The sequence below is a fragment of the Streptomyces sp. NPDC028308 genome (assembly GCF_055565855.1).
Window position 1 is genome coordinate 114,763 of record NZ_JBVHTO010000008.1, and the last position, 227,131, is coordinate 341,893.

A 227,131-nucleotide genomic window follows, 5' to 3' on the forward strand; every position below is an offset into this window, starting at 1 on the left:
GAGCACGCGATGTACGAGGCCGTCACCCACGCGCACAACCGCATCCTCTACGGCCGCCCCGTCACCGCCTTCCCGCACGTGCGACGCGAACTGACCGACGCCTACGTCCGGTTGGTGGGCATGAAGCTCTTCAGCGACCGGGCCGTCGACTACTTCCGCACCGCGGGCCCCGACGACCGCCGTTACCTCCTCTTCAACCCCATGACGAAGATGAAGGTGACCACCGAGGGCGAAAAGGTCATCGACCTGATGTGGGACGTCATCGCCGCCAAGGGGTTCGAGAAGGACACCTACTTCGCCCAGGCCGCCGTCGAGATCCGCGGCCTGCCGAAGCTGGAGGGCACCGTCCACGTGAACCTGGCGCTCATCCTCAAGTTCATGCGCAACCACCTCCTCGACCCGGTCGCCTACGAGCCCGTCCCGACCCGACTCGACGCGGCCGACGACGACTTCCTCTTCCGTCAAGGCCCCGCCCGCGGCCTGGGCTCGGTGCGCTTCCACGACTGGCGTCCGGCCTTCGACACCTACGCCCACCTGCCCAACATCGCCCGCTTCCGCGAACAGGCCGACGCTCTCTGCGAGTTCGTGCGCACGGCGGCTCCCGACGAGGCACAGAGCAAGGACCTCGACCTGCTCCTCGCCGTCGGCCAGCTCTTCGCGCTCGTCGTCCACGGGCAGCTGATCCTGGAACAGGCAGCGTTGACCGGCCTCGACGAGGACATACTCGACGAACTGTTCGCCGTCCTGATCCGGGACTTCTCCGCACACGCCGTCGAACTGCACGGCAAGGACTCCGCGACCAAGCAGCAGCAGGACTGGAGCCTGGGCGCACTCCGCCGTCCCGCGGTCGACGAAGAGCGTTCCCAGCGTGTCTGGCAGCACGTCGAAGCCCTGTCGACAGCGTACGAGATGACCCCCTGACCCCCGGGCACCACGTCGGACCAGCCGGCGGAGTACGGCCGTGACGCCGTACTCCGCGAGGCCCACCGGCGTGCACGGTGACGTTGGCCCTCCTGGGCTCAGGTGGCGGTGGGCCAGGTCCGCAGCAGAGCGGCGATCTTCCCGGCGGTGCAGGCGGGATCCAGCAGCAGGTCCTTGAGGGCGACCGCGTCCTGGTGGCCCGGCTTGACGGAAATCCCGGCGGCCTGGAGATACATCACGCCCGAAGCGGCGGCAACGGCCATGTTGGAGCGCTCCAGCCAGCGGCAGCGGCCCAGCGTGTGCACCAAGGCGCCGGCCTTGGCGTAGGGACCGTGGTAAACCGGTTGTTCGAGCAGCTCGGCCCGGTGGCGAGCGATCGCCGCGACCGGAACGCCGTAGTCGTCAGGGGCCGGGTCGCTCGCTCCGGCCACCTCGGTGACCTGCAGGATCCAGGGAACGTCGATGTGCAGTTCCATCAGGCCGCGTGCGCTCCCCGAGCCGTCTGCTGCGCTTCCTCGGCCTCGTCGAAGACCGCCTGGTGCTCGGCCAGGAAGCGGGCCGCCGCATCGACGGCGTGGGCGCGCAGCCCGCTGGCGTCCTCCTGCACCAGCCGGGCCAGGTAATCCCCGACCCCCAGCCCCAGATCCGCGGCACGCTTCTTCGCGAGTTCGGCAACGTCCTCGTCCACGCGTGCGCCCAGCTGTGTCTTCGCCATAGACCGATGGTAACAGGCGTTACCGACACGGTCGAGCCGCGAAAGCGCCCCCTCCCCCTGCCTACGACGACCCGGGACCGGCCAGCATGCCCGGCGACCGAGGCCGGCGACCGCGTCCGCCATCTCACCTACTCCTGCTTTTTTTGACGAACCATCAGTCAACTGTCGCTCCGATATATCGCTCCACCTCCGCCACGTACCGCGCCACGGGGCCCAGCGTCAGCAGTCCGCTGGCGGCGCCGGCGTGTTCCGCACGGGCGTCGCGCAGTGCGGTCGCGGCGTGTGCGGCGACCTCCCGTTCGCCGAGGCGTACGGCCGCGCGGACGGTCAGGCACCACATGGCCTCCTGCATGTGGTCACGCGGCGGTTCCGGCATCACCCGCAGGGCGGCACGGGCCTCTTCGTCCCGGTTCTGAGCGAGCAGTACGAGCGGTCGCGCCCACGGCAGGTACGGGCCCCAGTCGAGGCGCGGGTCGGTGGGCGCGGGCCGGTCGTGGAGCAGGCGCAGGCCCAGGAGGGCGAGCGGGAGAAGACCGCGGTGCAGGCCTGGCATGCCGGCCGTCCGCAGTTGGATCTCAGCGGCGCGGTAGTGCTCCGCGCCGGTGGCCGCGCTGGGTCCATCGGGTTCCGTGCTGCGTGCGGCGGTGGCCCGGGCCCGGAACCAGGCGGTGAGCACGGGGACGAGCGATGCCTCGGTGGTCGCGGCGAGTTGTTCGGCCGCGTCGGCGTGCGCGGTCGCGGCGTCGAGGTCGCCGGCGGCCGAGGCGGACTGCAGGCGCACAAGGTGGCCCAGTACAGCGAAGTTCGCCAGGTCGTGGCGGGTGGCCAGATCGAGAATCTCGGCACCGATACCGTCCCGCACCGCGGCTAGCCCCGGTCGGGCGAACGACTGCAGGTACGACCCGTTGAGGGCGAAGGCCAGGAGTGCGGGGTCGCCGAGGCCCCGTGCAAGTGCCTCGCTCTGCCGGGCAGCCTGGTGTGCGCGCTCCCGCTCGGTCGCGGACAGATCGGCGCTGCGGCTCTCGACGGCGACCGTGGCCAGGAGTCGGGCTCTCAGGTCGGCGGGACTGTCGGGGCCCAGCGCATGGAGCGTGCGCTCGGCGGCCTCGACGACGGCTCGCGACTGCCCCGGGTCGTCGGCCCGGCTCCAGAGCGCGGGCACGTCGTAGGCACCGATGACCCGGGCGGTCAGCAAGAGGTCCCCCGTGCGCTGGGCGGCCTCAACGGCTGCCAGGCGGTCGCGCCGCGAGTGGACGAGGGCTTCGCCACCCGCCAACGCGAGAGTGCGGGCCAGATCCACCATGGTGCGCGGGCCGAGCCGGACACCTCGGCCGGGCCACGGGGTCCGTACGTCATCGGCGGAGAGGGACCCCTTGAGGATCTCCGCCTCCAGGTCCTGCAGGGCCGGACCGGGATCGAGCCCGAGTTGGCCGACGAGCATCGCGCGGGCTCGGCGCAGGGTGGCCAGCGCGTCAGCCCTGCGCCCGGCCCGGTGGAGCGCGCGGGCAAGCAGCTCCCATGCGCGTTCGCGCCAGGGGTGTTCGGCGGCGTGAGCACCCAGCTCGGCCACGAGACCGGGCCCCTCCCCCACGTCGAGAAGGATGCGCGCACGCAGTTCCACCCCCTCCAGCCGCTGCTCCTCGAGCCGTGTCCGCTCGCGCTGCGCCCATACGGAGTCGGGCACGTCGGCGTAGGCGGGGCCGCGCCAGTCCGCGAGTACCGCTTCGAGGTCGGTCACCGCGCCGGGGTCGCGCCGGGCCCGGGACAGCGTGTCCTGGAAACGGTGGACGTCCACGTCCTCACGGGGCAGCAGCAGCGCGTAACCGGGGCCCTCGGTGACGATGACCCGCGGTGGAGTGCGCGGCGCACGCTCGGGTTCGAGGGCCCGGCGCAGCGCGGCGACGAAGGTACGCAGGGCGCCGACGGCTCGCTCCGGCGGATCGGACCACAGGTCCTGGACCAGGGTGTCGGTGGTGACCAGCCGGCCCTCTGCGGCGACAAGCCGCCCGAGCACCTCACGATGGCGCGGCCCGCCCAGCTCGACGGGACTGCCGTCATCACGGAGGGCCCGCACCGCTCCGAGCACGTCAATGCGCATGTCCCCATCCTGCGTGCCGGAGTCGGCTGCGCCCAATCGCACTGATCGGCTGCTCATCGGCGTCGCGCAGGCTGATCCGGTCAGTTCCCGACCCGAAAGGAAGGCCTTCCATGGCCCTCACCATTCCCGGCTTCGATCAGATGCGCGTGCCCGGCGCGGACGGTGTGAAGGTGGCTGTCGCTGTCGGCGGTAGTGGTCCCCCGGTGGTGCTGCTGCACGGTTTCCCGCAGACCCACCTGATGTGGCGGCACGTCGCGGAGCGGCTCGTGGAGCAGCACACGGTGATCTGTCCCGACCTGCGGGGTTACGGCGCCAGCGACAAGCCGGAGGCCACCGATCCGAGCATGTACGCGAAGCGCACCATGGCCGCCGACGTCGTGGCCCTGGCCGCGACCCTCGGCCATGAGCGTTTCGCCCTCGTCGGCCACGACCGGGGCGCCCTGGTCGCCTTCCGTGCCGGGTTGGACCACCCCGACACCGTCACGCACCTCGGACTCCTCGACATCGTGCCGACCCTCGACATGTGGAACGTCCTGCACGGCGTCCCGGCAGCCGTCGCCTACCACCTCTTCCTCATGGCGCAGCCGCCCGGCCTGCCGGAGACGATGATCACCAACAGTGCGGACGCGTTCTTCGGTTCGTTCCTGGACGCCTGGAGCAATGATCCGGAGGCCGTGCCGGAGGACGTGCGTGCCGAGTACCTGCGAGCGAGCGCGGCGGCGGTGCCGTCGATCGTCGCCGACTACCGGGCCTCGGCGGGCATCGACGTCGTACACGACCAAGCGGATCTGGACGCCGGCTCACAGTTGGCCATGCCCGTGACGGTCGTCCAGCAGGACTGGGGCGCCCGTCTGGGGTATGACGCCGCCGGTGTGTGGAAGGCGTGGGCACCTGACCTGGACCACCGGCTGACCCGAGCGGGGCACTTCATGGCGGAGGAAGCCCCTGACGAGATCGGCGCGGCGATCCAGGACCTCCTGACCCGCTGACTTCCGCAGCGTCGCCCGCTCAGCGCCCTGAACAGTCAAGTCACTGTGCTCTTCGAGTGGTCGCTGCCACGTGGGACTGCGGATCGGTGCGGCTTCGGTCGCACCGGTCAGATCGCGGGCGCCACGTACGGGAAGAACGGAGTGGGAGGGGCGTCGACGGCGTCCTTGCTCAGGCCGACGCTGAGGGCGCTGTTGGTGGTGAGGGAGAACATCACTTCGCCTGCGTTGTCGTTCAGGGCACGCCCGTTGAACTCCGCGAAGCCGAACACCGCCGGTGTGCCGATGGTGTAGGGCAGGGCGTTGGGGAGGATGCGGTCGGCTACCTCCCGGCCGTATTCCTGCGCATCGGTAGCCGTTCGGCGGGCGCCCACCACTGCGGCCACTCGGGCGGCGAACTCCTCGGCGAACGTTTCCGAATCGCCGGTCGGCGGGGTCTGGTTCAGTCGTTCGGCGAGGTCGTCGTCGAACTGCGCGAAGATCGGGGAGACCATCGGAAGTCCGCACCGGTCGACGCGGTGCCATCCGCCGGCGTCGGTGGCGAGGGCCGTGACCCCCCAGACGCGGATGTCCAGGCCGCCTGTGAAGGGCAGCAGCTCGGCGTCCGGTACCTCCAGGACGATGGACCACACCTTCTGCCCGGAGAAGAGACTCTTCACCGAGGCCCCGTCCGAGGGAGGTACGTCGACGTCGGTGCCGTGCTGAAATGCCTGGCCGACCGCTTGCACCACGGCGGGATTCATCCAGAACGGGTCGCCTGCGCGTCCGGCCCACACGCGCAGGCCCTCCTTGGTATCGAGCGTCTGCCCCGTCGTGCCGGTGAGCAGTGCCGTGCCCGCGGCCGCGTCGTCCGTGGCGTCCGCCTGGACGAGTCTGCGCAGCTCCAGTGTCTGCGTCCCGTCCGCGTCCGCGATCCCGAAACTGAAGCGGTACGTCAGGTCCTCGACGACGTCGCCCGTGCCGTCGATCTTGAACTCGTACCTGGCCTCCGGGTGGTACCCCTCCGGTGCACTCGGACCGGCTGATTCGGAGGCCACGTTCATCACGAAGACCGTGCCTCGTTCGCCCCGGAAGACATAGAGGTCGGAGATGTTCAGACGGGCATCGGCCCTGGCTGCGGGAGAATCCAGATGATGGGACATACGAGTGGCTCCACATCACTGCGGCAATGGAGGACAAAGGCAAGGGGAAAACCGACCAGGCGTGACGTCTGTGACGGCGTCGGCGGCCTCTCGCGGCCTCGGCTGGGCTCCTGTCAGCGCCGCCTGCGCCGCAACACTCGCGGAGGGTGGCGGAGCGTCTCCCAACTGCGAAACGCCTACGGTCGCCGGAGCCGTCGGCTGAACGACACCGGTTGGCGGTGAGGTCCCGCTGCCGAACGGATCGCGCGTGCGACTTCCTCGCAGGCGGACGGGCGTCCCCTGCACCACTCGCCATTGTAGGGGCGTTGCCCGAAGTGGGCCCATTGGTGCCAAATGAACGGGTCACTGGCCCGTATCGGCAGAACCCGCGGCGAGTCACCGCAGGGCGTCACATCCGTCGGCTTGCTGCCTTATCCGCTTAAGATCTGAATTGTGACGAGACCTGCACGGATCCGACGCCGTCGGCCCCACGACGGACAGCGCCAGGCCGTCACGCTGTCGCCCGTGCTCGTCACCGTCCTCATCGCCGGCGTCGCCTTCGCCACCCCGAGAGAGATCGCTTTCAGTCGCCTCCTGCCTGCGGCACCCGCTCTGGCGGCAGCCATGTGGCCCGTTCTGCCCACGGTCCTGCTGGGGGCGTTCTGCTTTTTGATCATGATCTGCATCAGCTTCGTCCATCCCGATCTCGGGACGCCGTATACGGCTGCGGCCATCGCCGCAGTCACTCTCGCGGCCGCCTACGCCAGCCATCTGCGGCTACAGCGCGAGGAGACTCTCTTCCAGGTCCGGCTCGTCGCCGACGCGGCGCAGAAGGTGCTCCTGCGGCCGCTGCCGCACCGCATCCGGGACATCGAGATCGAGTCGCTGTACCTGGCGGCCCAGGAGCAGGCGCGCATCGGCGGTGACCTCTACGAGGTGGCCGACACACCGTACGGACTTCGCCTGCTCATCGGCGACGTACGCGGCAAGGGCCTGTCAGCGGTGGGCGCGGCCGCGGCAGTCATCAACTGCTTCCGGGAGAACGCGTACGACCAACCCGACCTGGAAGGGCTTATCAACCGCCTCCAGATCACCATGACCCGCTACAGCGCCGCCATCCCCGCCGACGATCAGCAGGAGCACTTCGCCACCGCGCTGATCATCGAGGTCCCGTACGGTGGCGGGGATGTCCGGGTCCTCAACTGCGGACATCCCCCACCGGTGTTCGTCCAGAGCGGCGAAGTCCGCGTTCTCGAGCCCACTGTCCCCTCGACACCCCTCAATCTCGCGGCGCTCCTCGGAAACAACTACTTCGTGGACACCATCGCCTTCGCGCCAGGCGATCAGATGCTGCTGTACACCGACGGCGTCACGGAAACACGCGACCCCGGCGGCACCTTCTTTCCGTTGCCCGAGTGGATGGGCCGCCACCGCGCGGACCAGCCCCGAGAACTGCTCAACCAGCTCCACACGGACCTGCTCCGCTACAGCGGCGGACGGCTCGACGACGACATCGCCGCCCTCGCCGTGCGCTACCGGCAGACGCCGACCCTCGACCGCTGAAAGCCGTCCGCGCGGTCAGGGCGCGTCGCCTCTCGCCCGGGCTTCACCTCCCACTGTCGGTAGCCACCCGCGACGCTGTCGGGGAAACACCGGAGCCCCGTCACCGCCAGTGCTCGTCCGGGGTGAACGCCCGTCGCGCTACCGTTCGGAGCTCACCGTGTCCGCCGGGGCCGTAAAGCGGTGGACAGCCGTCCAAGGCTGCGCAAGCATCTGGCGTGATGAACAGCGAACCTCTCCCTGCCCGCAAACGCGTCCGTTTCGTCAGACTCAGCGAGAAGGCGCTGCGGGCGCTCGCCGACGGTGACCTTGCCGGCGGCAGCGCCGAGACCGGGGTCACCCTCGACGAACACTTCGTCTGCGACCGGGCCCGCTCGATCTTCGCCTACCGTGCCGACCAACTCGTCAAGGATCCCTCCGCCGCACCCTGGATCACTCGGGCCGCGGTGTCCGAACCGGAAGGCATCGTCGTCGGCGACGCCGGGTTCCACGGGCCACCGGACGAGGCGGGCACGGTGGAGGTCGGCTACACCGTCGTGCCTGGGCACCGTCGCCAGGGCTACGCCCGCGCCATGGTGTCGGCGCTGCTCGTCAGGGCCGCCGCCGAACCCGGTGTCAGGACGGTGCGGGCCAGGATCGCAGCCGACAACGCCGCCTCCCTGGCCTCCATCGACGGCTTCGGCTTCAAGCGCGTCGGCGAGCAGGGGAACGAGCACGACGGACTCACGTTCATCTTCGAAGTCCCGGCCGACGCGATTCAGGCCGTATAGCTCTGCGCCCTCAGCGGGCACGCCGCGGCGGTCAGTGGGCCGACGCCAGCGGTACGCCCTGCGCGACTCGCTCCCCACGCGCCCCCATGCCTGCTCCCTGCCCGGAGTCCCGAGCAACGGGCCGGGAGACGGTACCGGGAATGTCGGCCGGGGTCTCGGGGGTGGCCGTCAGGATCGTGTGCTGCAAGCCTCGCAGCCGTGGTGAGGGCTCAAGCCCCAACTCGCGTCCGAGCGTGGCACGCAGCTGCAGGAAGACGTTCAGCGCCTCGCCGCGCCGCCCCGACCGGTGCAGCGCGATCATGAACTGGGCATGCAGGTTCTCATGCGTGCGGTAGCGGCTGGTGAGAACCGTCAACTCGGCCAGCACCTCGCGGTGTCGGCCCAGTCGCAGATCCGCCTCGATCCGCTGGTCCAGCGCGCACAACCGGCTCTCTTCCAGCCGCTTGACCTCCATCGCCAGCTGCGCTCCGCTCTGCACGTCCGCGAACGCCGTCCCCGACCACAACTGGAGTGCCGACGCCAGCGTCCGTGCCGCGCCGGCGAAGTCGCCGCCGTCCATCGCGCGGTACCCAAGGCCCGCGAGACGTTCGAACTCCCGCACATCACTTCGGCCACCACCGGACGACAGCAGGTAGCCGCCGGGCAGCGTCATCAGCACGTCCTTCGCCCCGACGGTGACAGCGGTTTCAGCGGTCGCGTCGCCCGGGACGGATGCATCAGTCGCGGTGCCGGCGACCGACGCGCTGTCTCCTGCGTCGGTGACCAGGGCCGCCGCGATCAGTTCTCGCAGTTGCAGGACATACGTCTGCAATGTCGTCCGCGCACTTCGCGGCGGGTGCCCCGCCCACAACTCCTCGATCAGCGACGCGACCGGCACCACCCGGTCCGCGTGCAGCGCCAACAGCGCCAGCACCTGCCGCGGCTTCGGCGCCGACGGAGCCACCGACACCCCGTTCACCCGCACATCCAGCGAACCCAGCACACCGATGTCCACGCCGTCCCCCAATCCGCCCAGCCCGTCTGACACTCCACCATTCAAAAACAGCACGACCGGTATGTCAATACCAGACCTCCCGCCCTGTTTAGAGAACCCCCCGACCCGCCCTCGACCTGAGGTGCATCCATTCGCCAACATCCCAGGACCGCACCAAGCTTTGGATCGAATCCGGCTAGAGCGACGTCACGCTCGCCAGTCACCAAGCCTCCCGACCGGCCGCCAGAACAAACCGACGAACGCACTCAGCGCCCATAAAAAGAGACCGCATGGTCTCTATTCACGGCCCCTGACCTCCAGGTAACTCAGTTCGACCCCCTTGAAAGTGAGTGCCACCGCACACCTTCGCCGTGCACACTCGGCATCTCCAACACAAGGGGGAAACATGCGATTCACCCGTTCCGTCCTGGGCGTCACCGCCGTCGCGGCCCTGTCCGTCGGGGCCACGACGGCCCTGGCGGCACCGGCCTCCGCCGCGCCCAACACCACCCCGCAGAAGGTCTGCGGCAGCAGCTACAAGACCGTGAACTCGGCGCCCATCGGCTCGCTGGGCACCGTCTACCTGACCTACAACGCCACGAACGGCAACAACTGCGTGGCGACCATCCGCAACAACCCGGGCACGGCCGTGGACATGTCCGCCTGGGTCTACATCCCCGACACCAACGCCTCGGACGAGGACTTCGGACGGTACACGTCGTACGCCGGCCCGACCTACGTCTACGGCAAGGGCCACTGCGTCGACTGGGGCGGCCAGATCGGCGGCATCTACGTGCAGGTCACCGGCTCCAACTGTGCCAGCCTCAAGGAGCACCGGGTGACCACCACCCGCTGACCCGCAGGCAGGACCGACGCTCGCGGTGTCCCGCCGCCTCGCACGGCCAGGTCACCGCAAGCGTCGGTCGAACCCCAGGGCGCCGAGCAGCCTGCCAGGTGTGACACCTGGCCCGCCCGCTGTCACATCCGACAGTGACGATTCTCCTGACATCGACGCTGAATGGGTGTGGTCCCCGGCAGTCGGCGGCCGGGGACCACACCCAAGTACGGGCAGGCACGCGCTGTTTGGGCCGGGCCGGCGGTCGGTCGCCGCCGGCCCGGTGGCGCGTACGGAGCAGGTCTTCCTCGCCGAACGCACTCGGGGACTCGGCACCAGGTCGGAGACGAGCGCGGCCTCACATGTCGAGGACGATGTCGCCGTCGGGCCGGGCGCAGCAGATGAGTACCTCACCGTCCGGCGGGTCCTCCAGAGGCGCGGGGGAATAGGTCACGGCACCGGAGAGCAGGGGTGTTGTGCAGGTGTGACACACCCCGGTGCGGCAGCTCCAGCGGGTGGGGACGTCACAGGCGTCGGCGAGTTCGAGCACGCTGCGCCGGTCGTCGGGGAATGGAGTGGAGATGCCACTGCGGGCGAACGTGACCTGCGGCCCGGTTCCGGGGGCGCCCGGGGGTTGATGGGGCGGTCTGGCCGTTCGGGGGGTGAGGCCGGGGTTGATGGAGGGCAGCGCGGAGAACGCCTCGGTGTGGATACGGGCCGGGTCGATGCCGCCCGCCGTGAGGGCGTCGCGCATATCGGCCATGAACGCGTCGGGGCCGCACAGGTAGGCGGTGGCGTCGGCGGGAAGGGCCAGAGCGGTCAGGGCCTCCCGGGTGAGCCGTCCCCGGGTGAACTCGCCGCCGAGGTGGTCCTCGGCTGTGGCCGCGCTGTAGAAGACGTGCTCGTGTGCGCGCGGGAGGGTGGTGAGCAGGTCGTGCGCCTCGGCGGCGAGGGGGTGCTCCTGCGGTCCGCGGGCGCCGTGGATCCACCAGACCTCCCGGTCGCGGTCGTGGGCGGCGAGTTCGTGGAGCATGGCCAGCACGGGCGTGAGACCGATGCCCGCCGAGACAAGGACCACCGGCTCGGTGCCCCGGGTGAGGACGAACTCGCCGCGGGGCGCGGCGACATCGAGCAGGGCGCCGGGACGCGTCCGGCTGGTCAGGTACCCGCTCACCGTGCCGTGAGGTTCGTGCTTGACGCTGATCCTGTAGCGGCCGTCGGTGAGCGTCGACGACAGGGAGTAGCTGCGCACGGGCACGGGTTGCGCCGCCGAGGGGATACGCAGCGTGAGGTACTGGCCGGCCCGGGGGTCGGGCAGCGGAGTGCCGTCCGGTGACCTCAGGTACAGCGAGGTGACGGAGGCGTTCTCCGCCACCACCTCGTCCACACGCAGTTCGCGGAACCCCGCCCAGGCCGGGCCTTGTTGTGCGTCGGAGCCGTCGGTGGCGAGCAGGTCACGGAAGGAGCCCTGCCAGCCGGGGCTCAGGGCGGGGATGGACAGGGCCAGGCGCAGCTTTTCGGGGTCCCGCCCGGGCAGGTAGAGCAGGGCGTCGGTGGCGGCCACACTCAGCGCGCCCGGCCCGGTTCGGGTCTTGGTGATCGTGTCACCGGCCTCGATGCGACCCTCTCGGATGACGCGCATGTAGAAGCCGGGCCGGTGGTGGCCGACCAGCAGGGCCGGCAGCTGCGGTTCGCCGACGCGCAGCCCCACGCGGTAGCACGTGACCCTGGGCTGGCTGACTTCGAACTCGGCGTCGCCGATGGCATAGCGGTCACCGATGCAGACCTCGTCGTCGCTCAGGCCGTCGACGGTGAGGTTCTCGCCGAACTCACCGTAGGTGAAGTCGTCACGACCGAAGTGCCGCTGCCAGTAGTGGTAGGACTCCAGCTGGTAGACGAGGACAGCGCGCTGTTCTCCTCCGTGTCCACCTCGGTCGCCCTGGCCGTCCCCGTCGATGTTGAGTCGGCGGACCATCACCGCACCCTGTACCGGTTGCTTCCAGACGCCGGTGTAGACGGTCCTGCCCTGCCAGATCACGTTCTTCGGCATGCCGACGTTCACCGACAGCAATGAAGGCATCCCCTGCTCCTCCCTGGTGCGGGGCCTCGCCCACGCCGGCCGGGCGGCGACGGAGCACCGTCGTGGGTGTGCCGGTCACGGATCCGGTGTGACGCGGTGTGTCTCCTCCAGTGTGAGATCTGGACGGACGCCGTGCGAGACGGCGTCACCCTCGCCCTTTCACCGGCAGCTCGCGCCGGGCGGCGTTCCCGTCACCGTCACCGCGCGTCGGCACGGTCATCACCCCGTACCCGAAGTGCCGGCGCACCAGTTCCTGGGCGGTCTTCTCGGCGTCGGCCCACGCGGTGCGCCCGGCCTCGGTGAGGCTGACGTCGACCGTCCTGCGGTCTTGCTCACGGCGGTCACGCTCGACCAGCCCGGCCGCCTGCAGGCCTCGGAGCACGTAGGACATCCGGTCCCCCGATTCCCGCAGCGACGCCGTCAGCTGTGCGACGGGCATGGAGCCGGTCGCGGCTTCGGCGAGGGTGCCGAGGGTGAGGTAGCCGTGGAGCGACAGGCCGTGCCGTACCCGCAACTCACCGTGGAGGAGCCCCAGGGTCCGCAGGACTCGGGCGGGCGCCCACCGGGCGGCGGCCGGCGAATCGGCGTCATGCATGGTTCTCTCCCGAGGGTCGGAGCGCGGGCCGAGCATCCACGGCCTGGCATGCACAACCGGGGTCGCCATCGGAGTGGTCCCCGACCGGTCGGACACGACGCCCTCGGATCAGGACTGGGCCCCGGCTCCGGCGCTCGCCGAACCCGGATGTCCTCAAGTGAGGTAGTTGCGTCCCCTTCAGCTGCCCCCTCAGGCTCCCGGTCGTCCTAGCTTCGACAGCGCGATGCGGTCGAACGGGTCGAATACCGGCAAGCGGTACGAAGCACGCGGCGCAGGCAACATACGCATGGGCCCGACGCACGGACCGCGTCCGGCAGCCCGACGCTCCAGACGAGGAAAGAAGGCGTTCTGCGCCGTGACGTCACAACCAGACACGGGTCGAGCCGTGTCCACCGCGGACTTCGGGCCCAACGCATGGGTCGTGGACGAACAGTGGAACCGCTACCGGCACGACCCCCGCTCGGTCGACCAGACCTGGCGCAACTTCTTCGCGGCCCATGACGTGCCCGTGCCGGCTCCTGCGGCGTCCGGGACGGCGGGCGCCGCCCTTCCCGCGCAGCGTGACGGCGGCGACGCGTCGGTGCTCACCGCCGTGCGCGTCGCGGAACTCATCGCCGCGTACCGCACGCGCGGCCATCTGGCGGCCGCCACGATTCCGCTCGCGACAGAGCCCGCTGCCACACCCCGAGAGCTCGATCTCGCGGCGTTCAGGCTCGACCACGCGGACCCCGCGGCGAAGGTCGTAGTCGACGGTTTCGCCGGGCGCACCACGATGGCTCTCCAGGACGTACTGATCGCCCTGCGGGAGATCTACTGCGGCTCGGTCGGCTTCGAGTACACGCACCTCACGGACGCCGGCGAACGGCGCTGGATGCGGGAGCGGGTCGAGGGCCCGCAGCACCGGGCGGACCGGGCCGAGAAGCTGCAGATCCTCTACCGTCTTGGCGCGGCGGAAACCTTCGAGGCGTTCCTGCAGAAGAAGTACGTGGGCCAGAAGCGGTACTCGCTCGAAGGCGCCGAGTCGGCGATCGTGCTGCTCGACGCCCTGCTGCTGCGCGCCATCGACGCGGGCATGGCGGACGCGGTCATCGGCATGGCGCACCGCGGACGGCTCAACGTGCTGGCCAACATCGTCGGAAAGAGCTACGCCCAGATCTTCGCCGAGTTCCTGGACACGGCCGACGTCCCCGGCGTCCGGGGATCGGGGGACGTGAAGTACCACCTCGGCGCGGAAGGCACCTACCGTGCGCTGACCGGCGGAAGCATCGGCGTCTCGGTCGTGGCCAACCCCTCGCACCTGGAGATCGTCGGACCGGTCGCCCAGGGAATCGTGCGCGCCAAGCAGGAATCGGCCCTGGAGGGCGGCGACCCGCATCCGTTGTTGCCGGTCGTGGTCCACGGCGACGCGGCGTTCGCCGGTCAGGGCGTGGTCGCCGAGACGTTCAACATGTCGCGGCTACCGGGCTACCGCACCGGCGGCACCGTCCACCTGGTCATCGACAACCAGGTCGGCTTCACCACCCCGCCCACCGGCGGCCGTTCCGGGACCTACGCCACCGACGTCGCCCACGCCGTGGACGCACCGGTCCTCCACGTCAACGGGGACGATCCGGAAGCGGTCGTACGCGTCGCGCGTCTGGCCTTCGACTACCGGCAGGCGTTCCACAAGGACGTCGTGATCGACCTGGTCTGCTATCGGCGCCATGGGCACAGTGAGGTCGACGACCCGTCCATCACCCAGCCGGCGATGTACGACCGCATCGGCGCCAAGGCCTCCGTGCGCGCGCTGTACGCCGAGTCGCTGCTCCGTCGCGGGGAGCTCACCGCGGCCCAGGTGGAGGGCGCGCGCCGCAACTACCAGGAACACCTCGAACGGGCCTTCGCCGAGACGCGGACGACGTCGGCCGCCCCGGGAGCCTCCGAGGCCGGCGAGCACCCAGACGCCGAACAGCGGACACCGCGACCGGCAGCGACGTCGATCGACGAACCGACCGCCCGGCGCGTCATCGCCACCCAGACCGACCTGCCGCCCGAGCTCACCGTGCACCCCCGCGTGTTGCCGCAGCTCGCCCGCCGTGCGGCGATGCTCGACGACGGCACGATCGACTGGGCCACGGCGGAGACACTGGCGATCGGATCACTGCTGCTGGACGGTGTTCCGGTGCGGCTGACCGGACAGGACTCCCGCCGGGGCACATTCGGCCAACGCCACGCCGTGCTCACCGACCGGCGCAACGGCGCCGAGTACACGCCGCTGAACCATCTCGGCCCGCGCGCGGCACGCTTCTCCCTCTACGACTCGATGCTGTCCGAACTGGCGGCACTCGCCTTCGAGTACGGGTACGCCCTGGCGAGGCCCGACGCCCTGGTGCTCTGGGAGGCGCAGTTCGGTGACTTCGCCAACGGCGCGCAGACCGTCATCGACGAGTTCATCGCCTCGTCCGAGCAGAAATGGGGCCGGCGCTCGGCCCTCACGCTGCTGCTGCCGCACGGCCTCGAAGGACAGGGGCCGGACCACTCCTCCGCCCGGATCGAGCGGTTCCTCCAGCTGTGCGCCCAGGACAACATGACCGTCGCCCTGCCCTCCCTGCCGAGCAACTACTTCCATCTGCTCCGCCGGCACGCACTCGACGGCAGCGGCACACCGCTGGTGATCTTCACTCCGAAGTCCATGCTGCGGTCGAAGGCGGCCACGTCCACGCTGACCGAATTCACGCAGGGCGAGTTCCGCCCGGTGCTTCCGGACCTCGCGGCGGATCCCGCCCGGGTCACCCGTGTGCTCATCTGCTCGGGCAAGGTCTGCTACGACCTGGAAGCCCGTCGAAGGAGCTCGGGCTCGGCGCACACGGCGATCATCCGCCTGGAGCGTCTGTACCCGTTCCCGAAGCGGGAGCTCGCGGCGGAACTCGCCCGCTTCCCCGGCGCCGTGGACGTGCGCTGGGTGCAGGAGGAGCCCGAGAACCAGGGGCCCTGGTCCTTCGTCGAGCCGCGTCTGCGCCGTCTGGTGAGTGTCCCGGTGGGATGCGTCAGCCGCCCCGCGGCAGCCGCTCCCGCCGTCGGCTCCGCTCGACGGCACGCGCTGGAGCAGGAAACCCTGGTGGCATCGGCCTTCCGCTGAGCAGCGGTCCCGGCGGGGGCCACCTGATCCATCGGCTCGGCGACCCGGGCTGTCCGTTCGCGAGAGGTACCCCATGGACAAGCACGTCACCTGCCGCACGATCGACGAGCAGGCGTCCTCCGCGGACGGCAGGCGCGTACTGGTCGACCGTGACTGGCCGGCTGCCGTCCCCCAGCGGCAGGCGCGCCTCGACGACTGGCTGCGCGAGGTCGCCCCGTCCGGCGAACTGCACCGCTGGTACAGCGCGGACGTCTCCCGTTTCGCGGAGTTCCGCCGCCGGTACCTGGCCGAGCTGGGGGACCCCGGGCATCACGAGGCGGCGGACCGGCTGCGTGAGCTGGCGGCCGGACACGACCGGCTCACCCTGCTGACCGCGGCCCGGGACGTGGACCGCAGTCACGCCGCCGTCCTCGCCGAGTGGCTCACCGCCGCCGACCGGCCGGAACCGGAGCCGATCCGGTCCGGTCCTCGTGCGGCCGTCTCGTCCGCGCTGGCCGATCTCAATGCCGGCGCGCTCGCGTTCGTCATGGGCACGGGGATCGTGTCGACGGCCCTGAGCTCCATCGGCGCCCATACCGCGTCGGCGGTGCTGCTCGTGGTGGCGCTGGCCGGGTTCGCGGTGCTGATCCCCGCCTACGGCTGGCGCCTGCTGCACCACCGGGAGCGGTTCGTCACCGACTTCCTGGGGCCGCGTTCCTTCGCCTTCCTCACCGTCGCCATCTCCTCCAACGTGCTGGCCGCCCGCCTCGTCCTGGACGGCCACACCGCGGCGGCCGGGGCGTTTCTCGCGTTCGGGACGCTGGCCTGGCTACTGCTCGACTACGGCATCCCTCTCGCCCTCATCACGAGCGTGCGCAGGGGCCCCTCGATCGACCAGGTGAACGGCACCTGGTTCCTGTGGGCCGTCGGATCGGAGTCGGTGGCGCTGGCGGCGGCCTCGCTGGGCCGGACGACCACCGGGCACCTGCTGCCGGTGCTGGCCGGGGCGGGCTGGGCCATCGGCCTGGTGCAGTACCTCCTGACCGCCGCCGTAGTCCTGGCCAGACTCCTGGTCCGGCCGGTGCAGGCGAAGGGTCTGATGACATCCGTGTGGATCTTCATGGGGGCCGCCGCCCTCTGTGTGCTCGCCGGACTGCGCCTGCTCGAACTGCCACCGAGCGGCACGCTGCCGGCGCGTCCGGTCGTACTCGGAGCGTCCGTCGTCCTGTGGTCTTTCTCCACCTGGCTGATCCCGCTGCTGCTGGCGCTGGGCGTGTGGCGGCACGTAGTGCGACGGATCCCACTGCGCTACGAACTCGGCTGGTGGAACCTGGTCTTCCCGATCGGCATGTACGCGGCCGCCACCTACGCGCTGGGACGCGCGACGCACACCTCGTGGCTGACCACCATGGGCCGCTGGGAGGTGTGGGTCGCCGGCGGCGTGTGGGCCGTCGCCTTCATCGCCATGCTGGCCACGGCCCTCCGCTCCCGCCTCGTCGCCGGCCACGGCGGCCGCCCGGACCCGGACGGCAGGGCCCGGGCGGACCTGACCTCGACGTCCCCCGGCGCGTAGGCGCGGGCCTCAGCCTCGTCCTCGCCAGTTGCCGGAGGCGTGGCGCAGCGAGTGCCAGGCGACCACCGCCCAGGCGGCGACGAGCACCGCGTAGAGGCCCACGGCGCTCCACACGAACAGTTGTGAGCCGGTGAGGGAGGCGATGGCTCCGGTGCCCGTCACGCAGGCGCCGAGCGGGAAGATGAAGGACCACCAGGTGGGTGCGAAGGGCAGGCCGCGTCGGATCTCCCGTACGGTCAGCGCCGTGGCGAGCACCAGCCACAGCATCGCGAAGCCCCACACCCCGACCCCGCCGAGGAGCGCGGCCACGGCGACGCCGTGCACGTACGGAGCGGGCAGCGCGTTAGGCGCCGCCGTGGACAGCGCGCCGAGCGCCGTCACGGCCTGGTCCAGCGCCCCCACCGCGATCCACACGGTGGGCACCACCGCACCGATGGGCGCGTCATGGTGGACGAGACGGCTGTAGACCATCGCCAGCACCAGCAGGACGGCCATGAGCCCGAGCCCGAGCATCGCGTAGCAGCCCAGGAGCATGGCAAGTCTCGGCTGCCCGGCCGGGGCGTGCGGGATGAGCAGCGCGCCTGTCGCGGCGGAGACCAGCGGCGGTACGACCGGCAGCAGCCACCCGCCGGACGCCGCGTCCGCGGTGAAGCGGTGACGGGTGATCATCAGATACGGAACGGTGCAGGCGGCGCCCAGACCGAGGACGGTTCCGGCGGACCACAGCACCCAGTCCACGTCCAGCGCGGCACGTGCTCCGATCACCCGCTCCCCCAGCAGGAGGGATCCGGCGCCGACGGTGAGCAACGCCATCGGCGGCGCCCCGAAGAACTGCGCCAGCACCGGGTCGGCGGCGTGTATGCGCACCGCGCGCCTTCGGACATAGCCGATGACGAGGGCGGCCAGCAGCAGCGCGGCCCCCGCCCAGACCACCGTGGCGGCGTCCCGCAGTCCGGTGAAGCTCCGGGGCAGGGTGGCGGCGGCGTTGGCGACGATCCCGGTGCCCATGACGGCCGCGAACCAACTGGGGCTGAGGAGCGCGCGGCCCCGTGCGTCCCCTTCGGGCTGCGCGATACGGGCGTCGGCCGGGCGTTCTGTGCCCGAGCCGCCTTCTGGGGAGAGCGCTGGGGTCGTGCTGGTACGGGGTGTCACGGTGCGGAGGGCCCTGTCTTCTCGAAGCGGGCGCACCGTCGGTGACCGGCCGACCGGACGGCCGTCGCGCGGCAGCTCGCAGTCGCGGCCGACCCCGCCGGCACGTTGATCTCGAAGCTAGGGCGAGAGACCCACGACGTCACAGATCAGGGCGGGCCACGGCGCCCTCACTCCGGGACATGAGGGTCCGCCCTCGTACTCCCGCGACCGCGGATGGGGCCTCCAGGCTCTCCATGTCCACGACCGAGGGTCTTGTGTCCTGTTGGGGGGCATGGCGAGGGGGCCGTTGGCCGTTGAACGCGAGTGGACCGGTGAGCACCCACAGGTGACGGACGATGCCTGGCATGCACATCGACACCAGGTAGTTCGGATTTCAAACTTACTTTGCTATGATCGAACGCGTACAGCCGCGCAGGAGGCTCACCATGACGGACAGGTCGCCCGGCCAGAAGCCGCTGCTGGTGACGGTGCTGGTCTTCCCGGGCGTACGGCTCCTGGACGTCACCGGGCCGATCGAGGTGTTCGCCACGGCCAACGAGTTCGGCGGCCGCTACCGCGTGCGTACGGTGTCACCGGACGGCGCCGACGTCACGACCTCCGCGGGCACTGGCCTGAGCGTCGACCTCGCCGCCCCGGACGTGTCGTACGTCAGCGATGTCGTCCTCGTCCCCGGCGGTCCCGAATGGCCGTCCCTGATCAAGGACGACGCACTGCTGAGCGCCGTCCAGGCACTCGACGCACGCAGCCGCCTCACCGCGTCCGTCTGTACCGGCGCCTTCCTCCTCGCCGCGGCCGGGCTGCTCGACGGGCGCAGGGCGACCACCCACTGGCGCCACACCGACCAGCTCGCGCTGCGGTACCCACGGGTGACGGTGGACCCCGACGCGCTGTTCGTCCGCGACGGCCGCATGATGACGTCCGCAGGCGTCAGCTCGGGTATCGACCTGTCGCTGGCCCTGGTGGAGGAACACCTGGGCGTCGACGTCGCCCGGGCCGTCGCCAAGGACATGGTCGTCTTCATGCAGCGGCCCGGCGGCCAGTCGCAGTTCAGCGTCCGCACCAGCAGCCCGCACACGAGGCAGGACATGCTGCGCCGGGTCCTCGACGCGGCGACCGAGGACCCCTCCGCCGATCACACCCTGTCGGCCATGGCGCGCCGAGCCGGCATCAGCACCCGCCACATGACCCGCCTGTTCCGCGAGGAGCTCGGCACGACTCCCGCCCGCTACGTGGAACAGGTCCGCATGGAGGCCGCCAAGGCCATGCTCGAAGGCGGCGACGACCCCATGGCCTCGGTCGCACGGCACAGCGGCTTCGGCTCTCCGGAGTCGCTGCGCAGGGCCTTCGCGCGCAACCTCGTCATCACACCCGGGGCGTACCGAGCGCGTTTCCGCACCACGGGCGCGACGAGTGACCGGCCCCATGACTGACTCCTCCGAGCTCTGAGAGCCCTCGGACCGGCCTCTCCCCCGGACCCCTCTGCGGACGCTGTCACCCGTTTGCCCTGCAACCGTCCGCGACGGCACGGGCGAATAGGAGACAGCGCCGCCGTCGCACGCGCGCGGCCCCTGGCGGGACACGACGTCCCCGCTTCGGAGAGGACCGGATATGAAGCTCAGTGACGAGTTCCCCGTCGACCACAAACTGGCGACGGTCTACCGCTACAGCGCCGCCGCCTGCGGCCTGATCGTGCTCGCCTTCGGGCTCCTCGGTTTCGCCGACCAGCTGAGCCCGTTCAACACGGACGGGCAGCAGATCGCGGGCATGTCGACCAACGGCGTCCTCAGTCTGATCTCCGTCATCGTCGCGCTGGTGCTCATCGGCGGTGCGATCGTGGGAGGCAACTTCGCCTCGACACTCAACATGTCGATCGGCGCACTGTTCCTGGTGAGCGGCTTCGCCCACATCTTCATCCTGGACAAGCCGGCCAACGTCCTCGACTTCGGCATGACCAACGTCATGTTCAGCTTCGTCATGGGACTGATCATCCTCACCTGCGGGATGTACGGCCGGGTCTCCAGCAAGCTGTCCCACGACAACCCGTACTGGCGCCGCCGCCACGCACGCCAGGCCGCCAAGGAGTCCCTGGCCCGGCGCCGTGCGGTGCAGTCACCCGCCGCCCTGTCCACCGGCGGCGACCGGGCGCTCACGCCGCCCGCGGCCACATCGACCGAGGCACAGGGATAGGGACCGAGGACTCATCGGCCCGCGCGAGTTGTTGCTCGTCGCGGGCCGCTGCGTCCTCGACCTGGCCCGCGGCCTGCCTTCGCCGCTCCGCCCCTGCCTCAAAGGGCTCAGAAGGGGATGCGGGAGCGTTCAGAAGGAGGTGATGCGAGCGATGAAATAGCCCGCGACGAGCACTGCACCGGCGATGATGAGGCAGATCCACAGCACGGGGTGCTCCCAGGGCCCGCCGTCGGCGAGTTCCTGGTGGGCTTCGGCTGTGGAGCCCTCGACCGGTGGTGTCTCTTCGGGAGGGACGAGTGGGTCCGTCATGACTCCAGCTTGCGGGACGCACCGACACCGTGCACCTGCGAAGCACGTGTGGGGCCTGTGACCTCCCGCGCTCCCCGGTCACGGCGCGTGGGGTCAGCTCTTCGTCAGGGTGCAGGTGTACGCGGAGGTGCCGGATCCTGCGTAGGCCTCGACGTCGACGTAGTAGGTGCCCGTGCCGGAGGCGGTACGCGTGAAGGTGAGCGCTTCGTCGGTGCCGGCTCCGTCGTTGACGGAGCGCGCGAGGGTGCTGCCGGTGGAATCGAGCCAGTACAGGTCCGCGTCGTAGGCGGCTGGTACGGAGCAGGTGAGCGAGGCGGTCTGCCCGGAGGCGAGGGAGACCCGGAAGTAGTCGCGATCGTTGGCGGCCTGCATGGCGCCGGTGATCGTCGCGGGTGAGACGAGGGTGCCGGCGTCGTCGGCGGTGTCGCGGGTGTCGTTCGGTTCGCTCTCCACGAGAGCGGTACCGCCGGCCTGGCCGCAGTCCGTGACAGGTGTGCCCGAGTAGAGACTGGCGTCAGGCACACCGGCGGTGACGCTGCGCAGGTAATAGCCGCAGGTGGGCCGATTCCTGAAGTCGAAGGCGGTGCCCGGCGTCAGGCGCCAGATCTTGAAGCCGGAGTAGGTCAGCGGCTTGCGCTCGACGGCCTGCTCTGGCTGGTGGTCGCCCAGAACGACATAGGCGTCCTTGCCGTACTGCGTGGCTTTGCCGTCGCGGTCGACGAACAGGGAGCCGCCCTCTTCCACGCCCACGCCCCAAGCCGCTCCCCCAGTGGTCAGGCCGTCCTTGACCGCTCTGGCGACGAAGGCCATGGTGCGGCCCATGCGGTCGCGGGTGACGAAGTGGGAGTCGTTGATCACCGCACCGTAGTCGGCCCATTGGAACATGCCGGTGGTGAAACTGACCGCGCGGTCGTAGGGGTTGGCGAGTGCCTGCGTGCTGGTGACGCTGCCGTTGCAGGCGTCGTAGACGACCGGGCTGTTGATGTGGTGCCCGGCGCTGCCGCCGCCGGCTCCGCCGCCCTTGGCCACCACCGACTCCACGGACGCCTCCAGCGCGGTCCCCTTCCACGCCGCGTAGCGACACTGGTCGCCGCCCGCGAAGTAGACGAACTCGGCATTGCGGATGTCGGTGTTGACCTGGCTGTTGCTGCCGTCAGCGGCGGTGGTCAACGTCCAGGTCGTGCAGGAGTTGACGCCTGGAATGGTCATGACGGTGTCACACTCGGGCGTCGCGCTGCCGGAGGTGGGCGCGGAGCCGGCGAGGACGACCACGTCGAGGCTTCCGGTGCCGCCGCGGATGTCGTCGACGGCCCGGGTCATCGAGGCCGCCACGACACCGCCCGCGCCGTTCATGGTGAACGCCGGACCGTTCCAGGAGGCGCGGCTCGCATCGTTGGCGCTGCCGAGCCTGACGCGGTTGGCGGACGCGTGCGCGGGCTGGGGAACGGTCAGCGGCAGGGTCAGAGCGCACAGCGATACGGCGGCGTAGGCGGCCTTGCGTGCATGACGTGACGTCACGAGGACTCCAGGGGTTGGGAAGTGGGCCTCTTCCCGACGGACGGCGCGCAGCTCTCGGCGCCGGAGAGCGAGGCCCTTCGATGGTGGTAGCGGACGATACAAGTCAACGCACGGCATCGAAAGATGTATGACTGTGCGGCCTTCGATCCGCGAATGCACCCCGGTCGATCCGGCAGAGATCCAGTGCTCCCGACCTCTGCGTGATCACCTGTGCGGCGTTACATGAAAGTAACGCTCGATACATCTAGCCACCATCACGTTCTATCTGTAACTTCCTGCAGTACCGCCGACGGCAGGGGTCCGTCGGCAGAACGATCGAGAGGTCCACCACGATGAACACTCGTCTCGCCCGGAGTGCGGCGACCGCCGCGACGGCGGCCCTGGCTTTCACGACGCTCTCCGCCTGCCAGGACGGCGGCGACTCCACGCCCGCGGCGAACGGGAAGGTCTCGATCGCCGGAGTCGAGATCACCAGGGAGCAGGCCCTGCACGACATGCTCCCCGAGAAGATCCGGGAGGCCGGGAAGGTACGGGTGGCGACCGATGTGCCCTACCCGCCCTTCGAGATGTTCGTGAAGGAGGGCGAGAGCGGGCTGACCGGGCTGGACCACGACCTGGGCCAGGCACTGGGCGGAAAGCTCGGGGTGACGTTCGCCTTCACACCACAGAAGTTCGACGGCATCGTCCCGGCCATCCAGGCCGGCAAGTTCGATGTCGCGATGTCAGCCATCACCGACAACAAGGAACGGCAGCAGGTCGTCGACTTCGTCGACTACTCCCAGTCCGGTTCGGGCATCCTCGTCGCCGACGGCAACCCCGACAAGATCACCGATCTGGACGGACTGTGCGGACGAAAGGTCGCCGTGCAGGCCGCGACCAACCAGCTCAAGCTGCTCAAGACCCGACAGGCCGACTGCTCCGCCGCCGGCAAGGGCAGGATCGACATCCAGACCTTCCCCAAGGACTCCGACGCGCAACTCGCCCTGCGTTCCGGCAAGGTGGCCGCGCAGGTCCTCACCAAGCCCGCCGCGGGCTGGGTGGCCAAGACCGCGGACAGCGGCAAAGCCTTCGACCTGGTCGAGGACCCCAAGGCACCCGGCGGCTACAACGCCTCGCCCAACGGCATCGCCGTCAGCAAGCAACTGCCCGAACTGACCGAGGCGATCCAGAAGGCCCTGCAGTCGCTGATCGACGACGGCACCGTCGCCAAGATCTACACCAAGTACGGCGTGGCCTCGATCGCCGTGAAGGAAGCCACCCGGAACGCGGCGGTGGACTAGGGATGATCGACACCAAGGACACCCTCAAGGCCCCACCCGCCGGCGACCTCGGCGCCCAGGATCTCGAAGTGGTCCCGGTCCGCAACTACGGGCGCTGGATCGCCGCCGTGACCAGCCTGCTGGCGCTCGTCGGGCTCAGCGGCTCGCTCGCGAAGAACGACAACCTGCACTGGGACGTCGTCGGGCACTACCTGTTCGCCGACCTCATCTTCGACGGACTGGGCACCACACTCTGGCTCACCGCCGCAGCCATGGCCCTCGGCCTCGGCGTGGGCACCTTGATCGCCGTAATGCGCCTGTCGTCCAGCCCGGTGCTGTACGGCATCGCCACGGCGTTCGTCTGGGTCTTCCGCGGCACGCCGCTGCTCGTACAGATCATCTTCTGGGGGTACGCGGCAGCCCTTTACAAGTACATCAAGATCGGCGTCCCGTTCACGGACATCACCTTCTTCCAGACCGAGACCAACGCCGTACTCACCCCCGCCATCGCCGCGCTGCTCGCCCTCGGACTGAACGAGGCCGCCTACGCCTCCGAGATCGTCCGTGCCGGCATCCAGTCCGTCGACTTCGGCCAGACCGAGGCGGCCCACTCACTGGGCATGCGACCGGCGCTCACCATGCGCCGGATCGTCCTGCCGCAGGCGATGAGGGTCATCATTCCGCCGATGGGCAACGAGACCATCAACATGCTGAAGATGACCGCCCTGGTCTCGGTCATCTCCGCGCACGACCTCATGTCCAACATCCAGGACGTGTACGCACAGAACTACCAGGTCATCCCCATGCTGGTCGTGGCGAGCCTCTGGTATCTGGCGCTGGTGAGCGTGCTGAGCATCCCTCAGGCGTGGCTGGAGCGCCGCTACGGACGTGGCACAGCACGCGGCGGACACACCTCTCCCCTGCGGCGGATGGTCGGCGGCGCCGTGGGACTGATCGGCAAGAAGGACAAGGAGGACGGCCGATGACCGCGGCCATGGTTCGGGCGGAGGGAGTGCGCAAGCGCTTCGGGCGGCTCGAAGTGCTCAAGGGCATAGATCTGACCGTCGAGCGCGGACAGGTGTGCTGTCTGCTGGGCCCGTCAGGGTCCGGCAAGTCCACGTTCCTGCGGTGCATCAACCACCTGGAGAAGGTCGACGGCGGCAAACTCACCGTCGACGGTGACCTCGTGGGCTACCGCCAGCAAGGCATGCGACTGCACGAACTGCGCGAACGGGAGGTGGCGCAGCGCCGCCGTGACATCGGAATGGTCTTCCAGCGCTTCAACCTGTTCCCCCATCTGACGGCGCTGCAGAACATCACCGAGGCCCCCGTCAAGGTCGGCGCCGTACCCAGAGGTGAGGCGCGCGAGCTGGCGCGGCAACTGCTCGCGCAGGTCGGCCTGGAGGACCGCGGACACCATTACCCTGCCGAGTTGTCCGGAGGCCAGCAGCAGCGGGTCGCCATCGCACGCGCTCTCGCCATGAGGCCCAAGCTGATGCTCTTCGACGAGCCGACGTCCGCCCTGGACCCGGAGCTGGTCGGCGACGTCCTGGACGTCATGCGCGGCCTGGCCGCCGACGGTATGACCATGGTGGTGGTCACCCATGAGATCGGGTTCGCCCGAGAGGTCGGTGACACAGCCGTCTTCATGGACCAGGGCGTGGTGGTCGAGGCCGGTGACCCCCGACGGGTTCTCGTCGAGCCGGAGCAGGAACGCACCCGCGCCTTCCTGTCCAAGGTCCTGTGAACGCGGCGACACGTCAGCAGGAACTCACCGCGGACCTGCTCGACCTGGCCTGCTCCCACAGCTCCCGCTATCTGGCGGATCTCCGGGAGCTCGTCTCCATCGATTCGGGGTCCTACGATCCCGAGGGCGTCAACCGGGTGGCCGACTGGGTGCAGGAGCGACTGCAGCGGATCGGTTTCTCCGTCGAACGCGTGCGCTGTGCCGCAGTCGGTGCGGCTCAGGCCGGCGACGCTCTCGTCGCCCGCAGGAAGGGCACGCTCCCGGCGGAAGAAGGCGGTCGCAGAATCCTCCTCGCCGGCCACATGGACACGGTCTTCGACCGGGGAACCGCCCTGGCCCGGCCGTTCACCTTGCGGGGTTCCATCGCCCACGGCCCCGGAGTGAGTGACGACAAAGGCGGTCTCCTGGCGGGACTGACGGCGCTCGAGATCCTCGGTGAGGCCGGATGGACGGCCTACGACGAACTGGTCCTCATCGCCACCCCCGACGAGGAGATCGGCTCCCCCGCCAGCCGCCCGCTCATCGAACGCACGGCCCGCGGCATGCACTACGGATTGGGCCTGGAATGCGCCCGCGAGAACGGCAACGTCGTCATCGGCCGCAAGGGCGTGGCCGACTTCCACATCACCGTCACGGGCCGGGCCGCCCACGCCGGGATCGAACCCGAACGAGGCGCCAACGCCGGCCTCGCGGCCGCCCACCTGATCGTCGAGCTCCAGGCGCTCAACGGCCGATGGGACGACGTCACCGTCAACGTGGGCACCATCAGAGCCGGTGAGCGCCCCAACATCGTCTGCGCCGAAGCCGAATTGCGGGTGGAGGTGCGGGCGACCACCACCGCCGACGTCCGCCGAGTCAAGCGGGCGATCCAGGAAGCCGCCGACCGGCCGGCGGTCGCCGGAACCAGCATCACCGTCGAGCAACTCGACCTGTGCCCGCCCATGGAGGCGACCAGCGCCTCCCGCCACATGCTCGACCTGGCGCGGCACGCCGCGCAGGCCGTGGGGGTGAGGCTGGAGGCGACCATCACCGGAGGAGTGGGAGACGCCAACCTCATCGCCGGAACGGGCGTGCCGACGCTGGACGGGCTCGGCCCCGTCGGCGGCGCGGACCACACCCCGCAGGAGTGGCTCGACATCACGAGCGTCCCGCAGCGCATCACGGTGCTGGCCGCCCTCGTGGCAGCGCTCGGCCACGTCGCCGCACCCTCCCTGTAGCTCGACGCCACCGCCCTGCGGCGCGACGACCGGCACCACCCTGGTGCCCGTCCACGGCCGCAACCCGAACCCGCCCACGAGGGGCGGCCGGCACCTGCCCATCCGACCAGACCGGAGAGCTCCCATGCCTGTACAACACCGCCTCACCCGTCGCGCCGCGCTGGCCGGCAGCCTGGCCCTTGCCCTCCTCGCCACGGCCCCCACAGCGCAAGCCGCCGCAGCCGGCGACACCACCCACGACGGATCCCTGGTCCTCGTCGGCGGCGGCTTGAAGGAGGACAACGCCGAGGTGTACGGCGAGATCATCGACCGCGCGGGCGGCGCAGGCGCACGCATCGGCGTCATCACCGCCGCCTCCGTGCCGGAGAGCCAGGACCCCGATGCCGCGGACCCCGAACGTTGCAGCAACTCCGCCTGCAACGGCGCGTACTACGCGGACCTGTTCGAGAAGCACGGCGCTGCCGAAGCCCAGTGGATTCCCATCGATCTCGACCATGTGGCCAACGCGGACTCCGACGCCGTCGTCGCCCAGGTCGACTCCATGACGGGCTTCTTCTTCGGCGGCGGCGACCAGTACCGCTACATCCAGACGCTGCTTCGCGGCCACGGACAGAAGGACTCGAAGGTCCTGGCCGCCATACGCGCGAAGCTGGCTCACGGCGCCGTCGTCGCCGGCTCCTCCGCCGGCGCGCAGATCGCCTCCGGCCCCGACATGGTCAGCGGAGGCGAATCGTACGAAGGCCTGCGCGACGGCAGCGACCCCGGCTACTTCGACGACCCCACGCACCTCGGCTACATCCCCCGGGGCGGCTTCGGGTTCCTGCGCTCGGCCCTCGTCGAGACCCACACCGGAGCCTATGGACGCGAGGGCCGCGCCTACCGCCTGGCGGCCGACACCGGACACGACCGCGTCTACGCGCTGGAGGAGAACACCGCTCTCGTCGTCGACCATGCCGGCAGCGGGCGCGAGCGGTTCACCGTTCTGGGCCCCAACGGTGCGGCCGTTCTCGATCTACGCCGCGCCCGCGCCGAGGCCTCGCCGTCCGGATGGTCCCTGCGGGGCGCCCGCTACAGCTACCTCACCGACGGCGACCGGTACGACGCACACACGTGGAAGGTCCAGCCCGCCCCGGACAAGTACCGCCTGACGCCCACCAGCAGCGATCCCCTCGTCGCGAACGCGGACGTCTTCCACTCGGCCGCCAATCCCGAGGGAGCCGCCTACTCCTTCCGCACCACCGCCCGTTCACTGGCCCAGTCCCGCGCGCATGACACCGCGACCGCCACCACCTACGAGTCCGGCCCGCGGTTCGGGGTCACCATGGCCAAATCCGCCAGCTTCGCCGCCTGGAGCAGCGACGGCACCAGCGCAGACACCCTCGTCGATCTGCGTATCACCATCGCCCCGCGCTGACGGCGCCCCGGCAACCAGGGCACTTCGAGCGAGCAGGGCGCCGCGTTCCCACAGCAACGCGGCGCCCTGTCGCCATGCCGCATGGCGGCAGGATGTGGTCGAGGCGCCGGCAGGCCGCCCGCGGTCACCTCACACGAGCCCGGCCCGGCGGGCGATGTCCTCGCCGTCCTTCATCCGCTGGTGCGCGTCCGTGCCGAGCCGGTCGAGGACTGCCGAGATCAGCGTCTCGATGAGCGCGAGCGTGGGGGTAAGGCTGTCGTACGGGGAACCGGAGGCGACCTGACTGATGAGCACGACATCGGCGTGCGCCGACGCGGGCGAGAGCCACGGGTCCGTGAAGACGACGACCTTTCCTCCCCGTTCGCGTGCGAGTTCGGCGATGACGGTCATGTCCTCCTCGTAACGCCGGTAGTCGAAGATGACCGTGACATCGCGGCGCGCCAGCTGGGTGAGGAAGGACGTCCTCTCGACATCCCTGTCCGGCAGAAAGGACACCTGGTCGCGCACCTGCATCAGATGCAGCCCGAGATACTGCGCCAGCAGGTGGGTGAAGCGCCCGCCGGCCAGATGAACCCGACGGCGAGGATCCCCCAGCAGCTGCGCCGCCGTATCGAACTCGTGCGCGGACACCTCATGGAAGGTCTGGGACAGCGCCTGCTGGAGCAGGGCCAGCCGCGGCTCCAGCCGCGCCTCGCCGGCAACGGCCTCGCCCGGCTCCTCGTCGGACACCGGGTCCGAGGACTCGTAGAGGGTGATGGGAGACGCGTTGCGGGCGTCCAGCTCTTCACGCAGCGCCGCCTGCAGGTCCGGAAAGCCCCGGTAGCCGAGGCGAGAGGCACAGCGGAGGACGGTGGGCGTCGACACCGCGGCGCGCTCGGCGATGGTCGCCACGGTCTCGAAGACGGCTGCGGGATACCCGGCGAGCAGCACCCGGGCGACTTTGCGCTCTGCCGGGCTCAGGTCACCCAGTCGGCTGCGGATCTCGTCGGCCAGCGTGCCAGTCATCGTGCGGGTCCTCCCCAGATGCGTCAGGTCAAAGCATCCCCGGTGCCCCCGAGCAGCGTGTCAGCTCACACGCGACAGTACAACAGGGCAGATGCCGGTACTCAATGTACTGTCCGTTACGGGCCGCGGATCAGTTCGGGAACGAGGTGTCCCGCGCGCTCGCAGGACCACGGCGGAACCCTGGATCCCCACACGCGACAGCCCCGCGCCGGACCATGGGAGCGAACACGGGTGCCTCGCCATGGGGCTGCTCAGGTGACAGTCGTGGCGGAGCCCCGGCTCCGCCCGCGTTCGCTCCTATCGTGAGGCAGCACAGGGACGATCAGCACAGAGGCGGGCAGCACATGAGCAAACCGCGCATCGACTACGCGGCGGTGTTCCACGCCCTCCCCGGCATGGTGGCGCTGCTGACTCCCGACCTGGTGTACGCCGACGCCAATGAGGACTTCCTCCGGCTGGCCGGGCGTACCCGCGAGCAGCTGGTCGGCCGGTACATCTTCGACGTCTTCCCCGAGAACCCCAATGACCCGGCCGCCGCCGGCATGCGCGAGACGCAGGCGTCGATGCTCCGGGTGGTGGCCACCGGTGAGCGCGACACCATGGCGCTGCTGCGCTACGACATCGAGGACCGCGAGCGCCCCGGCCGATGGGTGGAGCACTTCTGGAGCCCGGTCAACGCCCCCGTGCTCGGCCCGGACGGGAACGTGGTGCTGATCGTGCACCGCGTGGAGGAGGTCACCGAACTCATCCGCGCCCGCGGCGGCACGGGCACCGACAGCAGCCGCGCCCGCGTACTGGAGGCCGAGCTCTACACCCGCGCCCGTGAACTGCAGGAGGTCAACGAGCGCCTGCGCCGGGCCCACGCCCGCGATCGAGAGGTCGCCCTGGCCCTCCAGGCGGCCATGCTTCCCGCGCCCACCCCGATCGGACACCACCGCGCAGCCGTGCGCTACCGGCCCGCCGTGGGCACCTTGAACGTGTGCGGTGACTGGTACGACCTCGTGGACCTCCCCGGCGACCGCATCGCGGTCGCCGTCGGCGACGTGGTCGGGCACGGCCTGCGCGCAGCCTGCGTCATGGGGCAGCTGCGCAGTGCGCTCAGCGCCGCCGCCCGGGTCGCGGACGGTCCGGCTCGGGCGCTGGAGGCTCTGGGGTTGTACGCCCGTTACGTCGAGGGCGCGGAGTCGAGCACGGCGGTGAAGACCTACATCGACTGGGCCACCCACACCATCACGTACAGCAGCGCGGGGCATCCCCCGCCCGCCCTGCTCCACTCCGACGGCATGGTGACCTTCCTCGACCAGGCGACCGATCCCCCTCTGGGCGCGCGCCCGGAACACGTGCCACGTCCGCAGGCCAGTACTTCCTTCACAGAGGGCGCCACCTTGGTCCTCTACACCGACGGCCTGATCGAGCGGCGCCTCGAGGACATCGACGTCGGTCTCGCCCGCCTTGCCGACTCCCTCGTCCGCCACGGCCGATCGGACCCCGAAGTCCTGGCGGACGCCCTCCTGGACGACCTTCTGCCACCCGAGGGCAACAACGACGACACGGCGCTGGTGATCATCCGGCTGTGAGCCCGGCCGCACGCAGGTACGTCGCGGGCCGCCCGGCAACCACCGGGCTGCCGCCTAACGCTCGGGGTGGCCGCGACGGGGAGGACGGTCGGACGTTGGCACTGCACCACGGCCTCACGAACGTTCCGTGCAGGCCGGACTGTCGGCGTGTCAGCCCGCTTCCGCCGCGACCACGCACGAGGTCAGTTCGCGTGGAAGCTCGACGCGCATCCCGCAGAAGCAGTGCAGCACCGGACCGCGGGACGCAGGGGCTCCCAGGTCGATCGTCAGGATGTCGCGTACTTCTTTGAGCGCATCGCCCACTCGGGCTCCTCTGGCGACACGGATGCTCACCTCGTCGGGATCCCACAGTGCGATGGCCGGCAGATCGTCCACCATGAAAATGTGAATGCACACGACGTATCTCCCCAGGGATGCACAACATCACGATGCAATCCGCTCCGGGAGGTCAGCGGCTGACTGATGGTACCGATGACACTCGCGAATGTGGGGCGCTTCGTCATATTCGTCCGTCGCAGCAAAGGCGCCGCCCTCGTCCCCAGGTCGGCTCCTTTCGAGACAGCGGGGGCCGCCTGGAGTGCCGCGGGCCTCAGGTGATGCGGCTGACCTGGAGCATCATCTCGGCGTCCCTGAGCAGCGCGCGCTGACGTGCCTCAGGCAATTGCCGGTAGAGCATCAGCAGTCGGGCCTCGCGTTCGTCCGCACTGGGGCCGGGCACCGGACGTCCGGCCGCCTCGAAGAACTCCCTCGGCGTCGTCCGCACGCCCCACCCCCGGAACACGTCGACCATGGCCCGCAGTTTCTCCGGGGCGATACGGGAAGTGCCGCGCGTCCGGTTCATCCACGCGTTCAGGGTCGGATAGGAGATACCGGCCGCGGACGCCAGGTCCTTCTGGGTCCTCCCCGGGACCTGCGCCAGAAGACGTTCGAGCAGAGCCGCCAGGTCCTCGTCCCGATGTGGACGGTCATGGTCGGCTTCGGTGTCCCGTGAGGCGCGCTGCGGGTTCGTCACGCACAGAGGATCTGCCACAGGATCTACAAGCGCAAGTAGATCGCAGATCAGGGGCGACATCTTCGGGAGTACGCCGGAGTGCGGTAAGGGTAGCCGGACCGCCGCGCACGCCGTGCACCCGCGGTCACGCCCCGCCCAAGTGCTCGCGCCAGGAGCCCTTTTACCCCTGACGCTCCGTGGACGGCTTGACACTATCTGCATCTACACGAAGACTGTGGACCGATTCGACGGCGGACGCACAAACTAGCCGGATGAGTGGGCAGTTGAGCGCTGTCCCGTGAATCTACATCTACATGCGTATCGCAGATGGCGAGGGCGGGGTCCTCGCTTCTCCGCACGACATCGACGGGAGCACCGATCGTGTCCGTACCGCACAACGTCTCCACCCCTCCGGACAGTCCGGAACCCGAGCTGCTGGCCCGGGCCCGCACGGGCGACCGGGAGGCATTCGCCGCTCTGTACGACCAGCACTACCGGCAGGTGTACGGCTACCTGCTCGTCCGCACCCACAACAAACACCTGGCGGAGGACCTGACCCAGGAGGTGTTCACACGCGCCCTGCGTCGCATCGGCTCCTTCACCTGGCAGGGCACGGCATTCGCCGGCTGGCTGGCCACGATCGCGAAGAACCTGTACCTCGACGAACTCACCCTCGGCCGCACCCGGTTGGAGACGGCTGTCGCCGAGTTCCACGAGACGCACTGCACCGGCCCCGGCACGGAGTCCCTCGCACTGCGCGAACTGGAGGCGGTCGAGGCCCACGAAACGCTCCACTCCGTCCTGCACACGCTCAGCGCCCATCAACGGCACTGCCTGGAGCTGCGTTTCCTCAGCGAGATGAGCGCCCAGGAGACCGCGCTCGCGATGGGCCGCAGCGTCGGTGCCGTCAAGACGCTGACATACCGTGCGCTGCGCAATCTGCGCGAAGTCACGCAGGCGGTGTCCGCATGAACGGCAACCTTCCCCACGCCGCGGGAGTGATCCGCGCGGTACTGGAATCCGTCCGCTCCGAACAGGCGACCGTCGCCGCGCACGCCTTGGACCGGGCCCGGCTCCTGGTCGATCCCGAGCGTTCCTTCGGCACGGTGCTCCACCGCACGCCGGAGGGGCACTGGACTCGCGTTCCGCAGCCGGTCACCGACCTGGAACGCCAGGCACTCGCCTGGGACGCCTCCTGTGAGCGCGCCCGCGCGGTGGCGCGCACCATCGAGCGCCACCTCGCGGACCACGCGGGCCCGTACGGGATCCGGGTGGACGGCGACCGCGTGCGGGTCGTGCTGCGTGTCAGCGACAACGCCCAATGGGCGCACTGGCGGGCGTACTTCAGCTTCACGACCGTCCAACGGACCCGTGCGCACGCGGTGACCGCGGAAGGGGAACGCGAAGGCGTCCCGGTGACAGTGGTGGCCCACAGCCCCGCCCCGGCTCCCCCACCCACGAAGCCCTCATCGCCGGCCCGCCCGTTCCGGCTCGGCTCGACCACGTACGACCTGGCCCTCCCGCTGCGCGACATCCACGGGGACGTCTGGTACTTCCACGGTTGCCGCAACCGCGACGGCATGCCGTTGCTGTCCATCGACGGGCGCCCGGAGCGATGCTCCCTCGCCAACGTGGCCGAGCATCTGGGGCCTCTGTCGCCGGTACGCCCCTCCACGCCGGTGCGGATGCCGGCGGCGGTACACGGAGGCAGCGACTCCGACACACCGGCTTCGGTCCCCACCGACCCGCCGTCGGCGCCGGCCGAGAGCCCGGCCGGCCGGTCCCGGTGAACGTCCGACCGTGCGGCCCGACCGACACCGACGCGGGACCGACCGCCGAAGCAGACTCAGGCTCATGGGCAACCGAAGCGGGAGCGACCGCCGGAACCGGCGAAGGCTCACGGGCCTGGGAGTCGAATGCCTCCTGCCGACACCAGGACGCGGACCTGTTCTTCTCCCGCGCCACCAAACGGGTCGCCATGGCCATCTGCGCGGCATGTCCCGTCCTCAAGGCCTGCCGGGACGCGGTCCTGCGGCGAGAGAAGGGACTTCCGCGGTGCCGTCGCAGCGGTGTCGTCGCGGGCCTGACCGGACCGCAGCGCTATGCCTTGGAGGACCGCCCGGGCCGACCGGACCGGTCGGATCGGCCGGATCGGCCGGATGGGCCGGATGGGCCGGATGGGCCGGACCGCCCGGATCGAACGGATCGAACGCATCGACCGGATCGGCCTCAGACCCGGCTGCCCAAGCCGTCAACGCCTGCTTCCGCCGACCCCTCGGCGGCTCGCGACCAGGTACGCCCGACGGCCAGGAGGCCCCTGCCCTGCGGGACCCGTGCGGCCTACCAGCGGCACCTGCGACGACGCGAACCCGTCGACGACGCCTGCCGCGCCGCCAACGCCCGTAGCGCCGGCCGGTACCGACGGACGGGGTCCACCGCCCCGAACCCCGACGAAACTCCTCTGCGCGACCACGGCGGGGCCGGCCCGCCCGGCGCCGACGTCATGGAGCCATCCCCCGCTCACCCTCACAGGAGTAGCTGATGCCACCATTTCCGAGGTTCTCCCTCGCCGCGGATCCCGCCCCCGAGAACGTGCGGTCCAGCAGACCCCGAACCACTCGTCCCCTCGGCCGGACGGCCGCCGCCCTCCTGTTCGCCCTGTCCCCGCGCGGTCGCGGGACCCGCCGCAGACCCGCCGACGCCGACCGCCCCCGCACCGACCCCAGGCACCGCCTCGCACGGGACCTGGACAACTGCCGCCAGGAGCGGGACCGCTGGCGACGGCACGCCGACTCCTACGAACAGGAACTCACCCTGGTCTCGCAGGAGCGCACCCATCTGCTGGCCTGGCTCGCGGCACTGCACCCCTCGACCGCCGTCATCACTCCGGCCACCCGGTCCCAGGCCCAGGGCACATACCTGTTGTGGCTCGTGGCCGGGGGACGCCAACTGTCCTGGCAGCTCTCGCTCACCGACTTGTCACTGTTCACGCACGTCCCCTACTCGGAGCCGACCGCGGACACCTCACCGGATGACGCCCACTCCCCCTGGGACCAGGCCACCCACATCCGCAGGCACACCCACCTGCTGACCTTCGAGGCCTCGCTGCTCAGCATCCCCGGTCCCGCCGAAGGCCGGCCACACGAAGAACCCGGCCCCAACTGAGCGCACCCTCCCAGACTCCGGTCGGCAGGCTCGGGAGGCACGTCGACCGGGCCCCGCGTCCCCCTGCCAGCACCCAGCAGGGGGACGCGCCTGGCCGGGCTTACTCACCGCACAGGCGGTCGCGGGGTACAGCTTCCTGTCATATACGTGGGCAACATGCGTTCATGGACTGGTCGCGTCATCCGGCCGGTTGCGCCACCTGTAGCGCCAGTGCTCGGACACCCTGTGGTCGTCTCTCAAATCTGGGCGGAGCGGGCCGACCCGTTCGTATGCCTCCTCGGTGCGTGGGTCGTCGCGGAGGGCGAGGGCGTAGGCGGCTTCCAGGCGGAGGGCCTGGTCCTCCTCGTCCAGCAGAGCGGCCAGTGCTTCCGTCACCGGGGCCGCCCGGTCGTGGGACGTGGAGAGGGACGCGGCTGCGGCAGCCCGGACGTCCGGGTGGGGATCCCGGAGCAGGGTGAGCAACCTGTCGCGGATCACGGGGACCAGATCACGGGGTGACCCGAAGGACTGCGCGACCGCGGTCCTCACTCCTGGGTCGCGATCCCCCGCGAGGGCGAGCAAGGTGGTCAACACCTGCTCATTTCCGAGGACCTGACGGAGGTTCAGGCAATACGGCACCTCGCTACGCACCCGCGGTTCCTCGTGGCCGGCGTACCGGAGGCCGACGGCTTCCTTCCCAGGGTGGTCCTTGCCCGTGTAGACGTCGAGGACCCTCGCGAGTACGTGGCCGTCGGGCTCGTCGAGAGCCCAAGCCGCCAGGAGATCGGCGTCCTGCTCGGTGTCCTGCCGCTGGTGAATGTTGGCCAGGTAGTCCCGGTTCCACAGGACACTCGCGAGAAACCGGCGGTGGACCGGGTCGGGGTGGTGACGCAGGTCGGCCAACGCGGACCAGGCCTCCGGGCTGCGGCGGTATGCCAGGACGTAGCCGGCGGTGGACCAGTTGACATGCGTCTCGTCCGGATGAGGGACGGCCCGCGCCACCACCTCCGCCACCGACGGCTGGACGCCGAACGCCCGCTCCAGCGAGGTGAGGACGGCAGCGTGGCCGGCCCTGACGGTGAGGCCGCCGAGCGAAACCTCCTCCACGTAGGTGTGCCCGTCGTCCGTGATCACGCGCTGGACGGCCTGCCCCGTAGCGCCCGTGCGGCGGCGCAGCTCCTCCGTCGCCCCCGTCTCGAACCAGTGCCGTGCGAGGTCGAGGAGGCGCTGACGGGTGCTCTCGGCGATGCGCAGTCGGGGGTCCTTGCCGAGAACGGCCTCGACCATCACCGGGGAGCCGTGGTCGACTGCCCGTAGGAGCGGTGTGGTGCCGTCCGGCAGCTCGCGGTCGGAATCGGCTCCGGCCTCCACCAGTGCTTCGGCGATCTCGTGGTCGAACCCGGCCACGGCGGCGCAGAGCAGCGGGAGGCCGTCAGGGCCCAAGATGTCCGGATCGGCCCCGTCCGCGAGACAGGCCTGCACCGCGCTGAGGTCCTTCGCGGTCACCGCCATCACCAGCCGGGCGTCCACGTCACGACGCGCTGCTGTCACATGCCCCCCATCGAGTCCTGAAGGACCACGGTACGCGCATGACCCGATCGGTGAATTTCATTTTCCGGATGCGTCAGGCGGACGTCGGCCGCCCCCCAGCGCTCGACGGCACAGGCGTTGACGGTGTCCGGCACGAGGCAAGTCGTTCAGGCGGTTCGTTTCTCCTCGCCCGCGTGAACGGGAAGCGGCCGGGCCGCCCTCTCCTGCTCGGTGCGGGCGGTCTCCAGCAGCAGACGCCATGAGGTGACCGTCGGGCGCCGCCTCAGCAGGCTCCGGCGTTCACGCTCGGTCATGCCGCCCCAAACGCCGTGCTCGATACGGTTGTCGAGGGCGTGAGCAAGGCATTCCGTACGGACCAGACATCCGCTGCAGAGGACTTTCGCACGGTTCTGGGCCGCGCCTTCGACGAAAAGTTCATCGGGGTCGGCGGTGCGGCACTTCGCCCGTGTTTCCCACTCGCGCTCGACCCTGCTCATTCGGCGCCGCCTCCCTGTACAAGTCCTGTCCCTCCGCCTCGTGGAGGGCTCTGCGCAGACCATATGCCCAGCTCTGGCAGAACATGACTTCCTCAGGAGTTGCAACTCTTACGGGGGACGGCCCCGTTGACAACGCGGTCGGGCACACTTCGCAGGTGGGACGTTCCTTTCACGGTGCCCGCAGGGCAATTGAACCCACCGCACCGAGCTCTGACAGGCCTCGAACTGTCCTCGCTCCAGCGGGTCTCTGGGCGCGGTCAAGCGTTTCTCCACCATGGCGCGACGCCGAGGCTGGTCGTTTCGGACACCGTGTCAGGCACCGCCGATCCCCCGTCACGTCCCGTCCGGTCAGAACAGGCCAAAACCCGGGCGATGCCCCGCCCTCCGCACCGCGCCGGAGACGCCCCCGGCGGGTGAATACGCGCCATCCACCGCGCCCTGCGACACCCGGCGGCCAGGGGCCTCCGATTTCACCGGCGCCGCGGGTTCATTGTTCGGGCCGATAGGGGTACTGGCCGTGTCACGCGCATCCAGCGGCCACCCACGGCCCGGCGCGATACGAAGAGGGCAGGCTCATGACCACGCACGCACATCCGACGGCTTCCCCCCGCACGCAGGTACAGAAGGCCGCGCAGTTCGTCGGCGCCGTCTTCCTCCTCGTCGGCGTCCTGGGCTTCATCCCCGGCATCACCACGAACTACGACAGCATGGAGTTCGCCGCCCACCACTCCGGCGCCGAACTACTGGGCATCTTCCAGGTATCGGTCCTGCACAACCTGGTCCACCTGCTCTTCGGGATCGCCGGCCTGGCCCTCGCACGTTCCGTCGGCACCGCCCGCAACTACCTCGTCGTCGGCGGCGCCGTCTACCTCGTGCTGTGGCTGTACGGCCTGCTCATCGACCACAGCAGTGACGCCAACTTCGTCCCGGTCAACACCGCCGACAACTGGCTGCACTTCTTCCTGGGCATCGGCATGATCGCCCTCGGGTTCTTCCTGACCCGCGGCGCCGGCGCCACCCGCACCCGTCGGTGACCAGCCGGACGTCAAGCCCGGTGAGCAGCGGGCATCCGACGTCCGTACCCGTGAACGGCGGTGTGCCGGGCGGCTTCAACAGCCGCCCGGCACACCGCCGTTCACTGACGTCGCGGACCTCCGCACGCGTCGCCGTCACACTGGACCCTCGGCTCACGCCTCGTCGCGCATGCCCCAGGGCGAGCCGTAGTCGGTGAGCAGGTCGAGGAACGGCCGCGGGGGCAGAGCTTCGGGGCCGAGAATGCCCGCGCCGGACCAGGCGCCGGTGGCGATCAGTTCGAGGGCGACGACCGGGTTGACGGCCGTCTGCCAGACGACGGCTTGAGAGCCGTACTCACGCATGGACCACTGGTTGTCGACGACGTGGTAGAGGTACACCTCGCGCCGTTCGCCGTCCTTCGTGCCGGTGACCCAGGTCCCGGCGCAGGTCTTGCCCGTCATCCGGTCCCCGAGGGTGGCGGGATCGGGCAGGCACGCGGCGACCACGTCACGCGGCGAGACGCGCACCGGCCCGTCCTCGCCGGGCACGGTGACCTTGTCGGTCGAGTCCAGGCCCAGCTCGTGCAGGGTCTTGAGCCGGGCGATGAAGTCGTCCCCGAGGCCGTACTTGAAGGTGACGCGGCGCGCGTCCACCCAGCGCGGGATGAGCAGCACCTCCTCGTGCTCCACGTTCACGCACTCGACGGGCCCGATCCCCTCGGGGAACTCGAAGACCTCCGGCTCGCTGAAGGGCGCGGTGGTGAACCAGCCGCGCTCCTTCTCGTAGATCACCGGCGGGTTCAGACACTCCTCGATGGTCGTCCAGATGCTGAAGGACGGTGCGAACTCGTACCCCTCGACGGCCAGGTTCGCACCGTCACGGACGCCGATCTCCTCGATCTCGTCGAACAGTTCGTCCGCCGCGTACCGGGCGAAGACGTCGGACAGGCCGGGCTCGACCCCCATGCCCACCAGAGCGATACGCCCCGACGCCTCCCAGGGGTCGGCCAGGTCGAACTGCGCGTCGCCGAGTTTCACGCCGCACTCCTCGTACGGCCGCGAGGCGTGCGGAGCGGACAGCGACATCGCCATGTCCATGTAGTGCGCGCCTTCGGCCAGAGCCGCCCGGAACAGGGGCATCACGAAGCGCGGGTCGGTGGCGTTCAGAAGGACGTCGCACCGGTGCTCGCGCAGCGCGTGCCGCACAGCCGTCTCGTCGGAGGCGTCCAGGCGCAGGGCGCTGAACCGGTTCTCCCCCTCCGGCAGCGCGTCGACCGCCGCCTGCGCGCGGGAGGGGTCGTAGTCGGCCACGACCATGTGGGTCAGGAACTCCCTGCGCGCCACGATCCGGGTGACGGCTCCGCCGACACCGCCCGCGCCGACCAGAAGCACTCTCATGACAGAGACCTTTCGTGCGGGAGGCTGCTGCCTCCGGGGTGCCCCGATGCAACAGCACCCCGAGTTGTAAGGTCAACCGTGTTGGCGTAAGGGCCACGCCGGTGACGGCCGGGTGACGGAGAGGGCGGAACATGCCGAAGAAGGTGGTGCCCGAGGAGGCGCGGCGCAGGCGCAGGCCCACGCGGCAGGGCGCGGTGCTCTCCGAGGCCCTGATCGTGCAGACCGCGCTGCGTCTGCTGCGCGAGCACGGGCACGGCGGACTGACCGCCCGGCGGCTGGGCACCGCGCTGGGTGCGGACCCGAGCACCCTGTACCGCTACTTCGCCGGGATGGACGATCTTGCGAGAGCCATTGGCAACGAACTGATGGGCCGGGCCCTGGACGGATGGTCGGCGGTCGGTGACTGGCGGGCCGACCTGCGCTCCCTCGGCCGGGCCCTGCACTCCTCCTACCTCGCCCACCCGCAGGCGGCGGTCCTCACCGCCAGCCGGGTGAGCGGGCGCCCGCGCGAGATCGCGGTGGACGAGGCGATCCTCGGTCTGCTGCGGGGCGCGGGCCTGCCGGATGCCTCCGCGGTCCGCTTCTACCACGCGTTCATCGACCTGGCGCTGGCCTTCGCCGCGCTGGACGCGGGATCGCTCGCGCTTCCCGCGGAGGCCCGCAGCACCGATGAGCACATGTGGGGGTCGATCTACGCCCGCCTGCCGGCCGCCTCACATCCGAACATCGCCGCGACCGCGGACCTCCTCGCGGCCCGTATGCCGCACAGCGCCTACCCGGTGGTCCTGGAGACCCTGCTGGACGGCATCGCCGCGGAACTGGAGACCGTACCGCCAGGCGAGTGATCGGGCGCGCCCGGCGTGCCTCTCGGCGCGCGTGGCGGTCACCGCTGATACCGCCTCGCCCCTGCCGGTACGTCGTCGAAGCGAGCGCAGACACTCAGGTCAACGCCGTGCCAGGGGGACCCAGTTGATGCCGGACGCCTCCGCGGCACCGTCCGAGCGCGACAACGACTTGCGCAGCAGGGAAGCCCGGCTCATGGGTTGCGCACTGCTCAGAGAGCCGTGCCCGTCTCCTCGGCCAGCGTCCGCAGGAGGCGGTCCTGGAACGCCTCGTCGTGGACAGCGTGGTGAGGCTGCGTCAGCTCTTGGTGATACCAGTACCCGCCGGTCGTCAGGGCCTGCGGGTCGTCGCTGACGGCAAGCCATTCCTGCGTCCGGTGACCGAGCTCCAGGTCGTCCGGAGCTCCCGGGCCACCCATCTTCGTCGGCACCCAGCCCGGGTCCACCGCGTTGCTCAGCACGCCCGGCCGCAGGCGGGCCATCGCTGCGGCCAGCGTCGTGACGTACAGCTTGCTGTCGGCGTACGAGCCCGCGCTCGCCCCCAGCCAGTCCACTCCGTCGAGCACAGGCCGCCCGCTGAAGTGCGAGCCGCTGCTCAGGTACACCAGCCGGCGCGGTCCCTCCAGCAGAGCCGTGAGGAGGTAGGGGGCGATGACGTTGACGGGCATGACCGGACGTCCGCTCCACACCCCGGCGTTGTGGATGACCGCGTCCAGCGGATCGGCGCCGTTCAGCTCCGCGGCGATGCGCCGTACCGCATCGCGATCGGTGAAGTCGCCGACAACGATCCGGGCGCGGCCGATCAGTCCCCCGAGGTCCGCGGCGCGCTCCTCGTTCCGGGCGTGGACGACCACGTCGTGCCCCTGCGCCAGAAGTGTCGTGGCCGCCGCAAGGCCGAGACCGTCGGCGGAACCGGTCACCAGGATCCGGCTCATCACGTTTCCTCTCTTCTGCATGGGCTGCGACGAGCGGCCCAGCGGTGGTGTCGCGGTCAGGACCGTGCGAGCGGCTCGCCCGCTGGAAGAGCGGAGAGTGCCGTACCTCGGCCCACGACCGTCGGCCGGAAATCGGCCATCCGCCTACCGCACCCGCCCGTCGACCGCCGAGTCAGCATTCTCCACCTTCGGACCTCCTTCTTCATCACTTGACAAAGCGGAACGTCGTTCCGGATAGTAAGTGGAGCGATGTTCCGTTTCATGTCGACCGAGTCGGGTCGATCGAGGCGGACGCGCTTGCCCATCCGCCTGTCGTGATCCAGCTGGGCCGACAGCGCTGCACCCCGGTGAAGGGAACCCCGCCATGAACGCGACCACGCACACCTCCGCCTTCGACTCGCCCGCCCCCGTGCTGTCATACAGCCCGGTGATCCTGTCCGTACCCGGCCGACCCGTGGACCTCCAGGTCCGCGTCTCCGCACCCACGACCGGCACCGGCTTGCCCGTCATCCTTCTCTCCCACGGCCACGGCGGTTCCAACAACCTGTCGTCGCTGAACGGGTACGCCCCTCTCGCCAACCTCTGGGCGGCAGCCGGGTTCGTCGTCGTCCAGCCCACCCATCTCAGCTCCCGGACCCTGAGCCACCGCCTCACCGACACTCCTGGAGCCCCGTTCTTCTGGCGCTCACGCGCCGAGGACATGAGCCACATCGTCGACCGGCTCGACGAGATCGAGGCCGCCGTGCCGCAGTTGGCCGGGCGCGTCGACCACGAGAAGATCGCTGTCGCCGGGCACTCGCTCGGCGGGCACACCGCCGCCCTCTTGCTGGGTGCCCGGACCACCGACCCCGACACCAGGGACGAGGTGGACCAGCGCGAGCCCCGGATCAAGGCCGGAGTACTGCTCGCCGCGCCCGGAAGGGGCGGCGACATCCTCAAGGGACCGATGGCGGAGCACGTGCCGTTCTTCGACGGCACCGACTTCTCGACCATGACGACACCCGCCCTGGTCGTGGCCGGCGACGAGGACGACTCCCGGCACTTCACCGACATCGGCCCCGAGTGGCATGCCGACCCCTACCGCCTCGCCCCGGCGCCCAAGACCCTGCTCACGTTGTTCGGCGCCGAGCACCTGCTGGGCGGCGTCTCCGGGTACGACGCCGCCGAGACCACCGACGAGAACCCCGAGCGGGTCGCCACTCTGGCACATCTCACCTCGGCCTACCTGCGTACCCTGTTCGAGCCCGGTGACGATGCCTGGCAGGCCGCGTGCCAGGAGCTGACGACCGGGTCAGACCCGGCAGGACGAGTCGAATCCAAGTAGTGGGATGGGGTACTACAGGGTTCTCGGGCACAGGAGTTGACGTTCCGGGACGCCAAGGCCGGGTCCATCCCGCCCCGATCCAGGACCCGGCCCCGGGTCTCCTGCTCCCGGCCTCCCGCAACGGCCTTCCCACCCTCCTCGCGGCGCATCTCGACCACAGGCGCGGAGGCGGGCCAACGGCCTGGCCCGCCCGGCCTCCCAGAGCGCCGACAACCCGCCGCGACAACTCCGTTCGGCGCTCCGATGATGCGGGTATGCCAGCTGTCGCGCGCATGTCGTGCCCGCGTATCCGGGGTTGATCGAGGGGGCGTCAGTGCGAGACAGGGCGGCTGAATTGGGGCTCGGTGACATCCGCGGCGACCACGCGGTCATCAACCCGACGATGGGCGCCATGTTCCAGGTGCTGCGGGGATTCCTGCTGTGTGTCTGGATCGCCCTGATCGTCACCACCATCGTCAACCCGTCCGCGGTGGACGGCAATGCCGCCGTTGCGACGGTGGTGGTGGCCGCGGTGTACGCGCTGAAGTTCGCTTGGCGACTGCTGACCGCCCGACTCGGTGTGAACAGGTGCTACCTGTGCGCGGAAGGCGTGGCGGTCACGGGCCGTTTCGGGCGGGTCCGCGACTCCGTGACGTGGAACGAGGTCACCGGGGTGCAGCAGACGACGGTGGTGGGTCTCCTGATTGGCGCCCACCGCATCGAGATTTTCAGGAACCGCTTTTCGGCGCCACTCTGGCTGGTGGCGCCGGGAGCGAAGTCCGCCCTCGTGCAGGCGCTCCTCTACGAGGGCAGGCGCAGCGGCGCCCTTCGGTGAGATCCACACCGTGAGCTGACGGTCTGTCAAAACGTTGACAACTCGTCCGGGGTTGCATCCGAATCAGGACTCTGCCAACGTCACTCACGCAACTCGCCCCCCACGAAGCGAACTTGGGGGTGACACCGGGATTCGAAAGCCGTCGAGGACATGCGGCTGCCGACTCCGTCGCCCGTAACCGGCCTCCTGGCCGGACGCCGGCGATCGCATGAACCTCGCTCCGCCGAGCACGCTGCGCCCGGCGGGCGCGCAGATCAGGGATCGCCACGCCCGTGCCGGACCGAGCAACACCCGGCCGGCGCCGCTTCCTTGAAGCCGTGGGCGCGCGACGCGGTGTTTCCAATCCCTTGATCACTCGTGAGGTCTCGCGCGAACGAACCGTGCCCTCGTCGACCCCACCGGGGACGGAGTGGGCGGGATGCGTCCGTGGGAGCATCCTCGAAGAAAAGGCAGCAATGAAACGCACAGGCGTATACGCAGTGTCAGCACTACTCGCCGGATCGGCGCTACCCCTCGGCCTGGCCGGGTCTCCTGCGGCGCAAGCCGCCTCCCGGACGTACTACGTAAGCCCGAGCGGCTCCGACGGGAACACCGGAACGTCCCCGGCCAAGCCCTTCCGCACCCTCCAGAAGGCCGCGGACAACACGGCACCCGGAGACACCGTCTCCGTCATGAACGGCACCTACACCCAGCGCCCGGGCGGCTCCGACGTCCTGGTGATCTCCCGTTCGGGCCGCTCCGGAGCGCCCATCACCTTCCAGGCGTACCCCGGACACCACCCGGTCATCCATCCCGTGACCGCCTGGAACGGCATCCGGGTCAACGGTGCCTCACACATCGCCATCCGCGGACTGGAGGTCAAGGGAAACAACGCGAACATCTCCCTCGCGGAAGCCGAACGCGGCGCCAGCACCAAGAACGGCAAGTACAACACCAACTGCGTTTCGGTGGAGAAGAACAGATCGACGGGCTCGCGCCCGCACCACATCGAGATCGCGGGCAACACAGTCCACGACTGCGCGGGAGGCGGAATCAGCGCAGGCGACGCCGACTACGTGACGATCGACCGCAACCACGTCTACTCCAACTCGTGGTACACCGTCTTCGCCACCAGCGGCATCTCGATCCTCGCCGCGCGTGATGTCGACCGGGGCGACTCCGGTACTTACAAGATCCGCATCACCGACAACGTCGTCCATGACAACGAGACGAAGGTGAAGTGGGAGCACTGCAAGTGCTACTCGGACGGTAACGGCATCATCGTCGACACCCTCAAGGACAAGGCGAAGGCCGGAGCCACCGGTCCCGACTACCAGGGCCGGGTACTGGTCGCCAACAACGTGTCCTACGACAACGGCGGCTCGGGCATCCACTCGTACAAGAGCCAGCACGTGGACATCCTGAACAACACGGCCTACCAGAACGGCCGCAGCACCCGGATGGACAGCTACGCCAACATCCACGCGCACAACAGCACGGACGTCAGAATCCTCAACAACGTCGCCTACGGCCGTGCCGGCCAGGCGACGAACTCCAAGTACAAGAACGTCGACGTCACCTACGACTACAACGTCTACTACGGCGGTCGGGCCCCCGAGGTGAAGGGGCCGCACGACATCGTCGCCGATCCTCGATTCGTCAAGCCCGGAACCGATGCCGGAGCCGACTTCAGGCTCCGCGAGGGCTCCCCCGCCATCGCCTCGGGCAAGGCGGTTCCCGCCGTCACCACCGACATCACCGGAGCCCGCCGGTCTGGCGTCCCCGATCGTGGGGCGTACGCGAGTGACGCGGTGGCCGATACCTCGCCTACGGCGGCGGCGACCCAGGACGACGTCTCCTCGCCGCAGCCCAGCACCCCGGTCGGCGGGCCCTCCGAAGGCCAGGAGCCGCGCCGCTCGGACGAGTCCGCAGGCGGCGAGGGCAATGACGCCCGACCCGCCACCGCCGGTGAGGGACTGGCTCAGACCGGAGGCGGCCTGGTGCTGCCGCTCGGCATCGCCGCGGTGACGCTGATGTTGGGTGGGGCGCTCATCCTCCTGATCCGGCGCAGGCGCGCCTGACACCTGGCACGACCCTGAGCCCCGCTACCCGGGCACCCCGTGCCCCCCCTCCCGCCCGGGTAGCGGACCTCCCTAAGCACCCCTGCCGGTGCGCTCACGGCCGAAGTACCCTGCCAGACTTACGTCATGGCGGCTCACACGGACAGGACCGATTCCCCTGACGCCACGACAGCGGTACCCGATCCGCCTCGCGTCGCCTGGCGCAAAGACATGAGGCGCCGCGTGCTCGACGCCGCACGCGACCTGACGTGCAGCTCCGGCTGGGACCAGGTGAGCCTGTCGGCCGTCGCCGGCGCAGCCGAAGTGTCCCGCCCTTCCGTGTACAAGGAGTTCGGCAATCGGGCCGGCCTGGGACGAGCGCTGGTGGTCAGGGAGACTCAGGAGTTCCTGGCACAAGTCGCCCAGGCCCTGTACCCCGGGGAAACGGACACTCGCGCCTCCCTCAGGTCGGCTGTCCACTTCGTCCTGACCGAGGCCCAGTCCAACCCGCTCGTCAACGCCGTCGTGGTAGCTGCTCGGGAGGGGTCCGACAGCCTGCTCCCCTACCTGACGGCACGTGCGGACCCGATCTTCGACGCGGCCCAGGGCCTCTTGCGTGAGTGGTTCGGTGAACGCTTCCCCGAAACGGACACAGATGTCGTCGCCGTGGCGGCGGACATAACCGTGCGGATGACCATCAGCCACCTGATTCTTCCCGAGGCCGACCCCGGGACGACGGCAGACCGTCTGTCCCAGGCTGTCCTGAAAGTCTTGCGCTAGCCCCATCGCGGTAGGTCCGGGGTGACATTCCCGTCACCCTTTTGAATGCGGTACTCAGAGCACTCTCGGAGCCGTAGCCGACCCTGCGGGCGATCGTGGCCAGCGTCTCGGTCCCCTCGCACAGGCGTGCCGACGCCAGTTCGATGCGCCATCCGGTGAGGTAGTCGAGCGGCCCCTGGCCGACTTCCGCCTTGAACCGTGCCGCGAGGGTGGAACGCGAGACCGCGCTCTCGCTCGCCAACTCGGCTACCGTCCACGGGCGTTCGGGAGAGCCGTGCATCAAGGTCAACGCCCTGGCGACCACCGGGTCCGCCAGACCGGCCGGCCACCCCGACACCGCGGGAAGGTTCCGGGCGAGGTGCAGGCGCAGCACGTGGATGAGCATGACGACGGCGAGATGTTCGGCCACGAGGGTCGAAGCCATGGGCCGGTGCCGAAGTTCCTGGTCGATCTGGGACAGCGCCCACTGCAGAGTGTCCGCCTCGCCCGACCCGGCAGGGACGTGATTGACGGGAGGAAGCGCGTCCAGCAGCAACGCGCGCGCTCGGTCACCGAATGAGAAGCCTCCCCCGATGAGCAGAACGTCGTCACCTTCTCCCGTACGTGCGACGCCGTTGTCGGCCGAGGCGAAGATCGGCCCCGCGGCCACCGGACGCACGTCCGCGTGGCTGGCGAGCGTGAACTCCAGCGGGCGCGTCAGCAGGTAGCAGTCTCCCGCGACGAGAGAGATCGGTTCGTCGAGCCCCGCCACGTTCAGGAGACACGTGCCGCGCCGCACGGCGTCGAATTTGACACCGTCCGGCGCCGCCGAAGCGGTCGACCTGGCCGACCTCTCGTCCGTGGCCGCCTTCGCGCGTGCATGGCAAGGGCCGCTGGACGTCCTGGTGGCCAATGCCGGCATCATGGCGATCCCGGACCGGCAAGTCACCGCCGGGGGCTGGGAATTGCAGCTGGCCACCAACTACCTCGGCCACTTCGCCCTCGCCGTCGGACTGCACGGCCACCTGCGAGCGACCGGCAACGCTCGTATCGTCGTCGTGAGTTCCGGCGCCCACCGGAACGCGCCGCTCGACTTCGACGACCCGCAGTTCGTCCAACGCCCCTACGATCGCTGGGCGGCGTACGGGCAGTCGAAGACCGCCGACGTCCTGTTCGCCGTGGGTGCCCGCCGGTGGGCGACCGACGGCATCACCGCCAACGCGCTCAACCCCGGCTGGATCAGCACCAACCTTCAACGTCACCTCGACGACGCCACGATGCGGGCTCTCGGGGCGATCGACGAGGACGGCAACATCATCGAGCAGCCGGACTACAAGACGGCCGCACAGGGCGCCGCAACCTCCGTGCTGCTGGCCGCCTCTCCTCTGGTGGAGGGCGTCACCGGGCGCTACTTCGAGGACAACCAGGAGGCGGCGGCCGTGCTGCCCGACCAGGCGGACCGCGTCGGCGGCGTCGCGCCCCACGCCCTCGACCCGCACGCCGCGGACCGCCTCTGGGAGTACGCGCCACCCGCACCATCCACTGAGCGGGGAGCGAACCGTTATGAGTGGATCTACCACTGACTGCCGTCGGGGCGGATGAGCAGTTCGCTCATGACGACACGTGCGGGACGCGTCACGACGTAGGTGATGGCGTCGGCGATGTCTTCCGCATGCAGGAGGGTGGCATCGGCGAAGGCGTCCTTGCCGGCCTCCAGGATTTCCGGACGGATGTGCGTGAACAGTTCGGTGGCGACGGGGCCGGGTTCGATCAGGGACACGCGGACGTGGCGGCCGGTCACCTCTTGGCGCAGCGCTTCGGTGAAGGCACCGACGCCGTGCTTGGTCAGGCTGTAGACGGCGGAGCCTGCTATGGGGACGCGGCCGGCCAGGGAGCTGATGTTCACGATGTCGGCGGTTCCCCGGGTGCCCTCAGCCGCGACGAGCAGGTGTGGCAGTGCGGCGTGGGTGGCGTACAGCAGGCCCCGCACGTTCAGTGCGATCATCCGGTCCCACTCCTCGACGGGGGCGCTCTCGGCGGGGCCGAGCAGCATGATTCCGGCGTTGTTGACGAGAGTGTCCAGGCCGCCGAAGGCTGCGACGGTCTGCTCGACCATGGCGGTGGCCTGGGCCCGGTCGGTGACGTCGGTCTGGATCGCGAGGGCGGTGCCGCCGCCGGCCTCGATGCGCGCGACGAGTTCGTCGAGACGGCCCTTGCGCCGAGCGGCCAACGCCACATTTGCGCCCCGGGCGGCGAGTGACAGGGCGGTGGCGGCGCCGATGCCGCCACTCGCTCCGGTGACGAGCGCGGTCGTGCCGGTGAGTGAAGAGCCCATGGCTGTCCCCTTTTGGTGATCGGTGCGGGATGACCTCCGAATGATGACACCACCGTAACGCTTACGACAACGTCGCGCGACAGCACCCAAGGCGCGACGGTGGCGTCATACGTGGGCTAAGCTGACAGGCGTGAACAGTGACGAGATCGCCCAGAGCACCCGACGCCTCAAGTTGGAAGCGGCTCCCGGGGGGCTGTGCGTCGTACAGGACTTGCTGAATTCCGCGAGCATGCCGGCGGCCTCGATCCCTGACCTCCTGTCCGACGAGACCTCGGCGCAGGACTGGCTCGCCTCGTCGTTGCGGACGTGGCAGGAGCAGACCGGCCGGACCGCGCCTCACATCACGATCGGCGGCGACGACCCGGCCGCGCTCCGCGATCTCCGCGGCCTCGTGCGTCGCTGGTTCACCGAAGACGTCGATGTCGTCGACGAACACGCGCCGCGCCCGCTGGAAGCCGCCATCGCATACCGCGACGGCCGCCTGACCTACGAGCCCAGAGGCGACGGCGCCGCCGCCGTCGCGTCACTGGTCCACATCGAGGCGCTGCTCGCCTCCCACACCGGCACACTTAGTCGCCTCAAGACGTGCAGGAACCCGGACTGCGGGGCGGCTTTCTACGACCGGTCGCGCAACGGCACCCGCGTCTGGCACGACATGAAGACCTGCGGCAACGCCCTGAATCTGCGCGCTTCTCGCGCCCGCCGACGACACTCCCCGGAGCCGGAGGCCCACCCGTCCCCGCAGACCGGTGAGGCCGTCGAAGTCTCTCCCTGACAGCGGTTTCCGAACGGCTTTTTCGTACGAGTACGGCTGTTTCGTACGAGCGGCTGAAGGGTGCTCGGTGTCCGCGCTGGAGCCGACGGACCACTGCGCCCGCTATGGGCCGTGCTCGTCGCCCGCGGTGGCATCGTCGGCGCGCCTGCCGTCGGCGGCGTCGCGGGCTGCGGAGTTCCGCGCCGCCGTGTCTCCGCGGGAGGCGGATCAACCGCCGTCGGGCAGGGTCAGTCCCAGCCTCAGCTGACTGTCCGCGGTCGCAATGATGGTCTCGGTGATGTCCCGGGGTTCCCAGCCCAGCACCGAGCGGGCCTTCTCGTTGCTGATGACGGGGATCCTGCCCTGGAGAGCGGCGGCATCCCGAAGGGCCGGTTCGGTCTTCGCGGCCTCTCGTACCTGCTCGACGGTCAGTTCCACGGAGGGCAGCAGCGCGGCCGCCGAGGGGAGGTGCTCGCGAAGGATCCGCGCCATGTCGAAGAGGCTGACCGCCGGCCCTCCCACGGCGATGAACCGCTCTCCGGCCGCCTTGGGGTGCAGCATGGCGCGCAGGTGGAGGTCGACGACGTCACGCACGTCGACGACACCGAAGTACATGATCGGCACCACCGGCATCTGCCCGGTCAGCATGCGCTTGACCAAGCCGACGGAGGCCGATGGACGGTCGCCCAGCTGTGGTCCGAAGATGCCGGTGGGATTGACGACCACCAGCTCGATGTCCCCGTGCGCTTGTACGTAGTCCCAGGCGGCGCGCTCGGCCAGCACCTTCGACTTGTGGTAAGCGGGCAGACCCTCGGTGTCCGGATCCGTCCAGTCGGTCTCCGAGTACTGGTCGTCGGGCTTCAGGGTGTATCCGACCGCGGCGTAGGAGGACGTCATCACCACCCGGGGAATCCCGGCCTCGCGGGCCGCGGAAAGGACGCGCAACGCGCCTTCGCGGGCGGGGAGGACGACCTCTTCCTCCGACTCGGGCGGGGTGAACGGGAAGGGCGACGCGTGGTGGAGCACGTGCCCCACCCCCTTCATGGCCTCCGCCCAGCCCTGATCGGCGCTGAGATCGGCCTCGGCGAACTCCAGTCGGCCCGCCGGGTCGACCCCGGCCTGCTGGAGCACGGCCCGTACCGCTGTCTCCTGTCCGGCTTCCCGGACCGTCGCACGGACGCGGTAGCCCTCGCTCAGCAGCCGCACGATCGAGTGGCTGCCCACGAGTCCTGTGCCGCCCGTGACCAGCACCGTTCCTTGTTCCGACGGCGAGGTGGTGAGGTTGTCTGTACTCAACTTGTTCAGTCCTTCTGCATGAATTGGTCCATGACGCGCATGACGTCCTCGATCGCGCGCCGCTCGGCGTCGGCGTCCCCCCGGACACGGGCGTCCCACAGATCCGCTTTGCGGCGCAGATAGGTCAGGCGCAGTTGCAGCCGCTCGATGTCGGCGGCCAGTTTCTCCGCCTGTGAGGCGAACAGATCGCGCTGCTCGGCCGCCGCCGCATCTCCCTCGGCGAGCAGGTCCAGGTAGCGGCGCATCCCGCCGACCGCCATCCCTGCCGAACGCAGGCAGGACAGTGCTTCGACCCGCTCCACGGTCGCCGGTCCGTACCGACGGTGACCGCTGGTCTCGTCCCGGCCGACCGTTCCCAACAGGCCGATCTTCTCGTAGTAGCGGAGCGTGGGCTCGCTGAACCCTGACCTTCGCGCCATCTCTTGGATGGTCAGATCCGCCGCTCGCTCTCTGGTCGCTCCTGCCATGTGAACAGCCTCCGATACTTCAAGCGCTTGAAGTCAAGCTGACCCGTCCACGACTTATGCGCCACCGACAGCACCGACTGCCGGCGGGCGCCGCAAGACTCAGGGCGCGTCGCTGGGAGTGATCCGCCCGACCCATGAATCCGACGTCAGGGGCGACCACACGACGTCGATCTCGACGCCATGAAGAGTGCGAATGAGGTCTGCCAGCTGCGTGGAGACCGCTGCCCGCACGTCCTCGGGTGCCGACTCGGCAGCCATCGACACCTTGCCGCATCCGCCGCGCGCGTCGTCGGCGCCGAACGTGTAGGGCCAGTCGTTCCGGCCTCTCAGCAGGATGACCTCGCCAGGGATCCCGAAGGCCGGCCGCTTCTTCGTCCTGCGTCGTCTGACCACGGGGCCATTCAACCCGACGACACATCACCCGACGGGAACGCAGGGTCGGCGCACTACTCAAACGATGCGGTGTCTCAACCCGAGAGCACGATGTCAGCGGCCAGCGCGTGGCCCCCGCGCCGGAGTTGCCCGCGGCTTGTGTTCGCCGAGGGGAAGCGCCAGGTGGAGATGTGAATTGACCGTGCGGGCGCTGCTCAGGCCAAGGGACGCCTGCGCCGCGGACAGCGTCATGGCGTAGGAGTCCACGGCCCGGCGCACGTTGGGCATGTCGGTTCCCTCGCCGGTGACCAGACGGTCGAGGTCGACGTACGCGGACCGCACGATCTCGATCCACCGGTAGGTGCGAACGTCCTGTTCCCAATGGTGGGTGTACTGCGGTGCCAGCTTGCCCGCCCAGCGCCGGAACATCCGTCCCTTGACCTCCGCGCTGTGCGGGGTGAGATGCAGGTGCCGGACCAGGTCGTAGAGGGGGTCACCGACCATGGCCATCTCCCAGTCGATGATGACCAGGCCGCGCCCGCTCTCGTCCCGTACGAGGTTCCACGGGTTGAGATCACCGTGCAGCAAGACGGTCTTGCGCGGGCTGACCGACCGGCTGGAGAGAATGGACTTCAGGCGCCCTGCGTCGGGAAGCCCCAATACGCGAGCCAACTGCCGGGATCGCTTGGGGAGATCGTCCACGAGTTCCACCAGCCGGTCGCTCAGCCAGGCGTAGAAGGTGCCGTCGCCCACGGTGGCATCCAGCGCCGCGGCGTCGATGGCGGTCAGCGCGCACAGTTGGTCGACCAGGTCGTCCGCCTCGCTCAGGCGCAGACCGTTCACCGGGTGGCTCGGCGGTTCGGGCACCTTCACGCCGTCGGGGCAGGGCGCCGCGTAGGAGTGCACCTCGAACGGCTCACACACCTCGCTGACTCCGCGGGCGAGAACCCGAGGGGCCCGCACCACGCCACCCAGCGCCTCGATCGAATCGAGGACCTGGTGCTCGTCGAAGTAACACGGCTCCCTGCGGCTGTCCGCCGAGGGAAGCCTGCGGCGTACGACGATTGGCTTCTGGACGCCGCTCACCGTCACCACGGTGTTCAGGTGCCCGGTGCCCCGGAACACCTGGTGAGCACGCGCCGCACCTTCGGCGACCAGGGCCTCGACCACGCTCTCCTCACTGAGCTCGCCGGGCCGTACGTACTGCACGGACACAGCCGGCCCGGATCGGACGCGGTGGCCGGGCTGACCCGCGTGCCAGCGGCGCAGGACGCTCTGGATCTCCTTGAGGCCCGGCACCCGGCCCAACTTGAGGGGCGCGCACGCGGCTTCCAGTGCCCGCCGGACCGCGACCGCCGCGCCCTTCAGATCGCTTGGACCTTGTTCGGTACCCAACGATTTCGCCGCCCGGATCACGTCGGGGTAGACGGACTGCGCGCGCTCGAACGCGACGTAATGGCGCAGGTCGCTCTCCACCCCGTTGGTCGCCGCCGGCCTGACCCCTCGCATCGCCGTGTACCAGGCGTCCTTGACCTCCTCCCACTGGTGGTCCGGGTACTGCATGCGCACCAGATGCGTCGCCAGGTCGTGCAGCGGATCCCCGTAGGTGGCCAACTCCCAGTCCACGCCGATTAGAAGCGGATCGCCCTGGTGGGAGAAGATCACGTTGTCACGGTGCAGGTCGGTGTGGAGCAGGCTGAACGGCCGACGGGCCATCGGCGGAACGCGCCGCGCGAACGAGGTCATCGCGTCCTCGGGAACACCCAAGGCTGCGAACAGCCCACCGAACTGTGCCCAGTTGGGCTTCCTCACCTGCTGTTCGGTCCGCAGTGCGAGAGTACGGAGAAATCCGCGGCTGTCCTTGTTGTCGGGCCAGCCCGACGGCAACGCAGGCAACGCCTCCCGGCGGACCCGCACCATCTGGACCAGCAGCTCCGCCAGCGCGTCGATCAACCGCCGCTCCACCGGCCTGCCGTTCCTGCAGATGCTGGAGAGCGGTACGCCCTCCACGAAGCTGTGCACGGCCACGTCACCGATTTTGCCCAGACACCGTGGCACGTGGGGCAACACCCCCTGCAGCGCGCCCAGGATCGCGGACTCGTCCTGCCACGTCCTGACGACCACAGGGGAAGGGTCGGGCAGTCGGCGCCGTACCGTCACCGCCACTCCAGGCTCACTGCCGACGCAACGCGCCATCGCTTCCGTCAGTGGCACCCGGAAGTTGCGGTTGTGGAAGCCGCCCGTCATCTCACCGTGGCTCAGGGCGTGCTCTACGAAGTCCCTGAACACGGACCGCTCAACGGCCGCAGCCGACTCGGCCACAGGCCGCTCCCGAAAAATGAACTCGCGAACACACGGACACGCACGACACCGATGCCGAGACGCCAGGGTAAGACCCATTCACCTGCCGCACAGCCCGTTGTTCCTTCCGTGACCCGAACGTATGAAAGCAATCCCCCGCCCGGGCGTCTGCACCAGCGGCCCCGGCGCTGCGGACGCTCGGGCAGTGTGAGGGGAGAAGGAGGGTGCGACCGCCTACGGACCTGCACGGACCGGGGGCAACCGGTACAGCCCCATGACGCACGGGGCGACCCGCACGGCACCTCACACCCGTGCCCTCAGCCACCAGCAGCCGACCGACCGCACGGCCAGCCATGGGTCATGGCTACATCGACCCTGCACCGGCCGTCGAGCAAGCCTCTACTCCTGCTCTCGCGCCGGGGTGTCACGGCCGTCAGGGGATCGCCGCGCGGCTGCGCGGTCGAGGAACCGCCGTAGCCCGGTTCGTACTCCCTCGGTGGGCACAGTCGCGGCGAAGCACGCTGCCTCGACCGCGAGTCCTTCGTCGATGGGGAGGTTGATCCCGCGGGTGACCGCTCGCAGACAGGCCGATACGGCCGTTGGCGCGTGCCGGATGATCCGGTCCGCCAAATGGTGTGCTGCAGCGAGGAGTTCGCTGGCCGGGACGACGGTGTTGACGAGCCCGATCTCCGCTGCCCGCCCGGCCGTGATGGGGTCGCCGGTCAGGATCATCTCGAGGCCGCGCTTGCGGCCGACGTGCCGCGGCAGCCTCTGGGAACCGCCGAAGGGCGGCGGGAATCCCAAGGAGATCTCGGGCTTGGCGAACATGGCGTGTTCGGCGGCTATCGCCAGCGGAGCCGCCTCGGTGATCTCACAACCCGCTCCGTAGGCAAGCCCGTTGACGGCGACGATCACAGGCTTGGGGAATTCCTCGATACGCCGGGTCAGCGCGTGCCCTCGTCGGACGACCTCACGGAGTGCGCGCTCGGGTCCGCCGGCGATGCTCGCCGTCAGAGAGGGGATGTCCGCGCCGGCACTGAACGCGTGGCTCCCCGCGCCGGTCAGGACGACCGCACGCACGGCGTCGTCGGCGTCGAGGAGGTCGAGACTCCCGAGCAGCGCGTCGATCGTCGGGTGGTCGAGGGCGTTGAGCTTGCGTTCCCTGTCGATGGTGACGGTGACGACGTGGCCGTCCCGGTCGATGTTCACGGTCATACCGCTGCTCCGTTTCGCCTGGGATGGGACGCACCGAGGCTAGGACCGCTAATCTGGGACGCTCCACACATTGTCCTGGATACAGGCGGATGCGGGAGCCAGATGCGGCCACCGTCCTACAAGGCGATCGTCGACGAGTTCGCCGCGTCGATCAGGTCCGGCGGACTTCCGGCGGGCACCCGGCTTCCGACACACCGGGCTCTCGCCCGCGAGCGACGGGTCGCCCTGGCCACGGCCACGCGCGTGTACGCCGAACTCGCCGCCTTGGGCCTGGTGGTGGGCGAGCCGGGACGTGGGACGTTCGTACGCACGCAGTCGCACTACGACGGCCTCGAAGCGTCGCGTGTGCTGCCGGTGCCGCGGGTCGCGGACCTGTCCTTCAACCAGCCCCTGGATGAGGACCAGGCCCACACCCTGCGCAAGGCATTGCGCGAGCTGTCCGTCTCGGGCGAGGTGGAGGCTCTGCTGAGGCAGGACCCGCCTGGCGGCCGCTTGGGCGAACGGGCGGTGGTGGCCACCTATCTGCTCGACCGCGGCATCGACGCGGCGCCTGCGGACGCACTGCTCACGAGCGGCGCCCAGCAGGCGCTCGACTGCGTGCTGCGTTCCCTGACCAGGCCCGGTGACGTACTGGCCGTCGACGCCCTCAGCTACCCCGGCATCAAGCTGCTGGCCGCTGCCAACCGGCTTGACTTGGCTCCGGTCCCCGTCACGGAGGATGGCCCTGACCTCGCCGCGCTCGACCGGCTGTGCCGTACACGCCCCGTCCGCGCGATCTACGCGATGCCCACGCTGCACAATCCCCTCGGCTGGGTCCTCGACCCCGAATGCCGCGACCGCCTCGTCACCATCGCCCGCGCCCATGACTGCCTGATCGTGGAGGACGGGACCTACGCCTTTCTCGAGACGGCACCGCCTCCTCCCTTGCAGGCCCTCGCCCCCGAACGCACCTGCTACGTCGCCGGACTGTCCAAGAACGTCGCCGCCGGTCTGCGGTTCGGCTTCGCGGTACTGCCCGGCCGCTACGTGGACCCGGTCACCAGAAGCCTGCGCCTGGCCGCTTGGGGCGCCCCAGGTCTCATCACCGCGCTCGCCACCCGCTGGCTGGCCGACGGCACGGTCGCGCGCTGGGAGGAGGAGCGACGACACGACGCTGCCGTCCGCCAGAAAATCGCCCGCACCGCGCTCGCAGGCATGCGACTGACGGCGCATCCGGTCTCGTACATGGTCTGGCTGGGCCTGGAACCGCATCAACGCCCGGACAGCGTCGCGGCGTTGCTCGCCGACGAGGGCATCCTCGTGTCCACCGCCGATGCTTTCGCGACCGGTCCCGTCCGCCCGGCAGCACTCCGGCTGGCGCTCGCCACACCACCGCGGCACGAGCTCGGGTCCGTGTTGCGGAGCCTCCGCGAGGTGATCGAGGCGATACCTCCGTGACACCCATCCGGCAGCAACAACCCCCATTGCTACAGGGCGAGTTGAGCAGACTTACCCCTTTCCGACGAAGGCGTCCGTCCACCTCCGCTCGGCAACTCCTTGAATCCGGATGGAGTTCACGAACCTTTGGGGCGCGAGAGGTGTGAAGAGGTGCCCGGGATGCACATCATCTTGACATGAACCTGCGGTCCGACACGCGGACCGCAGCCTCGTGGAGGTGTGGGAATGCACCGCAGACTCGCCACCGGACTCGCCGCCTCGGCGCTGGCCGTCACCACCGTCATCGCCGGCGCCGCGACCGCGGAAGCCGCGCCCGCCGACAAGCCGCAAGTGCTGTCGAGCTGGACGCAGACCAGCGCGTCGAGCTACAGCGCCTGGACCGCGGCCCGAGCCAACCAGTCCACGTGGAGCGCCTACGGGTTCGACTGGTCCACCGACTACTGTTCCAGCTCGCCGGACAACCCCCTCGGCTTCCCCTTCAGCACCTCCTGCGCACGGCACGACTTCGGCTACCGCAACTACAAGGCCGCCGGCACCTTCGCCGCCAACAAGCCGCGGCTCGACAGCGCACTCTACGAGGACCTCAAGCGAGTGTGCGCCCGCTACACCGGCGCCACGAAGACAACCTGCGACAGCACCGCCTGGACGTACTACCAGGCCGTGAAGCTCCTGGGCTGACAGGCCCGGTACTTAAGGCAGATGGGACCCGCCGGTGTATCGGCGAGCGTTCGCGGAGCGCCCGCCGATACGTCGTGCCGCCGGCACAGCGCCGGCCTGTCACCCGCCCGGGCCGGGCACGGCGCGCCCCGCCCGCGCCCCTGCACCGAAGTCGTGCCACCAGGGTGCCCACTCTCCGCGCGGATGCCGACCGACCTCGCTCGTCGATCAGGCCAGAGACGGGGTTGGCCATCAAGTCCGTTGCTGCAGAGGAAAATTCACTGGTTGCGGGTGCGGGGGCCGTCGTACTGCTCGTCCGTCACGGGCTCCGCCCACCGGGTTTCCTGAGTGCCGTCGCCTGTGCCCTCCCACATCGCGATGTGCTCCATGAAACGGTCGGGAGCGGCACCGTGCCAGTGCTCCTCGTCGGGCGGGCAGCTGACGGTCTCGCCGGGGTGCGCCTCGAAGACGGTTCCGTCGCGTACGCCGATGAGGGCGATGCCCGAGACCACGTGCAGCGTCTGACCCACGGCGTGGGCGTGCCAGTTGGTGCGGGCGCCGGGTGAGAAGCGGACGAGATTCGCACGCATCCTCGACGGTTCCTGCCCGGCCACGATGACGTCCCACCAGACGTCCCCGGTGAACCAGTCGGCCGGGGCCTTGCTGGTGGACTGGGGCTTGATGAACTCCACGATGAACCTTTCGCTGTGTCTTCGTTCGTGTGTTGCGTGGTTCTACTGGGCGGCGTCACCGCCATCGACGGGCAGCGTGACACCGACGAAGAAGGCGGCGCCGGGGCCTGGGCAAGGGCGCACGCGTCGGCAGTGATCAGGTGGGCAGCGGTTCGGCGTAGTGCCGGAATCCGTCGCGCTCAGTGTGCAGGGCGTACAGCCGTTCGGCCAGGGCCTGCGGACTGGAGTGCTCGGCCTCGGGACGGATCGCGCCGGGGATGATCAGCTGCGCGGTGTGGATGTGCTCCGCGGCGAGCGCGTCGTGCAGCATCGCCGCATAGGCGCTCTCGCCGGCGAACGCGATGGAGGTGCCGGCACGGTCGGGGTGCGGGCGCACCGCGCTGCCTCCGTTCACGAAGAGCAGCGTGCCCCTGCCGAGTGCCCTCATGCCGGGGAGAACGGCGTTCACGCAGGTGACGGGCCCCTTGACCGAGAAGGCGAGCGGGTCGTCCAGATCAGTCGCCCGGGTGGCGAGGACGGGCTTCATGAGGTCGGCGCGTGGCACCGGGCTGTACTGGAGGATCTCCACGGGCCCGAGGTCCTCGGCCGCCGCCTCGAGGGCCGCGGTGAGTGAGGCGGGGTCGAGGACGTCGGCGGTGTAGCCGCGGGCGTTGATCCCTTCGCCGGCCAGTGCGGCGACGAGGCCGTCGAGGCGCTCGGTGCTGCGGGACATCAGCGCGACGCCGTGTCCGGCGGCGCCGAAGCGGCGGGCACAGGACAGTCCCAGTCCGGGACCGGCGCCGACAAGGGCGTAGGTGGTCACGACGAGTACTCCTGAACGTGTGGAACCGGTTCTGGGCAGGCCGGCGGCCGGCCCCTGCGAGGTGTGCGGGCAGGTCAGGGCTTGAGAAGGGCCTTGATGGCGCGGCGCTCGTCCATCGCCCGGTAGCCCTCGGCGACCTGGTCGAGGGGCAGGGTGAGGTCGAAGACCTTGCCTGGGGCGATGCGGCCGCTCAGGACGCGCTCGATCAGGTCGGGCAGGTAGCGGCGTACGGGGGCGGGGCCGCCGCGCAGACCGACATGGGAGAAGAACAGCTCCTGTCCGTCCACGGCCACCTCGTGGGGGACCCCTACGAAGCCGACGGTGCCGCCGGGGCGCGCCGTGTGCAGGGCCTGCTGCATGGCCTGCGCGGTGCCGACGCACTCCAGCACGCTGTCGGCGCCGATGCCGCCCGTCAGCTCCTTGATACGGGCGATGCCGTCGTCCCCGCGCTCGCTGACGATGTCGGTGGCACCGAACTCCAGGGCGAGCTTCTGCCGGGACTCGTGGCGGCTCATGGCGATGATGCGTTCCGCGCCCATCTCCTTGGCTGCGATCACCGCGCACAGTCCGACCGCGCCGTCGCCGACCACGACCGCGGTGGAGCCGGGCTTCACCTCGGCGGCGTCAGCGGCCCACCAGCCGGTGCCCAGGACGTCGGAGACGGCCAGCAGGCCGGGCCAGAACTCCTCCCCCGGCACCTCGTCGGTGGCGACCAGGGTGCCCTGGGCGTTCGGGATGCGCACGTAGTCCGCCTGGCACGTACTCATGAACTCCCGGTGCAGGCAGTTCGACTGGAAGCCGTTGCGGCAGTTCGCGCAGCTGTTGTCGGAGGTGGCGAACGAACCGACGACGAACTGGCCCGGCTCGACGGCGGTGACCTCGGCTCCGACCTCCTCGACGAAGCCGACGTACTCGTGACCCATCGGGTGCGCGTCACCGATCGGCTCCAGGCCGCGGTAGGGCCACAGATCGGAGCCGCATACACAGGTGACGGCCGTGCGGATGATCGCGTCGGTCGGCTGGAGGATCTTCGGGTCGTCCAGGGTCTCGAATCGAACGTCGCCGGGGGCGTGGATCACTGCTCCGCGCATGAGGGATTCCTTCGCTTGTGGAGGGGTGGGCGCCGGGATGAGCCGGCAGGCACCTCGTACGGGTGCGGACCCGGCACCGGTGGTGGGGCCGCCTGAGGCCGGGTGCGGGCCGCCCGCCCGGTCCACCGGCACGACCTGGCGGAAAGCACCACGTCACCCAGGTAACCCGCTGCCGGGGCCGGTAGCCAGTCATCAGCAAGGGGTGTACCGGCAGTACATCCCTCCGGCCGCGCGCAGGACGTACCGTCGATGTCGTGGACAACCGAGCAGAGGTCCGCGAGTTCCTCACCTCGCGGCGAGCCAAGATCACCCCCGAGCAGGCGGGACTGCCCTCCGGCAGCCGCCGCCGTGTCCCTGGCCTGCGCAGGAGCGAGGTCGCCGCGCTCGCCGACATGAGCGTGGAGTACTACGCCAAGCTGGAGCGCGGCAGTCTCGCGGGCGTCTCCCCCGCCGTCCTCGAAGCGGTCGCCCGGGCCCTGAAGCTCGACGACGCCGAACGCGCCCACCTCCTCCATCTGGCCCAAGCCGCCGACGGCTCCGACGCCCTGACCCGGCCCCGCCGCCGCAGCCCCCGGCAGTGGCAGCCGCGCCGCAGCCTGCAGTGGACCCTCGACGCGCTCACCGCCGGGCCCGCCTTCGTCCGCAACGGCCGCATGGACGTACTCGCCGCCAACCAGCTCGCCCGCGCCTTCTACGACGACGTCTACGCCACGCCGTCGAACCAGGCGAACCTCGCCCGCTTCAACTTCCTCGACCCCGCCTCCCACCGCTTCTATCCCGACTGGGACCAGGCGGCCGACGTCGTCGTCGCCATCCTGCGTACGGAAGCCGGCCGCAACCCTCATGACAAGGACCTGCACGACCTCATCGGCGAGCTGTCCACCCGCAGCGACGAGTTCCGCACCCGCTGGGGAGCCCACGACGTCCGCCTCCACGGCACCGGCACCAAGCGTTTCCATCACCAGGCCGTCGGCGAACTCACCCTCGCTTACGAGGGGTTGGAGATGGCCGCCGAGCCCGGCCTGACACTGACCATCTACACCGCCGAACCCGGCTCACCCACGGAGCAGGGCCTGCGCCTGCTCGCCTCCTGGGCCGCCCCCCAGGAGGGCGGAACACCCGCACAGGAGCACGCGACAGGCTGAAAGCAGCGGCATGCCCCGGTCGCATGCCCTCTCAGAGGGCTACGGCGCCACGATGTGCTGGAGGTCGCCGGCCGTCCCGGTCGCCGTGCGGGGCAGCCGGTCGACGTGCCGGCAGGATGGCAGGATGGCCGCATGGAACGAGTGCTTGGCATCGGCGGACACTTCATGCGCGCCGCGAACCCGGCTGCCCTGACCTCCTGGTACCGCGACTGCCTGGGTCTGGACATCGACGAGAACGGGCAGTGGCACCAGGAAGCCGGACCCACGGTGTTCGCGGCCTTCGAGTCAGGGACCGACTACTTCAACTCCCACACTCAGCAGACCATGTTGAACTTCCGGGTCCGCGACCTGGACGCGATGCTCTCGCAACTGCGCTCCAAGGGCGCCGACGTGGCGGAAGAGACACAGGACATGGACGGCGTCGGACGCTTCGGCTGGGTCACGGATCCAGAGGGCAACAGAATCGAACTGTGGCAGCCTGCCTGACCCTGCCTGGATGATTCAGTGATCGAACATCCCCCCGCAACTCGGCGCGTCAGGCAACCCATCCCGCATGGGGCCCTGCGGCAGGCAGCGCGGCATTGCCACCTGAGGCCACGGTGAAGTGCACACGGCACTATGGTGGACCGATGTCGTCGATCAAGCAGTTCCAGGTCACCTTCGACTGCGCGGACCCTGAGCGGGTCGCTCGTTTCTGGTGCGAGGTGTTGGGGTACGTCGCACCGCCGCCGCCGGATGGATTTGCCACCTGGGACGATTACAACCGCGCGCTACCGGCCGAGCGCCGGGGGGCATGGTTCGCATGCAGTGATCCCACGGGCGTCGGCCCCCGGCTGTACTTCCAGCGGGTTCCCGAGGGCAAGGTCGTCAAGAACCGGGTGCACTTGGACGTGCGCGTGGGGACCGGGCTCGTAGGCGAAGAACGCCTCGCCGTACTGGAGGCCGAGTGCACACGCCTGGTCGCACTCGGCGCGGTACGCGTGCACTTGATGGCGGCCGACGACGAGAACGAGTCGTGCATCCTGATGCAGGACATCGAGGGCAACGAGTTCTGCCTCGACTGAGGCGTCACGGCAGTCTCTCTGCGCTGTTCGCACGAGGCCAGGACGCTGCCCCTGCTCTGCCGAAGGCAGCCGCACACGGGGTTCCGTGGTCCGACCCACCAACTTCCTGTCAGGGGTCCTGCTCATCGGGACGTGCAAGCAGCGACAGCGGGATCGACACCGCGCGCTTGGGGCGCTCCGGCGACAGCTCAGCGAAATACCGCCCCGCGCACACCGATGCTGTGCCGCGTACGCAGAGGCACTGCCACGGCGGTGACGTACAACAGGGCTCACGGGAGGAACCTCCGAGAAGAGGCCGTCGGGCTGGCATCGGAGACGGACGAGAAGCCGGTCGTCCCTAAGCGACCGTGAGTACGATCTTGCCCCGGATGTGTCCTCGGGCGGCGCGCTCGTGGGCCGCGCGGGCGTCTGCCAGTGGGAACGTGCTGTCGATGGCGACACGGACCGTGCCCGCCGCCAGCAGTCGGCCCAGTTGGGCGAGCTGCGCCCCGTTCGAGCGGACCTGGGCGCTCGAGACCGTGACGCCCAGTTTCGCGATCTCCTCCTCATCGAACTCTCCTGGCAGCACGGGGAATTGGGCTCCGCCGCGCTTGAGCGTGCGCAGGAAGCGCGCGCTCTCGGGGCCACCGACAGCATCGAGAACGAGGTCGACGTCACGCACGACTTCCTCAGGGCGACTCTTGGTGTAGTCGATGAACTGGTCGATACCGAGTTCGCGCAGGAACTCCTCATGCGCGCCTGACGCAACGGCGATGACGCGAGCCCCCTTCCACTTCGCCAGCTGTACGGCGAGGTGGCCGACGCCGCCCGCCGCGCCGTTGACGAGCACCGTCGTGTCCGCGTCGAGCGCCGTCGGACGATGCAGGGTGCCCTGGAAGGGGGAAGGGTGATCGTGTCCGAGGTCGATGAGGAACTGCCACGCGGTGAGCCCGGACATGGGCGCCCCGGCGGCGTGCACGTGGTCGAGGCTCGCCGGCTTGTGCGCGAGGTCCGACGCCGGCGCGGCCACGTACTGCGCGTAGCCGCTGCCGTCGAAGCTGGGAAAGCGCAGCAGGCCGAAGACCTCGTCCCCCACGGAGAAGTCCTCCACGTCAGCCCCGACGGACTCGACCACGCCCGATACGTCCGTCCCTGGAATCGCGGGCAGACTGACCGTCGATTCCGCCTCCCCGGGCATCGTGGTCAGTCCACCGCGGAGGTACCAGTCCGGAGGATTGACGCCCGCCACGTGAACACGGACAAGCACCTCGCCCGGCCCCGGCTCGGGGACTGGCGCATCCTCGTACCGCAGAACCTCGGGTCCGCCGTGCTCATGGAGCCGGACCGCTCGCATCGTGTGTGTCGGCATCGTTTTCTCCTGCTCGCATCGCGGGATACGCTTATTCGGATCAGCGATCCATATAAGTGGACCAGTGATCCGAATATACGGACCACTGATCCGGATAGTCAAGAGGGACATATGCGGGCCGACGCCAGGAAGAACCGGGACCACCTGCTCGCAGTCGCGGGTGCCGCGCTCACCGAGCAGGGGGTCGACGTCTCGCTGCGCGACATCGCCCGCAAGGCCGACGTCGGACTCGCGACGCTCCTGCGGCACTTCCCCACGCGCGAGGCCCTCCTCGAAGCCCTGCTCCATACGAGTTTCGAGGAACTCACCGCCAAAGCGACCGAGTTCGAGACGTCAAGCTCCCCCGAGCATGCTCTCCTCTCCTGGCTGCGCGACTGCATCGCCTGGACGACCGAGTACCGGGGCGTGACCGTGCTGATGGCGGCTGCCATCGAGGACACCGAGTCCGCACTCCACGCTTCGTGCGTCACCCTGCGCGCAGCCGGTGCGCGGCTCCTCAGCCGCGCTCAGGAGGCTGGCGTGGCGCGGCGCGACATCGACGGCGCCGACTTGTTCGCGCTGGTGGCCATGCTGGCCTGGCTTGGCGACCAGCCCTCTCTCGCGCCACGCGCCGACCGCCTCGTCGACGTGGTCGCGGGCGCGATTCTGACGAACCAGGGGGCAGGCGCGCCGACGAGCGAGACGTCGGCCCCAGCCCCGTAGCCGGACCGCTCCGCACCGACCCCCGCTTGCGGCCGAACGGCCGTGCGTCGAGGGCCGGTCGGCCCTCCCCCGGCGCGGCCCACGGACCGATGCTGGGTGGTGGGGACAACGGCCCGCACCGCCATGCCCCCATCAGACCTATGAGGAAGGCACGCGATGACCCCCGCGATCACCGTAGGAGTGGACGGTTCCGCCGAGAGTCTGGCGGCAGTGGACTGGGCCGCCGAGGAGGCCGCCCTTCGCGGAACACCGCTGCGCCTGGTACACGCCTGGCTCTGGCAGCCCCTCGACGTGCCCGTCGTACAGGACCCGGAGACGCAGGCGAAGTCCGTCCGCGGCATGCTGCGTGAGGCCGAGACCCGGGTCGCCACCCGGCATCCGCAGCTGTCGGTGGCCTCCGAGGTCGTGTCGGACACCGTGGTGCCGGCCCTGCTGGCCGAGGCGGAGCGCGCCGAGATGCTGGTGCTCGGCTCCCGGGGACATGGCGCGCTGGTCGGCTTCCTGCTGGGCTCCTACGGACAGCAGGTGATCGCCGCGGCTCCCCGTCCTGTCGTCTCCGTCCGCGCGCCCCAGGGCGCGGAAGTGCGCCACGCGGGTGACATCGTCGTGGGCCAGCAGGGTTCCGGGGAGGACGGCGCCGAGGTTCTCGGCTTCGCCTTCCGGGAAGCGGCGGTCCGAGGCGCCGCCGTACGTGCGGTGCGGGCGTGGAGCCTGCCTCCCGTCTACGCGTACAGCCCCGGGTCGTTGCGGCTGGCCGATGAGGCGGGCGGGCTGGTGCAGTACGAGGAGAAGGCCTTGCGGACGGCTCTCGCGCCGTGGCGTGACCGGTTCCCCGACGTTCCGGTCATCGAGCATGTCGAGATGGGCAGCGGCGGGCAGGTGCTGCTGGCCGCCGCAGCGGAAGCGCGGCTCGTCGTCGTCGGACGCCGCGTACGGCACTCCCCCATCGGCACGCACATCGGCTCCGTCGCACACGCCGCCCTCCACCACGCGCCGTGCCCCGTGGCCGTCGTGCCCCACGCCTGAGCACCCCGTCTCCGTGCTCCGGCTCCTGATGTGTCTGGCGGGAAGTCGGAGCGCGGACGTGGACACCCGACCCCGTAAGGGCCTACGGACTCTCCATGCCGTCGGCGTTGTCTGCGACCGACCGCCCTCTCTCTCCGTCGAGCAGGTATCAGCCGCGTTGAGGCGATCTCCGACTGCGCCCGTGTCCTGACCCTTGCAGACCGACCCGCGCGGTGGCGTGGCTCTGCGTTCCTGCGAGGCGTCCTGAGAGCGGCAGCTCAACGCCGGTCAGAGACATGGCCGTTCGATGGTCACGGCGTGCCGGTATGTGTGCTGTCGACAACGCGTGTCCTACGCCACCGCCCTGAAGGGACAAGTCCTAGTCGGGCGTCCCAAGCCCTCGGCCTCTGCCCGCGAGGTGCTGTGCTTGGCGCTCGTGGACACCGGGGAGCCAGTCCCTGCCGTACGTCGCCGTGGGGCCGATCCGTGGGTCGCTGGGGACGCGAGCGTCACGCACGGCCTGTACGTACGCGCGGTCCCGGTCGATGCGGGCACGTACCTCGTGGCCTCGGCCGACGGACCCGTGGCCGGGGATCACGGCTTCGACGCCCTTCGCCGCGTCGTCGAGAACGCTCAGGGCGGCGAGGTAGGTCTCGACGGGGTCCACGGTGTCAGTCAGGTCGAGCATCGGAATGAGGACGTCGGACAACATGTCTCCGGCGACGAGGACACCGTATTCCTCGATCAACAGTGCCGCGTGGCCCGAGGCATGCGCGTCATGGTCGATGACCCGGACGAGCGGGCCGTCCCAGGGAACCTGCGCACTCCCGGCGGGCAGTCCCCCGATGCGGCCGAGGAGGTCCAGCGGTACCTGATCGACGATGTCCGGCGGCATCAACGCCTTCACGCGAGCCGTCGCATCCTCGCCGGACAGCCGCTGGCGGACGGTGGCGGCGCAGCGAGCTGTGCCGTATCGAGGCGCCGGGCCGAGGAGGGAGTGCCAGAGCAAGTGGTCCCAGTGGGGGTGCGTCGAGAACCCCGCCACGACGGTCCGGCCCGCGTCGGACAGGTCGTTCGCGAGGCAGGTCATCTCCTGGCCCGTCACCCCGGCGTCGATGAGCAGCACGCCGCCACGGCCCTGGACGACAACGGCGTTGCTCCGCACGAACTCGCTCTCGTGGACCAGCACACCTTCCGCGACCTGCTTCAGCACGGGGGCCCTCCGCTCAAGGTTTGCGTCCGCTACGTAGAGACCGTAGTGCCTGCCGCGCGCCCTCGCTGCTGTTCACAGCGCACGTACGGCGCTTCATGCACCCGGATGGTCAGTGACCACGGTCGAGCGGGCGGCCGTGTAGGGCGGCTGTTGTCGCTGCGCCCCGTCCGGTCACCGTTCGAGTTGGTCCACCAACGCGAACGCCTCCACTGTCTTGGGGTGCGTCCTGCCCAGTTGGGTGCGCAGGTTCTGCGCGCCGCGACGAGCGAACTCGACCGCGGAGGAGTCGTCCAACGCGTGGAGTGCCCGAGCCTTGAACAGCAGCGCGTACCCGATGTACAGGTGCCCGGGATCGTAGACGGCCTCGCGTATGCGCAGTGCCCGCGAGATCAGCGGTACGGCTGTGGCGGGGTCGCCGAGGTCGAAGTGGACGGTGGCCAGGGCGACCAGGTCGAAGCTCACGTAGGGGGACTCCGGACCGTACGCCGCCTCGTCGATACGCAGCGCCCGCTCGGCCAGAGGCAACGCCGTCGCGTGCTCGCCCAGCATGCACAGCGTCCGCGCGAGCGTCGCGAGATCGGTCGCGATGGCGGGACTCTGTGCCGGCAGGCTCGCCTCGTGCAGGCTCAGCGCGCGCTCCGCCAGCGGCCGGGCCGTCCCGGGCGCTCCGAGATCCCGGTGGATCTGTGCCAGGGCGATCAGGTCGAAGGCGACCTCAGCGTCGCGTCCGCCCAGCGCCTCGTCGAGCGCGAGAGCGCGTTCGCACAGGGGCCGCGCCAGGTGGCGGTCACCGATCTGCAGGAGGAACTCCGAGGCGAGCCGCAGCAGCATCGCCGTCTCCGCGGCGCATTCGGCGGGTGGTTCGCCCTTGGTCACGGTCAGCACATGTGCGAGCAGCCGGTGCCAGCGTGGACGGGCGTCCGGGTCGCCGTGGATGTCGTGCGGCACAGCGGCCAACAGGGCACGGCACAGCCGGACTCGGGCGGCGGCGAGCGCCTCGTCCGTCATCGAGGCCCGGATCGCCGCCTGGACCAGACGGTGCAGTACGAGGGCGGATTCCTCGCGCCGTGCGAGACCCAGGCCGGCTAGTGCACCGACCGTCGTGTCCCACGTCAACGGGTCGGCTGCCGCGGTGATGAGCGGTTCCGAGCCGCCGGTGAACAGGTCCAGAGGGATCGGCTCCGGCGCCAGCAGGGCGCACAGCTCCAGCAGCCGCACCGCCTGTGGCTGCTCGCGCTCCAGCCTGCGCACGCTGAGTTGCCACAGCGTCGATACGACCACGGCCGGCCGGTCCGCCAGCTCACCCCGCGCGATCATGTCGTCCAGTCGCGAGGTGAGCAGCGCCAAGTACTCCTCCGGCGACGTCTGGTTGTAGTCCATGTAACCGGCGGCCTGTTCCAAGGCCAGCGGCAGGTCGCCCAGTTGTTCCGCGATGCCGGCGGCGGTCTCCGCGGATGTGCCGGGCACCCGTCGCACCAGGAGTTCCACCGATTCCTGCCTGCTGAACACTTCCAGGTCCACCACACCGGCCGTGCCCGACCAGCCGCTCATCCTGGTCGTGACGACGACATGTCCGTGTCGCGCGAGGTCTCCCGAGGGCAGTGCGTGCACGAGGGTGCCCGGCTTCTCGCCGTTGTCCAGGATGATCAGCCAGGGTCTGCGGTCTCCCAGTTTGCCGTACACACCGGGGACGACCTGGCCCGCGCTCACCTCCACCAGCCCCAGCTCCCGTGCCAGAGAGGTGAATTGGGACGCCACCAGGTCGGGGTCCTCCGCGTCGATGAAGGCCACGAACTGGTACTTCGACCGGTAGCGGTACGCGTACTCGACGGCGAGCTGCGTCTTTCCGACACCGCCCAGCCCGTGTACGGCCTGGATCGCGACGCCGTCCGAGGCCGTGAGGCGCTGCCGCAACTCCCTCAACGTGGCGTCGCGGCCGGTGAAATGGGTGTTGCGGGGTGGCAGCCGGTACGTCCCTGGCGGGGTCGGGCGCGGTGTACGGCCACCGCGCGGCTGCAGCCACAGCTCGATGCCCGCGAGCGGGACGAGCAGCAGGAGCACCACCCAGGGATGGACGCGTACGAAGTCGAGCGGGCCGGGCCAATGGCTCTGTCCGGAGGCGGCGTTGAAGGCGAGGCTGCCGAGGAACAACACGAGCAGACCGGTCACCGTGCCGACCAGTCTCCGGCCCATGGGTCCCCCTCCGGTCGGGACGGCGGCCGCGACGACCACGGCCAACGCGATGGTAACCGAGCAGCCTTCTCGCCGAACGATGATTGCCCCGGGGCCGGAGGACGCGACGGCCCACCACTGGGCCGGTGAGGTACGGAGCGGAAGACCGTACTCGAGCCCTTCGTGCCCGGTTCCGGTGCCGCCCCCCCCTCAACCGAGATCAGGTCGCTGGGCCCGGACGGAAATCGGACACAACCGCTTCCCCCGAGCCGGACTACGGTGCGATCTCCTCGAGAAGTTGCGGGCCGTTGTTGCGGACGTTGTTCACGCCCGTGGTGACCGGGCGAGCGTCGAGGTGGCCTTCCGCGGGCTGGGTCAGCAGCGCGCGCAGTTGGTCGGGGTTCTGGTGACGTGGGTCGAGCCACTGGTCGTAGTGGTCCGGGGTGAGCGCCAGCGGCATGCGCGGATGTACGCGTCCGGCCGTGTCGGTGGCCTCGGTGGTGATGATCGTGCAGGTCACCAGCCAGGCGGCCGGGTCGTCGTCCTGGTCGACCTCCGGGTTGCGCCAGTACTCGTAGAGTCCGGCGAGCGCCATGACCTGGTCGTCCTCGGGGTGGATGAAGTACGGCTGCTTGCGGGCCTTGCCCGTCCCCTCGTCCTTGATCTGCTCCCACTCGTAGAAGCCGTCGGCGGGCAGCAGGCAGCGGCGTTTGAGGAAGGCGCGGCGGTAGGCGGGCTTCTCGTGGACGGTCTCCACCCGGGCATTGATCATGCGGGCGCCGACCTTGATGTCCTTGGCCCACGACGGCACCAAGCCCCACCGCAGCGGCCGTAGTTGTCTGCTCTCCGGTGCGGCGTCCTCGTGTCCGCGCGGGGTGCGCTCCAGGATCGCCCACACTTCGTCGGTCGGCGCCACGTTCCAGCTGGGCGCCAGAGTTTCCTCGGGGGGCCAGTCTGTGACGTGGAAGAGCTGGACAAGGTCCTTCGGACTACGGGTGGAGACGTATCGACCGCACATGTGGCCACTCTGCCACCGACGCCGCCGATAGGTGAACGGTCCGGCAGCCGACGCAGCGCCGTGTCCCCCGGGGGCCGCGGGGTGACCTAGGCACGGAGCGGACAGTGGCGCTCGCGGGAGCGGCGGGACCTCGACCCGTCGAGAGTTTTAGCGGGAGGTCCCGGCCGACGCCGAGCCCGTGTACGACCGACCGCCCTCGAACCTGGGCCTGGCTCTCGGGCCGTGGACTGGCTCTTCGGCACCTTCTGGGGCACCACGCCGGTCAGACAGTGGACTCCCCGGCTGAACAGCCGGGCAGCGGTGAGCCGCCTGTGTCAGGCCGACGGTGTCCTCGCATTCCTCGATTCGAGCAGGCACGAGGCAACCACGACGAAGGGCCAGCAGGACTGAAGGGCTGTCACGAAGCGCTCGGCCACACCCGCGGCGCCATGGCGCTGTGTCTCGACCACGAACCACGCCGCACCCACGAGCATGACAGCGGTCACCGTGAAGGACGGCACCCGTCTCAGCGCCCACGGCGCACTGCCGCGACCGTCGGCCGCCAGGACCGGCCAGACCGCGAGTAACGCGAAGCCGACTCCTGCGACGGTTCCGTGCCGCAGCGAACCTCCGCTGTCCGGCGCCGGGATCACCGCCACCAGCAGTGCGGCGACTCCGCCCCCGGCGAGGGCGACTCGGCCTGCGACGGCGGCGGGACGTAGCCCCCATGCGGTGAGCATGTGGCACACACCCAGCGCCAGCAGACCGCAGGTCATCACCCAGGAGCCTGCCGCCCCGTAAGCGGCCAGGACACTGATCGTCTGCCTGACGGGGTCGTAGGCCGAACCCTCCATGTGAGCCGCGACCACCCAGCCTGCGGTGAACAGGAGGGGTCCGGAACCCGACGAAAGGACAAGCCATTTCGGAACATTCGTCACGTAACTAACCTATAAGCCGCACTTGCCTGGTCTCTGGCGCGCTGTCACGTCAGGTCGGTGTGTCTCGGCCCCTACTTCGCGTCCGCGTCAACGGCGGGCGGGACGGCGAGGCTCGTAGTCACGGAGACCTGTGCCTGGCGTCCGCCCGCCTGTTCCTGACGTCCGGGCCTCGACGTGTCGACAGGCCGACACGACTGCCCACACCACCTTCGCCGCAGCGACCGGGACAAGGTCCTCACCCGTGCGCCAGCAGACTCCGACCCTTGTCGCCGGGACTCCGACGCACCGTCAGTGGCCTGCGCTCTGACCGCCGTCGACGTGGGAGATCTCGCCCGTGACGAACGGGGCCTGCTCCAGATAGAGGATCGCTCGCACCACGTCCTCGACCTCGCCCATCCGGTTGACCGGGTGGAGCGCCGCCATGGTGCCGCCAGGATCGGTGGGGTGCATCGACGAGCGGATGACTCCTAGAGCGACGGCGTTGACGCGAACACCGCGGGTGGCGTACTCGATCGCCAACGACTTCGTGAGGCCGTTCAAGGCCCCTTTGCTCAGGGAGGCCAGTCCACCCGTCACGCGGGCGTCGGCGCTGTCGACGAGGCTGGTGGAGACGCTCACGACGTGCCCGCCGCGGCCGCCCGCCAGCATGGCCGCGATCGCACTGCGCGTCGCCTCGAACGCGCCGCGCACGTTGATCCTCATCACCGACTCGTAGTCCTCGTCGGTGTACTCGGTGAACGGTTTGGCGACGAAGAGACCGGCGTTGTTGACCAGCGTGTCGACCCGGCCGAAGCGTTCCATGGCCGCGTCGACCACCCGTGCACCCATACCCGGCTGTGCCAGGTCGCCGGGCACCGACAGCACCTCGGGGTCAGTGGACGACTCAAGGGAACGTGCCGCCGCGGTGACGGCGTAACCGAGGCCGCGGTAGGCCCCGACAAGCGCCGCGCCGATACCTCGTGAGGCTCCGGTGACGATGGCTACTTTCCGCTCACTGTCCATACGGGGTCGCCCGCTTCGTTTTTTCAGCGATGGGGAGTACGCGCGAGCCGGTCGAGTGCCGTGCTTCCACGCCGACACGGTCGAACGGGCCATGCACCCGTCTCGACGAGAACTACCGGGACATCGCCCCCTTGCGAGGCCGAGAGCGACAACAACCGCTTCGCCCGGTGTCCTACGCATGTTGATCGGCAGGCGATCTGCGTCCGAATCGACGTCACCCCTGCACGATTCAAGAGCCGCGAAAGTGGACAGCGCCTACGAAAGCGTTTTCAGCAGCCGATCCGCGAGGACGGCCGCCGAATGCGGGTTCTGCCCGGTGATGAGGTTGCGGTCTTCCACCATGTAGGGCTCCCATATCGGCCCACGGCTGTAGTCGACGCCCACCTTTTCCTTGAGCTCGTCCTCCAGCAGCCACGGCGCCCTGGAGGCAAGACCCACCCCTTCCTCCTCCTCGTTGGTGAAACCCGTGACCCGGTAACCCTTGAACGGAGAAACACCATGGATACGGGTGGAGAGAAGGGCGGCCGGCGCGTGGCAGACGATCGCGAGCGGCCTGTCCGAGGCGAGCTGCGCCGTCAGGATCCTGCCCGCGTCGGCATCCAGAGCGAGGTCGGCCATCGGTCCGTGTCCGCCGGGGAAATACAGGGCGTCGTAGTCCTCGACCCGGACGTCCGAAAGCTTGAGGGGCCGACGCATCACCTCTGCGGACCGAATGATCTCCTCCAGGTCAAGGGCGCCCTGTTCACCTCCCGCCATCGAAGGCCGGAGGCTCATCATGTCGACATTCGGAGTCACCCCGTTCGGTGTCGCGACCACGACTTCATGTCCGGCTTCCGTAATCGCCTTGTACGGTGCGGCGAATTCTTCCGCCCAGTAACCGGTCGCATACCTGGTGCCATCCTTGAGCACCCAGTACGTGGCTCCGCTCACCACGAAGAGCACCTTCGCCATGAGGATCGCCTCCCAAAAATTAGACTCTCTCCACACTAAGGACACCCCCGTTCGGACGCATGTGGGCGGCGTCGACGTCATCACACGTCGTCCCGTTCAGCTACTCCCCACACCGGTACGGATGTCGCACGGCCGCTCACTCAGAGAAGCGGCGGTGACCCGGTCGAGGCCGAAGGGGGTGGGTGATGGTGGGCGGTGAGTACGCCGCCGCAACCGACGTCGGCGTGACCTGACCGCCGACACTGCTCACCTTCCCGGGAAGTCCAGCGCGCACTAGCAGTTCCCGCAGCGTCCACCGCGCACCCCCGAAGGCGCCCGTCGAAGGCGTCGCGTCCTCCGGCGTGGGTCGAATTACCTGACGCGGACGGGGACTTCGCGGCCGCAGGTGAGTGGCTAGGCGGAGCCTCGGCTTCCTGCGCGTTCCCCGCGCCCTTCGCATCCACGCGAGCCCATACCGCCAGGGTTTACCCGTGCCGCCTGTAGACCCTGGGGATGACGGTGGTGTCAATCACCCACCGGATGTGCCCATACATGGGCCGCGCATACGTTGCGGTGCGCAAGGCAGAGCACCTCCGCACATCGCACCTCCGTACCGCACCCCTGAGCGGTCGAGGCATCGGCAGAGAGGAACTCCCCAGCATGTTCCGTATGAGAAGAGCAAGACGCAGCCGTCTGCCCGCGACAGCGGTGAGTCTCGCGACCGTTCTCGCCACGGCCGTGAGCGCGCTCGCTCTCACTCCCCAGCCCGCGGCCGCAGCCCCGAACTACGTCGGCGACCCCGTCCTGTACTGGAACGAGGCGTTACTGGGCGCGATCAAGACCGCCGGCGGCGCCCCGGGCCCGATCTCGCGTGCCGCCGCCGAGCTGAACGCGGCGATCTACGATGCCGAGAGCTCCTACCAACTGCGCTGGCACACCATGACCTCGGACCCCTACCTCCAGGCGGTCAACTACGCGGCCTGGTCCGAGGGACCCGGCGAGGAGGAGCGGGTGGTGGGGCGCACGGCCTACAACATCCTGCTCAAACTGTTCCCCGACCAGACGACCTACCTGGACAACAAGTTCAAGGAGCGGTTCGGCACGAACCCCACGGACTTCGACCTCCTGGACGCCACGGTGGTCAGCACGGTGGCGAACAACATGTGGAAGTTCCGGACCGCCGACGGCTCGGACAGCCAGGCCGTCTACACCCCGGACGGCAAGGTTGGCGCCTGGAGGCCCACCAGTTACCCGGACCTCCCGGACTCCGGCTGCAACAAGGGAAGCCAGGCCGCCATCCCGGAATGGGGCAAGGTGAAACCGTGGGCTCTCACGTCCGGATCCCAGTTCCGGCCGTCGACGCCTGGACAGTACGCCTCTTACCAGGACCTGATCAGCAGTCCCGCCTACGCCGACCAGGTGCAGCAGGTCCGCAGCCTGGGAGCCGCCGGGTCCACGACACGTACGACCGACCAGACCGCGGCTGCCTGGTTCTGGGCCAACGACGCGAACAGCACCTACAAGCCCCCGGGGCAACTGCTCGACATCACCGCTCAGGTGTCCCGTTCACGCAGCCTGACGCCTTATCAGAACGCTCGTCTGTTCGCGCTGGTGTCGGTCGCCATGGCGGATGCCGGTATCGCCGAATGGGACGTCAAGTACCAGACACCCATCGACCTCTGGCGTCCGGTCTCGGCGATCCGCGAAGGGCTCGGGGACACCGCCTGGAAGCCGCTGTCGGGTACGACGCCGTGCTTCCCGGCCTGGGCGTCGGGTCACTCCGCGTTCGCTGCCGCATGGGCGGGGATCATGCGGCAGTACTTCAGGAGCGACGACGTCACCTTCACCGCCTCCACCGACGACCCCAAGTCGCCCGTCAGGCACCGCACGTTCACGAGCTTCAGCCAGGCTGCACGCGAGGCCGCGGACAGCAGGGTCTGGCTCGGCGTCCACTACCCGTGGGACGCCGATGACGGTCTGACCCTGGGCGAGAACATCGCCACCTGGGTCTTCACCCACAAGATGCGGGACACGAGACCGTAGTCGCCCACGACCACCCCCAGCATGGCGAGCGCCCGACCACGCGAGAGCGAGGTGGGGCGCCCGCCCGTCCGTGGGCAGGGCGCGTCACCCGCACCGATGGGGCCGGGTGAAGGCAGACCCCGCACGTGCACCGGATCGACAGTGCTCACCGTGGTCGCGTGCCGGTCTGAGGCCGGCCTAGTCACGCAGGACCCGCGTTGTTCGGGAGCAGCCCGGCGTTCTGTGCGTGCAGCACCGCGCTGAGCCGGTCCGCGGCGCCCAGTTTTCGGTAAAGCGCCTCCAGGTGCTTGTGCACGGTGCGCGAGGAGATTCCCAGGCGGCGCGCCATGGCGTCCGCCGACATCCCGGTGGCGAGGAGGTGCAGAACGTTCAGTTCACGCGGAGTCAACGGCACCGCGAGGGAATGGTTGGCGTGCTGCCCGCGGTCACCGACGGCATCCGCTCGCAGAGCCGTCAGGAGGGAGCGATGGGTCGCCGCCGCCTTGAGCAACGGCTGCACGCGTGCGGCGTATCGCAGGTCGTACGAGGAGAAGTCCTTGCCCGAGCGATGCACCACGAACCCGCTGACGTGCGGGCCCGTCCCGGGGAAGGGGATGCCGAGCATGTGCCGCGTCCCGAGCGCCTGACGGAGTGCGTCGGCCGTGGCGCTGTGCCGCCAGACCCGTGCACCCGCGATCCGGGCGGCGCTCAGCGGCGTCCGGTCCTGGTCTCCTGTGTAGCGGTCGGCGAAGGGGTAGCCCTCCCGGATGTGACGCTGGACCGACTCGTCATGACGGAGGTCCTCCGGGCGCGCTTGGGGCGGCCAGAGCCCGACTCTGCCCAGCTCACGGGTCCAGGGTTCCTCCTTGACGACGACCAGCTCCGCGTCGAACGCGGCGAGCAGTTCCTCGGTGAGCAACGGCCAGACGAGTTCCGGGTCTTCGGTGTTCATCACCTCGACCGCCAGATCCAGCATCCGCACGTGCCGATCCCGCATGACAGCTTCCCTCGACAACCGCAGTTGACTCGCGGATCCACGGTAACTCCGGCGCTGTCCATACGTAGTTCTCCCCATGGCCCAACTGCCCGTTTCGCGCCATGATCGGTCACCGGTGGACCGGCGGCTGAGGTCTGCCGGTCAAGGGGAACAGCGGATGCGTGCGGGACGACAGTCCGAGGTGGGCTGCTTCGACGCGCCGCGTTGGCGCCGCACCGCCTAGCGATGGCGCGGTACTCGACGGGGCACGGACTGCCACGCTGGGCCTCTGCATCGTCGCGCGGGTCGCGGCGGCCACAGAACGGCACGGGGCACGACGCACTGTGTCACCGTGCTGCACGGGGTAGAGCACGGCGACCAGGCGTCGAGGTTCGCTCGCGTACCTGCTGCACGAGGCAGGACGCGGGCGCCCGTGCCGAGCAGGCGACGCGTCTCCCCGCGCGACTGCGACACGAAGCCGGAGGCGCCAAGGGCCGCTGCCCGGGGAGTTTTTGAGCGAACCGCCGCTGACTGCCACGCCCGTGAGCACCTACGCTCCGAGCTGCGCGGACGCCCTACCAGCTCGTCGAGCCGCCATCGCGCGGTCACGCGGCGGCAGCGCCGAACCACCTGGGCAAGTGCCCTTCAAGGTCCCGCTGGTCTTGACCGACCCACGCCACGTGGCCGTCAGGCCTCAACAGCACGGCAGGTACGTCCAGTTCCGGACCGACGTCCACGACGTGGTCGATCCGGTCCGCCCAACCCGACGCCGACAGCCGACCGGTCTGGTCCAGCAGCAATCCACGGCCACTGTGCATGAGTTCGTAGAGGCGCCCGCGCTTCAGTGCCATGTCCCTCATCCGTCGGCCCAGCAGTGGATGCCCCTCTCCGAAGTCATAGCGGACGCCGATCGCGATGATCTTCTCGATCAGGTACCGGTTCACGTTCTCGAAGTCCATCAGCTCCGCCACCAGCCGGCGCACCGCTCGCGGACCCGGCTCGGTGGACATCAGTTCCATCTGGGCGCGTGTGGTGACCAGGACGTCGGCCGCAACCGGATGCCGTTCGGCTGCGTAGCTGTCCAACAGCCCCTCGGAGGACCAGCCGTTGACCCCCGCGCCCAGCTTCCAGCCGAGGTTGAACGCGTCCTGAATACCGAGGTTGAGGCCCTGGCCGCCTGTCGGCGGGTGGATGTGTGCCGCGTCCCCGGCCAGCAGCACCCGATCGATCCGGTAGCGCTCGGCCTGTCGAGTGGCGTTGCCGAAGCGGGAAAGCCAGCGCGGTGAGTGCACGCCGAAGTCGGTCCCGGCGGTCGCCCGCAACTGCCGCCTGAACTCTTCCAGGGTGGGCGGGACCGTGCGGTCCTCGGCCACCTCCGCGGCCGGCACGACGACGCGGAACAGCCCGTCACCGAGAGGCATGGCACCGAACCGCAGCTGGGTCTTGCGGACTTCGGTCATCACGGCCGTCAGCGTCTCCTGCGACTCCGTCAGCTCCATCTCGCCGAGCAACGTGTCGACGCTGCTCGACTCACCGGGGAAGCCGACGCCGAGCAGCCTGCGTACCGTGCTGCGGCCGCCGTCGCAGCCGACGAGGTAGGACGAGCGCAGCCGCGTGCCGCCGGCCAGCTCGACGCTCACCCCCTCGTCGTCCTGGGCCAGCCCGACCAGTTCGCAGCCGCGGCGGATCTCGGCCCCCAGCTCGGCGGCGTATTCGTGCAGGAGTCGCTCAGTGACCGGCTGCGGAATGCCGAGGACATACGGATGCGAGGTGTCGAGCCCATCAGGCGACGGCTTGCCGATGCCGGCGAAGAAGCCACTGACCGGGGACTGCCTGCCGTTCGCGAGAAACCGCTCCAGCAGGCCGCGCTGGTCCATGATCTCGATGCTGCGCGCGTGCAGTCCGAGCGCGCGCACGACCTTGGTCGGCTCGGTCTCTCTCTCCAGCACGACGGTCCGCACACCGTGCAACCGCAGCTCGCCGGCGAGCATCAGACCGGTCGGTCCGCCTCCGACGACGATCACGTCAATCATGAAACCCCCTGTTCGACGAGCGGCACATGCGTCGGCCCCGCCGCACTGCCCGGCGATGCGGCCACCCGTAACTCCGTCCCGCGCACGTCCCTGTTCGCTTCGCGGCTACTACTTGGCGATTCAGTGTGCCGCGAGAGACATATTCGGGTATTTAAGACACGCTTCGCGAATACCTGATCCCGTCAGATATTCGCCCTGGTCGGGTATTCTCGCGCATTCCCCGGCCCTTGCCGCAAGGCCCCCATCCCGCTATACGTTGAGAGTGGCGAGGTGCGATTGCCCCGTCCCCGGCCTCCCGTCACCAGATGTGAATGCACGAGCCCGCCGGGCGCCGACATGCCGCGTACAGCGCTGCCGAGGACGCCGCAAAGTCCCGACGGGCCCGCGGACGCTACGACGAAATGGACTCGCAGTTCCTCCGACGCCTGTGGGACGTCCGCCGGGAGTGCCGCTGCGACGGCGAACGCACGGAAGGGCGGCATCGCCGTCACGTCACGCAGTGCGCACGTGGAGCACATCGAGGTAGAACCGGTCCCGGTGCGGCACGTCGTTGTCCCGCCCGGGCAGTATGAACACCGCACAGGCGTCAGCTGGTTGGGTGAGCAGGCTCCACTGCCGGCCGAAGGTGAGGGCGCTGTTGATCTCATGCCGGCAACCCGCAGCGTCCAGGGCTGCGATCAGGTCCTCCCGCAGCACGGTCGCCGAGCACGGTCCGGCACCCGGCCGGATGAGTGGCGGAAGCTCGACCGTCGATCCAGGCCACAGCCGTAGTCCGATCCCGCTGACGTGCCGCCGCGTGACAGAAAGATCCAGACTGCCCCAGGCGTACGGATAGCCGCCGATGTCCGGGCCCTTCAGTCTGATCGCGGGGTGCGGGCGCCCCGGGCCGAGGAGCTTTTCGGCTTCGGCCAAGGGCATCCCGCAGTGCAGCGGGCCGATCTCTCCGGTGCCGGCGAATTCGACGAGCAGGTCTGTCAGCGTCACGCCGACGACTGTCTCAGCTCCCCACCCGATCCGCACGCCGGTATCAGGGGCTCAAATCTGCATGCGCGGGCTCCCCTTGGCAGGAGACACCGAGGAGGTAGGTGTTGAGGGGGGACGGACGCAGTAGCGGGAACATGACCCCAGCACCGCCATGTTCCAGTTGCCGCGAGGTCGTGGCTCACCACCTAACTGCCCCATGCAGCAGTCCCGTTGAGACCTCGCCCGTGTGTATATCCTTCGCCCGGGGGTCGGCCGGGTGGGAAGCGCCCGGCTGCGGAGCGGGGGGATCGCCATGCCAAGGGGCCACGACCGGCCACGGATGACAGCCACGGGGAACGACCACCGGGTCACCCCCGCCGAGCTCTTCTTCGACCTGGTCTTCGTGTACGCACTCACCCAGGTCACCGCCCTGATGGCGGCCGGCCCTTCGCCGCTGCGGGTGGTGGGCGCCATGGTCGTCCTGGCACTGCTGTGGTGGTGCTGGTGCTGCTTCACCTGGCTGGGCAATGTGGTGAGGGCCGACTCGGGGGCGATGTTCACCGTACTGGTCGCGGTGATGGCGGTCGTCCTGATCGTCTCCCTGACCGTGCGGCCGGACATCTTCGCCGCCAGGTCCGAAGGCCTGCCCACGGCGCTCCTGTTCGTGCTCTGCTACGGGGCGGTGCGGCTGTTGCACCTCGTGTCCTACTGGGTCTCGGGATCCGGAGACGCGGCGCTGCGGCGGACACTCCGCCGCACGGCGCTGCTGTCGGTGGCGCCGCCGCTGGCGCTCCTGCTCGCCGGCACCGCGTTCTCGGACTTCTGGCAGATCATGCTGTGGCTCGGCGCGGTGGTGGTCGACTACCTCGGGGTGTACGTCACCGGCTCTTCAGGCTGGCGCGTCAACTCGCCAGGGCACTTCGCCGAGCGGTACGGGCTGATCGTCATCATCGCCCTCGGCGAATCGATCGTGGCGATGGGTGGGGGCCTGGCCGGGTTCCCCATCACGCCACCGGTGCTGGCCGCCACTGCCGCGGGGTTGCTGGTCTCGGCGGGGCTGTGGCGCCTGTACTTCCGCCAGGTCGTGGAGGTGGCCGAGCACCGGCTCCGAGCGCTGGACGGTGACGACAGGACACGATTCGCCCGCGACACCTACACCTTCCTGCACCTGCCACTGGTCGCCGGGGTCGTTCTCATGGCCCTGGGGATGAAGAAGGTTCTTCACCAGGTCGCCGACAGCGACCACTACGGTCTGGCGGAGCCGCTGCACGGCTTGGTCGCGTGGGCGCTCACGGGAGGCGCGGGGCTCTTCCTGGTGACGACGGCGGCGATTTTGGCTCGTGCGGGGGGCCGTTGGTCCGCGCCTCTGCTGAGTGGCGGCGCGGTCTGCCTGCTGGGCGGTGCGGTGATCGCTCTGGTTCCCGCGCTTGTGGCGTTGGGGCTGCTGAGTGCCGTCATCACCGGCCTGGTGGTGTTGCACGGCCGGTCGGTGGCGGCCCTGACAGCGGAGCCGGCGGCGGTTTCGGAGGCGTAGTACCGGTCACGTCGCTCCTTCCGACACCCCATTCGAGGGCGACGCCTGCACCTCGGATCGGCGACCGGTACGCGTCCCCGCGCGAGACATCACGGCGCGGCGCGGGGTGCGATGGCCGCTGACGTCACGGCCGTTGAAGATGCGCACTGTGCGAGCAGCGCAGCAGCCCACCAACCGCTACGTGGCGGCGTAAGGGGCTGCCCTCGGCAGTTCGACGGTCACGCGCATCCCGCCGTCAGGGCGTGGGCTGAGAGTGAGCGTGCCGTCGTGTGCCTGCGTGATGGTCTTGACGATCGCGAGGCCGAGACCGACGCCCGCGTGGTCGGTGTGTACGCGCTCCGTACCGCGCTGGAAGGGTTCGGTGAGGATCGAGGCCAGTTCCGGGGTGACTTTCGCGCCGGTGTTCTCGACGGTGAGCACCACGGTCTCGGGCCGGTTGCTGGTGTTGATGCTCACAGTGCCGTGTTCGGGCAGGTTGTGGACGATCGCGTTGTGCACGAGGTTCGTGACCAACTGCAGCAGAAGCGCGGGCGATCCGTTGGCCGGGGTGATGTCACCGGAGGTCTCGACGGTGACGCCATTCCGTTCGGCAAGAGGCAGCAGCGTCTCGATGGCTTCCTCCGCCATGAGCGACAGATCGACAGGCTCCCGGGGGAAGGACCGCTGCTCGGCGCGGCTGAGCAGGAGGAGCGCCTCGACGAGGTCGATCGCCCGGGTGTTGACGGCGTGGAGGCGGTCGATGACCTCGTCGGTGTCGTGGTCGGGGTCGCTACGGGCCACCTCGAGAAGCGTCTTCGAGATCGCCAGCGGAGTACGCAACTCGTGCGAGGCGTTGGCCGCGAACCTGCGCTGTTCGGCGACGTGCGCTTCGAGTCGGGCGAGCATCGTGTCGAAGGCGTCGGCGAGTTCACGGAACTCGTCCTGCCGGCCGGGCAGTTGGATGCGGTGGGACAGTGTTCCGTTCGTGGCCAGGCGGGTTGCGTCCCCGATGCGCTTGAGAGGGGCGAGCATGCGGCCTGCCAGCACCCATCCGCCCAGGAGTCCGAACAGCAGCAGGAAGAGCAGCACCGGCCCCGCCGACTGTACGAAGGTGTGCAGGACGAACGAGCGGTCCGGAGCCAGACCGTAAGGGGTTCTGGCCGGACGGTCGGGCACGTAACGCAGCAGAGATCCCCACGCCGCCACAAGGAGCAGCCCACCGGCCAGCATGGAGAACGCGGCGTAGCTGAGGGTGAGTTTGACGCGCACGCTCAGCCCGGGCTCCCTATCCACACCCGTCTCCCTCGCGACGGGTGTCGGACGGCGTGTCCATGCGGTAGCCGACACCGGGCACGGTGGCGATGATCCAGGGTTCCCCGAGTCGCTTGCGCAGCGCCGAGACGGTGATGCGCACGGCGTTGGTGAACGGATCGGCGTTCTCGTCCCACGCCCTTTCCAGGAGCTCTTCGGCGCTGACGACACCGCCCTCGGCCCCTACGAGGACCTCGAGCACGGCGAACTGCTTCCTGGTCAGTGCGACATAGCGACCGTCACGGTAGACCTCGCGGCGGAACGGATCCAGCCGCAGGCCTGCGATCTCCCGTACCGGAGGTCTGGCGTAGGCACGTCTGCGGTCGAGTGCCCGAAGTCTGAGGACGAGTTCTCGCAGCTCGAACGGCTTGGTGAGGTAGTCGTCGGCGCCGAGTTCGAAGCCGGAGACCTTGTCGTCGAGCCGGTCGGCGGCGGTGAGCATGAGGATCGGCGTGCCGCCGCCGGACGCGACGATGCGCTTGGCGACCTCGTCGCCGGACGGCCCCGGGATGTCACGGTCGAGGACGGCGATGTCGTAGGTGTTGACGCTCAGCAGTCGCAGCGCGGTGTCACCGTCACCCGCGATGTCGGCAGCGATCGCTTCCAGGCGTAGACCGTCGCGGATGGCTTCCGCCAGAAAGGGTTCGTCCTCGACGATCAGCACACGCATGTCCTCGATGCTACGAGCCGACGCATATCGCCGGCGTATCGAAAACGCCATACGCGCGGGCAACACCACATCGCCTTGACTGCCGGTGCGGCGCGAAGGACACCTGCTCAGGTCCCTCGGCGGGACGCCGGACGGACGCCGCGAACCACGGAGCCGGCTCCCCCTCGACAGCGGCTCCCGAGGGGCGCGGCAGGACCTGATCACGGTTGCCCACGTAAGCATGACGAACCCACCCAGGATCCGAGGATGCAGCAGTGACCGGCAGCGAACGAGGACCGGCGATGACACAGGTCGACACACCGGAGGACGAACAAGGCGGGGCCCGCTCCCGGGACAGCGAGAACGGTACGTGGCGGGCGGGCGTCCGGCGGAGTGGCGGCGCCGCTGCCTGGCGCACGGGGATCCGGCGTGTCATCCGCCTCAGTTCCCGACCGGGTCCCTGGAAACGCGGGCTCGTCCCGGCGGCGCTGGCACTGCTGCTGGGCCTCGTCATGATGCTGCACGCGAGGATCCCCAACCGGATCGGGAACCTCGGCAGCCTGGTGGAGACGTTCCTGCCGTGGTTCGGCCTGTTCATTCCTGTGCTGCTGGGCGCGGCAGTATGGCGTCGCTCGGCCTCCGCGCCGGTCGCCCTGCTGCTCCCCGTCATCGTCTGGCTGAACCTCTTCGGCGGACAGCTCGGCGACAAGTCCCGCGAGGGCGACGGTCTCATCGTGGCGAGCCACAACGTGGGCGCCGAGAACACCGACCCGGTCGGTACCGCCCGTGACCTCGCCGCCTCCGGTGCCGAGGTCCTGGCCCTGGAGGAGCTGACCGGCCAGGCCGAGGTCGTCTACACAAGGGAGCTGGCCGAGGCGTACCCGCACCACATCGTGCTGGGCACGGTCGGGCTGTGGAGCAAGAAGCCGCTGTCCGACACCCGCCCTGTGGACATCAGAATGGACTACGGGCCGCTGGCGGCCACCAAGCCGGCGGAGCTCACGATGGAGTCGAACCGAGCGCTGCGCACCACGGTGGCGACCGACCGGGGTCCACTGGCCGTGTACGTGGCACACCTGGCGTCCACACGAGTGAACCCCAAGGCGGGCTTCGGCACGGCTCAGCGGGACCGAGGCGTCCAGGCACTGGCCGAGGCCGTCGCGGCGGACCCGACCGAGCGAATCGTGCTGCTCGGCGATTTGAACGGCACCGTCAATGACCGTGCGTTCAATGGCCTCACCTCGCAGCTTCGCTCGGCACAGGACGCGGCAGGGGCAGGCTTCGGCTTCAGCTGGCCGGCGAAGTTCCCGGTGGTACGGATCGACCAGATCCTGGTCCGAGGCGTCGAACCGGAAAGGTCGTGGACACTGCCGTCCACGGGCAGCGACCATTTGCCGGTGGCGGCCGAGATCAGCTGGTGAGTACGAAATCGGCGGACGGCCTCGGGGACGGTGGTCCTTCCCTGTCTCGGCGTAGCTTCCCGTCGACGTGCCGCCGGCTTGATGGCGACCGGGTCGTGCGTACGAGGCGCACCCCCCCCACTCCCTCGCCTCAAGTCGCCGCGTCCCGCAAGTGCCACACTCTGACCGCCCGGTTGACCGGCGTGCTGATCCTTGGGCACGCACGTTCTGGTTCTGGCCGAACAGGGTGGAGTACTGGCGCCTCGGCACGGCAGCCTTACAGTTGAAGCCGTTCACCCATCCGAGGAGAAGCGCCACTCGTGCACGAAGCACCGATCTACGCCCAGCTGATCTCAGAACGCGGCGACATACCGCTGCAGGTTCGCAACGAGGCCCGCCGTATCCAGCGCGAGCTCGACTGGGTCCTCAACTGGGACCACCCGTCCGATGGACTCCTGCCCAGACTTCCTGCGGTCTCGCCGACGAACTCGCCCCCTCGGCAGCTCGGTTCCGGCTCTCCCGACTGGTTCGCCTGACGCTCACGTCTTCGCCTGGCGCTGCTCTACCGCAGCGCTGTGGGGCCCCCTACGGAAACGACGTGGAGAGCTGCACCGAGACGGCGCCCGGGCTTCCTCTCCCGACTCTCCCGTACAGTACGCGGGTTGTCGTGGCGGAGAGGCGGTACGGGCGTGGCACCTCGAGCAGTGACGCGGGAGCGGTTGGCGGGTGCCGCGCGGGCCGCGTTGGGTGGCGGGCGGCGACTTGCAACGGTCGAGCGGGTCACCGGCGGCAGCAAGAAGGGCGTCTACCGTCTGGTGATGGACGACGCGACGACAGCGATCGCCTACCTCTGGAACGACGCCGAGAACTACTGGCCGGCGGCCGAGGGCGACGACGACCTCACCGACCCGTTCTCCCCCGGGCTCGGGCTGGAGCTGTTCGAGGCGGCGCACGCGCGGCTGGCACGGCTCGGAGTCCGCGTACCGGCGATCCGTCTCGTCGACCGTGACGGCGCCCACGGCCCGGCCGATCTCGCGATCGTCGAGGATGTACCGGGCGAGAAACTCGAGGACCTCCTTACGCGCCACCCGGACGCCGCTGCCCCGGTGTTGGCCCGGCTCGGGGAGGCGCTGGACGCGATGCGGCGTCATCGGGCGCCGACGTACGGCAAGGTCGCCGTCGTCGAAGGCGGAGGTGCCTCACAGGGGCAGTCGTGCGAGGAGGTCGTCCTCAGCCGGGCGCTGCGGGACCTTGCCGAAGCGGCGGCGCGTGACCCGAGGATCGCGGGAGCCCGCCATCGGCTGGAGGAGCGCCTGCTGGGTCTGGCCGACGCGGTTCGGCCACGCGCGGAGTACGGGGTCGTGCACGGCGAACTGGGGCCCGACCACGTACTGGTGGACACGGACGGGACTCCCGTCGTGATCGACATCGAAGGTTGCATGTACTTCGACGTCGAGTGGGAGCACGTCTTTCTGCGCCTTCGACTGCACGACGCCTACGAGGCGTTGAGGGTGGACGGACTGGACGAGGACCGGCTCGCGCTCTACCTGCTCGCGCAGCGGCTCTCCCTGACCGCCGGACCCCTGCGCCTGCTCGACGGGGACTTCCCCGACCGAGCGGCGATGGCGGGTATCGCCGAGCACAATCTCACGAAGGCTCTGGCACTCGTGCGTGCCTGACCGTCCAGCCCCCGCTCACGCGGCTGATCATGAGGCGACTTCCCATGTGCACGATCGTCCGCAGGTCGCGGGGGAGGGTCACCCCCACGTAGCGGTCATGCCAGGCCCGGCAAAGCCCGGTACCCGTCTTGGCGTGATCGGGTGTGGGCATGCGTAGTTTCTGCCCTCGAATAAGCCCCACCCAGTCGGGAAGGGGTGGCCCGCCACGCGGGCGTGCTTGCGCTGCGGTGGCCTCGTCGAGGGCCGGTGTGCTGCCTGCGCTCGCCCCCTTCGGCCGCGGCGCCGACACCTGCGTGGGTGTACGCCGGAGCACGGCGGTATCGGCGGCTCGGCGGCAGGCGTCACCTCGGCCCTACCTGGTCTACCGGCGACGAGCCGTACCGGCCGCGGTCCTACGGCCGCGGGTGGCCGACGGCGCTCGGCCGCCGGCCTCCGATGAGCCGCAGGGCGGAAGGAGGCGCGGGCCGGTGCCATGCGCCGAGGTCAGACAATGTCGAGTACGTCCGCCACAGGGCGGCGGGGGGTGACCGGTCCTCCCGGCCCGTAGCCGAGCCGAAGCACCATCTGCACATGGCCGGTGCCCTCGCCCGGATCGCGCGCCAGCAGGCGCAGCTCGCGGTCTTCGAGGGCATGGGAGGTCAGGGACGTGGCCAGTCCGGCCAGGGTGGCTTCCAACAGGACCCGCTCCAACGCCTGACCGGCCCGCAGCCAGTCGGCCGGGGCGTCGCCGTGGGTGCTCAGAAGGGCCAAGTGCGGCACACGCTCGAAGCTGAGGGTGCCTCGGTCCGCGACCGGCCGGCGTCCGGCGAAGTCCCGGACGGGAGCCTTGCCCGTCCATTTCCGTGGTCCGAACGCGTACTCGGGGACGCCATCGACGGCCAGGTCGGCCTCGGGCCCTCGCCGGGTCCAGCGGACCAGGTCCTCGTCGGCTCCGGAGGTCATGACGTCGCGGCTCTCCGCGTCGTGCACCAGGTCGAGCACGGTCTCGGTGTGCCAGTCGCCAGGGAACATCAGCTTCGCCCCCTCCCGCGCGGCAGCGCCCCGCAGGGCCGCCCGCACCTCCTCGGGCACGTCCTTGTCGGCGAAGGGGTGGCGGCTGGTGTGCCGCTGCCCGATCACCGGGTACAGCCGGGCCGGCCCGTCCTCCGGTGAATGCCCGTCCGGTTCGGCCAGGCGCACGGCTGCCAGCAGCGGCGCATCCTGTCCCTCGGGCAGCAGTCGGGTCTCCGCGACGAGGCCGGCGTGCGCCGCGGCGACGCGCAGGTTGAACAGGGCCGCGCCACAACCGATCCGCAACGCCCGGTCGTCGGGGTCCGAGTAGGGCATGGCCCGCTCGGGGTCGGCGTACAGCAGGACGAGACGGTGGCCGGTCAGGAAGCGGAAGCGCCAGGGCTGCGCGTTGTGCATGGACGGCGCCTCGGCGGCCTTCCCCACCAACTGGGCCACTGTCGTCTCGTCGAGTCGCGATGCCATGGCATCCTCCTCATGTGCTCGGGATGCGGCGGGTTTCCATCCTGGTCACCCCCACAGCCGGAACGGTGTGCGGGCGGGCACCACCGCGGCGGCGACCGACTCTCCGCCGTCGCGTCGGGCGACAGCCGGCTGAGCCTGCCAGGTCCCTGTCCACTCCCGATCCTGCGCCCTTTCGGGGGCCTCAACCAGGGCCGGTCGGCCCTGGTGGCGTCACCATCTGGTCCACCAGCGGGCATCTGATGAGATTGCCCCGACACCGCGGCCGGCGGTCTTGGTGCCGGCAGATGGTGTCGCACAGGCCGTTCGACACTACTCAGCGGACCGGGCGGCCGGGCTGCCGTCCTGCTCTTTCTCTCCCGACTGCTCTACCACACCCCCACGGCCGTCCTGGGCGCACTCCTGGTCTACGCGACCGTCCGCATGATCGACCTCGCGGGCTTCCGCCGGCTGGCGTCGCCGGGAAATCCTGCTGGCCCTCGGCTGCCTGATCGGCGTCCTCACCGTCGACATCCTCTACGGGGTGCTGATGGCCGTCGGCCTGTCCGTGACCGAACTGCTCACTCGCGTGGCCCGCCCGCACGACGCCGTCGAGGGCCTGGTGCCCGGGATGCCCGGCATGCACGACGTCGACGACTACCCGCAGGCACGCACCATCCCCGGGATGCCCGTCTACCGCTACGACTCCCACTGTTCTTCGCCAACGCCGAGAACTTCCGGCGCCGAGCCCTGGCGGCCGTCGAGGACACGGAGGAGGTCCACTGGTTCGTCCTCAACACCGAGGCGAACGTGGAGGTCGACATCACGGCGCTGGACGCCGTCGACACACTCCGCCGCGAACTCACTCGCCGAGGGATCGTCTTCGCCCTCGCGCGCGTCAAGCAGGACCTGATGGACGACCTGACGGCGTACGGACTGGCGGACAGCGTCGGCAGCGACCTGATCTTCCCCACTCTGCCAACGGCAGTGAGCGCCTACCGGGAGTGGCGCGGAGGGCACTGAACCACCGAGGCGATCACCCCGACCTAGTGCCGCCTGCGAAGACCCTCCCCCGCCGCCCCGTCCAAGGCGCCGACCAGCGCAATCGCGGCCGACAGGGCCGACGGGTGACAGTCCCGGGGCCGTGCGGCCCTGCGGCGGAGCCGGTCCGTGGGGCCGATGCGCCCCGATCGACGGGGCCGACCGGCCCTACTTACCCCGCCGCCACCAAACCCCGCCGAAACGCCGTGCGCCGCCTGCTAAACAGAACGCACCGCCCGACGCGAGCGGCTCCCTTTCCCTCAGTCCCTGCCCGGGAGGCTCCATGCTGTCCGCAGAATCCACCGCAGTGGTCCGCGCCACCCTGCCCGCCGTGGGCGGCGCCCTCGACGAGATCACGACGCGCTTCTACGACGCGATGTTCCGCGACCGGCCGGAACTGCTCGACGGGATGTTCAACCGCGGCAACCAGGCGAGCGGAGCGCAGCGGCGCGCCCTGGCCGGCTCGATCGCAGGGTTCGCGACCGCGCTGCTCGACAATCCGGACATCCGCCCGGACACGCTGCTGGACCGGATCGCCCACAAGCACGCAGCTGTCGGGGTCACCGACGACCAGTACACGATCGTCCACAAGTACCTGTTCGGCGCGATAGCCGAGGTTCTCGGCGACGCCGTCACCCCCGAGGTGGCGGCCGCCTGGGACGAGGTGTACTGGCTGATGGCCGGCGCCCTGATCGCCCGGGAGGCCCGCCTGTACCAGGACGCGGGCGTGGAACCGGGCCAGGTGTGGCAGCAGTGGACGGTCGTCGAGCGCCGCACCGAGACCCCTGACGTGGTGTCCTTCCTGCTTCGCCCCGCCGACGGGCGACCGGCCCCGCGGGCGCGCGCCGGCCAGTACGTCAGCGTGCGGGTCCCAGCCGCCGACGGAGTGCGCCAACTGCGCCAGTACAGCCTGTCCTCGGACCCCGGCGGGGACCTCCGGCGGATCACCGTGAAGCGCGTCGCGGGGACGGACGGCGCGCCGGACGGTGAGGTCTCCAACCTGCTGCACGACCAGGTCCGCGAGGGCGACGAACTGACACTCTCCGCACCCTTCGGCGATGTCTTCCTCGACGACCCGGCCGATACGACCGCTCCGGTCGTGCTCGTCTCGGCGGGCATCGGCGGAACCCCGATGACCGGCATCCTGGCCCATCTCGCCGCCCTCGGCTCCACGCGGCCGGTGCTGGTCCTGCACGCGGACCGCTCCCCCGCCGACCACGCCCTGCGCGCCGAGACGGCCAAGCTGGCCGGACAACTGCCGGGCGCCCGCGCCGTCTTCTGGTACGAGCGGCCCGGCGCGGAGGAACCCGACGCCCGTGAGGGCCTGATGAACCTCGACGGTGTCGAACTGCCCGAAGGAGCCAGGGTGTTCCTGTGCGGTCCGCTTCCCTTCATGCGTGACGTCCGCGCACAGCTGCTGCGCGGCGGGGTTCCCGCACAGCGCATCCACTACGAGGTCTTCGGCCCCGACCTGTGGCTGCCCGGCCCGGAAGCCTGAGTCGCGCCGCGCCCGAGGGGCTGCTCGTGGCCCGGTCGAACGCGACAGTCACCGCAGGGTCCACTGGTCCTGGCCCGATCGGCCGACGGTCCTTGCCGACTGGGCACACCCGTCAATGCCCGGTGAGCGCCGCAAGACGACCGAGCGAGGCCGACCGGCAGTGCGCGAGGTTCCTCGACATCGGATACGCGGCGTCCAGGTCACCGGTCGTGTCGGCCCCCGCGTCCGTTCAACGCACCGGGCGGGGGCGGGCTCGGCTCGGGTTCCTCACGCGTGCGATCACCGTGTCCCTCGTAGCCGAAGCAGATACGTCGCGGTCAGTGCCACAGCGCGGTCCGCGTCGTGCGACAGCTCTTCGAGAGCACGTGATGCCCTCGTACCGGGGATGTCCGCAAGCGCCTGGGCCAGACGGGCGCGTGCGGGCGCCTCCGTGGCTTCCCCGGCGAGGCGGTCGACGAGCCCGGCCGCGATCCGGGCGGCCGTCGCGGTGTCACCGGCCAGCGCGCCCAGTGCGTCGGCCGCGTCGACGTCGTTCCGTCCCTCCACGATCATGTCGATGAGGGTGGGGATCGCGTCGGCCACGCCCCGTGTCCCGAGCGCCAGCGCGGCCTGGCTGCGGACCGCCGCGTCCGAGTCAGTCAGGGCGTCCCGGAGTCGGGCGGTCGCCTCGGCGTCGGGCATCTCGGCCAGGGACCGCACCGCCCGTTCCCGTACCTCGGCAACGGGCGAGCGGAGCCCCTTCGCCAGCAAGACCGTACCGCCCTCTCCCGCTCGCGCCAGGGCCCACCTGAGAGCTCCGGCGACGTTCGGCTCCGTCTCGCTCAGCACCGCCTCGACCAGGGCCTCCACCGGCACCGCGACCTCCTCGACCGAGGAGAGGGCAGCGCGCTGGCGTGCGTCGGCACTCGTCGACCCCAGGGCGCGGAGCAGCGCGACGACCTGCAGGACGTCCTCCCAGCCGCCGGGCTCAGCTGCGTCGATGCGCTGCAGTCGCGTGAGCAACTCGGTCTCGACGGCGATGCGTTCACGGGTCTGACGGATCAGGTCGTCGACCAGGCCCGACGGGGTGAAGGTGGGATCGTCCAGGGCACGTCCGATCTCACGCAAGGACATCCCCAACGACCGCAGGCTCTCGACCTGGAAGATCCGCTGGACGTCTTCCGCCGAGTACTCCCGGTAGCCGGAGCCCGTACGGCCCGAAGGACTCACCAGGCCGAGCGACTCGTAGTGCCTGAGCATGCGGGCACTGACCCCGGACCGTCGCGCCACCTCACCGATCAACACGCTCTATCTTCCCTCCGGACCTGATACGCCCAGGGCCACGACGCGCTTCGCCTCCTCGATGGCGAACTCGAAGCCGGCGTCCGGGTCGCGCAGCAGCCGCTGTGTGGCGAGTGCGTGCGCACGTACTCCCGGGTCAGGGTCCGTCGCAGCGGCGCGCAGACCCGGCACGATGACGTTCCCCAGCGCGACCAGAGCGCGGCTCAGGCTCAGCTGGGTCTCCCGCTCGCCGCGCCCGAGCTGCGTCGCCAGCGTCGTGGCCAGGGCGGACTCCTCACCTTCGGGCACCAGCGCGACCGCGGTGCGCCAGGCGGTCCGCGCCACCTCGTCGTCGGCGTCGGTCAGCAGCGCGCTCGTGATCGCAGACCAGGCCTGCCGATCTTTGATCTTGGACAACGTGTGCAGTGCCTGGCTCCGGGCCTGCGGGTGCTCCGAGTGGACCTCCCGAAGCAGCCCCGGAAGCGTCCTGGACGTGGGATGGCGGGTGAGCGCCCAGGTGAGCATGTCGCGGACGAAGAACTCGGGCTCGGTCGCGGATCGCTCGATCAGCTTGTCGACGAAGCGCGGGTCGGGCGCCGTACCCGCCGCCAGTGCGGCCCGTAGCCGCACGGACGAACGGCCGTCCTCCAACGCCCGGAGCAGGTCGGTCGCATCGGTGTCCTGCCTCGTGGTCGTCATCGAGACCACCTCCTCGCCGCCCAGTGAAGGCCTTGCCACGGTGTCAAGGTCAACCGCGACCGGTCCCTCCCGGGTACGGGATCGCCAGGACCGCACCGGCGGTACCCATCACGAGGGAGCTACAGCCCAACCACCCCGCCCGTAACCCACAATGCGTCACTCGCTCGACGGAGCCCCGCGGCCGCGCATTCTGATCGACCGCTCGATCGCGGATGCCGTTCTGGTGAAGCTCTCGATCTGTTCCGGTGTCAGATCTCCCACCGAGAGCTCCTCCAGGGCGCGCCACATGTCGGCGATGGGCTCACGCAGGGCGCGTCCGGCGTCGGTGAGCCGGACCACCATCACGCGCCGGTCGTGTTCGGCCGGTTCCCGCGTGAGGAGTCCGGCGTCCTGCATGCGGCGCAGCGACTTGGAGACGGTGGAGTGGTCGAGTCCGACGCTCTCCAGGAGTTCGGACTGGGTCTGGCCGTCGCGGTCGAAGAGCTGCATCAGGAGCAGTTCCTGCCCCGGGTGGAGATTCATCGTGCGGAGCATCGCGGCGGCGTGGCCGCGGTGGACGCGGGCGAGCTGGAAGACGGCGTAACTGAGACGTCCGTCGCGGGCCGTGCTGGGAGGCATGGAAACGGGTTCGGTCATCGCTTCTCCTCAAGCGCCCCCGCGGGTGGGGTAGTCGGTGTAGCCGGTCTCGCCGCCGCTGTAGAAGGTGGTGGGGTCGGGGCTGTTCAGCGGCGCTCCGGAGCGTACCCGCTCGACCAGGTCGGGGTTGGCCAGCGTCAGCGCTCCGACGGAGACGATGTCGGCCCGGCCGTCGGTGACGTCCCTGGCGCGTGCGGCCAGGTCGGCGCCGGCACGGTTCAGCATGAGCGCTCCCGGCCACAGAGCCCGGAGGGTGTCCAGGAACTGGTCGTCGCCGGTGTGGAGCAGGTGCAGGTAGGCCAGGTTCAGCGGCGCGAGGGCGCTCAGCAGCGCCGGGTACAGCTCGTGCGTGTCGCCCTCACGGATGTCGTTGTACGGGTTGCCGGGAGATAGGCGGATGCCGGTGCGGGCGGCGCCGATCTCGGCGGCGACGGCCTCGGCGACCTCGACGGCGAAGCGTATGCGGTTCTCGACCGGGCCCCCATAGCGGTCGGTGCGCTCATTGGCATGGCCGGACAGGAACTGGTGGACGAGGTAGCCGTTGGCGCCGTGGATCTCCACCCCGTCGGCGCCGGCCGCGACGGCTCCTGCGGCGGCGCGGCGGAAGTCGTCGACCGTCGCTTCGACTTCGTGGGTGGAAAGTGCTCGGGGCTGCGGCATCTCCCGTGGTCCGGACGCCGTGAACATCTCGCCCAGGGGGCGGATCGCGGAGGGCGCCACCGGCTGGCGGCCGTGCGGGGTGTTGTCGGGGTGCGCGATCCGCCCGACGTGCATCAACTGCACGACGATGCGCCCGCCGGCGGCGTGCACGGCGTCGGTGACCTTGCGCCATCCGGCCACCTGCTCCGCGGAGTGGACGCCCGGGGTGAGCAGGTATCCCTGCCCGTCGGGCGAGGGCTGGGTGCCCTCGGTGATGATGAGCGCGTTGGAGGCGCGCTGGGCGTAGTACTGGGCGTTCAGCTCGGTCGGCACGCCCTCGGGGGTGGACCGGCCGCGCGTCATCGGCGCCATCACCAGCCGGTGCGGCAGCCGGATGTCACCGGCGACGGTCGGTTCCCACAAGACGTTCAGGTCGGTGGCTACGGGGTTGGGCATGGCTTTCTCCAAGGGCAGAGGTGGTTGCGGTGATGCGCGACGACCGCGCAGGCGTACGTACCGGTCGAAGGCGGCGGTACACAGTTGTGCGGTGGCCCGGCGGCGCCTGGGCGCGGGCCGGGCCTCGCAGGGCGAGGGGCGCAGCGCGTACGGCCGTCAGTCGACGGTGAGGACGAGCTTCCCGCGGCCGTGACCGGCGTCGCTGACCCGCTGCGCCTCGGCGGCGTCGGCAAGGCGATAGGTGGCGCCGACGGTGGTCACCAGATCGCCGTCGGCGGCCTGCCGGGCGAGTTCGGCCAGCCGGTCGGCCGATCGGCGCTGCGGACCCTCGGCGAAGACGACACCGAGTTCACGAGCGCGGAAGTCGGCGGTGGTGACGACCCGGTCGGTGCCACCGCGCAGGGTGATGGAGTCCTCCAGCGCACCCTTGCCCGCGGCGTCGAACACGGCGTCCACGCCGTTCGGGGCGAGTGCGCGGACCCGCTCCACCAGTCCCTCCCCGTAGACCAGCGCGGTGGCGCCGAGGGAGGTCACGTACTCCTGGTTGGCCGGGCCCGCGGTGCCGATGACGTGGGCGCCGCGTGCGACGGCGAGCTGGACGGCGATGGTGCCGAGCGCGCCGGAGGCGCCGTGGATCAACAGGGTCTCGCCGGCCTTGACGTCGAGGAGATCCAGGACCCGCTCGGCGCCGTCGCTCGCCACCGGCAACGCGGCGGCGTGCGTCCAGTCCAGGGCGGCCGGCTTGGGGGCGAGGACGGTCGCGGCGGCCAGTGCGTACTGGGCGTAGGCGCCGGTGTCGGACCAGCCGAGCACCTCGTCGCCCACCTTCAGTCGGTCGACGCCTTCGCCGAGGGCGTCCACGACTCCGGCGATCTCCCCGCCGGGGACGGCGGGCAGCGTGGTGGGGAAGATCGCCTCCATGATCCCGGAGCGGATCTTCCCGTCGACCGGGTTGACGCCCACGGCCCGGACACGGACGCGGACCTGGCCGGGGCCGGGCTCGGGGATCTCGGTCTCCGCCTCGTGCAGGACCTCGGTGCCGCCGAACGTGTCGAAAACGATGGCCTTCATGACTGGTGTCTCCTTGGGCTGAGTGGACCCTCGACCGCCTTATGTGGCCGACCACATAAAAAGTAGCACGCCTTATGTGGCTAGCCAAGTAATATCGTGGAGTGGCTGGTCAGCCGGGCAACAGACCTGTAGACACGGGCCTCGTAGAGCCGTGGGCGGCTACTCGACGCACACCGCAAGGCTCGCGCGACGGCGGCCACGGCGAGCACGGCGAGCCGAGTGCGGGACAGCCGATCCTGCGGCATCCGGGCTGCGGCAGATCGGATCCACTTGGCCAGGTGATCGGCGAACCGGTCACCTTTGGTTCCAAGATCAGGCGCAGGCCGCACCGGAGGCCGGTCACGGGGCCGTCGGCACCGGGCGCAAGCCGGAGCGGAACGGCCCGACCTGCGCCTCGGTGCGGCCGCCGACAGGACCACTCAGTGCGGCAGGAGCCTCAGACGTCGGCCGCGGCCGGACAGCGGTCTGCCTGCTTCGGGACCGCTCCGGCGCGTGCGGGAAGGGACGGCTGGGCGGCTCCGGACTGTCGCCTCGCCCTACGGTAAACGTCCCGTGCGGCGACGTAGAAGCGGTCGGGCAGGAACACGGCGTCCGCGATGATCATCGCGCCCGAGAACAGCGGTAGCCCCATGAGCACCGCGATTCCGATGTGCATGCCCAACAGCGCCGTGAGCACCGGGTATTTGAGCCTGCCGAACAGCGCGAACGGAAACGCGACCTGGAGCAGGACGGTCAGGTATCCGGCCACCGCGATGGCGGCTCGATGCCCGTCGGCCCAGTGGGACAGCGCGGGCCAGGGCTGAAAGAGTTCGAGGTTGAGAACGTAGTGCAGAGCGGTTCCGGCGCCCCAAGTGCCGCCCTGCACTTTGTACAGGCCGGCCGCACCGTAGAGGAGGCAGACCTGGAGGCCCATCACGACGAGTCCGCTGTTGTGCACGACCGTGACCAACGTGGTTCGCGCTCCGCGGAGTTGCGGAGCGGTGTCAGGACACCACCGGGCCCGCGCGCTCGTTGCGGGCCTGCGGCGGATCCTCCTCGCGTCCAGGGACCAGTGCCGTCCGCAGGCCGTGAAAACGAGGTAAATGGCCATCAGGAGAACGAGGTTGTCACCCCCGTCCGTCATGAAGATCGATCGCGCGTGGAACGAGGCGACGACGACGGCGAAGAGCACGGACATCGCTCGGGTGCGCCACCCCACCATGAACAGAGCGCAGATGGCGAGCGCCGACGTGTAGCAGAGTTCGAAGTAGAGAGGGCTGTCGGAGAGCGTGAGCACGCTGACCCAGCCGGTCTGGTCGAAAAGCTGCCGCGCGAGCGCCGGTGTCCAAGGTGAGCCCGGGCCCCAGATCACGTCGCGGTGGGGGAACTCGCGCAGGAGGAAAAGGAGATAGAGGAGGCCGTACCCGATGCGCAGGACGGATACCGCGTAGAGCGAGAGGGGCCGATCGGTGAGCAGCGTCCATGCGTGGCGGGCAGGGACGGCGAGTCGTCTCGCCAGGTCGGGGAGCGGACGCCCTGACGCCAGGACGGCGCGGCGTGAGTGCGGGGACGGCGGGGGCTCGTCCGGAGCGGCCTCGTGTCGAATCAGGTCACTTGCCATCGGAGGCTACCTTCCACCAGGGCAGAAGCCGTGTCTGGGCATCCGCGGAAGCGGCACGACGGTCTCGGCCCGCGGCGTCGGGAGCGGTGACAGGCTGGGTGACCACCCTGAGCTGGATCGATTCGAACGGCTTCCCGATCACGTCCGACATCCGGTCGGCGGCGATGTTGCGCAGGTACTGCTGCATCATCTCGGCTCTGTCCGAACGCGAGACGTCGTCGGCTCCGTGCAGTTCGACGTAGGACGTCCATGACCGGCGCAAAAGGTTCTGCGCCGTGTGACTGGGGAAGGCGTTGTGCCGGATGGCGGCTCTGTCCACCGCCGTCAGACTGATCCAGGGGCTCACTTGGACCGAACCGTTCCGGGTGGTGTGGGCAGTGCGCGCGAAAATCGTGCGGTTGACGGAGTCGGGGTCCGGGGCGAAGAGCCGCCAGTTCTGCTCGAAGAGTGGGTAGATCCATGCGTCCACTTGGGATCTGTAGCGCTGAGAGACGACGTTGGTGGGCGCCACGTGCAGAAACACGAGCGCGACGTGCGCCAGGGCCACCATCACGCAGAGAATCACGGCGGAGTTGAGGGCACCCCTCCCTGCACGTCTACCCAAGCGGCGGGTCCCGCCTTCTCCCGTTGGTCCGCGCGGCACGTCCGCTGGTCGGGTCGCGTCGTCAGTGACCGACGTCGGGCCATGGGCCCGACTGCCTTCCCGTTCGTGCTCCGCTTCGAGTCCGCCCAGCACTGCCTGCCCTGTCCTTCTCGTCGTCTGCTCGTGGCCGTTCCGGGCCGGCCGATGAACCGATGGGGCCGGCACGCGGCGGGGGCCGGAAGGTTCCCCGCCGCACACCGTGTCAGTCGCGGGCGCGTGCGGCGCCCGCATTGGATTCAGTGGCTGCCCGACTTCTCCGGCTTCTCGCCGTAACCGCCGTGCTTCTCGGGCTTGCTGCCGTAGCCCTCGTCGTTGTGACCGTGCCCCGGCTTGTCGCCGTACCCGCCACCGGAGTCACCGCCGCCGTGGCCACCGCCGGTGTGACCGCCGTGGCCACCGCCGGTGTGACCGCCGTGCCCACCGCCGGTGTGACCGCCATGCCCACCGCCGGTGTGACCGCCATGCCCACCGCCAGGTCCGCCACCGGTGGTGCCGCCGCCCGGCGTGCCGCCTGTGGTGCCGCCGGTGGTACCGCCGCCCGGCGTGCCGCCCGTGGTACCGCCAGTCACCACACCGCCGAGCAGGCCACCCAGCACACCGCCCGTACCGCCCCCGGTGGTACCGCCTGTCACAACGCCGCCCAGCAGGCCACCCAGCACGCCGCCGGTCGTTCCGGAGGTGGTCCCTGTCGTCGTGCCCGAGGTGGTCCCCGTGGTCGTGCCGGACGTGGTCCCCGTGGTCGTGCCGGACGTGGTCCCGCCCGTGCAGGTGGCGCGCGTGATCCTGTTGGTGTCCAACGTGACCGAGCCGTTGCGTGCCAGCGCCCGCCCGTCGATGCTCGCGCCGGTGTTGGCGCTGATCGACGTGAGAGCAAGGATGTTGCCGACGAACGTCGACTGCGTACCGAGCGTGGCCGAACTACCGATCTCCCAGAAGACGTTGCACGCCTGTGCCCCGTTGATGAGGGCGACCTCACTGGCGGACGCCGTCGTCAGACCCGAACCGACCTGGAAGACCCAGACCGCGTTGGGATCACCCTTGGCGTCGAGAGTGAGCGTGCCGGTGAGGCCTAGGGTCGAGGACGCCGTGTAGACGCCGGGCACCAGCGTCAGCCCTCCGGCGTCCGGCGGGAGGGCCGCGTCAGTGGCCTGGCCCGCGGCATTGTCGAAGGCCGCCACCAGGTCGGATTGGGCCTGTTGCGCGACGGCGTCCGCCGAATGCTGAACTCCGTTCACCAACCCTGGCGGGAATCCGCTGATCGCTGTTCCGGGACTGACGCCGACATCTCCCGTGATGACGGAGGGGCCGGTATTGGTGACCGATTGGCCTGCCAGCACCGCGAAGCTGTCGGCGGCGCCGAGCGGCACGGGAGTGGCGAGGGCGACTGCCTGCGAAGGCGCCACGGCCACCACCGCCGCTGCAACGGCCATGGTGAGAGCTGTCGTGAGCCACGGGGCGGAGGTGCGCCGTGGTGCTACCTCAGAAGTTCTGAGCTTCATCGGGAACCGATCTTCTGTGCGAGACGGCGGCTTCCGGGTCATACAAACGCCCCGGAAACCCTCAGTGATGCCGTCGGCACATTACTCACAAACAATTGCGAAATGGGGGATATCGAGCGCGGGTCGCGCACTCATAAGCATCTACCGAGGCCGCAAGATCTTGAATCAAGAATCACCTGGCACCCACTCCCCATTTTCCCGAAGAAGAATGGTTTCCTCTTTCTGAAAATGATTAAGCGTAATGAGTATTATTTGCAGTTCAAAGTGATTCCATGGCCCGCGAGGCCGTATCTGGGCCCCGCGCCGTAAAGGGGAGCGTTGGCGGCTCACCTCTCGGACCACTCCTGGGGGGCCCACGGGGCGGTGCCGCTCGAGACCTGAGGCGAGCCGAAGTCGCGGACCCGGTTTCGCCGCGCGCTTTCCGCAAGGAAGCCACGCCAGCTGGAGCAGGCTCCGCTCGACAGCTGCGCGGGCGACCGGCGCAGCTCTCCACTCACCGGCTCCCCTACCTTGCCCGCCCCTGATTCGCCCCTCCCGGCACCTTCCCAATTTTTGATCTTGAGACGGGACGGATGATTCCATACGAACGACTCGATCAATTCTCGACTTCGCGGATAATGATCATTTGTCGGGCATGAAGTGTCGGGCCCGCGTGAACGGCTGAGGCGATCACCGCGGACTCTGAAAGTGTCTCGCGGATCGCGGAAGACTCGGCCTGCCGCCTGGAACACCTGCGGCGCCCGTGGCCGCGCGTACTCTGCGACCGCTTTCCCGGCAGCTCGCGAGTCGAACGATGACCGGACAGTCCCGCCGGCCGACTGAAGCACGGCGCCGTCCCCTTCCCGAGAGCTCGGCGAACGGGGGCTGATGGAACAGCGAGGACCGTTCGGAGACGTCACAGGCCGGTCGCAAGGGGATTGCGTACGGCCTCCCATTGGCCCCCGGTCCCCGCAGACGCGCAACAGGAGCAACCATCGCAGAAGTCGCCACGCCAACAAAGGACTTGGCCGGAGAGCGGCAACCTTCGCGGGCCGTCACGGCGAGGGACCGGGAGGCATCGCCCCGGTCGGTCAGGACAGGATCTCGATGTACCCGTCCGTTCCGTGTACGCGGATCCGTTGCCCGTCCTGGATCAGTCGGGTGGCCCGCTCCACGCCCACGACGGCCGGCAAGCCGTACTCCCGGGCGATCACCGCGCCATGGGTCATCAGACCACCGACCTCCGTCACCAGGCCTGCGATCCCGACGAACAGCGGCGACCAACTCGGGTCCGTATAAGCCGTGACCAGGATGTCCCCGACCTCGAGATCGGCCTGTGCCATGTCGAGGATGACGCGGGCCCGTCCCTCGACACTCCCGGCGGAGACCGGGAGGCCGATCAGGGCGCCGGCCGGCGCGTCGTCGCGTCGGTAGGCACCGTTGAGGGCCTCGCCGTCGGAGGTGAGCACCCGAGGCGGAGTGAGCGCGTGGTACGAACGGAACTCCTCCTTGCGCTGCTCGATGAGCCTGCCGTCCGCCTGGTGCGAGCGCACGACGTCGTGGAGTTCCTGGAACGTGAGGTAGAAGATGTCCTCCTTGCCGGCGAGGACACCGGCCTGCACCAGACGCTCCGCCTCCCCCAGCAAGGCCTGCTTGTAGACGAAGGTCCGGCTGATGATCCCGTACTTCGGGTACTCCCGGTAGCCGATGAAGGTGCGGACCCGGTCGATCATCTGCTTCGCCTCGTCGGCCTTCCGGTCGCCGTCCGGCAGGGCCCGCAGGCGGGACAGCACGTCCTGTTCCTTCTTCCGCGCTTCCTGTCGCCCGTGCTCGAAGCGCCGTGCGGCGGCGCCCGGTTCGAAGTTCCTGACGTTGTCGAGGATGACCGGCACGAGTGTGGAGGGGCGTTCGCGCCAGCGCGGCCTCGTGATGTCGATCTCGCCCACGCAGCGCATGCCGTACCGGTCGAGGTAGGCCTCGATGGCGTCGCGTGCCTCGGTTCCGCCCGGAAGTTCCACCAGCTCGTCCAGGAAGCCCTCGCCGTCGACGTCCCCCAGGAACGCGACGACCTCCGGGTGCGGGCGGATCACGTCCGCGACGTCGAGCAGCGCAAGTCCCATCTCCGACGTGATGTTGTCGGGGGCGGACAGCGTGAGGGTGTCGGCGGCGTTCTTCTCGCCCAGCCACTCCCCCAGCTTGTCGTTGAGCCACCACGTGGCCTGCATCCCCGCCATGATCACTTGGAAGCTCAGCGGATCGCCGAGTACACGCTTGTGCTCCTCGAAGGCCTCCAGCAGGAACTCGAACAGCGCAGGGCCGCTCTTCGCCGCGATGTCGCGTCGCAGGTCGGCGATGGACGCCTCGCTCCGCTCGATCAGCTTGGTGACGACGGCCGGATCGGTCTCGATCTCGATCGGGGCGGACGCGCTTCCGATCGGCGGTCCCCCGGGATCCGTGTCAGGGAGCGACGGGATGAAGTCGTCGCGCTCCAGTACGGTTTCCAGCGCGTCCCTGATCAGCGGATCGGATCTCCCCGCCACGTCCAGCATGCTGTCGCGGCTCGTCGGCGAGGCCAGACGGCGGGCCACGTCGACGAACAGTCTGCCGCCCGCGGTGTGCATCGGCACCATGGCCGTCAGCTGCCACATCGAGAGCCCGAGCGGCTTCATGGGATCGGTCATCATCTGCTGATGACCGACGGAGACGTAGACGTGATTCTCCTGGTCATCGCTTTCGGGGACGGGGAACAGCGTCGTGATGGGCCGGCTCTGGACGATGTGGAAGCCTTCGTCGTCCAGGCACCACTCGATGTCCTGCGGGCCACCGAATCGCGCCTCGATCCGCCGTCCGAGCCGCACGAGGTCGAGCACCTGCGCATCCGTCAGCGCCGGTTGCTCCTGCCGACGGGACTCGATCGTCACTTGCTGCGTGCCGCCGGACGGCAGGGCGTGCACGGCACGCTCCTTGGCGGCGATCGTCCTGGAGACGACCTCGCCGTGCCGCACCTTGTAGACGTCCGGATTGACCAGTCCGGAGACCAGGGCCTCGCCGAGGCCGAAGCCGGCGTCCACGGTGGCGGTCTTCCGGTTGCCGGTGACGGGGTCGGCCGTGAACAGGATGCCGGCCGCGTGCGGGAAGACCATCCGCTGTACGACCACGGCCATACGGACCGTACGGTCGTCGACGCCGTTCCGCCGGCGGTAGGTCACGGCCCGCTCGGTGAACAGCGAGGCCCAGCAACGGCTGACGTGCTGGAGGACCGCCGTCGGCCCCACCACGTTGAGGTACGTGTCCTGCTGGCCCGCGAAGGAGGCCGTCGGCAGGTCCTCCGCGGTCGCGCTGGACCGGACGGCGTAGGCGTCGTCCTCACCGTGCCGGGCGAGCGCCTGGGTGATCGCACGGGCGAGATCGTCCGGAAGAGCGATCTCCTCGATGGTCCGGCGGATCTCCGCACTGAGCGTGCGGATCGACTCCCTGTCGTCCGGGTCCACCCGCGCCAGCTGGTCCAGCCGGTCGTCGAGCGACGGCGTCTCGGCCATGATCCGGCGGAAGGCGTCCGTCGTCACGCAGAACCCGGCGGGCACGCGCACACCTTCGACACCCAGAAGTCCCCCCAGGTGCGCCGCTTTGCCTCCCACGACTGCGACCTGGGACTCGTCGATCTCCTGAAGATCGACCACGTACTGCTCGCTCACTGCGACACCTCCGCCGCGGCCGCGCTCCGCCGCATCGCACTCGCCGATCGCCTCACCGGCGTCTCCCTCTCCGTCGCACCTCGTGTCGGGCACGTCGTCGGCCCGGTCGGCCTTCCCTCCGACGAACCGGCCTGCCGCTCCGTCCGGCCGGGCGACGCACACCTCTGCGCCTCCGCCTCGACCGCCCTCCATCGCACCGCCAAACCCACTATCGGTTCGACTCCACCGCGTCCCCCGTACATCGACACCAACACGCGCACGCAGTGCCCCTTATTTCCGCAGGTTGTGGCCACGGCGGACGATTCTGCGCCACCCCCTGGGCCTTGCCGCAAGCCCCCCTGTGCGCTATAACTTGGGAGAGGCAAGGAGAGAACTCCTTGCCTTTCGTGTTTTCCGGCCGCCGCATCGACGGCTTCTCCCCGGCGCCGTGGCGTTGTCCCACCGCAGCCGGGCGTCAGCCCTAACGGCGTACCGCCGACATAATCAGACGCGAGCCGAGCGCCGCGCCGCCAGGACGGAACGTCGCCCGAGCCACCGCGTCGGGATCTTGCCCGGCTTGCCATACTGCCCGGATGGAGATGCGAGCCGTGGCAGCGGCACAGCGCTGGCTGGCCGACCAGGGCGTCAGCCGGATACGCGACGGGTGGGTGAGCGACGAGAGGCCCGAGCTGTTGCTCACGGCCAACCAAGTGGCACATTCCTGGGCCGGTGATGTGTTCGCCGAAGATCTGACGACAGCCGAGCAACTCCGTTTGGCCTTCGGGTTGCTGGACCTGCTCGATGAGTACTGGGTCACCTGCGAGATCCGGTTCGCGAACGAGGGCCCGGAGGGGCCCTTGCCGGCCGACTTGCTGTGGGACGGCTACCGTCAGCGGCTGGAGGCGGATCGGGACGCCGAGGCCGTGACCTACTCGCTGTGGGTGGACTGGTTCGAGGACCACAAGACTTCCGCCACGGCGTTCGCCGAGGTCCTCGGCAATGACATCGACCGAGTGGTGGCGGAGCGATCGCAGGCCCCACTCCGCCGAGCACGTCGGGTTCTGGAGTGTTCGGGTCCGGTGCGCTGGACGGTGAAGGAGCCGGCCTACCGCACCGCCGCGGGGCTCCCAGCTCTGCACCCGGCCCTCTTTCGCGGCCTTCGGGCCGGCTTCCACGACGTCTACGGCGACCTGGAGCCGGCTGCCGCGCTGTCCCTCCTGGACCGGTTGGACCTCCCCTCGGACACCGAGCACGTTGACGAGCTGCGCCACGTACTCGCCGCGGGCCACAAGAACCACTACCGCAGTCCCGGCGCCTGGGACGACGCGATTCGCTCCTGCTCCTGAGTCGTCGGCCCGGCGGGCCGAAGGCATCGCCTGTCCGACACTCTTCGACGGTCATCCCCTCCGCGCCCGTCGCACGCGTCGGTCAGCGAACGCGGTGGCTCTCCGGCGGGCCCAGGTACGTCGGCGGCAGGCCGCCCGTGTCGACGATCAGACGTTGCACCACGACCGTCGGGTCGACCATCCAGAAGACCAGCTTGTGCGCGCCCGCCCGGGTGATGGTGTGCGTCGTCGACGTCCGGTTGACGTTGTCCGACGTGTGCCGCTCCCAGCGGCGGTTCAGCGTGCCGTCGTCGGGGCCGGTCGCGGCGATGACGTCCACGGTCTTCGGGACGGCGTCGTCGAAGGAGACGGCGTAGCGCAGTCCGGGGCGGGCCAGCGCGGGGTTGCGCGGGGAGAGGTGGGCCCAAACCGTGACCTCGCCGGGGGTCAGCAGCGTCACGTCGTACTCCAGTCGTGGCCCGCCATGGCCGGGCTTCTGCTCGGGGGCCGTGACGGGGGCCGGCGTCATGCCGGCTCCGGTGCGGCCGATCCCCGGGATACGCAGCCAGTCGACGCCGGTGGCGCCGACGGCGCGGGTGTAGTGCTCGGCGTCGACGGCCACGTAACCGCCGGCCTCGACGAAACCCTTCAAGCCGCGCGGCGAGGTGTGGTCGGCCACCGCGCGGACGGTGACGGTACGGCCAGCGCCCTCGACCGTGAGCGTGCCCTCGGAGCGTCCTGCGGGAGCCTTCGACCAGTCGACGGTGACGGTCACCCGCGTCTGTTTCCGCACCGTGCCGCGCGGCCGGTCCGCCCTCAGCCAAGGAACGGACGACACGACCCGGTACGGGAAGGGGCTGGTCCCGCGGTTGAAGATCTCCAGATGCTGCGGGGCCCGGCTCTGATACGGGCTGAAGTCCGCCAGCACCGGGTCGGTCGTCGCACGTGGCCACCACTCCTGCGAGTCATCGATCGCCACGCCCATCTCGGCGGCCCGGGGCACCTCGATGCGGCGTACCGCCGGGAACAGGACGTCTTTGAGGGCCACGTTGTCGAGTTCGGGCTGCTGCCAGGGCGCGTTGGGGCCGTAGCGTTCCACGTCGCCGTAGTCGATGTGCGGCTGGAGCTGGAAGTCCTTCCATTTGCCGTCCGCGATCTCCTCGTTGAAAACGTCTTGGAGGCGGAAGTCCTCGCGCAGGCCGGCTTCGGCGCGGTCCGCACGGTCGTTGGTGGCGGCGCGGCCCTGGGGGGCGTAGCGCAGGTTGGTGAACTCGGCCTCGCGCAGCTCGTAGAGGTTGGCCGTGGCCTGCACGTTGTACCCGATCAGTTCGAACCAGGCGTCCTTGGCGGAGTCGGGCAGAGCGCGGGCGACGCGAGCCGCTTGCTCGCGGAGCTGCCGCCACTCCTCGGTCACTCGTTCCAACTCCGCTCCGTAGAACGGTGTTTGCTGGTCGTCGTACACGACGGCGGTGTCGTCGGTGGCGAGGTCCTTGGCGGGGTCGAGGGTGATACGGCGATTCAGGAGCTCGGGCTTGCGGCGGTGCTGGAGGCTGCCGTAACGGGCGAGGACTTCGGCGATCGCGTCGGCGTGCCTGTCACCGAAGTGCAGGGCGGCGTAAGCCCGTTCCCAGGCCGGGATGCTCTCCAGCCCCCAACGCTGCGGGTTCCAGGCGTGGTCGAGGAAGTACTGGGTGGGCAGCTCGTTGCCCTTGAGGTCACCGGCGTTGGTCATCCACAGCGTCGTGTTGCCGTACGCGACGGCTTGGTGGAGCTGGTCCCACAGGTTCGGCAGGGAGGTGGTGTCGACCCACTTGTAGTTGCGGCCGTCACCGACGTAGTCGAAGTGGTAGTAGAGGCCGTAACCGCCGGAGCGCGGCGGTTCGGCCGGGTCCGGGTGCTTGCGGATGTTGCCCCAGTTGTCGTCGCAGAGGACGACGGTGACGTCGTCCGGCGCGCGCAGGCCGCGGGTCCAGTACCGCTGAACCTCCTTGTAGAGCGTCCACACCTGGGGCAGGGAGCTCGCGGAGCCGGTGAGTTCGGCGATGATCTGCCGCTGGGTGGCGATGATCTCCTGCATCAGCTCGATGCCGTCCCCGTCGGGCAGGCCGGTGTCACCGTTGCCGCGCATACCGAGGGTGACCACGCCCTCGAAGCCCTGGTCGACCATGCGGCGGATGCCGTCACGCCAATACGCCTCGATCGCGGCGCGGTTGCGGCGGAACGACCACTCCCCCGTGCCGCCGTAGGGATCGCGGCCCGGGGTGACGATGTTCCCCTCGGCGTCGCGCTTCGCGGCCACGGCGTGTCGGTTCCACTCCTCGATGCCGCGCATCATCGGGGCCTCGTGGCTGGTACCCATGACGATGCCGTACTCGGCGGCACGGGCGTGGTTCTGTGGGTCGTCCTCGGCGAAGGCGCGGCCCCAGACGGCCGGCCAGAGGTAGTTGCCCTTGAGGCGGAGGACGACTTCGAAGACCTTGGCGTAGAAGTCGGCGTTGAAGCCTCCCGGATGGTTCTCGGCCTTACCCGGACCGAAGTAACGGGGCGCCCAAGTACCGAGGTTGGGGTTCTCGTCGTTGATGAACACACCGCGGTACCGCACGGCCGGTGTGCCCTGGCTCCAGGTGCCGGGGCGGACGAAGACGGCAGACCGGCGGATCGGCTGAACGTCGTCCCACCAGTACCACGGCGAGACGCCGATGCCGCGGGAGACGTCGTAGACGCCGAAGACGGCCCCGCGCTGGTCGCTTCCGGCGATGACGAAGGCGCGGTCCACGCCCGGCATCGGGTCTTCGACGGTGGTCTGCAGGGAGGTCTCCCACTTGTCCCGGATCGCCGACACATCGAGCTTGCCGGCCCTGATCAGACGGTCGAGGAGGGGACTGCGGCCGATGGTGCCGACGATCGCGACTGCTCGGGCGGCGCCGCGCTCGTCGGCCGGTCGTACCCCCGTGACGCGCTCGATGTCGGCACGGAGGTCGGCGGCGGCACGGCGGACCCCGTGGTGGTCCGCGGCGTCGACCAGGACCGGAACGGCACGGCCGGAGACGACCAGGGGGAAGGCGCCGGGTTCGGAGCGGAAGGTGACGTAGGCGCCGGGGTCGGTCGGTCGCAGGACCTCCGCCGCGGCGGCGGAGGCGCGTTCCGCCGCCGGCAGGGAGACGCCGAGCCCGACAGCGGCTCCCGTACCGAGGACGGTTCTTCTGCCGACGTTCCGCGCCATGAGGGCACCCTTCTGCGGGAGATGTGGAAAGCGGGATCGTGCATGCCGCGACGGGTCCCCGCCGTTGACAGCGAGCGGGGGGCCGACGAGACAGCAACAGGCCTGCCGGGTTTGCGCGGTGAGCGAGGCCGTCTCGACTGCGGTCCAGGATGAGAGCGTGTGGACGGCACGTGGCCCGGTGGAGCGACTGGACAAGACGGAAGGGGCAGGTGGAGATGCCCCCGGCGGCCGCGCCTGCGTGTCGGTGCGGGCTTATTCGGCTGCCGCGGACCGGGGCCTGCCGTCGGCCAGCTCGGACTGCATCGCTCGGTAGGCGGGCTTCGCCCGGTAGTCCTCGTCGAGGATGTTGGCGGCGCCCTGGCCCTCGAACGTGCCCGGCACCCAGGAGTACCTGTCGGTGAAGCCCCACACGGTGAAGGAAATGCAGTGCGGAGTACTCAGGCAGGCGTCGAGGAGTACCCGGTAACCCTCGGCCTGGGTAAGGAGTTTGGTCTCGTCGGCGGGCAGGATCATGCGTACGTCCGCCTCCGTGACGGCCGTGTCCAGGCCGAGCTTTTCGAAGCGGGCGAGGTTGGCGCCCATGTCGGTGGGCAGGCCGTACTGGATTCCGACGTGCCCCTGGAAGCCGACTCCGTCGACGGGGACGCCCTCGGCACGCAGCCGGCTCATCAGATCGAGCACGGCGTCGCTCTTCGGCCCGATCCATTCGACGTTGTAGTCGTTGTAGAAGAGCTTGGCGTGGGGGTCGGCCTGGTGCACCCAGCGGAACGCGTCGGCGATGTAGCCGGGGCCCAGCTCACGCAGCCAGATGCTGTCGCGCAGTGTCCCGTCGTCGTTGAACGCCTCGTTGACCACGTCCCATTGCCAGATGCGTCCTTTGAAGTGGCGCACCGTGTCCGTGATGTGGCGGTGAAGGATGTCGCGCAGCTCATCGGCCGTGAAGTCGCCGGACGTGAGCCAGGACGGCAACTGGTTGTGCCAGACGAGCGTGTGGCCGCGGACCTTCTGGCCATTCTGCTCGGCGAACCGGACGAGCCGGTCCGCGGCGGCGTAGTCGTACTCCCCCCGCTTCGGTTCGATCGACTCCCACTTCATCACGTTCTCCGCGGTCACCGTCGAGAACTGGGTGCGGGTGAGCCGACGATAGGTGGGGTCCTCGGTGAGGGCCGTCATGTCGACGGCGGTGCCGATCCGCAGATGGTCGTCGACGGCGAGCTGCCGCAGGGAACGGCCCTGTGGGCCGGCCCCGTCCTCGGCACCAGCTGCGGAGCCCGCCGTGGCGAGCGGCAGTAGTGCGAGAGACGAGGTCACGGCGGCGGCCATGACGAGGCGCAACTTCTTCACGTGCACTCCTTGAGCGGCTGGGCACAGTGGGCCGGGCAGCCGAGTGGCGGTGCGGACGGGGTGACTGACAGGTGATCGCCAGCTCGAAAAAGCATCGGGATCTCGAAAGTTTCGTACGTTCCGAAAAGGCGCTGCGTCAAGCTATTGGCCGACCGTCCGACCGTCAACCCAGGTAGCGCGCCAATCTTTAACGGTCCGTTGAGCGCTACAGCCAGGCAGGACGATTGACCGACTGGTCAGGCGGACGTAGATTCGGCGCATCCATTCGCGCTCTATTTCGAAACATTCGGACCGCCTAGTCGTCCGCCTCGTCCGCTGATCTGCAGGTCCCGCCACCTGCGGACGCCGCAGAAAGGCGGCCACGTGGTGTACCGAAGTCGCTGCGTGTTCATCGCGCGGCCCGGTTGACCGCTGATCCACTTGCCGCCCGAGCGCTGGGGTCGAAAGACGACGCGCAACCGTGTCGCCGACCGTATCCTCCGCAACCGCGTTCGGGTCTGCACCATTTGGAACCGGACGCCGCCGACGCCGTCATGCACCGCCGCGAGCACGGGCCCAGCCGGTCCCGCACGCCCCGGGACGCGCGGAGATTCTCTGATGCCCGGTCAATCGGCTTTCCCTCAGGCCGTACCAGCCCTCAAGAGCAGGACCAGAAACGGCACACAGCCCCGTATGGGCAATGGAAGGAATCCCTTCATGAAGCGCATGCCCTACCTGGCGAGCACCGTCGCAGCGGCCCTCGTCACGGCAGGCCTCGCCCTGAACCAGACACACAGCACATACGACGCGCAGCCCGACAGATCCTCCGCCGCGCGGTCCGTCTCGGCGACGACCTCGGGTGGCCACTGGGTGGACGCCTGGGCGTCCATGCCGCAGCTGACCGAGCCGGGCAACATGCCGCCCGCGCCGTTCACACAGGCCGATCGGGTATTCGACGACGCCACGCTGCGGCAGACCGTGCACGTCGCGGTCGGAGGACAGCGCGTGCGGCTCCGCTTCTCCAACGCCTTCGGCGGCACCGATCTGCCCGTCACCGCCGTCTCGGTGGCGCGCCCGGCGGGCGGAAAGGCGGGCGTCGACGCGATAGTGCCCGGCAGCGACCGACGGGTGACGTTCGGCGGGCAACCCGGTTTCGACATCCCACTCGGCGCCCAGGCCGTGAGCGATCCGCTGGACTTCGACGTCCGTCCCGGAAGCAACCTCACCGTGACGCTGTACCTCGCGCGGGGACAGACTTCCACCTCCGTCACCTCCCACCCCGGCTCCCGGACCACGTCCTACATGCTCGCCGGTGACCACCTGAACGACGCCGAACTGCCCGGGACCACCACCGTCGATCACTGGTACTTCCTGAGCGGTCTGGAGGTGTGGTCCAAGCGTCACACTTCGGCCACCGTCGTCCTGGGTGATTCTTTGAGCGACGGCCGCGGGTCCACCACCAACGGCAACGACCGCTGGCCGGACCAGTTGCAGACACGGCTGCAATCCCGTCCCGACACGGCCGACGTCGCGGTCGTCAACGAGGCCGCCGGCGGTAATCGTGTCCTGCGCGACGGTCTGGGCCCCAACGCCCTTGCCCGGCTGGACCGCGACGTCCTCGCCCGGAGCGGCGCGAACCGACTGATCGTCTTCGAGGGTGTGAACGACATCGGCACCGCGGGCACCTCCAAGGCGGACGCACAGCAGATCACGGCCGAACTCGTCGGTGCCTACCGGCAGATCATCACCCGTGCCCACGCCCAGGGCATCCGCGTCTACGGTGCCACGCTCACCCCGTTCGGCGGAAACGTCTACGACGACCCGGATGGCGTCCACGAGTCCGCCCGGCAGGCAGTCAACCGGTGGATCCGCACCAGCGGCCGGTTCGACGCCGTCGTCGACTTCGACCGGGCGGTCGGCGATCCGCACGACCGCCGCCGGCTGCTGCCGGCCTACGACACGGGTGACCACCTCCACTTGAACCCGGCCGGGTACAAAGCCCTGAGCGACAGCGTCCCCGCCGCCCTCTTCCACCCGTAGCGGACACCGTGAAGCCCGCGCCGCGTCAAGGACTGCGGGCGTATTGGCAGTTCGGGCAAATGATGCGCACCATCCGCAGTCGCAGGTAGCGACGGTTCGGGGCGGATTGTGTCCGAGGAAGTCCAACTCCTGATTCAGCACCCTGATCAGCTCCCGAAATATTTCGAATGATGGCCTGCGGCATCCGTCACAAAGTTTCGATGAAGTTTCGGAAACATTGCCATTGACCGCCGTTCCGGGCCGGGCGCATACTCACCAGCGATCGGGACTTTCAAGGCGCACAAGCCTGTCGCGATTGGCATGTACCTGTCACTCGTCGCGGCCGGCCTTATGCGACCGCCTCGACTCCACCGTGCTCTCGACGGATCCCCGCACGTGTCTCGCCACCTGGCACCCCCACCAGTCTCACCAGGAGGAACCATGGACATGGACAAGTCTCTTGCCCACCCGATGAACCGCAGGGGCTTCATCGGCCGCGCCGGCGCCCTGGCGCTCGGCGCGTCCGCCTCGGGACTGCTGTTGCCCAGCACAGCGCACGCCGCCACCGTCATCACGACCAACCAGACCGGCACCAACAACGGCTTCTACTACTCGTTCTGGACCGACGGCGGCGGCTCGGTCTCCATGACCCTCGGCTCGGGCGGGAACTACAGCACCTCGTGGAGGAACTGCGGGAACTTCGTCGCCGGCAAGGGCTGGAGCAACGGCGCGCGCAGGAACGTGAATTACTCGGGCAGCTTCAGCCCGTCCGGCAACGGATACCTGGCGTTGTACGGGTGGACCTCGAATCCCCTCGTGGAGTACTACATCGTCGACAACTGGGGCACGTACCGGCCCACGGGGACCTACAAGGGCGCCGTGACCACCGACGGCGGCACGTACGACATCTACCAGACGACGCGCTACAACGCCCCTTCCGTGGAAGGCACCAAGACCTTCAACCAGTACTGGAGCGTTCGGCAGTCGAAGAGGACGGGCGGCACGATCACGACCGGCAACCACTTCGACGCCTGGGCCCGCTACGGGATGAGGCTGGGCAGCTTCAACTACTACATGATCCTCGCCACCGAGGGTTACCAGAGCAGCGGGAGCTCCAACATCACCGTGTACGGGTGACCTGCGGGTCGCAGGGCCGGGGTTCCCGGTGTCCCGAACCCAAAGACTCGGGGACTCGGAATCCATGCCATCCGGCCCTGCGACCGGGCGCCCTCGCACAGCCCGACGGCGACAGCGGACTCAGCCGCACGAGCGCCCTTGTCGAGACGGGACGGCGCTCACGCCAGTCGGCCGTCCGATGCCCCCCACCGCGGCCGCCACACCGCGGGCACGAGGAGGACCACACCGCATGCGAAACAAGCCACGTATCTTGGCCACGGGACTCGCGGTCGTCGCGACAGCCGTGGCAAGCACCGGCACGTCCGCCGCCGAGGCCGCCCCGGCTCACGCCGCGGCCTGCACGGGCTACGTCGGGCTCACCTTCGACGACGGGCCGTCCAACGCCCACACGCCGGCCCTGCTCAACGCGCTCAGGCAGTACGGGCTGCGCGCCACGATGTTCAACGAGGGCCAGTACGCCGCCGCCTACCCCGCCCAGGTACGGGCCGAGGTCAGCGCCGGCATGTGGATCGGCAACCACAGCTACACCCACCCGCACCTGACCCAGCAGTCCCAGGCGCAGGTCGACTCCGAGATCTCCCGGACTCAGCAGGCGATCGCCAACGCGGGCGGCGGCACGCCGAAGCTCTTCCGGCCTCCCTACGGTGAGACCAACGCGACGGTGCAGTCGGTCGAGGCCAAGTACGGCCTGACCCAGATCATCTGGGACGTCGACTCCCAGGACTGGAACGGCGCCAGCACCGACGCGATCGTGCAGGCCAACGCCCGGCTCGGCAACGGCCAGATCATCCTCATGCACGAGTGGTCCGCCAACACCCTGGCCGCGATCCCGCGCATCGCACAGACGCTCGCGAACAAGGGCCTGTGCGCGGGAAGGATCTCTCCGCAGACCGGACGGGCCGTGGCCCCCTGACACAAACGGCGTCGGCACCGCCGCACGTCCCAGGCGCTGCGGGAGGGCAGTTACAGGGCCCGCCCGCACGTCCTGTTCGCAAGAAGGTGTGGGCTGGTCCGAGGTTCACCGGGGCTGACCGCCGAGTGATGCGGAGCACGTGGAAGGAGTACTCGCGGACGACGTCGATCACAGATACGGTGCCCCGAAGTCAGATACGGGGGCGAATCACGTTGGAGCGACGGAAGCTGATCGGGATCGGGGCAGGGCTGGCGGTCCTGCCCGCCTGGTGGGCCGTGCGTCAGGTGTCGAACGGGGACAAGGAGGACTGGCGCACCGACACCGCGCCGCTGGAGCGGGCGTTCCCGCTGCTGGGCCCGCTCTCCGACGCAAGGTGGGTGAGCAGCCGTGACGACGATCGGGGCCTACCGTCGCCGGAGCTCGTGATCTCGGGCTTCGCCCGGCTGACACCGGCGAGGTTTTCCGAGCTGACAGCGGCCCATGCTTTCGTCTCCGAGGGTCCAACCAATGACTTCTCTTCGTGGTTCGAGAAACCGCTGAAGGGTGAGGGGCCGGAGCACCCGCAGTGGATCCGGTCGGACGAGCTGGATCGCGACGGCAGCGGCCACTCCACCAACCTGTGGTTCGACCGTCGCAGCGACACCGTCCGCTTCTGGGCACTCAACCCGTACGGCTAGAGAGACGTCGCAGGTCCCTTACGGCCGTAGCTTCCACAGCCTCCCCCGCGTACCAGCTTCGGCGCTCTCGCACGGTAGCCGCCGCCGGGCCACCAGACTCCCCCACCGCGTACTCGGCAAAGGGCCTTTTGTACTGTAAGCGGGACGTGCGCGGACCCGGGCCTTCCCGAGACCGGTCACCTTCACGGCGATGAATAGACCACGTTCACCGTCCTTCCATCGCTTTCAGGAGCAGCGCGATGAACCGTCGTACACGCTTGGCGCTCGTGCTCGCGCTGGGCGGACTACTCGTCGGATGTAGCTCCGCTGCCGACACCCCGTCAGCCTCGTCGACCGAGGAGCAGCCGTTCTGGCAGGCCGAGTTCGACGGTGCGGCGGCTACACGCCCATCCGAGAAGTCCTGGAACACGGAGACCGGGAACCGGGACGCCGAGGGGTGGGGCAACAACGAGCTCCAGTACTACACGGACAGCCCGAAGAACTCGGCTCTCGACGGTTCAGGTCATCTCTTGATCTCCGCACGACCAGCGCCCTCGGGGTCTGAACTGCCCTGCTACACGCAGAAGTTCTGCGACTGGACGTCGGCGCGTCTGACCACCGAGGGAAAGGTCGCGCTGACCCGAGGACGCGTGGAGATCCGCGCGAAGATACCCACAGGTGAGGGGCTGCTTCCGGCGATCTGGATGCTCGGCAACAACGGAGTCGAGTGGCCCGGTCAGGGCGAGATCGACATCTGCGAAGTAGTCGGTGGAGAGCCACGAACGGTGTACGGCACGGCGCATGGCCCGACCTACTTCAACGAGGACGGGATCGGCGGCTCCACGACTCTCCCGGCCGACGCCTCGAAGGCGTTCCACACCTACGCCGTCGACAAGCAGCCGCATCGGATCACCTGGTCCGTCGACGGGAAACCGTACTTCACGCTGACGCCTTCGAAGTTGCCCGCACCTCGCGACTGGGTCTTCGAACAGGACATGCACCTCCTGCTCAATGTCGCCGTAGGTGGCGACTGGCCCGGCCCTCCCAACGCCTCGACACCGTCGCCCGCAACGATGACGGTCGACTATGTGCGCTTCTATGGCAAAGGGCGCGCTTAGAGCTCGTAACGCGATCTTGTTGAAGCGTGCTGATGAGGCGTAACCGGTGTGACGATTCGGCCGTTCGCGGGGTGTGGGTACTCGAAGTTGGATCGTGGACGATGAGTTGTGGGCGCTGATCGAGCCGTTGCTGCCGCCGTGGCCGGAGCGGTCCCCGGGGCCACGACCGGTGGCAGATCGGCTCTGCCTCCAGGGCGTCCTGTTCGTCCTCGACAATGACATAGCCTGGCAACTCCTGCCCCTGGGGCTGGGGTTCGGCTCGGGGCAGACCTGCTTGCGGCGTCTGGAGCGGTGACAGCAAGCAGGAGTCTTCGACCGGCTGCACCGGGTTCTGCTCGCAAAGCTGAACGTGGCCGGCGAACTCGACTGGTCACGTGTGTGCGTGGACGGCTCTCACGTCCGTGCGAAAAGGGGGGCGCCGACACCGGTCCGTCGCCGGTCGACCGGCTGAAAACGGCAGCAAACGCCACCCGATCTGCGACGGACGTGGCACCCCGCTCAAGGTCATCACGACTGCGCCCAACGTTAACGACGTCACCCGGACCCTCACCCTGGTCGACGGCGTCCCGCCCGTCGCGGGCCGCCCCGGCCGGCCCCGATGCAGGCCCGAAGCCCTACTCGGCGACAAGGGCTACGACTCCAATGCCCACCGCGACGAGTTGCGTCGCCGACGGATCCTGCCCGTAATCTCCCGCAACGGATCACCGAACATCAAGGGCCTGGGCAAGCTCCGCTACGTCGTCGAGCAGACCTTCGCTCTGCTCCACCAGTTCAAACGCCTCGCCGTCCGCTGGGAGCGTCGCACCGAACTCCACGAGACCCTCGTCTCCCTGGCCTGCAGTCTCATCTGCTGGCGACGGCTTCGGGAGTCCAAAAACGACTGACCGGTGTCACGGCAGGCCAGGGCCCCAGCGGGCTGCTTCAGAACGTTAGTACCCTCCGCACCTACGGCGAGGCAGGGGAGACGATCATGGGAGCGGTGCCGTCGAGCCCTCCGAGCCGCCGGTTCAGAGGAACTGGCCTCGGTGTCCTCTTCGGTGGACTGACCGCAGTGGTTTCCACTGCTGCCATAGGGAATGCGTGGGCTGCTTGTGACATCGGCAATGGCGTAACCAATGGCATGACCTTGCTGGTTCTTGCGCCTCTCATATGGATCGCCGCTGCGGTTCCGTTGGTGATCCTGCACAGCACCCTCGGAAGACGTCATCGCAGGACAGCCCTGGCTGCAGGGCTCGTCTTCGCCCTGTGGTGCGCCTGGTTCCTTGTCACATGGCTCGGCATGCCGGACTCCTACCCCGCCCCGTTGTGCCCGGGCAATGTCCCACCCTGGTGGCCGAGCTTCATCCCAGCATGACTCCGGCGTAGCCCGTGAACGGCCTCGGCACCGGCAACCTCCCAACAACGCCCCCGGCCAGCCCTGGCACGCCGGCAAGATCGTGTTATGAGTTCTTAGATTCGAGAATCACGGTGCCCGCTTGTCGAACGATGCGCCCGAGAACACCGGATCGGCAGGAGGCGGTCGATCGTCCGGTCCGCCGCCGCCTTGGGCACCCCGCACAGGGGCACCGGCCAAACAACCTGGGCTTCAGATGGTTTCATACTGAGCTGGTGGACACATCAAGGACCTCCTGGCGCAACACCACGCACGACTGGGCGAGCGAGGTGGACCTCGACCATCTCGCCCAGATCCGCCGCAACCCGGGCGAGCTCGCTCCCAGCGGCCTCCGGCACCTGATCCTCGAAGTCGTTGCGTACGCGGCCGACGAGGCTGAGTGCAACGAGGGTGGACGCTGTACTGTCACCCTTCATCCCGATGGTTCGGTGTCTGTGGCCGATGACGGACGGGGCACCGACACTCGCATCGGCGAGGATGGCCGGGTCGTCAAGAAGCCGATCATGGCCTCGAAGGATCTCAGGTTTTTCGACCTCCCCGACGCACAGCTGCTTCCGGATGGTCATCCGCGTCGAGGCATGTCCGTTGTCGCGGCGCTCAGCGAGTGGCTCGTCCATATCAACCGTCGCGGCGGCGGGGCATGGACTCAACGCTACGAGAGCGGCGTCCCCGTGACCGATCTGACCCAGATCACCAATGACGGAACGACAGGGACGCTAGTCCACTTCCGCCCGTCAGCGGGGACGGCGAACGCGCTCACACCGCAGGACCTACAGTGCACCATGTCGTGGCCCCACCTATCCGTCACTATCGACGATCAGCGCGTCCACCAATAGGGCTTTCGCTGTCATTCGACAGCCAACCTAGATCGCTCGCGGCTATGGGGAGAGATGGCGAGCGGTCCCGCTTTCCGCATCCGCGAGTGATCCGACGCGCCGTGCAGCGCTCCGGCATCACCCTCGACCACGTCCGCGAAATCACCGAGACCGTCCTCCACCCCCAGGGTGGCCGTACCTGAAGCCCAGCAGCGAGAACGGGCATCGACAACATCCCAGTCCTGCTCATAACCAGTTGCCTGTCAGTGACCGGGGTGGATGCAATGAGCGGCATGGCCACCCGGGTGCTCCTGCCGCGGCAGGAGGAGGCGAACGCGTACCACCCCCATCGCGCCAGTCCCCGTCCGACCCCATCGCAGCCGCATCGTCATAGAGGAGACGTCAGCGCATGAGCAGGCCGTCAACAGCGCTCACAACCGACCGACTTGCGGCATCATCCGTCCGGCTCGGCGTTCTCGTCCCGTTGTCTCGGCCGGGATGGTCGGAGGCGGGCCGGCACTTGTTGGCCGGACTCCAACTGGCTGTTGCTGAAGTCAATGAAGCCGCTGGCATCGCTGGACGACCTCTTGAACTGGAGGTCCGCGACACCGCGGCAGATCCCCAAAAGGCCGCAGCGGCCGTGGATGCTCTGGCCGAGTCGGGTGTCGTTGCCCTGGCGGGGGAATACCACAGCGTCGTGGCCCGCTCCGTCGCCGCGCGGGCGGACCTCCTGGGTCTGCCGTTCCTCTGCTCATCCGCGGTTCTCGACGCCCTCACCGATCAGCCGACGGAGTGGGTCGCGCGCCTTGCACCGGCACAGTCCCACGGTTGGCGGATCTACGCTGACTTCCTCCTGGGCGCGGGCCATAGCCGCATCGCCGTAGCAGCCGAGCCGAGCGTCTACTGGGCGTCAGGGACCCGCATTCTGCGGGACTGTCTCGCGTCGCACGGCTGTACGGTCATCGAGCTCGGTCTGCCCACCGGCACCCCTGGCGCCCTGTGTGACGAACTTGTCCGCAATGACGCTACGGCGCTGCTTCTCCTGGTGGGCCATCCGGAGCCGGCCGTGTCGATCGTTCAGGCGGTCCGCCGGGACCAGCGCCTGGCTGACCTCTTGATCGGCGCCCCTGCCGGGCAGCCCGAGTTCGCCGAGTGGGTGACGCTCCTGGGCGAGAACGGCAGCGGAATCCCGTTCCTCCGCTATCTGCCCGAGACCCCGCCCCCTCTCGGGGCACGCGTCCGAGCGGCTCTGCAGGAGCGACTGGGCGAAGCCCCCTCCTTTGTGGCGTTCGAGGGTTACGACACAGTCGTCGTCCTTGCCGATGCGCTGCGTTCGTACGGAACGGAGCGGAGGCGCATCGCCGAATCCTGGTCGCGCGTCGTAGTCGAAGGCACACGCGGGCAGATCAGGTTCTCTCGCCCGCCGGGGATCAACGTGTGGCAGTGGGCCTGGGCGCCGGTCCAGGTCGTCGATCGGGACCCGGCCGCTCCCAATCGCCTCCGCGTTCTGCACTGGGGATGAGCGCGCAGGGAATCAGGACGCCGAAACCAGGGCAGCGGAGCAGCCGGCGTCCAGCCCACCCTCCGGACAGCGGCTGTGCGCCGCGCGGCCGTCGACCGCTCCCCTACCACCACCCCGGCGGATTTTGTCTCACAGTGGCAGCGCGGCATCCGGCCGGGCGGCATGGTAACCGCCCCGGACAAACCGGAACACTCGGCTTGCCCAGGGCGGTTCAGTCAGCGGTCGGTCCTAGCAACTGCGGTGATTCGCTGATGGAGAATGCTGTCAGCGGCGGAGCCTCCTACGCAGCCAAAGAATCCCGATCACTCCACCCACGACGACCAGGTACAGGGTCAGCGGTCCGTCGTTGAGGATGAGTCCAGGCATGGCGATGACGGCCACGATCAGGAGCCATCCGCATCCGGCCAACCCGATGTCCGCTGCATCAGGACGACGCCCTTCGTTGTCCACCCGTTCCCCATTCGCTGACTGGTATCTGATCGGCACACTATTTGGACAGCTGGCGTGCGTAGCACCACTGTTTGAAACCGTACGCCGCCCCGTCAGGCTCGGTGAGCGACTGCGCCGTCGTTGAAGCCATCATCCGCGGGCTGCGCGGGCGGCCACGTCACCTGGCCGCTCCGGCTGTTCACCGACCGCGGCTACGACTACGACAAGTACCGCCGACTTCTCCGGGCCCGCGGCATCACACCAAAGTTCGCTCGCAAGGGCACCGCGCACGGCTCCGGGCTGGGAAAGACCCGCTGGGTCGTCGAGCGGACCTTCGCCTGGCTCCACCAGTTCAAACGACTCCGGATCCGCTACGGGATACGCGACGACCTCCACCTCGCACTCCTTCAACTCGCCTGCAGCGTCATCTGCTTGAGGAAACTCCGAACCTCATTCTGAAACGATCAGTTAGCGGCCCCCGGCCGGGGGGCGGGAGTCAGCCTGCGGTCTTCGTGAAGTCCAGGTCGGCGTGGCGGACGGCGTGGGAGGCGGTGGAGACCGTGGCGCCGAGCATGCTGATGCAGCCGAAGAGGAGGAAGGTGGGGCCGGCGCCCCACCCTTCCACCAGGAGGCCGAAGAGCGGGAACATCACCGGGGTGATGCCGACCGCGCTGAGCGCCTGGACGGAGGCGACCCGGCCCTGGAAGGCGAGGGCGGTGTTGGCCTGCATCAGGGCAAGAGCCAGACCGCCGCAGAGGCCGGAGACCAGGCCGGAGACGAGCGCCACGGCGACTGCGAGGGCGAGGTTCGGCATGACGCCGATCAGGCCGATGCCGGCGGAGGCGACGAGCAGGGTGATGTTGTGCCAGTGGCCGGCCCGGGGGAAGCGGCCGCGCACGACGAGCAGGAACGAGGTCGAGCAGACGCCGGCGCTGAGGGCGGCGTTCACCCAGGCACCGCCGGAGGGTCCCCAGCCGCGTTCCTCGGCGAGCATGATGACGCCGATCGCCATGGGCGGGATGCAGCCGATCATGGAGAGCAGTCCGGAGAGGACGAGTGGGCCGACGACGGGCTCGTGGCGAAGGTAGGCGATGCCGTCGAGCAGGTCGCGGCGGACGGTGGAGTCTGGGGCGGGCTGTTCCGCGGGCGGCAGCGGGGCGAGCCGGACCGCGACCAGGAGGAACAGCGAGAGGGTGAAGAGTGCGCCGGTCACGGCGAACGCGGCGGCGGGGCCGCCAAGCCCCATCGAGAATCCGGTGAGCGGCGGGCCGGCGATGTGGCCGGACCGCTGCACCAGATTGCGCAGGCTCTGCAGCCTCATCAGCTGGTCGCGGCCGGTGAGCCGGGGCGGCATGGCTCCGACTGCCGGCATGAACAGGGCGTCCACGACGCCGAAGACGAGGGCGAGCGCGACGAGCAACCAGAGGCCGGGGGTGCTGAACGCGAGCGCTGCGGCGGCCGAGAGGATCACCACGGCGCGGACCGCGTCAGAGGAGATCACCACCCTGCGCGGGCCGAACCGGTCGGCGATCACCCCGCCGCCGAGCATGAGGATCGCCCGGGGTATCGCGCCGACCGCCATCACCAGGCCGACCTGGGCCGGTCCGGCCACCTTCTGTGCGGCCCAGCCCAGCGCCACGAAGTAGGCGGCGTCGCCGACTACGGAGAAGGTGTAGGCGATCAGCCAGCGCAGGACGTTGCCGTCCCGGTGCACCGGGGTGGAGGGGGTATCGGCCACGGCGGGGGCGGGCGGGGCCACGTCGTGAAGAGGTTCATCTGCTCGCGAGGTCACAAACGCGCATGATCTCCCACAACGTTGGCCCGTACAACGGAATTGCCGGCCGGAGGTTGACTCTCCGGCGGCGGCGCGGACCACCACCGTCAGCCGCTACCAGCGGACCAGGAGACTCCGGGCGTCGCGGATGAGGCCTGCGATCCAAGTACCGGTGGGGCCGTCCGGAGCGAGCTCCGGGAAGCGACAAGGCGTACTCCTCCCGCGCCAACCGCCCCACGGAGTACCTATGGGGGCCGGGAAGCCGCAGTGACGCCCTGACCTGGCTGGCTTCCGACTCGCATCGCTCATCCTCTGGCTCCGCGAGCAGTGATCATTTGTCAGACACCGCCTAGGCTGGCTTTCCGTCACCAGTCACGAGGGCGATGGCATCCGCGTCGTGGAGCAGGGCCCGATTGACCTGGCTGCAGTCGCTCCAGTCGACAACTGCGGCGTACGTGTCGAGGTGATCCGCCGGACGCTGGTGTCGTCGTAGCGCAGTTCGTCTGTCGGGTCGGCAGAGGAGCCCGTAGTCGGACGGCTGCGTCACCTGCTTGTCGGTGTGGTTGCGGAGACTGTGCGAGTACTCACGCGCCCCCGGGGAGCCCGAGTAGCTGGCGCACGGTGCGGGTAGCCCTTGGGGGCGGATGAGGCGGGCGGGGCCGGGGGGCAGACGTGCTGAAGATCTTTCTGAGCTGGTCGGGTGAGCCCGCCAAAGAGTGCGCCAAGCTGCTCCACAGATGGCTGCCGCGTTTTAACGCGGCGATCAAGCCGTTCGTCTCCTCCGAGGACATCAGGAAGGGAGACCGTGGTCTTCAGCGGATCGCCGAACAGCTGGAGGGCTGCTCGTTCGGGATCGTCTGCGTCAATCGGTCCAACCGCGACGCGCCCTGGATCAACTTCGAGTCCGGGGCGCTGTCGCGCCAGGTCTCGGAGGGCAAGGTGATCCCGTTCCTGTTCGGAGCCACGACACTGCGAGATCTGGTCGACAGCCCGTTGCAGCAGTTCCAGGCCGTGGTAGCGGAGTCGGAGAGCGATGTGCTGGCCATGGTCAAGGCGATTAACGCCAGGTGCGAGCCGGCGGCGGACGAGGTCGCCATCAACGAGCTCTTCGAGTTGATCTGGCCCAGGATGCAGGCGGGTCTGCAGGAGATCGCCGCGCGCCCCGTGGCCGGGAAAGAGTCCGAGGTGTCACCGCCGCGGCCCGCAGAGGAGATCCTGGACGATTTGTTGATCCTGATCAGGGAGCAGGTGAACAGGATCACCGATCTGGAACGGGCAGTGCGGGCGTTGAGTCCGGACAACCCCCGGCGGACGCCATTTAAGGGCCTGTTCGACGATGTGAGCCTGACGCCCGTCGATGGCGTCGAGGAGGCGGCGTCCGGCGGGGAGTCAGAGCTCTCGCCCCTGGACAGGGAGCGACAGCAACGGCAGAGGGAACGGTGATCGGCTATAGCCTGCGCGTACTCCTCCACACGCCGCAGGGTCTGCGTTTGCTGGCTCGCGAATGCGCTGTGCAATTCGGTTTGGTGTCCGGTGCCACCCAGCTGTACCTGGCGTTCTGGCCGGACAGTTCCCTGCCGCGCTGGCCGGCGTTGCTGGGTATCGTCGTACTGGCCACAATCGGCGGTGTGCTGCGGTCCTGGCCGCGGTCCACCGTCAGCCGCGAGTTCACCGGTCCGGGCTTTACAGTGACTGTGCAGGTCGGCGATCTCTTTGACCGCGAGTCTCATCTGGTCGTTGGGTTCAACGACGTATTCGACACCGATACGAGTGACGAGCGGCTGATCGTCCGGCGCAGCGTCCAGGGGCAGTTCCTGCACCGTGTCTACGCCGGGGACCTCGCACGCCTGGACGGCGACCTCGCCACGGCGCTCCGCGAGGTGGGCCCGGTGGGATTGGAGGAGCGGTCGGCGAAGCGAGCGGGCAAGCTGGTGCGCTATCCCGTTGGGACCGTCGCCGTGCTGGATGGGCAGGGCCGGCGGTTCTTCTGCGCCGCATACGGGCGGATGGGTGCCGACCTGGTCATCTCCTCCGGGGCGGACCAGCTCTGGCACACCCTCTGGCGGCTGTGGACCGCCGTTCATCTACACGGGCAGCGGGAAGCGGTCGCCATGCCGGTCATCGGGGCGGGCCTGGCCCGCATCGACAGCATGGACCACAAGGCGCTGCTGAAACTCATCCTGCTGTCGTTTGTGACCAGGTCGCGGGAGAGTGTCGTCTGTAAGTCCCTCACGGTCGTGGTACATCCGGGGGACTATGACAAAGTAGACATGCTGGAACTCGGCATGTTTCTGCGAAGCCTGTGACCCGGGCCGGTCGCCGAGACGAGGGGGCGTCACCGATGGACGATCCGTGCGGTTACAGCAGGGCGCCCTATTTCTTCCTTAGTTACGCCCACACGCCGAAGCGCGGTAGCCAAGGCGACATGGATCCGGACATGTGGGTGTGGCGGCTCTTCCGCGATCTGTGTGATCACATTCTCCAGTTGACGGCCGAGCCTGCGGGTTCCCCGGTGGGTTTCATAGACCGGACCACGACCGTCGGGGAGGGCTGGCACGAACGGCTTACGGAGGCGTTGGCGACCTGCCGGGTGTTCGTCCCCTTGTACTCCCCCCGCTACTTCAGAAGCGACATGTGCGGCAGGGAGTGGTACGCCTTCTCCCAGCGCATGGCACTGCAAACGGCCCGCTCGTTCGGCGAGGTGGCTCCGATCGTGCCTGCTCTGTGGGTTCCGGTGCACCCGGCTCAGTTGCCCTTCACCGCGGCCGCGCTGCAGTTCAACCACAGTGGTTTCGGAGCCGCCTACGCCGAGGAGGGCTTCTACGGGCTCATAAAGTTGAAGTACCTCCGAGACGAGTACGAGAGGGCTGTCTACCTGCTGGCGAAGCGGATCGTGCAGGTCGCAGAGGAGACGACACTGGCTCCTGGGCACAGCCCGTCGTTCGACTCGTTGCCCAGCGCCTTCGGCGCGTCCGGCGCGGAGCAGACGCTGAAGATCGTCATCGTCTCCTCTCCGGGAGAGGGCGCAGTCGATGACGATGACCGGGGTGGTGGCAAGTCCGCGGTGCCGGACTGGAATCCGTACGAGCACGCACGGCCGCTCGCCGAGTTGGCCGCCTACCTGGCCCGGAACCTCGACTACCGGGCGACCGTCCTGTCGTTTGACGACGTGTCGCCGGAGGATCTGCTGACCGGTGGGGCCCTTTCCGGACCCGCGTTGCTGCTCGTGGACCCGGGGGCGCTGCTTGAACCGGAGCGGCGTGAACGTCTGTCAGCCCTGGACTCCAGTGTCCCCCCATGGGTCGGGGTCATGGTCCCCGGGAGCGCCCCTCAGCCCGGTGTACGGGACCAGGAGCATCCCGGCCCACCTGACCTGGAGACCGTGGCTCCGCTCATGAGCAGGCGTTGCCGCGCCGTCTCCCGGGTTGCGGTCACGGGGGTGGCGACGGCGGAGATGTTTAGCGAGGTTTTCCCGAAGCTCGCGAAGGCGATGAGCGCGCAGTTCGCGACGCATGCCCCGTCCTACCCGCCGGCCGGGCCACCGGGACGGCCCTCCTTATACGCCGATGGTCCCGAACTTGCGGCTGGGACGCGGCATGAGCAGGAGGCGCACGGTGACTGGAGGGCGTGAGGGACGCATCGTCACCTTCTACTCGTACAAGGGTGGAGTGGGCCGCACCATGGCCGTCGCGAACATCGCGTGGATCCTGGCTTCCAACGGCCATCGGGTGCTGGCCTGCGACTGGGATCTTGAAGCCCCGGGCCTGCACCACTACTTCCGCCCGTTCCTGCCTACCGCCGCGCTGGGCTCCACGACCGGAATCGTCGACCTCTTCGCCGATCACGCCGTACTGGCCAGGGGCCGCGGGCCGAGGGGCAGGGACCTGTACGCCCAAACCGCGCGGGTGCGCCCGCACGCCCTGTCAGTCGAGTGGGCCTTCCCGGGCGGCGGTTCCCTGGACTTTCTGTCAGCCGGCCGACAGAACGCGGAATATCTCGGCACGCTGGCCTCTCTCTCCTGGGACTACGTCGGCGGCCCGTTTCTCAGCGCGTTGCGCGAGGACATGCGGCGCAACTACGACTACGTGCTGATCGACAGCCGTACCGGGCTGAGCAACGCCGTCGAGATCTGCACCGTGGATCTGCCCGACGTGCTGGTCAGCTGCTTCACCCTGAACGTCCAGAGCATCGAGGGAGCGGCCAGGACGGCCCGGTACATCGGTCACAACTCCCCGGGTTGGGAGATCCGGATCCTGCCGGTGCCCATGCGGGTGGGCGGGCCCGACATGTCGAGGCTCGCGGCCGGACTGCAGCGGGCCAGGAACTCCTTCGAGGGCCTGCCGTCGGGTCTGTCGAGCGCGGCCGCCGACCGGTACTGGGCGGAAGTCGCGATCCCCGACCAGCCGAAGTACGGGTGCGAGGAGATCCTTGCCGTCTTCGGTGACGTCTCGGGCGAACCGAGCAGCCTCCTCACCGCCTACGAGCGGCTTACATCGGCGATCACGGACGGTCTGGTCGACCGGTTGCCGGTGCTCGACGAAAGTTTGCGAAAGCGGCATCTGGCTTCCTTCACCCTTCCCGTCCCGGCGCGGGCGGTGCCCGTCGTGCTGGCGCACGCTCCCGCAGACCGGTTGTGGGCGGAGTGGATCGGCTGGGCGCTGCGCGGCGCGGGCTTCCAGGTGCTGCCGCCGGATTCCGGCGCCCTTTCCGGAACTCCAGTCGTCGTCGTGGTCTCCCCCAATTTCCAGGGCTCGCCGCGTACCCGCACGATGCTGGCTGTCTCGAACGGTTCGGACGGCGCGCCGGGCGAAGCCGCCCGGGTGGTGCCCGTCATGGTCGAGCCGGTGGCGCTGCCACCGCGACTGGCCGGTCTCGTGCCGGTTGACCTGACCGGGCTGGACGAGGCCGGTGCCGCAGCGGCAGTGCTCCAGGCCCTCGATCAGCCAGCCCCGTGGGACGGGGTGCTCGATCCTGCCCGTCCGAGTTTCCCGGCGCGTCAGCCGGTGGTGTGGCGGGTGCCTGGCCGGGACACCGCTTTCGTGGGCCGTGACCTGGTGCTCGACCGACTGCATGACAGCCTCGCGGTCAGCAGGTCAGTGGTGGTGCTCCCGGACGGCGGGCTCCCTGGTGTGGGACGGCGGCGGCTCGCGGTCGAATATGCACACAGGTTCCGTGCCGACTACAACCTCGTCTGGTGGATACCGGCCGGCACGGCGCACGCGGCGACGGCGTCGCTCGCCCGGCTCGCGGAGGCGCTGTGGCCCGGCACGCTGCTGGACGGAGTTGAGGCGGCCTGCGCCCGGGTGGTGGAGGCGCTCGCCGCCGACCGTCCGCACGGCAGGTGGCTGCTGGTGTTCGACGACGCGGGCGGTCCCGGCGAGTTGGCCGGCCTGGTGCCGTCCGGCTCCGGCCGAGTATTGATCACCTCACGCTCTGCGGTTTGGGCAGAGGGCATGGAGACCGTTCAGCTCGGCGCCTTCAGCCGGGAGGAGAGCGTTGAGCTGCTGCGCGGACGGGTCTCCGGCTTGAGGGAGCCCGACGCGGACCGGGTGGCCTCGGCGGTCGGGGACCTTCCGCTCGCCGTGGCCCAGGCCGCAACCTGGTTGAGCGAGACGGAGACGTCCGCGGCGACTTACCTGCGTGAGCTGGCTCGAGCCGGAGCCCTGCCGGCGTCGCCGATCACGGCCTGTTGCCGAGTCGCCCTCGCCGGTCTTCGTGAGGTGTCTCCAGCCGCAGCCCGGCTGCTGCAGGTATGCGGCGAGCTCGCTCCGACCCCGCTGCCGCTGGACGTGCTGGTTCGCAGCGAAAGCCTGGCGGGAGTGCTGTGGACGGGCCGGTCCGGCCGGGCCGATCCGCTGAGATTCATGGCGGTTCTCCAGGAGGCGGGCCGTAGTGGACTGCTAGAGGTGGACAGGCAGGCCCAGACACTGCGGATGCACCGAGCCATACAGTCCGTGGTCCAAGCGGAGGTCGCCCCAGACGACCGAGAGGCGGTCCGTCATCACACGCACCTCGTACTGGCGGAAGCGGTACGGAGCCAGCCGGACAACGCGCTCGACGACGAGGCACCGGAAGGCCTCCAAGCGTTGTGGCCGCACTTAGACCACACGGAGGCGGAACATTGCGCTTCACCCGAGATCAAGTCCGCACTAATGCGGCGGGCCTTACGCAGTGCTCCGAGGGGCGCTGCCGGCTAGGCCGTTTCGATTAGATCATCGGATCGTTGGACCGGGTGTGTCGCGGAGTTCGCCTCGGTCGCCACCAGGGAGGCGGTCCCGGAGGCGGCGCTGCGGCGCCGGCTGCTCCTGGTGCTGTTCGCGCTGGGCGCGAACATGGGCGTCAAGCGGGTCGCGGTCACCGACAAGCATGGCGAGAGCGAGGCTGTCCTGCGCTGTCCTGCGCCGGGTACGGCACCTGTTCGTCAACCGCACCAACCTGCGCGCCGCCCTGGTCCGCCTCGTCAACGCCACCTTCGCCGCCCGCGATCAGGCGTGGTGGAGCGAGGGCACTGCCTGCGCGTCGGATTCGAAGAAGTTCGGGTCCTGGTCCAGCAACTTCATGACGTCGAGAAGAAGTCACTGTGAGACAGTTTTTGATCAACCCTGGCTAGTGCGCTCTCTCGCGCTGACACGCGCCCCCGCCCAGCGGTATCTCGCTGCCTTCATCGTCATAGCCAGACGCGCGATAGGCAAGAAGCCGTCCGTACGGCATTGGTTCGAGGAGTCGTGTTCCCTGGCCGCGCGGGCCCGCGCCGTCCTCGGCGGTAAGGGCATGGGCGATGTGTTCTCCGAGACCCGCGAAAGGCCGGGACGGCGTCGGCGTCGGCGTCGGCGTCGGCGTCGGCGTCGGCGTCGGCGTCGGCGTCGGCGTCGGCCGGACCGAACTACGCGGGCGGGTCCGGTGCCGCTGCTACGTCCTGGGCACGTCCGGGGGTGTAGCCGAAGGCGCGTCGGAAGACGTCGATGAACGCGCTCGCCGAGGACCAGCCGCACCGGTGGGCGACCGTGGTCACCGGCACACCGTCGGCGAGGAGTATCAGGGCGTGTGAGAGGCGGAGTTGGGTGCGCCACTGGGGGAACGTCATGCCGAGGTCGCTTTGGAACTGCCGGGACAGGGTGCGGGAGCCGGCGCCGACCTCTTTGCCCAGAGCCGTGAGCGTGCGGTTGTCCGCCGGGTCCGCGTGCAGGATCGCGCACAGCGCCTTCAACTGCGGTGCTCTCGGTGTGGGTACGTGCAGGGGCCGCTGGGGGGCGATCCGCAACTGGTCGCAGAGGACGGCACGCAGGCGCCGGTGCTCGGGTGTGCCGTCCGCCGAGTCGCCGGTGCAGGCGAGGATCAGTTCCCGCAACAGTGGGCCGACGCTGAGCACGGTGGGTCTGTCGGCGGCCAGGGGGCGGGTCTTGGCCGGGATGCCGATCAGGTGCAGTTCCAGTTCGCCGTGTGCCTGGTGGGAGTGCACGGTGCCGGCCGGTACCCAGATCGCCCGGGTGCCGGGGGCGATCCACGAGCCGACGTCGGTGGTGACGGTCAGGACGCCGCGGCCCGCGTAGACGAGCTGGTGGTCGTCGTGGCGGTGGGCGTCGATGCCCGCCCCCGGGGCTAGTCGGCGGGCGCTGGTCGGTGCCACCGGCAGGTGGCGGATCTGCGTCATTAATTGGCAGTTTATCGGAAGCACGACAGGCGGGCCACAGACGACGATAGCGGCATGCCAAAGAACAAGTCGATCGTTCTGCTGTCGGTCGGACACGCCTGCGTAGACGTCTACCAGGGCGCGGTGGCGGCTCTGGTCCCCTTCTTCGTCGCCGAGCGCGACTACACCTACGCGGCGGCCTCGGGCATCGTCTTGGCGGCCAGCCTGCTGTCCTCCGTCGTGCAGCCCCTCTTTGGAGCACTCACCGATCGGCACGCCCTGCCCTGGCTGCTGCCGGTCAGCACCGTCGTGGGGGGACTGGGGGTGGCCCTGTCCGGGATCGGCGGTTCGTACCCGCTCACGCTCGCCTTTGTGGCCTTGTCCGGCATCGGCATCGCCGCCTACCACCCGGAGTCCGCGCGGGTGGCACGGGCGGCCAGCCAGGGCAGCCACAGCTCCATGGGATGGTTCTCCCTGGGCGGCAATGTCGGCTTCGCCGCTGCTCCCGTCCTGGTGAGCGCCGTCATCGCCACCGGCGGACTGCGCTTTTCCCCTCTGCTGATCCTGCCCGCTCTGGCCGGCAGCGCTCTGACACTGCCGGTGCTGCGGGCGCTGGAGGGAACGCCGTCCGCAGCCGGCGGCAAGAGCACTGCGGAGGGAACGAACGACTGGCCCTCGTTCCTGCGGCTGTCGCTGGCGGTGGTGTGCCGGTCCGTCGTGTTCGTCGGCATGAGCACCTTCGTCGCCTTCCATGTCCGTGAGCAGACGGGCGGCGGCACCGCGGCGGGCACGGCCGCGCTGTTCGTGCTCTACCTCGGCGGCGCCGTCGGCACCGTCGCGGGCAGCAGGCTCGCGCACCGCTGGGACCGGGTCACCGTGGTGAGCACCTCCTACCTCGTCACCGTCGGGGCCGTCATCGGTGTCGTCTTCATACCTGGCCCCGTGGTCTACCTGTTCGTCGCTCTCACCTCGATCGGCCTCTACGTCCCCTTCTCCCTGCAGGTCACCCTCGCCCAGGACTACCTGCCCACCCGCGTCGGAACCGCCAGCGGCATCACGCTCGGCCTCATGGTCAGTGTCGGCGGCCTGACCAGCCCTGTCATCGGCAGCATTGCCGATGCCACCACGCTGCGCACGGCCCTGACGCCCCTGATCGCGATGCCCGCCCTGAGCTGGCTGCTGTTCCGGAGTCTGCCTGAACCGGCCGTACCCAAGCTGCTGTCGCGAGACGACGGGGCTGCCGCCCCGGAGACCGAGAACTCCACCCCCGAGCACAGCGGCAGGTGAGCATGCCGACCGCCACCGCAACCGCCTGCCAGCGAGTCACGGAAGGACGACAAGATGCCATGCGACCTCCGGTGACCCGGCCGGCGCCCTCGGGCGCGAAGCCGCTGGAAGCGGCCCACGAAACCTGCCCGCTGGCCCCGTGGGGCTGCCGCAGCACATTGCCGCAACCCCACTGGCGGCTGGTGTCGGAGCACGCCACCTCGGACGGTCACGTCGAGTACTGCCGTTGCAGCTGTGCGGCGTTCGTGATCCTGCGCGAGGGTGAGGTGGCGGCCTTCACGGCACCGGACCGTGCCCGGGGCGTCTCGTCGGGATCAGGGCAGCAGTAGCTCCTCCAGATCCGCCGGAGGCGGATGGCCGACCAGGGAAGTGAGCCGGGAGCGGGAGCGGGTGTCGCCCGCCAGGATGCCGCCGAGCAGCGTACCGGTGTCCGGCTGCAGGAAAATCTTGGCGTAGCGGGCAGTGCCTTCGGAGAAGGTCACCTCGACCGTCCCCCGGGGGTCCTGGGGGTGGTTCGTGGTGCCGAAGGTGGCAACGTGAACGCCCAGGAGCTTGAGGGCTGTTGCGTCGTCGGTCCGGCTGAATGGATCCGCGTCCCGGCCCACGAGCTGCGCCGCAACGGACTCGGCCATGGCGTAGCCGGGGGCGACCAGACCGTGGCAGCGGCCCTGTACGGCGGCGCACTCGCCGATCGCCCAGACGCGCGGGTCGGCGGTTCGGCAGTAGGAGTCGACGAGGAAGCCGCCGCGCTCGCCGCGGGCCAGGCCGAGCAGCCCGGCCAGTTCGTCGCGGGGACGGATGCCCGCGGCGAAGACCACCAGGTCCGCCTCCAGCGTGGTGCCGTTCCCGAGCGTGACCGCGCCCACGCTGCCGTCGGGCCGGGCATGCACTTGCGTGACTGCGGTGCCGCAGTGCAGACGGAGGCCGTGTGCATGGGCCTGTGACTGAAGCACCTCGGCGGCGGCCGGGTCGAGCTGCACGGGCATCAGATGGGGTGCGGTTTCCACCACGTGGGTGCGTGTGCCGAGCCGGCTCAGGGCATGGGCCGCCTCCAGACCGAGGAGACCGCCGCCGACCACGATGCCCCGGCTGCCGGGGCGTGCCGTACGGCGGATGGCGTCCAGGTCCTCGAAGGTGCGGTAGACGAAGCAGTGCGTGAGATCTCGGCCCGGGACCGGGGGGACGAAGGGGCGGGAGCCGGTGGCCAGGACCAGGGCGTCGTAGCGGATTCGGTGCCCGCCTGACGTGTGCACCGTGCGTGTGGTCCGGTCGGCACGGACGATGGGCTGCGCCAGGAGCAGTTCTATGCGGGGGTCGGCGTGAAAGTCCCGGCCGGTCAGGGTGAGGTCGGCCCTGCTGCGGCCGGTCAGGTAGCCGGACAGGGCCATGCGGTCGTAGGCCGGGTGGGGTTCCTCGGCACAGATCACGATGTGCCAGTCGCGTGCGGTGTCCAGGGTGCGCAGCCGCTCCGCGAGCCGGTGCCCGATCATGCCGTGTCCCGCGATCACCAGGGTCGCGGTCATAGGGTCCGGGCCTCCTCGTGCCGCGGCTGTCGCGCCCACCGTGCGCAGAGCTCCGCGACCTCGCGTCCGCAGCCGCCGCAGCCGGTCGTGGCCCGGGTGGCGGTGGCGAGCGCGGTGACGGTACGGGCGCCGGCTCGCCATGCTTTGGCGAGGGCTTGGCGCTGGACGTTGTTGCACAGGCAGACCAGGGCGTCCTCGGGCGCGTCGAGGTCCGTCGAGGCGGGTTGCGGCGGCCCGCCGAGGATCAGCCTCAGCCGGTCGCCGGGCAGCGGCCGGCCGTGCCGGTGGAACTCGCCCAGGGAGGCGATGGCGTCCGGCAGGCCGAACAGTACGGCTGCGACGAGGTGTTCGCCGCGCAGCGTGACCCTGGCGTAGCGGCCCTGGTTCCGGTCGGTGTAGATGAGGCAGCGCACCGCCCCGTCGGCCCGTGTGTCCGGTGTGCCTATGCAGGCCACCTCGGCGATGTCGGCACGCAGCCGGAACACCGTGGGCGTGCTGCGGTGCGGGGGCGCGTCGTGCCTGGTGAGGATTCGGGCGAGGCTGTCGGCCTGCGCCCAGGCGGCCTCGATGCCGCCCAGAGTCTGGCCCTGGTGCTCGGCGCAGTCCCCGATGGCGTGGATGTGCGGGTCGTTCGAGCGCAGCCGGTCGTCGACGAGGATTCCGGTTCGCACGCGCAGTCCGGCCGCCCGGGCGAGGCCCACGTCGGGCAGCGTGCCGGTGCACAGGACGAGCGTGCCGGCAAGCGGGGTCCCGTCGTCGAGGAGTACACGGCCGGGTTCGCGAGCGGTGACGGTGCGGCCGCCGCGCACAGTGACACCCGCGTGTACCAGGGCTTGGGTGAGCAGGGCGGAGGCGGTCTCGCCGAGCCGTTCGTACAGGGGGTGGGGGGTGCTGCAGACGAGCGTGGTGGCTGTGCCGCGGGCGGCGAGGGCGGCGGCGGTCTCCACGCCCAGTGGCCCGCCGCCGAGGACGACCACGTGGTCACCGGTGATCCGCGCGCAGTCCGCCGCGGTGCGCAGCACGGTCACGCCGGGCCCGCTCGCGCCCCGGAACCGGGGTACGGCGGTGCGTGCCCCGGTGGCGAGGACCAGGACGTCGTATGGGTGGATGATCCCGGATGCGTGTACCTGGCGTCGCGCGCGGTCGATGTGCGTGACCGTCGTGCTGCAGCGCACCTCGGTGCCGGGTGGGGGTGGTAGGCGCAGTTCCTCTGGAGTGGCCCGGCCGGTGAGGACGTAGGACAACAGGGGGCGGTGGTAGGTGGGTTCCGGTTCGGCGCCCAGGACTGTGACGGGGCCCTGGTGGCCGTGGTGGTACAGCCGGCCGGCGAGGCGGTGGCTTGCCGGGCCGCCTCCGACGATGAGGATCCGGCTCATGGCGTGGCCTCCGGAAGCGCTTCGAGGCGTACGGCGCTGAGCTTGAACTCGGGCATGCCGCTGCGTGGGTCGAGGGCGGGGTGGGTGAAGAGGTTGGCTCGGCCCTCGCCCGGAAAATGGAACGGCACGAAGAGGGTGTCCGGGCGCATCGTCGCGTCGAACCGTGCGCGGGCCGTCATGCTGCCGCGGGCGGAGGTGATCCGGGCGAGGCCGTGGTCGGCGAGGCCGGCGCGGGCGGCGGTGTCGGGGTGTACGGAAATGAACGGCTCGGGGACAGCTCCGTTGAGTTCGGCGACGCGACGCGTCTGGGACCCGGACTGGTAGTGGGCGAGGACCCTGCCGGTGAGGGCGTGCATCGGGTACGCGGTGCTGGTGTGTTCGGCGGGGCCGTGGTGGTCGACATCGGCGAACCGCGCTCTGCCGTCGGGGTGCGCGAACCGCTCCAGGAAGAGCCGGGGCGTGCCCGGGTGCGCGGGTTCGGTGTCGGGGCAGGGCCAGTGGAGGGTCTCGCCGGCGTCCAGGCGCGGGTAACTGATCCCGGAGTAGTCGGCGCGGCCGCCCCGGGATGCCGCGCGCAGTTCGTCGAACACGTCCTTCGGATCGGTCGGGTAGCGGTGGGCGGGCTCCCCGAGCCGGACCGCGAGGCCGTGCAGGACCTCCAGGTCGCTGCGGACGTGGGGCGGTGGTGGCAGCAGGGCGCGGCGGCGCAGCACTCTGCCCTCCAGGCTGGTCAGGGTGCCGTCCTCCTCGGCCCACTGGGTGACGGGCAGCACGATGTCGGCCGTCTGGGCGGTCTCGGAGGGCACGAAGTCGGCCACCACCAGCAGATCCAGCGAGGCCAGGCGTTGCGCCACGTGCGCGGCGTGCGGCGCCGACACCAGGGGGTTCGATCCGAAGACCAGTAGAGCGCGCGGCCCCGTGCCGTGTCCGAGCGAGTCCAGGAGTTCGTAGGCGGTGCGCCCGGGGCCGGGGAGGGCGTCGGCGTGCACACCCCAGACACCGGCTACGTGGGCGCGTGCGGCGGGGTCGGTGAGGGAGCGGTAACCGGGCAGCTGGTCGCTCTTTTGCCCGTGCTCGCGCCCGCCTTGGCCGTTGCCCTGCCCGGTCAGGCAGCCGTAGCCGCCGTGGCCGGAGCCGGGCAGGCCGAGTGCGAGCGCGAGGTTGATGAACGCGGCCGCGGTGTCGGTGCCCTGGCGGTGCTGTTCGACGCCCCGCCCGGTGAGGACGTAGGCGTCGTCGGCCGCCGCGAGCAGCCGGACGGCGGTGCGCTGGGTGCTTGCCGGGACGCCGGTGACGGCTTCGACGCGCTCGGGCCACCACGCCATCGCCCGGCGTGCGGCGGCCTCGAAGCCGTGGGTGCGGCGCCGGATGTACTGCGTGTCGGTGAGTCCTTCGACGACGGCGATGTGCAGCAGGCCCAGGGCGAGGGCGAGGTCGGTGCCCGGGGCGGGCCGGAGGTGCAGCGTGGCGCGTTGAGCGGTGGCGGTGCGCCGGGGGTCGATGACGATGAGTTCCGCCCGGTCCAGGTGCTGCATGAGGGGCGGCATGGTCTCGGCGACGTTCGCGCCGGCCAGCAGCACTGTGCCGGCGGTCGCGAGGTCGGTGACGGGGAAGGGCAGGCCGCGGTCCACACCGAGAGCGGCGTTGCCGGCTGCGGCGGCGGACGACATGCAGAACCGGCCGTTGTAGTCGATCTGGCTCGTGCCCAGCGTCAGCCGGGCGAACTTGCCCAGCAGGTAGGCCTTTTCGTTGGTGAGTGCGCCGCCGCCGAAAACGGCGACCGCGTCGGGCCCGTACCTCGTGCGCAGCTCACGCAGTCGCCCGGCGACCGTGTCGAGGGCCTCGTTCCAGGTGACGGGGGTGAGGCGGCCGTCGGCGGCGCGCATCAGAGGCTCGGTCAGCCGGTCGGCGGCGGACAGCACGTCGGGCGCGGTCCAGCCCTTTTGACACAGTCGGCCACGGTTGACGTCGAAGTCCGCCGGGCGCACGGTCACGCCCCTGTCGCGGTCGCCGGCCAGCCGGGTACCGCACTGCAGGGCGCAGTAGGGGCAGTGCGTGTGCACTTCGCGTGTGCGGTCGGGGGCTTCAGACACGGCTGGCCACCCTTGCGCCGGCCGGGGTGGCCGGTTCCGCGGGCGGCCGGCGTAGGTAGACGGTCCGGATGAGCAGCATGCACAGGATGTAGTAGCCGAGGAAGGTGAGGAAGGCGGGTGTGCCGGAGCCGGAGCCGTCGGAGTACGAGAGCTTGAAGGCGATGTTGATGGCGGCGCCGCCGAGTGCGCCGATCGCCCCGGCGATGGCGATGACCGCCCCGGACAGCCGGCGGGCCCGGGCGAACGCGGCGCTTGCGTCCTGTCCTTCGGTGATCTTCGCCTCGGCGCGTCCGGCGTGGATGGCGGGGATCATTTTGTAGGTGGAGCCGTTACCGATGCCGCTGAGGACGAACAGGGCGGTGAAACCGGTCACGAACAGGGGCAGGGAGTTCGCCCGGGAGGCGCCGATCAGGACGAGGGTGCCGCCGCCCATGGCGAGGAAGTTCCAGAAGGTCACCTTGGCGCCGCCCAGCCGGTCGGCCAGCAGTCCGCCCAGCGGCCGGGCCATGGAACCGAGCAGCGGGCCGAGGAAGGTGTAGCCGACGGCGGTGAGCGGGGTGGCGTCGAACTCGTTCTGCAGCACCAGGCCGAAGGCGAAGCCGTAGCCGATGAACGAGCCGAACGTGCCGATGTACAGGGCGGAGATCCACCAGGTGTCCCGGTCTCGGGCGGCCTCGCGCTGGGCGCCGGGGACGGTCCGCACGGCGTCGACGTTGTCCATCCGCCAGGCCGCGAGCAGCGCGAGGAGCACGATCAGCGGCAGGTAGACGGCCGCGACGTACGAGGGATGGGTGCGGCCTGCCACCGAGATGACGGCGAGTCCGACCAGTTGCACGGCCGCCACCCCGAGGTTCCCGCCGCCCGCGTTCAGGCCCAGCGCCCAGCCCTGGTGGCGCTGCGGATACAGGGCGGTGACGTTCGTCATGGAGGAGGCGAAGTTGCCGCCGCCCACCCCGGCCAGGGCGCCGATGAGCAGGAACACCCACAGCGGGGTGCCGGGCCGCCCCACGAAGTACAGGGCGAGCACGGTCGGCACGAGCAGGATCGCGGTGGCGAAGACGGTCCAGTTCCGGCCGCCGAAGCGGGTGACTGCGAAGCTGTAGGGCAGTCGCAGCAGGGCACCGACGATCGTGGGCGTGGCCACCAGCAGAAACTTCTCCCCCGGGTCGAACCCGAGCCCGATGTCGGGCGACATGAACAGCACGAGGACGGACCACAGGGTCCATACCGAGAAGCCGATGTGCTCGCAGAGTACGGACAGGACGAGGTTGCGGCGTGCGATCCTGCGGCCGTATCGCTCCCAGGCGTCCTGGTCCTCGGGGTCCCAGCCGACGAGCCACTGTCCCTTGTCCGGGTGGTCAACCATGGTGTGGCTCCAGCGGAATCGGATTGGTCCGGCTCATGAGGCCGAGACGAGAGACTTGCGGAACTGCTCGATCACGTCGTCGAGCAGCTGCGCGCTCTGCGGGAGCAGTCGCGGCCGGTCCTCGTGCAGCACCAGGTGCTGGTTCAGGAGGAAGACGCTCTGCACCACGTGTCGTGCGCCCAGGGCGTGGGCCACGGGCCGCAGCGCGTAGTCGAGGACGAGGAGATGGGCGAGGCTGCCGCCGGTGGCCAGGGGCAGCACGGTCTTCTGCCCGAATCCGTGTCGGGGCAGCAGGTCCAGGAACGTTTTGAGCAGGCCCGAGAAGCTCGCCTTGTATGTCGGTGTGGCGAGGACGATGCCGTCGGCTCGCGAGACCTGTTGGATGGCTTCGGCGATCGCGGGGTCCGCGACGTCGGCGTTCATCAGTGGTGCGGCCGGCAGGGTGCGCACTCGTAGGTGTCCGACGTGCCACTCGTACTCGGCGAGGCGTCGCGCGACGTGGTCGCCGACGGCTTCGGTTTTGGAGGTCGCGGACGGGCTGCCGGAAATGACCAATACGTGGGACACAGCCACCCCTGGGGTCGTGTGGTCCGTTCGGGAAACCTGCGGTTGCCGGGCGGGCGGGGCGGGCGCCCGGCCCGCCCCGCCCGCCGGGCGTCAGGCGGGCCAGCCGAAGGCGCTGATGCTGTCGCGGGCGCGCTGCGGCTCGGGATCGCTGAAGACGAAGCAGCGGGTGTTGGAGACGCTGCCGCCTTCGGCCTGGGCGGTCGAGAAGATGAGCACGGGCTTCGGGGTGCCCTCCCGGGTGAGGAAGTTGGCCCGGAAGTTGATGATCGGCGAGTCCTCGTCCCAGCGTCCGAGGAAGTCGTCGAGCAGCCCCTTGTCCTCGTAGATGGTGCGGATGTGCCCGCCGACGTACTCGGCCGGCGACGCGGTGTACCCGACGAGGGCCACGTCCGCGGGGTTGGCGTGCATGACCTGGCCGTTGACTCCGATCAGGTGGATCGCCACCGGGGCGACCTCGTAGAACTCCCGCATCACGTCTTCGTGCTCCTTGGTGGGAGCCAGAGCGGGCAGCGGGCACTGGTCGACGGCACGGATCCAGGACGCCGCGTCCGAGGTGACGTCCTGGGAGCTGTCGTTGGAGACCGGAAGCCGCTCGCCGAGCTCGGGCCGGCTCACCCAGTGGATCCGGGTGGCGTCGCCGCTGCCGGTCAGGACGGCGTTCACCCAGGAAGCCCGCTCGTGCCCGCCTTCGGCGTCGCGGTAGGTGACTTGGACGTTCTCGATCCGCTGTTCCTTCTCCAGTCGCTGGATCAGTGCCGTGAGGCCGTCCTGTGAGCTGTCGAGCAGGATGCGGCCACCCAGGTGGGCGGCCTCACCGCCCATCAGCACGGACTGAGCCCGGTTGTGCAGCACGACGGCGCCGGTGGCGTCGGTCACCGCGATACCTACCGAGCTGTTGGTGATGACATCGATCAACTGCTCGACCGACGGTGCGTTCTGCTGGTCGTTCGGCATTGCTGTCTCCATTCAGTTCGGGGTGAGGGGACGCGAAGGGTTGGGATGTCGGCCGTGGTGGACGATGCGGGTGAGGGTGTCCGCGATCGCCTGCCGGCCGGACAGGTAGTAGTCGTGGCCGCCGGGGAAGGTGAACATCCCCAGGCAAGGGCCGCTGGTGACGTTCTTCCACGCCTCCATCTCCGCCGGGCGCGCGAAGGGGTCGGAGGTGCCGCACAGCAGCGCCACCGGTGCTTGCACCCTCTGGCGGGTGGTGCGGTACTCGTCCCGCATCCGCAGGTCCCGGTCCATCCACTGCTCCGCGGCGCCGTCCTGCTCGGACGCCCGGAGAGCGGCGAATGCGGTGGCCAGCAGGGAGCGGGGTGCGCTGCCCGGCTCGCGGGCTCCCGACACGGACAGGCTCGCTGCCTCGCAGACGGACCCGGCCTCGAAGCGCAGCGTCAGTTCATAGGCGTACAGCGCGCCCAGGCTGTGCCCGAAGAAGTGCAGCCGGTGGCCCTGCAGGGTCTCGGCCAGCTCGGCGGCCCAGCGGTCGGCAGCCTCGTGCACGGAGCTTGGTGACTCCTCGGCCGCCAGCCGGCCGCGCCCGGGCATCTCGCAGTGCGCGGCCGGCAGGATGTCCGGGAGGTGTTCGCCTATCTCGAAGTACGGCGAAGTGACGCAGCCGGCGGGCGGCAGGAACACGACGACGTCCTCGGCCCTTTCGACATCGCCCTGGATGACTACGGATCGTCCGGTCGTGGTGCCCATTCACCTCTCCCCGCACGGGTGTCTGCCTCTACTGGAAGAAGTTCTGCTCGATGCCCTTGAGGGTGCGAAAGGAGTCGAGGCTGACGTCGTTCGACTCCAGTGCGGTGCCGCGCAGGTCCTCGATGTAGAGGACGAGTTCGACGAACTGCAGGGAGTCGACGATGCGCGAGCCGATGATGTCGGTCTCGGGCTCCAGTTCCGTCAGGTCCGGATTGCGCTCGAGAATCCAGTCGCGTACGTCCGTCCAGGTCGCGGTCATCAGCTCTCCCCGCTCACTGTCCGGCGCGAGCGGACAGGGCGAGGAGTGCGTTGAACGCCCCGACCCGGTCGGCTACTTCGCAGGCGAGCGCCAGGTCCCCGGGGCTGAAGGGGCCCCGGCGGTGCTTCGCCGCGCGGGCCAGCACGAGGTGACCGCCGGACAGCCCCCGGTAGGCCAGCGAGAGGACCACCGCCGAGTCGCAGCCGCCTTCGCGCAGGAGTTCCAGGTGGCGCGGGTCGGTCTTGCCGACGAGTCCCTCGTGTTCGCTGACGACGATCTGCCGCTGCTCCGTCTCGATGGCCAGAGCGCGCAATGCCTCCAGGGTGGCCGCCAGTTCGTCCGGTGCCTGGACGACCGCCTGGCCCCGGCCGGGTCCGGCGTCCAGCGAGACGCCGGTGGCGAAGAACGGCACACAGGTGCGGGCCACCGCCGGGACGACGTCCGCCACGTCCTGGGTCTCCCGGACGGTGGTGCTGATGTGCGCGACGAAGCCCAGTGACTCCTCGGCCGCTTTGCGCCCCGCGATGTACTTCAGGGCGGTGTTCCAGTTCTGCGTGGAGCTTTCGGCGGTGTTTCCAGGCATGGCGATTCCTCGGGAGAGTGAGAGGTGGGTGCGGTGACTGCCGGAGAGGGGTGGAGGATCAGCCGAAACGGACGTCCGGGTCGAGCAGGCACAGCCGCCCGTCGGCCAGGTGCAGCCGGTCGTTGCTGTAGTTGAGGACGGCCGAGCGCAGATCGCGCAGGGCCTTCTCCAAGCGGGTCGGCGAGTCCTGGAGGTAGCCGTGCCTGAGGCCGACCGCGTCGATCAGTTCCTCGACGGCGGCGTGGCACTCCTCGGCCGCCGTGATCTTGAGGTTGTTCAGAAGCAGCTGGTGACCGGTGAGCGACCAGTCCGTGCCCGACTCCGCCAGTTCCTGGGTGCGGCGCAACAGCGCGTGCACGGTCTCCAGTCGCTGCCGGGCGCGGGACAGCCGGGTGAGCAGCAGCTCGGAGCCCAGGTCGAAGCGTTTACGGCCGGCCGGGTCGCGCAGCAGGTGCAGTACCCGGGACAGCGCACCGGAGGCCGTGCCGAGCCAGGCGGCCGACCAGCCGATGTGAGCGAGCGGGCCGAAGACGGACTGCACGATGCGGTGGAAGGCGCCGTGCTCGCCGATCACCTGATGGCCGGGGATGCGGCCGGTGAGCCTGAGCGGCAGGCTGTGGGTGGCGCGCATCCCCATCGGGTTCCACTGACCGGTCACCTCCACCTGCAACTGGTGGCGGTGGGCGTAGACGAGGGAGACGTGGTGGTCCGCCGTGGCGTGCGGGCTGCGCATGGTGATCAGGAAGCCGTCCGCGGAGCTGCCGCCGGTCGAGATGGGGACCGCCCGGTCCACCTCCAGCATGCCCCGGGTCTCGTGCAGCGGGGCTTGGGACTTGAACAGGTCGGCGCCCTTGCCGCCTTCGGTGGTCACCGAGGCGAGGTACAGCTTGCCCTCGGCCAGCAGCGGGATCAGTTCCTCACGCAGCGGCGACGCGGCGTGCCGTACCACCGCCTCGGCCTGCTGGCAGTGCATCACGAAGATCATGGCCAGGGACATGTCGGTGCGTCCGAGCACCATGCCTGCCTCGATCAGGTCACCGAGGCCGCCGCCGAGGCCGCCCTCCTCCTTTGGCACCTGCAGGCCGAGCAGGCGGGTGCTGCGCAGCTGGGCCAGTGCCTCCTCGGGGAACGTCGCGTCCCGCTCGGTGCGGTCCAGGTGCTGCTCGGCGGCCCGGGTCACCGCCGAGAGGCGTTGCGCGAGGTCGGGAACGCCGGTGCGGTCCGTCCCTTCGCGTGCGCGGGCCGTCGTTGCTGTCGCCGTGGTCATCGTGCCCCTTTCCGGGTGCTGGCCGTGGCCGCCGTGAGCGACCGGTAGTCGGTCTTTCCGTTGCGGCTCAGCGGCAGCGCGTCCCATTGCCGCCAGCGCCGCGGCACCATCACCGGGGGCAGGGCAGCGCTCAGCGCCTGTCGCAGTTCCGCCTGCGCCACTTCGGTGCGCAGGGTGTAGTGGGCGACGAGTTCGCTGACGGCGCCTTCGTCGGAGACGGTGACGGCGCAGCTCTCGACGCCGGGGTGCCGGCTCAGGACGGCTTCGATCTCGCCGAGTTCCATCCGGACACCGCCGACCTTCACCTGCCGGTCACCGCGTCCCAGGTAGTGCACGAGTGCGTTCTCGACACGGGCGAGGTCACCGGTGCGGTAGATCCGGCCGGTCGCGGAGCCCGGTTCGAAGGGGTCGTGGAAGAAGGCGCGCTCGGTGGTGGCGGGATCGTTGAGGTAGCCGCGGCCGACGCAGGTGCCGCCGACGAACAGTTCACCGTTCTCGCCCGGTTCGGCCGGCCGCCAGGTGCCGTCGCCGGTCGGAAGCAGGACGTGCAGGGTGCAGTTGGCGACTGGCCTGCCGACCGGAAGCCTGGGGCGAGTCAGGTCGGCGCGGGTCACGACGTGCAGAGCGACGTCGTCGGAGCATTCCGCGGGCCCGTAGGCGTTGACGAGGTGAACGTGCGGCAGCGTGTCGAGCACCTGCTCCGCCAGGGCGGGGTACAGCTCCTCGCCGGTGGACAGCAGCCACCGCAGTCCCGGCAGGGCCGGTCCCTGCTGCCGCCAGATCTCGTCGACGAGCCGGCTGACGACGGTGGGCACCAGTTCCACGACGCTCACGGCCGCGGCATCGAGGGCACCGAGCAGCCACCGCGGCATACGCATGACGGCGTCATCGAGGACGACGACCCTGCCGCCGACCAGGAAGGGGCAGAGCATCTGCCAGATGGAGATGTCGAAGACCAGCGGGGCCGAGAAGGCGACGGCGTCCTCGGGCCCGAGGGACAGGTCGGCCACCTTGGACCACAGATGGTTGAGCAGGCCCCGGTGCTCGATGGTGGCGCCCTTGGGGTGACCGGTGGTGCCGGAGGTGAAGATCGTGTAGCGGGCTTCACCGCTGCGGTCGCTGTAGGGGCCCTCGTCCAGGCCGCCCGGCCTGGCTTTCTTCGGCAGAGCCAAGACCGCGAATCCTCCGGCGTCGGCGGCTTGGCGGGCGGCGGAGGCGGCGCCGGCGGAGTAGTCGACCAGCAGGGCGGCTCTGCTGCGCTCGAGGACGTCCCGGACCCGGTCCTGCGGCCAGCTCGGGTCGATCGGCAGGTACGACGCCCCGACGCTCTCCAGGGCGAGGAAGACGACCGGTGTGTGTGCGCTGCGCGGCCCTACGGCGGCGACGGTGTCACCGGCGCGCACACCGTGCGCACGCAGTGCGTCCCGTGCCGCGGCGACCCGGCCGAGCAGCCCAGCGTAGGTGAGTGTGCGTTCGCCGTCGACAACGGCGCAGGCGTCCGGCCGCGACCGGGCGTTGCGGACGACGTGGTCGAGGAGCGCGGTCGCCGTGTCGAGGTCCACGGGGTTGCGCAGGGCCAGCTCCCGTGCCCGGGTGACGGCGCCCGGTGCCAGGGGCAGTTCGGGGTGGAGCCGTGGGCGGTCGTCGGCGGTCTGGTGCGGGGGCGGGGCCTGACTGGTCAAGGTCTCTCCTGGTCCGTGGGGGCATGCGGGCAGGGATCGGTCAGCCGGGGGCGGCGACGAGGAGGTGTGTCTCCAGGGGAAGCCGGTGCTGGGACTCCACGGCGAATCCGGCCTTTTCGAGGAGGGCGCGGTAGTGCGCCTCGTCCCGCTCGCGGCCGCCGCCGAGCACCACCAGCATGTGCATGTTGTAGCCCTGGGTGAGCGAGGAGCCGGTGCCCTTGGTGAGGATGCGCTCCAGGATCACCAGCCGGGCGCCCGGGCTCATCGCGCGGCGGCAGTTGGTGAGGATCCGGTGGCAGGCGTCGTCGTCGAAGCAGTGCAGTATGCGCGAGAGGAGGTAGACGTCGCCGTCCGGCGGGACGGACTCGAAGAAGTTGCCGGCGATCCGTTCGCAGCGGTTTGCGTGCACGGTGGCGATCGGGCGGCTCGCTGCCTCCTCGATCACATGCGGTGCGTCGAACAGTACGGCGCGCGGGCCAGGGTTCGCCTTCAGGATCTCGTCGAGGAGCGCTCCGTGCCCCCCGGCGACATCCACGATCCGGCGTGCCGCGGAGAAGTCGAAGGCGCGGGCGACCTCGGCGAAGAAGGGAGTGCCCGCCACCATGGCGCGTTCGTACGTCAGCGAGACGTCGGGGTTCTGGTGGAGATACGAGAACAGGTCGCTGCCGAAGACGTGGGTGAACGCCGAGCGTCCGCTGCGCAGCGAGTGGGACAGGGCGCCCCACGCCTGGTAGAAGTGCGAGCCGTAGATGCGGACGTGGTCGCTCATCGAGCCGGGTGCGTCGGTGCGCAGCAACTCGCCGACAGGCGTGAGGGCGTAACCGCTCCGGTCGTCGCCCTCGACGACGCCGAGGCTCTCCAGGAACAGCAGCAGCCGTCCCAGGGCGTCGGCGTCCGTGTTGGTGCGCAACGCCAGGTCGACGGTGGGGATGCGGCCTGCGGCCGCGATGCCGTCGGCGATGCCCAGTTCGGTCGCCAGGAAGACGGCCTGCGTCTTCCAGAAGCCTGCCATCAGCTCGATGAGCTGTCGGCCTGCGGTGTCTTCGACCGTGTGCCGCACGGTCGCCGGCTTTGCCGTGTCGTGCGTGGTCGCTCCCACGCTCCGCTGGTTTTCCATGTTCAGGCACCCACCGTCTTGTCCGCGTCGTCGCCGGTTGTGTCGGGGTGTCGTAGGGCCTCCCGCACGAGCCGGGCCAGTTCGGGCCGCTGGATCTTCCGGGTGGAGGTCCGCGGCAGGTCGTCGTACCGGAACTGCCGGAATTCCGCCATCGGGGGCAGGTCCAGGACGGCCCGGCGCCAGCGGCGTTGGTCGAGCGGCAGTTCGTCGCGGGTGGCCACCACCGGGACCGGTTCGCCGGCCGGGCCTGCCACAATGACCACTTCGCGCAGTTCGTCGAGGCGGCTCATCAGCAGGTCCTCGACGGCGAGGTTGCTGTCCAGGGTCTCGATGCGGTCCGTTTCGCGGTCCATCAGGTGGAGCAGTCCCCAGCGGCTGAGCCGGCCGAGGTCGCCGACCCGCCACCAGCCGTCGTGCATCTGATCGGCATACCGTTCGTCCTCACCGAGGTAGGTGAGGATGCGGGTCCGGCTGCGGACCTCGATGTGGCCGGTCCGGCCGGGTGGCACCTTCTCTCCCGCGTCGTCGACGACTCGCATCGAGATGAAGCCGGGCAGCGGCAGTCCGACGCAGCGCCCGTCGGCTTTGTGGGCCGTGCGGCGGGTGTACCAGCGGCCGGCCATCGGGCCGACCTCCGACTGGCCGTAGAACTGCACGAATACCGGGAACCTGGCCCGGGAGGCCGCCAGCATCCGCTGGATGGTGCGCGGGTGCATCGCGTCGAAGGTGGCACCGAACACCTTGACCCCGGCCAGGGGGTCGTCGGGCGCGCGGTCGAGTTCCTCCCAGTCGACGTAGGTGTTGGGGTGGGTCTCCAGGTATCCGGGCCGGGTCCGCGCGAGCAGCGGCCCGATGGACGCCGGGTCCGGGTCTATGGCGATCACCAGGGGGTTGCCGTGGCCGAGGAACATGGCCAGGCCCTGGTAGAAGCGTGAATGGACGAGCGTGATGCACAGCGCGGCCGTCTCCCGCGCCCGAATCGGCCAGGAGACCAGACGCTGGGGCACCAGCCGGTGCCAGCCCGCCTCGGGGGTCTGCACCGCCAGCTTGGGGGTGCCGGTGGTGCCCGAGCTGTGTGTGATCAGGGACGGCTCGCGGGGGTGGAGGAACACCGGCGGGCGACGGGGCGCGTCCGCGTGGGAGGCGAGCAGGTCGACCTCGCCGGTGTGGCCCCGCGGTGCGGCCCCGGCCGACAGCAGCGTCCTGCGGACGGTGCCGTCCAACGGTATGTGGCGCAGTTGGCCGGCCAGGATGTCGCCGTCGGTCAGCAGCCACGGCTGTTCAAGCCGAAGGAGCAGCCGGGCCGCCGTCGGGCCGTCGAGGGAGGGGGAAAGGAGTGCGGGCACGGCACCGATCCGGGACACCGCGCAGGCGAGCAGGGCGATGTCGAAGTTCTCCGACTTGTACAGCGCCACGCGTTCGGTGGGCCGGACGCCGGCGGCCCACAGTCGGGCCGCCAGCTCGTCGGTCTGTTCGGCGAGTTCACCGACCGTGAAGCGGGTCCCGCTGTCGGGGGCCCACTGTGGCGGGTGGTCGAGGATCACGCTGGTCGAGGCATCGCGGCGGGCGGCGGCGTGGAAGATGTCGCCGATGTAGAAGCCGTTCCCGCGGGTGGCTCGGCCCAAGAGGGTGTGCAGCACAGTGTTCTCCTCGCAGGTCAGAGCCGGTGGATGGGGTGTGCGGCCGGTACGGGCGCCGGAACCGGGGACGCCGGGCCGGGTGTCGGGGTGGTCGCCGCATCGGCGTCGAAGCCGTAGAGCCAGCTCAGATGTTCCGGTTCCTGCCGGTCGCGCATCTCGCGGTCCCGGTCGGTCTGTTCCTGGCCGTCGGGCAGGTGGAACGTCCGGGCCAGGTCCCGTGCCCTGCGGTGGACCTCGGCGGTACGCGGCCTGCGCAGTGACTGGTAGCGGTGGAGCGCGGGTGCCAGGCGCGCCGGGTCCGCTTCCCACAGGCATCGGGCCAGGGTCACGGCGTCCTCCAGGGCCTGGTTGGCACCCTGGGAGAGGTACGGCAGTGTCGGGTGGGCGGCGTCGCCGAGCAGGGCGATCCTGCCGGTGACGTACCGGTCCGCGAGGTCGCGGTCGAACAGGCCCCAGCGGGTGACCGATCCGGCGGCGGTCACGACCCGCCGGACCTCCTCGTGCCAGTCGGCGAACCCGGTCGCCAGTTCGTTCATCTCGTCCGGTGAGGAGAAGGATCCGGTGCGTGCGTCGTTGCTGGCGCCGACCGCGCTGAAGTGGACGATGTCGCCGCCCCTGACGGGGTAGTACGTCACGTGGCGGCGCGGTCCGAGCCAGAACAGCACGCGCGGGTCCGTGGCGAAGGAGGGTACGGCCGCGGCCGGGACGAGGCCGCGGTGCACTGCGTATCCGGAGAAGCGGGGCTCGTCTTGGACGACCGCGGCGCGGACCGCGGAGTGCACTCCGTCGGCACCTATGACCACATCCGCGGTGGTCGTCGTGCCGTCGGCGAAGTGGAGTGCGACCTCGTCGGGCCCTTCGACGACACGGGTGCAGCCCTTGCCGAGTTCCATGACGTGCTCGGGCAGCACCGACAACAGGCAGCGTTGCAGGTCCGCGCGGTGGATCAAGTAGTAGGGGGCGCCGAAGAGTTCGGTGCAGGCCACGCCGTGCCGCACCCGGGCGATGCGGGTTCCGTCGGCCCACCGGCGTGTCTCGATCGCCTGGGCCCGGACGCCGGTGCGGGCGAGTGCCGCCTGGAGTCCGAGCCGGTGCAGGACGCGGACCCCGTTGGGCGAGAGCTGGATTCCCGCGCCGATCGCGCCCAGCTGCGGGGTCTGTTCGAAGATACGGACGTCGATGCCCCGCCGCCGCAGCAGCGTGGCGGTGACCAGTCCGGCGACGCCGCCTCCCACGATGGCGACGCGTGTCCTTGGCTGGCGCATGCGGTTCCTCCCGACCTCGTGGGGCACGTACGACGCGTGGGGCACGTACATGGGGACCGGACGGGCCTCCCGTCGCCGGGGGCCGTTTGCGCTGTCAGCCTCGCAAACGCCTGTCGAGACCCTGTCGGGACCGAGCCTCAGAAGTACTCAACATCGAGCAGGTGTACGGCAAAGGCGCAGGCACAGGGCGGGGGCGGCGCGCTTGGGCGACGCGAAAGTCCTCGGCTGCGGGGGCATCGGACGCCTCGGGAACCGTCCGGACACAGGACAAGAGCCCGCCCCGGGGGATTGGGCGGGCTCTTGCCGTTGCGGGGCCGGCGTGCGGACCGGCCGGGTGCGGGGCTCAGGCGGTGTCCTGATCCTTTGCGATGTGCTGCGGCGACAGCCGGGAGATGGGCAGCAGCATCAGCAGCGTGAGCACCGTCAGGAGAACGAACGCCGGCCTGAAGTCGCCGGCTGCGTCGCGCAGTGCGCCGACGACGACCGGGCCGAGTGCCGCACAGGCGTAGCCGACGAAGAACGCCATGGCGGCGAACCGGCCGGCCTGTGTCGCGTCCCGGGCGGCGGCGACGGGCAGTGTCAGAACCAGCGTGAACAGACCGCCGTGTCCCACGCCCATGGCAAGGACCCACAGCCAGGTGCCGGTGCCGGGGCTGAGGCCGAATCCGAGAAAGCCCACGGCGGTCAGCACGGTGGTGAGCGCGAGACCGAACCGTTTGTCCTGCCGCTCCCCCAGCAGAGCGGGAACGGCCAGCATGGCAACGACCTGAATGGAGATCATCACGGTCAGCATGAACCCGGCACGGCTCTCGCTGAGTTGGCCGTCGTCGTGCAGCAGCGGTGCGATCCAGGCCAGTTCGCAGTAGTAGAGCGCCGAGTTGCCCGCGGACACGGCGGTGATCCGCCAGGCGAGACCGGACCTCCAGGGTAGTCCGCTGGTGGCCGGCCCCTTGGGACCGTCGACATGCTCCAGGCGCAGTGAGCCCTTGGCGGCCGTCCACAGCACCATGCCGGCCACGGCGAGAACTCCCCAGGAGGCCAGGGCGCCCGGCCAGGAGTCGAGGGCGTCGGCGAGCGGCGCGCTGACGCCGGCCGCCACAGCGCCGCCCAGGCCGAGGCCGGCGGTGTAGATGCCGGTGACCAGTGCGGCGCGGTCGGCGAAGCGGGTCTTCACGACGGCCGGCAGCAGTGTCTGGGAGATGGCGATCCCGGTACCCACCACCGCCGCGCACACCAACTGCAGCCAGGTGGACTGCCCCAGGCCGCGCGCCGCGGTCGCGAGGCCGACCACGGCCAGACCGAGCAGTACGCCTCTGTGCAGTCCCCAGCGGCGGCCGACTGCGGCGGCCAGCGGCGCGCACAGACCCATCGCCAGGGTCGGGACGGTGGTCAGCAGTGACACTCCGGTCGCCGACAGGTCCAGGTCCGTACGGATCCGGTCCACCAGGGGGGAAACGGCAGCGATCGCGGGCCGCAGGTTGGCCGCTGCCACGAACAGGGCGACGGCGGCGAACCCGAGCGCCGCGGGTCCGGGCACCGACGCGCTCCTGGACTCCGCGGGACGCCCGGGGGCCGCAGTGGCACGCGATGCCGTTAAACGATCTTCTGCCTCACTCATGACCTGCACCTTCACCTATCTCGGATAGTTGGTGTCCTCGTTATAGCAGAATCACGGATAGAAAAGGTCTGCGATTGCTAGACTGCGGAACATGAAGCTGACCAACGGCGTCGAGTGGGCGCTGCACTGCTGCGTGTCGCTCAGCCAGAGCCAAGTCCCCGTGTCAGCAGGCCGGCTGGCGAAGCTTCACGGCATTCCGCCGGCGTACCTCGCCAAGCACCTGCAGTCGCTGTCACAGGCCGGCATCCTGCGCTCCACACCGGGCCCGGTGGGTGGGTACACCTTCGCTCACCCGCCCGAGCAGGTCACCGTCCTGGACGTGCTCCGCGCGGTCGACGGGCCGGAACCGGCATTCCGCTGCACCGAGATCCGCCGGAAGGGGCCCCTCGCCGTACAGCCGGAGAAGTGCACGAAACCCTGCGCCGTCTCTCGTGCCATGGCCGCCGCCGAGGATGCGTGGCGGGCGGCACTGCGGCACATCACGATCGCCGATCTCGCCGAGGACATCGACGCCGACAGCGACGGCACCGCCATGGCGGAGGTCCGGCAGTGGCTGACCGGACGTAAGGAGCCGCTCCCGTCCTCGGCGTCATCCCCCCACGACCCCCTGGGCGTGTCCTGACCGCAACACTCACCGGAGGTGCACTACGCGATGAGCCCTGAAGACGATCCCGAACCCGCACTCGCGTCAGAACTGTCCGAGGTGGAGGTCGTACCGATCAGCTGGCTGCTGCCGGCCGACTCCCCCCGCCGCCAGGGCGAGAACAGCGAACACGCCCGCCTCCTGGCCGACTCCGAGGCGCCACTGCCCCCGATCCTCGTCCACCGCCCCACCATGCGCGTGGTCGACGGCATGCACCGGCTGCTCGCTGCCCGGTGGCGCGGCAGCAGCACGATCGAGGTGCGCTTCTTCGACGGTCCGGAAAAAGACGCCTTCGTCCTCGCCGTACGGACCAACGTCCGGCACGGCCTGCCGCTGTCCGTCGCCGACCGCACATCGGCCGCCGCCCGCATACTGCGCACCCACAAGGACTGGTCCGACCGCGCCGTCGCCTCCGTCACCGGCCTGTCCGCGAAATCCGTCGCCGCGCAGCGGGTGAAGATCCAGGGCGATGCCGCCGGCCGCGCGGCCCGGGTCGGCCGGGACGGCAGGGTCCGTCCGCTGAGCAGTGCCGAGGGCCGGCGGACCGCGGCCCGGCTGCTCGCCGAGACCCCTTCCGCGTCGCTGCGCAGCATCGCCCGGAAGGCGGGGGTCTCCCCCGGTACGGTGCGCGACGTACGGGACCGGCTGAGGCGCGGCGAGAGCCCCGTGCCGGCCAGACAGCGGGCGGCCCGGCATGCCGTGCGTCCGATCACACCGCCCGCGGCGGGGCCGTACGACCAGCCGGTGCGGATGTCTGCCGAGACCCGCAAGGCGACGTTCCGCAGCCTGTGCCGCGATCCTTCCCTGCGGATGACCGAGACCGGACGCCTGCTGCTGCGCATGATGGAGCTGCACATGACGGCGGACCACCGGCGTATCGCCGCTTCGGTTCCCGCGCACTGCGCCGACTCCATTTCGGAGATGGCCACGGCCTGCGCCGAGGAATGGCAGAACCTGGCCGACGCTTTGCGGGCCGCCCCTGCCCCCTTTGCCACGGCACTGCCGCGGGAAGCGGTGCTGGCCGCGCCATGACCGGCCGCAGCGCGGCCGGCGGCGGTTCGCCAGACCGCTGAGGGCTCGGCGCGGACGCAGGAACTGCCCGGGCGGTGCGCACCCCGGTCGGCTCGTCCGGCTTGTGGCCGAGCAGCACGGCTCGGCCACAAGCCGGACGAGCCCCTGGGACTCTCACACCATGCCGGGCTCCGATTTCAGTATGGCCAACTGCAGTTCCCTGAGCGGGGCCCCAGGTTCGATCCCGATCTCGCTCACCAGTCGGGTACGCAGGGTGCGCAGCACCCCCAGCGCTTCTGCCCGGCGTCCGCCCAGGGCAAGAGCGCGGACGTACTGGGCGTGCAGCCCCTCGTGCAGCGCGTGTTCCCGGGTCACGGCGGCGAGCTGGGTGACGGCCTTCTGGTGCATGCCCGCCTTGATCTGCGCGTCGGCCCGGACCGCAATGGCGTCGAGCCGGGACTCCTCGAAGAACCGCCGTTTGGCGTCGAGCACGGGCCCTGCCGGGGCGTCCACCAGAGCGTCGCCCCGCCACAGCCCCAGGGCGGCGTCGAGCGCGTCGATTCCCGCCGTGGTGTCGCCCACTTCGAGAGCCTTCGTTCCGAGGTTCTTCAGCCGCTGGAACTCCGACCAGTCCAAGCGGACGTGGTGACTCCTCAGCCCGTAGCCGCCCGCCCCGGTCACCAGGATCTCCCGGGCGACATAGGCGGCGGAGCAGCCCGTCAGTTGAGACACTATTTTTCGGCAGTTGAGAATATAGGTCTGCAAGGTACGCAGGCCGGTCGCCGGGGGCCTTTCCCGCCAGAGTTCGCGCATGAACGCATGGATGGGAACCACCTGGTCGGCATGGACCAGCAGCATGGCCAGAACCGTGCGAATCTTCGGCGCGAGTGCCACACCTTCGGCCGACGCGGAGATATCCAGATGCAATGGTCCGAGAATTCCGCCGTGAATGGCCACCCCGGCGCCCTCGACCGGCGGACGTTCTCGCGCATACCCTTCGGGGTTTCCTTCGTTCAAATGCTTCGAGTGATACACCAGTCCCCCATCAATCGCTTCGAATGCATGTGCCGGTGATCCGTAGAGATTCATTCAAGCAACACGAACATACACATCGGTTTGCTCATCAACCAGAAGCGCATGGGACCGCTGTGGCGCTCAAGCCACGACCGTCTCTGGCACACGAGGCCGCGGGCGCCCGTGGTCACACCGGTCGGACGCCGAACACCGGGGCTTCCCCACCACGCCTGTGCGGAACGGAAATGGCGCGATCTGCACCCGGCTCGCGCCCGCCCGGGCGCTCCTCGCGCCAAGCGGAACCGGGCACTTCCCATGGGCAACTGCGGAATTCTCCAGTTGCACGCCCGTGACCGCCCGCCGGATCTCACGCCCAAGCGTCGCCATGGCCGTCACGAGCTGCGGTTTGACGTTTTCTCCAACCGTTTCTTGAACGCGCTTTGCCAGGCTACCGACGACCCCTCATCGACTCCGTCTCCGCCGAATCCCCGTCAGAAGGAGCGCAGGATGGCCAATGCCACACTGACAGGACGTGCTTTACGCTTTGCCAGGCTGGCCGGTTACGGGGACGGCCGACTTGTTCTCGTTCCGCTGGACCACTCGGTTTCGGACGGGCCCATCACAGCGGCCGTGCGTTTCGACGAACTGGTCCGCGACATCGTCGCCGGCGGCGCCGACGGCATCGTCGTGCACAAGGGACGGGCCCGGCTGCTCGACCCGACGCTGTTCGCCACCTGTTCGCTCATCGTCCACCTCAGTGCCAGTACCGTGCACAGCCCGGACGGCAACGCCAAGGTCCTGGTCGCAGACGTCGAGGAGGCGTTACGTCTGGGGGCGGACGCCGTCAGCGTCCATGTGAACATCGGCTCCGACACCGAGGCGAAGCAACTGGCCGATATGGCCAAGGTGGCGGCCGCCTGCGACCGGTGGGGTATGCCGCTGCTGGCCATGATCTACCTCAGGGGCCCGAGGATCACTGGTCCCGTCACCCCGGAACAGGTGGCCCACGTGGTCACCCTGGCCGCGGAACTCGGTGCCGACCTGGTGAAGACGGCCTTCGCCCAGCCTGCCGACGGCATGACCGACGCGGTCGCCGCCTCTCCGTTGCCCGTCCTGGTCGCGGGCGGCTCCCACGACACCCGGGCGAGCCTGGGCGAGTTCGCCCGTACGGCCCTGGCTGCCGGTTGCCAGGGTCTGGCGATCGGCAGGCGGGTCTTCACAGCGCCCGCGCCCGGACGGCTGGTGCGGGAGCTCGTGGACATCGTGCACGGCCCCACCGTGGCGCCGGTTCCCTTCTCCTCCTCGCGATTGGCAGGTGTGCAGTGAAGCTCAGTTGGATCGACATCCGTGACGTCGGCTCGGCCAAAGAAGCCATTGTTCAGGAGGCGATTCACGCCCGGGTGGACGGCATCCTCGCCGCTGACCCGGCGGACCTGGAGCCCCTGCCGCCCACCGTGAAGAGGGTCCTGTTCCCCCAGGACCGGCCGCTGCCCGAGGACTTCGGGTCCGCCGACGTGGTCGTCGTCGACCCGGCCAAGCACGGGGACCCCGCCGAACTCGCCGCGCGGCACCCGCACATCGAGTTCGGCCGGTACGTGGAGATCGTGGACGCGCCGACGCTGGAGAACGCATGCCGTTCCGGCCGGGCCGACCAGTGGAGCCTGCTGCTGTTCCGGGACCCGACGAAGATCCCGCTGGAGATCGTGATCGCCGCGGCCGCCGGCGCTAAGGGAAGCCTGATCACCGTCGCCCAGGACGTCCAGGAGGCGGAGATCATCTTCGGGGTACTCGAACTGGGCTCAGACGGTGTGCTCATGGCTCCCTCGCGGGTCGGCGAGGCGACCATGCTGAAGCGGGCCGCCGAGACCGGGGTGCCCGACCTCGACCTGGTCGAGCTGGAGGTCACGGCGACCGCCCATGTCGGCATGGGCGAGCGGGCCTGCGTGGACACCACCACACACTTCCGCAAGGACGAGGGCATCCTGGTCGGCTCGCACTCCAAGGGAATGATCCTCTGCGTCAGTGAGACGCACCCACTGCCATACATGCCCACGCGCCCCTTCCGGGTCAACGCCGGAGCCATCCACTCGTACACCCTGGCCGTCGACCAGCGCACCAGCTACCTCAGCGAGCTGGGGTCCGGCAGCAAGGTCACAGCCGTCGACATCCACGGGAAGACGCGGCTGGTGACGGTGGGGCGGGTGAAGATCGAGTCGCGCCCCCTGCTGTCCATCGACGCCGTCTCCGCGGACGGCCGGACGGTCAACCTCATCCTGCAGGACGACTGGCACGTACGCGTCCTCGGCCCCGGTGGCACGGTGCTGAACAGCACCGAGCTCAAGCCCGGCGACAAAGTCCTCGGGTATCTGCCCGAGCAGGACCGGCACGTCGGCTATCCGATCCACGAGTTCTGCCTGGAGAAGTGACCGCATCTCGCCGTCCGTTCGGACCGGCGCGCCGCGGGCCGGCGCCGGTCCGAACGAGCCCGCACCGGCCCTCCCGACACCGAACGGTGCCGAGCGACGCTCGCAACACCGCCGGGCGCCCCCACCACCGGCAACAGACACCCGTCCGCCCCGGGACACCGCTTTACGGGCCGCAGGCAGGAGACAGCTCACCATGTCCGACGCAGACATCTCACATCGCGCGGCCCGCCTACCACAGCGGCGTCGGCAGTGGCCCGGCATGAAACGGCAGGGCCTCGCGCTCCGGTTCACTCTGATCATCGGCGACCGTCGACTGACAGAGGCCCTTCAGGTCGTGTGCGACAAGGACGCCGTGATGCTGGAGTTCCCCGAGACCTCCGTCCGTATCGGCCTCCGTCGGCTGCTTCCCGAACAGGACGGCGGCGTCGTACTCGACTGCCGGGCCACCTACCACCCCGGCGATCGCGGGCAGCGCGAGAGCACTCGCACCTGGCAGCGGGTGCTCTCCGGCCGCCCTGGTGCGCTGCACCAGCGCGAGGCCCTTCTGCGGGAGGTCCTGTCCGCCCGCAGTCACGCTCCCGGCCGGGTCGTCGTCCGCCCGACCCTGGCCTCGCTGCGCTACCTCGCGGCCGCGGTCTGAGATCCCACAGCTCCTTTGCCAGCCGCCCGTCCACACTCGTCTGCCGCTCAAGGATGTGCAATGGACCGTCATCACGGGGCCGATCAGCCTGATCCGGACGTCTTCGAAACCTTGGAATCGGAGGTGCGCAGCTACTGCCGCGGCTGGCCGACCGTCTTCGACCGCGCCCGCGGCACGCACCTGTACGACGAGCGGGGCCGCGCCTACATCGACTTCTTCACCGGGGCGGGATCGCTCAACTACGGCCACAACAACCCCCTGTTGAAGCGCGAGTTGCTCGCCTATCTCCAGCGTGACGGAGTCACCCACGGCCTGGACATGTCGACGGCGGCCAAGCGCACGTTCCTGGAGACCTTCCGTTCCCTGATCCTGCGGCCCCGCGAGTTGCCGTACAAGGTGATGTTTCCGGGTCCGACCGGCACCAACGCTGTGGAGGCGGCGCTCAAGCTGGCCCGTAAGGTCAAGGGGCGCGAGACGGTCGTGTCGTTCACGAACGCCTTCCACGGCATGTCCCTGGGATCGCTCGCGGTGACCGGCAACGCCTTCAAGCGGGCGGGTGCCGGCGTCCCGCTGGTGCACAGCACGCCCATGCCCTTCGACGGTTATCTCGACGACGCGCCCGCCTTCGCATGGTTCGAGCGGCTCCTGGCTGACAAAGGCTCCGGTCTCAGCCGGCCCGCGGCCGTGATCGTGGAGACCGTGCAGGGCGAGGGCGGCATCAACGTGGCCCGGCCCGTATGGCTGCGCGCGCTGGCCGACCTATGCGAACGCCACGACATGCTGCTGATCGTCGACGACATCCAAATGGGCTGTGGCCGTACCGGCGCCTTCTTCTCCTTCGAGGAGTCCGGCATCGTCCCGGACATCGTCACTGTGTCGAAATCCATCAGCGGCTACGGACTACCGATGGCGCTGTGCCTCTTCCGCCCGGAACTCGACATCTGGGAGCCGGGTGAGCACAACGGCACGTTCCGCGGCAACAATCCCGCCTTCGTCACGGCCACCGCGGCGCTCAACTCCTACTGGACTGACGACCAGTTGGAGAAGCAGATCCTCCTGCGCGGCGAACAGGTCGAGCAGGTGCTCACGTCGATCCGGGCGGAACACCATGAGGAGACCAAGGAGTTTCGAGGGCGCGGCCTCGTGTGGGGCCTGGAGTTCCACGACAGGAGCCGCGCAGAGCGCGTCGCCGGGCGAGCCTTCGAACGGGGCCTGCTGGTGGAGACCTCCGGCCCGGACAACGAGGTGGTCAAGCTCCTGCCGCCGCTCACCGTGACCCCCGACGAACTCGACAAGGGCCTGCGCGCCCTGGCCGAGGCGATCCGCGACACGGCCTGACTGCCATCGGCGCACGGTCTTCACGTGCCACAGCGGACCGCGTCCCGGCCGATCCGGCGGCCCACATACGCCCCATCTGGCATCCCACGAGGCCACGGGGCCTGGCGCGTAGCGCGCAGCGTGTGAGGCTGCAACTGCGCCTCCCGCCCTCTGCCCAACCGGTCGGCGACAGGCTGGCTCAGTGGTTCCTCAACGGCCGTCGCACGGGTCGTCGCCTACATGCATCGGCTTGGTGTCGACCGCCAGGCAGGAGGAGTACACCCGTGGCGGAGTGTGCTGCGGGTCCGCTTCCGTCGCGGCGCTCACGGCGCTGATTGCCACAGCACCGGCGCAGATCAGCCCCGCTACCGCGGGGAGCCCTATACGGCGCCTCACCGGCCGCCGCCAAAGTGGTCAAGAATCACATCACGGCAGTCTGCCGCGCCGCCCGTCGTTCGCGAGAAGGCCAGCACACCGTCGTCGTTGCCATCCGCCTTGGCCCTGTCCAGCTGCGTCTCAATGTCCGAGATGTACTCGGCACACTCGGCGCTGACGGGCTTCTCGGGCTGCGCCTCAGGCTCCACGGAGGCATTCAGAGCGGCGGTGGCACCGATTCCAGCAGCGCACAGCACCGCCCACGCGGCGACCCACGTACGGCAACTCATCCCTAACGGCTTGGGCATCCAGGCATTTTACGAGCATTGCTCGGGCCGGCGCCGTCGCCGGGGTGGAAGGATGCTCGTTCTGCCATGCCGGGAGGCTAGAGGTTGTCCCGTGTGGGCCGTGAGTTATCCGGTGAGGGCCAGGTTGTAGAGCCGGGCTATGCCGAGCAGGGCCTGGTGAACTCCGTCGCCCTTGAGCCGGCAGTCCCGCAGGATCTTCCAGTTCTTCAGCCGCGACAGAGCATGTTCCACCCGGGCGCTGAGAGTCGGTACCGGCAGCCCTCAAAGCGATGAGGAAACACGCACAAAGGGCATACCGGCGCTACGCATGACAGCTTGGGCACCCCTGCCCCCGCCAGCCACCGCAGACCGGCCAATCGGAGGAAGCCAGGGAGACCATCGCGGCAGGCGCTCGGATACCAGTCGGACACCACGAAAACTCGCAGCGTGCAGCGCGTCAATGCCGGTGGTGAGCCGCTTGGACTGGAATTCGTCGAGGGCCAGCCGGTGGCGAGACCGACTGGACTGGATGAACGGCGAAGAGCCCTGGCTCGGCCACGACCCCGCGCCGCGCGCCGCGCACACTGGGGCGACCGCCCGGCTGTGGCCTGATGCAGAGCACCCGGACGGTCTCCCCATCGAACTGCCGCTGGCCCGATTGCCGGACTCCTGGGCTCCGTACAAGCCCAGCTCGTTCCTTTCCTAGCCTCCATCGAGGAGCGGGCCGCCCGGTATGCCCCGCTCCTCGCCCTTGGCCGCCTTCTCCTCCGCTCTGCTCTAGGGACCACAACTCCCCCTCACCTCCCACCTGGCGCTCAGTCTGCGCACCATCGCGCGCACGGAGGAGGCGGACGCACTGGCCGAGGAAGCGGTCCGGCGTGCCAAGGAGACTCCCGGCAACGCCCACCCGACCACCCGGGCCGTACTAGCCGGCAAGCATCTCGACTCCGACATTGGACCGCCGACCACCTGAACGGCGTAATTAAGCGTGCCCGCCATCGGGGTTCAGCCCTCGACTCCCTAGGATTCTGGGATTCACTCCGCCGACGCACCAGAGCGACCGATGCCGATGCCCGCCACCAGCCTCCCGACCGCCGGACCGGACGACCGTCAGGAGACGGTGCCCTTCCGGCAGTTCCTGCTGAAGGCGCACAGTAGGTGCAACCTGGCCTGCGCCTACTGCTACATGTACGAGGCCGCCGACCAGAGCTGGCGCCGACGGCCGAGGACGATGGCTCCGGAGGTCGTCAGCCGGACCGCCGGTCTCATCGCCGCCCACGCCCGGGAACACGCGCTGGGCAGGGTCGACGTCGTGATCCACGGGGGCGAGCCGCTCCTGGTCGGAGCCGAACGGCTCGCCGCACTCTTACAGACCCTCACCGGCGCCCTCGCCGGAGTCGCCGAACTCCGGCTGACCACGCAGACCAACGGCATCCGGCTCATCGAGGATCCTGACCTGCTGCCCGTCCCGGACCGCTACGGCGTACGCGTCGGGGTCAGCCTCGACGGCACCGCCGCCCTTCAGCAATTCCACCGCATGGGCGACCGCGGGCGCCAGCCCGAACAGCCGGGCGTCCGCACTCCCCACCCGACCCCGGCGCACAGCGCCCGTCGCCTCGTACGCCTCACCCAGTGCGCCGAACGCGGCGCCCTCGAACAGGCGGACTCACTCAAGGCCAGCTATCCCGGAGCCCCAGCTACCGGACTGCACGTGCTGAGCGACACCTTCGCCGACGCCGCACCGCACCCCGGTTTCCGCGCCTGCCAGCGCGGGACGGCCGGCCTCGAGCCGGTGTGCCGGGCCCGCCCACGGTCACGAGTCAGCGGCGGAGGCCTCTACGCCCACCGGTACCACCCCGGCTCCACTCCCCTGTTCGCCGCGCCCTCCGTGTATTGCGACGACTTCGCCGTACCCATCGACCACATCGGCGACTGGCTCCGCAGAGACGTGGCCCGGCTCGCTCGGTCGGGACGGGAGGCGATCCGGTGACGCCGGCTGCCAAGATTCCGCGCGTTGGCCGGAGTTCGGCCGAGCCCGTCCCGCGAGTCATCGACCCCGCCACGTTCGCCGACCTCGCCCGGGCCCGGGGCGGCGCCCGAGCCGTGGCCCAGCTCGGCGCCGGGCAGTTCAGCAAACGTATGCTCCTCGCGGACGCGCTCCGGCGCACCGCCGCCGCGGGGCCGCCGGCCGTCGCCGCCGAGGTCGCGGGGATGTACGAACGGCTGGTGGACCTGAACCGCCGAGACCGGCGGGCCTGGCACGCGGTCATGATGCACCCGTTTATCGATGAGGGGCTGGCCCGCGCCCTTGGTGCGCTGGACCGGGGTGAGCATCCCGAACTGGGCTGGCTGGAAGACCTCTTGGACGGCACCCGGCAGGGGAAGTGGCCAGTCGTGCGCACGGTGTGCGACGAGCAGGTGCTGCAACTGTGGCTCGCCGACAGCGGCTCCCTGCGAGACGCGCACGGGCATGCCCTCACCGAACCGCTCGACGACAAGCAAGTACTGCGGTGGCAAGAGGCATTGGAGGGTGCCTGGGAGATCCTGGTCAGGCGACACCCCTGGCACGCCGAAGCCGTAGGCGCCTGCATCCAGGCGCTGGTGCCGTTGTGTCCCGGCACGGACGGCACCGCGGTCAGTTCCGCCGCCCGCCGCGCCTACGGTGCGATCGCGGCTTCGCTCCCCGACGACCCGGTCCTGCTCGCGCTCACCCTCGTCCACGAGTTCCTGCACGTCCAACTGGGCGCGCTGCTGGACCTGGTGCCGCTGCACGGCCCCCCTTCGGACGCCCGTTACCACGCCCCCTGGCGGCCAGACCCCCGTCCCGCGGGCGCCCTTCTCCAGGGCACCTACGCCCATCTCGGCGTCACCGACTTCTGGCGGGCCGAACTCGCAGCGGGGGTGGGCGGCGAGCGGGCCCGGCACGAGTACGGCACCTGGCGCGGACACACCGAGGACGCGGCGGCCACCCTGTTGGACAGCGGGGAACTGCTGCCCGCCGGCGAACGGTTCGTCCAGGGAGTGCGCGAGGCCGTGCGACGCGAGCCGGTCGTCACCAGCCGGCTGCGTGAGCGGCACGAACTCGTCGATCAATTGCGCCAGTTGGGGCTCAGCACGGGCGACACCGTCCTGGTGCACGCCTCGCTGCACGCCCTCGGACCCGTCCGCGGCGGCGTGGACACCGTGGTCGACGCCCTGCGTGACGTGCTCGGTCCCACCGGCACTCTCACCGTCTACACCCAGACTCCCGACAACTCGGATCCATCCCGGTGGCCCGGCACACGGGGATACGCGGTGCCGAAGGAGACCTGGGACACGGAACGGGACAAGGTTCCCGCGTTCGACCCGGCGCGCAGTCCCAGCTTCGGCGTGGGCGTCCTCTCCGAGCGTGTATGGAGGCAGGACGGTGCCATGCGCAGCGCACATCCGCAGAGTTCCTTCGCCGCTCTGGGCGCCGAGGCGGCCTACGTCACCGCCGACCACGCCCCGGACTGCCACCTGGGTGAGGACTCGCCACTGGCCCGGCTGGAGAAGCTCGACGCCCGGGTGCTGCTTCTGGGCGTGGGGTACGACGTGTGCACCGCCTTCCATCTCGCCGAGTACCGTGTTCCCGGGCGGCCGAGGAACACGTACTCGTGCGTCGTCGCGGCGCCTCCTCCGCAGGGCCGCCGCTGGTACCGGTACCGCGACGTCCTGCTCGACTCCTCCCCGTTCGGCGAACTGGGTGCGGCGTACGAGGCCACGGGCGCTGTGCGCCGGGGTCGGGTGGGGAGTGCGGACGCCCGGCTGTTCGGGCTGGCGCCCGCGGTCGCCCATGCGGTGGAATGGCTGAAGGCCGGCGGCTCGAACTCGACCGAGAGCTGATCCTGGAGGCGAGGCGGCCGGTGCGTTCGGCGGGGTGACTCGGCTCCGCTCAACTCACCTGGCCTCAGCCGGGTTGGCCCGCTCGGTTAGACCAGCCACCGTCACAGTCGGCAGCGAAGCCAGAGCCAAAGCCCGAGCCGCCGCCAGCACCAGCGATCGCCCGTTCCCAATGGACACTCCCGCCACGAGCGGTGAGAATGTCCGCCACACAACACCTAGATTTCTGCCCGGTGATGGAGTCGGTGCGGGGAGCCGTGCCCCCTCTCCGCGCCACCACTGGACGGTTCCAGGCGGCAACACCGGGTCGGCGCTTTCGGGCACCGGCGACCCGGACAAGCCGTCCCGCCGGGCGGTGAAATGGACTCGCCGTGCCCACGGCGAACTACCGTTCCTTGCTGCGCACCCCGGGCGCCGCCGCGTTCTTCCTGCCGGCTTCGCTCGGTCGGGTCGGCATTGCGATGACCAGTCTCAGCATCGTCTGGCTGGTACACGGCCACACCGACACCTTCACCTCGGCTGGACTGGTCACCGGCGCTTTCGCCGTGGCCGACGCGGTCCTGGCGCCCCAACTGGCTCGGCTGGTGGACCGGTTCGGGCAGACCAGGGTCCTGCCGCCGTCGTTGTTCGCCCACGCCGGTGCGATGGCCGTACTCGTGATCCTGGTGGCGGCCGACGCGTCCCCGGCCCTTCTGGCGCTGGGCGGGGCACTGGCCGGGGCCTGCGTTCCCCAGCTCAGTGCGATGTCCGCCGCACGCTGGGCGGCACTCCTCCGTGCCGACCGCGCCGGAGAACTGCCCACCGCCTTCGCGTTGGAGTCCATCAGCAACGCGGTGTCCTACCTCGTAGGGCCGACGATGGTCAGCGCGCTCGCCGCGGCAGGGCATCCCGTGTTCGGCACGGTGCTGGCCACTTCCCTGTCGGTGGTCGGCGGTCTGGTCCTCGCGGCGCAGCACCGGAGTGCGCCCCCACCGGCAGTCCGCGTCACCGCGCGCGACGCTCGTGAGGACCGCTCGCTGCTGCGCCGCGACGTCTTCTTGCTCATGGGCATGAATCTCGCCCTCGGGGTCTTCTTCGGCGCCATGCAGGTGTCGGTGACCGCCTTCGTGGTGGAGCGCGGTGTGCCAGGAGCCGCCGGCCCGGTCTTCGCCCTCTCCAGTTGCAGCGGGCTGCTGGCAGGCTGGCTGTACGGGCTACGCCGGTGGAGCGTCGTGGCGTCGACGCAGCTGCTGGCGACGACTGGCGTGCTGATGTGCGGCACGCTGTTGCTCGTGTCGGTCGACTCGCCATGGCAGCTGGCGGCGGTCGTGGTGCTGACCGGTGCCACCATTCCGCCGCTCCTGGTGCTGTTCTCGTCGCTCACCGAATCGGCCGTCCATCAGTCCGTCCTGACCCAGGCCTTCTCCTGGCTCGGTTCCGCCGGGGCGGCCGGCGACCAGCAGACCGCCCTGGCCGCACTGGGCGCCGTGAACGCGCCGGTCTACTCGCTCGCCAAGCCCAGCACCGCGGGCAATCCGGCCGGCGGCAGCCCGGTGACGTTCGTCCTCGGTTACAAGCCCTGAACCATCCGTGCCCCCGCCCCGCTCCGGCGGGTGCGGGGGCACTCCTCGGTGACCGGCGCCGTCGTGTCTCGGCACGCGCCGCGTGTCACCGCGTATGCGCGAAGGACGCCGGCCGCCGCCGTGGGTCCACGGCCGCGGCCGCCGGTCGGGTCAGCGGTCGCGCAGTTTGCGAGCCGGCAGGACGACGTTGGCGGACAGCTTCAGCGTCTCCTCGTCGTTGGCGAAGGCGGCCAGTGCGTCGTTGTCGGTCAGTTCCCCGCCCGGCCACGTGCGCGTGGTGAGGATGAGACAGGCGTACCCGCGCTCGGCGACGACCGCGAGCCACTGGTCCGACGGGACGATCTGCGCGTTGATCTGCGGCATGGAGAGGACCACGGACCCGTCCACGACGAGCAGGCGGACCGGCATGCTCGGCCGGGAGCTGCCGTCGACCAGGCCCTCCTCGATCGAGAGTCCGCAGTTGCGCACCAGCTGCTCGACGGCGGCGGCGGAGCCTTCGGGACCGTTCTCACCGTCACCGAGGGAGAAGGCGAGCACGTAGGGGATGGCGCCTTGCGGCGTCTCGCGGCTCCACGACATGGCGACGAAGGTCCCCACCTCGGCGGAGCGCACGGGGCGCGTTTCTGTTGAGTTCGAGGTCACCGCGTGACCGTATCGGCGCGGCGGCGGCAGTCTCCCCCCTCGCTCACTCGACCGGGTGACACGTGAGGGGTTCTGTACCCGAACGAAGGACGGCCGGCGGTCGGGCTGCGGTCTGACGTGCTCTTCTGCGTGGCGCTGCCGCCGGAGTGGTCCTCTGGGCACGCGGTGCGCCCGCAGATTGGGATGTCTGCGGGCGCTTCTGCCGCCGCGGGGACGGAGCGTCGCGCTCCGGTCGGCTCGTTCAGTCCGGCTGAGCGCCCCGGTCGTCGCGCCGGTGCCGGCGGGCCGCGACGAGGGCGGGGACGACGCCCACCGCCAGGACGAGGAGTCCGCGCTTCCACACCTCGCCCTCGACGCGGGTCGCGAGGAGGACGCAGGACGCGGCGCCCAGGACCGGAACCACGACCGGAACCCGGAAGTACTCGCGGTCGACGGGGTCCTTGCGCAGTACCAGGGCCGCGGTGTTGACCATGAAGAAGACCACGAGAAGAAGGAGCACCAGCGTCGAGGCCAGGGTGGCGACATCACCGGTGAGGGCCAGGAGCAGCGACAGCGCCGTGGTGACGGCGATCGCGACCCAGGGGGTACGGCGCTGCGGCAGCACGGTCGCCAGCTGACGGGGCAGCAGTCCGTCCCGGGCCATGCCGAACGCCAGCCGGGAGGACATGATGCCGGTCAGCAGGGCCCCGTTGGCCACGGCGACCAGGGCGATCGCGCTGAAGAGCCGCTCCGGTACCCCTCCCGCCGCCTTGACGACCTCCAGCAACGGACCGCTGGAGTCGGCGAGGACCGTGGCGGGTACGGCGGCGGTCGCCGCGAGCCCGACGAGCACGTAGACCAGTCCGGCGGTGCCGAGAGCACCGAACAGCGCCCGGGGATAGGACCGCACGGGGTCGCGCGTCTCCTCCGCCACGTTGACGGACGTCTCGAAACCGACGAAGGAGTAGTACGCGAGCACGGCGCCGCTGAGCACGGCGGCGGCCGCGCCCTTCTGCGGGGTGCCGAGGTCGGTCAGCGCATCGACGTGTCCGTCACCGCGCAGCACGATCCACGCCCCGAGCACGACCACGATCAGCAGGCCGCCGACCTCGATGACCGTCGCGACCACGTTGGCGCGGGTCGACTCCTTGATGCCGCGTGCGTTGAGCAGGGCGAGCGCCGCGAGGAACACGATGACGACCGCCGCTACCGGCAACGACACGAACGCGGTCAGATAGTCACCGGCGAAGCCGCGGGCCAGCGCGGCGACGGAGACGATGCCGGCCGCCAGCATGCAGTAGCCCGCCAGGAACCCGGCGAACGGTCCGTAAGCCCGTGTCGTGTAGTGGGAGGCTCCACCGGCGCGCGGGTACTTGGTCGCGAGTTCGGCGTAGCTCCCTGCGGTCAGCATCGCCAGGCACAGCGCCACGCTCAACGGCACCCAGACCGCTCCGCCGGACGCGGCGACGATCTGTCCCACGAGGACGTACACGCCGGCCCCCAGGACGTCACCGAGGATGAAGAAGTAGAGCAGCGGCGTGGACAGGGCGGAATTGAGTGGGCTCTGCTTGGGTGTCCGGTCGTCGGGCTGCGGCCCGCGCCGCGCCGGCTGCGCGGATGCCGAGGACTTGGAGGTGTCCATGTGGTCAGGCCGCCTCTCGCCCGACGGCCCCGGCCTCACGGCGAGGGTGCGGGAGATGGCGCCCGAGCCGCGGAGTCGGGGCCGGGTTCCTCGGTCGTCGAAGGCCGGGCCGTCCCGACGCCTCCGTGCGGAGGGTGGCAGACAGGTCGGGGTCGCTGGTCGTGGTGCCGCGCGACGGAGCGGTAGGTCTTTCCATGTGCGGCTGAGTAGCCCGCCGGACGGGACGGAAACGGAGGCGAGCGTGTGATTCGGCCTACCCGATCGTTCCCGGCGATCACACGGGCCCACGGCTCCCGCCGTCCGTAGGTCACTGGTCGGCGAGCGACGAGTGCTGGTCAGGCGGGGACCGAGGCACCACCGGGCGTGGCGCACCCCGAACCCCAGCCTCGGCTCCGGGCCCGGGCTCCCCGGTCCCCCGGGGCCCACTCCCGACACGGCAGCCCACACACGGCGGCGCCCGGCCCCGAGCGCTCCGTGGCGGGTACACCTGTACGCGTACCCGCCGCACGTCCGCACCCTCGGCCGGGCCCGGCCCCACGTCTCGCCGGGCTCAGTGGCTCTGAGGACCCTCGCCCGGCAGGCTGCCGGTGCGTGCCACGTCGGCGTACCACCGCGCGCTGGCCTTGGGGATGCGCTTGCCGGTCGGGTAGTCGACGTAGACGGCGCCGAAGCGCTTGCTGTAGCCGTAGCCCCACTCGAAGTTGTCCAGCAGGGACCACAGGAAGTAGCCGCGCACGTCGGCGCCGGCCGCGATCGCCCGCCGCACGGCCGAGAGGTGGCCGTGGAGATAGGCGATGCGCTCGGGGTCGGAGACCTCGCCCTCAGGGTTGACGTAGTCGTCGAAGGCGGCGCCGTTCTCGGTGATCATCAGCGGCATCGAGGGGAAGTCCGCCTTGAGCCGCATCAGCAGGTCGTACAGACCGCTGGGGTCCACCGCCCAGCCCATCGCGGTGGTGCTGCCGGCGGGCCGGTGGAAGGCGACCTGGTCGGCGCCCGGCCAGGGGCTGTGCTCGCTGGCCCCGTGGCCGTCGGAGCCGTGGCTGGCCTCGCCGGTGGCGGCGGACACGAGGGTGGGCGTGTAGTAGTTGACGCCCAGGAAGTCCAGCGGCTGGTGGATCGTGGCGGTGTCGCCGTCCCGCACGAAGGACCAGTCGGTCAGGCCGGCCGTGTCCTGGAGGAGGTCCTGCGGGTAGCGGCCCTCCAAGACGGGGCCGGTGAAGACGCGGTTGGCGAGCGCGTCGATCCTGCGGGCCGCGTCCAGGTCCTCGGCGGCCTCGGTCAGGGCACGGACGTGGTGGATGTTGAGGGTGATGGACGCCCGTGCGGAGGACGGCAGTTCGGCGCGTAGTGCCTGAACCGCCTTGCCGTGCGCGAGGTTGAGGTGGTGCGCCGCGCGCAGTGCGGCGACCGGGTCGGTGCGCCCGGGAGCGTGGACACCCGAGCCGTATCCGAGGAAGGCGCTGCACCAGGGCTCGTTGAGGGTGGTCCAGGTCTTCACCCGGTCGCCCAGCGCGTGGGCGGCCAGGGCCGCGTAGTCGGCGAACCGGTCGGTGGTGACGCGCTCGGGCCAGCCACCGGCGTCCTCCAGCTCCTGCGGCAGGTCCCAGTGGTAGAGCGTGACCACCGGTTCGATGCCGTTCTCCAGCAGCGCGTCGGTCAGGGCGCGGTAGAAGTCGAGCCCCTTCTGGACGGCCGGGCCGCGGCCGGTGGGCTGTACGCGCGGCCAGGACAGGGAGAACCGGTACGCGCTCACGCCGAGGTCGGCCATGATCGCGACGTCCTCGCGCCAGCGGTGGTAGTGGTCGGTGGCCACGTCACCCGTGTCGCCGTTGCGCACCCTGCCGGGTGTGTGCGAGTAGGTGTCCCAGATCGAAGGGGTGCGACCGTCGACGGCGGCGGCGCCCTCGATCTGGTACGCGGCGGTCGCCGTGCCCCAGGTGAATCCCTGCGGGAAGCGGACGGCGTCGGTGGTCTCCGGGGCGGGCGCGACACGTCGGGTAACGGTGGTCACGTGAGTCCTTCCAGATGTACTGCGGGGCGGGAGTGGCATACGGGGGTGGCGGGCGCCGGGGGGCCGTGGCAGCAGTGGGGCGGTGAGGCGCTCATCCCTTGACGGCTCCCTGCATGATTCCGCCGACGATCTGCCGGCCGAAGACGACGAACATCACGAGCAGGGGCAGGGTGCCGAGCAGGGCTCCCGCCATGATCAGTGACTGGTCGCGTACGTAGCCCGCGCTCAGCTGGGTGAGGGCCACGGGGACCGTCGGGTTGGTCATGTCGAGCACGATGAAGGGCCAGAAGAAGTCGTTCCAGGCGTGCACGAACGTGATCATGAAGAGCACGGCCATCGGGGGCCGGGCGATGGGGAGCACGATGCTCCAGAAGATGCGCAGGGAGTGCGCACCGTCGACGCGGCCGGCCTCGACGAGTTCGTCGGGCAGCGCCTCGGTCAGATACTGCCGCATGAAGAACACCCCGACGGCGCTGACGAGCGTGGGGAAGATGACGGCGGGCAGCTTCTGGCCCCAGCCCAGTTCCGTCATCATCATGAACAGCGGTACGACGCCGAGTTGGGGCGGCACCATCATCGTTCCGATGACGAGCATGAGCAGGATGTTGCGGCCCTTGAAGCGGAGTTTGGCGAACGCGAAGCCGGCGAGGGTCGCGAACAGCACCGTGGACAGGGCGATCACCCCGGCCACGATCATGCTGTTGAGCATGGCCTTGCCCAGCGCGGCGTCCTGCCATGCCTTGCCGAGGTTCTCCAGCAGGTGGGGTCCGGGCAGGAACGGCGGGGGTGTCTGGGTGACCCGCGTGTTGTCGGTCGAGGCCGCGACCATCGTCCAGTAGAGCGGGAAGAGCGAGAACAGGGCCGCGATTCCCAGGAGGATGTAGGCGACGGGGCCCGCGTGATGCTGACGTCCGGCGCCCGGGTGCCGGAAGAGGCGCCGACCCTGTCCGCCGGACGCGCTGCTCTTGCGTGTTTTCGGTGCGGCCCCCGGGTGCGCCTCCGCCGCCCGGACCGGGATGCTGTCTGTGGTCATGGAGATCTCCCGGTCAGGCCCTGCGCGCGAGGACGCGCCTGACGAGTCGTTGGACGACGAACAGGGCGATGAGCAGCAGGAACATCGCCCAGGCGACCGTGGCGGCCCGGCCCATCTGGTAGTTCTTCCAGCCCTCCTCGTACAGCAGCAGTCCAAGGGTCTGGTACTGGTTGTCCGCTCCGCCGGTGATGCCGTTCGGGCCCTGGCCGAAGATCAGGGGCTCGCCGAAGAGCTGGGTGGCGCCGATCGTGGACAGGACGATGGTGAACACGATGGTGGAGCGGATGCCGGGGACGGTGACCTTCAGGAACTGCTGCCACCGCGAGGCGCCGTCGATGGCGGCGGCTTCGTAGCGGTCGCGCGGGATCGCCTGCATCGCGGCGAGGTAGAGGAGGGCGTTGTAGCCGGTCCAGCGCCAGATGACGATCGTGGAGATCGCCGTCTGCGCGGCCCACTTGTTGTTCTCCCAGTCGATGTTGTCGACGCCGACCAGGCTCAGCACCCAGTTGATCATGCCGAAGTCGCGTTCGTAGAGCATCGTGAACACGAGGGCGGCGGCGCCCACCGATGTGGCGTACGGCGTCAGGGCGGCGACACGGAAGAAAGTGGAGCCGCGGAGGCGGTAGTTGAGCAGGTGCGCGAGGCCGAGCGCCATCATCAGCTGCGGCACGGTCGACAGGACACCGATGGTGAAGGTGTTGAGCAGCGCGTTCCAGAAGCGGTCGTCCTCCCACAGGGCCGTGTAGTTGTCGAAGCCGACCCATTCCATGAGGTTCAGGGTGGACAGCTCGACGCGGTGCAGGGAGATCCACGAGGTGTAGACGAGCGGGTAGAAGCTGAAGGCGGCGAAGACGACGAAGAACGGTGCGACGAAGGCGTACGGAGCTCCGCGGACGTCGAGGCGGTGCAGCAGCGTCCGCCGCCGCTGGCGTTCCCCGCCGGTGCCGGTCCCGGCCGGCGGGACTGTGCCGGGGGCACCGTCTGAGGGTGTGGAGGTGGAGATGGCCACCGGAAGGCGTCCTTCCTGGAGGGTGAGAGGGGCGGGCAGGGGCCCGGCGGCCCAGGCAGGCCGTGCGTGGGGCGCCGGGCGGCTCCGCGGGCGGGCAGCGGTGCCCTCGGTCAGCCGGCGGCCTTCTCGATGCGCTCGTCAGTGGTCTTCCACGCCTCGTTCGGGCTCTTGTTCTGCGCCTCGATCAAGGTCAGGCCCTGGGAGAAGATGTCCTTGATGGTGCCGTCCTTGCGGCCGAGCACCTGCTCGTCGGGGATCTCCTTGGCCGCTGCGCCGAAGATCTTCCCGATGGGCGCGCCGCTGAAGTAGTCCGACTTGGCGTCGACCACTTCGGGCATCCCGAGCGCGGTCTGTGACGAGGGGAAGTTGCCGATCTTCTCGAAGAGGTAGGCCTGCTGCTCGGGAGCGGTGAGCCAGGCGACGAGTTCCTGGGCCTCCTTCTTGACGGGGCTCTTCTCCATCACGCCGAGGAAGGAGCCGCCCCAGTTGGCGCCCTGGGGTGCCTTGGCGACGTCCCACTTGCCCTTGTTCTTCGGTCCGGCCTTCTCGCTGATGTGCGCGAGCATCCAGGCGGGGCAGACCGTGGTGGCGAAGGTGCTGTTGGCCAGGCCGGGGTCCCAACCGGGCTGGAACTGGCGCAGTTTGGCCGTGAGATCGGACGTGGCCGCCTCGGAGGCCAGCTTCCAGGCGTCCTTCACGACAGGGTTGGACGCGTAGATCAGCTCGCCCTTCTTGTCGTAGAACTGCTCGGAGTGGCCGTAGATCATGGCGTTGAACAGGCCGCTGGAGCTGTCCATGAAGGCGACCTTGCCGTCCTTGGACTTCTGCTTGAACTTCTTGCCCGCGGCGACGTACTTGGACCAGTCGCCCTCCCACAGCTTGGCGACCTCGTCACGGTCGGTGGGCAGGCCCGCCTGCTCGAACAGGTCCTTGCGGTAGCAGACGGCCATCGGACCGATGTCGGTGCCGAGGCCGATGACCTTCTTGTCCGCGGTGGTGACCTGGCTCTGCTTCCACGGGAGGAAGTGGTCGGTGCCGGACACCCCGGACAGGTCGACGAACTTGTCCTTCTGCGTGTCCGACAGCTCCTTGGCCCGGCCGATCTCTATGCCCTGGATGTCCTTCAGCCCGCTGCCGGCGGCCAGGTGGGTCTGCAGGGCGGTGTAGTAGGTCTGCTCGTCACCGGCGACATCGGCCTTGATGGTGACGTCGGGGTGTTCCTTCATGTACTTGTCGAGGAGGCCGGTCTCCTTGAAGCCCATGACGCCGAAGAGCCCCATGGTGATGGTGACCTTGCCGTCCTTCTTTCCTCCGCCGGTCCCCCCGTTGTCACTGCTCCCGCAGCCCACGACCAGACCGAGAGCCGACACGACCGACACGGCGGCCACGACTCGTGTACGCAACTTCCTTCGGGCCTTGCCCATTTCGTCCTCCTAGCGGCGGCGCTGACGCACCGGAGATCGAGCACCACGGTCCGCTCCGTAGGCCCGATTTGTCCGGGTGGGTACGTTCCCAAACGGCGATGGGAACGTACCCACCCGGAGGCCCGAAGCGTGGCCGCCGCAAAAGGCTCCTGTCAAGAAGTTGAATCCAGTTCGTTGCGGAAAGATGTCGCGCCGGCGTCCTCGGCCCCTCCGGGAGCTCTTCCGGGGTCTGGCACAATGCGCAGGTGAAAGCCGTCGGGGCAGCGCGTGAGCGAGGAGGCGCCGTGGGGGGCAGGCAACGCCCGACCATCAAGACCGTGGCCGCGCGCGCCGGCGTCGGACGCACCACGGTTTCACGAGTCATCAACGGCTCGGAGCTCGTCAGCGAGAAGGCCAGGGCCGCGGTGCTCGCGGCCATCGAGGAGCTGAACTACGTACCGAACTCGGTCGCCCGGGGCCTCGTGACGAGCAGGACGAACTCGGTGGCCCTGGTGATCCCCGAGTCGGAGAGCAGACTGGGCTCCGAGCCGTACTTCTCGGCGGTCATCCGCGGGGTCAGCACCGCCCTGGCGGAGACCCGGACGCAGCTCCAACTGGTGCTCGTACGCGACCAGGCCGAGCGGGACCAGCTCACCGAGTCGGTGGCGGAACGGCGTGTCGACGGTGTGCTGCTGGTCTCCGTGCACGAGCACGATCCGCTGCCCGGGCTGCTGGAGGACATGGGCCTGCCCACGGTGCTGGCCGGACGCCGCTCCCCCGCCGAGTCCCTCAGCCACGTGCACTCCGACAACGCGGGCGGGGCCGCCGCGGCCGTCGAGCACCTGCTCGCCCGAGGGCGGCGCACGATCGCCACGATCAGCGGCCCGCTCGACATGGACGTGGCACGCAGCCGGCTCCAGGGATGGCGTGACGCCCTGGAGAAGGCGGGGCACGAGATCCCGGAGCGGCTGGTGGCCTCGGCCGACTTCACCGAGGAGGGCGGCGAGGCCGCCATGCGTTCACTCCTTGAACAAGTCCCCGCTCTCGACGCCGTGTTCGTCGCGTCCGACGTCATGGCGGCGGGAGCCCTCGCCGAGTTGCGCAGGCAGGGGCGGCGCGTTCCGGACGAGGTGGCGGTGGTCGGGTTCGACGACTCCATCATCGCCCGCCACAGCAATCCGCCCCTGACGAGCGTGCGTCAGCCCGTCGAGGAGATCGGCGTCACGATCGCCCGCATCCTGCTGGAGGAGATCGGCGACCCCGAGGAGCCGCGTCGGCACGTCGTCCTCCCCACCGAACTCGTGGTGCGCGAGTCCTCGTGAGTGTGCCGGGCACCCGTCCGTCCCGGGGCCCGGCACAAGGGAGTTGAGGCCGCGGGCACCCGACTGGCACTCGTCCGCCGCGGCCCGGTGAGGCTCAACGCGGGCCGCGCTCCGTGGGTGCGGTCCCGGTCCGAGCCGTCTCCCGCGACGGCTCGGCGAGAGAGGGTGTGGGTGTCGCGGACGGTTCCCGGGTGGGCACCGGGGGACGGCGGGGATCGCTCTCCCTGGGGGCGGGCCGGGACGGCTCCGGCGAAGTCTGCCGGGAGGGGGCCGTCGTAGGGACCGTCGCGGGGCTGCTTGCGGGAGGCGGGGCGAGAGGGACGGTCGGGGAGGCCGGCGCCTCGGACGCGGACATGGTGAGCGGGAGCGCGACGACGGCAGCGACGGCGCACGACAGCCCGACTCCGATCGCGGTCCGGACCGTCCTGCGCCGGGACGCGCCGCGGCGGATCGCCTCGTACCGGCCGGGCGGTGGGCTCAGGTAGTCGGGCCCTGGCCGCAGGACGGCGGCGAGGGGGTCGTCGAGTCCGAAGTCCGGGTCCGGACCTTCGTCATGGTGTGCGATCAAGGTTCCTCCCCAGGTGGGCGCGGAGCAGTTCTCGGGCCGTGTGGAGGTCGGCCTTGACGGTTCCTTCCTTGCGTCCTGTCAGGACGGACACCTCCCGGATGGGCATGTCCGCGTAGTAGTGCAGCAGGATCGGGACGCGCAGGCGCTCCGGCAGTGACTGCACGAGCAGGCGCACCGAGGGATCGGTCTGCTCGTCGTGCGGACGGACGGCCGCCTCGGAGGTGACGCGCCGCACGGCTCTGCGCTCGCGTTCCGTCCTGCGCCAGTGGTCGCGCACGAGGTTGGCCGCCGTCACGTAGAGGAAGCCTCGGGGCTCCTCCACGGCCGTCCAGCGTGCCCAGAGCCGGGTGAAGGCCTCCGAGGCGATCTCGTGGGCGGTCTCGTCGTCGTCGACCAGTCGGCGGCACCAGCCGGCGAGACGTGGGTAGAGGGCAGCGAACAGTTCGGACGCTGCCGTGTCGCGGGACCGTTTCAACGCTCTCCATGGTCGTGGCCGCACGGGGTCGTGGGCTCGGGACTGGTGGGGCGGTTCCCGGGCGGCCGGCGCAGGTCCGTCCGCCCGGGATCCGGTGGGAGGGTCAGGGCGTCACCGACTTCAGCCGGGCGAAGACGATCACGTTGTCGCGGTAGCCCTCGTCGGTGCGGGGGCCGCCGCAGGTGATGAGCCGGAGCTCGGGGCGGTTCACGTCCCCGTAGACGGCCTTCGCGGGGAAGCGGTTCTTGGCGACCGTCCGGACGGAAGTCACGGAGAAGGCCGCCGCCGTTCCGTCTCCCAGACTCGCGGTGACCGTGTCGCCGGGGCGCAGCCGGTCCAGGCGGCGGAACACCCCGTCCCCGTAGGCGCCGACGGTGACATGGCCGAGGATCACGGACGGCCCGACCTGTCCCGGCGCGGGCGAGTGCTCGTACCAGCCCGCTCGGTCGTGTGCCGTCACGGGTGGTACCTGCACGCTGCCGTCCTCTGCCAACCCGAGCCGTATCAGCGGGGTGTCGACCGAGATGGCGGGGATCCGCAACCTCACGGGGGCCGAACTCCCTTGCCGTTGCGGTGCCTTCGCCTTCGTGCCGGACTCCGAGGGCTCACGCCCGCTGCCCGATGGGGTTGTTGCGGACCGAGTGTCGCCGGTGCCACCACCGCAGCCGGACAGCAGCGTGCCCAGTACGGCGGCGGTGACGAGCCGTCTGGAAGGCGCGTGGGCGGCCGGTGCGCTCCGGGCGGGAACGGCAGGGGTGACCGCGCGCCGGGCAGGTGACGTCATGCCCCGGCGGTCCGTCGGCGGCGGACCACGAAGGCCACTCCGCCGCCCAGGACGACCGCCGCCGCGGCGCCGCCTCCGATGGCCGCTCCCCCGTCCGTGCCCTGTCCGGTCGTGGGTGCCACACCGGTGTCGGGCGCTCCGTTCGGAACGCGGCTGACCTGGCCCGTGGCGGGCGCCCGAGTCGGCGCTTCGCTCGGGGCGGCGGTGCTGGGGGTGGGCGTCGGGGCGGCGGTCGGGCGCTCCGAGGGGGCGGTGGGGGCCGGCCTCGGCGTCGTCTCGTCGGCGAACGCCGGTATCGCGCCCGCCAGTACGGCGGTGCACGCGAGTGTCATGGCCCCGGAAACGGTACGGCGCATGGGTCGCTCTCCTCTTTCGTCCGTCCGCCGCGGATCCGGCGGACCGGGTGACAGGTCGAGCGAAGAGACGACACAGCGACGGACCAGGTTGTAAAGATCAGGCAAAGCCCGCGACTTGGCGGCGGCCCCTCGTCGTTCCGCGGGGCGACACGGCGAGCATTCGTGCGGGCACCGGCGTACGCCGCGCGGCCGCCGCACTGCCTGCCACCCCGAGCCGCGGCACGTGGCCGCCGCGCCTCGGGCTTCCTGCGCCGGGGAGGTCCGGCTCGCTCAGGTCAGCGCCCGGGAAGCCGCCAGGAACGTCGTGACGAGGCCGCGAGCCCAGTCACCGGAAGCGGGCTCCGCGCTGAAGATCGCGCGGTAGTACAGCGGGCCGAGGAGGAAGTCGACGGCGCTCTCCACCGTGGGCGCCTCACCGCCTCGGGAGTGCTCGCGCTCGATGATGGCCCTCAGTTGCTCGTGCCGGTCGGCCGTGCAGGCGCATCCGCCTTCGGGCCCCGAGCCGATCGCGGCGCGCATGAGGGCGAGGGTGTCCGGATCGGCGAGGTCGGTGGCGACGTCCGCCATCCACCGCTCCAGGTCGCCGGCCAGCGAACCCGAGTCGGGCACGACGACGTCACCGCTGAAGCGGCTGGTGGCCACGTCGCTGAGCAGTTGGGCGGCCGATCCCCAGCGCCGGTAGACGGTCGTGGGGTGCACGCCCGCGCGGGCGGCGACGGCGGGGATCGTCAGTGCCTCGGCGGGCCCGTCCGCCAGAAGATCCGCGACGGCGCGGTGCACGGCCGCCCGCACCTTGGCGGAGCGGCCACCGGGACGTACCTGAGCTGAAGCGTCAACCATGACGGAATTATCGCACTGATCGTTGCGTTAGTGCTAGCGTCTTAACGCATCGATCACTGCGTTTGGAGAGAATCGTGCCCGCCTCCGCCCTGCCCCATCAGCACACATCCCCACCGGTCACCACGTCGCCGGAAGGACGCCGCCGCCGCGAGCTGGGGCGGCCGATGGCGTTCGTCGCCCTGGCCGTCGTGTTCGTGCTCTTCATGGCCGCGTCCAGCGCCCCCTCCCCGCTCTACGTCGTCTACCAGCAGGAATGGAGCTTCTCGGCCACCGTTCTCACCACGGTCTTCGCGGTCTACGTCCTCGGGATGATCGCCGCGCTACTGGTGCTCGGCGCCCTGTCCGACCACCTCGGCCGACGACCGGTCCTGCTGTCGGCGCTGGCCCTCGAAGCCGTGGCGATGGCCCTGTTCCTCACCGCGGACGACATCGCGCTGCTGCTGGTCGCGCGGCTGGTCCAGGGCATAGCCACCGGCGCCGCCATGACCGCGCTCGGCGCGGCCCTGGTCGACCTCAATCCGGCACACGCGCCGCACCGTGCCGGTGTCGTCTCGGGCGCGGCCCCCACCTTCGGGCTCGGACTGGGTTCGCTGGGTTCCGGTTTCCTCGTGGAGTACGGACCGCACCCCACCCGCCTGGTGTACGTGCTGCTGCTGGCCGCCGTGCTCGTGGCCGGCGCCGTCCTCCTGGCGCTGCCGGAGACATCGGTGAAGCGGCCGGGCGCCGCCCGCTCGCTCCTGCCGCGCCTGCGCGTCGCTCCGCACCTGAGGGGCGACCTGCTGGGGCTGGTGCCGATCCTCGTCGCCAGCTGGGCGCTCGGCGGTCTCTACCTCTCGCTCGGCCCCTCCGTCGCGGTCGGCCTGTTCGGCCTCTCCAGCCATGTGGTCGGCGGTCTGGTGGTCACCCTGCTCACGGTGCCGGCCTCCCTCACCGCGTTCGCCCTGCGCGGCTGGCCCACCTCGCGCACCCTGACGCTCGGCGCGAGCCTCCTGCTGGTCGGTACGGCCGTCGCCCTCACCGGGGTCGAGGAGAACTCCCTGGTCACCGCGGCGCTCGGCACCGTCATCGCCGGAGTCGGTTTCGGCGGCTCGGCCCTCGCCAGCTTCGGCACCCTGGCCCGGATCGCCGCCCCGTCCGAACGCGGCGAACTGCTCTCCGTCGCCTTCGTGATCTCCTACCTGTCCTTCAGCGTGCCCGCCGTGATCGCCGGAATCGCCGCCACCCACACGGGACTGCACGAGACGTCGGTCGTCTACGCGGCCACGGTTGCGGTCCTGGCCGCCCTCGCCCTGCTCGCCCAGTGGCTGCGCTCCGCTCGCACCCCCGAGCGGGCGGCCGGCTCGCAAGCGTGAGGAGCCCGTCCGGGGCGGTGACGGCCACCCCGGACGACGGGCCAGGTCATCTCCGCACAGTCCCTCCCGTGCCGGGCACCCCGGGACAGGAGGGACTTCGCGGACATGGCCTTGCGCAGTGACCTGAAGGCGGTGCGGATCTCCCGGGACAGCAGCTCCGGCTGTTCCCAGGCGGCGAAGTGGCCGCCCTTGTCGACCTCGTTCCAGGGGATCAGGTTGCCGAGTGGGGTGCCTGACGGCATCTCAAGCCGGCGATCATGACAGTCGATACGTCACCGGTCAAGCAAGTGACAAAGTCCGTCGACCTACATCCGGTCGAGGCGCGCAGCACGCGTTCGACCCACCCCCCCAGCAGGCGGTCGCCGTCGGATGCATAGCAGCAACTTCTGGCCGCCTGGATCTATACAACTCTTGACCCAAGCCGTCGGACGCAGGGCCGACCCGCCCGCTTCCACGCCAGAGAGACAGTCCGACCGGGGAGCACATTCCTCCGTCACCAGCTTGACCAGTGACGCCGACGTTGGAATGATGTCACCCGTTGAACCGGTGACACGCTCGGGGCGTGTCCTCTGTCGTGAAAGCGAAGGCAACAATGGAATTCAAGCTCGAGGTCATGGTGCTGCCCGTCTCGGACGTCGACGCGGCCAAGGCCTTCTACGAGAAGGCCGGGTTCCGGCTGGACGTCGATTACGTCGCCGATGACTCCTACCGGGTGGTCCACCTGACCCCGCCGGGATCGCAGTGCTCGATCCTCTTCGGCACCGGTGTCACGACCGCCGCACCGGGTTCCGTGCAGGGCCTGCACCTCGTCGTCTCCGACATCGAGGCCGCTCACGCGGAGCTCGTTGAGCGGGGTGTCGAGGTGGGCGAGATCTTTCATGACGCGGGCGGCGTGTTCCACCGCGGCACGGAGGAAGGCAGGGTCGGCGGACCGCAGCCGCGGCGCGCCAGCTACGGCTCCTTCGCGGCGTTCAGCGACCCTGACGGCAACGGATGGGTTCTGCAGGAGGTCACGACCCGGCTCCCCGGCCGGTGACCACCCGTCCGTAGGACAGCTGGGAACGCCGCTCGGGGCCAGGCGCCCGTCGGCCCGACCCGAACCTCGCTCGGGATGCCCCCACCTACTGGCGTCCGCGCCCGGCGCCGCCGGTTGGGTTCCGCCAGGCGCTGTCCGACCCTCTGGAGGAATATGGCAGGAGAACTGCGCCGACCCCGGGCGAGTGCGGGTCGCGCGGTGTTCTCCACATTGAGCGCCACGCCGGGCTGCGATTCGGATGAGGGACTGGAGCAAGCATGGATAGCACTTCTCGCGCCTACGACGTGGTCGTTCTGGGCGCCGGCCCGGCCGGCGAGAACCTGGCCGAGCGCACCAGGGCGGCCGGACTCTCCACGGTGATCGTGGAGAACGAGCTGCTCGGAGGCGAGTGCTCGTTCTGGGCGTGTGAACCGAGCAAGGCGCTGCTGCGCCCCGTGGTGGCGCGCGCCGATGCCCGTCGAGTCCCGGGGCTGAGGGCAGCGGTGGAGGGCCCGCTGGACGTGCCCGCGGTGTTCGCCTACCGCGACAAGATGTCCGCCTACTGGCATGACGAGGACCAGGTGGGCTGGCTGAACTCGGTGTCCGTGGACCTGGTGCGCGGCTACGGGCGGCTGGACGGTCCGAAGCAGGTCGTCGTGGAGACGCCGGACGGCGACACCGTGCGCCTGACGGCACGGCAAGCCGTCGGCGTGTGCACGGGGACGATCACCGCGTTCCCCGATCTGCCCGGGCTCGCGCAGGCCCGCCCCTGGACGAATCGTGATGCCACCGCCGCCCGGCACGTCCCGGATCGCCTCGCCGTCGTGGGCGGTGGTGTGGTGGCCGTCGAGATGGCCACGGCGTTCCAGGCACTCGGTTCGCGGGTGACCATGCTGGTGCGGGGCAGTAAGGGGCTGCTGAACCGCATGGAGCCCTTCGCCGGAGAGATGGTCGCGGAATCCCTGCGAGCCGCGGGCGTCGATCTCCGTTTCGACACCTCGGTGACCGGGGTCGTCCGTGAGAACGGCGACGACAGCCCCGTGCGGGTGACCCTGTCCGGCGGCGAGACGTTGGAGGCCGACGAGATCCTGTTCGCGACCGGCCGCGCGCCGCACACCGCGGACATCGGCCTGGAGACCGTCGGACTGACGCCGGGCGATTGGTTGGCCGTGGACGACTCCTACCGCGTGACAGACGTCGCCGACGGATGGCTCTACGCGGTCGGCGACGTCAACCACCGCGCCCTGATGACCCACCAGGGCAAGTACCAGGCGCGCATCGCCGGTGCGGTGATCGGGGCGCGCGCCAAGGGCGAACCGCTGGACGACGGCAGGTGGGGAGCGCACGCCTCCACGGCCGACAGCGCCGCCGTGCCCCAAGTGGTGTTCTCCGAGCCGGAGGTGACCAGCGTCGGCCTGACGACGCAGGAAGCCGAGCGCACCGGGCGCCGTGTCGACGTCGTGGACTACGAGATCGGCAGGGTCGCCGGCGCCTTGCAGTACGCCGAGGGCTACCGCGGCAGGGCTCGCGTGCTCATCGACCCCGATCCCCAGACCGTCGTCGGAGTGACGTTCGTCGGCCCCGGGACGCAGGAGCTCCTGTACTCGGCGACCGTCGCGATCACCAGCGAGGTACGTGTGGACCGGCTGTGGCACGCCGTACCGGCGTTCCCCACGATCAGCGAGGTCTGGCTGCGCGTTCTGGAGAGCTACCGAGACGGCCGCGTCGGCAAGTCATGACACCGTCCGTTCGAGCACGGTGTCACCGGCCCCCGCCTGCGAGGGTCCGGTGCCGCTCCAGTGGTGGGCGACATCCGGGAGAGGTACGTTGGTGAGCGCCGTGACGGGCGCGCTGCGTGTCGGCACCGCGGGCAGTCGCATACGAGAACTCGGCGTGAGAACGATGGCGGCGGGTCCGGCGTGGAGCGTACGCGGACCTCGCGCCTTCGAAGTCCCAGGTGTGTACCGGACCAAGCAGCCTCGACCTGGGCGCGCGTGACGGGACTTCGGTTGCGCGGCGGCTGCCCCGTCCGGCTCGGGGCGATTCCGTGCGGCGCCTGGCCCGGCGCGGGCGTGACGAACACCTCGCCGTGGACGGTCAGTTGACCCGGAGTGTGAGATGTCCACCACTCACCCTCCACCGGCCCCCTCGATCACCGGAGGCACATGATGGGCGAGCAGAACCAGGGTCGTGACTTGGCCGATCAGACCGTCGTGGTGATCGGAGCGAGTTCCGGTATCGGGTTGGCGACCGCGCGTCGCGTACGTGACGAGGGCGGCCAGGTGGTGATGGTCGGTCGCGATCCGCAACGCCTGGAACGAGCGGCCGCCGACATCCAGCCGTTGAGCACCGCGACCTTCGACGCCACGGACACCCACCAGGTGGAGCGGTTCTTCCAGGACCTCCCCCACCCCGTCGACCACGTCCTGTCGACGGCAGGCGGCCCGTCCTACGCGCCCCTGGCCGACCTGGACCTGCCGGAGACCAGCCGCCACTTCGGTGACCGGCTCGCCATGACCCTCGCCATCGGCAAATACAGTCAGGGCAGGGTCCGAGCCGGAGGCACGCTGCTGTTCATCGGGGGAACCGGTGGACGGCGCCCGGGCAGGGGCCTGTCCGTCATCTCCGCGCTCACGGCGGCGCTGCCCGCACTCACTGCCAACCTGGCACTCGAACTGGCGCCGATCCGCGTGAACCTCATCGCCGCCGGATTCGTCGACACGGCGTTGTCGGCCTCGCTCCTCGGCGACCAACTCGAAGCACGACGCGAGGAACTGCGCTCGACCCTGCCCATCCGGCGGGTCGTCGGCCCGGAGGACGTCGCGGCGCTGGCCGTTCACATCATGCTCAACGAGGCCCTGACCGGGGCCACCTACGACATCGACGGCGGACAGCAGTTGCTCTAGGGCCGCCGCACCTTCGCGTCGCTGTTCTCTGTCGCGCTCGACCGGCGCGAGCGGCCCGCGGTCACCGACTTCCTCGGGCGGCGTATACGAAACCGCCCCGCGGAACCAGGGATCCGCGGGGCAGGTGACCGTCAGCCGGGTGGGTCAGCTCGCGGCGCGCTTCGGCAGGCGCCAGTTGGGCCGCGGGAAGTGGCAGGTGTATCCGTCGGGGTACCGCTGGAGGTAGTCCTGGTGCTCCGGTTCGGCCTCCCAGAACGCCCCGGCGGGCACCACTTCGGTCACGACCTTCCCGGGCCACAGTCCGGAGGCGTCGACGTCGGCGATGGTGTCCTCGGCGACGCGCCGCTGCTCCTCGTCGAGGTAGAAGATGGCCGAACGGTAGTCGGCGCCGATGTCGTTCCCCTGCCGGTTCTTCGTCGTCGGGTCGTGGATCTGGAAGAAGTACTCGAGGATGTTGCGGTAGTCCGTCTTCGCCGGATCGAAGGTGATCTCGATGGACTCCGCGTGCCCGGCGTGGTTGCGGTACGTCGCGTTGGGGAGGTCGCCGCCGCTGTATCCGACGCGCGTGTCCAGGACACCCGGGAGTGACCGGATCAGTTCCTGCATGCCCCAGAAGCAGCCGCCCGCCAGCAGAGCCCGCTGCGCTTCGTTACTCATGATCCATCTCCTTGTTCGTCGGTGCACACGGCTGGCGACACGCCCTGGTCCATCCGCACGCCCTGAGGGCGCACTGTAGTACCGGCCTGCACTGATGCCGCAGATCATCGAACACCGCGGGCAGGCCGGTCATTCCCCCGGACGGGGTCTGCCAGGGGTGCCGGCGGGCGCCGAGACCGGGGCTTTAGCAGCGACTCCGAGCGCGGTCGAGGCGTACTCGCCGCGGGACGTGCGGGGACACGGCGGGTCGTCGGCGTTCCTGACCGTGAGCCGCTCTCCTGACGCCTTGCGTCACCGGCTGGAGTGGTGATGAATGTCACTGTCCGTGCATCCGTCGCGGCCATGACCAGGTGCTCGATAGGTCGGGCCAGGGCCTCCCCGGCGAGGGCACCTCGCCCCCCACTCCACACGCGCTGGAGGTGGCAACCGCTATAGGCGCATGACAGATCTTCACCGTCGTGGTTACGATGCGCGCGATGAAGAACTTCTCCTCTTTCGGATTGGGGGACTCTTCCGCGAACGGTGAGTGCTGATGGCACTTCACTTCGCGGACGAGATTCCGCCCCACCTGTTGATGTGGCAGCGCGTACGGGAGTACGCCGTGCCACCGTCCATGATCGAGAACGCGACCGCGCGGCGCGCGGCCGGTGACTGGGCGGGGGCCTGCGCCGCCGCCCGCATCTACGTCGATCTCGATCTGCGCGCCGTACGCCGTCGTCACGGCACCGGCATCGTCACCCTCCTCCGGGCGGATCTGCGTCGCCTGGCGCCGGATCTGCTCCGCTGGCACATGCCCCGCATCGCCCCCGACGGCCGGCTACGCCCCGGACTCACCATCTCCCTTGCCCGCTACCGGAGTTCGGGCGGGTCGCCGCTGCACCTGGTGGTGCGGACACCGCCTGCCCGGGCGGATGCCGGACAGCGCATGTCCCTGGCGGTGTGGGACGCCTCGGACAGTCACGGCAGGGGCATCCCGGCGCACCACCCGCATCCGCATCCCGACCGCCGCTTCCGGCTCGACCTGCACCGGCATCTCTGGGACGCCGGGCGGAGCCATGAACTGGCATCGCGGTGCGGGCCGGGAAGACCACTCTCCCTCGCGGCAGTTGACCCGGGCCCCGAAACGCACGGGCCGCTGCGGCCGGATGGACCGGAACGGCACTACGGCGACAACTCCCATTGGGCGTTCGGCAGTTGGGTAGCTGAGGCCGAGCTGTTGCTGCGCGCCGACGGGCTGCCTCGCGGGGCCTTCACCGTACGGCTCGGTGCGCGCAGGTGTGCCGTACTCGACCTCGTCGCGCCCGACGACAGCCACGTTCCGACGCTCCGGCGGCTCCCCGAGGACGCGCTGCCGTCCCAGGTGACCGCTGCTCTGCCGGTCCTGCCGGAGGCGGCGGCCCGCGTCCTGCCGGACCTGGAACTGCTGCGCTCGGGGCTCGTCCCGGTGAACGGGCTGCATCCTCTCGTGGCCGCGGCGCTGACGGCTCCCGGACCTGCGTCTGCCGACGGAGGCCCTCCGGAAACCGGTGATCCGCACCGCGTGCCGTGCCGGGGCGAGATCCACCGCATCGCCCTCCGGGACGGAGTGCTGACAGCCGTCGACCACGATCCCGCCCAACTGCGGCGGGAGGAACTGCTCGTGGCGCTCGGCGGCCCACCACTGCCCTGCCTACGGGCCATCGACGCGGTGCACCGTGATCCGGAGGCGCTGCCCGCCGTCCGGGAACGGCTGCGGCACGGCGACGTCACCGGCGCCTTGGCCGTGGTCGAAGGCTTGCTCGGGCCTGCGGCGATCCTGCGCGACGGACCACTCCAGACCGAACTGGAGTCGGCCATGGCCCGCCGCGTCGACCACGGGCTCTTCCGTTCGGGACTGCTCGACGTGCACACAGGTGCCGGTACGGCAGGGCCTGAGAGCGCGTCGGGCGTGGCACACGCGACGGCCGACCACCGACCCCGTCTGAACCGGCGTACGCCGATCGCGGTGCGCCGCAAGCTGAGCAGCCGCGCCCGGCCCCGGACCGGCCTGGCGTCCTGACCGGCGCCACCGAACTCCCCTTACCTGAGCGCGCGTTCAGCCGTCCGCGCGCCCTCATGACCTCCGGACGGATCCTTCCCCGTCCCCTCACGCCCTCAAGGTGATGCCGATGACCACCAGTACGCTCCTGTCCGCTCCGTTCCCGACCAACGAAGCGTGCGCACCCGCTCGCGCGAACGCGACCGACGCCCACCTCGCCGTCGCCGACAACCTGCTCTCCCTCCTGCGGACGACCACCACCGAGCCGCGCCCGGACGAACAGCTCGAAGCACTGACGCTGGCCGTGGCGGCTGACCTGCCCGTTCTCTTGTGGGGCGAACCGGGCATCGGGAAGACCGCGGCCCTGACCCAGCTGGCGGACTCCCTCGATCTGCCGCTGACCACCGTGATCGCCAGCGTCCACGAGCCGTCCGACTTCTCCGGGCTGCCCGTCGTCGGTGAGGACCCGGCGGTGCAGGGCGTGCCGATGGCACCGCCGCAGTGGGCCGTGGAACTCGTACGGGCCGGACGCGGGCTGCTGTTCCTCGACGAACTCTCCACCGCGACCCCGGCCGTGCAGGCCGCCCTCCTGCGGGTCGTGCTGGAGCGGCGGGTGGGTGCGCTGCAACTGCCGCCGGGCGTACGGATCGTGGCCGCCGCCAACCCCCGCGCCTCGGCGGCGGACGGGTGGGAACTGAGCCCTCCGCTGGCCAACCGGTTCGTGCACCTGTACTGGGTGCACGACCAGGAAGTGGTGGTGCGCGGCCTGGGGGGCGTCTGGCCGAGGGCGGAACTGCCCCGGCTGGTGCCGGAACGACTGCCGGAAGCCGTCGCCTTCTCCCGCCGCGCGGTCTGCGGCTTCCTGGCCGCCCGGCCGACCCTGATCCACCGGCTGCCCAGCACCGAGACTCGACGCGGGGGCGCCTGGCCCTCGCCCCGCAGCTGGGACGCGGCGCTGACCCTGCTGGCCTTCGGCACCGCAGCCTCCGTCTCACGCGACGTACTGGCACTGCTCGTACGCGGCGCGGTCGGTGACGGACCGGGGCTCGAACTCCTCGCCTATCTGGACCGGATGGACCTGCCGGACCCGGAGACACTGCTGGCCGATCCGGGCGCCGCCGAGCTGCCGGAGCGGGGTGACCTGCGGCAGGCGGCCCTGGAGGCGGTGGTGGCCGCCGTCGGCGCGCGGCCGGAGCGGCAGCGGTGGGAGGCGGGCTGGGCCGTCCTGGTCCGGGCGTTGGAGACCGGCGCGGCGGACCTGCTCGTCGCTCCGGCGACGGCACTGGCCGCGGTGCGCCGTGACGACTGGGAGGTGCCGGAGACGATGGAGCGGCTGGCCGCGGTGGTCGGCCTCGCGCGGCAGGCGGACCGCTCGGTGGGACGGGTCAAGGCGGCGGCCGCCAGGCGTACGGGGGTGGCGGGCTGATGGCGGAGGTCGCGAAGCGGCCGGTGCCGCGTCCGATGCCCCGGCCCCCAGCGCCGCGCCCGGTGAGGGAGGTCCATCCGGGGCCGGGGCCCGTCCATGTGTCCGACCGGGCCGAACTTCCGCTGGACATGCAGAAGTTGCTGACCGCCCGGCTGCACGCGGTGAACGTACGGCCCTACCTCGCCGGTGCGCTCTTCGCGCTGCACGTGGTGGAGGACCGGTCGGTGCCGACGATGGCCGTGGACGCTCACTGGCGTTGCTACGTCTCCCCCGGGTTCGTGGCGCGCACCCCGGTGGAGGAACTGGCGGGCGTCTGGGTGCACGAGGTCTCCCATCTGCTGCGGGACCACCACGGGCGGGGCGAGCGGTACGCGCGGCAGCACGAGGAGTACGGGCCGGGCGAACGGCTGCGGCGGAACATCGCCGCGGACTTCGAGATCAACGACGACATCTACGGAGACGGGCTGCCCCGGCCCGCCGGAGTGGTGCTGCCGTCGCTGCTGCGGCTGCCCGACGGACTGCTGATGGAGGAGTACCTGCGGCGGTCCTCCATGTCCGGGCTCGCGGACCTGGCCTGGCTGGACTGCGGCAGTGGCGCCGACGGGCAGCACCGCTCGTGGGAGCTGGGCCCCGACGGGGCGAACGGGCTGACCAGGCAGCAGCGGGACGCGGTTCGCTTCCGGGTCGCGGAGGCGATCAAGGGCCGGCCGGGCAGCGCGCCCGAGGGGTGGCGCCGCTGGGCGGACGAGGCGTTCCAACCGCCTCAGCCCTGGCGGCAGTTGCTGGGGTCGGCGATCCGCTCGGCCGCCGGCGCCCCGGGGGCGGGCGAGAACCACAGTTACCGGCGGCCGTCCCGGCGTTCCGCGAGCCTTCCCGGGGTGATCCTGCCGAGCCTGCGCCGTGTTCCGCCGCGGGTCTGCGTCGTGATCGACACCTCCGGGTCGGTGAGCGACGCCGAACTGGGCAGCGCGCTGCTGGAGGTCGGGGCGATCTCCCGGGCGGTGGGCGGGCGGCGCGACCTGGTCTCCGTCATCTCCTGCGACGCGGCGGCCGGAGTCGCCGTCCCGCTCTGCCGTGCCGAAAGCATGGAGCTGATCGGCGGCGGTGGCACGGACCTGCGTTCCGGTTTCGCCCGGGCGCTGCGCTCGCGGCCCGGTCCCGACGTCATCGTGGCGCTGACGGACGGGCAGACCCCGTGGCCCTCCGCGCCACCGCCCTGCCGCACCGTCGTCGGTCTCTTCCCCCGGCCCGCCGGCTCCGCGCGCGAGGACGATCCCGACTACGTCCCGGACACTCCGCCCGGCTGGGCACGTGTCGTCACCATCGGGTGAGAGGCGGCGAACGCCGTGCCACCGTCCGGGCCGCGACGGGATCGCCGACTCCGCGCGGGCCGGCGGCGGCGTGTCCCATAACCTCGTACAGGAACACGTCGGATGTCAGGGGAATCGACTTCGAGGAGGCGATGTGCTCGCCAGGGGCACGCGCTTGCACGTCGGCGCACTGATCGTGGCCTGCATGGCGCTCATAGGGCCAAGTGCCCCCAGGGATGCCCTCTTCGGCGGGTCGCTGCCGGTCGAGGCGGTCAGGGACGTCGTGCCGAACCGGGTGATGACGTGGAACATCTGCAACCCGTGCGACGCGAGCAACGCAGCCCGGGCGGCGGAGATCGCCACGTACGCGCCGCAGGTCATCGGCCTGCAGGAAGCGTGCGTGCGGGACGTGGAGAGCATCCGGGACCATCTGGAGAACCTGCACGGGCTGGTCTACCACGTCGAGTACGGGGCGGTCCTCAGGAACTGGAGCCGCTGCGGAGGTGTGCCGTGGCGTCCGGGCGGCTACGGACAGGCGATCCTCTCGGCGGCACCGATGAAAGACGTCCTCCGGGCGGAATACCCCGACGGCGGATCCGAGGACCGTGGGTACATGGCCGTCACCACCACCGTGGGCGGACGGTCCGTCCGGGTCTTCGACACACACCTCGCCCAGCGGCGGCAGGAGGGGGTCCGGGCGGCCCAGGCGCGCGTACTGGCCGCTGAGGTCGCCCGGCACGACCGCGCGATCGTCCTCGGCGACTTCAACGCCGTACCGGACGCCCCCGAGCTCGACAGGATGTGGACACTGGCCCTCGACACGGACCCGCAGTGCCGCCACTCCGTCTCCGGGGCCTGCGAGCCCACGACCGACTGGCAGAGCAAGTTCGACTACGTCTTCCTGCGAGGGATCGACTCGTCGCGGCACCGTGTGCGCCCGAGCGTCCACTCGGACCACCATCTGTTCCTCGCCGACCTGGACACGACCTGAGCGGGCGCCCCGACCGAGCCGGCCGGCGGTCCGGGGAGTGCGCGGTGCGCTCCGCCGGTCCCGGGCCGCGACGGCTCGCCCCGACGCGGGCCCGGGGTCCTGCCGCGTTCACTGCTTGATCGGCACCGCTTGTCCGCTGACGCGTACCCGCGGGTCCGCGGCGTCGATGTCGACGTCGAGCAAGCTGGGGCGGCCCATGTCGTCGCCCTGGTGGATGCGCACGGTACGGCCGTGCGGTGCCAGGCCGAGGGTCCTGAGGTATCCGCCGAACGCGGCAGCCGCGGCGCCGGTCGCCGCGTCCTCGACGACTCCCCCGACGGGGAACGGGTCGCGGGCGTGGAACAGATCGTCCGACTCCCGCCAGACGAGCTGCAGAGTCGTCCAGCCGTGGCGGCGCATGACCTCGCCGAGGGCGTCGAAGTCGTAGTCCAGGTCGGCGAGTCGGGCCCGGGTGGCGGCGGCGAGGACGAGGTGCCGCACGCCCCCGAAGGCGACGTGCGCCGGGAGTTCGGTGTCGAGGTCAGACTGCTTCCAGCCCAGTGCTGCGAGAGCCTCGCTCAGCTCGGTCCCGCTCGCCGGCCGGGTGTGGGTCGGGACGCTGGTCAGCGTCGCGTGCAGCGAACCGTCGGCGTCGGCGACCGTGAGGACGGGGACTTCGCCGGCCTGGGTGTCCAGCATCAGCAGGCCCGGGCCGATGCGTTCGGCCAGGGCCACGGCGGCGGCGATGGTCGCGTGTCCGCAGAAGTCGACCTCGGCGAGGGGGCTGAAGTAGCGCACGGTGAACCGGCGTTCGTCCATGTCGTGCTCCGTGATGAACGCCGTCTCGGAGTACCCCACGTCCGTGGCTACGGCGAGCATGCGGGCGGCGTCGTACGACGCGGCGTCCAGGACGACCCCCGCCGGGTTCCCGCCCTGGGGGTCGGCGGTGAAGGCGGCGTAGTGCAGCACCGTGTCGGTGAGGTTCGAAGTCATGTCTCTACGGTGCCACCCCTCCGACATCGAAGAAAGCGATGATTCTCGATGGATGTCATCGGGAAAAGCGATGGCTCGGGTAGGGTCCGAGTGTGGAGACACAACTGATCCGGACGTTTCTGACCGTCGCGCGGACGGAGAACTTCACGTCGGCCGCGGCGGAGCTGCATCTCTCGCAGTCCACGGTGACGACGCAGGTCAAGTCCCTGGAGAAGATGCTCGGAGTCCAGCTCTTCGACCGTATGCCGCGCGGGGCCCGCGTGACCGCCGCGGCACGACGACTGGTGCCGGAGGCCGCGGCCGTCCTCGACGCGGAGGCGAGGCTTCGCTCGGCCGCCGCGGACTCCGAACCCTCGGGTACGGTCGCCGTCGCCGCGGGAGACACCCTGTGCTCCACGCATCTGCCTCATGTGATCGCCGCTCTGCGCCGCAGCCACCCGAACATCGCCGTGCACCTGTTCCCCGCCGGCACCCACGCCTCGGTCGAAGGACTCCGCAGCGGCCAACTCGACCTGGCCCTGCTGCTGGAGGACTCGGTCGCCTTCCCCGACCTGACGGCGACCGTCATCGCGAGGGAGGCCCTGTCCCTGGTCGGACCGCCGGGGCACCCCCTGGCCTCGTCACGAAAGCCTGCCACGTGGCGTCAACTCGCCGACGAGGACGTCTTCTTGCACGAGGAGGGCTGCTCCTACAGCGACCGGATCGCGGGCCGGCTCCAGGCCGCGTCCGGCGCGCACACCCGACTGACCCGCCTCGGCAGCAGCGAAGCGGTCCGCAGCTGCGTCATGGCCGGTCTCGGCATCAGCATCCTGCCCCGTACGGCGGTCGCGACCGCGCTGCGCGAGGAGCGCCTGGCCGTCATCGAGGGCCCGGCGCTGCCCGACGTCCCCGTGCAACTGGTCCGCCATGGCGAGCGATGGACGTCACCGGAGGTCCGCGTGGTGGTGCAGGCCCTGACGGACCACTTCTCCACGACGCGGCACGACGGATGACCCGCTCCGCTCGCGCGGGCCCGACGCCCTCGTGCGCGACAGCCGAACCGGCGGCAGGTCCCGCGCGTCAAGCACCGTCCGCGAGCCTCCCTCAGGGGCCGTGTCACATTCCGAGCGGCCGCCCCGTCTCATCGCTGTGACCCCTTCCAACACGGGCCCGAGGAGAGACCGCATGCCGACAACCGAGACGACGGACAACACGGCGACGCTCCACCGCTTCCACTCCGCCGTGAACAGCGGTGATCCGGACACCGTCCTGAAGGCCATCGACGAGTTCGTCGCACCTGACGTGCGCTTCCATGCCCCCGTCCCGATGGGCGAGACCGGCGCGAAGGCGCTGAAGCAGGTGTGGGACGTGCTGCTGCGCGCTTTCCCCGACATCCACGTCACCATCGAGGAGACGGTCGCGGAGGGGGACAAGGTCGTCTCCAGGAACACCGTGACCGGGACCCACCAGGGCGAGTACCGGGGCCTGGCCCCCACGGGTCGCGCGGTCACCTACGGCGAGATCTTCGTCTTCCGCTTCGTCGACGGGCGGATCGCAGAAATACGGGGCGTCGTCGACGTCCTCACCCAGCTGCGCCAGCTCGGCGCCCTGCCTTCCTGAGCGACGTGCCGGGTCGCGGCGCGGGATTCCGTACCCTGGCTGAATGCGCATGCGTCCCACTCTGAACTGGACCCCCACCGGGGATCTGCCGCCGGGCACCACGGACCTGGAGCCGGTCGCCGAGGCGCTGGGCACCGGCGGCGTGCTGGTGCTCAGCGGGGCGGGCATCTCCACGGAGTCCGGCATCCCCGACTACCGGGGCGAGGGCGGGAGCCTGAGCAGGCACACCCCGATGACCTACCAGGAGTTCACCGCGAGCGCCCCGGCCCGGCGGCGCTACTGGGCGCGCAGCCACCTCGGCTGGCGCACCTTCGGCCGGGCTCGCCCGAACGCGGGGCACAGGGCCGTCGCCGCGTTCCAGCGGCACGGTCTGCTCTCGGGTGTGATCACGCAGAACGTCGACGGTCTGCACCAGGCAGCCGGAAGCGAGGGTGTCGTGGAGCTCCACGGCAGCCTGGACCGGGTCGTCTGCCTGACCTGCGGCGCTTTCACCCCGCGCCGGGAACTGGCCCGCCGTCTGGAGGAGGCCAACGCTGGTTTCGCCCCGGTGGCCGCCGCCATGAATCCGGACGGCGACGCCGACCTCACCGACGAGCAGGTCGGCGACTTCCACGTCGTTCCCTGCACGGTCTGCGGCGGCATTCTCAAACCGGACGTGGTCTTCTTCGGCGAGTCCGTTCCGCCGTCCCGGGTCGCGCACTGCCGCGCCCTGGTCGACGGGGCGACCTCGCTGCTGGTCCTCGGATCCTCACTGACCGTGATGTCGGGTCTCCGGTTCGTCCGTCATGCCGCTCAGGCCGGAAAGCCGGTGGTGATCGTCAACCGGGACCCCACGCGGGGCGACCAGCACGCCGTCGCCCGTGTCACGCTCCCGCTGGGAACCGCCCTCACCACCGTGGCCGAACAGCTGGGCATCCCCGGGGACGGCACCCTCTGACACGTCGGCCCCCGATGCCGCCCCGCACAAATGGGGATGCCGGGACCCAGCTCGCGTCTCTACGCTCGGCCGCATGCGCCGCGAATCCGCCCTGCTGAACGTCATCGATGTGGAAGCCACCTGCTGGGACGGACAACCGCCGCCCGGCTCCGTGAGCGAGATCATCGAGATCGGTCTCGCCGTCGTGGACGTGTCGGCACGGCGCCGCGTGTCGAGGCACCGCATCCTGGTCCGCCCCGCCCGGTCAGCGGTGAGCGACTTCTGCACCGAACTGACCGGCCTGACCCAAGCCGAGGTGGAGCAAGGCGTCACCTTCGCCGACGCGTGCCGGATCCTCGTCCAGGACCACGAGGCCGGGGAGCGCCCTTGGGCCAGCTGGGGCGAGTACGACCGTCGGCAGTTCGCGCGGCAGAGTCAAGCCCACGAAGTCGCCTACCCCTTCGGCCGGCCGACGGAGCGCACCCACACGAACGCCAAGGCCGTGTTCGCCGCGGCCTACGGGCTGCGCAAGAAGCCCGGTATGGCTCACGCCTTGCAGATCGCCGGACTGCCGCTCGAAGGACGGCATCACCGCGGCGAGGACGACGCGTACAACATCGCCGCGCTCGTCCTCGATCTGGTGGGCCGTGGCGCATGGCCGGCCACGGCCACCGTCGTCTAGACAGATCCCCTGCGCATCACATCGCGGGGGCGGAGCACCGGTTCACGCCGGCGAGCAGCCCACCGTCCTTCGCACCGACCGTCACGGTCACGCGTCAACCCGCGAACGGGAGTCGGGGTGGATGGCGCCACGAATGGGGAGCGCGGTAGACACCTTGGCTGCCGTCCTGCCCCCATCGCGCGGTCCCCGGCTCCTCCTTCAAGTCGTCCTCGTCTCGGTCCCGCCCGGACAGCACGGCGCCGAGGACCACCGCGATCGCCGCGAGCTCCTCCTCCCCCGCGGTGCCCCGCACCACCCGCAACTCGGTTCGGACACTGTCCCGTTCACCCACGAGGGCCTCCCGACGACGCAGCCCGCCACGACATGCTCAGGCTCGGGCACACGCCTCGAAGAACGCTTCCGTCCCGGTCGAGAAGGCTTCGAGAACCGGTACAGGCCGTCCGGTCACCGAAGGACGCTCGTCAGCCGTCCGAACCGCACTCCTCCTCCAGCTGTCTCAGGACCTCTCGGAAGTCGTCGAGGGCCGGCCCGAACTCGCGGGTGGTGGCACGGAAGGCCGAGCGGTCGAGCAGCGACCTGACGACTGCCGGAGTTCCCTCCGCGGGGCGGTGCCGGGACCAGCGCAACGCCAGTTCCACGCCTTCGTCGAACAGCGCGCCCGTGTGCTCGGTGCACCCTCGGGCGCCCGCTTCCCAGTGGACGGCGGAACGAATGGTGAACACCCGGTGCAGCCGCACCAGTTCGGCGAGGTGGCTTTCAGGATCTTCAGCGGCCCGTGTGGCGAGGGCGTCCACCTCGTCACGGAGCGCGTCGCGGCTGTCGAAGTAGTCGCGTCGGACGTCGGGTGACCACCGCAGTGTGACGACGCCCGACGGCGGCCGGGGTTCTCCGGGCCGCGGCCGCTCGCTCTCGGCGCCGGACATCAGCGACAGCACCGCCCAGTACGACGACTGGTAGCCGCTCCAGGACTTGCGCTCGCCGGTGGCCGCCAGTTCCGTCAGCAGGACGAGCGCCTCCTGCCGGGCCGCGGCGGCCTCCCGTCGTCGGCCGTGGGTGCCGAGCATCCGCGCGTACTCGAACAGCGCGAAGAGGTGGCAGGCGATCGGGCCACGGTCGTTCGCGGCTTCGGCCGCCTCCATGTCGACAAGTGTCTTGAAGGCGGCGAGTGCCTCCTCGGACCGGCCCGCGTCACGGAGAGCGGCGATCCACTGCAGCAGGATCCACGCCAGACCACCTTCGGCGGGGCCACCGGGCAGCGCGGTGGCCGCCAACTCGGTCGCGGCGTCGGCGGCTTCGACATAGCGGCCCTCTTCGGAGAGTCCCGAGGCCCACTCGGACAACCCTCTGATGGCGCGGCTTCGTGACGTCTCCGCCTGAGCCCTTCCGATGGCGAGCATCTCCGCACGCATGGCGAGCCCTTCGGCTCGTCTGCCCACTTCGTACAGTCCTCTCTGGCACGTGCCGAGGGCCTCGTACAGGAGATTCGCGCGCTCCGGCTCGGCCGGATCGACGGTTCGTGCGGCGGCCACCGCCTCCTCGCACAGTGCGAGGCTCACTTCGGGCCGGTGGCTGGGGTCGTAACTGAGGTGCTGCAGCGCCTTCACCAGGCGGGGCAGGTAAGCGGCGGGACTGACCTGAGCAAGGACACGGTAGGCGCCGACTTCCTCGCGAGGAGTGCGGCGTCCCGAGGCGAGCAGTACATTCCGCGCTCGCAGGATGTCGTCCTGGTCGATTTTCGCCGAGTAATTCATGGCGGAATTCTGGATGTCGCCGAGAATGCCGGACAAGCCGTAAAGGCTGTGCCCTTCGTCCTACTGGAATAGCCCCTGACCTGTCATGATGGAACTGGCATAACTCCCATGACTTCGACGCAATGTGACGGAGCTTCTGGTGGCTCCGGACCTCGCCCTGGTCAGGCTCCGGCGTCCGGGGCCGGAGTGTCCGGCCAGACGCCGATGTGGTCGCGTTCGAGCTGGAGCATGACCCGGTGCTCCATCGACAGGGACTCCACGTACTCCGACGGAAGCTGGAGTCGGCCCGCGCGGTCGAGCATCGCGTACTCGTGGGCCTCGACCGACGTGCGACCGCCCTCGTCGACCGTGGTCCGGCGCAGCGTCTCCGTGGATGTGCGTCCGTCGCGGATGGCGACGGTACGGCGGACCTCGTTCGCGACGGCCTGGTCGTGGGTCACCACCAGTACGGTGGTGCCCAGTTCGTCGTTGGCGCGCCGGAACGCCGCGAAGACGTCGGCGGCCGTGGCCGAGTCGAGTTCACCGGTGGGCTCGTCGGCCAGCAGCAGCGAAGGGTTGTTGGCGAGCGCCACCGCGATGGCGACCCGCTGCTGTTCGCCGCCGGAGAGCGCGGCGGGACGGCGGTCGGAGCGGTCCGCGACGCCGAGCAGGCCGAGCAGGTCGTGCGCGCGCTCGGCGGCCGCCGCACGGGCCTTGCGGCCGCCGCGGCCCGCGAGCCGGATCGGCAGGGCGACGTTCTGCGCCACGTCCAGGTAGGGCAGCAGGTTGCGCGAGGTGCGCTGCCACACGAAGCCGACGGTCTCGCGCCGATAGGCGAGGCGCTCGCGGGCGCGCATGGTCAGCAGGTCCCGTCCGGCGACCCGGGCCGCGCCGGCGGTCGGCACGTCGAGGCCGGCCAGGATGTTCATCAGCGTCGACTTGCCGCTGCCGGAAGCACCCACGAGTGCGGTCAACTCCCCCTCGCGGACTAGCAGGTCGAGCCCTTGCAGGGCCTGCACCTCGACACCGTCGGCGGTGAAGACCCGGACGAGCCGGTCGCAGACGACGAGCGCGTCCCGGCCGTGGACGGGGCGTTCGCGCCCCGCCCGCTCCTCCAGTTCGGCGAGGGTGCGGCGGGTCCGGGAGCCGTCCGGCTCGCCCGCCGCGCCGGCCGGACGGGACCCGGCCGAGGACGGCTGGGGCACGGTCATGAGGGCTCCTCCTGCGTGCGTTCGGTCGAATTCGCCGCGGTGGGGCTCACCCCGGCGGGGTCGCTGGTGCCCGGAAGGCCAGGGGTGCGTCCGGCGCCGGGAGGCGCAGCGTCCCTGAGGCTGCCCGGGCCGGCCTCGCGGGCCCGGGGCCACCTGCGTCGGCCGCCCGGATCGCCCGCCCGGCGTGTGTGCAGCACCGTGACGACGGCCGCGAGCACCAGGACCGCGGCGGCGGGCAGCACCAGGGCAGTGGGCGCGGCGTGCAGCGCGGGGTGGAAACCCTCGGGGACGGTCGTGCCGTCCGGCCCTGCGGGGGCGGTGCCGACGGCGAGCAGCCGCAGGTCGACCGCCGGGCCCGCGAGGGCGATCGCGACCCAGCCGGTGACGGCGCCGCCGACGGCTGCGGTCACCGCGAGCGGCACCGCCTCCAGCAGGGCGAGACGGCGGCTCTGCCGGGCCCCGAGGCCCAGTGTGCGCAGCCGGCCGAGGAATGCGGCGCGGGCGTCGGCGTCGTGGAGCAGGGACAGCGCGAGCGCGAGGGCGGCGAGCGCGCCCGCGGCGCCGACCGCCGCGGCGTAGACGCGGAACGTGCCCTCCTGGAGCGGCGGGGCCGCGTACCGTGCCCGCACTTCCGAGCGGAGTACGGCGCGCACGGGCGTGGAGCCCTTGGCGCGGGCCGCGCGTTCGAGGGCCGTCGCACCGGCCGGGGTGCCGGTGACCAGCAGGCTCGTCGCGCCCCCGGCCCGCATCAGGGTCTGGTCGAGAAGGAGGAACGCACCGTGCCCGACGGCCGGTGTGCTCGTACGGGCGGCGGTGACGCGCACGGTGAGGGTGCGGCCGAACGCCTGGACCCGCTGCGGTCCCGTGCCCAGGCGGCGGGCGAGGCCAGGAGAGGCGACCGCGCCCAGGGCGCCGCTCCGGGGCTGGAGGGCGGCCGCGGGGAAACCGCCGTTGCCGGTGGAGCGGGACAGCCGCGCGTACGCCCCGGCGGGGACGGCGACGGCGGTGACCCGGTGGCCCCCCACTTGCCCGTCGGTGTCGGTGCCCACCGAGGTGACCGAGCGGACGCCGGGCAGGGCGGCCACGGCGTCCCGCGCCCCGGCGGGCAGCCGGCCGCCGCCCAGGACGTCGACGCGGGCGTCCGCACCGGTGGCGAGCAGTGCCGCGCGGTCCCGGGCGGCCGTGGTGCCGAGAAGGACGGAGCCGCCGAACGCGGCCGTGGTCAGGGCGATCACGAGGGCGCACAGCGGGAACGCGGTTGCGGCCGGGGCGCGTCCGGCGCGGGCCAGCGCGAGGAACACCACCGGACCGCGCAGCCGCGCCGTCGAACGGGCGGCACTCCGCAGCAGCGGCGGGGTCAGCCGCAGCAGCAGAAGCGCTCCGAGCAGCGCGGTCAGTACGGGAACGACGGCGACCGCCGCCGTCGAGTCCGCGCCCGCGGCGCGCAGCGCCACCAGGGAACCGGCCGTCAGGAGCACGATCGTCGCCTCGGCGACGAGGCGGCGGCGTCCGGGGCGTACGGCGGCGAGGTCCTCGCGCTCGTCGTGCGCGCGCGGCACCCGGTGAACGGCGACGACGAGCAGCGGCGGTGTCAGGCAGACGAGGACGGCGACGGCCGCGACCGCGAGGACGGCCGGTGCTTCGCGCCCGTCGGGCAGCACCAGTCGCGCGAGCAGCAGGCCGACGGCCGCCGCGGGCAGCGTGGTCACGGCCGTCTCGGCGCCGGTACGGGCGGCCAGGGAGATCAGGCCGGCGCCCCGGGCGCGCAGCAGCGCGAGTTCGGGGGCGCGGCGACGGGTGAGGAGAGCCGCCGTGGCGGTCAGGACGAGCGCGGCGACGGCGGCGGCTCCGGTGAGGCCCGCCGTGACGAGCGGGTTGACGGCTTCTCTCTGCCGGTTGTGGGCGGCTGCCACGTCGCCGAGTTGTGTGGTGACGGCGGCGCTGGGCCCGGCGAGGGCGCGTAGCCGCAAGGACGCGGGGCCCTGGCGCAGGGACGCGGCGGCGCGGACGATCCCTTCGGCGTCCTCGCCGGTGAGCGCGTCCGTGTCGGGGATGAACCGCCAGGCGAGTTCGGGCTGGGTCTGGGTGCCGAGCAGCACGGGTGCGGCCTCGGCGGGCAGCAGCAGCGCCGCCGACCAGTACAGGGCCGGGAGTCTGTCGCTGGTGGCGGCCATGCCGGGAGTACCGAGCTGCGGATCGGCCGACCAGTACGGGCCCGCAGGCGCGCGCGGGCGCAGGATCGCGGTGATGGTGAACTCGGGCCCCTGGGAGCCGTTCTCGTAAGCGGTCGGCACCGTGCTGCCGACATGCAGCCGCAGCGCGCGGGCGGTGGCCTCGGTGACGGCGGCTTCCGCGGTGCGGGTGGTCTCGGTGGTGTCGTGCGCGGCGCGCGGCAGCCGGCCCCGCAGCACCCGGGCGTGCTCGTCGAGGCCGCCGAGCGCGTGCACGCTGAAGTGCGGCGGGACGGCCTCGGGGCGGGGCAGCGCGGGGTCTGTGCCCAGGAGCTGGTGGGTGGTGCGGACCTCCGCCACGGCGTTCTCGGCCCGGGTGGTCAGCGGCGCGGGGAACGTCCGGGGTGCCCTGTGCGTCACCCGGGCGAGTGCTTCCGGGGCGACGGCGGCGGCGCGTTCACGTGTCCCGAGCGCCAACGAGGGCTGCGGCGCCGTCAGTTCGACGACCGTGCGGGGGGTTCCCGCGTCGGTGAGGGCCGCGTGCAGGGCCCGTGAGGCGACGGCGTCGTCGGCGCGCGGCAGCGCCGCGGCGACGAACGCGACGAAGCAGGTGAGCGCGGCGAGCGCGAGCACCGCCCGGGGTGCGGCGCGCAGCCGGGTCCGCAACCACGGGGCGGGGACCCGGTGCGTGTGGCGCCGGCGTGGGACCTCCCGCGCCGCCGCCGCGTCGCGGTCGGTCCGCTCGGCGTGACGGATGGTCATGCGGGCTCCGTTCCGGTGCCCGCGGGGATGCGGGTCGCGTGGCGGGCGAGCAGGACGGTGACCACGACGGGCGCCGTGGCCACGGCGGCGAGCAGCAGGAGGACGTGCGGAACGGGCAGGTCCGTGACGGCGGTGGGCACGGGCCGGGCGCCGGTGGCGGTGCGCACGGTGTACGGGACCACGGCGTGCACCAGCAGGACGCCGAGGACGGTGCCGGAGACCAGGCCGGTGACGAGGTGCGCGGCGTTCTCCGCCGCGATGAGCAGCATGGGCAGCCTGCGGGGCGCGCCGAGCGCGCTCAGCACGGCGAACTCCGGCCGGCGGACCCGCGCCGTCGCGGCCCAGGCCGCCGCGAGGCCGAGCGCGGCGAGGACGACGGCCGCCTCGGCCGTGGCCCACAGTGCGCCGCGCACTCCGCCGCTGAGCGGATCGGCGAGGAGCCGGGCGACGGTCTCGTCGCGCACGGCCACGGTGGCTCCCGGGTGCGCGGCGCGCAGCGCGGCGGCGGCCTGTTCCGTGCGGCCGGGGGCGGGCCCGGCCCACCACTCGTTCGGGGCGAGAGGGGCGCGGCCTCGGGCGGTCAGCCAGGCGTCGGCGGCGGCCAGGTCCACGACGAGGGCGCCGCCGGTGCCGGTGGTGGGGAAGGAGCGAGCGGTGGCGGCGAGCCGCACCCGCAGGGTCTCTCCGGAGAGGGTGACGTCGACGGTGTCGCCCGCGTGGGCTCCGGTGGCTCGCAGGTAGGCGTCGGTGGCGAGCGCGGGCAGCACCGCCGGGACGCGGGGCTGCGCGCCGGGACGAAGCCGCACGGTGACGGTGGCGGACGCGGGGTCGGCGGCGCCGGTGCGGTAGCCGACCGTGACGGCGTTCCCGTCGACGCGCGGGCGCAGTGCGCGGGGCGGATCGTCGAGGGTGCCGCGGGTGACGGTGGCGTCGGCGCTCCAGGTCAGTGCGGCGGGAAGGTCCAGGGCGCGGACGGTGTCGCCGCGGCGCGCGGTGTGGAGCGCCTCGATGCGCAACGCGGCGGCGCGGTCGCGGCCGGGGACGGGGCTCTCCGCGTCGATCCCGGTCAGAATGAGCGGGCCGGCGGGGGCGGCACGCGTGGTGTCCGCGGTGGTGTCGAGGGCGGCGCGCAGCCGGTGGACGCGGCCGTCGGCCGGCAGTCCGCCCGCGGACAGCCGGTAGGCGGTGCCGTGCCGGTCGGTGACGACCACCGACAGCAGCGTGGCCCTGCCGTCGTCACTCGCGGACTCCCGCCGGTCAGTCCGCGCGTCGATGAGGAGCGCGCGGGCATCGGGGGGCAGGACCGCGCGGGTACCGGACACGGTGGGGCGCGCCGCGGCGGGCGCCGCGAGTGGGTCGGCGTCGGCGAGCGCGGGCCGCAGCAGGACGACGGACCGCAGGGCGGTGGTGTCGGCGGCGAGCACGGTGGCCTGCGGGCCTTCGGCGCGGTGTACGGGCGCCACGGTCGTCAGGTCCGGCACGCCGTCGACGCGGCCGGTCTGTCCGGGGCCGGCCGGGCGCGCGTCGGTCACGCGCAGCGGGGCGCCCACCGTGTGGTCGGCCTGGTCGTGCTGGGAGGTGCGCCAGGAGGAGTTCTGCCCGACGGCGAGCAGCCCGGTGGCCAGGGTGAGGACGAGCAGCAGAACCGGCGCGGTGGCAGTGGCGGGCCGTCGGGCGAACTGCCGGCACGCGAGGGCGGCGCCCGCGCCACGGCCGCGGGCGGCGATCCGCTCGGCGGCGCGTGCGGCCCACGGAAGCAGCCGCAGCATCAGCACGGTGGCAGCGAGGAGGGTGAGTGCCGGTGCGCAGGCGGCGACCGGGGTGAGGGTGTCGCCGGAGCGCAGCGGGAGCCAGGCCGCGGCGGCGAGGACGACAAGGGCGAGGTCCGCGCCGGCTCGGGCGGGTCCCGGCAGCGCCCGCGCGCGTGCGGTCGCGCCGTCGCCCCGGGTGGGGGTGGCGGTGGCGAGGACGACGACTGCCCCGGCGAGGGAGGTCGCGGCGCCGACCAGGAACACGGCGCCGGTCAGCGGGGCGCGCGCGGCGTCGGCGGCGAAGAGGCCGGCCAGCGGGCGTGCGGCGAGGACGGCGACGGCGGCCGCGGGCACCGCCAGGCACGCCGCCTCCACGGCTGCGACGGCGGCCAGCGCGCGGGCGGAGGCGCCACGGGCGTAGAGCACCGTCGTCTCGGCGGTGCGCCGCTCGCGCAGCAGCCGGGCGACGAGCAGCAGGACGCCGGTGGCCAGGACGACGAGGTGGACGGCCGCGGTCAGCAGTGACGTCGCGGCGACCGAACGCGCCGTGGCCGCCTGGTCGAGGAGCGCGGGCAGCTTCGTGGCCACGACGGCGGAGCCGCCCAGCTCGGGCGCGCCGCGCAGTGCGGCGCGGGCCCGCACGACATCGGCCCGCAGGGCGCCGGAGTCGGCGACGGTGACGCGGCGCGTGTCGGCGGTGACGCTCCACGCGGTGCTGTCGGTCGCCACCCGGCCCGTGGTGAACGCCTCGGCGGAGGTGAGCAGGGGCCCGTACGTCGTGAAGGAGACCGTCGCCGCGCCACGGCCGCGCAAGGGGTCGAGCCGCCAGTACGGATCGGACGCGTCCTGTGGCTCGTAGACCCCGGTGACGGTGACGCGCAGCGCCCGGGAGTCGAGCCGCCCGGTGAGGCGCAGGGTGTCGCCCGCGCGGACGCCGAGCCGTTCGGCGGCCACCCGGGGCACGGCCACGGCGACCCGGCGCGCGGTGCCGGCGGACGGCAGCCGCCCGGAGACCAGGCGTACGCGGCCGGTGTCGAGGGTGGCCAGCTGGGTGAGGTCGGGCCGGTCGCGGTCACCGCCGGGCAGCGCGTAGGTGACGGAGCGTTCGCTCTCCCGGACCGTGACGGGCAGCCCGTCGTACGCGGCACGGGCCTGCCGGGCCACGGTGTCGCGGGCCCTGTCCCGCTCTCCCCCGGGCACGTCGGCGGTGATCCGCAGCGCGGTGTCGGCTCGGTGGTCGGTGGCGGCGAGGGTGCGGCGCAGCGCGGCGTCCCCGGCGGCGGTGGAGAAGGCGGCCAGGGCGGTGAGCACCGTGGCTGAGAGGGTCACCGCGAGTACGGCGGCGAGCACCGGCAGCCGGTGCGCGAGAATCCGCCGCGTCCCCCAGGTCAGCACGCAGACCCCCGTCCCGTTCGCCACGACGTCGACTGCCGTTCCCCGGACGGCAGTTCGAGCCGGAGCGCGAGGATCATAACCCTGCGCCTCCGCATGACCGCGACCGCACGGCGCACGTTGTCTCGCGGGACGCGTCCGCATAGGGTGACCGCCCGTCCGGGTGGCGGGCACGCGGATGTCCGCCGGACGGCACGGAACAGGGTGGGGCGATGACCGGAGACAGAGTGGAGCACGGCGCGGAGCCGATGGTCCGCGTGGTGGACGTACACCGCGGCTATGGACGCGGACCCTCGGCGGTGCAGGCACTGCGCGGAGTGTCGCTCACGGCGCGGCGTGGACGGCTGACCGCGGTGCGCGGGCGCTCGGGCGCGGGCAAGACGACGCTGCTGAACATCGTGGGCGGCCTGGTCCGGCCGGACCGGGGCCGGGTACTCCTGGACGGCACCGACCTGTCCGCCCTGCCCGAGGCCCGGCTCCGTGAACTGCGCCGGGACCGGGTCGGGTTCGTCTTCCAGGACTTCGGCCTGCTGCCCGTGCTCACGGCGGCCGAGAACGTGGGCGTGCCGCTGAGGCTGCGCCGGCGGCAGCGCGCGGAGCGCGACGAGCGGGTGCGGGTGCTCCTGGCCCTCGTGGGTCTGGCCGACCACGCGCGGCAGCGGCCCGACGAGCTCTCCGGCGGGCAGCAGCAGCGGGTGGCGGTGGCGCGGGCGCTCGCCAACCGGCCCGCTCTCCTGATCGCCGACGAGCCGACCGGGCAACTCGACGCGCACACCGGCCTGGCCGTGATGGAGCTGCTCCGTGCCGTGGTGGACAGCGAGGGGGTCACCGCTCTCGTGGCCACCCACGACACCCGCCTGCTCGACCTCGCCGACGACGTGTGGGAACTGAACGACGGCACGGCCCGCCTCACCAGCCCGCCGCCCGCGGTCGCACACGCGTCGGCGTAGACGCCGGACCGGGTCCGTCGCCGTGCACGGCACCTGCCGTCGCCACGCCGGCGGACCCTGGCGTCCGCGACGGAACCTAGACCCGGTCGGCCGCGATCAGCAGATACTGGAAACTGCCGTTGCGATAGGCGTCCAGGAAGGTCTCCTCGATACCGGTGACCAGGTGGTCGGCCTGCCGGCGCAGGTCCCAGTACGGAATGGTCGCCGCCGTCAGATCCTCCACGTGCACGGGCACGAGCCGGTTGCGCGCCATGGCGCGGAAGTACTCGGACCGCGGGTGGATGTCGCAGATGTAGTGGGCGTTGATGAGCGACACCTCACGGGAGGCCCGCCCGTAGGTGTCGTTGTAGCAACCGGTGATGACCACGTACCGTCCGCCGCGGCGCAGCAGGCGGGCGTGCTCGGCGAAGAGCAGGTCCAGCTCGACGTACATCGTGGACTCGTTGTTCCAGGACGCCGCGTAGGCACCGGACTTGAGTCCGGTGTCGAGCATGTTCCGGTGGTGGTAGCGCACCTTGTGGTCGATACCGCGCTTGCGGGCCTGCTCGTTGGCGAACTCGGCCTGCTTGGCGGAGAGGGTGACCCCGTCGGCGTGGCAGCCGTAGCGCAGGTTCGCGGTGACGCTGCCTCCGCCCCGACCGCAGCCCGCGTCGAAGACCCGGTCGTCCGGCGAGAGTTCACCCAGGTGGGAGGCCAGCAGTTCCGCCTGCGCGTGCTCCAGCCGGTGCAGTTCGTGCGTGATGCGCTCGCGGCGCCGGTCCGGGTCCGGTTCGTCCAGCACCGAGGCGTCGGCGCCGCCGATGCCGTAGTGGTGGTGGTAGAGGTCATCGATCTTCCCGAGCTCGAGGTTGACCGGGTTCTCCTCGGCGTTCCAGTACTCCGCGACACGGTTCTGGTACGTGGACTGGGCTGGCACCGGTGCGGACGTGACTGCGGTGGGGACGGTGGTCAACGGTGACTCTCCTCGCTTTGACACTGTGCTGACGTGCTGGCGGAACCGCTCGGCCTACCAGTAGTTGGGCAGGCTGTAGCGGTGGCTGTTGGTGGCGTGCCACTCGTGGTTGCCGGACACCCAGTCGGCGAGGCCACGGGCGTACCTTTCGACGAGCGGCGAGGTGGCCGAGAGGGCGGCGGCCTCCGCCTCGAAGGCGTCCATGATCTGGTTGTGGATCTCGACGCTCTTCAGATAGGCGGCCTTGAGGCCGCACTGGTCGTTCGCGGCGACCACCTGGGGCAGGTTCAGGTGGTCGGGATCGCTCGCCAGCTCCTTGGTGTAGGAGTACAGGTCGTTGACGATCGTCGTGGCGTTGCAGGCCAGGGCCGTGATCCGCTGGATCTCCGGTCGGGCGTACACCACTTCGGGCAGTTCGTAGCCGTCGACGGCGTCCACGATGGACAGGCAGGGCCGGAAGTTGTTGAACTGCCGCATCACCAGGTACTCCCAGATGTCCGGCACGTACCTGGTCTCCGCCCAGGCGGCCTCACCGAGGTACCCGAGATGCAGTCGGGCGACGTCGTGCAGGAACCTGCTGGTCTGGCTGGGTGTGGCGACGGCGGCGTAGTCCTTCAGCGCCCAGTGGTACGAGCGCAGCGGGCCGTCCGCCTGTACTCCGTCGCGCCAGCGCTCCTCCAGTTCGGGAGTGCTGTGGAACGGGTCGAGCGCCGACTGGGCCACGACGAGCCGGCCGCCCAGTCCGCTGCGCGCGGCGCCCCTGCCCTCGTCCTCCTCGCAGTAGCAGCTGTCGACGATGTTCTCGGCGAGCAGGAGTTTGCCTGCGACGGTGAGGCGCTCCAGGTCGGCCGCTCCGGGGTGCTGGAGGGCCACGGCACGGCCGAACTGGAACTGGGTGAAGTCTCCCGTCCACTGCGGGGGGAACAGGTCGAGCCCGCGCGCCCATGCCTCCAGTCTCCGGTCGATCTCCGCGGCCTTCTCGGGATCGGCGGGGGCCGCCGGCCGGTACCTGAGCCCCGGGACGGCTCCACTACGCCTGGCGCGCAGGGTGGGGACGGGGTGGGGTGGGCCGGGCGGGGTGAACGCGGCTGTGTCGTCCGTGGACGTGCTCATGTGTGCGGTGCTCCACCTGTTCAGTCGGCGACGCGGCCGAGCTGGACGTTCTCCAGGACGCCGGCCGCGTCGGGCACGAGGATGGCCAGGGAGTAGTAGGCGGTGACGAGGTACTTGACGACGGCATGCTGGTCGACGCCCATGAAGCGGACGTTGAGGCCGGGTTGGTACTCCTCGGGGATTCCGGTCTGGTAGAGCCCGACGACCCCTTGGTCGGCCTCACCGGTGCGCAGCGCGATGATGCTGGTCGTGTGGGCCTTGGAGGTCGGGATCTTGGCGCAGGGCAGGATCGGGACTCCCCGCCAGGCAAGGCATTTGTGGCCGTTGATGGTCGTGGAGGCGGGCATCAGGCCGCGTTTGCCGCACTGGCGGAAGAACGCCGCGATGGCCTTCGGAGGGGCGAGGATCAGCCGCGTGCCGCGCCGCATCGCCAGCAGTTCGTCCAGGTCGTCGGGTGTCGGGGGTCCGCTGGACGTGCTGATGCGCTGCTCGAAGTCCACGTTGTGCAGGAGTCCGAACTCGCGGTTGTTCACCAGCTCCCATTCCTGGCGCTCGCGGACCGCCTCGATGGTGAGCCGCAGTTGCTCGCGTGTCTGGTCCATGGGACTGCTGTAGAGGTCGGCGACGCGGGAGTGCACGCGCAGCACGGTCTGTGTGAGGGACAACTCGTACTCGCGGGGCGCCAGTTCGTAGTCCACGAAGCCGCCCGGCAGCACCGGCTCGCCGGTGTGCCCGGCCCGGATCGGCAGGTCGGCCTCTCCGGCGCGGTTCGTCCGGCGTCGCCGGTGGCGCTCGTACGACTCCAGGTGAGCGGCGAACGAGGGTGAACGGTCGCCGAGTTCGCGGATCGCCCGCAGGGGCAGCACGAGCAGGATTCCCGCTGTCTCGGCCCGCACCGAGGTCGGCCACACGGGGTCGGACCGGCCGAGGGCCTCGTCCCCGAGGTGGTCGCCGTTCGCGGCGATCCCGTGGGACTGCTCGTCGCCGTAGGCGCCAACGGTGAACCGGCGGAAGCGGCCGTGGGCGACGAGGTGGATCTCGGTGACGGGCTGTCCGGCCCGTACGACGACCTGTCCGGGCTCGACCTCGCGGGTAGCGAAGCGGCCGGCGATCCCTTCGAGGACCTCTGTGTCCGTACAACCGCGCAGGGCGGCGAGTTCGGTCAGGGTCCCGGGGATCACCCTGATGTCGTCCGCGCCGTTGTGCTCGAAGCGGACGCGTCCTCGCCCGACGTGCAGGTGCAGTCGCCGGTTGACGCGGTACGCGCCGCCCTGGACGTCGACCCACGGCAGCGTCCGCAGCAGCCAGCGGGAGGAGATCGCCCGCATCTGTGGCTGGGATTTTGTGGTGGTCGCCAGCTGGCGGGCGGCCTGTGTCCCGAGACTGGTGCGGGCCGACCCCGAGGGCGGTGGCGGAGCCGCTTCATCGACCGCGGGACCAGTGACGCTGTCCGGTACTGACACATGCCCTCCGGGAGCTGAACGGAAGTGAAGCGAACGCCCGGTGGTGAGCGAGGTGGCCGTGCGCAGGAACAAGCGAAACAGGCGGGGCGGCATGTCAGTAAGGCGCGAAAGAGGGCGGTTTGCTCACTGAGAGGCATAAACACCGTTATGAGGCAGGAGGCGCATTGTGGATCACCTCGCGCGCCCCACCCTCTCGCGCGGGCCCAGACCGGGCGGCCGGCAGGAGGCCCCGGTCACCGCGGATGGCGTGAAGTATCACTGCCGCGACCCTCACTGGACGCCGTTACGGACGTCCGGCACCGGCACCGTGGCAATCACCATCGCGGACGCCCGGCACCGGCGTCTCGACGAAACCCACCCGTTGTCGAGTCCGCACGGGAACCCGGACGCACTCACCCACCGCCGACCGGCGGCCGACCGGTGGCGTGGCGCCCCGGCAGTCACCCGCCGACGGGCGCGGGCCTCACCCTCCGTCGGGCCTGACCCCGTCGAGCGTGAGGCCGACCAGGCCGCGGACGAGAGTCTCGTCCAGGGGCGCCCCGCTCAGCAGGACGCGCGTGAACAAGGGCCCGCTGATGGCTTCGACGACCAGACCGGCGTCCGTGCCCTCCGCCAGTTCTCCTCGTTCGACGCCCCGCCGGACCATCACGGCGGCCCGTTCGAGCCGGTCGCGCCAGTAGCCGGTACGGCAGTCGTCGAGCATGTCGTCCCGCTCCACGCTCAGGCGCAACAGGGCCCGCCCCTGCGCCGAGTCGAGCAGCCGGACCAGCGCGAGGAAGAACCGCGTCAGGTCCTCCCGGACGTCCCCGCTGTCCGGGATCGGCAGCGCGGTGTCCAGTTCCGTGGTCAGCGCGTCGAGGATCAGGTTCTCGCGGGTCTTCCACCTGCGGTAGACCGACGTCTCGTGGACTCCGGCCGCCCGGGCGACTGCGCCGACGGTCGCGCCCCGCAGTCCTTCCGCCGACAGGAGGTCCACGGTGGCGGCGAGGACGGCCCGCCTCATGCGCTCGCCGCGCCGGCGCAGCGGAGGTGCGGGGGCGGGCTCTGGTGTGGATGACGGGGCGGCGCTCATCGTCCAAGCGTAAAGCAAGTCGACCTGCGTTGGGTGTACGGTGAACGCAAGGCGACCTGCGATACGGCGCGGGGCTCGCCGCCGCACCGAGGAGACCGCCCCATGGAGCAGATGCTCGCCGCCCGACTGCACGTGCCCAGCCGCACCCTGCGCCTGGAGGAAGTGGCCCGCCCCCAGCCGGGCCCGGGGCAGGTCCTGGTCAAGGTGGAGGCGGCGGGCGTGTGCCTTTCCGACGTACACCTGATCGACGGGACGCTCACCCCGCTGCTGCTCAAGGGGGACACCGTCACCCTCGGCCACGAGGTGTCCGGCGTGATCGCCGAGGTCGGCGACGGGGTCACCGCGTGGCAGGTCGGCACGCGCGTGGTCCTGTACGCGGGTGAGGTGCGCGAAGGCGTCACCTACACCCGGGGCGTCGACTACGACGGCGGCTGGGCCGAGTACACCCTGTCGTCCGCCGACGCGCTCACCGTGCTGCCGGACGCGATCCCCTTCGAACAGGGGTCGATCATTCCCGACGCCGTCTCCACTCCCTGGGGCGCGATCACCACCACCGGTGCGGTCCGGCCCGCCGAGGCGGTCGGCGTCTGGGGCGTAGGAGGGCTCGGGGTGCACGCGGTGCAACTGCTGCGCGCGGTGGGCGCCTGCCCGGTCATCGCCGTCGACCCGAACCCCGTCGCGCGGGAACGCGCCCTCGCGGCCGGCGCCGACTTCGCCCTGGACTCGGCCGACCCCGATCTGCGCGCGACCGTCGCAACGCTCACGGGCGGCGCCGGAATCGCGGCCGCCTTCGACTTCGCGGGCGTCCCGGCCGTACGCGAGCAAGCTCTGCGTGTCCTCGCCCCCAAGGGCCGACTCGTCCTGGTCGGACTGACCGACAAGCCGCTCACCGTGTCCGACGGCACCCGGTTCAGCTACCTGCAGCAGCAGATCCTCGGCCACTACGGCTCCGACATGCCCGTCGCCCTGCCCCAGCTCCTGCGGCTGATCCAGAACGGGCGCCTGGACTTCTCCGGTTCCATCAGCGACGTGCTGCCGCTCGCGGAGGCGGCCCAGGCGGTGGAGCGGCTGGAGAAGAAGGAGGGCAACCCCATCCGACTCATCCTCCGCCCCTGACGACCGCGGCGGCGGGCTGCCCCGAGGCAGGTGGGCTGCCCTACGGCCTCCAGTACGGCACCCGACCCGGCACCGTACCGGCCCGCCGCCACCGAACGTCGATGCTCACCGGCCCCCTCGACACCGGCAGCCGTGCCACGACGCCGAAAAGCCCGCGTCCTTCACGTGCGGCGCGGGCAGTATGCCTCTCGTGAATCACGTCCTGCGCGGTCTCGCCGTCAACACCGCCCTGCCCTCCGAACTGGTCGACCGGCTGATCGCGGTCGCGGACGACGACGTCGCGGCGAGCCTGGCCGATCGCCCGGACCTCAGCCGCGCGCAGGCGGTGGAACTCGCGTCGCGCGTACCGGAGAGCGCGCTGCCCCTCGCCTACAAGGGGCGGCTGACCTCCGCCGACATCGATCCTTCGGCGCAGCCGCTCGCCGCCCTCGGCCTGCTGGAAGAGAGTTCCGGGAACCCGGAGTGGGCGCGCCTGTTCGCGGCGGATCCGCTCGTCGAGCACCGAGAGAAGCTGGCCGGCTGCCCCGGCCTCCCGCCCGACGTGGTGGAGACGCTGACCGGGGACCCGGACATACGGGTCGTCGCGGAGCTCGCCCTGTGGGCCACGGCGGATGTGGCCGCCGGCCTGGCCGGGCATCCTCACGCCGAGGTCCGACGTGCGGTGGCGTTGAACGAGACGACTCCGTCTACCGTCCTGGCCGCGCTGCTCAGCGGCGAGGGCTTGCCTCCCGCTCGCTGGTGCCTGGTCTGCGACGGCGAGACGAAGCCGTGCGTGGATGATCCGGACTGCCGGCAGCCCTCCTGCGGCCTGCCGACCGGGGCCTTCTGCGACGGAGCCCACGAGTCCACCGTGCACCTCATCCGCCAAGCCGCCCTGGGGAATCCGGCCACACCCGTCGACGCGGTCGTCGGCTTCGCCGCCCATCCGTCCGTATCGCTGCGCTGGGCACTCGCCGCCCGGCCCGACCTGCCCACGGAGGTGTACCGGCTGTTGGCCGAGGATCCCGTTCCCGGGATACGCGGTGACCTCGCGGAGAATCCCGGGATCGACGAGTCCCTGATCCGGAAGCTGGCCGACGATCGCGGACACGACGTACGGCGCAGACTGGCCCATCACCCGGACATACCGCTCGACGTGCTCGCCGGCCTGGCCGCGACCCGCAAGATCGGTGCGACTCTGCTGCCGCGGATCGCGACGGCTCGTCCCGACGAGATCGAGGCACTGGCCCAGTCGCCCGCGCCTGCCGTGCGGATGCTGGCGGCTCTACGACGGGATCTGCCCGCCGGAATCCGTGACGCGCTGGCCGACGACCCCGACGCGAAAGTGGTCATGTGCGTCGCCCCTCATCCGGGCTTCGACGAGGCACGCCTGCGAGGCATGGTGGCGCGGCACGGGACTCAGGTGATCGCGGGGGTCGCGGCCAACCCGGACGCGACCGCGGAGCTGTTGAGGGACCTGGCTCGGCACCAACCCACGCCGGCGAGGGCCTTGCGCGAGATCGCCCGGCACCCGTGTGCGACGGCCCCGGCGCTCCTCGCCTGTCTGACCGACGGACGTGCCAGGCGCGTGGCAGCGGGCCACCCGGCTCTCCCGCCATCCGCCATACGGGAGTTGCTCACGGATCCCGACTGGCTCGTGGTCGAGGCAGCGGCAGCCAACCCGTCCCTGCCGCGGGAGGCGATGTCGGCATTGGTGACTTCCCGGGGCTTTGTCCTGGACGGTTCCCCGGCTTGAGTACGCTCCCTCTGGCTGCGTGGGCGGAGGAGGCAGGCATGACGCGGAGACCGTCGACACGTGAGGCTTTGGGGGTGCTCGAAGGAGAACTGCGGTCTGGGACGTCTGCCGGTCTGGTCACGGAGGACTTCTGGCTTGCCTTCCTCCGTTTCGGCCGACGGCTGTTCGACGTCCCTGACACGCCTGACGCTGACGGCCTTCTGCTCCAGTACGGGATCTACGCGTTCGACGGTCCCGCCTCGTTCACGCTTGACCTCACCCGCCAGTTCGAGGTCTCCGGCAGGGCCGGTGACCATGACCACTACACACAGGTCCACTGCGAGCTCCGGTACGGACTCGCCCCCGACCTGGCGGCTCTGGGAAGTTTCGACTCGTGGTTCTTCCACGGCGCCGGAGACGATCTCGACCTCTGGGCCCGACGCCTGGCCGGGCGGCCTGCCTGGGCAGTGATCCGGCGGCTTCGGCCTGTCCTGGTCAGGGTCTACGAGGAGCGGGTGTAGTCGCCTCGTCGGGGCCGGTGGGTCCGGGGGCCGTTCACCGTGGGATCACCCAGTCCGGTGCCCACGTGCCGACGGCGTCGTGGCCGGGTGCCGCCGCGGCCAGGTGAGCGCGGAGCGTGGCCAGCGCCGGGTGCGGGTTGTCGCGGTGCCAGAGGAGCGAGTGCGGGTACACAGGCGTCGGGTCCGTCACCGGGATTCGGCGCAGCCCGTGGCCCGCGGGCCAGACGAGGCGGGTGTGGCCGCCCATGAAGGTGGCCAGCGACGGGGTGTCGGCGATGGTGTCGAGGAGCGCGTCGGACCCGAAGTTGGGGCCGGTGGCCTCGATGGTGAGGCCGAACTCGGCGATGAGGTCGTCGTAGTAGGCGGCCCATTCCGTCCCCGGGACGATCCCGGGCATCCAGATCCGGTGCCCGGCCAGCTGGGCGACGGTCACCGACTTGGCGCCCGCCAGTGCGTGGGCCGGGCCCGTGAGCAGCTGGAGCGGCTCGTCCAGCACCCGGCTCGCCTCGACGTCGTCGGGAAAGGGCCGCCCTGGCGCGGCGACGGCGCGGAAGGACGCGTCGATCGCGCCGGAGCGGATGGCGGCGACCGCCGTCTCGATCTCGAACAGCATCACGACATCGAGGTCGATCTCTGGGTACGCACGGTGGAAGCCGCGCATCAGTCCCGTCGCCGCGCCGCGCGAGGCGATCACGTCGACGCGCAGGGGACGACGGCCCGCGCGCACGGAGGCGGACGCGCGCTCGGCGACCCGCAGCAGCTCGCGCGCGTGAGGCAGGAACGCCTGGCCGTCGATGGTGAGTTCGGCGCCACGGGGAGTGCGGGTGAACAGCGGCACGCCGAGATCCCGTTCCAGCGCCGCGATGCGCTTCGAGACGGCCTGCTGGGTGACCGCCAGTTCGGCGGCGGCCTCCTGGAACCGTCCCGCCTCGGCGGCGGCGACGAAGGTCCGGACGGTGTCGAGGTCCATGCCCACCAGCCTAGGGGCACAACCACTGGTTGTGACTGAGGGCCTCGTGGTTGTTTGTGCGCTGCGTATGGCGCTCGCTTTGATGAAGTCGAACGCGAATCGGTTGTGCGGATGAGGGGCGGAGGGCGTCGGGCATGAAGCGCTGGCACGGGCTGGGGTGGTCGACCGGGGTTCGCCTGGGCCGGCCGTTCGGGTGGCTCTGGGGGGCGTACGGGACCAGCGCGCTCGGCACCTGGCTGGCCTTCGGCGCGTTCCCGCTGATCGCCGTCCGGGTACTGGACGCCGGGCCGGCCGAGGTCGCCGCGCTGTCCTCCGTGGGGGCCGCGGTGGGCGCGGTCGTCGCGGTGCCGCTCGGCCCGTGGGTGGAGTTCCGCAGCAAGCGGCCGGTGCTGATCGCCATGGACCTCGTGCGGTGCGCGGCACTGCTGACGATCCCCGTCGCGTTCGCGTTCGGCGTGCTCGGCTTCCTTCAGCTCCTCCTCGTCACGGTGGTCGTCGCGGCGGCCGACATCACCTTCCGTGCCGCCTCCGGCGCGTACCTGAAGACCCTGCTGCCGGCCGAGGACCTGCTCGTCGCCAACGCCCGGTTCGAGTCCACGTCCTGGACGACCACGATCGTCGGGCCTCCGCTGGGCGGTCTCGCGATCGGGCTGCTCGGCCCGGTGGCGACGGTGGTGGCCGACGCGGTCAGCTATCTGCTCTCCGCCCTGGGCATCCGCGCCATGGGCGGCCACGAGGCGCCGCCGGAAGCCCGGAAGGCGACGCGTCCGCGGGCCCGGGACCTGCTCGACGGCTGGCGGTACATCCTCGCCGACGGGACGCTGCGACCGCTGTTCTTCAACACCGCGCTGTTCAACGGACTCGTCATGGCCGCGCAGCCGCTGTTGACGGTGCTGATGCTCGGACCGCTCGGATTCGCGCCGTGGCAGTACGGCCTCGCCTTTGCCGCGCCCTCGATCGCCGGCCTGCTCGGTTCGCGGCTCGCCGGGCCGCTCGTCACCCGGTTCGGCGGACACCGGGTCCTGGTCGTGACGGGGGCACTCCGTGCGCTGTGGCCCGTCGGCCTCGCCTTCGTGGGGTCCGGGACGGGAGGGCTACTGCTGGTGATGGGCGTGGAAGCCGGGCTCATCTTCTGCTGCGGGGTCTTCAACCCCGTCCAGGCCACCTGCCGCCTGGAACGCACACCGGCCGAACGGGTCGCCCGCACGCTGTCCGCCTGGGCGGTGACGACCAAGGCATCGACCGCGCTGCTGACCGCGGTCTGGGGCCTGCTGGGCGCCCTCCTCGGCCCGCGTACCGCCATCGGCCTGGCCGGGCTCCTCCTGCTGGCGACCCCGTTGGTGCTCCCCCGCCGCACGAAGTCCGCCCCTGCCGAGCCGCGGCCGGAACCGAGCGCCGCCTGAAGTCCCGTCGCGGCGGGCGGAGGCCCCGGTTCGCCGACGCCGAGCCGCTGGTGCGAGCCGCCGCTGCCTTCGAAGCCGCCGCGTGCGTTCTCCGGTCCGGCTCCGGCCCCGCTCCCCGGCAGGCGCGCCGAGGGGGACCGTTCCGCGGAGGGGCCGCGGCCCGATTGTCAGTGGCCGGTGCCATGATCCGCGCATGACTGGCGAGCCTTTCAACTGGCAAGAACTCCTCGGGCGTTGGCAGGAGGAGTGGGTTCCTCGCGCGGGCGAGGACGAGGGCGACGAGGAGGCCACCGCTCCGCCCGGCCGGCCCGGCGCGGACGAGGCGACGATCGCCGCCGCCGAGGAGCGGCTGGGGACGCGGCTGCCTCCCTCGTACCGCGCGTTCCTCGCCGCGAGCGACGGGTGGCACGTGGACCAGACGGCCGCCGTCTATCAACTCGGCGGCGCCGCCGACATCGACTGGTTCCAGGACCCGCACGACATGACCTCCCTGTACGAACAGCACGTGGACGACACATCGCGCGAGGAGGACGTCCTCCTCGCGGGGATGTGGCGTCGGGCGCTGCGGCTGGAGACGGAGTCCGACATGTCGCACGCCCTGCTCGACCCGGGCGACCGCGACCAGGACGGCGAATGGGCGCTCTACGTCTACAAGGGCTGGAGCGGTGAATACCCGGACCGCTACCCGTCGTTCCGGGCCTACATGGAGGCCATGTACCGCAGCTTCCACGCCGACCGCGTGGAAAGACCCGACTTCGTGAACGCGACCACGCGCGCGCAGGACGCCCGTACCGAGGAAGCCCGCGTGCTGGCCCTGCGCGGGCGGTACGAGGAGGCCCTGCCGCTGCTCGAGGAGGCATCCTCCTTCGGACGGCCGCGGAGTGCCGCCCTGCTGCGCCAAGTCCGGCAGTTGCTGGCCCCGCGCGGCACTTCGGACTACGGCGATCTGGTGGCCGACGCGCGCTACCTTCCCGAGCTCCTGCCGGTCGTGGCCATGGGGGCGGCGCACGCGGCACGGTGGCCGGACGAGGGCGAGCACTGGCTCAGGATGATGGCCGCTCGGGGAGTCGACCAGGCGGTAGCCGAAGCGGTGCTGAACGCGGTGCGCGACGGCACCTACCGTTACGCGCCTCCCGGTCCCTGGGGGCGGGCCGTGGCCGAGGCCCGGGAGTCGGCCCGCTGGGGAGCGGGCGACACCGCGTGGCGGGTGCTGCGCGACGCGCTCCCGCGGTGGGAGGCGCCCGGACCCATGCTGATCGCCCCGATCGGGCTGCTCGCCGACCCGGTCCTGGGCCCGCTGGTCACCCCGGAGCGCGGGCGGGAGATCCTCGCGACACCGCGGGCCGGGGAGACGGGCCCCGCCCCCGAGCCGGTGCCCGATCTGGACCCCCCGGGTCTCTCGTGGCTGACGGAGCCGATGCCGAACGGGCAGGCATTCGACGGATACCGCTGTGTCTGGGTCGAGGACACCGACCCCGCACTCCTGCCCGCCCTGATCGGCGAGGACGGCGCCCGGCTGAGCGTGCCCGTGGACCCGCGCACGGCGTCCTGGCGGGCGCCCAGGCCCCACGAGCGCGAGGGCGTGGAGCTGTGGGAGGACCGGGCCGTCGTCTGCGTCGGCCGCACCGCCGAGGGGTGGGCCTTCGCCTTCGACGGTCACTCTCGGAGCCGTCTGGGCAAGGCGTCCCGGTCCCCCGCCGCGGCCGCGTCCTCGTCCGGCCGTGCGGTGGTCCTCTGGCGGGACGCGGCGTTCTCGACCTCCGAGGACCACCCCGCCGCGTTCCACGTGTCGGTGGCCGAACGGGGCGAAGAGCTGTACGCGTTCACCGTGCGGGGCGCGGAGGTCCTGCGCTCCGGTGCGATACCCGAAGCTCTGGACCCCGCACGGCTGTTCCGCCCACAGGACTCCGAATCGGCCCGCGAACTGGCCCTGTTGCGGGCCCTGCACGACGAACTCGGCCTCTCACTCCCCCGCTTCGCGCTGACCCGCGGGAAGCTCTCCACCTTCACCACCCGCTCCTGGACGCGGGCGCCGCGCGAGGGCGAGGCCTTCGCCTACCTCAGCTTCGTCCGCCACCGGTCCTGAGCACGGTCGGCGAGTCCGGCTAACCTGCGGATCATGTTCGTAATGGAATTGACCTACACGGCACCCATCGAGCGCGTCGAGGAGCACCTCGGGGCGCACGTGGCCTGGCTGAGCACCCTGTACGAGGAGGGCGTGGTGATCGCCTCCGGCCGCAAGGACCCGCGGACCGGCGGCATCCTGATCGCGGCGGGGATCGACCGCGCCCGCGCCGAGCGGATAGCGGCGGCGGACCCGTTCGTCGCGGCCGAGGTCTGCGAGTACCGGATCACGGAATTCATCGCGACGAAGACGGCGCCCGCGCTGGAGCGGTACCAGGAGCAACTCCCGGCGTAGGCGCCCGAAGAGGCCGCAGGATGCCTGGTCCGCTGCCTCCGAGTGCCCCTGGACCGGGTCTCCTGCGCCCGGCATCCCCACCCGGGCCGTCCACCGTGGCCCCGGCCGCCGTCGGCCGGGCGTCACCGGTCGGCGCGGGCGCGAGTGTGTGTCAGCGGTGGTCCCCGCGGGCGCGTCACGGGTGGTCGCCGTGCCGCCCGAGGATCTGCACAGGGGTCGCACCAGGACGGGTCCACCGCGGCACGGAACGGCTGGTCCCGCCCCAGGTCGTGTTCCCGTCCGCGTCCGCGCGCCAGGACCGGCACGGGTCGCGTCCCTCGAACCGGCCCTCGGGACGATCTTCCCACGCCCCACCGCGCCCGCAGGGCGTCATGTCCAGCAGCCCCAGGTACGCGTTGACCTCATCGGCGCGTGGCGTTTCGCTTCAGCGACCCGGCCGGTCGCGGGCCGCCCCGGGGCCTCGCGACCATAGACTCGGCGCATGGACCGGAGAGACCGCGCCACCCGCCTGATCGCCGCCGCACCGACGGCCGTCTACGACGCGCTCCTCCGCAGGGAGTCCCTCGAGGCCTGGTTGCCGCCGGAGGGCATGCGCGGGCGTATCGAGCGGTGGGATCCCCGGCCCGGAGGCGGCTTCCGCATGGTCCTGACCTATCTCGACGCCACCGACAGCCCCGGCAAGACCTCCGGGGGGACGGATGTGGTCGAGGTCGAGTTCGCCGACCTCGTGCCGCCGGAGCGTGTGGTGCAGCGGGCGGTGTTCGAGGCCGACGATCCCGCGTACGCGGGCACCATGACGATGACCTGGCAACTCGCCTCCGCGGGCGCCGGGACAGAGGTCACCGTGACCGCCACGAACGTGCCCTCCGGGATCGACCAGACGGTGCACGAGGTCGCGATGGCGTCTTCCCTGGCTCACCTGGCAGCCCACGTCGAAGAGGCCCGCTGACCACGTAGTCGTATGCCTGGGCGCCGCCGCCGTCGTCTCGGCCGTCACCGTCCCTGATCTCACGTTCGGCAGACCGTTCGGCCGACGCCGTCGCGGGCTGCCGTCACCGTCGCCGTTGCCGTCCTCTGCGGGCGGCCTCCTTCACACGTCCCGCGTCTCCGCGATGGACGGCTGCCGTCAACTCCATTGCTCCGCAGGCGACATGGCACTTTGTCCCGTCAGCGGAGAAAGAATGAAGATCTTGATGGAAAGGGGTTACGGGTGAGGACCAACCCCGCTAACTTCCCTGAAATGAACCGGTCATAAATCTCTTAGGCCGGGGCTCGACGGCGCGACGGCGCGCGCCTGTACTCCCTCACGGCAGTCCCTGCGGCCTGCCGCCACCCCCACCCCCGGGAGAACTCTGTGCGCACGAGAACGCGCGGACACAGACGTGTCCGTTTCCTCCTGACGGCCGCGGCGTGTGCCATCGGCCTGGCCCTGCCCATGAGCCCGGCCGCCGCCGACACGGCGGACCCCGGCGGCCGGGCCGCGTCCGCAGCCGCCGACGAGTTCCAACAGGTCACCCTCGCCAAGGGCGTGGCCGAGACCGGCGAACCCATGACCCTGGCGGTGCTGCCGAACCGGTCGGTGCTGCACACCTCGCGCGACGGCACACTCCGCCTGACCGACGCCGGAGGCACCACGAGCGTGGCGGGCACGCTGGAGGTGTACAGCCACGACGAGGAGGGCCTGCAAGGCGTCGCCGTCGACCCGGGATTCACGTCCAACCGCTTCATCTACCTCTACTACGCACCCAAGTTGAGCACGCCCGGCGGCGACGCCCCGGCGGACGGGACCTCCTCCGACTTCACCCCGTTCGACGGGGTCAACCGGCTCTCGCGGTTCGTCCTACGCTCGGACGGCACCCTGGACACGGCGAGCGAGAAGAAGATCCTCGACGTGCCGGCGTCCCGCGGCCTGTGCTGCCACGTCGGCGGTGACATCGACTTCGACGCGGCGGGCAACCTGTACCTGTCCACGGGCGACGACACCAACCCCTTCGCCTCGGACGGCTACACGCCCATCGACGAGCGCGCCTCGCGCAACCCGGCCTACGACGCCCAGCGTTCGGCGGGCAACACCAACGACCTGCGCGGCAAGGTCCTGCGTATCAAGGTGGCCGCCGACGGTTCGTACACGATCCCGTCCGGCAACCTCTTCGCGCCCGGCACCGCGAAGACCCGTCCCGAGATCTACGCGATGGGCTTCCGCAACCCCTTCCGCATGAGCGTCGACAAGGCCACCGGCACCGTCTACGTCGGCGACTACGGCCCCGACGCGGGCACCGCCAGCGCGTCCCGAGGGCCCGCCGGGCAGGTGGAGTTCAACCGCATCACCAAAGCGGGCAACTTCGGCTGGCCGTACTGCACGGGCAAGAACGACGCCTACATCGACCACGACTTCGCCACCGGCTCGGCGGGCTCGGCCTTCAACTGCGCCGCCCCGAAGAACACCTCGCCGCGCAACACCGGCCTGACCGACCTGCCCGCCGCGCAGCCCGCGTGGATCCCCTACGACGGCGGCTCCGTACCGGAGTTCGGCAGCGGATCCGAATCGCCCATGGGCGGACCGGTCTACCGCTACGACGCGAGCTCGACCTCCGAGGTGAAGTTCCCGCAGGAGTACGACGGCGACTTTTTCGCGGGCGAGTTCGGCCGCCGCTGGATCAAGCGCATCGAAGCCGCCGGCGACGGAACCGTGCAGTCCATCAACTCCTTCCCCTGGAGCGGCACCCAGGTGATGGACATGGCCTTCGGGCCGGACGGCGCCCTCTACGTCCTCGACTACGGCACGGGCTACTTCAACGGCGACGCGAACTCAGCCCTGTACCGCATCGAGCACGTCACGGGCGGCCACGCCCCGGTCGCGCAGGCCAAGGCGAACGTCACCTCCGGAAAAGCGCCCCTGTCCGTCACCTTCTCCTCCGCGGGCACTTCCGACGCGGACGGTGACGCCCTCTCCTACTCCTGGAACTTCGGCGATAGCACCACGTCCAACGCGGCCGACCCGTCGCACACCTACCCCGCCAACGGGCAGTACACGGCCACGCTCAAGGTCACCGACGCGACGGGCAAGAGCGCGACCGCCTCCGTGCAGATCACGGTCGGGAACACCGCCCCGACGGTGCGCATCGACCTGCCCGGCGACGGCGCCATCTACGACGCCGGCGCCGCGATCCCCTTCAAGGTCACGGTGACCGACCCCGAGGACGGCACCGTCGACTGCACCAAGGTCAAGGTCACGTTCATCATCGGCCACGACAGCCACGGCCACCCGCAGACCTCGACGACCGGCTGCACCGGCACCCTGCAGACCCTCGCCGACGGTGAGCACGACCCCAACGCCAACATCTTCGGCGTCATCGACGCCGAGTACACGGACAAGGGCGCGAACGGTCAGCCGGCTCTCACGACGCACGACCAGCACATCACCCAGCCCAGCCACCGCCAGGCCGAGCACTACGGTGACTCCTCGGGCGTCGAGGTCGTCAGCCACATCCCGGCCAACGGCGGCAAGACGGTCGGTTACATCGACAGCGGCGACTGGATCTCCTTCAAGCCCTACACCCTCGGCAACACCACCGCCTTCACCGCCCGCGTCTCCTCCGCCGGCGCCGGCGGCACCATCGAGGTGCGTGCCGGCTCCAAGACGGGCACGCTGCTCGGCACGGCGACCGTGCCGGTGACAGGCGGCTGGGAGACCTTCCGGGACGTGACGGCGAACCTGAGCGGCCAGCCGACCGGCTCCACCACCCTGTACCTCGTCTTCAAGGGCGGCAGCGGCTCGCTCTTCGACGTGGACGAGTTCTCCTTCACCACCACGGGCGGTACCCGGTCAGGCCCGGTCAAGGGGGTCGGCGGCAAGTGCCTGGACGTGAAGGACGCGGCCACGGCGGACGGCACGCAGGTGCAGCTGTGGTCGTGCGACGGTTCGGCCGCGCAGAAGTGGTCGGTGCCGGGCGACGGAACGCTGAAGGCGCTGGGCAAGTGCCTGGACGTATCCGGCGGCGGAAGCGCCGACGGTACGCGCGTCCAGCTGTGGACGTGCAACGGGACCGGCGCGCAGAAGTGGGCGCCCCAGTCGGACGGCACGGTCCGCAACCCGCAGTCCAGCAAGTGCCTGGACGCCTCCGGCGACACCTGGAACGACGGAACGCCGGTCCACCTGTGGACCTGCCACACCGGACCCAACCAGAAATGGACCCTGCCCTAGAAGGGAGGTGACGCAGATGCGCACCCATCTCACAGCGGTTCTCGGGCTGTTCGCCGGCGCCGCACTCTGTTCCGCTCCGCAGGCCGCGGCCCTGCCCGCCGTCGGCACGAGCGCCCACACGCAAGCGGTCACCCGCGTGGCCGCCGACCCGGCGTACAAGATCCTCGTCTTCTCCCGGACCGCGGGTTTCCGCCACGACTCGATCGACGAGGGCATCACGGCGCTGCGGGACCTCGGCACGGCGAACAACTTCACCGTCGACGCCACCGAGGATCCGCAGACCTTCACCACGGCCAACCTGGCCCAGTACAAGGCGGTCGTCTTCCTGTCGACGACCGGTGACGTCCTGGGCGCCGCCCAGCAGACCGCCTTCGAGAGCTACGTCCAGGGCGGAGGCGGGTACGTCGGTATCCATGCCGCCGCGGACACGGAGTACGACTGGCCCTTCTACGAGGGGCTGGCCGGCGCGCTCTTCCGCTCCCACCCGGCCGTGCAGTCCGCCACCGTCCGCGTCGAGGACCGGGCGCACGACGCCACCGCCCATCTGGGCAGGACCTGGCAGCGCACCGACGAGTGGTACGACTACCGCACCAACCCCCGCGCCACGGCCCATGTGCTGGCCTCGCTCGACGAGTCCAGTTACACGGGCGGTTCCATGGGCGGGGACCATCCGATCGCCTGGTGCAAGGACTACCGCGGCGGCCGGGCCTTCTACACCGGGGGCGGTCACACCGAGGGCTCGTACGCCGAGGCGGCGTTCCGCAGGCATCTGCTCGGCGGCATCCGCTGGGCGGCGGGGATGACGCGGGCGGACTGCCGGCCGGAGAACGGCTACACGTCCCTGTTCGACGGGTCGGGCACGACCGGCTGGCAGCAGGCGGGCCCCGGCGGTTTCGACCTCGCCGACGGCACCCTCACCTCGCACGGCGGGATGGGCATGCTCTGGTACTCCGCCAAGGAGTTCACCGGGGACTACTCCCTCAAGCTGGACTGGAAGGCGAGCGGCGACGACAACTCCGGTGTCCTGCTGGGCTTCCCGGCCTCCTCCGACCCGTGGTCGGCGGTCGACAACGGCTACGAGGTCCAGATCGACGCCACCGACACCGTCGACCGCACCACGGGAGCCGTCTACGGGTTCAAGTCCGCCGACATCGCCGCGCGTGACGCCGCGCTCAACCCGCCGGGGCAGTGGAACACGTACGAACTACGGGTCACCGGGGAGCGGTTGGAAATCTTCCTGAACGGCAGCAAGATCAACGATTTCACCAACACCGATCCGGCGCGGAGCCTGAAGCAGGGCCACATCGGCATCCAGAACCACGGGGACGGCGACGAGGTGGCCTTCCGCAACATCCGCATCAAGCAGGGCGACACCCAGCCCGGTCCGCGCTCGGGGCCGGTGAAGGGCGTCAACGGCAAGTGCCTGCAGGTGGAGAACGCGGGCACGGCCGACGGCACCCGGGCGCAGCTGTGGTCGTGCGACGGTTCGGCCGCGCAGAAGTGGTCGGTGCCGGGCGACGGAACGCTGAAGGCGCTGGGCAAGTGCCTGGACGTGTCGGGCGGCGGAAGCGCCGACGGTACGCGCGTCCAGCTGTGGACGTGCAACGGGACCGGCGCGCAGAAGTGGGCGCCTCAGTCGGACGGCACGGTCCGCAACCCGCAGTCGGGCAAGTGCCTGGACGCCTCAGGCAGCACCTGGAACGACGGAACGCCGGTCCACCTGTGGACCTGCCACACCGGACCCAACCAGAAATGGACCCTGCCGTGATGCCGGTAGGCCGTTGAGGCCGTCCGGCTGGTGACCTTCAGCCCCGCTCACATCTGTGAGCGGGGCTGAACGCGTCCGCGACCGCCGGTGCCACCGACGCGCTCAACTCAACCGACTTCACGGCTACTTGGCGGTGTAGCCGACGAGGCGCACGTCGAACGAGCGGAGGCACGCCCGACCGGTCAGGGTTGCAGCGGCATGGTCCAGCAGTTGGAGGTCGTGGGCTTGCCCGAGAGCCGGTCGGTCAGCCAGGAGATCGCGTCGCCCTGGTCGGTGAGCAGGGGGACGAGGTGGTTGGTGAGGATCTTGTCGCCGAGGTTGGGCAGCCGGATGGGCTCGTAGGTGACGTCGCCGCCCTTGCGGCACCAGTCCACGGCGAGTTGCCGGGCCTGGCCGTGGGGAACGATGTCGTCCTGGACGCCGGTGGCCACGCGCACCGGGCCCGTGGGTTCGAGCCGCCCGATGCGCTGCTTGTCCAGCGCGGCCTTGGCACGCGGCTCGGCGGCGATGACGTCCCCGACGGACCTGCCGTCGTTGGTCCACTTGTTGCTCTTGGTGAAGCCGTAGCCGAACAGCGCGTCACCCACGCACATGGTCGAGGCGTCCTTCAGCGCGGCCTTGCCGGTGGCGCTGATGTTCGCCTCGACGACCGCGCGCAGGTCGGGGTCGGCCTGCGCGAAGCCGTTGATGGACCAGGCGAGCGCGCCGGCCAGGGCACTGCCGTCGATGCCCTTCATGACGGAGGTGAGGTCCGCCGGCGGCGCGCCGGCGTAGGTTCCGACGAGGGGCACGTCGGGTGCGTAGGTGGACTGAAGTTCGGCGGCCGACGCGCTGGCGCCGCCGCCCTGGCTGTAGCCGTACAGGCCGGTCGGGGAGGCCGCGGTGACCGAGGCACCGGGCACGCCACGGGCGGCGCGGGCGGCGTCCAGCAGGGCGTGCCCCTGGTCGAGGCGGTTCACGTAGGTGTGGACGCGGTCGGTGGCACCGAGGCCGACGTAGTCGGTGACGACCACGGCCGCCCCGGTGGCGAGGATGCGGTAGATGGCCAGGGCTTCGTAGCCGACCGACACGGTGTCGCCGTTCAGGGTCAGCGGGTGCTGGAGCGCGAACGAGGGCGCGCACTGGTCGCCCTGCCCCATGGTGCCGGAGGCGACCGCCACGAGCGGGCGCGGGCCGGGCTTGGTCCACGCGGCCGAGGGTTCGATGTAGGCCCCGGTCACGGCGACGGGCTGCCCGGCCGAGTCGGTGGACTTGTACATCAGCCGTGTCGCGGTGCCGGGCATCGGGCGGCCGTCGAGTCCGGGGATGCTCAGCCCGAGCGGCATCGCTTCGGTGCGTATCAACGCGCCGTTGGTGGCGGGCAGTTCGGCCGGCGGGTTGTAGAAGGCGGGGATGGTGACCCCGCGTGAGACGACGGGTTCCGTACCGGCCGCGGACGCCGGTGCGGCCAGCAGGCACGCGCAGACCGTGCCGGTGACGACACCGGCCAGCACTCGCGGTCCGGCAGGGCCGGTACGGCGGGTGCGCTCCGCCGGGGAGGCGGCCTGCGGGACCCGGCCCGGGGTGAGGTCGGAAAGGGATCGGGTTCTCTTGCGGCTCATGGTCGGCTCCTCGCTCGGCGTTCAGATGAACGTGTCGATGTCGTGCGCGGTGATCGCGTCCATCGCCCGCTCGGCGACGGCCGCGATGGTCATGGACGGGTTGCACGCCCCGGTCGTGCCGGGGATCAGGGCGCCGTCGAGCACGTAGAGGCCCCGCTGGCCCCGCACCCGGCCCTCCAGGTCGCACACCGTGCCCATGGACGCGCCGCCCAGTGGGTGCCAGGTGCTGTTGACCAGGGAGTTGGTGTCCGTCAGTACGCCGAGTCCCTTGGCGACGGCCGTGACCCGCCGGTGGAGGTTGCGGTGGCTCGCGGAGTCCCCGCCCCGGGGCCAGTGCAGGGACACCGAGTCGGTGGACGCGTCGTAGCGGAAGCGGCCGCGGTCGGGGCTCACCCCGAAGCCGACCAGCATGGTCGTCCGGGCGTCGATGCCCAGTGGCGGCAGTGACGCCTGGATGACGGTGTTCGCGGTGGCCGGGTCGTCCCACGCCTTGCTTCCGTAGACGACGGGGCCTCCCTGCTCGGCGCCGAAGTCCTCCTGCAGGTTCGTCCAGGCGTAGATGCGGTCGCCGTTGGTTCCCCAGCCTTCGCCGAGTCCGTCGGGGAGGTCGGGCACGGCGCCGGTCGCCTGCGCGCGGACCAGGAGCCTGCTCGTGTTGACGCTGCCGGCTGCCATGACCAGGGCACGGGTCGAGAGGACCTTCTGCTCCAGCACGCGGCCCGAGTCGTCGGTGCGGTCGGCCCACACCTCCCAGCGGCCGTCGGCGGCCCGGGCCACGGAGGTGACGTTGTGGTGGGTCGCGACGGTGACCTTGCCGGTCGCCTCGGCCTGCCGCAGATACGTCACGTCGACGGAGTGCTTGCCTCCGTTGTTGACGCCGAGTGCGCAGTCCCCGTTGGTGTAGGAGGGCTTCATCTCGCCGCGGAGTTCGGCGAGGGCGTAGTCCCAGTCGATCGGCATCGGGATCTTCGCGAGGTCGTAACCGGCTCCGCGCACCCGCTCGGCGAAGACCCGTGCCGCGTAGTAGGTGCGGGCGCCGACGAGTTCGTCGGGTGCCGTCGCGACCTGGAGCATGTGCGCCACGCGGGGGTAGTGGATCCGGTCCATGCGGCCGTAGTCGAGGCGTTCGGGCAGCCAGGTGTTGAACACCGCTTCCGAGGGCTGGAGGGTCATGCCCTGGTAGACCAGCGATCCCCCGCCGACCCCGGCCGCGCAGACGCTGAGGATGTTCTCGCCGAGTACGGGTTCGAGAAGCCCTGTGTAGGGCGCGAAGGCCAGTGGGGTGCCGATCAGCCGGGCGAGCGGCCTGACGGCGGCCGGGAGCGTGCCGTACCAGAGCATCCGTTTGTCGAGGCCGGACACGTGGGGGAAGGTCTCGGCGTTGGGCCCGGTCGGCCACCTGCGGCCGCGCTCCAGGACGGTCACCGGCACGCCGGCCTGCGCGAGGCGGAGCGCCGCCACACCTCCCCCGAACCCCGATCCGATGACGACGACCCGGTGTTCCTCCCTGGTCAGCCGCACGCGGGACGGTGCGGCCGAGGCCGCCGGTGAGGGGAGGAGGCTCGCGGCGGCCAGTCCGGTGGCACCGGCGAGCAGGGCGCGTCTGCTGGGCCTGGGCATGTGGGGCTCCTTGGTCGGATGTGGGGGTGCCGTCCGTGGGGCGGCCGACCGCGCCGTTTCGGCGGGCCGGGCGGGGTTCGCGCAGACCGGACCGCGCCCGTCGCTTGGCAGGGGCATGCCAAAGAGCGGGCGAGACCGCGGCGGTTACTCGCTGGTTACTTACGGCAGAGTAAGTTCGCGTGTCACTCAGTGACAAGACGTCTGCATGCGTCATCTTGCGGCGGCTTCGCTATGCTGCGGCGACCAGAGACCGAGGGCGGGGAGCGAGCGTGCGCAGGACGCCATCCGTGGACCACGGGCAGCCTGCGGCACCGGACGACAGGCCGTCGCTCGCCCAACGGCGCAGGTCCGCCCTCCGCTTCGACATCGCCCGTGAGGCCGTCCACCTGTTCACCACGCAGGGCGTCGGCGCAACGACAGGCGAGCAGATCGCCCAGGCGGTCGGCATCTCCGCCCGCACGCTGTGGCGGCACTTCCCCACCAAGGAGAGCTGCGTACTGCCTCTGCTCACCGCGGGCCTCGACTTCGCCATGGACCAACTGCGGTACTGGCCGACGGACATGGGCCTGCTGGACTTCTTCGAGGACCTCTGCGGGAACGGTGAGATGCCGCCGGCCGCCCCCGTCATCCTCGACCTGATCCGGATGACCTCCACCGACCCGGCACTCCGCGCCGTCTGGCTCCAGGCGCACGACGACGCACTGCCCGTCCTCGCGACGATGCTCGCCCGGCGATCCGGCGCGGACGTCGACGACCTGCGAGTGAAGGTCCACGCCGCGACCCTCAACGGGGCACTGCGCGCCGCCGCCGAGGACTTCGCACGGCGGTACGGGGACGACCCGGACGCGGCCGGCAACGAGATCACCGCCTGCCTCCTCGCCGCCCTGCACGCGGCGTCGGAAGGGCTCCCCTACTGACGCCGAGGTGTCGGGGATGAACCGCGACGCAGGGACCGTCACCGGCAGCCGGAGCCGAACCCGCGCCGCGTGAACGTGATCGCGACTGCGGCGCGAGACGCGAACCGCGTCCCACGGCGGGCCCCTTGCCGTGCCGGACCACTCAGGGCGCGGCGCCTGCAGGCCCTCCGGGACGCGGCCGACAGAAATTCAGGCGCGGCCGAGGCGAGACCACGCGAAACTTGCCGCATGACCACAGACTTCCGCGTACGCCGGGCCGAGGCGGCCGACGCTCCCGAACTGGCGCGGTTGCGCTGGGCGTTCAAGCAGGAGGACTACGAAGCGGACCACGAGGTCGACGCCCCCGCCCCGGTTCACTCCGCGAGGGAGGCCGAGCAGTGAATCCGGGAACGGCTGGGCGACGGACGGTGGTTGGCCTGGGTGGCCGAAAGCGACGGAGTGGCCCGGGGGCACGTCTTCCTCAACCTCGTGGAACGAGTGCCCGAGCCCTATGAGGACAACACACCCCTCGGTTACGTGACGAACTTCTACGTGACCCCCGGGTTCCGCGACCGCGGGTGCGGTGCCGCACTGCTCGACGCCCTGCGCCGGCACGCACGGGCCACGGGCATGGACGTGCTCGTGGTCTGGCCGTCCGAGCGCAGCGCCCCGCTCTACCGACGGGCGGGGTTCCGGCCCCCGGAGGAGCTGCTGGAGGCGCGGGACAGCTGAGACGGTGATTCCGAACCCTTCCAGTCACCGCTGCCGACGGGTCGGGGGCGTCTGCGGCGGCCGCACCGGTCAGCCAAGGGAAGGAGACCGGGACGCGACCGTCGTCAAAAACCGGTGGCCCCGGCTCGCCGTGGGCCGTAAGGTGGGCGCACGCCCTGAGACGGACGGAAGGAGGCGAGTGCCATGCAGTTCACAACGACCCAGCGCTCCCTTTCCGTTGCCCCGGCGTGGCTCGTCTGATCCGACCGGGAGCGCTTCACACGGCATTCTTCCCGGAGGACTCATGACCGACACGGTCATCCACGCGCTCGACGAGCGCGACGCACATCTCTTCGACACCCTGCCCGACCCGCTGAACACGCGGGAGGCACACCGGCGCACCCGCTTCCGCACCGACTGGAAGCGCGTGGCCCTGCGCGACGGAAAGGTCGTCGCCCGTGCCGCCTGGTGGGGTGGCCCCGACGACACCACACCGCTGACCGTCAACTGGTTCGACGTGGCCGAGGGCGAGGAGAAGGCCGGAGCCGAACTCCTGCGCAGCGCACCCTGGCAGGTCGAGCTCGAGATGAACCTGCCCGCCGGCTGGCGCGAGGACCCCGCCCTGCGCACCGCCGCCGAGACACGGTTCACCGCCGCACGGGCGGCGGGATACGAACTCCTGGTGGAGCGCTTCCTGTACCGCTGGACACCCGACTGCGGGCTGCCCGAACGCCCCGGCCGCCTGGAGTTCCGCTCCGAACCGGACGACGCGGTCTTCTTCGACGCGCTGCGCAGCATCCACTCCGTGACGTTGGACGCCCACGCCCTGCGAGCCATCCGCGAAGGCGGCATCGACAAGGCCGCCCAGGAGGAACTCGACTTCTTCAACTGGTGCCCGTCGCCTCGGGAGTGGTGGCAGATCGCTCACACTCCGCAAGGGGAGCCGGTGGGCATCCACATCCCGGCGCGCAACCCGTCGGGCCCTTGCGTCGGATTCATCGGGGTGCTGCCGGAGCAGCGGGGCCGCGGGTACGCCTATGACCTGCTCGCGGAGTGCACCCACTTCCTGGTCGAGCAAGGCGCGGACTTCGTGTCCGCGGCGACGGACCAGGGCAACTTCCCGATGGCCGCCAACTTCGCCAAGGCGGGCTACCCGGTAGTGCGGGAGCGGCTCAACTTCGACTTGGCCGACGCCGGTTGAGACAGCGCACCGTACCGGCCGGGGGTCGCGCCCCCTGCCGGTACGGGCGCGACCCGGGATCACGTACCCGCCATCGCCCGTCACACCGTCCTGGGCGACGGCAAGCGCATCACCACCGCCGCGCCTGCGTGGGACTACAAGCCCTTCACCGCGTGCACCATGCAGACGAGCCGGTCGCGGTCGTCCCAGGACTCGGTGATGGTGAACCCGAACCGCTCGTACAGTGCGATGGCCCCGGTACGCCACTCCCACACCGACAGCCGCACCAGGCCCACGCCGAGGTCTGCGGCGTACGTCAGCGCGGCGCCGACCAGGTCGGAGGCCACGCCCCTCCCCCGGAACGCCGGGTCCGTCCAGAGCCTCTTGATCTCGCAGTGCCCGTCGACGGGAGCGGTCACGACCAGACAGCCCACCGCGGTGGCACCGCTGAACGCCAGCAACACGGCGCCGTCCGCGAAAACGGCCTCAGGACGGACCAGTTCGGCGCGGTAGCGGTCCGGCAGCTCGTCCACGCCGCCGGCGGCCTCACCCTTCTCGGCCTGCGTCCGCAGGTGGTAGGCGGCCAGCAGCTCGGACAGCCCGTCACGGGCGGAGAGGTCCCTGCCAGGCCGGCGGACGACCACCACGGCGTCTTGCGTGTTCATGCGGTGAGCATCGCACGACGCGGGACAGGCGCCCCGCGGCACCCATCGCTCGCTGTACGGCCGGACGGCACCGGCGTCGGCTCCGACTCAGTGCACGGAGAGGCCACCGTCGACGAAGATCGACTGACCGGTGACGTAGCCGGACGCCTGACCGGCCAGGAACACCGCGGCGCCGGCGAAGTCCTGGGCCAGACCGTTGCGCCCGGCCATCGTGCGCTCCGCGAGCGCCGCCACCTTCTCCGGGTCGGACGACAGGCGTTCGTTGAGCGGCGTCATGACGAAGCCGGGCACGAGCGTGTTGCAGGTGACGCCGTGCCGCGACCAGGCCTCCGCCTGTGACCGGGCCAAGGACTCCAGCGCCCCCTTGGAGACGCCGTAGGCGCCGCTCTGGACGAACGCCCGGTGCGCCTGCTGCGAGGTGATGTGGATGATCCGGCCGAATCCGCGCTCGGCCATACCGGGCCCGAACCGCTGGCCGAGCAGATAGGGCGCCTCCAGGTTCACCGCCATGGTGGTGTCCCACACCTCGTCGGTCAGCTCGTCCATCGGCGGCCGCAGGTTGACCCCGGCGCTGTTGACGAGAATGTCGGGCTCGCCGAACACCTCGGCCGCCTGTTCCGCCGCCGCGCGCACGCCCTCGCGGGTGCCCAGATCTGCGCTCACCCAGGCCGCCCGGCATCCCTCCGCCGTCAACTCGTCGACGGTGGCCGTCAGTTCGCGTTCCTTGCGCGCCACGACCACCACGCTCGCACCGGCCCTGGCGAGCGCTCCCGCGATGGCTCTGCCGATACCGGAACTCCCTCCGGTCACGACGGCGACCCGGCCGTCCAGCGAGAAGAGTTCGGAGAGGTAGGCGCTCGATGTCATGTCCGAACCCTAGACGCGAGGGCCATGACGGAATCGCCAGGGGCGGAGGTCCAGAAAGCGCGCCCGCCACACCCTCTCCCGGCGCTCCCACCAGGCACTGCCCGATCCGGCCTTGTCCGTGTGCCGCGCCCGGACGCCGTCCCCGTAAGGCCGCCCCTGTCCCCCCTGTCTCCGGGCCAGAACAAAGGGCGTCCCGGCGTGCCGTCGGCGCACGGCCGGGCGATACTGGGGACTACTCGTCCGACGGCGCCTCTCCTGTGACGGGCCGTTGATCCCAGCAGCGGAGGGATCCAAGATGTGCCGCTGGATCGCCTACTCGGGCACTCCTGTCCTGCTCAGCCAGGTGCTGTTCAAGCCGACCCACTCCCTGATCGACCAGAGTCTGCACTCCCGCATGGGGGTGGAGACGACCAACGGCGACGGTTTCGGCCTCGGCTGGTACACCCTGGACACGGGCGCGACCCCGGCCATCGTGCGGGACGTGGGCCCGGCGTGGAACAACCGCAATCTGCGGGAGGTCGCCCATCACGTCCGCTCGGGCCTCTTCTTCGCCCACATCCGGGCGGCGACCGGGACGGCCGTGCAGCAGTCCAACTGCCACCCCTTCCGGCACGACCGCTGGATGTGGATGCACAACGGGATGATCAACGGTTTCCGTCTCCTCCGGCGTGATCTCGCCGTGGCCGTCGATCCGGAGCTGTACCCCGACATCGAGGGGTCCACCGACTCCGAGCTCATGTTCTACCTCGCCCTCACCTTCGGCCTCACGGAGGACCCACCCGGGGCGGTGGCCCGTATGGCGGCCCTCGTCGAGCGAACGGGCCACGCGCACGGCGTCGAGAATCCCCTCCAGATGACCGTCGCGGTGGCGGACGGCGAGCGGCTGTGGGCGTTCCGCTACTCCAGCGAAGGGCGGTCACGCTCGCTGTACTTCAGCACGAGGGTGGACACCCTGCGCTCCCTCCACCCCGACGTCGGGTTCCTCCGTGAGGTCTCGGAGGAGACGCGTCTCGTCGTGTCGGAACCGCTGGGCGACCTCCCGGGCGCCTGGAACGAGGTCCCGGAGCACAGTTACGTCCTCGTCCAGCCGGGTCACGACGTGATCCGCAGCTTCCGTCCCGAGTTCGAGGGCGACCCGGCCCGAAGCTGAGGAGCGGGCACGGACAGGCGCCGGACCACGGACGTCCGGAGGCCTCCGGAGGAACCGGGCTACGGGCGCGCGGTGATCCCCGCGAGGATGAGGTCGATGCCGGCCGCGAACTCTGCCCGGTCGTCGTGCCGGCGGAGGCGCTCGGCGACGTGCCGGGTGAACGGGTAGCGGTCGGGGTCGAGTGCCTCCCACGCGGTCGCCGTGGCGTCGAGGAACTCGGTGCGGTCCGTGCCCGGCCGCACCGTGCGCGCGTTCGCGGCGTTCTGGCCCGCCACTCCGAGGATGTAGTTCAGCAGCGCGGACGCCGCGGTGAACTGGGCCTCGTCCGGCACCCCGAGCGCCTGGACCTGTCGTCCGAGGCTTTCGAAGACCTGGAGCATGGGCGGCTGCGACGGTGAACTGGCGAGTTGCGTGCCGACCCAGGGATGGGCGTCGATCGCGTCGAACAGGCCCAGTGCGAGGGCGCGGATCGTCTCCTGCGGGGTCGCGGCAGTGTCTCCGACGGTGGTGGCTCCGATGACGGCGTCGGTTGCGGCACCGAGGAGCTCGGCCTTGCCCGTGACGTGCCAGTAGATCGCCCCGGGGCCGGTCGCGAGCCGCTCGGCCAGCGCGCGGAAGGTGAGACCGCCCTCCCCCACCATGTCGAGGAGTTCCACGGCGGTGGTGACGATGCGCTCGCGGGAGAGCGGTTCCTGCCGTCGGTCCGGACGGCGCGTCCTGGTTGCCATGCCGCCATCGTAGACGCTCTGGAACATTGTTCCAGCTTGACAGGTGATGGAACGGTGTTCCACTCTGGGCGTGCTGGAACGTCGTTCCAGACTCCCTCGGTCGGCGCTCGCCCCGGGGTCCGCGATCACGGAGGAAGCACCATGACCACGCACGTCACGATCGTCGGAGCGGGGCTCGGCGGGCTGACGCTGGCCCGCGTCCTGCACGTCCACGGCATCCCGGCGACGGTGTACGAGGCAGAGGCGTCACCGGCCGCGCGTGCCCAGGGCGGCATGCTCGACATCCACGACCACGACGGACAGCGGGCTCTCAAGGCCGCAGGCCTGTACGACCGGTTCCTCGACCTCATCCACGAGGGCGGTCAAGCGATCCGCGTGCTCGACCGGCACGCGACCGTGCTGTTCGACCGGCCCGACGACGGCTCGGGCGGGCGGCCCGAGGTGCTCCGCGGCCGGCTGCGGCAGCTGCTTCTCGACTCGCTGCCCGCCGGCACGGTCGCCTGGGGGCACAAGGTCACCGTGGCCCGGTCTCTGGGCGACGGCCGGCACGAGCTCACCTTCGCCGACGGCTCGAAGGTGACGAGCGGCCTCCTGGTCGGCGCGGACGGCGCGTGGTCACGGGTCCGCCCCCTGCTGTCCGCGGCGCGACCCGAGTACGCCGGCACGGTGTTCGTCGAGACCTACCTGTTCGACAGCGACGAACGCCACCCCGCCAGCGCCGGGGCGGTCGGAGAGGGCTCCATGTTCGCGCTCGCACCGGGCAAGGGAATCGCCGCCCACCGGGAGCCGGACGGCGTCCTGCACACCTACGTCCAGCTCAACAAACCGCGTGAGTGGATCGACGACATCGACTTCACCGACGCCGCCGGAGCCGCGGCCCGGGTCGCCGAGGAGTTCCCCGGATGGGCACCCGAACTCACCGCGCTCATCACCGACGGCGAGACCGCTCCGGTCGCCCGGATCCTGCACTCACTGCCGGGCGACCACCGGTGGGAGCATGTCCCGGGCGTCACCCTGCTCGGTGACGCCGCCCACCTCATGCTGCCCTCCGGCGAGGGCGCCAACATCGCCATGCTCGACGGCGCGGAACTCGCCGACGCCATAGCCGCCCACCCCGACGACACCGAGGCGGCGCTCACCGCGTACGAGGAAGCGCTGTTCCCCCGCAGTGCCGAGGCGGCCGCCGAGGCCGCCGCCCTTCTCCCCCTCTACCTCGACGAGAACGCGCCGCACAGCCTGGTCGACATGTTCACCGGCGCCCGGCAGGGCGGCGACCCGGCAGGTACCTGACGCACGGCCGGAAAGCGCTCGCGTACACGCCCGGAGGGCGCCGCCTACCACCCCAGTACCGATCTTGCACGTCGCGCGCGGGGGCGGGAGGGCTGGGATGCTGGATCCGAGAGCACTGCCCCGTGACACGACTCCGACGGACAGTGGTGGTGAGCGCCCGTGGCGGAGACCTCCGAGCATGCTTCGGGAGCGGCCGACCCGGGCGCCCCGTGGCTCGATCTTCCGGGAGAACCCCTTCTCCGTACGCGGATCACCGTGCCGACAGGACCGGCCACGTTCCTGCGGCGGCAGCGACTCGTCGATCATCTCGACGAAGCCCTCCGGACGCCGTTGACGCTGGTCAACGGTCCGGCCGGAGCGGGCAAGACCCTGCTGGCCGCCGACTGGGCCGCCGGACTGCGGCAGCCGGTCGCCTGGCTGTCCGCGGAGGCGGAGGACCGGCGTCCCGGAGTGTTCTGGGCCTACGTGCTGCAAGCCCTGCGCGCTGGCGGGGCGCCGGTGTCCGCAGCGGTGGGGGTTCCGGCCGAGGCGGGCCGGGTGGACCAGCGGCTGCTGTCGGCGCTCGCCGCCGAGCTGAACGGCCGTGCCGGACCCGTCGTCGTGATGATCGACGAGTACGACCGTGTGACGGACCCGGAGATCGCGGAGCAGCTGGAGTTCGTCCTGCATCACGCGGGGCAGGGCCTGCGTCTGGTCCTGGTGACCCGGACCGAACCCCTCCTGCCCCTGCACCGCTACCGGGCGGCGGACGAGCTGACGGAGATCCGCGCCGCCGAGCTCGCCTTCACGCCGGAGGAGACGGTGGCGCTGCTGGAGCTGCACGGACTGACTCTGCCGGTGCCGGCCGCGAGCGCCCTGGTGGATCGCACCCGCGGCTGGGCGGCCGGTCTGCGCCTGTGTGCCCTGGCCGCAGGGGAGACCGAGGATCCGGAGAGGTATCTGAAGGAGTTCGAGGCGGACCGGAGCACGGTCGCGGACTTCCTGCTCGCCGAAGTGCTCAAGCGGCAGACGGCGGAGACCCAGGACCTGCTGCTGCGCGTCAGCGTCCTGGACCGCTTCTGTCCCGGCCTGGCGGACGCCCTGACCCTGCGGAGCGACGCCGAGCCCATCCTCGACGGACTGCACCGCGGGAACGCGTTCGTCGAGCGTCTGGGGCACTCGTGGTATCGGCTGCACCCGCTGTTCGGGGAGATACTCCGCGCCCATCTGCGGGTGCGCATGCCAGGCCTGGAGCCGGAACTCCACCGGCGCGCCGCACGCTGGCTGCGCCGCCGGGGGACGCTCACGGAGACCCTCGCCCACGGCGCGGCCGCGGGCGACTGGGAGTTCACCGCCGAAGCCCTCGTCGACGACCTGGCGATCGGGCAGTTCTTCACCGGTCTGCGCTCCGGCGAACTCGACCACGTCTTCTCCGAGTTGGACCCCGGGACCGCCGGCCCCGCCACCGATCTGGT

The 227,131-nt window shown here is 70.4% G+C and carries 193 protein-coding genes and 5 pseudogenes (2 of these 198 running past the window's edge); 98 read left to right on the forward strand and 100 right to left on the reverse strand.

The window, feature by feature from the left end; all coding sequences use genetic code 11:
• Positions 1 to 921, forward strand: the 3' portion of a protein-coding gene (locus ACZ4VA_RS19445; RefSeq protein ID WP_468082231.1) for an acyl-CoA dehydrogenase family protein. Its footprint begins 804 nt before the window's first position; only the last 921 of its 1,725 coding nucleotides appear in the window; its start codon lies off the left edge, out of view; the stop codon is at positions 919 to 921.
• Between the two features lie 98 nt (positions 922 to 1,019).
• Here ACZ4VA_RS19445 and ACZ4VA_RS19450 read toward each other — a convergent pair whose 3' ends face one another.
• The 3 genes from ACZ4VA_RS19450 to ACZ4VA_RS19460 form a co-directional block, all read right to left on the reverse strand.
• On the reverse strand, positions 1,020 to 1,397 hold the full coding sequence (locus ACZ4VA_RS19450) for a fic family toxin-antitoxin system, toxin component (protein ID WP_356175442.1): 378 nt from the start codon (positions 1,395 to 1,397) through the stop codon (positions 1,020 to 1,022).
• Positions 1,397 to 1,636, reverse strand: a complete 240-nt coding sequence (locus ACZ4VA_RS19455) for a hypothetical protein (RefSeq protein ID WP_356175439.1) — start codon at positions 1,634 to 1,636, stop codon at positions 1,397 to 1,399. Before ACZ4VA_RS19455 ends, ACZ4VA_RS19450 begins: the two co-directional genes overlap by 1 nt.
• Before the next feature lie 154 nt (positions 1,637 to 1,790).
• Positions 1,791 to 3,734 (reverse strand): AfsR/SARP family transcriptional regulator, encoded by a 1,944-nt coding sequence (locus tag ACZ4VA_RS19460; RefSeq protein ID WP_468082234.1) that lies wholly within the window; start codon positions 3,732 to 3,734, stop codon positions 1,791 to 1,793.
• 110 nt (positions 3,735 to 3,844) lie between these two features.
• Between ACZ4VA_RS19460 and ACZ4VA_RS19465 the strand changes: the two genes are divergently transcribed.
• The gene (locus ACZ4VA_RS19465) at positions 3,845 to 4,723 is read left to right on the forward strand and encodes an alpha/beta fold hydrolase (RefSeq protein WP_468082235.1); all 879 of its coding nucleotides are present in this window, start codon (positions 3,845 to 3,847) and stop codon (positions 4,721 to 4,723) included.
• A gap of 107 nt (positions 4,724 to 4,830) precedes the next feature.
• On the opposite strand, the gene ACZ4VA_RS19470 is transcribed toward ACZ4VA_RS19465, so the two are convergent.
• Positions 4,831 to 5,862, reverse strand: a complete 1,032-nt coding sequence (locus ACZ4VA_RS19470; protein ID WP_468082236.1) for a DUF4331 family protein — start codon at positions 5,860 to 5,862, stop codon at positions 4,831 to 4,833.
• 432 nt (positions 5,863 to 6,294) lie between these two features.
• Between ACZ4VA_RS19470 and ACZ4VA_RS19475 the strand changes: the two genes are divergently transcribed.
• Both ACZ4VA_RS19475 and ACZ4VA_RS19480 read left to right on the forward strand, forming a co-directional pair.
• Complete coding sequence (locus tag ACZ4VA_RS19475) at positions 6,295 to 7,404, forward strand: PP2C family protein-serine/threonine phosphatase (protein ID WP_388904933.1); 1,110 nt, start codon at positions 6,295 to 6,297, stop codon at positions 7,402 to 7,404.
• Positions 7,405 to 7,622: 218 nt separating this feature from the next.
• Entirely contained in the window at positions 7,623 to 8,171 is a 549-nt protein-coding gene (locus tag ACZ4VA_RS19480; RefSeq protein WP_356175430.1) for a GNAT family N-acetyltransferase, read from the forward strand.
• A gap of 31 nt (positions 8,172 to 8,202) precedes the next feature.
• Here the strand turns inward: ACZ4VA_RS19480 and ACZ4VA_RS19485 are convergent, their stop codons facing one another.
• A complete protein-coding gene (locus ACZ4VA_RS19485; RefSeq protein ID WP_468082352.1) occupies positions 8,203 to 9,165 on the reverse strand; it encodes an AfsR/SARP family transcriptional regulator in 963 nt (320 codons plus the stop codon).
• 385 nt (positions 9,166 to 9,550) lie between these two features.
• On the opposite strand from ACZ4VA_RS19485, the gene ACZ4VA_RS19490 reads away from it, so the two are divergent.
• Positions 9,551 to 10,000, forward strand: coding sequence for a spore-associated protein (locus tag ACZ4VA_RS19490; RefSeq protein ID WP_355787606.1), 450 nt, complete (start codon positions 9,551 to 9,553; stop codon positions 9,998 to 10,000).
• Between the two features lie 337 nt (positions 10,001 to 10,337).
• Here the strand turns inward: ACZ4VA_RS19490 and ACZ4VA_RS19495 are convergent, their stop codons facing one another.
• Both ACZ4VA_RS19495 and ACZ4VA_RS19500 read right to left on the reverse strand, forming a co-directional pair.
• A complete protein-coding gene (locus ACZ4VA_RS19495; protein ID WP_356240909.1) occupies positions 10,338 to 12,059 on the reverse strand; it encodes an MOSC and FAD-binding oxidoreductase domain-containing protein in 1,722 nt (573 codons plus the stop codon).
• Positions 12,060 to 12,204: 145 nt separating this feature from the next.
• Positions 12,205 to 12,654 carry a MarR family winged helix-turn-helix transcriptional regulator gene (locus tag ACZ4VA_RS19500; RefSeq protein ID WP_356175424.1) on the reverse strand — a complete coding sequence of 150 codons (450 nt, stop codon included), beginning with the start codon at positions 12,652 to 12,654 and terminating at the stop codon, positions 12,205 to 12,207.
• Positions 12,655 to 13,039: 385 nt separating this feature from the next.
• Here ACZ4VA_RS19500 and ACZ4VA_RS19505 point away from each other — a divergent pair, with 385 nt between their 5' ends.
• Both ACZ4VA_RS19505 and ACZ4VA_RS19510 read left to right on the forward strand, forming a co-directional pair.
• Positions 13,040 to 15,772 (forward strand): multifunctional oxoglutarate decarboxylase/oxoglutarate dehydrogenase thiamine pyrophosphate-binding subunit/dihydrolipoyllysine-residue succinyltransferase subunit, encoded by a 2,733-nt coding sequence (locus ACZ4VA_RS19505; protein WP_468082237.1) that lies wholly within the window; start codon positions 13,040 to 13,042, stop codon positions 15,770 to 15,772.
• A gap of 73 nt (positions 15,773 to 15,845) precedes the next feature.
• The gene (locus ACZ4VA_RS19510; RefSeq protein ID WP_468082238.1) at positions 15,846 to 17,324 is read left to right on the forward strand and encodes an SLAC1 family transporter; all 1,479 of its coding nucleotides are present in this window, start codon (positions 15,846 to 15,848) and stop codon (positions 17,322 to 17,324) included.
• Between the two features lie 9 nt (positions 17,325 to 17,333).
• Here ACZ4VA_RS19510 and ACZ4VA_RS19515 read toward each other — a convergent pair whose 3' ends face one another.
• Positions 17,334 to 18,476: a TDT family transporter gene (locus ACZ4VA_RS19515; RefSeq protein ID WP_468082239.1), complete on the reverse strand. Its 1,143-nt coding sequence runs from the start codon at positions 18,474 to 18,476 to the stop codon at positions 17,334 to 17,336.
• A 425-nt stretch (positions 18,477 to 18,901) separates the two neighbouring features.
• Here ACZ4VA_RS19515 and ACZ4VA_RS19520 point away from each other — a divergent pair, with 425 nt between their 5' ends.
• Positions 18,902 to 19,906, forward strand: a complete 1,005-nt coding sequence (locus ACZ4VA_RS19520) for a GlxA family transcriptional regulator (protein ID WP_355786203.1) — start codon at positions 18,902 to 18,904, stop codon at positions 19,904 to 19,906.
• Positions 19,907 to 20,084: 178 nt separating this feature from the next.
• Complete coding sequence (locus ACZ4VA_RS19525) at positions 20,085 to 20,663, forward strand: DUF4383 domain-containing protein (protein WP_389391421.1); 579 nt, start codon at positions 20,085 to 20,087, stop codon at positions 20,661 to 20,663.
• Positions 20,664 to 20,792: 129 nt separating this feature from the next.
• On the opposite strand, the gene ACZ4VA_RS19530 is transcribed toward ACZ4VA_RS19525, so the two are convergent.
• The gene (locus ACZ4VA_RS19530; protein WP_355786206.1) at positions 20,793 to 20,972 is read right to left on the reverse strand and encodes a DUF6480 family protein; all 180 of its coding nucleotides are present in this window, start codon (positions 20,970 to 20,972) and stop codon (positions 20,793 to 20,795) included.
• Between the two features lie 93 nt (positions 20,973 to 21,065).
• Positions 21,066 to 22,490: a pre-peptidase C-terminal domain-containing protein gene (locus tag ACZ4VA_RS19535; RefSeq protein ID WP_468082240.1), complete on the reverse strand. Its 1,425-nt coding sequence runs from the start codon at positions 22,488 to 22,490 to the stop codon at positions 21,066 to 21,068.
• Between the two features lie 332 nt (positions 22,491 to 22,822).
• On the opposite strand from ACZ4VA_RS19535, the gene ACZ4VA_RS19540 reads away from it, so the two are divergent.
• The 5 genes from ACZ4VA_RS19540 (at position 22,823) to ACZ4VA_RS19560 (ending at position 28,127) form a co-directional block, all read left to right on the forward strand.
• On the forward strand, positions 22,823 to 23,770 hold the full coding sequence (locus ACZ4VA_RS19540) for an ABC transporter substrate-binding protein (RefSeq protein WP_355786212.1): 948 nt from the start codon (positions 22,823 to 22,825) through the stop codon (positions 23,768 to 23,770).
• 2 nt (positions 23,771 to 23,772) lie between these two features.
• The gene (locus ACZ4VA_RS19545; protein WP_355786215.1) at positions 23,773 to 24,735 is read left to right on the forward strand and encodes an amino acid ABC transporter permease; all 963 of its coding nucleotides are present in this window, start codon (positions 23,773 to 23,775) and stop codon (positions 24,733 to 24,735) included.
• Between the two features lie 8 nt (positions 24,736 to 24,743).
• Entirely contained in the window at positions 24,744 to 25,496 is a 753-nt protein-coding gene (locus ACZ4VA_RS19550; RefSeq protein ID WP_356241373.1) for an amino acid ABC transporter ATP-binding protein, read from the forward strand.
• Positions 25,493 to 26,713 carry a M20 family metallopeptidase gene (locus tag ACZ4VA_RS19555; RefSeq protein WP_468082241.1) on the forward strand — a complete coding sequence of 407 codons (1,221 nt, stop codon included), beginning with the start codon at positions 25,493 to 25,495 and terminating at the stop codon, positions 26,711 to 26,713. Before ACZ4VA_RS19550 ends, ACZ4VA_RS19555 begins: the two co-directional genes overlap by 4 nt.
• Positions 26,714 to 26,837: 124 nt before the next feature.
• Positions 26,838 to 28,127, forward strand: coding sequence for a cyanophycinase (locus tag ACZ4VA_RS19560; protein ID WP_468082242.1), 1,290 nt, complete (start codon positions 26,838 to 26,840; stop codon positions 28,125 to 28,127).
• A gap of 129 nt (positions 28,128 to 28,256) precedes the next feature.
• Here ACZ4VA_RS19560 and ACZ4VA_RS19565 read toward each other — a convergent pair whose 3' ends face one another.
• Positions 28,257 to 29,132, reverse strand: coding sequence for a MurR/RpiR family transcriptional regulator (locus ACZ4VA_RS19565; protein WP_468082243.1), 876 nt, complete (start codon positions 29,130 to 29,132; stop codon positions 28,257 to 28,259).
• A gap of 344 nt (positions 29,133 to 29,476) precedes the next feature.
• Here ACZ4VA_RS19565 and ACZ4VA_RS19570 point away from each other — a divergent pair, with 344 nt between their 5' ends.
• Positions 29,477 to 30,709 (forward strand): PP2C family protein-serine/threonine phosphatase, encoded by a 1,233-nt coding sequence (locus ACZ4VA_RS19570; protein WP_356175391.1) that lies wholly within the window; start codon positions 29,477 to 29,479, stop codon positions 30,707 to 30,709.
• A gap of 150 nt (positions 30,710 to 30,859) precedes the next feature.
• Here ACZ4VA_RS19570 and ACZ4VA_RS19575 read toward each other — a convergent pair whose 3' ends face one another.
• Together ACZ4VA_RS19575 and ACZ4VA_RS19580 are read right to left on the reverse strand one after the other, a co-directional pair.
• Positions 30,860 to 31,105, reverse strand: coding sequence for a hypothetical protein (locus tag ACZ4VA_RS19575; protein ID WP_356175389.1), 246 nt, complete (start codon positions 31,103 to 31,105; stop codon positions 30,860 to 30,862).
• Between the two features lie 193 nt (positions 31,106 to 31,298).
• Positions 31,299 to 31,721, reverse strand: coding sequence for a helix-turn-helix domain-containing protein (locus tag ACZ4VA_RS19580; RefSeq protein ID WP_389391425.1), 423 nt, complete (start codon positions 31,719 to 31,721; stop codon positions 31,299 to 31,301).
• 360 nt (positions 31,722 to 32,081) lie between these two features.
• Here ACZ4VA_RS19580 and ACZ4VA_RS19585 point away from each other — a divergent pair, with 360 nt between their 5' ends.
• From ACZ4VA_RS19585 to ACZ4VA_RS19600, 4 genes are read left to right on the forward strand one after another with little or no spacing between them, the layout of a single operon-like run.
• Positions 32,082 to 32,672, forward strand: a complete 591-nt coding sequence (locus tag ACZ4VA_RS19585; RefSeq protein WP_389391426.1) for a sigma-70 family RNA polymerase sigma factor — start codon at positions 32,082 to 32,084, stop codon at positions 32,670 to 32,672.
• Positions 32,669 to 33,490: a BN159_2729 family protein gene (locus ACZ4VA_RS19590; RefSeq protein WP_356175383.1), complete on the forward strand. Its 822-nt coding sequence runs from the start codon at positions 32,669 to 32,671 to the stop codon at positions 33,488 to 33,490. Before ACZ4VA_RS19585 ends, ACZ4VA_RS19590 begins: the two co-directional genes overlap by 4 nt.
• Positions 33,487 to 34,242 carry a WhiB family transcriptional regulator gene (locus ACZ4VA_RS19595; RefSeq protein ID WP_468082244.1) on the forward strand — a complete coding sequence of 252 codons (756 nt, stop codon included), beginning with the start codon at positions 33,487 to 33,489 and terminating at the stop codon, positions 34,240 to 34,242. Before ACZ4VA_RS19590 ends, ACZ4VA_RS19595 begins: the two co-directional genes overlap by 4 nt.
• On the forward strand, positions 34,242 to 34,865 hold the full coding sequence (locus ACZ4VA_RS19600; RefSeq protein ID WP_356175377.1) for a hypothetical protein: 624 nt from the start codon (positions 34,242 to 34,244) through the stop codon (positions 34,863 to 34,865). Before ACZ4VA_RS19595 ends, ACZ4VA_RS19600 begins: the two co-directional genes overlap by 1 nt.
• A gap of 162 nt (positions 34,866 to 35,027) precedes the next feature.
• On the opposite strand, the gene ACZ4VA_RS19605 is transcribed toward ACZ4VA_RS19600, so the two are convergent.
• Both ACZ4VA_RS19605 and ACZ4VA_RS19610 read right to left on the reverse strand, forming a co-directional pair.
• Positions 35,028 to 36,395 carry a HEAT repeat domain-containing protein gene (locus ACZ4VA_RS19605; RefSeq protein ID WP_468082245.1) on the reverse strand — a complete coding sequence of 456 codons (1,368 nt, stop codon included), beginning with the start codon at positions 36,393 to 36,395 and terminating at the stop codon, positions 35,028 to 35,030.
• A 146-nt stretch (positions 36,396 to 36,541) separates the two neighbouring features.
• Positions 36,542 to 36,871 (reverse strand): WhiB family transcriptional regulator, encoded by a 330-nt coding sequence (locus ACZ4VA_RS19610; protein ID WP_355793528.1) that lies wholly within the window; start codon positions 36,869 to 36,871, stop codon positions 36,542 to 36,544.
• 575 nt (positions 36,872 to 37,446) lie between these two features.
• Here ACZ4VA_RS19610 and ACZ4VA_RS19615 point away from each other — a divergent pair.
• A complete protein-coding gene (locus ACZ4VA_RS19615) occupies positions 37,447 to 37,905 on the forward strand; it encodes a DUF4383 domain-containing protein (protein ID WP_355793530.1) in 459 nt (152 codons plus the stop codon).
• Between the two features lie 153 nt (positions 37,906 to 38,058).
• On the opposite strand, the gene ACZ4VA_RS19620 is transcribed toward ACZ4VA_RS19615, so the two are convergent.
• Positions 38,059 to 39,282 (reverse strand): saccharopine dehydrogenase family protein, encoded by a 1,224-nt coding sequence (locus ACZ4VA_RS19620; RefSeq protein WP_356170546.1) that lies wholly within the window; start codon positions 39,280 to 39,282, stop codon positions 38,059 to 38,061.
• A gap of 131 nt (positions 39,283 to 39,413) precedes the next feature.
• Between ACZ4VA_RS19620 and ACZ4VA_RS19625 the strand changes: the two genes are divergently transcribed.
• Positions 39,414 to 40,127, forward strand: coding sequence for a TetR/AcrR family transcriptional regulator (locus ACZ4VA_RS19625; RefSeq protein ID WP_468082246.1), 714 nt, complete (start codon positions 39,414 to 39,416; stop codon positions 40,125 to 40,127).
• 209 nt (positions 40,128 to 40,336) lie between these two features.
• On the opposite strand, the gene ACZ4VA_RS19630 is transcribed toward ACZ4VA_RS19625, so the two are convergent.
• Positions 40,337 to 41,059, reverse strand: a complete 723-nt coding sequence (locus ACZ4VA_RS19630; protein ID WP_468082247.1) for an SDR family NAD(P)-dependent oxidoreductase — start codon at positions 41,057 to 41,059, stop codon at positions 40,337 to 40,339.
• A gap of 364 nt (positions 41,060 to 41,423) precedes the next feature.
• On the opposite strand from ACZ4VA_RS19630, the gene ACZ4VA_RS19635 reads away from it, so the two are divergent.
• From ACZ4VA_RS19635 to ACZ4VA_RS19650, 4 genes are all read left to right on the forward strand, one after another.
• Positions 41,424 to 42,383: an alpha/beta hydrolase family protein gene (locus ACZ4VA_RS19635; protein WP_468082248.1), complete on the forward strand. Its 960-nt coding sequence runs from the start codon at positions 41,424 to 41,426 to the stop codon at positions 42,381 to 42,383.
• A gap of 391 nt (positions 42,384 to 42,774) precedes the next feature.
• Positions 42,775 to 43,197 carry a hypothetical protein gene (locus ACZ4VA_RS19640; protein ID WP_355789541.1) on the forward strand — a complete coding sequence of 141 codons (423 nt, stop codon included), beginning with the start codon at positions 42,775 to 42,777 and terminating at the stop codon, positions 43,195 to 43,197.
• Between the two features lie 455 nt (positions 43,198 to 43,652).
• A complete protein-coding gene (locus tag ACZ4VA_RS19645; RefSeq protein WP_468082249.1) occupies positions 43,653 to 45,257 on the forward strand; it encodes a right-handed parallel beta-helix repeat-containing protein in 1,605 nt (534 codons plus the stop codon).
• A 222-nt stretch (positions 45,258 to 45,479) separates the two neighbouring features.
• Entirely contained in the window at positions 45,480 to 46,016 is a 537-nt protein-coding gene (locus ACZ4VA_RS19650) for a TetR/AcrR family transcriptional regulator (RefSeq protein ID WP_355781332.1), read from the forward strand.
• On the opposite strand, the gene ACZ4VA_RS19655 is transcribed toward ACZ4VA_RS19650, so the two are convergent.
• Complete coding sequence (locus tag ACZ4VA_RS19655) at positions 45,934 to 46,908, reverse strand: helix-turn-helix transcriptional regulator (RefSeq protein WP_468082250.1); 975 nt, start codon at positions 46,906 to 46,908, stop codon at positions 45,934 to 45,936. The genes ACZ4VA_RS19650 and ACZ4VA_RS19655 overlap by 83 nt on opposite strands.
• Between ACZ4VA_RS19655 and ACZ4VA_RS19660 the strand changes: the two genes are divergently transcribed.
• Positions 46,805 to 47,578, forward strand: coding sequence for an SDR family NAD(P)-dependent oxidoreductase (locus tag ACZ4VA_RS19660; RefSeq protein WP_468082251.1), 774 nt, complete (start codon positions 46,805 to 46,807; stop codon positions 47,576 to 47,578). The two genes, ACZ4VA_RS19655 and ACZ4VA_RS19660, sit on opposite strands and share 104 nt — an antisense overlap.
• Here ACZ4VA_RS19660 and ACZ4VA_RS19665 read toward each other — a convergent pair.
• A complete protein-coding gene (locus tag ACZ4VA_RS19665) occupies positions 47,569 to 48,330 on the reverse strand; it encodes an SDR family NAD(P)-dependent oxidoreductase (protein ID WP_468082252.1) in 762 nt (253 codons plus the stop codon). The genes ACZ4VA_RS19660 and ACZ4VA_RS19665 overlap by 10 nt on opposite strands.
• A 130-nt stretch (positions 48,331 to 48,460) precedes the next feature.
• Between ACZ4VA_RS19665 and ACZ4VA_RS19670 the strand changes: the two genes are divergently transcribed.
• Complete coding sequence (locus ACZ4VA_RS19670) at positions 48,461 to 49,105, forward strand: CGNR zinc finger domain-containing protein (RefSeq protein ID WP_356170522.1); 645 nt, start codon at positions 48,461 to 48,463, stop codon at positions 49,103 to 49,105.
• Positions 49,106 to 49,312: 207 nt separating this feature from the next.
• On the opposite strand, the gene ACZ4VA_RS19675 is transcribed toward ACZ4VA_RS19670, so the two are convergent.
• The 5 genes from ACZ4VA_RS19675 to ACZ4VA_RS19695 all read right to left on the reverse strand — a co-directional run bounded on the left by ACZ4VA_RS19675 (position 49,313) and on the right by ACZ4VA_RS19695 (position 54,735).
• Positions 49,313 to 50,380: an SDR family oxidoreductase gene (locus ACZ4VA_RS19675; protein WP_356170519.1), complete on the reverse strand. Its 1,068-nt coding sequence runs from the start codon at positions 50,378 to 50,380 to the stop codon at positions 49,313 to 49,315.
• Positions 50,381 to 50,385: 5 nt separating this feature from the next.
• A complete protein-coding gene (locus ACZ4VA_RS19680) occupies positions 50,386 to 50,799 on the reverse strand; it encodes a MerR family transcriptional regulator (RefSeq protein WP_356170516.1) in 414 nt (137 codons plus the stop codon).
• A 147-nt stretch (positions 50,800 to 50,946) separates the two neighbouring features.
• Positions 50,947 to 51,240, reverse strand: a complete 294-nt coding sequence (locus ACZ4VA_RS19685; protein WP_356170513.1) for a hypothetical protein — start codon at positions 51,238 to 51,240, stop codon at positions 50,947 to 50,949.
• Positions 51,241 to 51,333: 93 nt separating this feature from the next.
• A complete protein-coding gene (locus ACZ4VA_RS19690; RefSeq protein ID WP_468082353.1) occupies positions 51,334 to 53,466 on the reverse strand; it encodes a phosphotransferase family protein in 2,133 nt (710 codons plus the stop codon).
• A 453-nt stretch (positions 53,467 to 53,919) separates the two neighbouring features.
• Positions 53,920 to 54,735: an enoyl-CoA hydratase-related protein gene (locus ACZ4VA_RS19695; RefSeq protein ID WP_355789993.1), complete on the reverse strand. Its 816-nt coding sequence runs from the start codon at positions 54,733 to 54,735 to the stop codon at positions 53,920 to 53,922.
• A 102-nt stretch (positions 54,736 to 54,837) separates the two neighbouring features.
• Here ACZ4VA_RS19695 and ACZ4VA_RS19700 point away from each other — a divergent pair, with 102 nt between their 5' ends.
• Complete coding sequence (locus tag ACZ4VA_RS19700) at positions 54,838 to 56,172, forward strand: aminotransferase-like domain-containing protein (protein ID WP_468082253.1); 1,335 nt, start codon at positions 54,838 to 54,840, stop codon at positions 56,170 to 56,172.
• Positions 56,173 to 56,397: 225 nt separating this feature from the next.
• Positions 56,398 to 56,850 (forward strand): phospholipase, encoded by a 453-nt coding sequence (locus ACZ4VA_RS19705; RefSeq protein ID WP_356170505.1) that lies wholly within the window; start codon positions 56,398 to 56,400, stop codon positions 56,848 to 56,850.
• Positions 56,851 to 57,107: 257 nt separating this feature from the next.
• On the opposite strand, the gene ACZ4VA_RS19710 is transcribed toward ACZ4VA_RS19705, so the two are convergent.
• The 3 genes from ACZ4VA_RS19710 to ACZ4VA_RS19720 form a co-directional block, all read right to left on the reverse strand.
• Positions 57,108 to 57,521 (reverse strand): (R)-mandelonitrile lyase, encoded by a 414-nt coding sequence (locus ACZ4VA_RS19710; protein ID WP_356240947.1) that lies wholly within the window; start codon positions 57,519 to 57,521, stop codon positions 57,108 to 57,110.
• Positions 57,522 to 57,657: 136 nt separating this feature from the next.
• Complete coding sequence (locus ACZ4VA_RS19715) at positions 57,658 to 58,323, reverse strand: SDR family NAD(P)-dependent oxidoreductase (RefSeq protein WP_468082254.1); 666 nt, start codon at positions 58,321 to 58,323, stop codon at positions 57,658 to 57,660.
• A 74-nt stretch (positions 58,324 to 58,397) separates the two neighbouring features.
• A complete protein-coding gene (locus ACZ4VA_RS19720; protein WP_468082255.1) occupies positions 58,398 to 59,414 on the reverse strand; it encodes a zinc-dependent alcohol dehydrogenase family protein in 1,017 nt (338 codons plus the stop codon).
• Between the two features lie 254 nt (positions 59,415 to 59,668).
• Between ACZ4VA_RS19720 and ACZ4VA_RS19725 the strand changes: the two genes are divergently transcribed.
• The 3 genes from ACZ4VA_RS19725 to ACZ4VA_RS19735 all read left to right on the forward strand — a co-directional run bounded on the left by ACZ4VA_RS19725 (position 59,669) and on the right by ACZ4VA_RS19735 (position 61,623).
• Positions 59,669 to 60,559 carry a helix-turn-helix transcriptional regulator gene (locus ACZ4VA_RS19725; RefSeq protein ID WP_468082256.1) on the forward strand — a complete coding sequence of 297 codons (891 nt, stop codon included), beginning with the start codon at positions 59,669 to 59,671 and terminating at the stop codon, positions 60,557 to 60,559.
• Between the two features lie 132 nt (positions 60,560 to 60,691).
• A complete protein-coding gene (locus tag ACZ4VA_RS19730; protein WP_468082257.1) occupies positions 60,692 to 61,045 on the forward strand; it encodes a VOC family protein in 354 nt (117 codons plus the stop codon).
• 143 nt (positions 61,046 to 61,188) lie between these two features.
• The gene (locus ACZ4VA_RS19735) at positions 61,189 to 61,623 is read left to right on the forward strand and encodes a VOC family protein (RefSeq protein WP_468082258.1); all 435 of its coding nucleotides are present in this window, start codon (positions 61,189 to 61,191) and stop codon (positions 61,621 to 61,623) included.
• Positions 61,624 to 61,960: 337 nt separating this feature from the next.
• On the opposite strand, the gene ACZ4VA_RS19740 is transcribed toward ACZ4VA_RS19735, so the two are convergent.
• A complete protein-coding gene (locus ACZ4VA_RS19740) occupies positions 61,961 to 62,971 on the reverse strand; it encodes an NADP-dependent oxidoreductase (RefSeq protein ID WP_468082259.1) in 1,011 nt (336 codons plus the stop codon).
• Between the two features lie 111 nt (positions 62,972 to 63,082).
• Between ACZ4VA_RS19740 and ACZ4VA_RS19745 the strand changes: the two genes are divergently transcribed.
• Positions 63,083 to 63,673 (forward strand): TetR/AcrR family transcriptional regulator, encoded by a 591-nt coding sequence (locus ACZ4VA_RS19745; protein ID WP_389391449.1) that lies wholly within the window; start codon positions 63,083 to 63,085, stop codon positions 63,671 to 63,673.
• 156 nt (positions 63,674 to 63,829) lie between these two features.
• Positions 63,830 to 64,699 carry a universal stress protein gene (locus ACZ4VA_RS19750; protein WP_356170478.1) on the forward strand — a complete coding sequence of 290 codons (870 nt, stop codon included), beginning with the start codon at positions 63,830 to 63,832 and terminating at the stop codon, positions 64,697 to 64,699.
• A 358-nt stretch (positions 64,700 to 65,057) separates the two neighbouring features.
• Here the strand turns inward: ACZ4VA_RS19750 and ACZ4VA_RS19755 are convergent, their stop codons facing one another.
• The 6 genes from ACZ4VA_RS19755 to ACZ4VA_RS19780 all read right to left on the reverse strand — a co-directional run bounded on the left by ACZ4VA_RS19755 (position 65,058) and on the right by ACZ4VA_RS19780 (position 71,951).
• Positions 65,058 to 65,891, reverse strand: coding sequence for an MBL fold metallo-hydrolase (locus tag ACZ4VA_RS19755; RefSeq protein ID WP_468082260.1), 834 nt, complete (start codon positions 65,889 to 65,891; stop codon positions 65,058 to 65,060).
• A gap of 171 nt (positions 65,892 to 66,062) precedes the next feature.
• Complete coding sequence (fxsT, locus tag ACZ4VA_RS19760; protein ID WP_468082261.1) at positions 66,063 to 68,084, reverse strand: FxSxx-COOH system tetratricopeptide repeat protein; 2,022 nt, start codon at positions 68,082 to 68,084, stop codon at positions 66,063 to 66,065.
• A gap of 253 nt (positions 68,085 to 68,337) precedes the next feature.
• A complete protein-coding gene (locus tag ACZ4VA_RS19765; protein WP_355780637.1) occupies positions 68,338 to 69,081 on the reverse strand; it encodes an SOS response-associated peptidase in 744 nt (247 codons plus the stop codon).
• 314 nt (positions 69,082 to 69,395) lie between these two features.
• Complete coding sequence (locus tag ACZ4VA_RS19770) at positions 69,396 to 69,998, reverse strand: DUF998 domain-containing protein (protein ID WP_355780635.1); 603 nt, start codon at positions 69,996 to 69,998, stop codon at positions 69,396 to 69,398.
• A 288-nt stretch (positions 69,999 to 70,286) separates the two neighbouring features.
• The gene (locus tag ACZ4VA_RS19775; protein WP_356170468.1) at positions 70,287 to 71,000 is read right to left on the reverse strand and encodes an SDR family NAD(P)-dependent oxidoreductase; all 714 of its coding nucleotides are present in this window, start codon (positions 70,998 to 71,000) and stop codon (positions 70,287 to 70,289) included.
• A gap of 255 nt (positions 71,001 to 71,255) precedes the next feature.
• Positions 71,256 to 71,951 (reverse strand): type 1 glutamine amidotransferase domain-containing protein, encoded by a 696-nt coding sequence (locus ACZ4VA_RS19780; protein ID WP_355780631.1) that lies wholly within the window; start codon positions 71,949 to 71,951, stop codon positions 71,256 to 71,258.
• 648 nt (positions 71,952 to 72,599) lie between these two features.
• Between ACZ4VA_RS19780 and ACZ4VA_RS19785 the strand changes: the two genes are divergently transcribed.
• Positions 72,600 to 73,973: a vanadium-dependent haloperoxidase gene (locus ACZ4VA_RS19785; protein ID WP_468082262.1), complete on the forward strand. Its 1,374-nt coding sequence runs from the start codon at positions 72,600 to 72,602 to the stop codon at positions 73,971 to 73,973.
• A gap of 181 nt (positions 73,974 to 74,154) precedes the next feature.
• On the opposite strand, the gene ACZ4VA_RS19790 is transcribed toward ACZ4VA_RS19785, so the two are convergent.
• The 3 genes from ACZ4VA_RS19790 to ACZ4VA_RS19800 all read right to left on the reverse strand — a co-directional run bounded on the left by ACZ4VA_RS19790 (position 74,155) and on the right by ACZ4VA_RS19800 (position 77,945).
• A complete protein-coding gene (locus ACZ4VA_RS19790) occupies positions 74,155 to 74,949 on the reverse strand; it encodes a helix-turn-helix transcriptional regulator (RefSeq protein ID WP_355780625.1) in 795 nt (264 codons plus the stop codon).
• A 584-nt stretch (positions 74,950 to 75,533) separates the two neighbouring features.
• Positions 75,534 to 76,961 carry a rifampin monooxygenase gene (gene rox / locus ACZ4VA_RS19795; RefSeq protein WP_468082263.1) on the reverse strand — a complete coding sequence of 476 codons (1,428 nt, stop codon included), beginning with the start codon at positions 76,959 to 76,961 and terminating at the stop codon, positions 75,534 to 75,536.
• Between the two features lie 492 nt (positions 76,962 to 77,453).
• Positions 77,454 to 77,945 carry a hypothetical protein gene (locus tag ACZ4VA_RS19800; RefSeq protein WP_468082264.1) on the reverse strand — a complete coding sequence of 164 codons (492 nt, stop codon included), beginning with the start codon at positions 77,943 to 77,945 and terminating at the stop codon, positions 77,454 to 77,456.
• Positions 77,946 to 78,264: 319 nt separating this feature from the next.
• Here ACZ4VA_RS19800 and ACZ4VA_RS19805 point away from each other — a divergent pair, with 319 nt between their 5' ends.
• Entirely contained in the window at positions 78,265 to 79,458 is a 1,194-nt protein-coding gene (locus tag ACZ4VA_RS19805) for a low temperature requirement protein A (RefSeq protein ID WP_468082265.1), read from the forward strand.
• 177 nt (positions 79,459 to 79,635) lie between these two features.
• Here ACZ4VA_RS19805 and ACZ4VA_RS19810 read toward each other — a convergent pair whose 3' ends face one another.
• Positions 79,636 to 80,730: a sensor histidine kinase gene (locus tag ACZ4VA_RS19810; RefSeq protein ID WP_468082266.1), complete on the reverse strand. Its 1,095-nt coding sequence runs from the start codon at positions 80,728 to 80,730 to the stop codon at positions 79,636 to 79,638.
• Entirely contained in the window at positions 80,723 to 81,418 is a 696-nt protein-coding gene (locus tag ACZ4VA_RS19815) for a response regulator transcription factor (RefSeq protein WP_468082267.1), read from the reverse strand. The genes ACZ4VA_RS19810 and ACZ4VA_RS19815 overlap by 8 nt, the downstream gene beginning before the upstream one ends.
• A 281-nt stretch (positions 81,419 to 81,699) precedes the next feature.
• Between ACZ4VA_RS19815 and ACZ4VA_RS19820 the strand changes: the two genes are divergently transcribed.
• The 3 genes from ACZ4VA_RS19820 (at position 81,700) to ACZ4VA_RS19830 (ending at position 84,476) form a co-directional block, all read left to right on the forward strand.
• Positions 81,700 to 82,818, forward strand: a complete 1,119-nt coding sequence (locus ACZ4VA_RS19820; protein ID WP_468082268.1) for an endonuclease/exonuclease/phosphatase family protein — start codon at positions 81,700 to 81,702, stop codon at positions 82,816 to 82,818.
• A gap of 299 nt (positions 82,819 to 83,117) precedes the next feature.
• Positions 83,118 to 83,333 carry a hypothetical protein gene (locus ACZ4VA_RS19825; protein WP_355787535.1) on the forward strand — a complete coding sequence of 72 codons (216 nt, stop codon included), beginning with the start codon at positions 83,118 to 83,120 and terminating at the stop codon, positions 83,331 to 83,333.
• Between the two features lie 168 nt (positions 83,334 to 83,501).
• A complete protein-coding gene (locus ACZ4VA_RS19830; protein ID WP_355787544.1) occupies positions 83,502 to 84,476 on the forward strand; it encodes a phosphotransferase family protein in 975 nt (324 codons plus the stop codon).
• A gap of 483 nt (positions 84,477 to 84,959) precedes the next feature.
• Here the strand turns inward: ACZ4VA_RS19830 and ACZ4VA_RS19835 are convergent, their stop codons facing one another.
• A complete protein-coding gene (locus ACZ4VA_RS19835; protein ID WP_388904921.1) occupies positions 84,960 to 85,949 on the reverse strand; it encodes an Acg family FMN-binding oxidoreductase in 990 nt (329 codons plus the stop codon).
• A 420-nt stretch (positions 85,950 to 86,369) separates the two neighbouring features.
• Here ACZ4VA_RS19835 and ACZ4VA_RS19840 point away from each other — a divergent pair, with 420 nt between their 5' ends.
• Positions 86,370 to 86,948 carry an STAS domain-containing protein gene (locus ACZ4VA_RS19840; protein ID WP_468082269.1) on the forward strand — a complete coding sequence of 193 codons (579 nt, stop codon included), beginning with the start codon at positions 86,370 to 86,372 and terminating at the stop codon, positions 86,946 to 86,948.
• Between the two features lie 301 nt (positions 86,949 to 87,249).
• A complete protein-coding gene (locus tag ACZ4VA_RS19845) occupies positions 87,250 to 88,464 on the forward strand; it encodes a globin domain-containing protein (RefSeq protein ID WP_468082270.1) in 1,215 nt (404 codons plus the stop codon).
• A gap of 279 nt (positions 88,465 to 88,743) precedes the next feature.
• On the opposite strand, the gene ACZ4VA_RS19850 is transcribed toward ACZ4VA_RS19845, so the two are convergent.
• The 9 genes from ACZ4VA_RS19850 to rph all read right to left on the reverse strand — a co-directional run bounded on the left by ACZ4VA_RS19850 (position 88,744) and on the right by rph (position 100,641).
• Positions 88,744 to 89,748 (reverse strand): MerR family transcriptional regulator, encoded by a 1,005-nt coding sequence (locus tag ACZ4VA_RS19850; protein WP_452922365.1) that lies wholly within the window; start codon positions 89,746 to 89,748, stop codon positions 88,744 to 88,746.
• Between the two features lie 3 nt (positions 89,749 to 89,751).
• Positions 89,752 to 90,423, reverse strand: a complete 672-nt coding sequence (locus ACZ4VA_RS19855; RefSeq protein ID WP_452922363.1) for a HEAT repeat domain-containing protein — start codon at positions 90,421 to 90,423, stop codon at positions 89,752 to 89,754.
• A gap of 156 nt (positions 90,424 to 90,579) precedes the next feature.
• The gene (locus ACZ4VA_RS19860) at positions 90,580 to 91,059 is read right to left on the reverse strand and encodes a MarR family winged helix-turn-helix transcriptional regulator (protein ID WP_355791785.1); all 480 of its coding nucleotides are present in this window, start codon (positions 91,057 to 91,059) and stop codon (positions 90,580 to 90,582) included.
• A 9-nt stretch (positions 91,060 to 91,068) separates the two neighbouring features.
• Positions 91,069 to 92,154 (reverse strand): alkene reductase, encoded by a 1,086-nt coding sequence (locus tag ACZ4VA_RS19865; RefSeq protein WP_355791788.1) that lies wholly within the window; start codon positions 92,152 to 92,154, stop codon positions 91,069 to 91,071.
• A gap of 156 nt (positions 92,155 to 92,310) precedes the next feature.
• Positions 92,311 to 93,225 carry an NADP-dependent oxidoreductase gene (locus ACZ4VA_RS19870; RefSeq protein WP_356170439.1) on the reverse strand — a complete coding sequence of 305 codons (915 nt, stop codon included), beginning with the start codon at positions 93,223 to 93,225 and terminating at the stop codon, positions 92,311 to 92,313.
• A 436-nt stretch (positions 93,226 to 93,661) separates the two neighbouring features.
• The gene (locus tag ACZ4VA_RS19875) at positions 93,662 to 94,825 is read right to left on the reverse strand and encodes an HTTM domain-containing protein (RefSeq protein WP_468082271.1); all 1,164 of its coding nucleotides are present in this window, start codon (positions 94,823 to 94,825) and stop codon (positions 93,662 to 93,664) included.
• The gene (locus ACZ4VA_RS19880; protein ID WP_356170549.1) at positions 94,815 to 95,375 is read right to left on the reverse strand and encodes a DUF5819 family protein; all 561 of its coding nucleotides are present in this window, start codon (positions 95,373 to 95,375) and stop codon (positions 94,815 to 94,817) included. Before ACZ4VA_RS19880 ends, ACZ4VA_RS19875 begins: the two co-directional genes overlap by 11 nt.
• A gap of 329 nt (positions 95,376 to 95,704) precedes the next feature.
• Positions 95,705 to 96,967: an ice-binding family protein gene (locus ACZ4VA_RS19885; RefSeq protein ID WP_389391466.1), complete on the reverse strand. Its 1,263-nt coding sequence runs from the start codon at positions 96,965 to 96,967 to the stop codon at positions 95,705 to 95,707.
• A gap of 1,070 nt (positions 96,968 to 98,037) precedes the next feature.
• Entirely contained in the window at positions 98,038 to 100,641 is a 2,604-nt protein-coding gene (gene rph, locus ACZ4VA_RS19890) for a rifamycin-inactivating phosphotransferase (protein ID WP_468082272.1), read from the reverse strand.
• Between the two features lie 572 nt (positions 100,642 to 101,213).
• Here rph and ACZ4VA_RS19895 point away from each other — a divergent pair.
• Entirely contained in the window at positions 101,214 to 101,966 is a 753-nt protein-coding gene (locus tag ACZ4VA_RS19895) for a hypothetical protein (protein ID WP_356170425.1), read from the forward strand.
• A gap of 82 nt (positions 101,967 to 102,048) precedes the next feature.
• On the opposite strand, the gene ACZ4VA_RS19900 is transcribed toward ACZ4VA_RS19895, so the two are convergent.
• Positions 102,049 to 105,168, reverse strand: coding sequence for a glycosyl hydrolase 115 family protein (locus ACZ4VA_RS19900; RefSeq protein ID WP_468082273.1), 3,120 nt, complete (start codon positions 105,166 to 105,168; stop codon positions 102,049 to 102,051).
• 252 nt (positions 105,169 to 105,420) lie between these two features.
• On the reverse strand, positions 105,421 to 106,491 hold the full coding sequence (locus ACZ4VA_RS19905) for an endo-1,4-beta-xylanase (protein WP_468082354.1): 1,071 nt from the start codon (positions 106,489 to 106,491) through the stop codon (positions 105,421 to 105,423).
• Positions 106,492 to 107,208: 717 nt separating this feature from the next.
• Here ACZ4VA_RS19905 and ACZ4VA_RS19910 point away from each other — a divergent pair.
• The 9 genes and pseudogenes from ACZ4VA_RS19910 to ACZ4VA_RS19950 all read left to right on the forward strand — a co-directional run bounded on the left by ACZ4VA_RS19910 (position 107,209) and on the right by ACZ4VA_RS19950 (position 116,064).
• Positions 107,209 to 108,531 (forward strand): SGNH/GDSL hydrolase family protein, encoded by a 1,323-nt coding sequence (locus ACZ4VA_RS19910; protein WP_468082274.1) that lies wholly within the window; start codon positions 107,209 to 107,211, stop codon positions 108,529 to 108,531.
• Between the two features lie 426 nt (positions 108,532 to 108,957).
• The gene (locus ACZ4VA_RS19915) at positions 108,958 to 109,647 is read left to right on the forward strand and encodes a glycoside hydrolase family 11 protein (protein ID WP_388904917.1); all 690 of its coding nucleotides are present in this window, start codon (positions 108,958 to 108,960) and stop codon (positions 109,645 to 109,647) included.
• Positions 109,648 to 109,876: 229 nt separating this feature from the next.
• Positions 109,877 to 110,557: pseudogene (locus tag ACZ4VA_RS19920) on the forward strand (polysaccharide deacetylase family protein); the annotation flags it as partial.
• A gap of 278 nt (positions 110,558 to 110,835) precedes the next feature.
• On the forward strand, positions 110,836 to 111,237 hold the full coding sequence (locus ACZ4VA_RS19925) for a hypothetical protein (RefSeq protein WP_356170411.1): 402 nt from the start codon (positions 110,836 to 110,838) through the stop codon (positions 111,235 to 111,237).
• A gap of 239 nt (positions 111,238 to 111,476) precedes the next feature.
• Positions 111,477 to 112,334 carry a glycoside hydrolase family 16 protein gene (locus ACZ4VA_RS19930; protein WP_355786671.1) on the forward strand — a complete coding sequence of 286 codons (858 nt, stop codon included), beginning with the start codon at positions 111,477 to 111,479 and terminating at the stop codon, positions 112,332 to 112,334.
• Between the two features lie 94 nt (positions 112,335 to 112,428).
• Positions 112,429 to 112,629, forward strand: coding sequence for a transposase (locus ACZ4VA_RS19935; RefSeq protein ID WP_388904916.1), 201 nt, complete (start codon positions 112,429 to 112,431; stop codon positions 112,627 to 112,629).
• 106 nt (positions 112,630 to 112,735) lie between these two features.
• Positions 112,736 to 113,218: a transposase gene (locus ACZ4VA_RS19940; protein ID WP_388904915.1), complete on the forward strand. Its 483-nt coding sequence runs from the start codon at positions 112,736 to 112,738 to the stop codon at positions 113,216 to 113,218.
• Positions 113,219 to 113,942: 724 nt separating this feature from the next.
• Positions 113,943 to 114,563: an ATP-binding protein gene (locus tag ACZ4VA_RS19945; RefSeq protein ID WP_355786674.1), complete on the forward strand. Its 621-nt coding sequence runs from the start codon at positions 113,943 to 113,945 to the stop codon at positions 114,561 to 114,563.
• 388 nt (positions 114,564 to 114,951) lie between these two features.
• Positions 114,952 to 116,064 carry an ABC transporter substrate-binding protein gene (locus tag ACZ4VA_RS19950; protein ID WP_468082275.1) on the forward strand — a complete coding sequence of 371 codons (1,113 nt, stop codon included), beginning with the start codon at positions 114,952 to 114,954 and terminating at the stop codon, positions 116,062 to 116,064.
• A gap of 264 nt (positions 116,065 to 116,328) precedes the next feature.
• On the opposite strand, the gene ACZ4VA_RS19955 is transcribed toward ACZ4VA_RS19950, so the two are convergent.
• The gene (locus ACZ4VA_RS19955) at positions 116,329 to 116,514 is read right to left on the reverse strand and encodes a hypothetical protein (RefSeq protein ID WP_468082276.1); all 186 of its coding nucleotides are present in this window, start codon (positions 116,512 to 116,514) and stop codon (positions 116,329 to 116,331) included.
• Between the two features lie 125 nt (positions 116,515 to 116,639).
• Between ACZ4VA_RS19955 and ACZ4VA_RS19960 the strand changes: the two are divergent.
• A pseudogene (locus tag ACZ4VA_RS19960) lies at positions 116,640 to 116,952 on the forward strand (transposase); the annotation flags it as partial.
• Between the two features lie 37 nt (positions 116,953 to 116,989).
• On the opposite strand, the gene ACZ4VA_RS19965 reads toward ACZ4VA_RS19960, so the two are convergent.
• A complete protein-coding gene (locus ACZ4VA_RS19965; RefSeq protein ID WP_356170407.1) occupies positions 116,990 to 118,231 on the reverse strand; it encodes an MFS transporter in 1,242 nt (413 codons plus the stop codon).
• Positions 118,232 to 118,939: 708 nt separating this feature from the next.
• On the opposite strand from ACZ4VA_RS19965, the gene ACZ4VA_RS19970 reads away from it, so the two are divergent.
• The 6 genes and pseudogenes from ACZ4VA_RS19970 to ACZ4VA_RS19995 all read left to right on the forward strand — a co-directional run bounded on the left by ACZ4VA_RS19970 (position 118,940) and on the right by ACZ4VA_RS19995 (position 125,233).
• Positions 118,940 to 119,710 (forward strand): TIR domain-containing protein, encoded by a 771-nt coding sequence (locus ACZ4VA_RS19970; RefSeq protein WP_355791385.1) that lies wholly within the window; start codon positions 118,940 to 118,942, stop codon positions 119,708 to 119,710.
• Entirely contained in the window at positions 119,707 to 120,573 is an 867-nt protein-coding gene (locus ACZ4VA_RS19975; protein WP_355791382.1) for a macro domain-containing protein, read from the forward strand. The genes ACZ4VA_RS19970 and ACZ4VA_RS19975 overlap by 4 nt, the downstream gene beginning before the upstream one ends.
• A gap of 35 nt (positions 120,574 to 120,608) precedes the next feature.
• A complete protein-coding gene (locus ACZ4VA_RS19980; protein WP_356170402.1) occupies positions 120,609 to 121,898 on the forward strand; it encodes a TIR-like protein FxsC in 1,290 nt (429 codons plus the stop codon).
• A complete protein-coding gene (fxsT, locus tag ACZ4VA_RS19985) occupies positions 121,864 to 124,464 on the forward strand; it encodes an FxSxx-COOH system tetratricopeptide repeat protein (protein WP_468082277.1) in 2,601 nt (866 codons plus the stop codon). Before ACZ4VA_RS19980 ends, fxsT (ACZ4VA_RS19985) begins: the two co-directional genes overlap by 35 nt.
• Positions 124,465 to 124,473: 9 nt before the next feature.
• A pseudogene (locus ACZ4VA_RS19990) lies at positions 124,474 to 124,545 on the forward strand (hypothetical protein); the annotation flags it as partial.
• Positions 124,546 to 124,633: 88 nt separating this feature from the next.
• Positions 124,634 to 125,233 carry a Tn3 family transposase gene (locus ACZ4VA_RS19995; protein ID WP_468082278.1) on the forward strand — a complete coding sequence of 200 codons (600 nt, stop codon included), beginning with the start codon at positions 124,634 to 124,636 and terminating at the stop codon, positions 125,231 to 125,233.
• Here ACZ4VA_RS19995 and ACZ4VA_RS20000 read toward each other — a convergent pair.
• Positions 125,151 to 125,918: an AraC family transcriptional regulator gene (locus ACZ4VA_RS20000; protein ID WP_356170393.1), complete on the reverse strand. Its 768-nt coding sequence runs from the start codon at positions 125,916 to 125,918 to the stop codon at positions 125,151 to 125,153. The two genes, ACZ4VA_RS19995 and ACZ4VA_RS20000, sit on opposite strands and share 83 nt — an antisense overlap.
• A gap of 54 nt (positions 125,919 to 125,972) precedes the next feature.
• On the opposite strand from ACZ4VA_RS20000, the gene ACZ4VA_RS20005 reads away from it, so the two are divergent.
• The gene (locus tag ACZ4VA_RS20005; RefSeq protein ID WP_356170390.1) at positions 125,973 to 127,184 is read left to right on the forward strand and encodes an MFS transporter; all 1,212 of its coding nucleotides are present in this window, start codon (positions 125,973 to 125,975) and stop codon (positions 127,182 to 127,184) included.
• Positions 127,185 to 127,498: 314 nt separating this feature from the next.
• Here the strand turns inward: ACZ4VA_RS20005 and ACZ4VA_RS20010 are convergent, their stop codons facing one another.
• The 15 genes from ACZ4VA_RS20010 to ACZ4VA_RS20080 all read right to left on the reverse strand — a co-directional run bounded on the left by ACZ4VA_RS20010 (position 127,499) and on the right by ACZ4VA_RS20080 (position 145,163).
• Positions 127,499 to 128,707, reverse strand: coding sequence for an NAD(P)/FAD-dependent oxidoreductase (locus ACZ4VA_RS20010; RefSeq protein ID WP_355793473.1), 1,209 nt, complete (start codon positions 128,705 to 128,707; stop codon positions 127,499 to 127,501).
• On the reverse strand, positions 128,704 to 130,083 hold the full coding sequence (locus ACZ4VA_RS20015; RefSeq protein ID WP_452924185.1) for an NAD(P)/FAD-dependent oxidoreductase: 1,380 nt from the start codon (positions 130,081 to 130,083) through the stop codon (positions 128,704 to 128,706). Before ACZ4VA_RS20015 ends, ACZ4VA_RS20010 begins: the two co-directional genes overlap by 4 nt.
• On the reverse strand, positions 130,080 to 132,176 hold the full coding sequence (locus tag ACZ4VA_RS20020) for a molybdopterin oxidoreductase family protein (RefSeq protein ID WP_389391476.1): 2,097 nt from the start codon (positions 132,174 to 132,176) through the stop codon (positions 130,080 to 130,082). Before ACZ4VA_RS20020 ends, ACZ4VA_RS20015 begins: the two co-directional genes overlap by 4 nt.
• Positions 132,169 to 133,542 (reverse strand): nitrate/nitrite transporter, encoded by a 1,374-nt coding sequence (locus ACZ4VA_RS20025; RefSeq protein ID WP_356170379.1) that lies wholly within the window; start codon positions 133,540 to 133,542, stop codon positions 132,169 to 132,171. The genes ACZ4VA_RS20020 and ACZ4VA_RS20025 overlap by 8 nt, the downstream gene beginning before the upstream one ends.
• Before the next feature lie 33 nt (positions 133,543 to 133,575).
• Positions 133,576 to 134,109, reverse strand: a complete 534-nt coding sequence (gene ssuE, locus ACZ4VA_RS20030) for an NADPH-dependent FMN reductase (protein ID WP_355794507.1) — start codon at positions 134,107 to 134,109, stop codon at positions 133,576 to 133,578.
• Between the two features lie 90 nt (positions 134,110 to 134,199).
• A complete protein-coding gene (locus ACZ4VA_RS20035; protein ID WP_356170376.1) occupies positions 134,200 to 135,063 on the reverse strand; it encodes a PAS domain-containing protein in 864 nt (287 codons plus the stop codon).
• 12 nt (positions 135,064 to 135,075) lie between these two features.
• A complete protein-coding gene (locus tag ACZ4VA_RS20040) occupies positions 135,076 to 135,813 on the reverse strand; it encodes a thioesterase II family protein (RefSeq protein ID WP_468082279.1) in 738 nt (245 codons plus the stop codon).
• A gap of 28 nt (positions 135,814 to 135,841) precedes the next feature.
• Positions 135,842 to 136,072 carry an acyl carrier protein gene (locus ACZ4VA_RS20045; RefSeq protein ID WP_355789611.1) on the reverse strand — a complete coding sequence of 77 codons (231 nt, stop codon included), beginning with the start codon at positions 136,070 to 136,072 and terminating at the stop codon, positions 135,842 to 135,844.
• A gap of 13 nt (positions 136,073 to 136,085) precedes the next feature.
• Entirely contained in the window at positions 136,086 to 136,655 is a 570-nt protein-coding gene (locus ACZ4VA_RS20050) for a GAF domain-containing protein (protein ID WP_356170369.1), read from the reverse strand.
• Between the two features lie 58 nt (positions 136,656 to 136,713).
• The gene (locus tag ACZ4VA_RS20055; protein WP_468082280.1) at positions 136,714 to 137,922 is read right to left on the reverse strand and encodes an acyl-CoA dehydrogenase family protein; all 1,209 of its coding nucleotides are present in this window, start codon (positions 137,920 to 137,922) and stop codon (positions 136,714 to 136,716) included.
• Positions 137,919 to 139,604 (reverse strand): amino acid adenylation domain-containing protein, encoded by a 1,686-nt coding sequence (locus tag ACZ4VA_RS20060; RefSeq protein WP_356170364.1) that lies wholly within the window; start codon positions 139,602 to 139,604, stop codon positions 137,919 to 137,921. The genes ACZ4VA_RS20055 and ACZ4VA_RS20060 overlap by 4 nt, the downstream gene beginning before the upstream one ends.
• A gap of 40 nt (positions 139,605 to 139,644) precedes the next feature.
• Positions 139,645 to 140,721 carry a methyltransferase gene (locus tag ACZ4VA_RS20065; protein ID WP_468082281.1) on the reverse strand — a complete coding sequence of 359 codons (1,077 nt, stop codon included), beginning with the start codon at positions 140,719 to 140,721 and terminating at the stop codon, positions 139,645 to 139,647.
• A gap of 2 nt (positions 140,722 to 140,723) precedes the next feature.
• Complete coding sequence (locus ACZ4VA_RS20070) at positions 140,724 to 142,361, reverse strand: class I adenylate-forming enzyme family protein (RefSeq protein ID WP_468082282.1); 1,638 nt, start codon at positions 142,359 to 142,361, stop codon at positions 140,724 to 140,726.
• 17 nt (positions 142,362 to 142,378) lie between these two features.
• Positions 142,379 to 143,626, reverse strand: a complete 1,248-nt coding sequence (locus ACZ4VA_RS20075) for an FAD-dependent monooxygenase (protein WP_355794451.1) — start codon at positions 143,624 to 143,626, stop codon at positions 142,379 to 142,381.
• A 343-nt stretch (positions 143,627 to 143,969) separates the two neighbouring features.
• Positions 143,970 to 145,163, reverse strand: a complete 1,194-nt coding sequence (locus ACZ4VA_RS20080) for an MFS transporter (RefSeq protein WP_355794120.1) — start codon at positions 145,161 to 145,163, stop codon at positions 143,970 to 143,972.
• Between the two features lie 172 nt (positions 145,164 to 145,335).
• Here ACZ4VA_RS20080 and ACZ4VA_RS20085 point away from each other — a divergent pair, with 172 nt between their 5' ends.
• Positions 145,336 to 145,866, forward strand: coding sequence for an RrF2 family transcriptional regulator (locus tag ACZ4VA_RS20085; RefSeq protein WP_355794119.1), 531 nt, complete (start codon positions 145,336 to 145,338; stop codon positions 145,864 to 145,866).
• Positions 145,867 to 145,896: 30 nt separating this feature from the next.
• On the forward strand, positions 145,897 to 146,919 hold the full coding sequence (locus ACZ4VA_RS20090) for a ParB/RepB/Spo0J family partition protein (RefSeq protein ID WP_356170353.1): 1,023 nt from the start codon (positions 145,897 to 145,899) through the stop codon (positions 146,917 to 146,919).
• A gap of 153 nt (positions 146,920 to 147,072) precedes the next feature.
• Here ACZ4VA_RS20090 and ACZ4VA_RS20095 read toward each other — a convergent pair whose 3' ends face one another.
• Positions 147,073 to 147,987 carry an AfsR/SARP family transcriptional regulator gene (locus ACZ4VA_RS20095; RefSeq protein ID WP_355785849.1) on the reverse strand — a complete coding sequence of 305 codons (915 nt, stop codon included), beginning with the start codon at positions 147,985 to 147,987 and terminating at the stop codon, positions 147,073 to 147,075.
• Between the two features lie 432 nt (positions 147,988 to 148,419).
• On the opposite strand from ACZ4VA_RS20095, the gene ACZ4VA_RS20100 reads away from it, so the two are divergent.
• The 4 genes from ACZ4VA_RS20100 to ectB all read left to right on the forward strand — a co-directional run bounded on the left by ACZ4VA_RS20100 (position 148,420) and on the right by ectB (position 152,316).
• Positions 148,420 to 149,238, forward strand: a complete 819-nt coding sequence (locus ACZ4VA_RS20100) for a 2-amino-3,7-dideoxy-D-threo-hept-6-ulosonate synthase (protein ID WP_468082283.1) — start codon at positions 148,420 to 148,422, stop codon at positions 149,236 to 149,238.
• Complete coding sequence (locus ACZ4VA_RS20105; RefSeq protein ID WP_388904909.1) at positions 149,235 to 150,338, forward strand: 3-dehydroquinate synthase II family protein; 1,104 nt, start codon at positions 149,235 to 149,237, stop codon at positions 150,336 to 150,338. The genes ACZ4VA_RS20100 and ACZ4VA_RS20105 overlap by 4 nt, the downstream gene beginning before the upstream one ends.
• A 193-nt stretch (positions 150,339 to 150,531) precedes the next feature.
• Positions 150,532 to 150,978: a hypothetical protein gene (locus ACZ4VA_RS20110; RefSeq protein ID WP_355785851.1), complete on the forward strand. Its 447-nt coding sequence runs from the start codon at positions 150,532 to 150,534 to the stop codon at positions 150,976 to 150,978.
• A 60-nt stretch (positions 150,979 to 151,038) separates the two neighbouring features.
• Complete coding sequence (gene ectB, locus ACZ4VA_RS20115) at positions 151,039 to 152,316, forward strand: diaminobutyrate--2-oxoglutarate transaminase (protein ID WP_355785854.1); 1,278 nt, start codon at positions 151,039 to 151,041, stop codon at positions 152,314 to 152,316.
• A 371-nt stretch (positions 152,317 to 152,687) separates the two neighbouring features.
• On the opposite strand, the gene ACZ4VA_RS20120 is transcribed toward ectB, so the two are convergent.
• Together ACZ4VA_RS20120 and ACZ4VA_RS20125 are read right to left on the reverse strand one after the other, a co-directional pair.
• A complete protein-coding gene (locus ACZ4VA_RS20120; protein ID WP_355785856.1) occupies positions 152,688 to 152,978 on the reverse strand; it encodes a hypothetical protein in 291 nt (96 codons plus the stop codon).
• A 105-nt stretch (positions 152,979 to 153,083) separates the two neighbouring features.
• A pseudogene (locus tag ACZ4VA_RS20125) lies at positions 153,084 to 153,215 on the reverse strand (transposase); the annotation flags it as partial.
• Positions 153,216 to 154,026: 811 nt separating this feature from the next.
• On the opposite strand from ACZ4VA_RS20125, the gene ACZ4VA_RS20130 reads away from it, so the two are divergent.
• From ACZ4VA_RS20130 to ACZ4VA_RS20140, 3 genes are all read left to right on the forward strand, one after another.
• A complete protein-coding gene (locus ACZ4VA_RS20130) occupies positions 154,027 to 154,947 on the forward strand; it encodes a radical SAM protein (RefSeq protein ID WP_468082284.1) in 921 nt (306 codons plus the stop codon).
• Positions 154,944 to 156,821, forward strand: a complete 1,878-nt coding sequence (locus ACZ4VA_RS20135) for an AAC(3) family N-acetyltransferase (RefSeq protein ID WP_468082285.1) — start codon at positions 154,944 to 154,946, stop codon at positions 156,819 to 156,821. Before ACZ4VA_RS20130 ends, ACZ4VA_RS20135 begins: the two co-directional genes overlap by 4 nt.
• Positions 156,822 to 157,189: 368 nt before the next feature.
• Entirely contained in the window at positions 157,190 to 158,380 is a 1,191-nt protein-coding gene (locus tag ACZ4VA_RS20140; RefSeq protein WP_468082286.1) for an MFS transporter, read from the forward strand.
• 150 nt (positions 158,381 to 158,530) lie between these two features.
• Here ACZ4VA_RS20140 and ACZ4VA_RS20145 read toward each other — a convergent pair whose 3' ends face one another.
• The 6 genes from ACZ4VA_RS20145 to ACZ4VA_RS20170 all read right to left on the reverse strand — a co-directional run bounded on the left by ACZ4VA_RS20145 (position 158,531) and on the right by ACZ4VA_RS20170 (position 166,120).
• Positions 158,531 to 159,022, reverse strand: coding sequence for a DUF5949 family protein (locus tag ACZ4VA_RS20145; protein ID WP_468082287.1), 492 nt, complete (start codon positions 159,020 to 159,022; stop codon positions 158,531 to 158,533).
• Positions 159,023 to 159,263: 241 nt separating this feature from the next.
• Positions 159,264 to 160,643, reverse strand: coding sequence for an APC family permease (locus ACZ4VA_RS20150; RefSeq protein WP_468082288.1), 1,380 nt, complete (start codon positions 160,641 to 160,643; stop codon positions 159,264 to 159,266).
• A 550-nt stretch (positions 160,644 to 161,193) separates the two neighbouring features.
• Positions 161,194 to 162,693, reverse strand: coding sequence for a GH1 family beta-glucosidase (locus ACZ4VA_RS20155; RefSeq protein ID WP_468082289.1), 1,500 nt, complete (start codon positions 162,691 to 162,693; stop codon positions 161,194 to 161,196).
• A gap of 52 nt (positions 162,694 to 162,745) precedes the next feature.
• Positions 162,746 to 163,687, reverse strand: a complete 942-nt coding sequence (locus ACZ4VA_RS20160) for a carbohydrate ABC transporter permease (RefSeq protein ID WP_389391491.1) — start codon at positions 163,685 to 163,687, stop codon at positions 162,746 to 162,748.
• A 13-nt stretch (positions 163,688 to 163,700) separates the two neighbouring features.
• Positions 163,701 to 164,696: a carbohydrate ABC transporter permease gene (locus ACZ4VA_RS20165; RefSeq protein ID WP_356173976.1), complete on the reverse strand. Its 996-nt coding sequence runs from the start codon at positions 164,694 to 164,696 to the stop codon at positions 163,701 to 163,703.
• A 110-nt stretch (positions 164,697 to 164,806) separates the two neighbouring features.
• On the reverse strand, positions 164,807 to 166,120 hold the full coding sequence (locus ACZ4VA_RS20170) for an ABC transporter substrate-binding protein (protein ID WP_355792896.1): 1,314 nt from the start codon (positions 166,118 to 166,120) through the stop codon (positions 164,807 to 164,809).
• Between the two features lie 284 nt (positions 166,121 to 166,404).
• On the opposite strand from ACZ4VA_RS20170, the gene ACZ4VA_RS20175 reads away from it, so the two are divergent.
• Positions 166,405 to 167,421: a LacI family DNA-binding transcriptional regulator gene (locus ACZ4VA_RS20175; protein WP_356173979.1), complete on the forward strand. Its 1,017-nt coding sequence runs from the start codon at positions 166,405 to 166,407 to the stop codon at positions 167,419 to 167,421.
• Between the two features lie 551 nt (positions 167,422 to 167,972).
• Here the strand turns inward: ACZ4VA_RS20175 and ACZ4VA_RS20180 are convergent.
• The 4 genes from ACZ4VA_RS20180 to ACZ4VA_RS20195 form a co-directional block, all read right to left on the reverse strand.
• Positions 167,973 to 168,464 carry an RNA polymerase sigma factor gene (locus ACZ4VA_RS20180; protein ID WP_355795511.1) on the reverse strand — a complete coding sequence of 164 codons (492 nt, stop codon included), beginning with the start codon at positions 168,462 to 168,464 and terminating at the stop codon, positions 167,973 to 167,975.
• Between the two features lie 103 nt (positions 168,465 to 168,567).
• The gene (locus ACZ4VA_RS20185; RefSeq protein WP_468082290.1) at positions 168,568 to 169,248 is read right to left on the reverse strand and encodes a class F sortase; all 681 of its coding nucleotides are present in this window, start codon (positions 169,246 to 169,248) and stop codon (positions 168,568 to 168,570) included.
• Complete coding sequence (locus ACZ4VA_RS20190) at positions 169,245 to 169,604, reverse strand: sortase-dependent protein (RefSeq protein WP_356173982.1); 360 nt, start codon at positions 169,602 to 169,604, stop codon at positions 169,245 to 169,247. The genes ACZ4VA_RS20185 and ACZ4VA_RS20190 overlap by 4 nt, the downstream gene beginning before the upstream one ends.
• 270 nt (positions 169,605 to 169,874) lie before the next feature.
• Positions 169,875 to 170,444: a TetR/AcrR family transcriptional regulator gene (locus ACZ4VA_RS20195; protein ID WP_356173985.1), complete on the reverse strand. Its 570-nt coding sequence runs from the start codon at positions 170,442 to 170,444 to the stop codon at positions 169,875 to 169,877.
• 74 nt (positions 170,445 to 170,518) lie between these two features.
• Here ACZ4VA_RS20195 and ACZ4VA_RS20200 point away from each other — a divergent pair, with 74 nt between their 5' ends.
• The 4 genes from ACZ4VA_RS20200 (at position 170,519) to ACZ4VA_RS20215 (ending at position 175,717) form a co-directional block, all read left to right on the forward strand.
• A complete protein-coding gene (locus ACZ4VA_RS20200; RefSeq protein WP_356173988.1) occupies positions 170,519 to 171,796 on the forward strand; it encodes an MFS transporter in 1,278 nt (425 codons plus the stop codon).
• A gap of 592 nt (positions 171,797 to 172,388) precedes the next feature.
• The gene (locus ACZ4VA_RS20205; RefSeq protein WP_355783056.1) at positions 172,389 to 172,832 is read left to right on the forward strand and encodes a VOC family protein; all 444 of its coding nucleotides are present in this window, start codon (positions 172,389 to 172,391) and stop codon (positions 172,830 to 172,832) included.
• Between the two features lie 257 nt (positions 172,833 to 173,089).
• Entirely contained in the window at positions 173,090 to 174,550 is a 1,461-nt protein-coding gene (locus ACZ4VA_RS20210; RefSeq protein WP_468082291.1) for a dihydrolipoyl dehydrogenase family protein, read from the forward strand.
• Positions 174,551 to 174,979: 429 nt separating this feature from the next.
• Positions 174,980 to 175,717 carry an SDR family oxidoreductase gene (locus tag ACZ4VA_RS20215; RefSeq protein WP_468082355.1) on the forward strand — a complete coding sequence of 246 codons (738 nt, stop codon included), beginning with the start codon at positions 174,980 to 174,982 and terminating at the stop codon, positions 175,715 to 175,717.
• Between the two features lie 144 nt (positions 175,718 to 175,861).
• On the opposite strand, the gene msrA is transcribed toward ACZ4VA_RS20215, so the two are convergent.
• Entirely contained in the window at positions 175,862 to 176,374 is a 513-nt protein-coding gene (gene msrA, locus ACZ4VA_RS20220; RefSeq protein WP_389391499.1) for a peptide-methionine (S)-S-oxide reductase MsrA, read from the reverse strand.
• Positions 176,375 to 176,906: 532 nt separating this feature from the next.
• Between msrA and ACZ4VA_RS20225 the strand changes: the two genes are divergently transcribed.
• The 4 genes from ACZ4VA_RS20225 to ACZ4VA_RS20240 all read left to right on the forward strand — a co-directional run bounded on the left by ACZ4VA_RS20225 (position 176,907) and on the right by ACZ4VA_RS20240 (position 182,118).
• On the forward strand, positions 176,907 to 178,412 hold the full coding sequence (locus ACZ4VA_RS20225) for a hypothetical protein (RefSeq protein ID WP_468082292.1): 1,506 nt from the start codon (positions 176,907 to 176,909) through the stop codon (positions 178,410 to 178,412).
• 109 nt (positions 178,413 to 178,521) lie between these two features.
• The gene (locus ACZ4VA_RS20230; RefSeq protein ID WP_468082293.1) at positions 178,522 to 179,817 is read left to right on the forward strand and encodes an AAA family ATPase; all 1,296 of its coding nucleotides are present in this window, start codon (positions 178,522 to 178,524) and stop codon (positions 179,815 to 179,817) included.
• Between the two features lie 128 nt (positions 179,818 to 179,945).
• Positions 179,946 to 181,148, forward strand: a complete 1,203-nt coding sequence (locus ACZ4VA_RS20235; RefSeq protein ID WP_468082294.1) for a vWA domain-containing protein — start codon at positions 179,946 to 179,948, stop codon at positions 181,146 to 181,148.
• 184 nt (positions 181,149 to 181,332) lie between these two features.
• Entirely contained in the window at positions 181,333 to 182,118 is a 786-nt protein-coding gene (locus ACZ4VA_RS20240; RefSeq protein ID WP_468082356.1) for an endonuclease/exonuclease/phosphatase family protein, read from the forward strand.
• A gap of 108 nt (positions 182,119 to 182,226) precedes the next feature.
• Here the strand turns inward: ACZ4VA_RS20240 and ACZ4VA_RS20245 are convergent, their stop codons facing one another.
• Positions 182,227 to 183,090: a PhzF family phenazine biosynthesis isomerase gene (locus ACZ4VA_RS20245; protein ID WP_452921034.1), complete on the reverse strand. Its 864-nt coding sequence runs from the start codon at positions 183,088 to 183,090 to the stop codon at positions 182,227 to 182,229.
• A gap of 92 nt (positions 183,091 to 183,182) precedes the next feature.
• Here ACZ4VA_RS20245 and ACZ4VA_RS20250 point away from each other — a divergent pair, with 92 nt between their 5' ends.
• The 4 genes from ACZ4VA_RS20250 (at position 183,183) to ACZ4VA_RS20265 (ending at position 186,287) form a co-directional block, all read left to right on the forward strand.
• A complete protein-coding gene (locus tag ACZ4VA_RS20250; RefSeq protein WP_356174003.1) occupies positions 183,183 to 184,082 on the forward strand; it encodes a LysR family transcriptional regulator in 900 nt (299 codons plus the stop codon).
• Positions 184,083 to 184,254: 172 nt separating this feature from the next.
• Positions 184,255 to 184,689, forward strand: coding sequence for an ester cyclase (locus tag ACZ4VA_RS20255; protein ID WP_356174006.1), 435 nt, complete (start codon positions 184,255 to 184,257; stop codon positions 184,687 to 184,689).
• A gap of 43 nt (positions 184,690 to 184,732) precedes the next feature.
• Complete coding sequence (locus ACZ4VA_RS20260) at positions 184,733 to 185,626, forward strand: NAD-dependent protein deacetylase (RefSeq protein WP_356174009.1); 894 nt, start codon at positions 184,733 to 184,735, stop codon at positions 185,624 to 185,626.
• 73 nt (positions 185,627 to 185,699) lie between these two features.
• Positions 185,700 to 186,287, forward strand: coding sequence for a 3'-5' exonuclease (locus ACZ4VA_RS20265; RefSeq protein ID WP_355790546.1), 588 nt, complete (start codon positions 185,700 to 185,702; stop codon positions 186,285 to 186,287).
• A gap of 94 nt (positions 186,288 to 186,381) precedes the next feature.
• Here the strand turns inward: ACZ4VA_RS20265 and ACZ4VA_RS20270 are convergent, their stop codons facing one another.
• From ACZ4VA_RS20270 to ACZ4VA_RS20290, 5 genes are all read right to left on the reverse strand, one after another.
• Entirely contained in the window at positions 186,382 to 186,618 is a 237-nt protein-coding gene (locus tag ACZ4VA_RS20270; protein ID WP_389391506.1) for an acyl-CoA carboxylase subunit epsilon, read from the reverse strand.
• A gap of 130 nt (positions 186,619 to 186,748) precedes the next feature.
• Positions 186,749 to 188,074: a hypothetical protein gene (locus ACZ4VA_RS20275; protein ID WP_452921029.1), complete on the reverse strand. Its 1,326-nt coding sequence runs from the start codon at positions 188,072 to 188,074 to the stop codon at positions 186,749 to 186,751.
• A 125-nt stretch (positions 188,075 to 188,199) separates the two neighbouring features.
• Positions 188,200 to 189,228 (reverse strand): ABC transporter ATP-binding protein, encoded by a 1,029-nt coding sequence (locus tag ACZ4VA_RS20280; RefSeq protein WP_355790537.1) that lies wholly within the window; start codon positions 189,226 to 189,228, stop codon positions 188,200 to 188,202.
• Positions 189,225 to 192,161, reverse strand: a complete 2,937-nt coding sequence (locus tag ACZ4VA_RS20285; protein WP_468082295.1) for an ABC transporter permease — start codon at positions 192,159 to 192,161, stop codon at positions 189,225 to 189,227. The genes ACZ4VA_RS20280 and ACZ4VA_RS20285 overlap by 4 nt, the downstream gene beginning before the upstream one ends.
• Positions 192,158 to 195,331 (reverse strand): FtsX-like permease family protein, encoded by a 3,174-nt coding sequence (locus ACZ4VA_RS20290; protein ID WP_468082296.1) that lies wholly within the window; start codon positions 195,329 to 195,331, stop codon positions 192,158 to 192,160. The genes ACZ4VA_RS20285 and ACZ4VA_RS20290 overlap by 4 nt, the downstream gene beginning before the upstream one ends.
• Before the next feature lie 185 nt (positions 195,332 to 195,516).
• Between ACZ4VA_RS20290 and ACZ4VA_RS20295 the strand changes: the two genes are divergently transcribed.
• Entirely contained in the window at positions 195,517 to 196,254 is a 738-nt protein-coding gene (locus tag ACZ4VA_RS20295; protein ID WP_388904893.1) for an ABC transporter ATP-binding protein, read from the forward strand.
• Positions 196,255 to 196,330: 76 nt separating this feature from the next.
• On the opposite strand, the gene ACZ4VA_RS20300 is transcribed toward ACZ4VA_RS20295, so the two are convergent.
• The 4 genes from ACZ4VA_RS20300 to ACZ4VA_RS20315 all read right to left on the reverse strand — a co-directional run bounded on the left by ACZ4VA_RS20300 (position 196,331) and on the right by ACZ4VA_RS20315 (position 200,785).
• On the reverse strand, positions 196,331 to 197,206 hold the full coding sequence (locus tag ACZ4VA_RS20300) for a geranyl diphosphate 2-C-methyltransferase (protein ID WP_355786007.1): 876 nt from the start codon (positions 197,204 to 197,206) through the stop codon (positions 196,331 to 196,333).
• A 54-nt stretch (positions 197,207 to 197,260) separates the two neighbouring features.
• Positions 197,261 to 198,319, reverse strand: a complete 1,059-nt coding sequence (locus ACZ4VA_RS20305; RefSeq protein ID WP_356174031.1) for a family 2 encapsulin nanocompartment cargo protein terpene cyclase — start codon at positions 198,317 to 198,319, stop codon at positions 197,261 to 197,263.
• Positions 198,320 to 198,339: 20 nt separating this feature from the next.
• Positions 198,340 to 199,782, reverse strand: a complete 1,443-nt coding sequence (locus tag ACZ4VA_RS20310; protein WP_468082297.1) for a family 2B encapsulin nanocompartment shell protein — start codon at positions 199,780 to 199,782, stop codon at positions 198,340 to 198,342.
• A 463-nt stretch (positions 199,783 to 200,245) separates the two neighbouring features.
• Entirely contained in the window at positions 200,246 to 200,785 is a 540-nt protein-coding gene (locus ACZ4VA_RS20315) for a TetR/AcrR family transcriptional regulator (protein WP_355793349.1), read from the reverse strand.
• A gap of 171 nt (positions 200,786 to 200,956) precedes the next feature.
• Between ACZ4VA_RS20315 and ACZ4VA_RS20320 the strand changes: the two genes are divergently transcribed.
• From ACZ4VA_RS20320 to ACZ4VA_RS20330, 3 genes are all read left to right on the forward strand, one after another.
• Positions 200,957 to 201,970 (forward strand): zinc-binding dehydrogenase, encoded by a 1,014-nt coding sequence (locus ACZ4VA_RS20320; protein ID WP_452921021.1) that lies wholly within the window; start codon positions 200,957 to 200,959, stop codon positions 201,968 to 201,970.
• Between the two features lie 190 nt (positions 201,971 to 202,160).
• A complete protein-coding gene (locus tag ACZ4VA_RS20325; protein ID WP_468082298.1) occupies positions 202,161 to 203,705 on the forward strand; it encodes a hypothetical protein in 1,545 nt (514 codons plus the stop codon).
• 38 nt (positions 203,706 to 203,743) lie between these two features.
• Complete coding sequence (locus ACZ4VA_RS20330; protein WP_355794136.1) at positions 203,744 to 204,205, forward strand: hypothetical protein; 462 nt, start codon at positions 203,744 to 203,746, stop codon at positions 204,203 to 204,205.
• A 34-nt stretch (positions 204,206 to 204,239) separates the two neighbouring features.
• Here the strand turns inward: ACZ4VA_RS20330 and ACZ4VA_RS20335 are convergent, their stop codons facing one another.
• Complete coding sequence (locus tag ACZ4VA_RS20335; protein WP_388904890.1) at positions 204,240 to 205,175, reverse strand: LysR family transcriptional regulator; 936 nt, start codon at positions 205,173 to 205,175, stop codon at positions 204,240 to 204,242.
• Between the two features lie 134 nt (positions 205,176 to 205,309).
• Here ACZ4VA_RS20335 and ACZ4VA_RS20340 point away from each other — a divergent pair, with 134 nt between their 5' ends.
• The 3 genes from ACZ4VA_RS20340 to ACZ4VA_RS20350 all read left to right on the forward strand — a co-directional run bounded on the left by ACZ4VA_RS20340 (position 205,310) and on the right by ACZ4VA_RS20350 (position 208,997).
• The gene (locus tag ACZ4VA_RS20340; RefSeq protein ID WP_388904889.1) at positions 205,310 to 206,578 is read left to right on the forward strand and encodes an MFS transporter; all 1,269 of its coding nucleotides are present in this window, start codon (positions 205,310 to 205,312) and stop codon (positions 206,576 to 206,578) included.
• Between the two features lie 193 nt (positions 206,579 to 206,771).
• On the forward strand, positions 206,772 to 208,664 hold the full coding sequence (locus ACZ4VA_RS20345) for an SMI1/KNR4 family protein (protein WP_468082299.1): 1,893 nt from the start codon (positions 206,772 to 206,774) through the stop codon (positions 208,662 to 208,664).
• Positions 208,665 to 208,697: 33 nt separating this feature from the next.
• Positions 208,698 to 208,997: a YciI family protein gene (locus tag ACZ4VA_RS20350; protein ID WP_355792534.1), complete on the forward strand. Its 300-nt coding sequence runs from the start codon at positions 208,698 to 208,700 to the stop codon at positions 208,995 to 208,997.
• 175 nt (positions 208,998 to 209,172) lie between these two features.
• Here ACZ4VA_RS20350 and ACZ4VA_RS20355 read toward each other — a convergent pair.
• Positions 209,173 to 209,421, reverse strand: a pseudogene (locus ACZ4VA_RS20355) (hypothetical protein); the annotation flags it as partial.
• A gap of 57 nt (positions 209,422 to 209,478) precedes the next feature.
• Between ACZ4VA_RS20355 and ACZ4VA_RS20360 the strand changes: the two are divergent.
• The 3 genes from ACZ4VA_RS20360 (at position 209,479) to ACZ4VA_RS20370 (ending at position 214,969) form a co-directional block, all read left to right on the forward strand.
• Complete coding sequence (locus tag ACZ4VA_RS20360; protein WP_356174054.1) at positions 209,479 to 209,946, forward strand: SRPBCC family protein; 468 nt, start codon at positions 209,479 to 209,481, stop codon at positions 209,944 to 209,946.
• Positions 209,947 to 210,432: 486 nt separating this feature from the next.
• Positions 210,433 to 213,201, forward strand: a complete 2,769-nt coding sequence (locus ACZ4VA_RS20365) for a PQQ-dependent sugar dehydrogenase (RefSeq protein WP_468082357.1) — start codon at positions 210,433 to 210,435, stop codon at positions 213,199 to 213,201.
• Positions 213,202 to 213,217: 16 nt separating this feature from the next.
• Positions 213,218 to 214,969, forward strand: coding sequence for a ThuA domain-containing protein (locus tag ACZ4VA_RS20370; protein ID WP_452921013.1), 1,752 nt, complete (start codon positions 213,218 to 213,220; stop codon positions 214,967 to 214,969).
• A 182-nt stretch (positions 214,970 to 215,151) separates the two neighbouring features.
• Here the strand turns inward: ACZ4VA_RS20370 and ACZ4VA_RS20375 are convergent, their stop codons facing one another.
• Both ACZ4VA_RS20375 and ACZ4VA_RS20380 read right to left on the reverse strand, forming a co-directional pair.
• Positions 215,152 to 216,570, reverse strand: coding sequence for a lipase family protein (locus ACZ4VA_RS20375; RefSeq protein ID WP_356169956.1), 1,419 nt, complete (start codon positions 216,568 to 216,570; stop codon positions 215,152 to 215,154).
• Positions 216,571 to 216,591: 21 nt separating this feature from the next.
• Complete coding sequence (locus ACZ4VA_RS20380; RefSeq protein ID WP_468082300.1) at positions 216,592 to 218,190, reverse strand: GMC oxidoreductase; 1,599 nt, start codon at positions 218,188 to 218,190, stop codon at positions 216,592 to 216,594.
• A gap of 269 nt (positions 218,191 to 218,459) precedes the next feature.
• On the opposite strand from ACZ4VA_RS20380, the gene ACZ4VA_RS20385 reads away from it, so the two are divergent.
• The 4 genes from ACZ4VA_RS20385 to ACZ4VA_RS20400 all read left to right on the forward strand — a co-directional run bounded on the left by ACZ4VA_RS20385 (position 218,460) and on the right by ACZ4VA_RS20400 (position 220,998).
• Complete coding sequence (locus tag ACZ4VA_RS20385) at positions 218,460 to 219,107, forward strand: TetR/AcrR family transcriptional regulator (RefSeq protein WP_468082301.1); 648 nt, start codon at positions 218,460 to 218,462, stop codon at positions 219,105 to 219,107.
• A gap of 228 nt (positions 219,108 to 219,335) precedes the next feature.
• Entirely contained in the window at positions 219,336 to 219,488 is a 153-nt protein-coding gene (locus ACZ4VA_RS20390; protein WP_468082302.1) for a hypothetical protein, read from the forward strand.
• Between the two features lie 12 nt (positions 219,489 to 219,500).
• On the forward strand, positions 219,501 to 219,818 hold the full coding sequence (locus ACZ4VA_RS20395) for a GNAT family N-acetyltransferase (protein ID WP_468082358.1): 318 nt from the start codon (positions 219,501 to 219,503) through the stop codon (positions 219,816 to 219,818).
• A gap of 283 nt (positions 219,819 to 220,101) precedes the next feature.
• The gene (locus ACZ4VA_RS20400) at positions 220,102 to 220,998 is read left to right on the forward strand and encodes a GNAT family N-acetyltransferase (RefSeq protein WP_468082303.1); all 897 of its coding nucleotides are present in this window, start codon (positions 220,102 to 220,104) and stop codon (positions 220,996 to 220,998) included.
• A gap of 134 nt (positions 220,999 to 221,132) precedes the next feature.
• On the opposite strand, the gene ACZ4VA_RS20405 is transcribed toward ACZ4VA_RS20400, so the two are convergent.
• Positions 221,133 to 221,642: a GNAT family N-acetyltransferase gene (locus tag ACZ4VA_RS20405; RefSeq protein ID WP_468082304.1), complete on the reverse strand. Its 510-nt coding sequence runs from the start codon at positions 221,640 to 221,642 to the stop codon at positions 221,133 to 221,135.
• A gap of 87 nt (positions 221,643 to 221,729) precedes the next feature.
• Entirely contained in the window at positions 221,730 to 222,509 is a 780-nt protein-coding gene (locus ACZ4VA_RS20410) for an SDR family NAD(P)-dependent oxidoreductase (RefSeq protein WP_355793211.1), read from the reverse strand.
• A 295-nt stretch (positions 222,510 to 222,804) separates the two neighbouring features.
• Between ACZ4VA_RS20410 and ACZ4VA_RS20415 the strand changes: the two genes are divergently transcribed.
• On the forward strand, positions 222,805 to 223,659 hold the full coding sequence (locus ACZ4VA_RS20415; protein WP_355793213.1) for a class II glutamine amidotransferase: 855 nt from the start codon (positions 222,805 to 222,807) through the stop codon (positions 223,657 to 223,659).
• 59 nt (positions 223,660 to 223,718) lie between these two features.
• On the opposite strand, the gene ACZ4VA_RS20420 is transcribed toward ACZ4VA_RS20415, so the two are convergent.
• Positions 223,719 to 224,387, reverse strand: a complete 669-nt coding sequence (locus ACZ4VA_RS20420; RefSeq protein ID WP_388904885.1) for a TetR/AcrR family transcriptional regulator — start codon at positions 224,385 to 224,387, stop codon at positions 223,719 to 223,721.
• 141 nt (positions 224,388 to 224,528) lie between these two features.
• On the opposite strand from ACZ4VA_RS20420, the gene ACZ4VA_RS20425 reads away from it, so the two are divergent.
• Together ACZ4VA_RS20425 and ACZ4VA_RS20430 are read left to right on the forward strand one after the other, a co-directional pair.
• Positions 224,529 to 225,677, forward strand: coding sequence for an FAD-dependent oxidoreductase (locus tag ACZ4VA_RS20425; protein WP_388904884.1), 1,149 nt, complete (start codon positions 224,529 to 224,531; stop codon positions 225,675 to 225,677).
• A 159-nt stretch (positions 225,678 to 225,836) separates the two neighbouring features.
• On the forward strand, positions 225,837 to 227,131 hold the start of the coding sequence (locus tag ACZ4VA_RS20430; protein ID WP_468082305.1) for a winged helix-turn-helix domain-containing protein. Its footprint extends 1,426 nt past the window's final position; 1,295 of the gene's 2,721 nt are visible here — the first part of the coding sequence; the start codon lies at positions 225,837 to 225,839; the stop codon falls past the right edge of the window.

What these genes read in the sequence shown, in the direction of transcription:
- ACZ4VA_RS19450 (WP_356175442.1), bottom strand. Translation starts at nt 1,397, where the DNA reads ATGGAACTGCACATCGACGTTCCCTGGATCCTGCAGGTCACCGAGGTG.
- ACZ4VA_RS19455 (WP_356175439.1), bottom strand. Translation starts at nt 1,636, where the DNA reads ATGGCGAAGACACAGCTGGGCGCACGCGTGGACGAGGACGTTGCCGAA.
- ACZ4VA_RS19460 (WP_468082234.1), bottom strand. Translation starts at nt 3,734, where the DNA reads ATGCGCATTGACGTGCTCGGAGCGGTGCGGGCCCTCCGTGATGACGGC.
- ACZ4VA_RS19465 (WP_468082235.1), top strand. Translation starts at nt 3,845, where the DNA reads ATGGCCCTCACCATTCCCGGCTTCGATCAGATGCGCGTGCCCGGCGCG.
- ACZ4VA_RS19470 (WP_468082236.1), bottom strand. Translation starts at nt 5,862, where the DNA reads ATGTCCCATCATCTGGATTCTCCCGCAGCCAGGGCCGATGCCCGTCTG.
- ACZ4VA_RS19480 (WP_356175430.1), top strand. Translation starts at nt 7,623, where the DNA reads ATGAACAGCGAACCTCTCCCTGCCCGCAAACGCGTCCGTTTCGTCAGA.
- ACZ4VA_RS19490 (WP_355787606.1), top strand. Translation starts at nt 9,551, where the DNA reads ATGCGATTCACCCGTTCCGTCCTGGGCGTCACCGCCGTCGCGGCCCTG.
- ACZ4VA_RS19495 (WP_356240909.1), bottom strand. Translation starts at nt 12,059, where the DNA reads ATGCCTTCATTGCTGTCGGTGAACGTCGGCATGCCGAAGAACGTGATC.
- ACZ4VA_RS19500 (WP_356175424.1), bottom strand. Translation starts at nt 12,654, where the DNA reads ATGCATGACGCCGATTCGCCGGCCGCCGCCCGGTGGGCGCCCGCCCGA.
- ACZ4VA_RS19510 (WP_468082238.1), top strand. Translation starts at nt 15,846, where the DNA reads ATGGACAAGCACGTCACCTGCCGCACGATCGACGAGCAGGCGTCCTCC.
- ACZ4VA_RS19520 (WP_355786203.1), top strand. Translation starts at nt 18,902, where the DNA reads ATGACGGACAGGTCGCCCGGCCAGAAGCCGCTGCTGGTGACGGTGCTG.
- ACZ4VA_RS19525 (WP_389391421.1), top strand. Translation starts at nt 20,085, where the DNA reads ATGAAGCTCAGTGACGAGTTCCCCGTCGACCACAAACTGGCGACGGTC.
- ACZ4VA_RS19530 (WP_355786206.1), bottom strand. Translation starts at nt 20,972, where the DNA reads ATGACGGACCCACTCGTCCCTCCCGAAGAGACACCACCGGTCGAGGGC.
- ACZ4VA_RS19540 (WP_355786212.1), top strand. Translation starts at nt 22,823, where the DNA reads ATGAACACTCGTCTCGCCCGGAGTGCGGCGACCGCCGCGACGGCGGCC.
- ACZ4VA_RS19545 (WP_355786215.1), top strand. Translation starts at nt 23,773, where the DNA reads ATGATCGACACCAAGGACACCCTCAAGGCCCCACCCGCCGGCGACCTC.
- ACZ4VA_RS19550 (WP_356241373.1), top strand. Translation starts at nt 24,744, where the DNA reads ATGGTTCGGGCGGAGGGAGTGCGCAAGCGCTTCGGGCGGCTCGAAGTG.
- ACZ4VA_RS19560 (WP_468082242.1), top strand. Translation starts at nt 26,838, where the DNA reads ATGCCTGTACAACACCGCCTCACCCGTCGCGCCGCGCTGGCCGGCAGC.
- ACZ4VA_RS19565 (WP_468082243.1), bottom strand. Translation starts at nt 29,132, where the DNA reads ATGACTGGCACGCTGGCCGACGAGATCCGCAGCCGACTGGGTGACCTG.
- ACZ4VA_RS19570 (WP_356175391.1), top strand. Translation starts at nt 29,477, where the DNA reads ATGAGCAAACCGCGCATCGACTACGCGGCGGTGTTCCACGCCCTCCCC.
- ACZ4VA_RS19590 (WP_356175383.1), top strand. Translation starts at nt 32,669, where the DNA reads ATGAACGGCAACCTTCCCCACGCCGCGGGAGTGATCCGCGCGGTACTG.
- ACZ4VA_RS19600 (WP_356175377.1), top strand. Translation starts at nt 34,242, where the DNA reads ATGCCACCATTTCCGAGGTTCTCCCTCGCCGCGGATCCCGCCCCCGAG.
- ACZ4VA_RS19610 (WP_355793528.1), bottom strand. Translation starts at nt 36,871, where the DNA reads ATGAGCAGGGTCGAGCGCGAGTGGGAAACACGGGCGAAGTGCCGCACC.
- ACZ4VA_RS19615 (WP_355793530.1), top strand. Translation starts at nt 37,447, where the DNA reads ATGACCACGCACGCACATCCGACGGCTTCCCCCCGCACGCAGGTACAG.
- ACZ4VA_RS19620 (WP_356170546.1), bottom strand. Translation starts at nt 39,282, where the DNA reads ATGAGAGTGCTTCTGGTCGGCGCGGGCGGTGTCGGCGGAGCCGTCACC.
- ACZ4VA_RS19625 (WP_468082246.1), top strand. Translation starts at nt 39,414, where the DNA reads ATGCCGAAGAAGGTGGTGCCCGAGGAGGCGCGGCGCAGGCGCAGGCCC.
- ACZ4VA_RS19630 (WP_468082247.1), bottom strand. Translation starts at nt 41,059, where the DNA reads ATGAGCCGGATCCTGGTGACCGGTTCCGCCGACGGTCTCGGCCTTGCG.
- ACZ4VA_RS19635 (WP_468082248.1), top strand. Translation starts at nt 41,424, where the DNA reads ATGAACGCGACCACGCACACCTCCGCCTTCGACTCGCCCGCCCCCGTG.
- ACZ4VA_RS19640 (WP_355789541.1), top strand. Translation starts at nt 42,775, where the DNA reads ATGTTCCAGGTGCTGCGGGGATTCCTGCTGTGTGTCTGGATCGCCCTG.
- ACZ4VA_RS19645 (WP_468082249.1), top strand. Translation starts at nt 43,653, where the DNA reads ATGAAACGCACAGGCGTATACGCAGTGTCAGCACTACTCGCCGGATCG.
- ACZ4VA_RS19665 (WP_468082252.1), bottom strand. Translation starts at nt 48,330, where the DNA reads ATGGGCTCTTCACTCACCGGCACGACCGCGCTCGTCACCGGAGCGAGT.
- ACZ4VA_RS19680 (WP_356170516.1), bottom strand. Translation starts at nt 50,799, where the DNA reads ATGGCGCGAAGGTCAGGGTTCAGCGAGCCCACGCTCCGCTACTACGAG.
- ACZ4VA_RS19690 (WP_468082353.1), bottom strand. Translation starts at nt 53,466, where the DNA reads ATGACGGGCGGCTTCCACAACCGCAACTTCCGGGTGCCACTGACGGAA.
- ACZ4VA_RS19695 (WP_355789993.1), bottom strand. Translation starts at nt 54,735, where the DNA reads ATGACCGTGAACATCGACCGGGACGGCCACGTCGTCACCGTCACCATC.
- ACZ4VA_RS19700 (WP_468082253.1), top strand. Translation starts at nt 54,838, where the DNA reads ATGCGGCCACCGTCCTACAAGGCGATCGTCGACGAGTTCGCCGCGTCG.
- ACZ4VA_RS19705 (WP_356170505.1), top strand. Translation starts at nt 56,398, where the DNA reads ATGCACCGCAGACTCGCCACCGGACTCGCCGCCTCGGCGCTGGCCGTC.
- ACZ4VA_RS19720 (WP_468082255.1), bottom strand. Translation starts at nt 59,414, where the DNA reads ATGCGCGGAGCAGTGATCCACGCCCCCGGCGACGTTCGATTCGAGACC.
- ACZ4VA_RS19730 (WP_468082257.1), top strand. Translation starts at nt 60,692, where the DNA reads ATGGAACGAGTGCTTGGCATCGGCGGACACTTCATGCGCGCCGCGAAC.
- ACZ4VA_RS19735 (WP_468082258.1), top strand. Translation starts at nt 61,189, where the DNA reads ATGTCGTCGATCAAGCAGTTCCAGGTCACCTTCGACTGCGCGGACCCT.
- ACZ4VA_RS19740 (WP_468082259.1), bottom strand. Translation starts at nt 62,971, where the DNA reads ATGCCGACACACACGATGCGAGCGGTCCGGCTCCATGAGCACGGCGGA.
- ACZ4VA_RS19745 (WP_389391449.1), top strand. Translation starts at nt 63,083, where the DNA reads ATGCGGGCCGACGCCAGGAAGAACCGGGACCACCTGCTCGCAGTCGCG.
- ACZ4VA_RS19750 (WP_356170478.1), top strand. Translation starts at nt 63,830, where the DNA reads ATGACCCCCGCGATCACCGTAGGAGTGGACGGTTCCGCCGAGAGTCTG.
- fxsT (WP_468082261.1), bottom strand. Translation starts at nt 68,084, where the DNA reads ATGGGCCGGAGACTGGTCGGCACGGTGACCGGTCTGCTCGTGTTGTTC.
- ACZ4VA_RS19765 (WP_355780637.1), bottom strand. Translation starts at nt 69,081, where the DNA reads ATGTGCGGTCGATACGTCTCCACCCGTAGTCCGAAGGACCTTGTCCAG.
- ACZ4VA_RS19775 (WP_356170468.1), bottom strand. Translation starts at nt 71,000, where the DNA reads ATGGACAGTGAGCGGAAAGTAGCCATCGTCACCGGAGCCTCACGAGGT.
- ACZ4VA_RS19780 (WP_355780631.1), bottom strand. Translation starts at nt 71,951, where the DNA reads ATGGCGAAGGTGCTCTTCGTGGTGAGCGGAGCCACGTACTGGGTGCTC.
- ACZ4VA_RS19785 (WP_468082262.1), top strand. Translation starts at nt 72,600, where the DNA reads ATGAGAAGAGCAAGACGCAGCCGTCTGCCCGCGACAGCGGTGAGTCTC.
- ACZ4VA_RS19790 (WP_355780625.1), bottom strand. Translation starts at nt 74,949, where the DNA reads ATGCGGGATCGGCACGTGCGGATGCTGGATCTGGCGGTCGAGGTGATG.
- rox (WP_468082263.1), bottom strand. Translation starts at nt 76,961, where the DNA reads ATGATTGACGTGATCGTCGTCGGAGGCGGACCGACCGGTCTGATGCTC.
- ACZ4VA_RS19805 (WP_468082265.1), top strand. Translation starts at nt 78,265, where the DNA reads ATGACAGCCACGGGGAACGACCACCGGGTCACCCCCGCCGAGCTCTTC.
- ACZ4VA_RS19815 (WP_468082267.1), bottom strand. Translation starts at nt 81,418, where the DNA reads ATGCGTGTGCTGATCGTCGAGGACGAACCCTTTCTGGCGGAAGCCATC.
- ACZ4VA_RS19820 (WP_468082268.1), top strand. Translation starts at nt 81,700, where the DNA reads ATGACACAGGTCGACACACCGGAGGACGAACAAGGCGGGGCCCGCTCC.
- ACZ4VA_RS19835 (WP_388904921.1), bottom strand. Translation starts at nt 85,949, where the DNA reads ATGGCATCGCGACTCGACGAGACGACAGTGGCCCAGTTGGTGGGGAAG.
- ACZ4VA_RS19840 (WP_468082269.1), top strand. Translation starts at nt 86,370, where the DNA reads ATGATCGACCTCGCGGGCTTCCGCCGGCTGGCGTCGCCGGGAAATCCT.
- ACZ4VA_RS19845 (WP_468082270.1), top strand. Translation starts at nt 87,250, where the DNA reads ATGCTGTCCGCAGAATCCACCGCAGTGGTCCGCGCCACCCTGCCCGCC.
- ACZ4VA_RS19855 (WP_452922363.1), bottom strand. Translation starts at nt 90,423, where the DNA reads ATGACGACCACGAGGCAGGACACCGATGCGACCGACCTGCTCCGGGCG.
- ACZ4VA_RS19860 (WP_355791785.1), bottom strand. Translation starts at nt 91,059, where the DNA reads ATGACCGAACCCGTTTCCATGCCTCCCAGCACGGCCCGCGACGGACGT.
- ACZ4VA_RS19865 (WP_355791788.1), bottom strand. Translation starts at nt 92,154, where the DNA reads ATGCCCAACCCCGTAGCCACCGACCTGAACGTCTTGTGGGAACCGACC.
- ACZ4VA_RS19870 (WP_356170439.1), bottom strand. Translation starts at nt 93,225, where the DNA reads ATGAAGGCCATCGTTTTCGACACGTTCGGCGGCACCGAGGTCCTGCAC.
- ACZ4VA_RS19875 (WP_468082271.1), bottom strand. Translation starts at nt 94,825, where the DNA reads ATGGCAAGTGACCTGATTCGACACGAGGCCGCTCCGGACGAGCCCCCG.
- ACZ4VA_RS19880 (WP_356170549.1), bottom strand. Translation starts at nt 95,375, where the DNA reads ATGGTGGCCCTGGCGCACGTCGCGCTCGTGTTTCTGCACGTGGCGCCC.
- ACZ4VA_RS19885 (WP_389391466.1), bottom strand. Translation starts at nt 96,967, where the DNA reads ATGAAGCTCAGAACTTCTGAGGTAGCACCACGGCGCACCTCCGCCCCG.
- ACZ4VA_RS19895 (WP_356170425.1), top strand. Translation starts at nt 101,214, where the DNA reads ATGGAGATGCGAGCCGTGGCAGCGGCACAGCGCTGGCTGGCCGACCAG.
- ACZ4VA_RS19900 (WP_468082273.1), bottom strand. Translation starts at nt 105,168, where the DNA reads ATGGCGCGGAACGTCGGCAGAAGAACCGTCCTCGGTACGGGAGCCGCT.
- ACZ4VA_RS19905 (WP_468082354.1), bottom strand. Translation starts at nt 106,491, where the DNA reads ATGGCCGCCGCCGTGACCTCGTCTCTCGCACTACTGCCGCTCGCCACG.
- ACZ4VA_RS19910 (WP_468082274.1), top strand. Translation starts at nt 107,209, where the DNA reads ATGAAGCGCATGCCCTACCTGGCGAGCACCGTCGCAGCGGCCCTCGTC.
- ACZ4VA_RS19915 (WP_388904917.1), top strand. Translation starts at nt 108,958, where the DNA reads ATGGACAAGTCTCTTGCCCACCCGATGAACCGCAGGGGCTTCATCGGC.
- ACZ4VA_RS19930 (WP_355786671.1), top strand. Translation starts at nt 111,477, where the DNA reads ATGAACCGTCGTACACGCTTGGCGCTCGTGCTCGCGCTGGGCGGACTA.
- ACZ4VA_RS19950 (WP_468082275.1), top strand. Translation starts at nt 114,952, where the DNA reads ATGAGCAGGCCGTCAACAGCGCTCACAACCGACCGACTTGCGGCATCA.
- ACZ4VA_RS19980 (WP_356170402.1), top strand. Translation starts at nt 120,609, where the DNA reads ATGGACGATCCGTGCGGTTACAGCAGGGCGCCCTATTTCTTCCTTAGT.
- fxsT (WP_468082277.1), top strand. Translation starts at nt 121,864, where the DNA reads ATGAGCAGGAGGCGCACGGTGACTGGAGGGCGTGAGGGACGCATCGTC.
- ACZ4VA_RS19995 (WP_468082278.1), top strand. Translation starts at nt 124,634, where the DNA reads ATGGCGAGAGCGAGGCTGTCCTGCGCTGTCCTGCGCCGGGTACGGCAC.
- ACZ4VA_RS20000 (WP_356170393.1), bottom strand. Translation starts at nt 125,918, where the DNA reads ATGACGCAGATCCGCCACCTGCCGGTGGCACCGACCAGCGCCCGCCGA.
- ACZ4VA_RS20005 (WP_356170390.1), top strand. Translation starts at nt 125,973, where the DNA reads ATGCCAAAGAACAAGTCGATCGTTCTGCTGTCGGTCGGACACGCCTGC.
- ACZ4VA_RS20010 (WP_355793473.1), bottom strand. Translation starts at nt 128,707, where the DNA reads ATGACCGCGACCCTGGTGATCGCGGGACACGGCATGATCGGGCACCGG.
- ACZ4VA_RS20015 (WP_452924185.1), bottom strand. Translation starts at nt 130,083, where the DNA reads ATGAGCCGGATCCTCATCGTCGGAGGCGGCCCGGCAAGCCACCGCCTC.
- ACZ4VA_RS20025 (WP_356170379.1), bottom strand. Translation starts at nt 133,542, where the DNA reads ATGGTTGACCACCCGGACAAGGGACAGTGGCTCGTCGGCTGGGACCCC.
- ACZ4VA_RS20035 (WP_356170376.1), bottom strand. Translation starts at nt 135,063, where the DNA reads ATGCCGAACGACCAGCAGAACGCACCGTCGGTCGAGCAGTTGATCGAT.
- ACZ4VA_RS20040 (WP_468082279.1), bottom strand. Translation starts at nt 135,813, where the DNA reads ATGGGCACCACGACCGGACGATCCGTAGTCATCCAGGGCGATGTCGAA.
- ACZ4VA_RS20045 (WP_355789611.1), bottom strand. Translation starts at nt 136,072, where the DNA reads ATGACCGCGACCTGGACGGACGTACGCGACTGGATTCTCGAGCGCAAT.
- ACZ4VA_RS20050 (WP_356170369.1), bottom strand. Translation starts at nt 136,655, where the DNA reads ATGCCTGGAAACACCGCCGAAAGCTCCACGCAGAACTGGAACACCGCC.
- ACZ4VA_RS20055 (WP_468082280.1), bottom strand. Translation starts at nt 137,922, where the DNA reads ATGACCACGGCGACAGCAACGACGGCCCGCGCACGCGAAGGGACGGAC.
- ACZ4VA_RS20065 (WP_468082281.1), bottom strand. Translation starts at nt 140,721, where the DNA reads ATGGAAAACCAGCGGAGCGTGGGAGCGACCACGCACGACACGGCAAAG.
- ACZ4VA_RS20075 (WP_355794451.1), bottom strand. Translation starts at nt 143,626, where the DNA reads ATGCGCCAGCCAAGGACACGCGTCGCCATCGTGGGAGGCGGCGTCGCC.
- ACZ4VA_RS20085 (WP_355794119.1), top strand. Translation starts at nt 145,336, where the DNA reads ATGAAGCTGACCAACGGCGTCGAGTGGGCGCTGCACTGCTGCGTGTCG.
- ACZ4VA_RS20090 (WP_356170353.1), top strand. Translation starts at nt 145,897, where the DNA reads ATGAGCCCTGAAGACGATCCCGAACCCGCACTCGCGTCAGAACTGTCC.
- ACZ4VA_RS20095 (WP_355785849.1), bottom strand. Translation starts at nt 147,987, where the DNA reads ATGAATCTCTACGGATCACCGGCACATGCATTCGAAGCGATTGATGGG.
- ACZ4VA_RS20100 (WP_468082283.1), top strand. Translation starts at nt 148,420, where the DNA reads ATGGCCAATGCCACACTGACAGGACGTGCTTTACGCTTTGCCAGGCTG.
- ACZ4VA_RS20110 (WP_355785851.1), top strand. Translation starts at nt 150,532, where the DNA reads ATGTCCGACGCAGACATCTCACATCGCGCGGCCCGCCTACCACAGCGG.
- ectB (WP_355785854.1), top strand. Translation starts at nt 151,039, where the DNA reads ATGGACCGTCATCACGGGGCCGATCAGCCTGATCCGGACGTCTTCGAA.
- ACZ4VA_RS20120 (WP_355785856.1), bottom strand. Translation starts at nt 152,978, where the DNA reads ATGCCCAAGCCGTTAGGGATGAGTTGCCGTACGTGGGTCGCCGCGTGG.
- ACZ4VA_RS20130 (WP_468082284.1), top strand. Translation starts at nt 154,027, where the DNA reads ATGCCCGCCACCAGCCTCCCGACCGCCGGACCGGACGACCGTCAGGAG.
- ACZ4VA_RS20150 (WP_468082288.1), bottom strand. Translation starts at nt 160,643, where the DNA reads ATGGACACCTCCAAGTCCTCGGCATCCGCGCAGCCGGCGCGGCGCGGG.
- ACZ4VA_RS20155 (WP_468082289.1), bottom strand. Translation starts at nt 162,693, where the DNA reads ATGCCACTCCCGCCCCGCAGTACATCTGGAAGGACTCACGTGACCACC.
- ACZ4VA_RS20160 (WP_389391491.1), bottom strand. Translation starts at nt 163,687, where the DNA reads ATGACCACAGACAGCATCCCGGTCCGGGCGGCGGAGGCGCACCCGGGG.
- ACZ4VA_RS20170 (WP_355792896.1), bottom strand. Translation starts at nt 166,120, where the DNA reads ATGGGCAAGGCCCGAAGGAAGTTGCGTACACGAGTCGTGGCCGCCGTG.
- ACZ4VA_RS20185 (WP_468082290.1), bottom strand. Translation starts at nt 169,248, where the DNA reads ATGACGTCACCTGCCCGGCGCGCGGTCACCCCTGCCGTTCCCGCCCGG.
- ACZ4VA_RS20190 (WP_356173982.1), bottom strand. Translation starts at nt 169,604, where the DNA reads ATGCGCCGTACCGTTTCCGGGGCCATGACACTCGCGTGCACCGCCGTA.
- ACZ4VA_RS20195 (WP_356173985.1), bottom strand. Translation starts at nt 170,444, where the DNA reads ATGGTTGACGCTTCAGCTCAGGTACGTCCCGGTGGCCGCTCCGCCAAG.
- ACZ4VA_RS20205 (WP_355783056.1), top strand. Translation starts at nt 172,389, where the DNA reads ATGGAATTCAAGCTCGAGGTCATGGTGCTGCCCGTCTCGGACGTCGAC.
- ACZ4VA_RS20210 (WP_468082291.1), top strand. Translation starts at nt 173,090, where the DNA reads ATGGATAGCACTTCTCGCGCCTACGACGTGGTCGTTCTGGGCGCCGGC.
- ACZ4VA_RS20215 (WP_468082355.1), top strand. Translation starts at nt 174,980, where the DNA reads ATGGGCGAGCAGAACCAGGGTCGTGACTTGGCCGATCAGACCGTCGTG.
- msrA (WP_389391499.1), bottom strand. Translation starts at nt 176,374, where the DNA reads ATGAGTAACGAAGCGCAGCGGGCTCTGCTGGCGGGCGGCTGCTTCTGG.
- ACZ4VA_RS20225 (WP_468082292.1), top strand. Translation starts at nt 176,907, where the DNA reads ATGGCACTTCACTTCGCGGACGAGATTCCGCCCCACCTGTTGATGTGG.
- ACZ4VA_RS20230 (WP_468082293.1), top strand. Translation starts at nt 178,522, where the DNA reads ATGACCACCAGTACGCTCCTGTCCGCTCCGTTCCCGACCAACGAAGCG.
- ACZ4VA_RS20235 (WP_468082294.1), top strand. Translation starts at nt 179,946, where the DNA reads ATGCAGAAGTTGCTGACCGCCCGGCTGCACGCGGTGAACGTACGGCCC.
- ACZ4VA_RS20240 (WP_468082356.1), top strand. Translation starts at nt 181,333, where the DNA reads ATGGCGCTCATAGGGCCAAGTGCCCCCAGGGATGCCCTCTTCGGCGGG.
- ACZ4VA_RS20245 (WP_452921034.1), bottom strand. Translation starts at nt 183,090, where the DNA reads ATGACTTCGAACCTCACCGACACGGTGCTGCACTACGCCGCCTTCACC.
- ACZ4VA_RS20255 (WP_356174006.1), top strand. Translation starts at nt 184,255, where the DNA reads ATGCCGACAACCGAGACGACGGACAACACGGCGACGCTCCACCGCTTC.
- ACZ4VA_RS20260 (WP_356174009.1), top strand. Translation starts at nt 184,733, where the DNA reads ATGCGCATGCGTCCCACTCTGAACTGGACCCCCACCGGGGATCTGCCG.
- ACZ4VA_RS20265 (WP_355790546.1), top strand. Translation starts at nt 185,700, where the DNA reads ATGCGCCGCGAATCCGCCCTGCTGAACGTCATCGATGTGGAAGCCACC.
- ACZ4VA_RS20280 (WP_355790537.1), bottom strand. Translation starts at nt 189,228, where the DNA reads ATGACCGTGCCCCAGCCGTCCTCGGCCGGGTCCCGTCCGGCCGGCGCG.
- ACZ4VA_RS20285 (WP_468082295.1), bottom strand. Translation starts at nt 192,161, where the DNA reads ATGACCATCCGTCACGCCGAGCGGACCGACCGCGACGCGGCGGCGGCG.
- ACZ4VA_RS20295 (WP_388904893.1), top strand. Translation starts at nt 195,517, where the DNA reads ATGACCGGAGACAGAGTGGAGCACGGCGCGGAGCCGATGGTCCGCGTG.
- ACZ4VA_RS20305 (WP_356174031.1), bottom strand. Translation starts at nt 198,319, where the DNA reads ATGAGCACGTCCACGGACGACACAGCCGCGTTCACCCCGCCCGGCCCA.
- ACZ4VA_RS20315 (WP_355793349.1), bottom strand. Translation starts at nt 200,785, where the DNA reads ATGAGGCGGGCCGTCCTCGCCGCCACCGTGGACCTCCTGTCGGCGGAA.
- ACZ4VA_RS20320 (WP_452921021.1), top strand. Translation starts at nt 200,957, where the DNA reads ATGGAGCAGATGCTCGCCGCCCGACTGCACGTGCCCAGCCGCACCCTG.
- ACZ4VA_RS20330 (WP_355794136.1), top strand. Translation starts at nt 203,744, where the DNA reads ATGACGCGGAGACCGTCGACACGTGAGGCTTTGGGGGTGCTCGAAGGA.
- ACZ4VA_RS20335 (WP_388904890.1), bottom strand. Translation starts at nt 205,175, where the DNA reads ATGGACCTCGACACCGTCCGGACCTTCGTCGCCGCCGCCGAGGCGGGA.
- ACZ4VA_RS20340 (WP_388904889.1), top strand. Translation starts at nt 205,310, where the DNA reads ATGAAGCGCTGGCACGGGCTGGGGTGGTCGACCGGGGTTCGCCTGGGC.
- ACZ4VA_RS20345 (WP_468082299.1), top strand. Translation starts at nt 206,772, where the DNA reads ATGACTGGCGAGCCTTTCAACTGGCAAGAACTCCTCGGGCGTTGGCAG.
- ACZ4VA_RS20350 (WP_355792534.1), top strand. Translation starts at nt 208,698, where the DNA reads ATGTTCGTAATGGAATTGACCTACACGGCACCCATCGAGCGCGTCGAG.
- ACZ4VA_RS20360 (WP_356174054.1), top strand. Translation starts at nt 209,479, where the DNA reads ATGGACCGGAGAGACCGCGCCACCCGCCTGATCGCCGCCGCACCGACG.
- ACZ4VA_RS20365 (WP_468082357.1), top strand. Translation starts at nt 210,433, where the DNA reads ATGAGCCCGGCCGCCGCCGACACGGCGGACCCCGGCGGCCGGGCCGCG.
- ACZ4VA_RS20370 (WP_452921013.1), top strand. Translation starts at nt 213,218, where the DNA reads ATGCGCACCCATCTCACAGCGGTTCTCGGGCTGTTCGCCGGCGCCGCA.
- ACZ4VA_RS20375 (WP_356169956.1), bottom strand. Translation starts at nt 216,570, where the DNA reads ATGAGCCGCAAGAGAACCCGATCCCTTTCCGACCTCACCCCGGGCCGG.
- ACZ4VA_RS20380 (WP_468082300.1), bottom strand. Translation starts at nt 218,190, where the DNA reads ATGCCCAGGCCCAGCAGACGCGCCCTGCTCGCCGGTGCCACCGGACTG.
- ACZ4VA_RS20390 (WP_468082302.1), top strand. Translation starts at nt 219,336, where the DNA reads ATGACCACAGACTTCCGCGTACGCCGGGCCGAGGCGGCCGACGCTCCC.
- ACZ4VA_RS20400 (WP_468082303.1), top strand. Translation starts at nt 220,102, where the DNA reads ATGACCGACACGGTCATCCACGCGCTCGACGAGCGCGACGCACATCTC.
- ACZ4VA_RS20405 (WP_468082304.1), bottom strand. Translation starts at nt 221,642, where the DNA reads ATGAACACGCAAGACGCCGTGGTGGTCGTCCGCCGGCCTGGCAGGGAC.
- ACZ4VA_RS20410 (WP_355793211.1), bottom strand. Translation starts at nt 222,509, where the DNA reads ATGACATCGAGCGCCTACCTCTCCGAACTCTTCTCGCTGGACGGCCGG.
- ACZ4VA_RS20415 (WP_355793213.1), top strand. Translation starts at nt 222,805, where the DNA reads ATGTGCCGCTGGATCGCCTACTCGGGCACTCCTGTCCTGCTCAGCCAG.
- ACZ4VA_RS20420 (WP_388904885.1), bottom strand. Translation starts at nt 224,387, where the DNA reads ATGGCAACCAGGACGCGCCGTCCGGACCGACGGCAGGAACCGCTCTCC.
- ACZ4VA_RS20425 (WP_388904884.1), top strand. Translation starts at nt 224,529, where the DNA reads ATGACCACGCACGTCACGATCGTCGGAGCGGGGCTCGGCGGGCTGACG.